233 protein-coding genes, 1 tRNA gene, 3 pseudogenes and 8 riboswitches (1 of these 245 cut by a window edge) are annotated in these 230686 nt (G+C 36.9%); of the genes and pseudogenes, 43 read left to right on the forward strand and 194 right to left on the reverse strand.

The window, feature by feature from the left end; translation table 11 throughout:
• Window positions 1-170: 170 nt before the first annotated feature.
• From hepT to AC2VNP_RS03275, 16 genes are all read right to left on the reverse strand, one after another.
• Window positions 171-1142 (reverse strand): heptaprenyl diphosphate synthase component II, encoded by a 972-nt coding sequence (hepT, locus tag AC2VNP_RS03200; RefSeq protein ID WP_486915970.1) that lies wholly within the window; start codon window positions 1140-1142, stop codon window positions 171-173.
• Between the two features lie 15 nt (window positions 1143-1157).
• Window positions 1158-2015: a menaquinone biosynthesis protein gene (locus AC2VNP_RS03205; RefSeq protein ID WP_486915971.1), complete on the reverse strand. Its 858-nt coding sequence runs from the start codon at window positions 2013-2015 to the stop codon at window positions 1158-1160.
• Window positions 2012-2617: a UbiX family flavin prenyltransferase gene (locus AC2VNP_RS03210; protein ID WP_486915972.1), complete on the reverse strand. Its 606-nt coding sequence runs from the start codon at window positions 2615-2617 to the stop codon at window positions 2012-2014. Before AC2VNP_RS03210 ends, AC2VNP_RS03205 begins: the two co-directional genes overlap by 4 nt.
• Window positions 2614-3477 (reverse strand): UbiA-like polyprenyltransferase, encoded by an 864-nt coding sequence (locus AC2VNP_RS03215; protein ID WP_486915973.1) that lies wholly within the window; start codon window positions 3475-3477, stop codon window positions 2614-2616. Before AC2VNP_RS03215 ends, AC2VNP_RS03210 begins: the two co-directional genes overlap by 4 nt.
• A 38-nt stretch (window positions 3478-3515) precedes the next feature.
• Window positions 3516-4217, reverse strand: a complete 702-nt coding sequence (locus tag AC2VNP_RS03220; protein ID WP_486915974.1) for a demethylmenaquinone methyltransferase — start codon at window positions 4215-4217, stop codon at window positions 3516-3518.
• Window positions 4218-4220: 3 nt separating this feature from the next.
• The gene (locus AC2VNP_RS03225) at window positions 4221-5027 is read right to left on the reverse strand and encodes a heptaprenyl diphosphate synthase component 1 (protein ID WP_486915975.1); all 807 of its coding nucleotides are present in this window, start codon (window positions 5025-5027) and stop codon (window positions 4221-4223) included.
• 186 nt (window positions 5028-5213) lie between these two features.
• On the reverse strand, window positions 5214-5432 hold the full coding sequence (gene mtrB / locus AC2VNP_RS03230; protein ID WP_486915976.1) for a trp RNA-binding attenuation protein MtrB: 219 nt from the start codon (window positions 5430-5432) through the stop codon (window positions 5214-5216).
• Between the two features lie 98 nt (window positions 5433-5530).
• Entirely contained in the window at window positions 5531-6100 is a 570-nt protein-coding gene (folE, locus tag AC2VNP_RS03235) for a GTP cyclohydrolase I FolE (protein WP_486915977.1), read from the reverse strand.
• 194 nt (window positions 6101-6294) lie between these two features.
• On the reverse strand, window positions 6295-7773 hold the full coding sequence (gene spoIVA, locus AC2VNP_RS03240) for a stage IV sporulation protein A (RefSeq protein WP_486915978.1): 1479 nt from the start codon (window positions 7771-7773) through the stop codon (window positions 6295-6297).
• A 333-nt stretch (window positions 7774-8106) separates the two neighbouring features.
• A complete protein-coding gene (locus AC2VNP_RS03245; protein WP_486915979.1) occupies window positions 8107-8847 on the reverse strand; it encodes a hypothetical protein in 741 nt (246 codons plus the stop codon).
• A 21-nt stretch (window positions 8848-8868) separates the two neighbouring features.
• The gene (locus AC2VNP_RS03250) at window positions 8869-9072 is read right to left on the reverse strand and encodes a DUF2768 domain-containing protein (protein ID WP_486915980.1); all 204 of its coding nucleotides are present in this window, start codon (window positions 9070-9072) and stop codon (window positions 8869-8871) included.
• A 218-nt stretch (window positions 9073-9290) separates the two neighbouring features.
• On the reverse strand, window positions 9291-9545 hold the full coding sequence (locus tag AC2VNP_RS03255; protein ID WP_486915981.1) for a stage VI sporulation protein F: 255 nt from the start codon (window positions 9543-9545) through the stop codon (window positions 9291-9293).
• Window positions 9546-9691: 146 nt separating this feature from the next.
• Entirely contained in the window at window positions 9692-10735 is a 1044-nt protein-coding gene (locus tag AC2VNP_RS03260; RefSeq protein ID WP_486915982.1) for an NAD(P)H-dependent glycerol-3-phosphate dehydrogenase, read from the reverse strand.
• A 215-nt stretch (window positions 10736-10950) separates the two neighbouring features.
• The gene (plsY, locus tag AC2VNP_RS03265; RefSeq protein WP_486915983.1) at window positions 10951-11559 is read right to left on the reverse strand and encodes a glycerol-3-phosphate 1-O-acyltransferase PlsY; all 609 of its coding nucleotides are present in this window, start codon (window positions 11557-11559) and stop codon (window positions 10951-10953) included.
• 159 nt (window positions 11560-11718) lie between these two features.
• Window positions 11719-13032, reverse strand: coding sequence for a ribosome biogenesis GTPase Der (der, locus tag AC2VNP_RS03270; RefSeq protein ID WP_486915984.1), 1314 nt, complete (start codon window positions 13030-13032; stop codon window positions 11719-11721).
• A 160-nt stretch (window positions 13033-13192) separates the two neighbouring features.
• A complete protein-coding gene (locus AC2VNP_RS03275; protein ID WP_486915985.1) occupies window positions 13193-13840 on the reverse strand; it encodes a YphA family membrane protein in 648 nt (215 codons plus the stop codon).
• Between the two features lie 98 nt (window positions 13841-13938).
• On the opposite strand from AC2VNP_RS03275, the gene AC2VNP_RS03280 reads away from it, so the two are divergent.
• A complete protein-coding gene (locus AC2VNP_RS03280) occupies window positions 13939-14070 on the forward strand; it encodes a YpzI family protein (protein ID WP_275116908.1) in 132 nt (43 codons plus the stop codon).
• A 65-nt stretch (window positions 14071-14135) separates the two neighbouring features.
• On the opposite strand, the gene fni is transcribed toward AC2VNP_RS03280, so the two are convergent.
• The 16 genes from fni to AC2VNP_RS03360 form a co-directional block, all read right to left on the reverse strand.
• Window positions 14136-15188 (reverse strand): type 2 isopentenyl-diphosphate Delta-isomerase, encoded by a 1053-nt coding sequence (gene fni / locus AC2VNP_RS03285; protein WP_486915986.1) that lies wholly within the window; start codon window positions 15186-15188, stop codon window positions 14136-14138.
• A 9-nt stretch (window positions 15189-15197) separates the two neighbouring features.
• Window positions 15198-16346: a 30S ribosomal protein S1 gene (rpsA, locus tag AC2VNP_RS03290; RefSeq protein ID WP_486915987.1), complete on the reverse strand. Its 1149-nt coding sequence runs from the start codon at window positions 16344-16346 to the stop codon at window positions 15198-15200.
• A 102-nt stretch (window positions 16347-16448) separates the two neighbouring features.
• A complete protein-coding gene (locus AC2VNP_RS03295; RefSeq protein WP_486915988.1) occupies window positions 16449-17030 on the reverse strand; it encodes a lysophospholipid acyltransferase family protein in 582 nt (193 codons plus the stop codon).
• Window positions 17031-17035: 5 nt separating this feature from the next.
• Window positions 17036-17707, reverse strand: a complete 672-nt coding sequence (cmk, locus tag AC2VNP_RS03300; RefSeq protein ID WP_486915989.1) for a (d)CMP kinase — start codon at window positions 17705-17707, stop codon at window positions 17036-17038.
• 154 nt (window positions 17708-17861) lie between these two features.
• Window positions 17862-18530: a flagellar brake protein gene (locus AC2VNP_RS03305; RefSeq protein ID WP_486915990.1), complete on the reverse strand. Its 669-nt coding sequence runs from the start codon at window positions 18528-18530 to the stop codon at window positions 17862-17864.
• Window positions 18531-18622: 92 nt separating this feature from the next.
• Window positions 18623-19978 carry a germination protein YpeB gene (ypeB, locus tag AC2VNP_RS03310; RefSeq protein ID WP_486915991.1) on the reverse strand — a complete coding sequence of 452 codons (1356 nt, stop codon included), beginning with the start codon at window positions 19976-19978 and terminating at the stop codon, window positions 18623-18625.
• Between the two features lie 16 nt (window positions 19979-19994).
• Window positions 19995-21125, reverse strand: a complete 1131-nt coding sequence (locus AC2VNP_RS03315) for a cell wall hydrolase (protein ID WP_486915992.1) — start codon at window positions 21123-21125, stop codon at window positions 19995-19997.
• A 173-nt stretch (window positions 21126-21298) separates the two neighbouring features.
• Window positions 21299-24745: a methionine synthase gene (metH, locus tag AC2VNP_RS03320; RefSeq protein WP_486915993.1), complete on the reverse strand. Its 3447-nt coding sequence runs from the start codon at window positions 24743-24745 to the stop codon at window positions 21299-21301.
• 48 nt (window positions 24746-24793) lie between these two features.
• A complete protein-coding gene (locus tag AC2VNP_RS03325) occupies window positions 24794-26650 on the reverse strand; it encodes a bifunctional homocysteine S-methyltransferase/methylenetetrahydrofolate reductase (protein ID WP_486915994.1) in 1857 nt (618 codons plus the stop codon).
• A gap of 25 nt (window positions 26651-26675) precedes the next feature.
• Window positions 26676-27839, reverse strand: coding sequence for a cystathionine beta-lyase (gene metC, locus AC2VNP_RS03330; RefSeq protein ID WP_486915995.1), 1164 nt, complete (start codon window positions 27837-27839; stop codon window positions 26676-26678).
• Between the two features lie 14 nt (window positions 27840-27853).
• Window positions 27854-28960, reverse strand: a complete 1107-nt coding sequence (locus AC2VNP_RS03335) for a methionine biosynthesis PLP-dependent protein (protein WP_486916303.1) — start codon at window positions 28958-28960, stop codon at window positions 27854-27856.
• A 91-nt stretch (window positions 28961-29051) separates the two neighbouring features.
• A riboswitch (SAM riboswitch) is annotated at window positions 29052-29163 on the reverse strand.
• Between the two features lie 113 nt (window positions 29164-29276).
• Window positions 29277-29441 (reverse strand): hypothetical protein, encoded by a 165-nt coding sequence (locus AC2VNP_RS03340; protein ID WP_275116583.1) that lies wholly within the window; start codon window positions 29439-29441, stop codon window positions 29277-29279.
• Between the two features lie 22 nt (window positions 29442-29463).
• Entirely contained in the window at window positions 29464-30099 is a 636-nt protein-coding gene (gene prsW, locus AC2VNP_RS03345; protein ID WP_486915996.1) for a glutamic-type intramembrane protease PrsW, read from the reverse strand.
• 36 nt (window positions 30100-30135) lie between these two features.
• Entirely contained in the window at window positions 30136-31098 is a 963-nt protein-coding gene (locus AC2VNP_RS03350; RefSeq protein WP_486915997.1) for an asparaginase, read from the reverse strand.
• A 41-nt stretch (window positions 31099-31139) separates the two neighbouring features.
• The gene (locus tag AC2VNP_RS03355; RefSeq protein WP_486915998.1) at window positions 31140-32132 is read right to left on the reverse strand and encodes a YpdA family putative bacillithiol disulfide reductase; all 993 of its coding nucleotides are present in this window, start codon (window positions 32130-32132) and stop codon (window positions 31140-31142) included.
• 109 nt (window positions 32133-32241) lie between these two features.
• Entirely contained in the window at window positions 32242-33525 is a 1284-nt protein-coding gene (locus tag AC2VNP_RS03360; RefSeq protein ID WP_486915999.1) for a Glu/Leu/Phe/Val family dehydrogenase, read from the reverse strand.
• Window positions 33526-33869: 344 nt separating this feature from the next.
• Here AC2VNP_RS03360 and AC2VNP_RS03365 point away from each other — a divergent pair, with 344 nt between their 5' ends.
• Window positions 33870-34691 carry an alpha/beta fold hydrolase gene (locus AC2VNP_RS03365; protein ID WP_486916000.1) on the forward strand — a complete coding sequence of 274 codons (822 nt, stop codon included), beginning with the start codon at window positions 33870-33872 and terminating at the stop codon, window positions 34689-34691.
• 123 nt (window positions 34692-34814) lie between these two features.
• Here AC2VNP_RS03365 and AC2VNP_RS03370 read toward each other — a convergent pair whose 3' ends face one another.
• The 9 genes from AC2VNP_RS03370 to yhfH all read right to left on the reverse strand — a co-directional run bounded on the left by AC2VNP_RS03370 (window position 34815) and on the right by yhfH (window position 43008).
• Entirely contained in the window at window positions 34815-35732 is a 918-nt protein-coding gene (locus AC2VNP_RS03370; protein ID WP_486916001.1) for a D-alanine--D-alanine ligase family protein, read from the reverse strand.
• 325 nt (window positions 35733-36057) lie between these two features.
• Window positions 36058-36666 (reverse strand): genetic competence negative regulator, encoded by a 609-nt coding sequence (locus AC2VNP_RS03375; RefSeq protein ID WP_486916002.1) that lies wholly within the window; start codon window positions 36664-36666, stop codon window positions 36058-36060.
• A gap of 151 nt (window positions 36667-36817) precedes the next feature.
• The gene (locus AC2VNP_RS03380) at window positions 36818-37726 is read right to left on the reverse strand and encodes a MerR family transcriptional regulator (protein WP_486916003.1); all 909 of its coding nucleotides are present in this window, start codon (window positions 37724-37726) and stop codon (window positions 36818-36820) included.
• 96 nt (window positions 37727-37822) lie between these two features.
• Entirely contained in the window at window positions 37823-38590 is a 768-nt protein-coding gene (locus AC2VNP_RS03385) for a metallophosphoesterase (protein ID WP_486916004.1), read from the reverse strand.
• A 17-nt stretch (window positions 38591-38607) separates the two neighbouring features.
• On the reverse strand, window positions 38608-39012 hold the full coding sequence (locus AC2VNP_RS03390; protein WP_486916005.1) for a hypothetical protein: 405 nt from the start codon (window positions 39010-39012) through the stop codon (window positions 38608-38610).
• A 232-nt stretch (window positions 39013-39244) separates the two neighbouring features.
• Window positions 39245-40507, reverse strand: coding sequence for an NADP-dependent malic enzyme (ystJ, locus tag AC2VNP_RS03395; protein WP_486916006.1), 1263 nt, complete (start codon window positions 40505-40507; stop codon window positions 39245-39247).
• A 232-nt stretch (window positions 40508-40739) separates the two neighbouring features.
• Window positions 40740-41606, reverse strand: a complete 867-nt coding sequence (locus AC2VNP_RS03400) for a 50S ribosomal protein L11 methyltransferase (protein ID WP_486916007.1) — start codon at window positions 41604-41606, stop codon at window positions 40740-40742.
• Between the two features lie 191 nt (window positions 41607-41797).
• Complete coding sequence (locus AC2VNP_RS03405) at window positions 41798-42643, reverse strand: hypothetical protein (protein ID WP_486916008.1); 846 nt, start codon at window positions 42641-42643, stop codon at window positions 41798-41800.
• A 233-nt stretch (window positions 42644-42876) separates the two neighbouring features.
• Complete coding sequence (gene yhfH, locus AC2VNP_RS03410; RefSeq protein WP_275116600.1) at window positions 42877-43008, reverse strand: protein YhfH; 132 nt, start codon at window positions 43006-43008, stop codon at window positions 42877-42879.
• Between the two features lie 891 nt (window positions 43009-43899).
• On the opposite strand from yhfH, the gene AC2VNP_RS03415 reads away from it, so the two are divergent.
• Entirely contained in the window at window positions 43900-44130 is a 231-nt protein-coding gene (locus tag AC2VNP_RS03415) for a hypothetical protein (RefSeq protein WP_486916009.1), read from the forward strand.
• 54 nt (window positions 44131-44184) lie between these two features.
• Here AC2VNP_RS03415 and AC2VNP_RS03420 read toward each other — a convergent pair whose 3' ends face one another.
• From AC2VNP_RS03420 to AC2VNP_RS03440, 5 genes are all read right to left on the reverse strand, one after another.
• Window positions 44185-44616, reverse strand: a complete 432-nt coding sequence (locus AC2VNP_RS03420; RefSeq protein WP_486916010.1) for a DUF2663 family protein — start codon at window positions 44614-44616, stop codon at window positions 44185-44187.
• Between the two features lie 79 nt (window positions 44617-44695).
• Complete coding sequence (locus tag AC2VNP_RS03425) at window positions 44696-44935, reverse strand: hypothetical protein (RefSeq protein ID WP_486916011.1); 240 nt, start codon at window positions 44933-44935, stop codon at window positions 44696-44698.
• Between the two features lie 28 nt (window positions 44936-44963).
• The gene (locus AC2VNP_RS03430; RefSeq protein WP_486916012.1) at window positions 44964-45548 is read right to left on the reverse strand and encodes a CPBP family intramembrane glutamic endopeptidase; all 585 of its coding nucleotides are present in this window, start codon (window positions 45546-45548) and stop codon (window positions 44964-44966) included.
• 15 nt (window positions 45549-45563) lie between these two features.
• Window positions 45564-47084 (reverse strand): RecQ family ATP-dependent DNA helicase, encoded by a 1521-nt coding sequence (locus AC2VNP_RS03435; RefSeq protein ID WP_486916013.1) that lies wholly within the window; start codon window positions 47082-47084, stop codon window positions 45564-45566.
• A complete protein-coding gene (locus AC2VNP_RS03440) occupies window positions 47084-48133 on the reverse strand; it encodes a YpbB family protein (RefSeq protein WP_486916014.1) in 1050 nt (349 codons plus the stop codon). The genes AC2VNP_RS03435 and AC2VNP_RS03440 overlap by 1 nt, the downstream gene beginning before the upstream one ends.
• A gap of 301 nt (window positions 48134-48434) precedes the next feature.
• On the opposite strand from AC2VNP_RS03440, the gene AC2VNP_RS03445 reads away from it, so the two are divergent.
• A complete protein-coding gene (locus AC2VNP_RS03445) occupies window positions 48435-48683 on the forward strand; it encodes a 4Fe-4S domain-containing protein (RefSeq protein ID WP_216831662.1) in 249 nt (82 codons plus the stop codon).
• A gap of 261 nt (window positions 48684-48944) precedes the next feature.
• Here the strand turns inward: AC2VNP_RS03445 and AC2VNP_RS03450 are convergent, their stop codons facing one another.
• The 29 genes and pseudogenes from AC2VNP_RS03450 to AC2VNP_RS03590 all read right to left on the reverse strand — a co-directional run bounded on the left by AC2VNP_RS03450 (window position 48945) and on the right by AC2VNP_RS03590 (window position 78946).
• On the reverse strand, window positions 48945-49661 hold the full coding sequence (locus tag AC2VNP_RS03450; RefSeq protein ID WP_486916015.1) for a FadR/GntR family transcriptional regulator: 717 nt from the start codon (window positions 49659-49661) through the stop codon (window positions 48945-48947).
• Between the two features lie 173 nt (window positions 49662-49834).
• The gene (locus AC2VNP_RS03455; protein WP_486916016.1) at window positions 49835-50917 is read right to left on the reverse strand and encodes a M14 family metallopeptidase; all 1083 of its coding nucleotides are present in this window, start codon (window positions 50915-50917) and stop codon (window positions 49835-49837) included.
• A gap of 360 nt (window positions 50918-51277) precedes the next feature.
• Window positions 51278-52249 (reverse strand): peptidoglycan DD-metalloendopeptidase family protein, encoded by a 972-nt coding sequence (locus AC2VNP_RS03460; RefSeq protein ID WP_486916017.1) that lies wholly within the window; start codon window positions 52247-52249, stop codon window positions 51278-51280.
• Window positions 52250-52335: 86 nt separating this feature from the next.
• Complete coding sequence (locus AC2VNP_RS03465) at window positions 52336-53430, reverse strand: Ger(x)C family spore germination protein (protein WP_486916018.1); 1095 nt, start codon at window positions 53428-53430, stop codon at window positions 52336-52338.
• A complete protein-coding gene (locus AC2VNP_RS03470) occupies window positions 53417-54523 on the reverse strand; it encodes a GerAB/ArcD/ProY family transporter (protein ID WP_486916019.1) in 1107 nt (368 codons plus the stop codon). The genes AC2VNP_RS03465 and AC2VNP_RS03470 overlap by 14 nt, the downstream gene beginning before the upstream one ends.
• A 30-nt stretch (window positions 54524-54553) precedes the next feature.
• Window positions 54554-56053: a spore germination protein gene (locus tag AC2VNP_RS03475; protein ID WP_486916020.1), complete on the reverse strand. Its 1500-nt coding sequence runs from the start codon at window positions 56051-56053 to the stop codon at window positions 54554-54556.
• Window positions 56054-56297: 244 nt separating this feature from the next.
• Complete coding sequence (locus AC2VNP_RS03480) at window positions 56298-57251, reverse strand: VanW family protein (protein ID WP_486916021.1); 954 nt, start codon at window positions 57249-57251, stop codon at window positions 56298-56300.
• Between the two features lie 181 nt (window positions 57252-57432).
• On the reverse strand, window positions 57433-58014 hold the full coding sequence (locus tag AC2VNP_RS03485) for a cob(I)yrinic acid a,c-diamide adenosyltransferase (RefSeq protein WP_486916022.1): 582 nt from the start codon (window positions 58012-58014) through the stop codon (window positions 57433-57435).
• 14 nt (window positions 58015-58028) lie between these two features.
• Window positions 58029-58463 carry a bifunctional adenosylcobinamide kinase/adenosylcobinamide-phosphate guanylyltransferase gene (locus AC2VNP_RS03490; protein ID WP_486916023.1) on the reverse strand — a complete coding sequence of 145 codons (435 nt, stop codon included), beginning with the start codon at window positions 58461-58463 and terminating at the stop codon, window positions 58029-58031.
• Window positions 58397-59047, reverse strand: coding sequence for a histidine phosphatase family protein (locus tag AC2VNP_RS03495; RefSeq protein ID WP_486916024.1), 651 nt, complete (start codon window positions 59045-59047; stop codon window positions 58397-58399). The genes AC2VNP_RS03490 and AC2VNP_RS03495 overlap by 67 nt, the downstream gene beginning before the upstream one ends.
• On the reverse strand, window positions 59005-59811 hold the full coding sequence (gene cobS / locus AC2VNP_RS03500; protein ID WP_486916025.1) for an adenosylcobinamide-GDP ribazoletransferase: 807 nt from the start codon (window positions 59809-59811) through the stop codon (window positions 59005-59007). The genes AC2VNP_RS03495 and cobS overlap by 43 nt, the downstream gene beginning before the upstream one ends.
• Window positions 59804-61318 carry a cobyric acid synthase gene (locus AC2VNP_RS03505; protein ID WP_486916026.1) on the reverse strand — a complete coding sequence of 505 codons (1515 nt, stop codon included), beginning with the start codon at window positions 61316-61318 and terminating at the stop codon, window positions 59804-59806. The genes cobS and AC2VNP_RS03505 overlap by 8 nt, the downstream gene beginning before the upstream one ends.
• Window positions 61315-61890: a bifunctional adenosylcobinamide kinase/adenosylcobinamide-phosphate guanylyltransferase gene (locus AC2VNP_RS03510; protein ID WP_486916027.1), complete on the reverse strand. Its 576-nt coding sequence runs from the start codon at window positions 61888-61890 to the stop codon at window positions 61315-61317. The genes AC2VNP_RS03505 and AC2VNP_RS03510 overlap by 4 nt, the downstream gene beginning before the upstream one ends.
• Window positions 61887-62966: a threonine-phosphate decarboxylase CobD gene (gene cobD, locus AC2VNP_RS03515; protein WP_486916028.1), complete on the reverse strand. Its 1080-nt coding sequence runs from the start codon at window positions 62964-62966 to the stop codon at window positions 61887-61889. The genes AC2VNP_RS03510 and cobD overlap by 4 nt, the downstream gene beginning before the upstream one ends.
• Window positions 62953-63918 (reverse strand): adenosylcobinamide-phosphate synthase CbiB, encoded by a 966-nt coding sequence (cbiB, locus tag AC2VNP_RS03520; RefSeq protein WP_486916029.1) that lies wholly within the window; start codon window positions 63916-63918, stop codon window positions 62953-62955. Before cbiB ends, cobD begins: the two co-directional genes overlap by 14 nt.
• A complete protein-coding gene (locus AC2VNP_RS03525) occupies window positions 63915-65387 on the reverse strand; it encodes a heme ABC transporter ATP-binding protein (protein WP_486916030.1) in 1473 nt (490 codons plus the stop codon). The genes cbiB and AC2VNP_RS03525 overlap by 4 nt, the downstream gene beginning before the upstream one ends.
• A gap of 24 nt (window positions 65388-65411) precedes the next feature.
• On the reverse strand, window positions 65412-66446 hold the full coding sequence (locus tag AC2VNP_RS03530) for a FecCD family ABC transporter permease (protein ID WP_486916031.1): 1035 nt from the start codon (window positions 66444-66446) through the stop codon (window positions 65412-65414).
• Complete coding sequence (locus tag AC2VNP_RS03535) at window positions 66430-67419, reverse strand: ABC transporter substrate-binding protein (protein ID WP_486916032.1); 990 nt, start codon at window positions 67417-67419, stop codon at window positions 66430-66432. The genes AC2VNP_RS03530 and AC2VNP_RS03535 overlap by 17 nt, the downstream gene beginning before the upstream one ends.
• A 237-nt stretch (window positions 67420-67656) precedes the next feature.
• Window positions 67657-67834: riboswitch (cobalamin riboswitch) on the reverse strand.
• Window positions 67835-67893: 59 nt separating this feature from the next.
• Window positions 67894-68350, reverse strand: a pseudogene (locus AC2VNP_RS03540) (flavodoxin).
• A 23-nt stretch (window positions 68351-68373) separates the two neighbouring features.
• Window positions 68374-69354, reverse strand: coding sequence for a hypothetical protein (locus tag AC2VNP_RS03545; RefSeq protein ID WP_486916033.1), 981 nt, complete (start codon window positions 69352-69354; stop codon window positions 68374-68376).
• A gap of 124 nt (window positions 69355-69478) precedes the next feature.
• Window positions 69479-71257, reverse strand: a complete 1779-nt coding sequence (locus AC2VNP_RS03550) for an ATP-binding protein (protein ID WP_486916034.1) — start codon at window positions 71255-71257, stop codon at window positions 69479-69481.
• Entirely contained in the window at window positions 71257-71973 is a 717-nt protein-coding gene (locus AC2VNP_RS03555; RefSeq protein WP_486916035.1) for a response regulator transcription factor, read from the reverse strand. Before AC2VNP_RS03555 ends, AC2VNP_RS03550 begins: the two co-directional genes overlap by 1 nt.
• Window positions 71974-72113: 140 nt before the next feature.
• Window positions 72114-73301, reverse strand: a complete 1188-nt coding sequence (ccsB, locus tag AC2VNP_RS03560) for a c-type cytochrome biogenesis protein CcsB (RefSeq protein WP_486916036.1) — start codon at window positions 73299-73301, stop codon at window positions 72114-72116.
• Window positions 73285-74943 (reverse strand): cytochrome c biogenesis protein ResB, encoded by a 1659-nt coding sequence (gene resB / locus AC2VNP_RS03565; protein WP_486916037.1) that lies wholly within the window; start codon window positions 74941-74943, stop codon window positions 73285-73287. The genes ccsB and resB overlap by 17 nt, the downstream gene beginning before the upstream one ends.
• A 12-nt stretch (window positions 74944-74955) precedes the next feature.
• Window positions 74956-75483, reverse strand: a complete 528-nt coding sequence (resA, locus tag AC2VNP_RS03570; RefSeq protein ID WP_486916038.1) for a thiol-disulfide oxidoreductase ResA — start codon at window positions 75481-75483, stop codon at window positions 74956-74958.
• Between the two features lie 294 nt (window positions 75484-75777).
• Window positions 75778-76506: a pseudouridine synthase gene (locus tag AC2VNP_RS03575; protein ID WP_486916039.1), complete on the reverse strand. Its 729-nt coding sequence runs from the start codon at window positions 76504-76506 to the stop codon at window positions 75778-75780.
• Between the two features lie 175 nt (window positions 76507-76681).
• Entirely contained in the window at window positions 76682-77215 is a 534-nt protein-coding gene (locus AC2VNP_RS03580) for a spore maturation protein (RefSeq protein ID WP_486916040.1), read from the reverse strand.
• A 2-nt stretch (window positions 77216-77217) separates the two neighbouring features.
• Window positions 77218-77805, reverse strand: a complete 588-nt coding sequence (locus AC2VNP_RS03585; protein WP_418200890.1) for a nucleoside recognition domain-containing protein — start codon at window positions 77803-77805, stop codon at window positions 77218-77220.
• Window positions 77798-78946, reverse strand: a complete 1149-nt coding sequence (locus tag AC2VNP_RS03590; protein WP_486916304.1) for a D-alanyl-D-alanine carboxypeptidase family protein — start codon at window positions 78944-78946, stop codon at window positions 77798-77800. Before AC2VNP_RS03590 ends, AC2VNP_RS03585 begins: the two co-directional genes overlap by 8 nt.
• 166 nt (window positions 78947-79112) lie before the next feature.
• On the opposite strand from AC2VNP_RS03590, the gene AC2VNP_RS03595 reads away from it, so the two are divergent.
• Window positions 79113-79835 (forward strand): DUF421 domain-containing protein, encoded by a 723-nt coding sequence (locus AC2VNP_RS03595; RefSeq protein ID WP_486916041.1) that lies wholly within the window; start codon window positions 79113-79115, stop codon window positions 79833-79835.
• Between the two features lie 296 nt (window positions 79836-80131).
• On the opposite strand, the gene AC2VNP_RS03600 is transcribed toward AC2VNP_RS03595, so the two are convergent.
• From AC2VNP_RS03600 to AC2VNP_RS03630, 7 genes are all read right to left on the reverse strand, one after another.
• Window positions 80132-80989: a YetF domain-containing protein gene (locus tag AC2VNP_RS03600; protein WP_486916042.1), complete on the reverse strand. Its 858-nt coding sequence runs from the start codon at window positions 80987-80989 to the stop codon at window positions 80132-80134.
• Window positions 80990-81021: 32 nt separating this feature from the next.
• Window positions 81022-81228: a DUF1657 domain-containing protein gene (locus AC2VNP_RS03605; protein WP_275116637.1), complete on the reverse strand. Its 207-nt coding sequence runs from the start codon at window positions 81226-81228 to the stop codon at window positions 81022-81024.
• 12 nt (window positions 81229-81240) lie between these two features.
• Window positions 81241-81591, reverse strand: coding sequence for a stage V sporulation protein AE (gene spoVAE, locus AC2VNP_RS03610; protein ID WP_486916043.1), 351 nt, complete (start codon window positions 81589-81591; stop codon window positions 81241-81243).
• 6 nt (window positions 81592-81597) lie between these two features.
• Window positions 81598-82608, reverse strand: a complete 1011-nt coding sequence (gene spoVAD / locus AC2VNP_RS03615) for a stage V sporulation protein AD (protein WP_486916044.1) — start codon at window positions 82606-82608, stop codon at window positions 81598-81600.
• On the reverse strand, window positions 82608-83087 hold the full coding sequence (gene spoVAC, locus AC2VNP_RS03620) for a stage V sporulation protein AC (protein ID WP_486916045.1): 480 nt from the start codon (window positions 83085-83087) through the stop codon (window positions 82608-82610). The genes spoVAD (AC2VNP_RS03615) and spoVAC (AC2VNP_RS03620) overlap by 1 nt, the downstream gene beginning before the upstream one ends.
• A gap of 15 nt (window positions 83088-83102) precedes the next feature.
• Window positions 83103-83480 (reverse strand): hypothetical protein, encoded by a 378-nt coding sequence (locus AC2VNP_RS03625; RefSeq protein WP_486916046.1) that lies wholly within the window; start codon window positions 83478-83480, stop codon window positions 83103-83105.
• Between the two features lie 207 nt (window positions 83481-83687).
• Window positions 83688-83891, reverse strand: coding sequence for a DUF1657 domain-containing protein (locus AC2VNP_RS03630; protein ID WP_216830426.1), 204 nt, complete (start codon window positions 83889-83891; stop codon window positions 83688-83690).
• A gap of 169 nt (window positions 83892-84060) precedes the next feature.
• On the opposite strand from AC2VNP_RS03630, the gene AC2VNP_RS03635 reads away from it, so the two are divergent.
• From AC2VNP_RS03635 to AC2VNP_RS03645, 3 genes are all read left to right on the forward strand, one after another.
• Window positions 84061-84522, forward strand: a complete 462-nt coding sequence (locus tag AC2VNP_RS03635) for a hypothetical protein (protein WP_486916047.1) — start codon at window positions 84061-84063, stop codon at window positions 84520-84522.
• A gap of 87 nt (window positions 84523-84609) precedes the next feature.
• Window positions 84610-85296 (forward strand): DUF421 domain-containing protein, encoded by a 687-nt coding sequence (locus tag AC2VNP_RS03640; protein ID WP_486916048.1) that lies wholly within the window; start codon window positions 84610-84612, stop codon window positions 85294-85296.
• Between the two features lie 11 nt (window positions 85297-85307).
• Complete coding sequence (locus AC2VNP_RS03645) at window positions 85308-86882, forward strand: alkaline phosphatase family protein (RefSeq protein WP_486916049.1); 1575 nt, start codon at window positions 85308-85310, stop codon at window positions 86880-86882.
• Window positions 86883-86924: 42 nt separating this feature from the next.
• On the opposite strand, the gene AC2VNP_RS03650 is transcribed toward AC2VNP_RS03645, so the two are convergent.
• Entirely contained in the window at window positions 86925-87824 is a 900-nt protein-coding gene (locus AC2VNP_RS03650) for a superoxide dismutase (protein ID WP_486916050.1), read from the reverse strand.
• 129 nt (window positions 87825-87953) lie between these two features.
• Here AC2VNP_RS03650 and AC2VNP_RS03655 point away from each other — a divergent pair, with 129 nt between their 5' ends.
• The gene (locus AC2VNP_RS03655; RefSeq protein WP_486916051.1) at window positions 87954-88757 is read left to right on the forward strand and encodes a DUF2935 domain-containing protein; all 804 of its coding nucleotides are present in this window, start codon (window positions 87954-87956) and stop codon (window positions 88755-88757) included.
• A 33-nt stretch (window positions 88758-88790) separates the two neighbouring features.
• Here AC2VNP_RS03655 and AC2VNP_RS03660 read toward each other — a convergent pair whose 3' ends face one another.
• The 4 genes from AC2VNP_RS03660 to AC2VNP_RS03675 form a co-directional block, all read right to left on the reverse strand.
• Window positions 88791-89282 (reverse strand): DUF3907 family protein, encoded by a 492-nt coding sequence (locus tag AC2VNP_RS03660; RefSeq protein ID WP_486916052.1) that lies wholly within the window; start codon window positions 89280-89282, stop codon window positions 88791-88793.
• A 95-nt stretch (window positions 89283-89377) separates the two neighbouring features.
• On the reverse strand, window positions 89378-89764 hold the full coding sequence (locus AC2VNP_RS03665) for a hypothetical protein (RefSeq protein ID WP_486916053.1): 387 nt from the start codon (window positions 89762-89764) through the stop codon (window positions 89378-89380).
• 45 nt (window positions 89765-89809) lie between these two features.
• Window positions 89810-90418 carry an SMC-Scp complex subunit ScpB gene (gene scpB / locus AC2VNP_RS03670; protein WP_486916305.1) on the reverse strand — a complete coding sequence of 203 codons (609 nt, stop codon included), beginning with the start codon at window positions 90416-90418 and terminating at the stop codon, window positions 89810-89812.
• Between the two features lie 14 nt (window positions 90419-90432).
• A complete protein-coding gene (locus AC2VNP_RS03675; protein WP_486916054.1) occupies window positions 90433-91200 on the reverse strand; it encodes a segregation/condensation protein A in 768 nt (255 codons plus the stop codon).
• 174 nt (window positions 91201-91374) lie between these two features.
• On the opposite strand from AC2VNP_RS03675, the gene AC2VNP_RS03680 reads away from it, so the two are divergent.
• On the forward strand, window positions 91375-91899 hold the full coding sequence (locus tag AC2VNP_RS03680) for a DUF309 domain-containing protein (RefSeq protein WP_486916055.1): 525 nt from the start codon (window positions 91375-91377) through the stop codon (window positions 91897-91899).
• A 111-nt stretch (window positions 91900-92010) separates the two neighbouring features.
• On the opposite strand, the gene AC2VNP_RS03685 is transcribed toward AC2VNP_RS03680, so the two are convergent.
• The 7 genes from AC2VNP_RS03685 to AC2VNP_RS03715 all read right to left on the reverse strand — a co-directional run bounded on the left by AC2VNP_RS03685 (window position 92011) and on the right by AC2VNP_RS03715 (window position 98054).
• A complete protein-coding gene (locus AC2VNP_RS03685; RefSeq protein ID WP_486916056.1) occupies window positions 92011-92358 on the reverse strand; it encodes a GNAT family N-acetyltransferase in 348 nt (115 codons plus the stop codon).
• Window positions 92359-92729: 371 nt separating this feature from the next.
• Window positions 92730-93200 carry a 6,7-dimethyl-8-ribityllumazine synthase gene (ribH, locus tag AC2VNP_RS03690; RefSeq protein ID WP_486916057.1) on the reverse strand — a complete coding sequence of 157 codons (471 nt, stop codon included), beginning with the start codon at window positions 93198-93200 and terminating at the stop codon, window positions 92730-92732.
• A 113-nt stretch (window positions 93201-93313) separates the two neighbouring features.
• Window positions 93314-94507, reverse strand: coding sequence for a bifunctional 3,4-dihydroxy-2-butanone-4-phosphate synthase/GTP cyclohydrolase II (locus AC2VNP_RS03695; RefSeq protein WP_486916058.1), 1194 nt, complete (start codon window positions 94505-94507; stop codon window positions 93314-93316).
• 14 nt (window positions 94508-94521) lie between these two features.
• Entirely contained in the window at window positions 94522-95175 is a 654-nt protein-coding gene (gene ribE, locus AC2VNP_RS03700; RefSeq protein WP_486916059.1) for a riboflavin synthase, read from the reverse strand.
• Between the two features lies 1 nt (window position 95176).
• A complete protein-coding gene (ribD, locus tag AC2VNP_RS03705; RefSeq protein WP_486916306.1) occupies window positions 95177-96265 on the reverse strand; it encodes a bifunctional diaminohydroxyphosphoribosylaminopyrimidine deaminase/5-amino-6-(5-phosphoribosylamino)uracil reductase RibD in 1089 nt (362 codons plus the stop codon).
• Between the two features lie 413 nt (window positions 96266-96678).
• A riboswitch (FMN riboswitch) is annotated at window positions 96679-96828 on the reverse strand.
• Window positions 96829-96939: 111 nt separating this feature from the next.
• The gene (locus AC2VNP_RS03710) at window positions 96940-97374 is read right to left on the reverse strand and encodes a peptidylprolyl isomerase (RefSeq protein WP_486916060.1); all 435 of its coding nucleotides are present in this window, start codon (window positions 97372-97374) and stop codon (window positions 96940-96942) included.
• 95 nt (window positions 97375-97469) lie between these two features.
• Complete coding sequence (locus tag AC2VNP_RS03715) at window positions 97470-98054, reverse strand: biotin transporter BioY (protein ID WP_486916061.1); 585 nt, start codon at window positions 98052-98054, stop codon at window positions 97470-97472.
• A gap of 206 nt (window positions 98055-98260) precedes the next feature.
• On the opposite strand from AC2VNP_RS03715, the gene bioD reads away from it, so the two are divergent.
• Window positions 98261-99004, forward strand: coding sequence for a dethiobiotin synthase (gene bioD / locus AC2VNP_RS03720; RefSeq protein ID WP_486916062.1), 744 nt, complete (start codon window positions 98261-98263; stop codon window positions 99002-99004).
• Window positions 98979-100337 carry an adenosylmethionine--8-amino-7-oxononanoate transaminase gene (gene bioA, locus AC2VNP_RS03725; RefSeq protein ID WP_486916063.1) on the forward strand — a complete coding sequence of 453 codons (1359 nt, stop codon included), beginning with the start codon at window positions 98979-98981 and terminating at the stop codon, window positions 100335-100337. Before bioD ends, bioA begins: the two co-directional genes overlap by 26 nt.
• A 119-nt stretch (window positions 100338-100456) precedes the next feature.
• On the opposite strand, the gene AC2VNP_RS03730 is transcribed toward bioA, so the two are convergent.
• From AC2VNP_RS03730 to AC2VNP_RS03840, 23 genes are all read right to left on the reverse strand, one after another.
• Complete coding sequence (locus AC2VNP_RS03730; protein WP_486916064.1) at window positions 100457-101422, reverse strand: C40 family peptidase; 966 nt, start codon at window positions 101420-101422, stop codon at window positions 100457-100459.
• A 332-nt stretch (window positions 101423-101754) separates the two neighbouring features.
• Window positions 101755-103074 carry a diaminopimelate decarboxylase gene (gene lysA / locus AC2VNP_RS03735; RefSeq protein WP_486916065.1) on the reverse strand — a complete coding sequence of 440 codons (1320 nt, stop codon included), beginning with the start codon at window positions 103072-103074 and terminating at the stop codon, window positions 101755-101757.
• Between the two features lie 200 nt (window positions 103075-103274).
• Window positions 103275-103454: riboswitch (Lysine riboswitch) on the reverse strand.
• Between the two features lie 99 nt (window positions 103455-103553).
• Window positions 103554-105032, reverse strand: a complete 1479-nt coding sequence (locus tag AC2VNP_RS03740) for a spore germination protein (RefSeq protein ID WP_486916066.1) — start codon at window positions 105030-105032, stop codon at window positions 103554-103556.
• Window positions 105033-105035: 3 nt separating this feature from the next.
• Window positions 105036-105596, reverse strand: a complete 561-nt coding sequence (spoVAEA, locus tag AC2VNP_RS03745; RefSeq protein ID WP_486916067.1) for a stage V sporulation protein SpoVABEA — start codon at window positions 105594-105596, stop codon at window positions 105036-105038.
• Window positions 105597-105600: 4 nt separating this feature from the next.
• Window positions 105601-105951, reverse strand: coding sequence for a stage V sporulation protein AE (gene spoVAE / locus AC2VNP_RS03750; protein WP_275116916.1), 351 nt, complete (start codon window positions 105949-105951; stop codon window positions 105601-105603).
• Window positions 105951-106967 (reverse strand): stage V sporulation protein AD, encoded by a 1017-nt coding sequence (spoVAD, locus tag AC2VNP_RS03755; RefSeq protein ID WP_486916068.1) that lies wholly within the window; start codon window positions 106965-106967, stop codon window positions 105951-105953. Before spoVAD (AC2VNP_RS03755) ends, spoVAE (AC2VNP_RS03750) begins: the two co-directional genes overlap by 1 nt.
• Window positions 106968-107018: 51 nt before the next feature.
• Complete coding sequence (gene spoVAC / locus AC2VNP_RS03760) at window positions 107019-107480, reverse strand: stage V sporulation protein AC (protein ID WP_486916069.1); 462 nt, start codon at window positions 107478-107480, stop codon at window positions 107019-107021.
• A gap of 17 nt (window positions 107481-107497) precedes the next feature.
• Window positions 107498-107920, reverse strand: coding sequence for a stage V sporulation protein AB (locus AC2VNP_RS03765; protein ID WP_486916070.1), 423 nt, complete (start codon window positions 107918-107920; stop codon window positions 107498-107500).
• On the reverse strand, window positions 107910-108533 hold the full coding sequence (locus AC2VNP_RS03770; protein ID WP_486916071.1) for a stage V sporulation protein AA: 624 nt from the start codon (window positions 108531-108533) through the stop codon (window positions 107910-107912). The genes AC2VNP_RS03765 and AC2VNP_RS03770 overlap by 11 nt, the downstream gene beginning before the upstream one ends.
• A 112-nt stretch (window positions 108534-108645) precedes the next feature.
• Window positions 108646-109404, reverse strand: a complete 759-nt coding sequence (sigF, locus tag AC2VNP_RS03775) for an RNA polymerase sporulation sigma factor SigF (RefSeq protein ID WP_486916072.1) — start codon at window positions 109402-109404, stop codon at window positions 108646-108648.
• A gap of 12 nt (window positions 109405-109416) precedes the next feature.
• Window positions 109417-109857, reverse strand: coding sequence for an anti-sigma F factor (gene spoIIAB / locus AC2VNP_RS03780; protein WP_275116672.1), 441 nt, complete (start codon window positions 109855-109857; stop codon window positions 109417-109419).
• A gap of 2 nt (window positions 109858-109859) precedes the next feature.
• Entirely contained in the window at window positions 109860-110210 is a 351-nt protein-coding gene (gene spoIIAA / locus AC2VNP_RS03785) for an anti-sigma F factor antagonist (RefSeq protein WP_275116673.1), read from the reverse strand.
• Window positions 110211-110422: 212 nt separating this feature from the next.
• Complete coding sequence (locus AC2VNP_RS03790; RefSeq protein WP_486916073.1) at window positions 110423-111586, reverse strand: D-alanyl-D-alanine carboxypeptidase family protein; 1164 nt, start codon at window positions 111584-111586, stop codon at window positions 110423-110425.
• A 232-nt stretch (window positions 111587-111818) separates the two neighbouring features.
• Window positions 111819-113120, reverse strand: a complete 1302-nt coding sequence (locus tag AC2VNP_RS03795; RefSeq protein ID WP_486916074.1) for a pyrimidine-nucleoside phosphorylase — start codon at window positions 113118-113120, stop codon at window positions 111819-111821.
• A gap of 13 nt (window positions 113121-113133) precedes the next feature.
• Entirely contained in the window at window positions 113134-113961 is an 828-nt protein-coding gene (locus AC2VNP_RS03800) for a purine-nucleoside phosphorylase (RefSeq protein WP_486916075.1), read from the reverse strand.
• A gap of 15 nt (window positions 113962-113976) precedes the next feature.
• Window positions 113977-114777, reverse strand: coding sequence for a purine-nucleoside phosphorylase (locus AC2VNP_RS03805; RefSeq protein ID WP_486916307.1), 801 nt, complete (start codon window positions 114775-114777; stop codon window positions 113977-113979).
• 29 nt (window positions 114778-114806) lie between these two features.
• A complete protein-coding gene (gene deoB / locus AC2VNP_RS03810) occupies window positions 114807-115988 on the reverse strand; it encodes a phosphopentomutase (protein ID WP_486916076.1) in 1182 nt (393 codons plus the stop codon).
• 171 nt (window positions 115989-116159) lie between these two features.
• A complete protein-coding gene (gene xerD / locus AC2VNP_RS03815; protein WP_486916077.1) occupies window positions 116160-117050 on the reverse strand; it encodes a site-specific tyrosine recombinase XerD in 891 nt (296 codons plus the stop codon).
• A gap of 29 nt (window positions 117051-117079) precedes the next feature.
• Window positions 117080-117310, reverse strand: a complete 231-nt coding sequence (locus AC2VNP_RS03820; RefSeq protein WP_486916078.1) for a YqzK family protein — start codon at window positions 117308-117310, stop codon at window positions 117080-117082.
• Window positions 117311-117528: 218 nt separating this feature from the next.
• Window positions 117529-117990, reverse strand: a complete 462-nt coding sequence (gene fur, locus AC2VNP_RS03825) for a ferric iron uptake transcriptional regulator (RefSeq protein WP_275116680.1) — start codon at window positions 117988-117990, stop codon at window positions 117529-117531.
• A gap of 123 nt (window positions 117991-118113) precedes the next feature.
• Window positions 118114-118761 carry a stage II sporulation protein M gene (gene spoIIM, locus AC2VNP_RS03830; RefSeq protein WP_486916079.1) on the reverse strand — a complete coding sequence of 216 codons (648 nt, stop codon included), beginning with the start codon at window positions 118759-118761 and terminating at the stop codon, window positions 118114-118116.
• A gap of 77 nt (window positions 118762-118838) precedes the next feature.
• Window positions 118839-120008: an endonuclease Q family protein gene (locus AC2VNP_RS03835; protein WP_486916080.1), complete on the reverse strand. Its 1170-nt coding sequence runs from the start codon at window positions 120006-120008 to the stop codon at window positions 118839-118841.
• A 1-nt stretch (window position 120009) separates the two neighbouring features.
• Complete coding sequence (locus AC2VNP_RS03840) at window positions 120010-120552, reverse strand: NUDIX domain-containing protein (protein ID WP_486916081.1); 543 nt, start codon at window positions 120550-120552, stop codon at window positions 120010-120012.
• Between the two features lie 94 nt (window positions 120553-120646).
• On the opposite strand from AC2VNP_RS03840, the gene mciZ reads away from it, so the two are divergent.
• Window positions 120647-120778, forward strand: a complete 132-nt coding sequence (gene mciZ, locus AC2VNP_RS03845; RefSeq protein WP_486916082.1) for a Z-ring formation inhibitor MciZ — start codon at window positions 120647-120649, stop codon at window positions 120776-120778.
• Here the strand turns inward: mciZ and AC2VNP_RS03850 are convergent.
• Both AC2VNP_RS03850 and AC2VNP_RS03855 read right to left on the reverse strand, forming a co-directional pair.
• Window positions 120775-121857, reverse strand: a complete 1083-nt coding sequence (locus AC2VNP_RS03850) for a DUF3866 family protein (protein ID WP_486916083.1) — start codon at window positions 121855-121857, stop codon at window positions 120775-120777. The genes mciZ and AC2VNP_RS03850 overlap by 4 nt on opposite strands.
• A 147-nt stretch (window positions 121858-122004) precedes the next feature.
• The gene (locus AC2VNP_RS03855; protein WP_486916084.1) at window positions 122005-122550 is read right to left on the reverse strand and encodes a TlpA disulfide reductase family protein; all 546 of its coding nucleotides are present in this window, start codon (window positions 122548-122550) and stop codon (window positions 122005-122007) included.
• A gap of 205 nt (window positions 122551-122755) precedes the next feature.
• On the opposite strand from AC2VNP_RS03855, the gene uppP reads away from it, so the two are divergent.
• On the forward strand, window positions 122756-123586 hold the full coding sequence (uppP, locus tag AC2VNP_RS03860; RefSeq protein WP_486916085.1) for an undecaprenyl-diphosphatase UppP: 831 nt from the start codon (window positions 122756-122758) through the stop codon (window positions 123584-123586).
• Between the two features lie 41 nt (window positions 123587-123627).
• On the opposite strand, the gene AC2VNP_RS03865 is transcribed toward uppP, so the two are convergent.
• Complete coding sequence (locus AC2VNP_RS03865; protein WP_486916086.1) at window positions 123628-124611, reverse strand: CobW family GTP-binding protein; 984 nt, start codon at window positions 124609-124611, stop codon at window positions 123628-123630.
• Between the two features lie 196 nt (window positions 124612-124807).
• On the opposite strand from AC2VNP_RS03865, the gene AC2VNP_RS03870 reads away from it, so the two are divergent.
• Both AC2VNP_RS03870 and AC2VNP_RS03875 read left to right on the forward strand, forming a co-directional pair.
• The gene (locus AC2VNP_RS03870) at window positions 124808-125827 is read left to right on the forward strand and encodes a permease (protein ID WP_486916087.1); all 1020 of its coding nucleotides are present in this window, start codon (window positions 124808-124810) and stop codon (window positions 125825-125827) included.
• A 21-nt stretch (window positions 125828-125848) separates the two neighbouring features.
• On the forward strand, window positions 125849-126787 hold the full coding sequence (locus AC2VNP_RS03875; RefSeq protein ID WP_486916088.1) for a TIGR03943 family putative permease subunit: 939 nt from the start codon (window positions 125849-125851) through the stop codon (window positions 126785-126787).
• A 176-nt stretch (window positions 126788-126963) separates the two neighbouring features.
• Here the strand turns inward: AC2VNP_RS03875 and trpB are convergent, their stop codons facing one another.
• From trpB to AC2VNP_RS03910, 7 genes are all read right to left on the reverse strand, one after another.
• Window positions 126964-128139 carry a tryptophan synthase subunit beta gene (trpB, locus tag AC2VNP_RS03880; RefSeq protein ID WP_486916308.1) on the reverse strand — a complete coding sequence of 392 codons (1176 nt, stop codon included), beginning with the start codon at window positions 128137-128139 and terminating at the stop codon, window positions 126964-126966.
• Window positions 128140-128244: 105 nt separating this feature from the next.
• On the reverse strand, window positions 128245-129873 hold the full coding sequence (gene cimA / locus AC2VNP_RS03885) for a citramalate synthase (RefSeq protein ID WP_486916089.1): 1629 nt from the start codon (window positions 129871-129873) through the stop codon (window positions 128245-128247).
• 339 nt (window positions 129874-130212) lie between these two features.
• Window positions 130213-131400: an acetyl-CoA C-acetyltransferase gene (locus tag AC2VNP_RS03890; protein WP_486916090.1), complete on the reverse strand. Its 1188-nt coding sequence runs from the start codon at window positions 131398-131400 to the stop codon at window positions 130213-130215.
• 191 nt (window positions 131401-131591) lie between these two features.
• The gene (locus AC2VNP_RS03895) at window positions 131592-133193 is read right to left on the reverse strand and encodes a carbon starvation CstA family protein (RefSeq protein WP_486916091.1); all 1602 of its coding nucleotides are present in this window, start codon (window positions 133191-133193) and stop codon (window positions 131592-131594) included.
• Window positions 133194-133209: 16 nt separating this feature from the next.
• On the reverse strand, window positions 133210-133719 hold the full coding sequence (locus AC2VNP_RS03900) for a DUF8052 family protein (RefSeq protein WP_486916092.1): 510 nt from the start codon (window positions 133717-133719) through the stop codon (window positions 133210-133212).
• A gap of 11 nt (window positions 133720-133730) precedes the next feature.
• Window positions 133731-134042, reverse strand: coding sequence for a CC/Se motif family (seleno)protein (locus AC2VNP_RS03905; RefSeq protein ID WP_486916093.1), 312 nt, complete (start codon window positions 134040-134042; stop codon window positions 133731-133733).
• A gap of 156 nt (window positions 134043-134198) precedes the next feature.
• Window positions 134199-134711, reverse strand: coding sequence for a PTS sugar transporter subunit IIA (locus AC2VNP_RS03910; RefSeq protein ID WP_486916094.1), 513 nt, complete (start codon window positions 134709-134711; stop codon window positions 134199-134201).
• A 281-nt stretch (window positions 134712-134992) separates the two neighbouring features.
• Window positions 134993-135095, forward strand: a riboswitch (purine riboswitch).
• A 159-nt stretch (window positions 135096-135254) separates the two neighbouring features.
• Between AC2VNP_RS03910 and AC2VNP_RS03915 the strand changes: the two genes are divergently transcribed.
• The 6 genes from AC2VNP_RS03915 to AC2VNP_RS03940 all read left to right on the forward strand — a co-directional run bounded on the left by AC2VNP_RS03915 (window position 135255) and on the right by AC2VNP_RS03940 (window position 141637).
• Window positions 135255-135845, forward strand: a complete 591-nt coding sequence (locus AC2VNP_RS03915; RefSeq protein WP_486916095.1) for a xanthine phosphoribosyltransferase — start codon at window positions 135255-135257, stop codon at window positions 135843-135845.
• Between the two features lie 16 nt (window positions 135846-135861).
• Window positions 135862-137379 (forward strand): NCS2 family permease, encoded by a 1518-nt coding sequence (locus tag AC2VNP_RS03920; protein WP_486916096.1) that lies wholly within the window; start codon window positions 135862-135864, stop codon window positions 137377-137379.
• Between the two features lie 175 nt (window positions 137380-137554).
• Window positions 137555-138343 (forward strand): carotenoid biosynthesis protein, encoded by a 789-nt coding sequence (locus AC2VNP_RS03925; protein ID WP_486916097.1) that lies wholly within the window; start codon window positions 137555-137557, stop codon window positions 138341-138343.
• Window positions 138336-139052 (forward strand): lysophospholipid acyltransferase family protein, encoded by a 717-nt coding sequence (locus tag AC2VNP_RS03930; protein WP_486916098.1) that lies wholly within the window; start codon window positions 138336-138338, stop codon window positions 139050-139052. Before AC2VNP_RS03925 ends, AC2VNP_RS03930 begins: the two co-directional genes overlap by 8 nt.
• Window positions 139053-139121: 69 nt before the next feature.
• The gene (locus AC2VNP_RS03935; protein ID WP_486916099.1) at window positions 139122-140165 is read left to right on the forward strand and encodes a glycosyltransferase family 2 protein; all 1044 of its coding nucleotides are present in this window, start codon (window positions 139122-139124) and stop codon (window positions 140163-140165) included.
• The gene (locus AC2VNP_RS03940) at window positions 140162-141637 is read left to right on the forward strand and encodes a phytoene desaturase family protein (protein ID WP_486916100.1); all 1476 of its coding nucleotides are present in this window, start codon (window positions 140162-140164) and stop codon (window positions 141635-141637) included. Before AC2VNP_RS03935 ends, AC2VNP_RS03940 begins: the two co-directional genes overlap by 4 nt.
• A gap of 40 nt (window positions 141638-141677) precedes the next feature.
• Here the strand turns inward: AC2VNP_RS03940 and AC2VNP_RS03945 are convergent, their stop codons facing one another.
• The 6 genes from AC2VNP_RS03945 to AC2VNP_RS03970 form a co-directional block, all read right to left on the reverse strand.
• Window positions 141678-142532 carry a phytoene/squalene synthase family protein gene (locus AC2VNP_RS03945; RefSeq protein ID WP_486916101.1) on the reverse strand — a complete coding sequence of 285 codons (855 nt, stop codon included), beginning with the start codon at window positions 142530-142532 and terminating at the stop codon, window positions 141678-141680.
• Window positions 142533-142550: 18 nt separating this feature from the next.
• Window positions 142551-144002, reverse strand: coding sequence for a phytoene desaturase family protein (locus tag AC2VNP_RS03950; protein WP_486916102.1), 1452 nt, complete (start codon window positions 144000-144002; stop codon window positions 142551-142553).
• The gene (locus AC2VNP_RS03955; RefSeq protein WP_486916103.1) at window positions 143999-145534 is read right to left on the reverse strand and encodes a phytoene desaturase family protein; all 1536 of its coding nucleotides are present in this window, start codon (window positions 145532-145534) and stop codon (window positions 143999-144001) included. The genes AC2VNP_RS03950 and AC2VNP_RS03955 overlap by 4 nt, the downstream gene beginning before the upstream one ends.
• 202 nt (window positions 145535-145736) lie before the next feature.
• Window positions 145737-147026, reverse strand: coding sequence for an NCS2 family permease (locus tag AC2VNP_RS03960; RefSeq protein ID WP_486916104.1), 1290 nt, complete (start codon window positions 147024-147026; stop codon window positions 145737-145739).
• Window positions 147027-147088: 62 nt separating this feature from the next.
• Window positions 147089-147188, reverse strand: a riboswitch (purine riboswitch).
• Window positions 147189-147233: 45 nt separating this feature from the next.
• Entirely contained in the window at window positions 147234-148616 is a 1383-nt protein-coding gene (locus tag AC2VNP_RS03965; RefSeq protein WP_486916105.1) for an MFS transporter, read from the reverse strand.
• A 135-nt stretch (window positions 148617-148751) separates the two neighbouring features.
• A complete protein-coding gene (locus AC2VNP_RS03970) occupies window positions 148752-148973 on the reverse strand; it encodes a YdbC family protein (protein WP_486916106.1) in 222 nt (73 codons plus the stop codon).
• A gap of 451 nt (window positions 148974-149424) precedes the next feature.
• On the opposite strand from AC2VNP_RS03970, the pseudogene AC2VNP_RS03975 reads away from it, so the two are divergent.
• The 3 genes and pseudogenes from AC2VNP_RS03975 to AC2VNP_RS03985 form a co-directional block, all read left to right on the forward strand.
• Window positions 149425-149487, forward strand: a pseudogene (locus tag AC2VNP_RS03975) (zinc-ribbon domain-containing protein); the annotation flags it as partial.
• Between the two features lie 9 nt (window positions 149488-149496).
• Window positions 149497-150624: an FxLYD domain-containing protein gene (locus tag AC2VNP_RS03980; RefSeq protein WP_486916309.1), complete on the forward strand. Its 1128-nt coding sequence runs from the start codon at window positions 149497-149499 to the stop codon at window positions 150622-150624.
• A 14-nt stretch (window positions 150625-150638) separates the two neighbouring features.
• Window positions 150639-151766, forward strand: a complete 1128-nt coding sequence (locus AC2VNP_RS03985) for a S1C family serine protease (protein ID WP_486916107.1) — start codon at window positions 150639-150641, stop codon at window positions 151764-151766.
• 466 nt (window positions 151767-152232) lie between these two features.
• Here the strand turns inward: AC2VNP_RS03985 and AC2VNP_RS03990 are convergent, their stop codons facing one another.
• From AC2VNP_RS03990 to AC2VNP_RS04060, 15 genes and pseudogenes are all read right to left on the reverse strand, one after another.
• Window positions 152233-153108, reverse strand: a complete 876-nt coding sequence (locus AC2VNP_RS03990) for a TIGR03943 family putative permease subunit (RefSeq protein WP_486916108.1) — start codon at window positions 153106-153108, stop codon at window positions 152233-152235.
• A 15-nt stretch (window positions 153109-153123) separates the two neighbouring features.
• The gene (locus tag AC2VNP_RS03995) at window positions 153124-154122 is read right to left on the reverse strand and encodes a permease (protein WP_486916109.1); all 999 of its coding nucleotides are present in this window, start codon (window positions 154120-154122) and stop codon (window positions 153124-153126) included.
• Window positions 154123-154530: 408 nt separating this feature from the next.
• Window positions 154531-154779, reverse strand: a complete 249-nt coding sequence (locus tag AC2VNP_RS04000; RefSeq protein ID WP_486916110.1) for a spore coat protein — start codon at window positions 154777-154779, stop codon at window positions 154531-154533.
• Window positions 154780-154792: 13 nt separating this feature from the next.
• Complete coding sequence (locus AC2VNP_RS04005; RefSeq protein WP_275116714.1) at window positions 154793-154981, reverse strand: hypothetical protein; 189 nt, start codon at window positions 154979-154981, stop codon at window positions 154793-154795.
• A 126-nt stretch (window positions 154982-155107) separates the two neighbouring features.
• The gene (locus tag AC2VNP_RS04010; RefSeq protein ID WP_486916111.1) at window positions 155108-156100 is read right to left on the reverse strand and encodes a CobW family GTP-binding protein; all 993 of its coding nucleotides are present in this window, start codon (window positions 156098-156100) and stop codon (window positions 155108-155110) included.
• Window positions 156101-156223: 123 nt separating this feature from the next.
• The gene (locus AC2VNP_RS04015; protein WP_486916112.1) at window positions 156224-157072 is read right to left on the reverse strand and encodes a class I SAM-dependent methyltransferase; all 849 of its coding nucleotides are present in this window, start codon (window positions 157070-157072) and stop codon (window positions 156224-156226) included.
• A gap of 31 nt (window positions 157073-157103) precedes the next feature.
• Window positions 157104-157871 carry an ABC transporter ATP-binding protein gene (locus AC2VNP_RS04020; RefSeq protein ID WP_486916113.1) on the reverse strand — a complete coding sequence of 256 codons (768 nt, stop codon included), beginning with the start codon at window positions 157869-157871 and terminating at the stop codon, window positions 157104-157106.
• Between the two features lie 10 nt (window positions 157872-157881).
• Entirely contained in the window at window positions 157882-158961 is a 1080-nt protein-coding gene (locus AC2VNP_RS04025) for a FecCD family ABC transporter permease (protein WP_486916114.1), read from the reverse strand.
• A gap of 16 nt (window positions 158962-158977) precedes the next feature.
• Entirely contained in the window at window positions 158978-160123 is a 1146-nt protein-coding gene (locus tag AC2VNP_RS04030; RefSeq protein ID WP_486916115.1) for an ABC transporter substrate-binding protein, read from the reverse strand.
• Between the two features lie 230 nt (window positions 160124-160353).
• Window positions 160354-160546, reverse strand: a riboswitch (cobalamin riboswitch).
• 55 nt (window positions 160547-160601) lie between these two features.
• Window positions 160602-161801 (reverse strand): GTP-binding protein, encoded by a 1200-nt coding sequence (locus AC2VNP_RS04035; protein ID WP_486916116.1) that lies wholly within the window; start codon window positions 161799-161801, stop codon window positions 160602-160604.
• Between the two features lie 39 nt (window positions 161802-161840).
• Window positions 161841-162232 (reverse strand): annotated as a pseudogene (locus AC2VNP_RS04040) ((2Fe-2S) ferredoxin domain-containing protein).
• 116 nt (window positions 162233-162348) lie between these two features.
• Window positions 162349-163326 carry a CobW family GTP-binding protein gene (locus AC2VNP_RS04045; protein WP_486916117.1) on the reverse strand — a complete coding sequence of 326 codons (978 nt, stop codon included), beginning with the start codon at window positions 163324-163326 and terminating at the stop codon, window positions 162349-162351.
• Between the two features lie 113 nt (window positions 163327-163439).
• A complete protein-coding gene (locus tag AC2VNP_RS04050; protein WP_486916118.1) occupies window positions 163440-164432 on the reverse strand; it encodes a CobW family GTP-binding protein in 993 nt (330 codons plus the stop codon).
• 72 nt (window positions 164433-164504) lie between these two features.
• Window positions 164505-165668, reverse strand: coding sequence for a nucleoside recognition domain-containing protein (locus AC2VNP_RS04055; protein WP_486916119.1), 1164 nt, complete (start codon window positions 165666-165668; stop codon window positions 164505-164507).
• Between the two features lie 72 nt (window positions 165669-165740).
• Window positions 165741-166865, reverse strand: coding sequence for an NAD(P)/FAD-dependent oxidoreductase (locus AC2VNP_RS04060; RefSeq protein ID WP_486916120.1), 1125 nt, complete (start codon window positions 166863-166865; stop codon window positions 165741-165743).
• A gap of 170 nt (window positions 166866-167035) precedes the next feature.
• On the opposite strand from AC2VNP_RS04060, the gene folE2 reads away from it, so the two are divergent.
• Window positions 167036-167935, forward strand: coding sequence for a GTP cyclohydrolase FolE2 (gene folE2 / locus AC2VNP_RS04065; RefSeq protein WP_486916121.1), 900 nt, complete (start codon window positions 167036-167038; stop codon window positions 167933-167935).
• A gap of 64 nt (window positions 167936-167999) precedes the next feature.
• On the opposite strand, the gene sufU is transcribed toward folE2, so the two are convergent.
• Window positions 168000-168446, reverse strand: a complete 447-nt coding sequence (gene sufU / locus AC2VNP_RS04070) for a Fe-S cluster assembly sulfur transfer protein SufU (protein ID WP_486916122.1) — start codon at window positions 168444-168446, stop codon at window positions 168000-168002.
• Between the two features lie 515 nt (window positions 168447-168961).
• Window positions 168962-169117 carry a DUF1540 domain-containing protein gene (locus tag AC2VNP_RS04075; protein WP_216831613.1) on the reverse strand — a complete coding sequence of 52 codons (156 nt, stop codon included), beginning with the start codon at window positions 169115-169117 and terminating at the stop codon, window positions 168962-168964.
• Window positions 169118-169274: 157 nt separating this feature from the next.
• On the opposite strand from AC2VNP_RS04075, the gene rpsN reads away from it, so the two are divergent.
• Complete coding sequence (gene rpsN, locus AC2VNP_RS04080; RefSeq protein WP_486916123.1) at window positions 169275-169544, forward strand: 30S ribosomal protein S14; 270 nt, start codon at window positions 169275-169277, stop codon at window positions 169542-169544.
• A 35-nt stretch (window positions 169545-169579) separates the two neighbouring features.
• Complete coding sequence (locus AC2VNP_RS04085) at window positions 169580-170650, forward strand: GTP-binding protein (protein ID WP_486916124.1); 1071 nt, start codon at window positions 169580-169582, stop codon at window positions 170648-170650.
• Between the two features lie 388 nt (window positions 170651-171038).
• Here the strand turns inward: AC2VNP_RS04085 and AC2VNP_RS04090 are convergent, their stop codons facing one another.
• The 7 genes from AC2VNP_RS04090 to AC2VNP_RS04120 form a co-directional block, all read right to left on the reverse strand.
• Window positions 171039-172454, reverse strand: a complete 1416-nt coding sequence (locus AC2VNP_RS04090) for a phospholipase D family protein (protein ID WP_486916125.1) — start codon at window positions 172452-172454, stop codon at window positions 171039-171041.
• Between the two features lie 159 nt (window positions 172455-172613).
• Window positions 172614-173534 carry a nickel transporter permease gene (gene nikC / locus AC2VNP_RS04095; protein ID WP_486916126.1) on the reverse strand — a complete coding sequence of 307 codons (921 nt, stop codon included), beginning with the start codon at window positions 173532-173534 and terminating at the stop codon, window positions 172614-172616.
• A gap of 17 nt (window positions 173535-173551) precedes the next feature.
• Window positions 173552-174553, reverse strand: coding sequence for an ABC transporter permease (locus tag AC2VNP_RS04100; protein ID WP_486916127.1), 1002 nt, complete (start codon window positions 174551-174553; stop codon window positions 173552-173554).
• Between the two features lie 194 nt (window positions 174554-174747).
• On the reverse strand, window positions 174748-176406 hold the full coding sequence (locus tag AC2VNP_RS04105) for an ABC transporter substrate-binding protein (protein ID WP_486916128.1): 1659 nt from the start codon (window positions 176404-176406) through the stop codon (window positions 174748-174750).
• 30 nt (window positions 176407-176436) lie between these two features.
• A complete protein-coding gene (locus tag AC2VNP_RS04110; RefSeq protein WP_486916129.1) occupies window positions 176437-177441 on the reverse strand; it encodes an ABC transporter ATP-binding protein in 1005 nt (334 codons plus the stop codon).
• Window positions 177434-178429, reverse strand: a complete 996-nt coding sequence (locus AC2VNP_RS04115; protein ID WP_486916130.1) for an ABC transporter ATP-binding protein — start codon at window positions 178427-178429, stop codon at window positions 177434-177436. Before AC2VNP_RS04115 ends, AC2VNP_RS04110 begins: the two co-directional genes overlap by 8 nt.
• 609 nt (window positions 178430-179038) lie before the next feature.
• Window positions 179039-179236, reverse strand: a complete 198-nt coding sequence (locus AC2VNP_RS04120; protein ID WP_075384919.1) for a cold-shock protein — start codon at window positions 179234-179236, stop codon at window positions 179039-179041.
• Between the two features lie 467 nt (window positions 179237-179703).
• Between AC2VNP_RS04120 and AC2VNP_RS04125 the strand changes: the two genes are divergently transcribed.
• Complete coding sequence (locus tag AC2VNP_RS04125; RefSeq protein ID WP_486916131.1) at window positions 179704-179877, forward strand: hypothetical protein; 174 nt, start codon at window positions 179704-179706, stop codon at window positions 179875-179877.
• A gap of 188 nt (window positions 179878-180065) precedes the next feature.
• Here the strand turns inward: AC2VNP_RS04125 and AC2VNP_RS04130 are convergent, their stop codons facing one another.
• From AC2VNP_RS04130 to AC2VNP_RS04145, 4 genes are all read right to left on the reverse strand, one after another.
• Window positions 180066-181163, reverse strand: coding sequence for a M24 family metallopeptidase (locus AC2VNP_RS04130; protein ID WP_486916132.1), 1098 nt, complete (start codon window positions 181161-181163; stop codon window positions 180066-180068).
• A gap of 496 nt (window positions 181164-181659) precedes the next feature.
• Window positions 181660-182922 carry a diguanylate cyclase domain-containing protein gene (locus AC2VNP_RS04135; protein ID WP_486916133.1) on the reverse strand — a complete coding sequence of 421 codons (1263 nt, stop codon included), beginning with the start codon at window positions 182920-182922 and terminating at the stop codon, window positions 181660-181662.
• Between the two features lie 64 nt (window positions 182923-182986).
• Window positions 182987-183910 (reverse strand): 2-dehydropantoate 2-reductase, encoded by a 924-nt coding sequence (panE, locus tag AC2VNP_RS04140; protein WP_486916134.1) that lies wholly within the window; start codon window positions 183908-183910, stop codon window positions 182987-182989.
• A gap of 406 nt (window positions 183911-184316) precedes the next feature.
• On the reverse strand, window positions 184317-184655 hold the full coding sequence (locus tag AC2VNP_RS04145) for a hypothetical protein (protein ID WP_486916135.1): 339 nt from the start codon (window positions 184653-184655) through the stop codon (window positions 184317-184319).
• A 127-nt stretch (window positions 184656-184782) separates the two neighbouring features.
• Between AC2VNP_RS04145 and AC2VNP_RS04150 the strand changes: the two genes are divergently transcribed.
• A tRNA-OTHER gene (locus AC2VNP_RS04150) sits at window positions 184783-184866 on the forward strand.
• Between the two features lie 19 nt (window positions 184867-184885).
• Here AC2VNP_RS04150 and AC2VNP_RS04155 read toward each other — a convergent pair.
• The 9 genes from AC2VNP_RS04155 to AC2VNP_RS04195 form a co-directional block, all read right to left on the reverse strand.
• Window positions 184886-185041 carry a hypothetical protein gene (locus AC2VNP_RS04155; RefSeq protein WP_486916136.1) on the reverse strand — a complete coding sequence of 52 codons (156 nt, stop codon included), beginning with the start codon at window positions 185039-185041 and terminating at the stop codon, window positions 184886-184888.
• 48 nt (window positions 185042-185089) lie between these two features.
• On the reverse strand, window positions 185090-185341 hold the full coding sequence (locus AC2VNP_RS04160) for a sigma-G-dependent sporulation-specific acid-soluble spore protein CsgA (protein ID WP_486916137.1): 252 nt from the start codon (window positions 185339-185341) through the stop codon (window positions 185090-185092).
• Between the two features lie 107 nt (window positions 185342-185448).
• A complete protein-coding gene (locus tag AC2VNP_RS04165; RefSeq protein ID WP_486916138.1) occupies window positions 185449-186636 on the reverse strand; it encodes a thiolase family protein in 1188 nt (395 codons plus the stop codon).
• 100 nt (window positions 186637-186736) lie between these two features.
• Window positions 186737-187249, reverse strand: coding sequence for a TRAP transporter small permease (locus AC2VNP_RS04170; RefSeq protein WP_486916139.1), 513 nt, complete (start codon window positions 187247-187249; stop codon window positions 186737-186739).
• Between the two features lie 30 nt (window positions 187250-187279).
• Window positions 187280-188590, reverse strand: a complete 1311-nt coding sequence (locus tag AC2VNP_RS04175) for a TRAP transporter large permease (protein ID WP_486916140.1) — start codon at window positions 188588-188590, stop codon at window positions 187280-187282.
• Window positions 188591-188670: 80 nt separating this feature from the next.
• On the reverse strand, window positions 188671-189843 hold the full coding sequence (dctP, locus tag AC2VNP_RS04180; RefSeq protein WP_486916141.1) for a TRAP transporter substrate-binding protein DctP: 1173 nt from the start codon (window positions 189841-189843) through the stop codon (window positions 188671-188673).
• A 66-nt stretch (window positions 189844-189909) separates the two neighbouring features.
• The gene (locus tag AC2VNP_RS04185) at window positions 189910-191427 is read right to left on the reverse strand and encodes a class I adenylate-forming enzyme family protein (protein ID WP_486916142.1); all 1518 of its coding nucleotides are present in this window, start codon (window positions 191425-191427) and stop codon (window positions 189910-189912) included.
• A gap of 203 nt (window positions 191428-191630) precedes the next feature.
• On the reverse strand, window positions 191631-192215 hold the full coding sequence (locus AC2VNP_RS04190; protein WP_486916143.1) for a TetR/AcrR family transcriptional regulator: 585 nt from the start codon (window positions 192213-192215) through the stop codon (window positions 191631-191633).
• 33 nt (window positions 192216-192248) lie between these two features.
• Window positions 192249-193397 (reverse strand): acyl-CoA dehydrogenase family protein, encoded by a 1149-nt coding sequence (locus tag AC2VNP_RS04195; RefSeq protein WP_486916144.1) that lies wholly within the window; start codon window positions 193395-193397, stop codon window positions 192249-192251.
• Window positions 193398-193665: 268 nt separating this feature from the next.
• Here AC2VNP_RS04195 and AC2VNP_RS04200 point away from each other — a divergent pair, with 268 nt between their 5' ends.
• On the forward strand, window positions 193666-194700 hold the full coding sequence (locus tag AC2VNP_RS04200; protein ID WP_486916145.1) for a LuxR C-terminal-related transcriptional regulator: 1035 nt from the start codon (window positions 193666-193668) through the stop codon (window positions 194698-194700).
• Between the two features lie 124 nt (window positions 194701-194824).
• On the opposite strand, the gene AC2VNP_RS04205 is transcribed toward AC2VNP_RS04200, so the two are convergent.
• The 11 genes from AC2VNP_RS04205 to AC2VNP_RS04255 form a co-directional block, all read right to left on the reverse strand.
• Window positions 194825-195496 (reverse strand): GNAT family N-acetyltransferase, encoded by a 672-nt coding sequence (locus AC2VNP_RS04205; RefSeq protein ID WP_486916146.1) that lies wholly within the window; start codon window positions 195494-195496, stop codon window positions 194825-194827.
• An 84-nt stretch (window positions 195497-195580) separates the two neighbouring features.
• The gene (locus tag AC2VNP_RS04210) at window positions 195581-196246 is read right to left on the reverse strand and encodes a GNAT family N-acetyltransferase (protein WP_486916147.1); all 666 of its coding nucleotides are present in this window, start codon (window positions 196244-196246) and stop codon (window positions 195581-195583) included.
• Between the two features lie 4 nt (window positions 196247-196250).
• Entirely contained in the window at window positions 196251-197129 is an 879-nt protein-coding gene (locus tag AC2VNP_RS04215) for a carbon-nitrogen hydrolase family protein (protein WP_486916148.1), read from the reverse strand.
• 121 nt (window positions 197130-197250) lie between these two features.
• Window positions 197251-197619, reverse strand: coding sequence for a winged helix-turn-helix transcriptional regulator (locus AC2VNP_RS04220; protein ID WP_486916149.1), 369 nt, complete (start codon window positions 197617-197619; stop codon window positions 197251-197253).
• A gap of 71 nt (window positions 197620-197690) precedes the next feature.
• The gene (locus AC2VNP_RS04225) at window positions 197691-198509 is read right to left on the reverse strand and encodes a metallophosphoesterase (RefSeq protein ID WP_486916150.1); all 819 of its coding nucleotides are present in this window, start codon (window positions 198507-198509) and stop codon (window positions 197691-197693) included.
• A 184-nt stretch (window positions 198510-198693) separates the two neighbouring features.
• Complete coding sequence (locus AC2VNP_RS04230) at window positions 198694-200232, reverse strand: class I adenylate-forming enzyme family protein (protein ID WP_486916151.1); 1539 nt, start codon at window positions 200230-200232, stop codon at window positions 198694-198696.
• Between the two features lie 372 nt (window positions 200233-200604).
• Window positions 200605-200901: a Dabb family protein gene (locus AC2VNP_RS04235; RefSeq protein WP_486916152.1), complete on the reverse strand. Its 297-nt coding sequence runs from the start codon at window positions 200899-200901 to the stop codon at window positions 200605-200607.
• A gap of 92 nt (window positions 200902-200993) precedes the next feature.
• Window positions 200994-202376 carry a short-chain fatty acid transporter gene (locus tag AC2VNP_RS04240; protein WP_486916153.1) on the reverse strand — a complete coding sequence of 461 codons (1383 nt, stop codon included), beginning with the start codon at window positions 202374-202376 and terminating at the stop codon, window positions 200994-200996.
• Window positions 202377-202429: 53 nt separating this feature from the next.
• On the reverse strand, window positions 202430-203197 hold the full coding sequence (locus AC2VNP_RS04245) for an SDR family NAD(P)-dependent oxidoreductase (RefSeq protein ID WP_486916154.1): 768 nt from the start codon (window positions 203195-203197) through the stop codon (window positions 202430-202432).
• A gap of 194 nt (window positions 203198-203391) precedes the next feature.
• On the reverse strand, window positions 203392-205011 hold the full coding sequence (locus tag AC2VNP_RS04250) for a class I adenylate-forming enzyme family protein (RefSeq protein ID WP_486916155.1): 1620 nt from the start codon (window positions 205009-205011) through the stop codon (window positions 203392-203394).
• Window positions 205012-205352: 341 nt separating this feature from the next.
• Window positions 205353-206756 (reverse strand): sigma-54 interaction domain-containing protein, encoded by a 1404-nt coding sequence (locus AC2VNP_RS04255; protein WP_486916156.1) that lies wholly within the window; start codon window positions 206754-206756, stop codon window positions 205353-205355.
• 188 nt (window positions 206757-206944) lie between these two features.
• On the opposite strand from AC2VNP_RS04255, the gene AC2VNP_RS04260 reads away from it, so the two are divergent.
• From AC2VNP_RS04260 to AC2VNP_RS04270, 3 genes are all read left to right on the forward strand, one after another.
• The gene (locus tag AC2VNP_RS04260; protein WP_486916157.1) at window positions 206945-208138 is read left to right on the forward strand and encodes an acyl-CoA dehydrogenase family protein; all 1194 of its coding nucleotides are present in this window, start codon (window positions 206945-206947) and stop codon (window positions 208136-208138) included.
• Window positions 208135-209193, forward strand: a complete 1059-nt coding sequence (locus tag AC2VNP_RS04265; RefSeq protein ID WP_486916158.1) for a phosphotransferase family protein — start codon at window positions 208135-208137, stop codon at window positions 209191-209193. The genes AC2VNP_RS04260 and AC2VNP_RS04265 overlap by 4 nt, the downstream gene beginning before the upstream one ends.
• A gap of 74 nt (window positions 209194-209267) precedes the next feature.
• A complete protein-coding gene (locus tag AC2VNP_RS04270; protein ID WP_486916159.1) occupies window positions 209268-210008 on the forward strand; it encodes a 2-phosphosulfolactate phosphatase in 741 nt (246 codons plus the stop codon).
• A gap of 175 nt (window positions 210009-210183) precedes the next feature.
• Here AC2VNP_RS04270 and asnB read toward each other — a convergent pair whose 3' ends face one another.
• The gene (gene asnB, locus AC2VNP_RS04275) at window positions 210184-212031 is read right to left on the reverse strand and encodes an asparagine synthase (glutamine-hydrolyzing) (RefSeq protein ID WP_486916160.1); all 1848 of its coding nucleotides are present in this window, start codon (window positions 212029-212031) and stop codon (window positions 210184-210186) included.
• 335 nt (window positions 212032-212366) lie between these two features.
• On the opposite strand from asnB, the gene AC2VNP_RS04280 reads away from it, so the two are divergent.
• Window positions 212367-212546, forward strand: a complete 180-nt coding sequence (locus AC2VNP_RS04280) for an H-type small acid-soluble spore protein (RefSeq protein WP_486916161.1) — start codon at window positions 212367-212369, stop codon at window positions 212544-212546.
• A 67-nt stretch (window positions 212547-212613) separates the two neighbouring features.
• Here the strand turns inward: AC2VNP_RS04280 and AC2VNP_RS04285 are convergent, their stop codons facing one another.
• The 4 genes from AC2VNP_RS04285 to AC2VNP_RS04300 form a co-directional block, all read right to left on the reverse strand.
• A complete protein-coding gene (locus AC2VNP_RS04285; protein ID WP_486916162.1) occupies window positions 212614-213093 on the reverse strand; it encodes a low molecular weight protein-tyrosine-phosphatase in 480 nt (159 codons plus the stop codon).
• 168 nt (window positions 213094-213261) lie between these two features.
• Window positions 213262-213540 carry a hypothetical protein gene (locus AC2VNP_RS04290; RefSeq protein ID WP_486916163.1) on the reverse strand — a complete coding sequence of 93 codons (279 nt, stop codon included), beginning with the start codon at window positions 213538-213540 and terminating at the stop codon, window positions 213262-213264.
• A 181-nt stretch (window positions 213541-213721) separates the two neighbouring features.
• Entirely contained in the window at window positions 213722-214054 is a 333-nt protein-coding gene (locus AC2VNP_RS04295; protein ID WP_486916164.1) for a YolD-like family protein, read from the reverse strand.
• A 14-nt stretch (window positions 214055-214068) separates the two neighbouring features.
• Window positions 214069-215277: a Y-family DNA polymerase gene (locus tag AC2VNP_RS04300; RefSeq protein WP_486916310.1), complete on the reverse strand. Its 1209-nt coding sequence runs from the start codon at window positions 215275-215277 to the stop codon at window positions 214069-214071.
• Between the two features lie 238 nt (window positions 215278-215515).
• Between AC2VNP_RS04300 and AC2VNP_RS04305 the strand changes: the two genes are divergently transcribed.
• The 3 genes from AC2VNP_RS04305 to AC2VNP_RS04315 all read left to right on the forward strand — a co-directional run bounded on the left by AC2VNP_RS04305 (window position 215516) and on the right by AC2VNP_RS04315 (window position 216587).
• Window positions 215516-215662, forward strand: a complete 147-nt coding sequence (locus tag AC2VNP_RS04305; RefSeq protein WP_486916165.1) for a hypothetical protein — start codon at window positions 215516-215518, stop codon at window positions 215660-215662.
• Between the two features lie 152 nt (window positions 215663-215814).
• Window positions 215815-216297, forward strand: coding sequence for a YqeG family HAD IIIA-type phosphatase (locus AC2VNP_RS04310; RefSeq protein WP_486916166.1), 483 nt, complete (start codon window positions 215815-215817; stop codon window positions 216295-216297).
• Entirely contained in the window at window positions 216291-216587 is a 297-nt protein-coding gene (locus AC2VNP_RS04315; protein ID WP_486916167.1) for a YqzH family protein, read from the forward strand. Before AC2VNP_RS04310 ends, AC2VNP_RS04315 begins: the two co-directional genes overlap by 7 nt.
• Here AC2VNP_RS04315 and AC2VNP_RS04320 read toward each other — a convergent pair.
• The gene (locus tag AC2VNP_RS04320) at window positions 216578-217375 is read right to left on the reverse strand and encodes an SDR family NAD(P)-dependent oxidoreductase (RefSeq protein WP_486916168.1); all 798 of its coding nucleotides are present in this window, start codon (window positions 217373-217375) and stop codon (window positions 216578-216580) included. The two genes, AC2VNP_RS04315 and AC2VNP_RS04320, sit on opposite strands and share 10 nt — an antisense overlap.
• A 601-nt stretch (window positions 217376-217976) precedes the next feature.
• Here AC2VNP_RS04320 and proB point away from each other — a divergent pair.
• Genes proB through proC form a run of 3 tightly spaced genes read left to right on the forward strand, consistent with a single transcriptional unit; the run spans window position 217977 to window position 221190 of the window.
• Window positions 217977-219098, forward strand: a complete 1122-nt coding sequence (proB, locus tag AC2VNP_RS04325) for a glutamate 5-kinase (protein WP_486916169.1) — start codon at window positions 217977-217979, stop codon at window positions 219096-219098.
• Window positions 219095-220339, forward strand: a complete 1245-nt coding sequence (locus tag AC2VNP_RS04330) for a glutamate-5-semialdehyde dehydrogenase (protein WP_486916170.1) — start codon at window positions 219095-219097, stop codon at window positions 220337-220339. The genes proB and AC2VNP_RS04330 overlap by 4 nt, the downstream gene beginning before the upstream one ends.
• 17 nt (window positions 220340-220356) lie before the next feature.
• Window positions 220357-221190 carry a pyrroline-5-carboxylate reductase gene (gene proC / locus AC2VNP_RS04335; RefSeq protein WP_486916171.1) on the forward strand — a complete coding sequence of 278 codons (834 nt, stop codon included), beginning with the start codon at window positions 220357-220359 and terminating at the stop codon, window positions 221188-221190.
• Between the two features lie 118 nt (window positions 221191-221308).
• On the opposite strand, the gene AC2VNP_RS04340 is transcribed toward proC, so the two are convergent.
• From AC2VNP_RS04340 to AC2VNP_RS04360, 5 genes are all read right to left on the reverse strand, one after another.
• On the reverse strand, window positions 221309-222067 hold the full coding sequence (locus AC2VNP_RS04340) for a class I SAM-dependent methyltransferase (protein WP_486916172.1): 759 nt from the start codon (window positions 222065-222067) through the stop codon (window positions 221309-221311).
• Window positions 222068-222338: 271 nt separating this feature from the next.
• Window positions 222339-223955: a carbon starvation CstA family protein gene (locus tag AC2VNP_RS04345; protein WP_486916173.1), complete on the reverse strand. Its 1617-nt coding sequence runs from the start codon at window positions 223953-223955 to the stop codon at window positions 222339-222341.
• Window positions 223952-224470 (reverse strand): DUF8052 family protein, encoded by a 519-nt coding sequence (locus AC2VNP_RS04350; RefSeq protein WP_486916174.1) that lies wholly within the window; start codon window positions 224468-224470, stop codon window positions 223952-223954. The genes AC2VNP_RS04345 and AC2VNP_RS04350 overlap by 4 nt, the downstream gene beginning before the upstream one ends.
• 208 nt (window positions 224471-224678) lie before the next feature.
• Window positions 224679-225206: a DUF8052 family protein gene (locus tag AC2VNP_RS04355; protein WP_486916175.1), complete on the reverse strand. Its 528-nt coding sequence runs from the start codon at window positions 225204-225206 to the stop codon at window positions 224679-224681.
• 34 nt (window positions 225207-225240) lie between these two features.
• Complete coding sequence (locus AC2VNP_RS04360) at window positions 225241-226254, reverse strand: NAD(P)/FAD-dependent oxidoreductase (protein ID WP_486916176.1); 1014 nt, start codon at window positions 226252-226254, stop codon at window positions 225241-225243.
• Between the two features lie 200 nt (window positions 226255-226454).
• On the opposite strand from AC2VNP_RS04360, the gene AC2VNP_RS04365 reads away from it, so the two are divergent.
• Window positions 226455-227288: an ion transporter gene (locus AC2VNP_RS04365; protein ID WP_486916177.1), complete on the forward strand. Its 834-nt coding sequence runs from the start codon at window positions 226455-226457 to the stop codon at window positions 227286-227288.
• 22 nt (window positions 227289-227310) lie between these two features.
• Here the strand turns inward: AC2VNP_RS04365 and AC2VNP_RS04370 are convergent, their stop codons facing one another.
• Both AC2VNP_RS04370 and AC2VNP_RS04375 read right to left on the reverse strand, forming a co-directional pair.
• A complete protein-coding gene (locus AC2VNP_RS04370; RefSeq protein WP_486916178.1) occupies window positions 227311-227589 on the reverse strand; it encodes an amphi-Trp domain-containing protein in 279 nt (92 codons plus the stop codon).
• Window positions 227590-227746: 157 nt separating this feature from the next.
• Complete coding sequence (locus AC2VNP_RS04375) at window positions 227747-229117, reverse strand: aspartate kinase (protein ID WP_486916179.1); 1371 nt, start codon at window positions 229115-229117, stop codon at window positions 227747-227749.
• Window positions 229118-229629: 512 nt separating this feature from the next.
• A riboswitch (TPP riboswitch) is annotated at window positions 229630-229741 on the forward strand.
• 193 nt (window positions 229742-229934) lie between these two features.
• Between AC2VNP_RS04375 and thiC the strand changes: the two genes are divergently transcribed.
• On the forward strand, window positions 229935-230686 hold the start of the coding sequence (thiC, locus tag AC2VNP_RS04380) for a phosphomethylpyrimidine synthase ThiC (protein WP_486916180.1). Its footprint extends 1003 nt past the window's final position; the window shows 752 of its 1755 coding nt (coding positions 1-752); its start codon is at window positions 229935-229937; its stop codon lies beyond the right edge, outside the window.

Raw genomic sequence — 230686 nt, forward strand, 5'->3', positions numbered from 1 at the left:
AATATAATATTTCCCTAGTTCCTCTTTTTCTTCTTTTCTTTGTTGTGCTGTCTACCCACAACCCCACCCCCCCCCCCCACCACTCTCTCAAACCACTACAACAAAAAACGCATGTGGCTGCTAAGGCGAACATGCGTAAGTCATTTATATATGAAACATAGGTCGGTTCATTAAAACTTTCGTTTCCCTATGTAACTTGCAATTTCATGTAAATACTTCTTGGCATCAATGTCCGGTAATTCTTCTAAGCATCTAAATGCCTTGTTTAAGTACATATCACTGATTTGTAGAGAATATGCAATTCCACCTGAATTTTTGATCTCATCCAAAACATTTCTGATGTCTAATTTATCAACATACGGATCATCGAGAGTTTCCATGATGAGGCGCTTAATTTCTGGATCTTTGTCCATTGCATATAAGGCAGGTAATGTGACATTCCCTTGTAAAAGATCACTGCCAGCCGGTTTTCCTAGTTGTTTCTGTGTACCGATGAAATCTAGAACATCATCTGTAATTTGAAAGCTCATACCGACAAAATAGCCAAAATAATATAGGCGCTTTTGGATATGTAATGGAGCATTAGCTGCAATTGCTCCTAATTCGCAGCTCACTGCAATTAATAGAGCCGTTTTTCTCTTAATGCGTCGTAAATAGTTTTTAAAGTTTTGATTCCAATTATATTGATCACGTATTTGTTCCACTTCCCCAATACACATCTCCATCATCGCGTAAGAGAGTATTTGATGAATCCTTGGGTTTTCAAAATACATTGATATTTCAAGTGCCCGCGCGAAAATATAATCTCCAGTATACATAGCGACACGGTTATCCCACTGTGCTTTAACGGTTCGCTTACCTCTCCGAGTTTCGGCGTCATCAATGACATCGTCATGAACTAATGACGCCATATGAATGAGTTCGAGTGGAACCGCAATATTCTTTAATGAATGAATATCATAATCACCAAATTTTCCTGCTAACAAAACAAAGACAGGACGTATTCTTTTTCCACCTGCTTTGAGTAGTTGAGTGGAAGCTTCACTTAGAGTGACATGATCTGCTTGGACTGTCACCTCTAAGTCTTTCTCGATGATGTTAATATCCTTCTGTAATTTATAATATACGTCTGCTAATTTCATTTCTTCCACCCTAAACTACATGGAATGACAATGGTCAAAAGCACTCCATAATGAAATAGTTTGTACCTTTTTCTTTAAATAGCCTAAATCATATGCTAATTGATAATAATAATTTAGACCTTTTAACATCTGATCATTAAGATCATACGATAAACCTTTGAAATATTGTTCCCAGAACTGTTGACTACCACCAAAGTTATTTCTAATACTATCGATCATCGGTAGATAGTTGATATCAATACTTTTTCTTTTGCTACTAATAAATTGTTCATATAATACACTCAATTTTTCAGTTTCTGCCTGAAGCACTTCATTTCTCACAGCAAAGACCGCATAAGTCATTGGTAATCCCGTATGTTCATACCATAGTTGCCCTATATCATACATATAATATCGATCTGATTTATTCCAAACCGTTTTAATTGCATCATCGCCTATTAAGAGGCACGCATCATGTGTTTCAAGCATGGATTCAAAATTTGGCTTCATAACATCATATTCTACTGAAAACTCATAGAACCGTTCTAATATAATTTTAAGTAAGTGAATGGTCGTCGCTGAGCTAGATGTTAAGGCAACGGACTTTTCGTTTAGCTCTTCAATCGGTACCTTTGAAAATAAAAAAAGTGACCCGACTCTGGAATACGCAGAAACAGATAAGTTCGGTAAAAGTGTGTAACGGTCAAAATTTTCTCCATAAGCAAATGATGAAATCCCACCAACATCTACTGCTCCGTTTGCCATACCACGATTTAATTCGGCTGGAATTTGCGGAACAAAACGACAATCTAGATCGCTTAATTTTTGGCGATCTAGATAATAAAAAATAGGTAGAATGTTGGTATAGGAAATTTCCCCGACGATTAATGTCACTTTTGATCCCCCCAACGGGTAAAGAGTTCGTGCCCTACACCTAAACTGTCTAACGCCTTTCCAACAACAAAGTTTATTAGGTCGTCCATCGACTTTGGCATTTGATAAAAGGCTGGCATTGCTGGTAGGATTTTTCCACCAACTTTTGATATTTTTAACATATTTTCTAAGTGAATCTGGTTTAACGGTGTTTCCCTCGGCACAATGATTAATGGACGACCTTCTTTCAGCATGACATCCGCTGTACGTTCTAATAAATTCTTAGAAGATCCATGAGCAATCCCTGACATGGTCCCCATTGAACACGGAATAACTATCATGCCATCATTTTGATAGGAACCACTAGCAATGGGTGCTGTGAAATCTTGAAGAGTGTGATAGGAGAACTGTTCATCGTTCTCTTTAAATAATTGCTTGATTACTTCGTTCCGCTTAGATGTATCTAATTCTAGTTCTTCACGAAACACTTGCCATCCTGCTTCAGTTACGATTAAGTGCACTTTGTAATCTTGTCTTAGCAATTCTTGAACAAGTCTAACACCATAAATAGCGCCACTTGCTCCAGTTATACCAACCGTATAAATTCCATCGAATTTTTTCATAATAGTAAGTCTCCTATAGTAAATACTAACATGACAATACTAATTATTCCATTCATTGGAAAAAACGCTACACCTACTTTGGATAAATCGTCCTCTGATATAATCATATGCTCGTACACCATAATTCCACCAGCAATAAGGACGCCTATCAGATAAATCCAACTTAATGGACTAACAAAGAACATAGCTAACATTGCAATAAAACTTAATACATGAAGACCTCTAGCAATTTGTAATGCTTTTTTTATACCGAAGTAACTTGGGATCGAATATAGGCCTGCTCTTTTGTCATAATCTGCATCTTGTGTTGCATAAATTACATCAAAACCTGCAATCCAGAATACTACTGCTAAAAATAAAAATGCTGCTACCCAAGGTAGTGTACCCGTCGTACCGACCCAGCCACCTAATGGCGCAATTCCAATTGTAATTCCTAATACAATGTGACAAGCCCATGTAAACCGCTTTGTATACGAATAGATAAAAAGAAAGAATACGGCTATAGGTAATAAATAAACAGCAAGTAAATTTAATTGGAAAGAGGAATAAATTAAGAGTGCAAAAGATAAAATAGTAAACCCAATAACCTCTAGTTTTGAAATAAGATTGGCAGGGATTGCACGGTCAGCCGTTCTAGGATTGTGCTTATCAATTTTCTCATCAATTAGACGATTTAAGGCCATAGCTGCACTTCTTGCTCCAACCATTGCTAATGTGATCCATATCCAATGATGAAGTGTCGGCCAAGAACCGTTCACCATTATACTGCCTACAACTGCACCTAAAAATGCAAATGGTAAGGCAAATACTGTATGCTCAAATTTGATCATTTCCAAGATGATTTTTATTTTTCTAATCACTTTATTTTCCCCGATTCTACTTCTCTCTTTGAAGATTACTATTTTATTCCTAAATGCATAGCACATACTCCGCCTGAATACGATTTAACTTGTACATCTTTAAAACCAGCCTCACGGAACATGTTAGCCAGTTCTTCTTTACCAGGGAAGTTCAATGTCGATTCTTGCAGCCATGAGTACTCATCATAGCTTTTTGCAAAAAGTTTTCCAAAGATCGGCATGATATATTTAAAATAAAAAAGATATAATTGCTTAAACCCGAAAAGTGTTGGTTGAGACGTTTCTAGACATACGACTTTTCCACCTGGTTTTAGAACACGATGCATCTCTTTCATAACTGTCATATAGTCAGGTACATTTCTCAAACCAAAACCTATTGTTACATAATCAAATTGATTGTCTTCAAATGGAAGTTCCATTGCATTTCCGTGAAGAAGTTCCACTTGTGAAAGTTTAGCATCTTTAACTTTCTTTTCACCAATCGTAAGCATATTTTTGCTAAAATCTAAACCATAGACTTTCCCTTTCGGTCCGACAGCTTCAGCCATTGACATTGTCCAATCTGCTGTACCACAGCAAACGTCTAATGCCTGACTGCCTTCTTTTACTTGCATTATTTTCATCGTGTCTTTACGCCAAGCTTTATGGCGTTGAAAGCTAATAACCGAATTCATCATATCGTACTTTTTGTAAATCGACTCAAAAACTTGGTGTACGCGTTGTTCTTTTGTTTGTGTCATTATTTACCCTTCTTCCGCAACTTTTTCACTGTAGTTTAATGGCGAGAAAAGTCGTTCCATTTGTTTCATTATAACATCATGTTGAAATAATGGGTCTTCTAAAAGCTCCTCGACCTTTTCTTTTCTTTCACTAATTTTTTCGTTAATGAGTTGCAAAACTTCATCATGTGTTGGGTTATATTGTTCAGGTTTCGATTGCTTGTGGTCATTTATAAGAGCTCGTACAATCGGCAATTTTCTACCTTCTAACCATTGACTTCGTTCGGAAATCAGTCTTTTTAAGAAGAAGAATTCAGAAATTGCTAGTTTCCATTTTGGCAACTGAAAGTGTTCTGCTATATTTTGTAAAATGGCAGATTCAATGGAACATATATCCCGATGAGTTGCTTCAAATGTCAAGTTTTCATTCTGATAGATGTTCATTTTGTGCTCGTTAATTTCTTGAATGGATATACTAAATAAGCGGATCATTGACATTTGACCGGAATGTGCCAGCAGATAGTAATACAAGCTGCTAAAATAATCACCAGCGAGAACAGTCAATTGACGATTTTTCTTCACATAGTCTGAATTAATTTTATTGAGGGAGACTTTTTCGTGTGTGTTAAGAGCTGCATCAACCAATGTGGAAGCCAACGCAATATTGTTAATGTCAATTTCGGGTACTTGCTCAGATAACATTGCATATATAAATCGAACCTTGTCTTCATCGATATCTGGTTTTTGTATATATTTTTGTAAAAATGTGTGTTCAGTGAGCGAAAAAAATTTCTCTTTACATTCGTTCACCAGTTCATTAAAATCATTCATTTATATAGTCCCCCGTTAATCTTTTGTTGCTCATGTTATTTTTCTGTATTCATTAACGTCGAACTATATTATAGCATAATTGTAAAACGTCAATAAACACGTTTACAAAAAGTCACTATGAATTTCATTATGGAAGCCTTACCTTTTTATAGAAACACTAAAAGAAAGCAGGGGAAACCTGCTTTTCTATACTTCAGTATCCATCTCACCATGACTTGTTTGAATTACTGCCTTACCACGAACTTTTATCGCAGATGTGTGCTCTGTAAATTGAGCAATCATAATCTCACCTTTATCTAATTTCTCTAGATGATGAAACCTCGTATCGGATCCCCGCGTTAAACCGATTACATTTACCCCGTCTTCTTTTGCTTTAATCAAGATAAAATCTTGTTTCGAACTCATTCAAAAGCCCCCTTCTTAAAATTCTTTATCATTAAGAGCTTTAATATAAACTTACTATCCCTTATTCCCTACTATTTGTCAATGACATAAAGTACTTCTTATTCTTTAATAAAAGATAACACTTCAGCACGTGCTGATGCATCCTCAGCAAACGTTCCTCTAACAGCCGAAGTAATCGTTTTTGAACCTGGCTTTCTCACACCACGCATTGTCATACACATATGCTCAGCTTCAACAACAACAATTACTCCATGAGGGTCTAATTCTGTAACTAATGCATCCGCAATCGTAGAAGTAATTCGTTCTTGGAGTTGAGGTCTTTTCGCAACTGCATCAACTGCACGGGCAAGTTTACTTAAACCTGTAACTTTTCCACCTCTAGGAATATACCCAACGTGAGCTTTTCCATAAAAAGGTACTAAGTGATGCTCACACATTGAAAAGAAAGGAATATCTTTTACGAGCACGATTTCTTCATGATCTTCTCCAAATACCGTTTGAAAATGTTCTGCAGGATCTTCGTTCAAACCACTAAAAACTTCCGCATACATTTTTGCTACACGTTTAGGTGTATCTTGTAAGCCTTCACGACTCGGATCTTCACCGATGGCTTCTAATATCATCGTAACAGCTTGTTGAATTTTTTCTAAGTCAAATTTATTATCCAAAATAAATGCCTCCATTCAAACACTTAAGTCAATCATAATATGTAAGCTTAGAAAATTTTAGCACAAGCATCACATGAAAAGCAAAAAAAATGATTTGAACTTATCCACAATAACACAACAAAATAGAATAAAACGGTGCCAGGCACCTTTAGCGGACTAAAGGTGCCTGGCACCGTTGTTTTTTATTGTTTTTGTTATAGGATAATGGCGATTAATCCGCCTGATCCTTCGTTTATAATTCTTTCTAATGTTTCTTTCAACTTGTATCGTGCATTTTCAGGCATAAGTGACAATTTCGCTTGAATACCTTCTCGAACGATCGAATTTAGTGACCTTCCGAAAATGTCAGACTCCCAAATCGATAATGGGTTATCCTCAAAGTCTTGCATCAGGTAACGTACCAGCTCTTCACTTTGTTTTTCTGTACCAATAATTGGCGCAAATTCTGATTCAACATCTACTTTAATCATATGAATGGACGGCGCAACTGCTTTTAATCGAACGCCAAATCGAGACCCTTGACGAATGATTTCAGGCTCATCTAAGCTCATATCGGTAATTGCCGGTGCAGCAATTCCGTAACCTGTTTGTTTTACCATACGAAGTGCTTCGGATACTTGATCATACTCTGCTTTCGCGTGAGCAAAGTCTTGCATCAACTGAAGCAAATGATCTTTACCTCGAATTTCAACCCCGACCACTTCTTTTAAGATTTGATCATATAAATCGTCTGGAGCGTAAAGATCAATTTCAGCTACACCTTGCCCCATTTCGATTCCGGCCAGACCCGCTTGGTCAATAAAATCATATTCTCCAAATTGTCCAACAACACGGTCAACATCACGAAGACGTTTAATGTCTTTTACTGTACTTCTTACAGCTTCTTCATAGCTTTGGCGTAACCAATGCTCTTCTTTTAATACCATTACCCAGCTTGGAAGGTTTACATTGACTTCATGCACTGGAAATTCAAAGAGTACTTCTCTTAAAACGTTGTTAATATCACTTTCTGTCATGCTTTCAATACTCATGGCAAGTACCGGTACATCATGGCGTTCAGAAATTTCCTGACGAAGTAGATCTGTATCAGGGTGATGCGGTCTAACACTGTTTATAACTACGATAAACGGTTTCCCGACTTCTTTTAACTCCTCAATTACTCGCTCTTCCGCTTCAAGATAATCATAACGCGGAATATCTCCAATTGATCCGTCCGTTGTAACAACAACACCTAAAGTAGAATGTTCTTGAATGACTTTTCTCGTTCCAATTTCTGCTGCTTCTTGGAACGGGATTGGTTCTTCATACCAAGGCGTGTTAATCATACGAGGACCGTTTTCATCCTCATAACCTTTAGCTCCCGGAACAGCATAACCTACACAATCTACTAACCGAACATTTACATCTAATCCTTCATCAACATGAATGGAAACTGCAGTATTCGGAACAAATTTCGGCTCAGTTGTCATAATCGTTTTACCAGCAGCACTTTGTGGTAATTCATCTTGAGCTCTAGCTTTGTCACCTTCATTTTCAATGTTGGGGATTACAACAAGTTCCATAAACTTTTTTATAAAGGTAGATTTACCTGTTCGAACTGCCCCTACCACTCCTAGGTATATATCGCCACCTGTACGTTCAGCGATATCTTTGAAAATATCAATCTTTTCCACGTGATCCCCTCCCGATCATGTATAAATTTAGAAGTTTAAAATCTAGCACCGTAATTGTTGGACATTACATACTTATGTTGTTGTCCAAAAAATATGACAACCCTTAAAAAAAGAATGAAATATTATAAAAAAGATATGTGTTGCACGGTGCAGACAAACTTCAGTATTTATCATCGTTATGAAGAACGCATTTAATCGTAAACTACAAAAAAATGCTCCTTCCTCTTGTATGTATATGACCATCTAACAACTTTATAACCCTTTAACTTATAAAAATATAAAAAAGTGCCAGGTATCTCTATGATTAAGAGAACCTAGCACTGTTAATATTTTTTAGTTTGAAACCCTTCCATATACTAAATCCATAAAATAAACAGGGTCACCTTGTTCATCAATCGTATATGGAATGGAAAACGCCGGTACAAATGGAGAATTTTCAACGAGTATTTCTCTGACGTCATCGCCATAAGTATAGGAATGTTCAAACTCTTGTAAGGCCATATTAATATCCATACGGTAGTCAATTAATATTTGACCACTATTATCTATAAGTAACGGTAAGTAATTTCCAAAGTAAGGAGTTCTTACAGTTGGTGGTTCTTTGTAATTCAATTTTTCAAACTGTAGAGAAAACAACCCTGTATCTAGCATTTCATCAATTGGGGCCAAATCATTTTTACGCATATATTGATTCAACTGACCTTGCAGCCTTTGTATCTCACGCATTACAGAAAGATCTAGAAGTTTTACCTCAACCTCATCTTCTACATTAACTAAAACGTACTGATAAAGCCCGCCGCTTTCAAATGAATTCCCCGGTGGATTTTGCAAATAGCGGGGGACTAATTGTCTAAAATCTACAGGATACTTCTGGTAGATTGGTGTATCAATATCTCTGTTCTTTATTGGTAGAACCCCTGTATCTTCTTTAAATTGGGTAACAGCCTGTTGAACAGACAGCAATTGGTCAGGATAAGGGACTTGGTTTTCTACACGCTGTTCACTTGGATAAAGGCATCCAGTTAATAACAGTACTCCTATCGTCATAAATATGATTCCAACAAAATTCTTCATGCATATCAATCCTATTTCTTGTTATAGTGTAGCAGTTGGTCCCCCAATTACAATTAAAAATACGATAAGTCCAGAAACCACGAGACAAATAAAAGAAAATGTAAGAACGATTCCTCTAAAAACACCTCTAAGTTTTAATTTACTAAATACTGCTGTAGCAACAGAAATAAACATTAAGATCATTGCAAAAAATGAAATATACATATTTATCATAGCTTGTGACATATCATCAACCTCCTTAATAACAAAATCTATTATATCATATCAAAACTTTTCAATGAATTGAATACTTGTCCAAAAAGAAAAAAGTTGGAGAATAGGGGCACCTATTATCTCCAACCTGACTAAATCCTTCACCCTCAGTGACAGCCTTGATGATAGCCGTTCGATACATTATATGCTATAGGTGCTTTCTTGTCTTATACAGGAGCCTATTCCTCCACCTATTTCTTACCAAACATTTTCGATAAAGACCCAAAATCCATTGGCATGTTATTGTTAATAATCGCTTTCACAATTTGATCTTCTTTTTCTTTTGAAACCGGTTTGTTTGCCAATTTAGCAACTTGCGCTATTAATTGACGAACTGTTTGCTCATCTTTTAAGTTCGCATTACTAACCGATTGCGCCAGCTTAAAAATATCTTCTTGCTTAACATTTGTTTTCTTTTCAATGTTATCAAAAAAGTTATTAGACAATGTATAGTCCTCCCTCATGAGTATTGTCATCATATCGTATGCGACATCAATTTCGCATGTGCATGAATACTCATAAATAACAGAAGAACAAACTGGTGGCTGGATTTAGCTCGCACTGGTTGACAGCATCTAACTGTTTTTATAACTTACTGCTCTCTATTTTGATTTGGAAGTAAACCGGAAAAGTCTTCCCCTTCATGTTTTTTAACTCGACCCATTAATTCTTCGACAGCGTCATCTGGTTTCTTGTTATTAAATAGAACTTCGTATAAAGCACTTGTAATAGGCATATCAACATCCACTTTTTGGGCAAGTAAAAAAGCAGCTTCTGTTGTACGAATTCCTTCAACTACCATCCCCATTTGATCAAGTACATCATCAATTGACTTTCCTTTACCTAACATATTCCCAGCTCGCCAATTTCGACTATGTACGCTTGTACAAGTCACTATGAGATCCCCTAAACCTGATAATCCAGAAAATGTTAACGGGTTTGCACCAAGCTTAATACCTAACCTTGTTATTTCGGCTAAACCTCGCGTCATCAGAGCGGCTTTAGCATTATCACCAAATCCTAATCCATCCGTTAACCCTGCACATAAGGCGATTATATTTTTAAGCGCCCCACCAAGTTCCACACCGATTAGATCTACATTCGTATATACGCGGAAACTTTGGTTCATAAATAGGTCCTGAGCTTGCTCGGCTGCATTCATATCCAACGACGAAACGGTTACAGTTGTAGGCTGACGTTTACTTACCTCTTCGGCATGACTTGGTCCTGATAAGACTACAATTGAATTAGAAAAGCCAGCTGGAAGCTCTTCTGCAATCATTTCTGAAACTCGTTTTGATGAAGAAGGTTCAATGCCTTTACTTGCATGGATAATCGGCACACCATCTTTAAGGTAAGGTTTGACCGCTTGCATAACTGTTCGCATAGACTTCGTCGGAACAACGAGTAATATAGCTTCGCTTCCCGTTAAAGTCGCTTTAATATTTGTATATGCAGTAATATTGTGAGGTAAATCTACGTCAGGTAAATACTTCACATTTGTATGTTTTTCATTTATTTCCGTTACTTGATCTTCTCTTCTTGCCCACATTCTTACATCATGATGATTATCTGCTAACACCATGGCTAAAGCGGTTCCCCAACTCCCCGCACCTAAGACAGCTATTTTTGACATATGAAAATTCCGGTAACTAACAAAGAGCAGCAAAAACTTATGTTAAAGCTGCAAAATTCATTACCAGAATTACACCTCCTTAATTAACTTCTCGGTTTATTTAACTCTCTATGTTTTCTTTACTAATTAAACTTACAGCCACTTAGTTTAAGTAAAATGAATGAAAGGGAGAAAAGATTTTCTCCCCTAAAAAACTTGAATGGTTACATCTTTCGTTAAGTTGTCGCTTTTTTACCCAGTTTACTTTCTGTTCCTTGTATAAGGCGGACGACATTTTGACGGTGTCTCCAAAAGGATAGAATGGTGACGATCAAACTTAAGTAAAAGTAAGCCATTGGATATTGATAAACATTAGCAAGCAGAATCGTAGCAATCGTAGTCGCGACCATAAAAAGCAAAGACCCTAATGAAACAAAACGGGTTAAAGCAATGGTAATTATTGCAACTGCTCCAGCTATTAAAGCAGGAATGAATACAATTGAAGCCATTACACCAATCGTTGTAGCCACACCTTTTCCACCCCGAAACCCGTAATAAACGGGCCAGTTATGTCCAAGAATAGCAGCTAAACCCGCTAGAGCAGGTGCCCATCCTGGACCAAGTATCCACAATGTGACCAATACGGCAAGGATTCCCTTTGCCGCATCTAATAACAAGACAGTAACTGCTGGTCCGACCCCAAGTACTCGCAGTGTATTTGTTGCTCCTGCATTCCCACTCCCATGTTGTCTAATATCAACCTTTTTGATTTTTTTCGTTATGATATAACTGAAACTAATTGAACCAATTAAGTAAGAAATAACAAATGCAATTATAATTTCCATTTAACTCTCCCCTACTGATTATAAAGTGAGTGCCCAGTTTTCACTCGTTCACATTACACTGGGCGCCATTTCGTCTATTTTTAACCGAACGGCTTCAGCAACCCATTCCCCTAAAGTTGCCTACGTTGTTTTAATCAATAGTCTTCAGTTTAACCTAACTTAGTCACTTTTTTTACGAGCAAAGATTTTAATTGGCGTTCCTTCGAATTCAAACGTCTGCCTCAAACGATTTTCAAGAAAGCGCTGATATGAAAAGTGCATAAGTTCAGGTTCGTTTACAAAGAAAACAAAGGTCGGCGGTCCAACAGCGACCTGTGTAGCATAATTAATTTTTAGACGCTTGCCTTTGTCTGTAGGTGTTGGATTCATGGCAACAGCATCCATTACCATATCATTTAAGACACTAGTAGACACACGTAGATTATGGTTTTCAGAAACTTTTTGAACCATTGGTAAAATATGTTGTAATCTTTGCTTTAATTTTGCTGAAGTAAACAAGATAGGTGCATAACTTAAAAATAAGAAATGATCGCGGATTTTTTGCTCAAAGTTCTGCATCGTCTTATCGTCTTTGGCAATGGCATCCCACTTGTTGACAACAATAATTACAGCTCGTCCTGCTTCATGAGCGTATCCTGCAATCTTCTTATCTTGCTCGATAATACCTTCTTCTGCATTTAAGACAACTAAAACAACATCTGAACGTTCAATAGCTTTTAAAGATCTAAGGACACTATACTTTTCAGTTGTTTCATACACTTTTCCACGTTTTCGCATACCAGCTGTATCTATTAGTACATACTCTTGGTCATCACGTTGGAAAGGTGTATCAATCGCGTCTCTTGTCGTTCCCGGAATATTACTAACTATAACTCGTTCCTCACCGAGTAGGGCATTAACTAAAGAAGATTTCCCTACATTTGGACGACCAATTAATGATATTCGGATGGTATCCTCATCATACGGATCTTCTTCTTCGTCAGGGAAGTGCTTGATAACTTCATCCAATAGGTCACCTAAACCGAGTCCATGAGAACCCGAGATTGGAATAGGTTCTCCAAGCCCTAAAGAATAAAACTCATAAATTTTTTCTCTTTGTTCAGGATTATCTATTTTATTAACTCCAAGAACTACAGGCTTTTTCGACTTAAATAACATTTTCACTACTTCTTCATCAGCCCCTGTAATTCCTTCTCTCCCATTAACAATAAAGATAATTACATCAGCTTCTTTAATTGCAAGCTCAGCTTGCTCACGCATTTGCACCAATAATGGTTCATCACTAAGTTCTATACCGCCTGTATCAATTAAATTAAAATCCCGATGCAGCCATTCTCCAGAACTATAAATACGATCACGAGTTACACCTGGCATATCTTCAACAATTGCAACTCTTTCCCCAACAATTCGATTAAAAATCGTTGACTTCCCTACATTTGGACGACCAACGATTGCAACTACTGGTTTGGGCATACTTTCACTACCTTTCTTTCTATAGTTAAACATTACAAATAATGTATTTGTCGTGCGGATGATTTTGGCAACACAACTAATCTATTCTAACAAATATAGTTGCTATTCGACAATTAGATTATTTTAAACAGCCTAAATATCATACATCGCTGTAATAGTATTAACGAAAAACACGGATATCTTTCTCTCTTGATGCAGGTAGTTTTCTTACATATTGACCCATATACTCACAGAATTGCTCAAAAGCATGCCAGCTGATAATAAAAAACGAAGCGATGGCGATCAGATCAAAAAAAGTTGCCGTTCCAAGTAATTGCACCCCATATATACTTGAAAGAAAATTTTTAAACAATAACTCTCCTTGAATTAGGCCTGAGACTGAAATGACCAGCCTCCCACGTAAATCCTTTACTAACACAACTGTAATAATTGCCACAAGAGCGGAAATCACCCACATTTTATCAACAAGTAAAAACATCACAGGATCATAAAGTTCAACGAGATGAAGCCCTGCAAACAAAAATGTTAATATCATTGATATAAATAACATGTATAACATCATAATCGAGTTATATTTTGAAATAAACCAATAACAAATGAACGAAACGAGTAAATAAGCATAAGAAATTTCGTACATACCTATTGTGAAAAACTTATTAAATAAAAAAATGATTACAAGTAACCAGAAAGATATCCACGTTCGTTTTTTGGACTTCCTTAAATAAAAGGTACAAATAATCCAGCTTATCCACATAAACCAAATAAACCAAATGCCCTCCATGCGCTCATCACCACCTAACCTTAACATTATGTACAATTCTAAAAATACTAATCATTTATGCATAAAACTTACAAGGGTGTGAGACACTACTCAGGATTCTTAGAGATAAGTAAGGAGGGAATAGTATGGGAAAAGATCGCCAAGAGCGGAAATTAAGAAAGTCAGATAAAGTGGAACTAGACAGAGACCAGGATTTAAAATATGGTGGTGCAACAAAACTCGAAGGACCAGAAGAAGCACGTAAACGCCAGCGATAATTAAAACTAAAAAGACTTAAAGCATAATTAAGAAAAGAGGCTCTACAGCCTCTTTTCTCTGTTTCCTACCTCCGACTAAACTCATCAGTAGAGAAACCTCTTTGTTGAAGCCAATGATAGGTTTGCCCACTTATGACAAGTGGGACCTTTTTTAATTCATTAACATTTTCCGCACCTAAAGCCGTCATAAGCATTTTAATCTCAGAATGCATACTTTCAATTTCCTTAACTAGTGTCTCTTCACCATCATCTAATAATATTTTAAGAAAATAGCCTGCTAATCCAGTGGCCGTTGCACCTAGAGAGAGTGACTTAACAATATCGAGAGCATTCTGAATTCCACCTGAGGCTATTACGTTCATAAAAGGTTGACTCTTTACAACTTCAACGATGGAGGCGGTGGTTTGTATCCCCCAGTCATTAAAAAATTGCAGTACCTTTTCTCGCCTCATGTTTTCAATTTTAGAAAAGTTAGTTCCGCCAAATCCGCCAACATCAACAATAGATACACCGGCATCAGCTAATTTTTTCGCTGCTTCTTTACTCATCCCATATCCTACTTCTTTAACAATGACAGGAACAGGTAATGCGCACACTATCTTTTCTATCCGGTCAATAGCACCTGAAAAGTCTCGATCTCCTTCAGGCATAACGAGTTCTTGAACAACGTTGAGGTGGATTTGTAAAGCATTCGCCTCAAGCATATCAACAGCTATTTTCGCTTGTTCAACAGTTGCTTCGCTCCCTAGGTTCCCGATGATGACACCTTTTGGATTTACTTTTCTTACAATACTATATGATTCACGTTCTTCTACGTTTTTAATCGCAGCCATCTGCGAACCAACCGCCATACCAATGTTTGCACGTTTAGCTACTTCGGCTAAACGTTGATTTACATCTTTCGTACGCTCGCCGCCGCCACCTGTCATTGCATTGATAAAAATCGGCGAACTCATAACAAGTTCGCCGATAGTCGTAGATATATCAACACGTTCACTATTCATATTAGGCAAGCTTTGGTGAACAAACTGCACATCATCAAATCCATGCTTTTTTTCTTGCCCCGTTTCGATCGCATGAGCAATATGTTCATTTTTTCTTACAGAACGAAGTGTCAATGTAATCACCTACGATTTATACTTTTTTAATTGATCTCCAATCATATCTCCTAAAGAAAAACCTGAATGTTCTTCTTCATTTTTGGTATATTGTTCTGGAACTTCTTCCACTGTATCTTCTTCTTGTAATGCACGAATACTTAAAGAGATACGTTTTTCACCAAGGTTAATATCAAGTACTTTTGCTTCAACCTTATCACCTTCTGTAAGAACTTCTTGAGGTGTACCGATATGACGATTAGCAATTTGTGAAATATGAACAAGTCCTTCTACTCCTGGAGCTACTTCAACGAATGCACCAAACGAAACTAGACGCTTTACAGTTCCTTCTACAACATCACCAGCTTTAATTTCACCTGCAACTGTTTCCCAAGGGCCAGGCAACGTATCTTTTAGCGAAAGAGAAACTCTCTCTTTTTGAGCATCTACCGATAACACTTTAACTTTTACTCGGTCCCCTTCTTTGACAACATCTGAAGGTTTTTCAACACGATGGTGTGCCAGTTGTGAGATATGTACCAGCCCATCCACACCACCTAGATCAACGAATGCACCAAAGTCTGTCAAACGTTGAACAGTTCCTTCTACAACATCGCCTTCATTTATAGAGCTTAGGACAGATAATTTTTTATTTGTAACTTCTTCATCGAGTACAGCACGTTGAGATAGGATCAACTTATTGTTTTCTGGCTCCATTTCCACAACTTTAAGACGAAGTGTACGTCCTTTATAATCTGAGAAATCCTCTACAAAATGTCTTTCAACAAGTGACGCAGGAATAAATCCTCTCACTCCTAAGTCAACAACCAGCCCACCTTTAACAACATCAGCTACTTGAGCTTCAATCGTTTCTTGATTTGCAAACTTTTCCTGTAACTCAGTCCATGCTTTTTCTGCTTGTACTGCACGTTTTGAAAGTACAAGTTCATCATCCTGCACTTTACTTACCTTTAACTCTACTTCATCTCCAACATTTAATACGTCACTTACTTTTTCGACGTGAAGACTTGACAATTCACTAATTGGAATAATGCCATCAACTTTGAAACCAACATCAACAAAAGCTTGTTTATCCTCTACTTTTGTAACTTTACCAGTTACAGTATCACCTACGTTAAAAGCTTTAATTGTCATTTCACTGTTCATTTCTTCCACCATGACGATTGCCTCCTTCAATGTCCAGCATCGGGACGAATATTACAATTTTTTATTACACCTTTCACGATGTGAAAGAGCTGTATCATTTCAATAATTATATAGTTACTTGTGCTTATGTAATAACTCCGCAATTGCTTTCATAATATAGTCAGTCACTTCACCTGACGAAGCTTTAGCAGCACGTAAGCTCTCCATTTCCAATGGTTCACCGTATATAACCCTCAACTTACTAAAAGGTTTATAGCTTCCAATAATCGCACAAGGAATGACCACTGCATCGGTACGCAATGCAAAAAAACCAGCACCCGCCAACCCTTTTCCTAACTTACCATCTTTGCTCCTTGTACCTTCCGGAAAAAGACCAAGTGCTTCTCCTTCTTTAAGGATTCTCAACCCTAGTTTTAATGCTTGCTTATCACCGGCCCCCCTTTTTACAGGAAAGGCACCAACAGCTGTAATTAAACGGCCTAATAAGGGAACCTTAAATAGTTCTGCTTTGGCCATATAGTGAACTTTTCTCGGTACATATGAACCTAAAAAGGGCGGGTCAAAATTATGAATGTGATTACTACAAAGTAAAACAGGTCCTTCTTTAGGTATATTGTCTAATCCTATTGTTTCGACACGATAAGTTGTAGAGAAAAATGACCTGCACAACCCTCGTCCAAATACATATAAATTCATGAAATTTAGAACCTCTCCTCAACTAAATGTAATATATTTTCAACCACTTCAGGTATTGACATATGTGTTGAGTCAATTACAACCGCATCAGATGCTTGTTGCAATGGGGCAAACTCACGATTTGAGTCTAATTCATCACGCCTAGCAATCTCCTCTTTTAACTGTTCGAGGTCTGAAGAAAAACCTTTTTGAACATTTTCTTCATGTCTTCTCTTCGCTCGTTCTTCTACTGAAGCAGTTAAAAAGACTTTCACTTCAGCTTGAGGTAAAACATGAGTACCGATGTCTCTTCCATCCATAACGGTGCCGCCACTTTCAGCCATCTTTTGCTGTTGCTTGACCATTTCAAGGCGAACTCCTTCATGGCTGGCTACAATTGACACAGTATTTGTAACTTCACTTGATCGGATTTCTTCGGTAACTTCTTTCTCATTCACGTAAACTAAAGTACCTGATAAAGTAGGTTTAAGTATAATTGAAATCTTATCAAGTAATTCCCTTAGCTGTCCGCCGTCCTTAGGGTCAATTGAGCGTTTTAAGGCACAATAGGTTAACGCACGGTACATTGCCCCAGTATCGATATATAAATAGGATAACTCTTCAGCTACCATCTTTGCCACTGTGCTCTTTCCAGCCCCTGCTGGTCCATCTATTGCTATATTTGATTTTCGTTTCATAATCCACCTCTACTACGATCCATCTTAGTTGTGAAATTTTTTATTCCAATAAAGGTAAAATAATCTAATAACACTATCATATCATACCACATTGAGCTAACAAAGGTCTAACGATTGTAACTAATAAACAAATCTTCTTAACATTCTAATAAATTTATTGCGCCCGTTTCATCGCTAATTGTTTCTCAAAGCAAAAGCGAATAACCTTTTGGCGATCTTGATCTTTAATATCAACAAATTGTAAAGATACACGGTCATTTGAATCTGGTGTTGTTTTAAAGATTCTAACGATTTTACTAACAACAGGCACATAATTAATTTCTCCTGATTGCATATGAAGAACAAACCAGCAATGAACTAAACCACTAGGTGGCAGTATCTTTCCGGGTGGAAGTGTTAGCGCTGCTCCTCCACCACTAATATCCATTGTTACCGCAGTGAACGGATCAAAAGGAACTTCCTTTGGATGAACTGCAACATCTACAGAAGTGTTAATTCGAACGTAGTTTCTTCTTTGTGTTCGAATGTATGAGGCAATACCAGGGTCTAAGAGGATGAACATTGGGATGTTTGCTCTCCTCCGTCCCTGTAACGCAGTCTCAAAACTATATATCGCCTGATCTTTACCGACATACCAGGCATTAAATTGAAAGCCTTCATAGAAAAAGCCTAATTTTCCAGTTAACTCATTCATCGGATGGTCAACAATAAGCGTATTTTCCCCTTTATCTACTAAGCGACATTTAAATAAAACTTCTTGATCTTCTAATCCTTCTAGGTCATTTTTTGGCTCAAGATGGATCGTAGTTCCTATTTCTATCATAGGAAAAATCCTCCTCAATATGTACATTTCTTCCCTTATTATCGCATGAATTTAGAAAAAGAAGAAGCAATTATTGCTTCTTCTTGTAAAAATTATGAAAGATTATAAACTGGTTCTGCATTATCTAATTTTTCTACTAACTCTTCTTGACCATCTTCAACATTAATGAATATACGGTACGTATCATTATCGATTACACCATAAAATTCATAACAAAGTACCTCTTCACCTAGGTCATTTACAATTATAGCAAGGTTATCTTCCATCACTTCAAGTTTTCCATTTAAATGATCTCGTGCTTCCTCTATTGTTATGTTAGGCTCATCGAGATCACGATCATCCCTGTGGTTTAATAAATAGTCCTCTGCTTCATAAGCAATAACATCTCCATCATCTAATGCGACTTCGATGACGATATGGTCAGCATATACACGTACATTATCTTGTACATAAGCAAATTCAAAAGCACCAATCGAGTCGTATTGTTTACTATCTACAAGCTGCATTCCTTCAATGCCATTTCTCTCTAAAAATTCTTTAGCATTTTCAGCCGCTTCATTCAAACTAATATTACGTTCAGCAATTTCACGATATTGAAGGAACCAGAGAACGTGTCCTCCACTTTCGGTAATATCCATAAAGTAGTTAGTTTCATGATTTGGATCGTCGATTGTCAGGCTATATGCCTTATATGCTAAACCCTCACCTGTTTCAGCCACATGCACCTCAACAGTTTCGTCAATCCCAATAAATTCTAACGCTTTTTGTCTTGCCTCTTCTTCATTGATTTTCTCACCATTCAATCTCTCAGCTAAATCTTCATCATTAAATGCATCCATTTGGGAAAATCCTGCGCCCCATTCAGTCTCACTATAACCTGTAACCTTTTCATTCACAGTTTCAAATCCGTTGATAACTGTATTATCTATTGGTTCATCTAAAGCTTGAAACTCTTGCTCAATATCCATCCATAGCATATTATTTCTTAACAATGATGCCTGAGCTTTTCGCAATTCATTTCTAACATCTGTCGACATATGATACAGGTGCTCAAGTGTATCGTATTCCTCGTCTGATAATGGATCCGTTTCTAAATCACGAACAGACGTTTTATAACTAAAATCTCCTAAATCGTGAAGAAATTTTTCCGCTTCATGAATTTCCATCATTCCAAGCGGAAGCTGTCCAATTTCACTTTGCGCATGTGAAGTAACTCTCCAAATATCCGCTAGCTTAGGTGAAATGTGGCGCTTCGTATTCATTGCCAAGACAGCTCCTAAATCATCTTCGATCTGATCCACATGATAAACGAGAGTATGGAAAGCTCTTTGATAACCAGCTTCTACATTGTTTGCCAGCAGTGCATTTTGTTCATGTTCAGTATATCCCCAATACGAAGTTGCAATTAAACCTAGTGCTAATACTCCAATTATTATCGAACGAATCATTTACATCACCTCCAACCTATTTAGCAAATACATGTTTCCCAATTGTTTTAATTTGCGGTCTTGACCAAACCCAAGGAGATCTCGCTGTAGCTGGGTTAAAAAAGTACAATGCATGACCTGTTGGGTCTTGGCCATTAATTGCATCCATTACTGCTCTTCTTGCTTCTTCACTCGGGTTATTATAAATTTCACCGTTTGCAACTGGTTCGAACGCACGCGGCTCATAAATAACTTCAGAAATAGTATTAGGGAAATCCTCACTATTTACACGATTGAGAATAACCGCCGCTACCGCTACCATTCCTACATAAGGCTCACCACGCGCTTCCGCATAAACACATTGAGCCATAAGTTGAATGTCATTATCACTAAAGCCTGCCGGGACATTCATCGCTTGCTCAATATTAGGTTCGTCTCCTGCCGGTGCATCTGGTGTTTCTTCAGCAGGTACTGGTTCTTCTGGTGCTGGTGCTTCCACTTCTGGCTCTGCAGGCGCTTCTGGTGCTGGTGTTGGCTCTGCAGGCGCTTCTGGTGCTGGTGTTGGCTCTTCTGCAGGTGCCTCTTGTTCTGCTGGTTGTTCTGCTGGTTGTTCTGGCTGTTGCTGTGGTGCCTCTTGAGCACGTGCATCTGGCGCTGGAGCTGGATCAGCTGGTCGCTCTTCTCTCGGTGCTGGTTGAGCTTGCTGGCGCGCCTGCGGCTCTTCCTTAGGTGCTCCTTTTTGAGCTTTTTGCCCTCGACTACCTTTAGGTCCTTTTTGAATTTCTAGAGGAGTTGTACCATAATGAGTAAAAGAACGCCCTTCATTTAACGCTTTATGAACAAATTCCTTATTGAAGTTCGTCGTCCGTTCTAACCTCTCTTTCATTTGTGGGCCTACGAGACCATCTACATCGAGACCAAATTCATTTTGATAATTACGTACAGCCCAATACGTACTCCATCCATATACTCCATCGATCTTCTGATTATAAAAACCAATGTATTGAAGTCTTGCTTGCAGCTCAACAACATCGTCGCCAGTTGCTCCACGCTGGATCACTTGGTCTGTAAACGCTTGAGCTGTCGGCTGTAAAACACCCCCGAAAATGATAGTAAAGCAAATTATTGAAACAAGGGGGTATTTTAACTTGTTCGCCATTGTCTTCATGATGTTCTTACCTCCTTAATTATGTTGCTTTTTCTTAATCATGGATATTTAACCATTTCGTATGGTTATTGTTTGTACTTGACCACTTTTTATACAAATTCACGTAATATTTGACAACATGATCTTTTTTTCACAAAAAAAGAATGCCGAAAACCGACATTCCTTTCTGGCTTTTATATTGAAGAAAGTACATTGAAATAGCGACCTTCAGGATGAGAAAATACCATTGCAGTAACCGACGCTTCCGGTTCCATCATAAATTCTTCAGTCAGCTTAATTCCAATCTTTTCAGGTTGTAGAAGCTTAAATAATTTTGCTTGATCTTCTAAGTTAGGACAAGCCGGATAACCAAACGATACTCGAACTCCTTGATATCTAGCAGAGAAGCGATCCTCCATCGTCATTTCAACTGGATCTGGAAACCCCCATTGATCTCTCATCAGTTGGTGCGTTCTTTCCGCAAACCCTTCAGCTAGCTCAAGGGCAGCCGCTTGAATCAAGTGACTAAACAAATAATCTCCCTCATCTTTGGCCTTCATCGCTTTTTCACGAACACCAATACCTGCTGTTACAGCTAAAAATCCAACATAATCCATTTCCCCACTGTCTACAGAACGAATATAGTCCGCTAAACATAAATAAGGTTCATGGTTTTGACGCGGAAATGAGAACCTTTCAATTTCCGTCTTTTTATCTTCCGGATCATAAATAATTACATCATTGCCATCACTTTGTGCTGGGAAAAATTGATACATTCCACGTGCTTGTAATAATCCATTTGTTTTAGCTTCATAAAATAAACTGTCTACTTTATCTTTTAATGAATGTGCTTTTTCATCCCCTTCAGAAAGTAAGCGACTTACTTTTCCTTGCAAACCTAAATGTTTTCCGAGCAGCATTTGTAAATTTACATAAGGTTCTAGGTGTGAGATTTTATAATCTCTCAGTATATGTGGTTGCAAATCATTCGGCTCTTTTATCGGAACTTCTTTAGACACTTTTGAACGAGGAATGATCGTCTTTATTTCTTTGATTACCTTGGTTTCCTCATTATCTTTTTGTAACAATTTCGCGCGCTTTTCTTCTTCTAACTTGGTTCGTTCTTCTTCTTTTACAAGTTTGTTCGCCAGGTCAAGACCGTTCATTGCATCTTTGGCATATAACACAACACCGTCATACTCTGGTGAAATCCGATTATCAGTAAACTTTCTCGTTAATGCTGCTCCCCCAACAAGAATAGGAATAGAAATATTTTGTTCTTTTAAGTCTTGAGCAGTCAAAACCATTTGTTGAGCTGACTTCACTAGTAATCCCGATAAACCAACTGCATGCGGTTTTTCTTTCTTAATCGCCTCTATTAACTCATTGGATGTTACTTTAATTCCGAGGTTCACAATTTTAAAACCATTATTACCTAGAATGATCTCGACTAAGTTTTTACCGATATCATGAACGTCTCCTTTGACGGTAGCGAGTAGTATCTTTCCTTTCCCATGATCATCAGACTTCTTCTCCATATATTGCTCAAGGAAAGCCACTGAAGCCTTCATCACTTCAGCACTTTGCAGCACCTCAGCGACGATTAACTCGTTGTTATTAAATAGACGACCTACCTCATCCATCCCGTTCATTAACGGACCATTTATTATGTCTAACGGGTCAGAATATTTTTCTAAAGCTTTTGATAAATCTTCAAGCAGCCCTTCCTTCGTCCCCTCCACAATGTAACTTGCTAAACGCTCTTCAAGTGGTAAGTTTGAAGTTTGGACTTTCTTTTCAACTTTTTTCCCGCGATAAAAAGCAGTAAATTCTGCTAGGGTTTCATCATTCGTATCAAATAATAGCTTGTCAGAAAGTTGCTTTTCTTCTTCTGGTATCGAAGCGTAACGCTCAAGTTTTTCTGTATTAACAATCGCATAATCCAGTCCCGCTTGGGTACAGTGATATAAATACACCGCATTTAAAACTTCTCTCCCGACAGGAGGTAATCCAAAAGATACATTACTAACCCCTAGTATCGTTAAACAGTCAGGGTACGCTTCTTTAATGAGTCTAATACCTTCTACTGTTTCTTTTGCCGAACCAAGATATTGTTCATCTCCTGTTCCAACCGGAAAGACGAGTGGATCAAATATTATATCATTTGGCTTTAAACCGTATTTATTTACTAATAATTCATACGATCTCCTTGCTACTTCAAGTTTCCGTTTAGCCGTTACAGCCATACCCTCTTCATCAATTGTTCCAACAACTACTGCTGCACCGTATCGATGAATAAGCGGCAACACTTTTTCAAACCGCTCTTCACCGTCCTCTAAATTTATAGAGTTAATAATGGCTTTCCCTTGTGAATAAGTGAGTGCGAGTTCAATCACTTCTTCGTCTGTCGAATCGATCATCAAAGGAACTTTTACTTTATTAACTACATATTTTAAAAACTGCTCCATATCATCTTTCTCTTCTCGGTCTGGGTCAGCCAAACAAATATCAATTATATGAGCACCCTTTTTCACTTGAGCCCTAGCAATTTCAGAAGCTTCTTCATATAGACCGTCAGCAATTAATGTTTTAAATTTACGTGAACCAATAACATTGGTTCTTTCACCGACAAATAACGGTCTCATGCTATCGTCATAAACGAGCGGTTCGATTCCTGCAACAGCATGAGGGTGACCCAAGTTCACTTGTCTTGGCTTATAAGCTGTCATTGCTTCAGCCATTGCTTTAATATGAGCAGGTGTCGTACCACAGCACCCGCCAACTAAGTTCAGCCAACCTTTTTCAGCAAATGCTGTCAACTTTTTCGTAAGAGACTCAGGTGTTTCATGGTATTTACCATCTTCATCAGGTAATCCAGCATTCGGATAACAACTTACATATGATGTAGCTAAATCAGATAATGAACGAATGTGATCTTGCATAAACTCCGGCCCTGTTGCACAGTTCAGACCAACCACTGTTGGCGTCATATGCTCAATTGATAAATAGAATGCCTCAATGTTTTGTCCAGCTAAGGTCGTTCCCATTGGCTCAATTGTTCCCGATATTAAGATAGGTAACTTAACATTTAATTCATTAAAGGCGCGCTCCATCCCTAGATACGCAGCTTTTACATTTCTAGTATCTTGACTTGTTTCAAGTAATAGAACATCCACTCCGCCTTTGATAAGACCAATTACTTGCTGTTCATATGCTTCAATGAGTTGATCAAAAGTCACGCCGCCAGTAACTGAGAGCGATTTTGTTGTCGGTCCCATCGCTCCTGCCACAAAGCGGGGGTGTTCTGGAGTTGAGAACTCATCAGCTACTTTCTTTGCAATTTGAGCTGCCTTAATATTTAACTCTTCAGCTAAATGTTGTAAATCATAATCTTCTAATACAATATTTGTTGCACCAAATGTGTTTGTTTCAACGAGATCGGCACCAGCCTCAAAATAAGCACGATGAATATGTTCTATTACATGAGGAGCTGTTATATTTAAATACTCATTACACCCCTCATACTCCTCTCCACCAAAGTCCTCAGCTGTTAAATTCGCATCTTGAAGCATTGTACCCATTGCACCATCAAGTACAAGGATTTTTCTCTCTAATTGCTGTTCAAACTGGCTCTTCCCCATAATATCGTTCCTTTCTAGCGTCTCGGTTTCTCTATGAATAGAAATTCATTAAACTTGATTCTGCAGTGTTGACGGGTTGTAGCCTACTTGCTCATAGATATATTGAGTCAAGACTACTGTCATTTCATAACGAAGGAAAGGAGTTATCAAATAAATACCGTTAAAATATTGAACTGCTGTGTCGATCAATGATTTGGCAATATTGATACCTTCTAATTCAGCTTTTTCTTTATCGTCACCACAAGCTGCCATTTTCCTGCGAATTTCATCTGTGAGCTTAATTCCAGGGACTTCATTGTGAAGAAACTCTGCGTTCCTCGAACTTGTCAGTGGCATGATTCCAAGGTAAATCGGCTTATTGATATGCTTTGTTGCTTCATATACATCAATAATTTGCTGCTCACAATAGACGGGTTGAGTCATGAAATAGTCAGCACCGGCCGCAATCTTTTTCTCCATACGAACCACTGCTTTTTCCAAGGAGCGTACATTCGGATTAAAGGCCGCTCCAACTGTAAAATCTGCCTGTTGTCCCAAGGATTTTCCAGAAAACGAAATTCCTTCATTTAACTGTTTAATTAAAGAAATTAAATCAAACGACGTCAAATCATAGACGGAGGACGCCCCCGGAAAATCTCCAACTTTTGTCGGATCACCTGTCACTGCTAATACTTGGTTCATCCCTAACGTATGAAGTCCCATCAGATGAGACTGCAGCCCTATTAAGTTGCGGTCTCGACAAGTTAAATGAACTAACGGTCTTGCTCCTACTTGTGACTGCATCATCGCACCTAATGCCATATTATCGACTCGAGGTGAAGCTAATGAGTTATCAGCTAATGTAACAGCATCTACCCCTGCTTCATGAAGAGCTTTAGCACCATCGAGAAACTTATTCACATGTAGTTGCTTCGGTGGATCGAGCTCCACGATGACCGCTGTTCGTTCTTTGGCGATTTCATCAATAGGTTTATCTGTGTCTTTAGGATTTTTTCTTACTTGAATGACGAGTTGCTTTTTCTTAATGTCTTTTTCTGTTATCGGTTCGTATCCTTTTAATGCACTTGCCATTGCTCGTATATGTTCCGGCGTCGTCCCGCAACACCCTCCAAGTAGCCGAACCCCTTGCTCGCGAAATCGTAGTGCATTTTCCCCAAAGTAATTCGGATTTGATTGATAGTAGAACCTTCCATCTTCATAATCTGGCAAGCTTGCATTTGGATAACAAGATAAGAAGGCGTTCTGATATAGCGGTACATCTTCTAATGATCGAATCATATGATAAGGACCCATGCGACAATTTAGTCCTACGACATCGGCTCCCGTTTCAATGAGCGCATTAAAGGCTTCATTAACAGGCGTACCCCCGTATAAAACACCAATATCACCGAGTGCCACTTGTGCAACGATTGGTTTATCTGTCATTTTTCTAGCTAATGTAATGACAGTTTTCAATTCTTCTAAGCTATAAAAGGTCTCAAATAGCAATCCATCAGGACCTGCTTGCAATAGGATATCCAATTGTTCTTCAAAACTTCGCTGTATTTCTTCATCGGTTACATTTTTAGTTTGCAGTCCAGTAATGCCACCGACTGTTCCAAGTACATATGCCCCATGGTTATGAACCGCTTTTTGTGCAATTTCAACACCTTTACGGTTGAGTTCTGTGACTTTATGTTCAAGTCCATAGTTAGCTAGTTTAATGGAATTAGCAGCATACGTATTCGTTTGAATAACATTTGCTCCTGCTTGAAGATACTCTTGATGAACAGCGTATACTTTTTCTTCAGCCGTTCTATTTAAGTTCTCGAAGCAGCTTTCTGTAACCCCCTTAGAATAGAGTAAAGTACCTATTGCCCCGTCTCCAATTAATATTTGCTCTTTAAGCGCATCAAGAAAAGCCATACTATCGCCGTCCTCTTCTTTTTAGTTATTTCGTGACCGCCAAGCTTTCAAAAGCATTGCTGAAATCTTTCTTAATGTCCTCAACACTTTCTAAACCTACCGATAACCTTAACAAACCATCCGTAATCCCTCTTTGTTGTCGTTCTTCACTAGGCATTGCCGCATGTGACATCGTTGCAGGATAAGATAAAATCGATTCAACAGCACCTAGACTAACCGCGAACACAGGTACTTTTACGTTATTTACAAACTTCCGAACCGCATCTTTATCTTTTAATTCAAAAGAGAGAACCGCTCCAAATCCATCGGCCTGTTCTTTTTGTATGTCGTACCCTGAATGACCTTCTAACCCTGGATAATAAACGTGTTCAACAGCTGAATGTTCTCTCAGCCATAACGCTAATTCATGAGCCGCTTTCGATGAGTGCTCCATACGAACATGTAACGTTTTTAGACCTCGCAATACGAGCCAACAATCTTGAACACCTAAAACCGAACCAAATGAATTTTGCAAAAATGCTAATTGTTTGGCTAATTCTTCATCTTTTACGACAGCTAACCCCGCAATAACATCACTATGACCACCAATAAATTTCGTAGCACTATGTAATACAACATCTATCCCAAGTTCAATTGGACGTTGTAGTGCAGGTGTCATAAATGTATTATCGACAAACGTTAAACACTCGTATTTTTTCGCCAACGCTACAACTTCTTTTAAGTTAGTAATCTTCATGGTTGGGTTAGATGGGGTCTCAACATAAATCACTTTCGTATTTTCTTGAATACCAGCTTCAATCTCATCAAGATTTGTCATATCGACAAACGTATATTCAATCCCTAACCGGCTTAAAACTTGGGTTACAAATCGAAATGTTCCGCCGTATACATCTGTTGTAACCACAACATGATCTCCTTTTGATAACAACATAAATGCTGTTGAAATAGCTGCCATTCCCGATGCGAAAGCAAAACCTCGAACTCCACCCTCTAATTCAGCAATCGTTTCTTCTAACGCCGCACGAGTTGGGTTTCCTGAACGACCATAGTCAAACGTTCCAAATTGATCAAAATCAAATTGATGAAAAGTGGAAGCGTGTTGAATTGGCACACTTACAGCACCTGTCTCCTTATCGACTTTCTGATCATTATGCAGCAAGCGTGTTTGAAAAGAAAATTGTTCACTCATTTTATACATCCCCTCTATGAATTCACATGATTAAAGGCCTGATCTAAGTCGTCGATAAGATCTCGGCAATTTTCAATTCCTACTGAAAAACGTAACAAACGGTCGCACACCCCGTTTGCAATCCGTACCTCTATCGGCATATCCGCGTGGGTTTGTGTCGTCGGATACGTCATTAAGCTTTCCACTCCTCCAAGACTCTCTGCAAAAGAAATTAACTTTAATTGTTGTAAAAAAGGATTAACCCACTTAGCATCTTTAATACGGAAAGAAAGCATTCCACCGCGACCAGGATACAGGACTTCAGTTACTGCAGGATGTTTTTCTAAATACGCGGCAATTTCACGTGCATTTTTTTGATGTTGCTCCATCCGAAGAGTTAAGGTCTTCATTCCTCGTATTAGCAGCCACGAATCAAATGGACTTAATATGGCCCCCATTCCATTGTGGTAATAGGCTATTCGTTCACAAAGCTGTTCACCTTTACCTACAATTAACCCTGCAATTACATCATTATGTCCACCTAAATATTTAGAGGCACTATGAATAACGATATCAGCACCTTCATTTATTGGTTGCTGTAAAAGAGGTGTATAAAATGTGTTATCTACAATTAATAGGAGATTATGCTTTTTAGCTAATTGGCCTAGCACTGATAAATCCGCTTCTTGCATTAACGGGTTAGTTGGACTTTCGATAAATAATGCTTTTGTCTTTTTGGTGATTAATTTTTCAAATTCTACTAGGTTTCTAGGGTCACCATAAGCAAATGACAAGCCCCAATTTTTCCAACCATTTTCAAACAAACGATACGTCCCACCATATAAATCGCTTGAGGCTAATATTTCATCTCCTTGCTCAAATAGAGAAAACACAGTTTGAATTGCCGCCATACCTGAACTACAGGCAAATCCTTGATCACCCGACTCTAGTTGAGCGATAGCTTTTTCTAGTACTAACCTTGTTGGGTTTCCTGTTCTTGAATAATCAAAACCAGTTGACTCCCCGATTCCTGTATGACGGTACGCTGTTGAAAAATAAACAGGAGTGTTAATTGTTCCTGTATGTTCATCTAATCGGTTCCCAATTTGTACTAATTTTGTTTCTAGCTGATCTTTGTTCATCATAACTCTCCTCTACTCGTATCAATACAAAAAGCCTTCCTCTTATTAATAAGAAGAAGGCTAAGAAAACGATTTCTATTGGCTATACTTCTTCTTATCTATCAAGCTATACTGACGCTTGCTGGAATTAGCACCTGACTGTATAGATACAGCTGGTTGCTGAGACTTCAACGGGCCATTCCCTCCGTCTCTCTTGATAAGAAAATTAATTTTCAATTTTCACTTGTTACTAAATTACATGAATTATGCAAAAAAAGCAATAGGTTTTGTATGAATAACTTTTTTATTTTAAGCAGACCCCTTCCGCTTTTCTATTTTATTCAGGGGTTGCATCTATTTGTAAGTCATCTTCATTCCCACATACACAACGAATAAATCCTGTTTCATAGTTACCGTCTTTTCCTCGGCTTCCGCGAAGGATAAATTTTTCACCACATTTTTGACAACGAATTACAACACGATATCTTGTGTTTTCAGTCATATTTACACCCCTAACACTCGATCTAGTTTGCCATTTTCACTTTGTGTATACTAAACGTCCACAAGCCAATCATAAATAAAAGCATCGTAATGTGAATATATCTGTCCATTGTTAATAATATTAAATCATAGCTTCCGTGAAGTAAAATGGGAAGCAATAATGAAAATAGCACATAGCGATTACGACGCTTTCTTGAAAACTTCGCTTTCCCCAGATAATACCCCATGATTACTCCAAACAACGCATGACTACTTACGGGAAATAAAGCTCTAAGCCAAGCTGTTTCTAGACCATTTGCTATTATATAAAAAAAGTTTTCTACAGAGGCAAACCCTAATGAAATAGAGACCCCGTAAATAATACCATCATATGTTTTATTAAAAGTTGCATGCTTATACGCAAAGAAAAAAAGGAGAAACCATTTAAAGAACTCTTCAGTAAACGCATACCCGAGAAAAGCAATCGTAAACTCCGAGGTAAATACGCCTTCCACTTCAAATGCATATTGAATGACCATGACTGGAAACACCAAGAGAGCTCCTATAATAAATGTTTTTATGATCATTAGCAATGCTTGGTGACTGACATCATTTTTTAGATAAAAATAACAAAATAAAGCCATGGCTGGACCAGTGGTTGCCGTTATGAGCGAAAACAACGTTCTTCCAATCCTCTCTGAACATCAATCAATTCTTTATATTTTAAACCCTTTTTCTATGTCTTCCCCAGATGAAATTAATACAGCAAGCTTTATTCTTGCTTTTTTTGAATCGTAGTCCTTTCCTAAGAAAACACCTCTTAATTTCAAGTCATGGGCACTACCACGATAGTCATAGGAAGTATGTACTTGTCCTTCTTCAGCACTAGTAGTAACAACTACTTGAACTCCTGCTTTTATAGCTTCCGAAAGATCATCTACCATGTGCGGAGATACTTGCCCTCTTCCTACCCCTTCAAGGACGATTCCTTTTGCTCCCTCGCTCACGGCACATCTTATAAATTTACCATCTGCACCTGCATAGCATTTAATAATTTCCACGTGAGGGAGGTGGTCATTAATTACATAGCAGTCTCTTTCTAGTGGTTTTTGATAAACACTTACAACGTCATTATCGATAATTCCTAAATAACCATAACCAAATGATTCAAATCCTTGCATATTTGATGCATGCACCTTCTTTACATATTTAGCTGACCAGATACGCTCATTAAATACAATCACTGTCCCAATATTATCTAGGCTTTTATCGACTGCAACATATATTGAATTTCTAAGATTTGAATAAACGTCCGTTCCGAGATCATCAGGTGAGCGTTGCGAACCTGTCACAACGATCTTTCTTTGGTCGGTAACAGCTAAATCTAAAAAGTAAGCTGTTTCCTCCAACGAATCTGTGCCATGGGTAACGACAATCCCGCTTACTGATTGATCTTCAAACACTTCATCGATTTTCCTTTTTAATTCGAGCATCCGATCAAAATCGATATGCATGCTTGGAAGCTGAAATAAACTATGGACTTCTACTTGAATATCAGACGGCAATCGGCAAAGTGAAGCTAGTTCTTCACCAGTTAACTCGCCTGATGACAGCAAGCCACTAGCTATTTTCTTGGATGCGATTGTTCCACCAGTTGTAATTAAAGCGACCTTTCTCATATGTCTAATCTCCCTGTCTATTAAATTTTACTTTCCTTTGATCAATTTCGACTACGATCTCTCTTAACGATTTCAGCTGCAATTAAACCACCATGAAAGCGCCCGTTTTCAATAAAGATTTCATTTGCATTATTTCCTGCTGCAATAACACCAGCTATAAAAATACCTTCCACATTCGTTTCCATTGTAACCTCATTAAAAATTGGTCTCCCAGTTTCTTTTTCTGTACCTACACCCATTTTATGCAAAAATGAATGATCTGGATGGTAACCGGTCATCGCAAAAATAAAATCTGATTTCTCTTCTCTTTTTACTCCATTTACTTCATATACTACAGATTCTTTTTTTATTTCAATCACTTCGGCGTTAAAAACCATTTGAATTAGATCGTTATTAATTAATGCTGCAAACTCCGGTAGGATCCAAGGCTTTACACTTTTTGAAAATTCATGACCACGGTAAAGAACGGTTACTCTAGCTCCAACGCGCTCAAGTTCAAGTGCAGCATCAACAGCTGAATTTTTGCCCCCAATCACAACGACGTCTTTGTCAAAGTATGGGTGAGCCTCTTTAAAGTAATGGAAAACATGATTTTGATCCTCGCCTTTTACCCCCATCATGTTGGGATGATCATAATAACCAGTGGCCACAATGACATGCTTACAATGATATTCAACCGGTAATTCTTTATTTTTAAATGTACTTACAGTAAAGGTACTATCATTTCTCTTATTTACTTCTATTACTTGTTCATAAGCATTTATACGAATTCCCTTACGCTTAACCACTTCTCGATAGTAAGAGAGAGCTTGATTTCTCTTAGGTTTCCTTTCAACCGTTACAAAAGGAACCCCGCCAATTTCAAGTTTCTCACTGGTACTAAAAAAGGTCTGGTGTGTTGGGTAACGGTAGATTGAGCTAACAATGTTATCTTTTTCAATCACTAATGGGTTATACCCTTGATCCATCAACGCAAGAGCTGCTGCTAACCCACATGGACCTCCGCCAACGATAATAACTTCTTCTTGAATCATAACATTTCCACCTCTTGTTTTATCTCTAACAACTATAAACCCTTGCATCAATTCGATGCAAGGGTTGTAGTTTATTATCTAACATTTCTTTAATGCAACTTTAAAATAATTATACCCAACCTCTAAATCTAGAAGCTTCAGCCATTTTACGAACACCAACCATATATGCAGCTAAGCGCATGTTTACCTTTCTACCACGAGAAAGGTTATAAATGTTATTAAACGCTTGGACCATTACTTTTTCTAATTTGGCTTCAACTTCTTCTTCTGTCCAATAATAGCCTTGGTTGTTTTGAACCCACTCAAAGTAAGAAACTGTCACACCACCCGCACTTGCTAATACATCAGGAACGATTAATACATCATTTTCGGTTAAAATGCGTGTTCCTTCTAACGTCGTTGGTCCATTGGCTGCTTCAACGACAATTTTAGCTTTAATGTTTGCCGCATTTTCTTCTGTAATTTGATTTTCAATAGCAGCTGGTACAAGGATATCACAATCAAGTTCTAGCAATTCTTTATTTGAAATCGTTTCTTTGAAAAGATTTGTGACCGTACCGAAACTGTCACGACGATCGAGTAAATATTCAATGTCTAGGCCATCAGGATCATGCAGAGCACCATAAGCATCTGAAATACCAATTACTTTCGCTCCTTGGTCATGCATGAATTTCGCAAGAAAACTTCCTGCATTTCCAAAACCTTGGATGACGACACGCGCTCCCTCAATATCAATACCTTTTTTCTTGGCTGCTTCTCGAATACAAATCGTTACACCTTTAGCTGTAGCCGATTCGCGCCCGTGTGAACCACCTAGTACAATTGGCTTTCCTGTAATAAACCCCGGAGAATCAAATTCACGAATTCTACTATATTCATCAAGCATCCAAGCCATAATTTGAGAGTTTGTAAATACATCTGGTGCTGGAATATCTTTCGTTGGACCTACTACCTGGCTAATTGCACGAACATATCCCCGACTTAATCGTTCTAATTCTCGGAATGACATATCACGAGGATCACAAACAATACCGCCTTTCCCTCCACCGTATGGTAAATCAACGATACCCGCTTTAAGACTCATCCAAATTGACAGCGCTTTCACTTCTGTTTCTGTAACACTCGGATGGAACCTTACTCCACCTTTTGTTGGTCCTACAGCATCATTATGTTGAGCACGGTACCCTGTAAAAATCTTAGTTGAACCATCATCCATTCGAACTGGAATACGAACAGTCAACATTCGAACTGGCTCTTTCATTAACTCATACATTTCATCGGCATAACCAAGTTTATCTAATGCCTCTTTTATTACTTTTTGCGTGGAAAACAAAACATTCATATTTTCCTTTTCTTTAGACTCAGTAGCTTCCTGCCTGTCCTTCTCTACCATGAAATTCACCTCGAAGATATGATCAAACAAAAGTGTAATTATATTAAAAAACTTACCATCTATAACTATAAAGAAAAAGACATATTTTTTCCACCCATTGTTATAAAAAGTTTTTGTAAACTTTGTTGCTATTGAACCGATGAATAAAACTCCTTGGATGAAGTTTTACTTTATTAATTAAAAAAAATAAAACATGAGCTGTTTCAGGCCTTAAATTTATCAACTTAAGGAAGTTACAACTACATAAAAAATAAATTTACTAAGCTATCACAATTTTCCTTAGATAAATTAGGTTATTATAGCCTGTATATATGGTATTATATTCAAGAATGGAGGGATTTTGAGTGTATAACGTTGTCGTTAATGATATTACTCTTTATTATGACCGACTTGGAACTGGAGAACCACTTGTCCTCATCCACGGTTTAGGCGAAAGAAAAGAAGGATGGAAATATCAACATGAACTGGCCGATCATTATGATTTAATTATTCCTGACTTAAGAGGATTTGGAAAATCAACACTTCCTGACAACAAAGAAATATCTATTACTAGTTTTGCTAAAGATGTTCTATCCCTTCTAGATAAGCTCAATATAAAGAAAGCTCATATTTGCGGATTATCAATGGGTGGAATTATCGCACAAGAAATTTATAAATTAAATTCCTCAAAAGTTCAATCGCTCATTCTTGCTAATTCAATCTTTTATGTACCAAAGTGGCTCGGAAACTTTATTTATAAGAGTAAGAAAAAAAAGATCGAACAGCTTACTCCTGAAGAACATAAAATGATTTCAACTGAAAGGTGTCTTTACTCGAAAGATAAAGAGATAATCGAAAAAGTATTACCTGCTTGGTCCGACGAACGCAGCAGCTTTATTCCAGCGTGGAAAGCGTGCTTAGAAATCGATTATCGAACGCTCTTACCAACAATCGATGTCCCGACATTAATCATTTTATGTAAGAGTGACAAAATATGTCGACCTATTAATCAAAAAAAGATGCACAAACTTATTCCAAATTCACAATTAGTAACTATTAAAAAAGCAGGTCATGTTGGTAAGATAGAAAAACCAGATGAGTTTAATCATGCGATTTTGCACTTTTTAAAAAGTACATATTATCAAGATCAACCAACATCCGCTCAATTTTTCATGGAAGTAAAGTAGAATTATCAATAAATGTTAATAGGAGGAGCTATATTGATAAAGTTAACCTCTGTTTTGATAAGAGAAAAGGCTAACTCAATCAGCCGCTAAATGCGACCTTTTAAGTCAGCCTTTTTTTCTTACTTACTTTTTGATGGAAAGCTCTACTAAACGTTCAATCATATCCTCATACGATAAGCCAATTTCTCTCGCTGCATCTGGATAGAGACTCGTTGGCGTCATTCCTGGGAGTGTATTTACTTCTAGTATAACAGGTTCACTGCCGTCTCTTGGTACGATAAAATCTACACGTGAGTAAATATCACAACCTAATGATTGATGGGCTAAGACTGCATTTTTTTGCAGCAAAGTTGTCACTTCATGCTCAACACGAGCAGGAACAATATGCTCACTCATACCAGGAGCATATTTCGCTTCATAATCATAATATTTATTTTTCGGTACAATCTCGACAACTGGTAATGCTTTTTCCTCGCCTTTATTCCCCATTACTGCAACCGTTACTTCGACACCATCAATAAATTCTTCCACTAATACAGTATCATCAAACTTAAACGCTTCTTCGATACCATTTAATAATTCTTGTTCATTTTGAGCAATCGTTAATCCTATTGTGGAACCTTCCTGATTAGGTTTAACTACTGCTGGGAAATTTGTATCCCATTTAAATTGCCCTTTATTATAGTTATGCTTATATACAACCATTTCTTTCGCTACACGAATTCCATATTTATGAAAGAACGTTTTTGCTTTTGCTTTATCCATCGCTAAAGCAGATCCTAGAACTCCCGACCCTACATATGGGATGTTCAGCATCTCAAGTAATGCTTGAATTCTACCATCTTCACCGTAACGTCCGTGCAAACCTATATATACGATATCAACATTTAAGTTGATGATGTCATTAATTCGTTGTGGATGGAAATCAATACCGATAACTTCATGTCCTTTTTTTGAGAGGGCATCGATAATTCCTTTACCCGAAGACAAAGAAACCTCTCGCTCAGCTGATGTTCCGCCGTACAATACACCAATTTTCATATTGAGTATCACTCCTAAAATAATATGTATCCTCATTATATTCGCCTATGTAACTCTTGCTACAACACAACAAAAATTACCACAATCCCTACTATCATAACATGAAGTATAAAAAAGCGTAAGGACCCGTTTAGAGGCGCATGGACTGGAAGCCGCCGTATGAGATAAAGAAAACAGGTAGAGCGAATGCGATACGATGTTGCCTTATCGTAAGGAGGCGAGTGAAGTCCACTAGACGCCGGGAAACTGGAGCTAGACAAATAGAAAAGCGTAAAGGGGCCTGTTTACTGTAAGAAAATAAAGAAACGCCCCTTTTTGAGAGGCGTTAACATTTAGGCCTATTGACAAACGTGTGGTACGTTCGATAAATCGCTTCTACTTGCATTAATTCTTTACCATATTCTGCAATCCGATAAGTGGTTATTGTTGAAGGGTTCCCAAATTCAGATAATAATGCGATAAACGAATCGTCATCTACTCCAATAAGATCGTATTCTTCGAATTTTAAATAAAATTTATTGTCATATGAGTATAACGTACCGCCAACCACTCCAAAAGGATAGAGTCTTGAGGATAAAGCAATTACATCTTCGAAGGTGTCAAATTCATAGAACACTTCATCACTTTCATCAAGTGTAACCTTCATTTCAATGTAACCATCATCATAATCATCTTCAAACTCTTCATCGTCTCTAGAGCCTTTTGTAACGATGATGACCATACCTTGTGCTGGCATAACAAATACTTCGACAGCTACTGGCCCATCCGCTTTAAAACCCAATTCATCATCTGCTTCGGACATCATTTCACGAAACAGATCATGTACTTTCGGACCGTCCATCCACAAGTCTTCTTTCGTCATTCCTCTTTCTTTTAGGTCATCAAAGGTTAAAAAAATTTTTATTTTATCCATGGTTAAACGCTCTAAACGCATCTATGACCCTCCCTGTGCCAGGCATCTCGCCCCAGACCGTTCATTGAACGGTTAATGCGTATATTGTACCGTTTGTTGTCATGATTGTTACTATAAGATATGTCAGAGGAACGTCGATGGTTCTTGCTTTATAACCATTTCCTATAATAGATTATCGTTTTAGGTGAGCAGATAACCAACTTTCCCAATCTTGTTTTGTTATACCAACTACATATTTACCATACTTCTGTTCATCTTTTTCAGACATGTAGCTTAAAGCTGTACCACCTACACCAATTATAAGGTCCTCAAATGTCTCTTCTAGATGATCAATGAGTGCAAATGTACTCGGTAGATTTACTGACAACGTACACGATGTAAAGAAAAACTTAGCATTCACTTCTTTAATCACCAATTCAACATCACGCTCAGGTATACCACCGCCTAAATAAACGACTTCAAACCCTTTTCTTCTTAAGAATAACGTGAAGATCAGTAAGCCAAGTTCATGCTTTTCCTGAGGGCCGCAAACAGCAACTACCTTTGGTAAATAACCGTCAACAGGGAAACTTTGGAAAATGTTTCCGATTTTCGTTCGCAAGAAACTAGATATAAAGTGTTCATGAGCTACTGTTATGTCACCCTTTTCCCACATGTCACCTACTCTTACTAACAATGGACCTAGTATCTCGATCGTTACTTTTTCTACATTAAATAAACTAAAGGCTTGATTCATAAGTTCATGGGCTTTATTTTCTCTGAATTGCAGTAATGCTTCTAAGATTTCATCAGCTAACTGTTCTGAGTAATCGTCCTTTTTCTTTTCAGCTGTTACATCAAAAACAATATTTCCTTTTTCCATAAGCCCCACCGCTTGACCGATTGTGAAACCATTATTTACTTTCTCAATAAGCCAGCGTAATATAGCAACATGTTCTTCCGTATATAACCTATGCCCTGCCTGATTCCTTACAGGCTCAATCATTTTATATCTTCTTTCCCAAGCTCTAAGAGTTCCAGGTTGAATTCCGAGCATCTGGCAAATTGCTTTAATATTATACTTTCCTTCTTTTGAAGACATTGAACTTCCTCCAAACCACCAACAGTAATACCCTTAGTATAATAGAGGAAAACGTTTGTGTAAACTTTGTATAATAAACGCTCAATAATTAATATTTTATCGGGACCTTAATGTGATCATATGTGCTTCTGCCCTTGCCCCTAATCGAAGAGGTACTCCTGTAGTACCATAACCATTACTAATAAATAAGGTTGTGTTATTCCGCATCTTCAGCCCACCGATTTCGGCTACCCCAAAACCAAAGAACCGAATTTGCCCTCCATGCGTATGTCCAGATAAAACTAAGCTTATTTGGTGTTCATCTTTTAGTTGTTCAATGATACTAGGATTATGACTAATTAAAATTCTAAATCCTTCATCACTATCTTGAAGGGCCAACTCTAAACGATCCCTTTCACAACCAACATCATCGACACCTAGAAGGATAATTTTTTCTCCTTCATTTTCGTATGTAATTGCTGTATTATCTAATATTTGGACACCTTTTTCAAGTAATGTCGCATCTAATCTTCGAAAGTCACCTTCATAATCATTGTTCCCCCAAACAAAATGGATAGGACCTATTGATTGAAGTAATGTAATGTTTTTTTCAACATTTGAAAATGGAACTTTCTTTTCTAATAGATCTCCACCTATAATGACTAAATCAACTTTCCCTTTCATTTGACGGACGAGTTCTTCATCAATTAAACGAAAATGAATATCAGAAATAAAAAAAATCCTCATTCCATCAAATGATTGAGGAAAATTAGGAAATTCTAGCTCAATTTCACTAACATGATTTCGAAAAGCTTCTCTATACATAAAAAGCAGCAAAATGGTGCCGAGTGCTAATGCGATACTAACAATAAAAATAAAAATCACAGTATCCGAAAACTCCTTTACGAATTTCTATCATAAACTTTTCCTTCATTTGCCTCCATTATACCATATGCAGCAGCTAAAATTCCGGATAGAACGCCTGCAATCGGATGAAGTATGAATTGTATGATAAAAGAAATAAAAAGAATAATAGCTATTACACACTCATTGCGATCTACCAACCTATTATCTAAGAAGGGGTACACAACACCAAGTATAATTTCTTTAATTACAAAGGCTAATGCCATAAAGCCGATGATAAATAATAAGGTAGCACCTAATAAAGAAAAAGGAGCAAAAACTAACTCTCCCAACCACTCTGAGAACGTTAAAGCAAATGGCGATGGGAAAATCCCTGAAGAAATACTAATACAAACATGCCCAACAATTAATAACAAAATTTTTTTAACTAACCATTTATTCAAACTCCTTCCCCCTCTCTAGATAATTATTCTTTTAACCTCTTAACTATATGCATACAGATGGTAATGGTGATCTCATCCCTACTGAACTTATGTACTTTAGTAAGTCTATATGAAAATAAAAAAGAGGAGGACTATTCAGTTCTCCTCTCATTACCAAAATATATCGTAACTTTTTAACTTTAGTACTCAATCTTAAGCCATGTATTCTTTATTATAGACGGCCAGATTTTTATTAAGTTCCAAGATGACAACTTAAATACACATTATCACGGATAGCGGACATTTCCCTTGTTCTAGAAGCTACTTCTTCTGGATTTACCATCTTTCTGGCAACACCGGTTTCCAAGGCAGCCTTTGCCACATTTTTCGCAACTTCAGGAGCTACTCTTGGATCAAACGGATTTGGAATGATATAGTCTGGCTTTAGTTCACTATCCGATACTAAGCGCGCAATAGCGTAAACAGCTGCAATTTTCATACTTTCGTTAATATCGGTTGCAAACACGTCTAAGGCGCCTCGGAAAATACCCGGAAAAGCTAACACATTATTCACTTGATTTGGAAAATCAGATCTTCCAGTTCCGATTATTTTTGCACCAGCTTCAATCGCATCTTTCGGTAAGATTTCCGGATTCGGATTAGCCATGGCAAAAATGATTGGATCATTATTCATTGAGCGAACCATTGCTTTTGTTAAAGCGCCTTCCACAGACACACCAATAAATACATCAGTACCTGCAATAATATCCGCTAAAGTCCCTTCTAATCTCTCCGTGTTTGTAAATTCTGAAACTTCTTCTTTTACTGGATTCATTCCATAAGAACGCCCTTTAAAAATGGCCCCTTTCGAATCACACAAAATTATATGTTGCACACCCATCGAATGCAACAATTTAACGATAGCGATTCCTGCTGAACCAGCGCCATTAACTACCACCTTTATATCGGTAAGTTCTTTTTTTGTTATTTTTAGGGAATTCAACAGCCCAGCTGCAGTAACAATAGCTGTTCCATGCTGATCATCGTGAAAAACAGGAATATTCATTTCCTTTTTTAATCGTTCTTCAATTATAAAGCAACTAGGTGCAGCAATGTCTTCTAAATTTATACCGCCAAACGTAGGTTGAAGAAGCTTTACAGTGCGAATAATCTCTTCTACATCGTTTGTGTCTAGACAAATTGGAAAAGCATCTACTCCAGCAAATGATTTAAATAAAAGAGCTTTCCCTTCCATAACAGGCATAGCTGCTTCAGGACCAATGTTTCCTAAGCCTAATACCGCTGTACCATCTGATACAACAGCAACTGTATTTCCTTTCATTGTGTAGTCAAACACTCGCTCTCGGTCATTAGCAATTTCCTTACATGGTTCAGCTACCCCTGGTGAATACGCTAAACTTAAGTCCCTCGTATTCTGCACTGATACTTTTGAGATTACTTCTAGTTTCCCTTGATGCTGTTTATGCATCCGCAAAGCTTCTTCCTTTAAAGTCATTTTGTTCTCTCACTCCTGTTTTTTATTTTCTGATTTTTTAAAATATTTATGTCATTTTAATACATCACACTGTTAAAATCAACCAACATTTTAAAAAATATTGTGTAATTTTTAAGAACTTTTTGTTTTTCAAAGTAAAAACCCGATTTACATAGTAAGTCGGGTCGAAAAACAAGGTCGAATAACCCCGCTTTAATCTTAAGCTAGCAATCTAACTGCTTTAACTAAATACTTATTTACTATATAAAGCAGTTACCCATTCATTTGATTGGATTCGTTCTGAAGCTCTGAAGCCAACATTACATAAATAGGTACGGACCTTTTCTTCATTCCATTCAACCATGCCTGAAATCAATAATTTGCTAGTTTTCTCATACAAGCGGTGTTGATCAATAACTTTTACAGTTTCATCTGCTCCAATATTTATAATCGTCCAATCAATGTTATTTGGAAAGTCAAAATTCTCTTCTAAAATATCTACTTGATGAACCGTTATATTTGAAACTTCATTTAAGCTTGCCTGATGTGCAACTTCTCTCTCAACTGGTTCAATATCAATAGCTGTAACGTTAACAGCGCCTTTGATAGCTGCAGCAATAGCAAGTACTCCAGAACCAGTCCCAATATCAAGGACATTCATGTCATCTAACCGATCATTCAGGATGATTTGTAAGCAATCTTGTGTCGTTTCATGAACACCAGTTCCAAAAGCAGCCTGAGGGTCTAAATATATTGTTTTTTCTCGCTTACTACCAACACATTCACCATAACAGATCATCCAACCATTGGATAAGTTAATGTCATCAAATTGAATAGGGTCAATTTGAAGAGAAATATCTGCCTGTGTAATTTCCTGTACAGAGACTTGTAACGTCTCACTAACTAACTGAAGAATTGTATTTACTTCAATATCGTCTTCCACAACGATATGTAATATAATATCTTGATTTTCCTGAATTTCGATCCCATATCCATTTTCATCCACCGTTGTTTCAAACGGCTGGTCGTAGTATAAATTGAACACCCCTACAATATTTAGCTGTTCAATTGCTTCATCAACAGCTGTACTTGGGATGTTAACGGTAAGCTCCTTCGCCATTATTCTACCTTCCTTCAACAAAGTATCTTTTTTATTCATTTTACCACAACGAAAACCCTGAAGTAATTACTGCAAAAAGTCGCTTAGAAGACAAATCACATCTTTTCCCGTCAACCTAATAACAATTATTATCTACATTAGCTGGAACAAAAAAAAGAACCGACTTCAACAAGTCAGTTCAAATCATTGTTTTAATAATCGAAATTCGTCCTTTTGTATTCAATTCCCATACCATCTGTTATGACCAATTCCACTCGCACTTGACCTAGCTCATATAATGCTTCATCAAATTGTATTCTTTCATTGTACTCATACATTAGGTCGTACGGCGTATATGTTTCTTGATTAGAGTTCGCTAATACATCAACCGTTTTTAACAATTTATCATTAACATAGACATGCGCTTTTGCACTCCTAATTTTGAGTAGTTCTTTATCTTCTAGAAACATATTGCCTCCACCATACTGTTGCATCATAATATGCAGGTCCATATATTCGCGACTATAAGAATAGACATATACATCAGCGTGAATACGATCTTGTACTTGGTCAAAAATTGAAAGATATTGTAAGTCTTCACTTCTTTTTCGTTCTTCTGATACCGCTAAAATTTGCGTTTCATAATTCCCTTTTAAAGATAATATCAGCTCGATTTCGTAACTTAAACTATCAACTTCTTCTACTTCTATTTGTTTCCACTCACTCGCCCCCTGTTCACGATATAGGAAGAAGAGTTGTTCCTCATAATCTAACTCCCGTAAAGCCCAAGAAACCAGTACCTTCACTTGCTCATTTTCACTTTGAACATCTTTAACTTCAAAGAAACTGTTCCTCACCCAGCGTTGCTCTTCATTAAATTCATTTAAAGTATTTGATACTCTATATTCAATATCATTCAACGAGCTAGACACTCCCTCAATACTGTGCCGCAAAATACTCATTTCATCAGAGATCTTGGTTAATCGAACATAATTTATTAATGAAAAAATAACAAGAAAACCTATACTCACTGCCAACACTAACTGTTTTTTATTCACAAAGGCCCCTCCATCCCAGGACTAATAACTTTACTCACAGTAAATGTTTCCCCATAATACTCTCCCTTCATCACCAAACTTTCCTTAAGATTACTATACGATTTAATTAGAGAGCAAGTGGGCAAATACAAGACAACTAGATACCAAAAGGACAGATCAAACCAAAAATAAAAAGCCTTCATTTCAATTCCCCGGTGAAATGAAGACTTTCTATTAAGCTAGTGTAACAGCTATTATTCTACTTCGTGACGTAAACACTTCTCACACTGATGAAGATAAGACTCATGTTGTTCATCAATAACGTCACCACAGTCTGTGCATTGTTTCGGTGGTAAGTTTCTAAAGAATTCTGTACTTGGTGTCATTTTTTATTCCCCCTGTATCCTTTGTTAATGTCATTGTATTATAACACATTAATTTTTGCAACCCTGTAATAAAACAATTTTCAATAAAAAGCCACCCATTTTTATCAAAAAAGCACTTTCTGTTATATAAAAGAAGAGGTTTACCTATTTAGGCGCCATTCAACTCCACGAGTTCATAACGCTTAAGGTAAACCTCTTCGAATTTTTGAGTGACATGATTTTTATTGTGTCTCTTCTGCTACTTTGAAAAAGGCGATCGCCATACCAATAGATACAACCATGATTAAACCAGTAAATCCTAATACTGCAATTAAAGCAGTTCCACTCATACCCCTCACCTCTCAATAGTTTTTTACTCCCGCATTCATATTAGCATATTTTACCCTTGTTTTTTTATTGTAAATGTGACAAAATTAAGGGTTTGAATTTATTATTATTTACACTGTAATAACGTGGTTAATAGAATAAATAACTGTATCACTTATTTATTTTTGAAAATTCACAATTGCATATTTACTTTAGTGCACATACGTGTTAAAGTAATAAATGTAAATGACCTCTTATTTTTCTCTCTTTGAAGAAGGCCAACTAATCGGCTTTCTTTTTTTTTAGCTCTGATCCTCCTAGGAAAGGACTTTAACTCTTTTTCTAGAGTACTTGGATCTTCTTTATTAAATTTGAAAAGACGTGTTCATTTTTTTCAAATAAAAACATTAAAACAAATAACAATAGAGCCACTACGCTCCTATTATGGACAGGCGAACAGAAAAAAACGGGTCTATGGTCTTAATTTTCTTCTTATTATTGAAAATTCTGTCTTTTATGTTATACTTTAGTTACTAAAGTAAGCGCTTACAAAAATGTTCATTTTATTCTTGCTGAAAGGAGCTGATGAACAGAATGTTACTTCATAAACTTAAAAACAAGTCTCTCATTACAAATGCGGATATTGAATTTAATATAAAATACGGATTACCTGTTGAAGTCTTTTGTCCGGCAAAAAAGCAAACGCTTGCTTTTGGCCGTATCGAAGATTACAATCACTATTTAATTCAAATTAACGGTGTTGAATATTGCCGTAATCAAAATGCCCTTTTTGGTCACCCTTCTTTGTCTGCGTAAGAAAAAGAGAACACCCTATAAATAAGCACGAGGCTGAACAAGTCAGCCTCGTGCTTATTTATGGAATAAATTTACTTTGTATTCTTCATTTAAAAATTTAAATAACTCATGACGTTTTCTCCATAATTCAGCTGTATCCCATAGTTGCTCTTGACGATCAATAACTTCAGAGCGTAACTCTTCATATTCTTTCTCTGCTTTATCAAGCTTCTTTTTTGCATTTTTCATAAAAAGTAAACATATAAGAAACAATCCAATATACAAATAAAGAAAACCACTTGTTATTAAAGTTAAAAAATTAAGTGCTGCACCTTGTAAGAGCATAAAGATCACACCTAATCCTAAACACATTAAAGTAGATAGGGTTGCTCTTCGTAAAAGCTTTTCTGCATATTGTTCAGTAACTTTGCGCTCTATTAGCGTTTCAACTAAAACTAAACCTGTATCCGAAACATAATCTTGTTTTATAATTTGCCTTGTTTCCATAATTTTCCTCCCCCATACAACTTGTACTTAACCTATGTTTATGAAGGAGTTTTTGCTTTTAATACTGCGAGCTTATTGCTTACAAATTTTCTAACCAAATAGGTGAGGATAACGCTGCTATGACAAGAATAATAAATAGTAGTAATAAAACTCGAATTAATGGAAAACGCACTCGAAACTTACGGCTTTTATTCTTTTTATGTTTATGATATTCACTCCGCGGTGGTAAGGAGGTCATATCATCTTTTTGTCTGTCCGCTCTTCGCTTTACTTGTTGCCTCAACTTTTCCGCTTGATCATTCGACGTCTTTTCAACCATAAGAACCCCCCAATGCCATAATAAACGTTCACGTTTGGTTTTTTCTAGCCTTTATCATAATATAAAGGCCTAATACAAAGTCAATAAGAAAATGTGTAAATATAGGGACTAATAAATTATTTGTCAGCTCAAACAATAACCCTAAAATAAAACTCAGTACAACGGCTATAGAAAATAGTAAAGGCTTTGAAAGATAACGAAAATGAATAAGTGCAAATAAAAGACTAGCTGGTATCAGTCCAATTTGTGTTTGTAAGATACCTCGAAATAATATTTCTTCACTTATAGAAACGATTAATGCTATAAAAAAGATATGAAAGACATTTCGTTTGGCAAACACTCTTTCATTAATCCCGCCATCATCCATCCACTCTTTTGGTAAGAAACGATCGAGTAAAAGATCAATGATAATTACAACGATTGCAATACCACCGCCAATGAGAAAGATTTGTCCGGGGTTCCATTTAAACATTTCCCAAAATGCTGACATGTCATCGATCCAAAAAAGGCCCAGAACGATAGCTATTAGTAACATAATGGCCTGCGTGATATAAAGGTTTAAAAGTATTTCTCGGTCTGACATTTCTTGAATGATCTTTGCTTGCCTCTTCATGTTCAACATCCTAATTTAAAATTGATGAAAAATTCGTTTTAACTCATCTTCCCATGTTAACAAGTCATTCAACTTCTTTATCTGTGTGCTGTTATTTTTCATATAGTCTTCTAGTGATAACCCACAATAATTACAACAATTTATCGGCTTTTGATCTAGCTTTTCTTCAAAATAAGATAAATAGTAGGCACGCTTACATGAATTACATTCAATAAAGTTTATCATTTCTTGCACTTTTTGGACCTTTTCTTCGAGCCTGCTTTCTACTTTTCGTTCAATAAATTTCATCGCATACGGTAATGCCTGTCTATTCACATTCCCTAAATGAATTACATTTTGTAATTGTAAGTGATAATATAAAAATCTCCAAGCGCCTTCTGTTAGACCTATTTGAGCTTGTATTTGTACCTCATCGTCACTCGTGAGCGAAAGTCCGCTTGAGGCTAACATTTCTAAATAGCGGTTAACCGCTTGAAGTTGTTTTTTATTAGGCAGTTCATGTTCAATTAACGAAATTGGTAAGTAACGGTCATCTTCACTATACAATAAAAGCGCAAAACTGATTTGACCATCTCTACCGGCACGACCAATTTCTTGTAAGTAAGCTTCCATATGCTGTGGAAAATGATAATGAATAACGTATCTAACATTATTTTTGTTTATCCCCATCCCAAACGCATTCGTACAACATATAATATCTAACTGACCGTTAATAAATTGCTGTTGAATTAACAGCCGGTCATCATTTTCTAAACCACCATGATAATATGCAACATTTTGTGTTCCTTCACTTTGTATTCGAGTAGCAAGATTCTCTGCCCATACTCTTGAGGATACATAAATTAATCCTGGGCCGTTTAATTTATTTACCCAATTTAGTAACGCAGTAAGCTTCTCATCTACATCTTCGTATTTTTCAACTTGGATAGCTATATTTGGTCGATGAACGCTATATATATGTGATGTGACATCCGGTAAACGTAACTGGGCAACTATATCCCTTTGAACTTCCTTGGTGGCTGTTGCAGTAATTGCTAAGCACGGCGGGCAACTTAATCGTTCCCAAACTTCACCTAACTTTAAGTAGTCTGTTCGAAAGTCGTGTCCCCATTGAGAAATACAGTGAGCCTCATCAATAACAAATAATGAAATCGTAATGGAGGATAGTGCGTCCATTATCGTTTGAGACATCAGACTTTCGGGAGAAATATAGACGATATCGTAACTACCGATAGTGTCGATTACTTTTTTTCTTTCATGAAAAGAAAGAAAACTATTAATTGCAGCAACTTTTTTAATACCCTGACTTTTAAGTTGTTGTACTTGATCTTCCATTAAAGAAAGTAAAGGAGAAACAACTACGGCTGTCCCCGGCAAAAGCAGTGCGGGTAATTGAAAACAGATCGATTTGCCTGTTCCGGTTGGAAGCATCGCCAGCACATTTTCTTTATACATTAGTGATTGAATTACTTCTCTTTGTCCGGGTCTAAAAGTACTATAACCAAAATGATTACATAATTCTTTTTCTAAATCCACTACTGTTCACCTAACCTAGCTAATACGAGCCTAATTTTGAAAAAGCTAATATCTGAGGGAAGCTGCATTTTTAAATGACTAAGTTTTTTATTAGAACTATTCGTGATCACCTTTGATATGAGTTCCACCTCTTCTGCTTCAATAAAAGCAGTTAATTCCAATGACTTATCCACTAACATAATTTCAACAATATGGTCTTCAATCGTATTCAATTTTAAATTACGCTGAATTGCGATCTCCTCAAGTGACAGACCGTGTTTCATTAAGAAGTACGTTTGTCTTGTTGAATTTGTCATTTGAAAGGAGCGATTCCTTTCTGAAATAAAAGTATTCAAGAGTGGAAATTGATCACCATTTAATTCTATCTCGTCCAAAATTCTGTGCACAATCGACAAATGGGTCAGGAAAATGGCTTCCTTATCTTTTTCGTACATCAAAGCTAATTGTTCATTTGTAAGACCAATACGATGTGACCCTGATAACTTATATGTAAAAATCTCAGCTTCCTCTTTTGAAAGGTTACATACTAATAGCATCAATTCTTCGTATAAACTGTCACTAAATCGCTTACGATTTTTTAATTTTGGGAAGTGTGTTTTGACCCAAGCTTTCACTTGTTCATCTTTGATAATAGGGAAGAAATTCAGAGTCTTTGCCTCTAAACATGATAATGATTGGATGGTTAATACAAGTCTCGACCAAAACAGTGTAGACACACCTTTATGCTTCCATCCATTTAAGTGAAATATATAACTATTCTCCTTCAGTTCTCTAACTAAAATTTCTTCACCTTTTTTCGTAATTTTATAGGTCAATTCACTTTCTTGTTTAATATAATGATTATTAAGTAATTCTCCTAATTTTTGATCTAGATCACCTCGAGTTAGACGAGGTAATATTCCAAATAAAAATAAACTTTGATACAAATGCCCATCTTGAATAGTTTGAGATGAACGTTTTCCTTTGAGTAAATGATATATTCCTGATACTGTACGTTCCCCGTTAAAAAGAGAAAGGAGATACAGCAAAATTAATGTAATTGTAGACACAATCTTCCCCACTTTTATCATTTGTTTATATTTATTGGGTACAACTATATAATATCAGAGTGCGAATAACAACATGTAGTTTATTTTTAACGAAATTCGGTAATAAATAAACTGCGAGACCCCTTATATGATAAGTATTCTCAATAGATTTAATTGTTGAAATGTTGGTCAAACATCTATACAATATATATTAGAAATTGTATTCCTTACAACCGTCACAAAATTGACTAAGATACATCTTATCATACATAGGGGATTATTAAGGAATGCTTATTTTACAACCTACATGGAGGGATTTATTATGGCAAAATACACAATTGTTGACAAAGATACTTGTATCGCATGTGGTGCCTGTGGAGCAGCTGCCCCAGACATTTACGATTACGATGATGATGGAATTGCATTCGTAACTCTTGATGACAATCAAGGGATTGTAGAAATTCCAGATGTATTATTAGATGACATGAATGATGCATTTGAAGGTTGCCCTACTGATTCAATTAAAATTGCTGACGAGCCATTTGATGGTGACGCTTTAAAATTTGAATAGTATTAGAAAAGAGGCAACACATTAGTGTTAGCCTCTTTTTATGTAATTTTTTCTTAAAAACTATGAGTTTCTCTTTTCGACGATTGTCCTTTCCAATGGCTAGCTAAGTTGTCACAAGCAAATTTTTCTCCTTTGTCTGACCAAACTTATTTTCACTTAATTATACCGATACTTTATTAACGGAATGTTAAGTTTTTTTAAAAATTATAACCAATAAATAAAGAAGTACTAACATTTATTGTCAGTACTTCTTCACATTAACTACTCTTTAGTTATATTTGAAAATAATCCTTTTTCAACACCAACAATATGCTCCATCATTGCCTCATAAGCACGTTGTTGATTTTTTTCTTTTATCGCATCATATATCCGCAAATGCTCCTCATATAATTGGTCCATTTTACGTGGTTCTGAATATAAAAGCAGTTTTCTTGCCTCTCTCATGGATTGGTGCATCACATCTGAAACATTACCAACGAGTTTAGATAACATTTCGTTTTTCGTTGCACTTACAATCGATTTATGAAAATCGACATCTGCTTTCTCACCAATTGTACCGTCTCCTCCAGCCTGTTGCATTTCGTTAAGGGCCAGTTCCATTTGTTTTAAATCCTCTTCCGTTCGATTGAGAGCTGCGAGAGAAGCTGCACCAGTTTCAATTACTTTTCTAATTTCAAAAAGCTCTCGCATATCTTCTTGTTGCATTAATTGAACGCCCGGAATAATACTGCCGATTAAATCAAGATCAACTTTTTTTACGAATGTTCCTTCTCCTTGACGCATTTCTATATATCCCATTGCTTTTAATGCACTTAAGGCTTCTCTGATTGCCGAACGTCCAACATTAAACTCCTCGGCTAATTGTTGAACAGAAGCTAACCTCTCACCAGGCTTTACTTCACCTTTTTTGATCATATCCATTAATTGTTCAGCGACAATTTCATAAATCTTTTTTGGCTTCACCTTACGTATTGCCACGACTCCACCTTCTTTACTGTCATATCTCCTGATCTAATGCTCTTCACTTTTTATTATAATAGAGTTAAGGAAACGCTTTCGTAGTGAATATGAATAAATTGTACCGATAATATAAAGAATTAGCAACAATTATTAACATTTCTTGGTTCTGCTTAAGGTGTAGCCAATGAGTTTTATAAGATGAGTCCCTCTAAAGCTAACAACACATTATTGGACCATATCTCAGAAAAAGATGAAAGCGGAAGTGGATTCGTGCCTACTCCAACCTCAATCGTGAAACCCGGCCGCCCTGTTTCTTGAATAAACCAGTCCTTATATCCCCCGTCACTCTCAGCAGTGTGAACAGGAACGTATGAACTCACTAGTGAGAGTCGTTCGACCATTTCTTTACTTTCTTCGGGTTCATATCCTCGGTAACCCCAGTAAATAACTTGACCTTGGGAATGGAAAGCTAACACGTGGGAGAAGTTATGAGAACGTGTAAAGTCATAAACTGCTCTAGCTTCAGGTTCTGTTAATGGTGCAGTCCCGCTATAATGCCGAGGCCAAGGTTGTTGAGGACTCTCATCTGCTTCTATCTCCCAACCAGCTGGCCATTGATGATTTAAGTCTACTCCCCTAATATTACTTGACCAATGATCAAATTCTATAGAACCTTTATTAATTGTCAGTACGTCTTTATACATTGGATGGTTAGGATAAATACCTTGCTGAACTAATTCAACACCATCTGGATTCACAAGTGGAACTATATATAAGGTAACTTCGTGAAAGAGCTTTTCGAGCTCATACCCATGCCACCTTTTCTTATTCTTATAGTGATGAAGCAGTTCTTCAATGAACGTCATTAAGAATTTACTCGTTAACCATTCATTCGCATGCCATCCGCCAGAATAAAAGATTTCCTTTTTTCCGTTCCCAATTTTAAAACTATACAAAGGATGCGACAAAACCGATTGACCTATTGTATTTATTGAAAGAAAATGAGTAGAAATATAATCGTGGTAATTTTCTTGTAATGACTTAACGTCCCGATCTAAATCGGTAGGGCCGTATTCACATAAACACTGAAAAGGTGAGTTTCGTAATTTTAACTCTTTAGTGATTTCCGGTATGTCTAACACTTCTCCAGGAAAGATATAGGAATTTTCATTAAGAATTTGTCGGTTAAACAAAATCAAATCAAAAGGTCTAATACCATACTTAACAGCTACTTTTCTAATCGTATCCCCTTTTTGAACAGTGTACGCTCTCATAATCTCCCTCCTCACTTTACTTTATGAACTTATTCTTAAAATAAGAAGTTTCAGATGCTATGAGTAAAGAGGGCCTGCTTTCTCTACTTACAATTGATCAAGTAATTTGTGTTCAAAAGGGGATAGATGTGTGGAAAGCGCTACAGATGATAATACCTATCGTAACCGCCGAGTTTGAAAAGCTAGATGATGTGTTCCTTCTGCAATTGAAGAAGTTAAAAATAATTTTTTTTCGTGTAAATTAAATGAGAGAAGGCAAGCTTAGTCTGTAATCCTTATCAATTCGTTTCTTTTACAAAACTAATTGTCACTCCTATATGATAAGGAATATTTACAACTAAAGCTGCCTTCTCTTTAACTTTATTCTGTCACTTGTAGAACATCACCTGGAAAGATGAGATCCCCTTTCAACTCATTCTGTTCTCTTATCGTTGCAATAGAAACGTTATATTCGTTTGCTATTCTATGAAGCGTTTCACCAGCCTTAACGACATGAACTAATTCATTTTCTTGTGTGTAAACAATTAAAGTTTGTTCGACATCAATGAACTCATTTTCAAGTTCGTTCCATTTCTTTAGTTGATCCACTGAAACTTGGTGTTGTTGCGCTAAACTCCATAGTGTGTCTCCTTGCTCAACGGTAAGAGTTACTCTCTCTTTTGCTGAGTCATCCTTGTTGATCGGAAACTTTGTTGTCTTATTCGAATATGTAAAATGCTCATTCACTACTACTTCTTCATTCTCATCTTCAATTAGTTGATATCTGGCCGATAACACCTCTTGGAATTCATCATCTCCACTTTTTTCGTCTATACCAGCAACTAATGAATTCGGTTCATTCTTCAATACGAGTAATGGGTCGATCGAATTCGTTTTTCTAATATTCCATTCCCCGACATGCACTTCAAAATGCAGGTGGTTCCCTGATGAACGTCCTGTATTTCCGACTGTACCAATATGTTGTCCTTGTTCTACAAAGTCTCCTTCACTGACATACCGCTCATGCATATGGGCATAGATCGTCTCTAGCTCCGAATCATGCTTAACAAAAATAACATTACCATATGTATCGGAGTAGTATGACCTCGAGACAGTTCCTTCTTGTATCGATACAATTGGAGTTCCTTCAGGGGCAGCAATATCGATGCCAAAATGACGTCCGCCCCTTGTTCCATAATGATCGGAAATCTCACCTTCAGTTGGCCAAATTAAAGAATTGATTAACTCTTCTTCTATTGTTTTTGCATAATTAGGAGCAGGTCCTATTAATAGGATACCGACCCAACTGATAACTGCTCCTGCAATCCATATTCGTCTAAAATAGTCTACCATGCTTGCCTCCTTAATTTTCCTTAAAGGTTCACAGACAATCTTTATAGTATGGAGGCTTGTCCATTTTTATTACAACTTTTTTTAGATTATTCAATTGCCCCTGAGTGAACGATTTTGACATTAAAGTTAAATTCTACATTGATATCTTGATACATTTCTTCCCACTTATCTGGCTGCCAATTCCGCGTTCGACTTCGATATTGCTCACCAAGCCCAAGTGGGTCAATTTTTAATTCCTTAAATTTTGTAATTAATGTTTCAGCCTTCTTAACCTTTTCTTCTTCCATCTCTTTTTCCAATTCCTCTATGAAACCAGGATCATCGATATTAATACGTTCAGAAGAGTCAGTAATTTCCCCTTTTACGTGAACATGATAGATAAATGTTGGAACTCCATCTCTATTTTCCATTTTCACTCTATATGTCGATGTAATATTTTCAACAGAGACTACTAAATCTTCTCCTTCATGAGTAACTAAATGCTGCTGGATACCATGTCTGCCTTGCACAGTTAAATACCTTAACATATAAGACTCTTGCAAATTAATACTAGTCACATATTTATCATGATCAAACAGCGCCGTACCAATTACATTTAATTCATCCTCACCCTTAATCAGCGGCAAGTAGGCATCTCTGCCATCATTGTACATACTATAAAGAAACTGATGTAAATTAGATGGTGGAATTGCCCTTTGTTGAACGTGCTCAATTAAATCAGGGATGTATACTCCAACGCGATCTTCATTTTCATCGATTGTAGCGAAAATATCTTTGGCCTTTCCAACAGAAATAGCCAATTGTACACGATTCGGAACATCAGGATTTCGGTACAAAGCATCTGCTAGATGTTCGATACCATTTTCGGCAATCGTATTACTAAATATATATACTCGAGACTGACCTAATTTAATCGGGCGTTGACTTTTCATATTTATTTGTTCTATAGCCCCATTCGTAGTTCGACCGATACCTGTTAACATCTGGGAAAACAAGGCACTTTCTTCTCCTTGTTCAACAAAGTTTGGAAAAGCTGCAGTTAATTCTACTTGATCTTCTTCTGCTTGATCGTAGGCCATTCCATGAACCAATGACAACTCTTCGATAATATTCGTTTCTACACAACCCGTTAGAACGAATAGAATTACGTAAGTTAGGATGAGCCATTTACATTGATTCATTTTGATCTTTCCTCACTTTCATAACAAGTTGCTGGATTATGAATAAAACGGGGATATAGAAAGCAACAACCCCGAATCCAATATAAGAAAAGTATTCATTTAACATATTTACACTTTCTCGCCCTTCTACCATCGCTGTCATTGTTCCAAATAATAGTAGAACGGGTAGTAATATTTTCTTTTGCTGAACATTGAAAATTCGTTTACATCCTCTTGTTACAGCCCATATGGCTAATGCAATATTAGGTGCGACAATAATCATCCATAACGATATACTAATGTATTCAAATCGTTCAATAAATGGGAGCTCAACAATTTTATATAAAGTTAATGTGGCCCAGATCGTTCGGTTTAATTGTTCCTCACTATAAAAGACTAAGCTAATAACCATTAAGATCGAATAAATAAATGTCGTATAAAGTGCTCCGAGTTGAGCCCATCTTTGTGAGTCTTTACTATTCTTCAAAAATGGGTAAAACAGTAATAACAATTCAAATCCTAAGAAGGATAAGGTTGTATCTTTTGCACCAATTAACATCTCTCCAACAGAATGTCTCCAAATTGGTAATAAATTAATGATATTGGCAAACTCAAGGGGTAAGATTAACAAAAGAAATAACGGTATTGGAATAAAAACACTGATAACAGCCATCCCTACGACAGCGCGAAATCCACCACTTATTAAATACCAAAGTAACAATACTGCAATTGTAGTAAAAAACCATGTTGGAACTTCAGCGAACATCCATACTTGGATGACTTCAATATACGTACGCAGTACAACTATAGCTAGACCTAAAAAGTAAATAATTAAGAGAACACTTAAAAAGCCTCCAATCCACTTACCAAATAACTGTTGGTGAACGTAGACAACATCACCGCCACTATTATTTAATATTTTATAGAGCATCCAAATTAGTAGATGGACAACAATTCCTGCTATGATTACTGCAATCCACCCGTCAAATCCAGCCGTTTTAACAACGATCCGTTGATAACCTAAAATCCCAACACCAACTTGCATCGCATGGATCATAAAAAATACTAAATAAGAAGAAACTTGAACATTTTCTTTTACTTTTGGGGGATTCATCTACTTCACCTCCTTTTTCTGAATACAATGTTATTCGTCTATATCTTTTGTTTCCTTTACTCTAGAAGCATTAAATCGTTTCGTGTCTTTTGGCCTCATCATAACTGGACGTGAAGAAAAGAAAGTAAACGGTAATCTGAAAAACGCGTCTTTCCAATCTCTAAATCGAACTGGGTATATAGGTTCTAAATATGGCCTGCCCAAAGAAGTCAAGCGAATTAAATGTGCTGCCGTAAAAAGTATACAAATCACTATGCCCACCCCGCCCAAAAATGCAGCAAAGATCATTATGGGAAAGCGTATAATTCTTATCGTGTTACCCATTTGATATACGGGGGTTGTAAAAGATGCTAGTGCAGATAAGGCGACAATGATTAGTAAAATGTTACTCGTCAACCCTGCTTCTACTGATGCTTGTCCAATTACAATTCCACCAACAATACCTATCGTTTGACCTACTTTTGTCGGTAGTCTGGCCCCTGCTTCGCGTAAAAGTTCAATCGTAAACTCTAAAAATAATGCTTCAACGATCGGTGGGAACGGTATATTACTGCGAGACGAAATAATTGTTGCCAGCAAATCTTTCGGGATCAGTTCATAATGAAAAGTTATGACTGCAATATACACAGGAGCAGCAAGTATAGAGAATGTTACTGCAAAAAAGCGAAGAATTCTCACAAATGAAGCAATATGCCAAGGTAAGTAATAATCTTCAAGCGAAGAGAAAAATTCTACGAGTGTCGTTGGACCGAAAAAAGCTTCAGGAGAATTATCACTCATCACAACTACTTTTCCTTCGGTTAGTGCACCAGAAACCCGATCTGGTCTTTCTGTATTAACATACTGCGGAAAAATAGATAGTGTACTATCTGATACCATTTGATTTAGCATCGAACTATCAAGGATTTGATCAAATTCAATATCTTCTAGCCGTTGCATCATTGTTTTTACATTTTCTTGATCTGCAATTCCTTCTATGAAAAGAACAGCTACTTTCGTTTTTGTTATTTTTCCTACTTCAAGCTCTTTTATTTGAAGATTTGGCAAAGGTAACCGTTTACGAATTAAATTAATATTTGTATCTAAAGACTCGATAAATGATTCTTGTGGACCGGTAACCGTAAATTCAACTTCTGGCATGCCTACATCTCGTTCAAAGTTAACACTCGCTTCAATAAGCATACATTTATTCTTATCTGCCAAAAGTTGAACGAGGATATATCCTTGTAAGACTTTATTTTTTATTTCTCTTACGTCATTTGTAATTGTTACCTCTTCAATAGGTAATTTATCTTTAAGTACTTCTAACCCATCAGTAATGTACTTATTAATATAAGGAAGCACATCCTTGTGCAGGCGGTCTGGATCGACTAGCGTGGAAAAAAACATGACCTTATATGGAACTTCGCTAGTTTGGTGTTCATACATACTAAAATCCGTAGACTTTTGGAATGTATTTAATACAGACGTAATGGTTTCCTGCTGCTTTTGACTACTATGCATTTGTCTTGTTAACCATTTTAAAAACATAGCCACTTCTCCTAGCTTTACTAACTATAGATTTGTCTTTAGTATTAGAAAGTAGTGGAAATGTTATTCGGTTTGGAAAAGTTCAGCTTGCTAATTAAGTATGAGAAATTAAGTTTAACGTTACCAACTCCAACTAAATCTTACAGCACACAAAAAGAAGCTAACCAACACCTTAGTACTCTCACCTTATCGAGAGTCTAATTGCTTAGATAGCTTCTTTTCTATTTCCTTTTTAGTCACTTCTTTATTGTATCGAAGCAATTAACTGTTCTTTATTTTGCGAGGAGAAAACTTCAACTGTTATTTTGCCAGAACTTAAAGAGACATTCGTTTTTAATAGGACTGGAAAATTGTAAGGATTACTAAAAACAAAATCAGGTCCACCCCATGAAACAGTTGCATCTCTATTTGCGGGAACATAACCGATTTCTCTAGAATGAGTATACCTCTCGATGACTTCTAATCCAGCAGCATCAATGGCATTAAATAACGTTGAGGAAGTTTGACAGATTCCTCCACCGATCCCCATAACAAATTCCTCATTAACTATTTCTTTTGCTTCTCGATAACCTCTTTCAACCGTTCGTTGACCTACAACATTATTAAATGAAAACTGATCACCTGGACCTAATACATGATGCTGGATGGCTTCGGCTGATAATTTTATATTTATGGAACGACCTTCCACACTTGGATTAAAGTGAGTAGAAAAAGATCCGATGGAAACATCTAATATATTAGCTAACTGCTCTTCAGAAACGTTGGGTTCCTTTTCATAGATCGGAAGAATAACTTCTCGATCCCTGTAGTCTAACTGTTGAATTTTTGTGACTAGTTCTTTTTCTGATAAGATGACTTGGTTTTGTCCTGATATAATATTACCATTCAGATCAATTGTTGGGTTGCGCATCGGCTGGTCGATTGTTCGAGCTAATTTGGCAGCAAATTGCGCCAAAGCAATCTCATCTAATTCATCCAAATCAGGAATATAACCAAAGTCATTTAACACAACCGTTTCGTGTTCATTGGTTCGCTCGTCAATTAATGCAACTTCCCATTTTATTGGCTTTTTATAATACTTTACTTCACTTTCAACTAGTCCATGGTTCCTCGAACTTTTTTCTTCTGCAAATGCAAATGAAGTAAAAAAGAAACAAAAACTAAATAAAACAACAAAATAGACCCAGTATCTTTTCAACCTTACTCCCCCTTTTGTAACATTCCCAACGTTAATGTATGTAGGATAATTATGGAAATGAACAAAAAAATAAAATAAATTTTCTTCTATCTATAAGACGTATTTTACCACTAAAATGTTTCGTTTTTTTCAAAATTTTCTAAGAAAAAAACACGTCAATTTTCGACGTGTTTCGCACACTTTATTTTGTTCGCTTTCCTTCACGGAAGACGATTGCACTTCGTTCATACTCTACATCTTTTACACCTAATCGGTGATTAACCACTCGAGCAATCGCGAAGAAATAATCCGATAGACGATTTAAATATTTTAAAACAATTGGATTTGTTTCAGATTCGCGTTGCAGGCGAGAAACATAACGCTCTGCACGTCTAGTAACTGTTCGGCAAACATGAATAGTTGCTGCCGCAGGAGAACCACCCGGTAGAATAAACCGCTCTAGTTCTGGAGCTTCCTTAATATATTCATCGATACGTTGTTCTAGAAACAGAACCATATCTTCCTTCGCTTTAAATGGTCGTGCCTCAGTAGCTTTAAGCATTGCTAAATCTCCACCACAATCAAATAATTCATGTTGAATTTTTACAAGCTCATTAATGATATCTTCAAAAACTTCTGGGTCTAGTTGAGTGATCGCCTGACCAACAAAACAATTTACTTCGTCAGTAGTCCCATAAGCAATGACTCTCGTATCATCTTTTGTTAACCTGCCACCTACAACACTCGTCTTTCCTTCATCTCCCGTACGTGTATACAAACGCATCAAACATTCCCCCATTATTTTAATTGTTCTGAAATTCCATACCAAATGCGATAGACTTTATTGGACTGTTTTACGATGTCTTGATAAGACCAACCCACTAAATCACGCCACTGTCGATCTTCCCTTGCAATAGGTACTATCCCTTTCCCAATATCACATCCGACTAGTACTAACTTTCGATCTGTTCGTAACTGTTCCCATTCTATCCATCGACTTAATAGTTGGTTAAAATCATTTCTGCCTTTCCCTTCTTGTAGTAAGCGTTTTAGGATCATCTCCATTCCAGTAATGACACATAATTGTCGATTGGGAAGATCATAAAGTTCTTGAATGGTAACATTTTTTTCATACCCATTATAACAAACAAACTCATCCACATGGTCTATTTTGTAATTTGAATACACCCAGTTTCTTTTGCCATGAAAGGCGCCACCTGTAATAAATTCCACTGTTCTCCTCTCCTCAACCGCTCGATTTCTGTAGTCAGTGTATACCCTTGACCATATTCTATATTCCATTCCCAAAAGCTCTTATTTTCAGATGTCATTTGTGAAAGAATGAAGCGAATTGGCCCACCATGACTGACGACAATTATATGCTCCCTTTTTTGTTCTATTGCATCGTTTATTATTTTGTTCCAGCTGTTGATTACTCTACTTTGAAAGCTTAAAAAAGCTTCTCCATTCGGCGGTATAGTGTTATTTAGATCATCAAGCCACCTTCTATACAAAGGTTCGTCTTTAATTTCCTCGTAGGTTTTCCCTTCCCAATCTCCAAAGTTTATTTCTCTTAAATTTTTATCTTTGATGATAGGAACGTTAGGGTAAAGGATTTCAGCAGTAGTTAGACACCTTGTTAAGTCACTTGAGTAAATAACATCACCGGGGATATATAGGCACTTGTCCTTAAGTCCTGAGAGTAATTGCTGACCTCTAGTATTAATAGGAAGATCTGTCCAACCTAAATATCGTTTCTGTTCGTTATAGTCTGTTATGCTATGCCGTAAAAGAGTAACAGCCAAGCGGAAAGCCATAGGATCCACTCCCCTCCTTCAACTAATGTTCCTAGTGTATCTCCTGTTATTCCTCCGAACTGTTTATTAAAAAACGAAAAACTAACTACTAAAATGATAATCGCTACACCTTTCAGTAAAAGAGCAGCTACAAAAAAGTTCGGGAAGAAAAGGTAGATATTGATTAAGAGTAACGGCGCCCATATGAGCAAACTTAACTTAGTCTGTGAGTGTACACTTTGTTGAACTGAGTAAGCCATCCCATCTTTTCGAGCGGGTCTTCCTACTAACAAAGAACTTGTCATCATCCATCGAGAAAGAAATGGGATGAATAAAAAGTAAAGCCAATAGGATTCAGTACTTTCTATTACTTGATAAATAAAAATGTACTTACCTGCTAGTAAAAAGAATAAAGAAATGACAGCAAAAGCTCCAACTCTTGAATCTTTCATAATCTCTAGTTTCCGTTCTTGATCCTGTCGTGAAAAAAATCCATCACTCACATCCATCCAACCATCAAGATGAAGTCCTCCCGTTAAGGAAACTATGAGCAATAAAAGAAGAAAGCTGCTAACGGTTGCGGGAAGAACAAGTACATCAATAAATAAAACCGAGATAAACATCACAATACTACCTAAAATTAAGCCGATAAAAGGATACAGTACAACAGACAGTGAAGCGGTTTGGGGTGTCCAAGCGACTTGCTTTCTTATGGGGATAGTGGTCAATAGTTGTAAGGCTAAGATAAGACCGTCAAGCAGGAAAAATTTCCGCTCCTTATCCATTCTCCTTCCATCCTTCTATCGTATTAATGATGTATTCCACATCAAGATAATTTTCTACATGATCAGCTAGATTTTCATAACCTTTGTCTCTCAATTCTAGCAAATCGACCACTTCACGTTGTGGTATTCCCCGATTAACACGCAACTTATTAAGCCACGCAGCACGCCATTCATCATTATGGAATAAATGATGAAAATACGTACCAATCACTTTTCCACCATTCATACAAATTCCTTCTGGTCGATCGCCTACCATGAGAAATGGATCAGGATTATCTGCTGTCGCCATTGTTCTTCCTAAGTGGATTTCGTAGCCTGAAATTTCTTTTTTACAGTTCCAATGATCAGCTGCTAGTTTTCCTATCGACCGTATCGTAATTTTTTTCTCATTAAAAAACGTTACTAAAGGGGCAATCTCTAGACCATGCATTTCATTACCTACTTGATTTGTATCCGTGCCCGCTTCATCAATTAACCGTTCACCAAGCATTTGGTAACCCCCGCACAACCCAACGACTGTTCCACCACTTTCAGTATAGTTAACTAATACATGATCAAGGCCATTCTCTTTTAGATACTTTAAGTCATGAAAGGTGCTTTTTGTCCCTGGTATAATAACGGCATCAGGTTGGCCAAACTCACTTTTATCTTTTACGAAACGTAAATACACGTCACTTTCAGCTGCCAGTGGTTCAAGGTCCGTATAGTTTGAAACATAAGGCAAAGCCAATACAACAATATCTAAACCATGGTCATTCCGCTTCCTCTCTTTAATGAGACTATTATAGATCGAAAGGGAGTCCTCTCCTTCAATTGAAATATGATCATAATAAGGAATGACCCCTACAACTTTAACTCCTGTATATTCTTCAAGCCACGAAACACCGTCGGTAAATAAACTAATATCACCACGGAACTTATTAATAATAATTCCTTGAACGCGCTTTCTATCTTCTTCAGATAAAAGCTGAAGCGTGCCAACAACACTAGCAAAAACACCGCCTCTTTCAATATCAGCAATTAAAATGACGGGTACATCTGCTAACTGGGCCACCTTCATATTGACAAGCTCACGATCATTGAGGTTAACTTCAACAGGGCTGCCCGCTCCTTCAATGACTACATATTTATAATCTGCAGCAAGCTCTGTCAATGCTTGTTGGATCGCTTGAATTCCATTTTGATAAAAGTGTTCACGATAGCTTCGTCCGGAATAAGTAGTATACACCTCACCAAACAAAACGACTTCAGAATCCATCGTGCTGCGCGGTTTTAATAATATAGGGTTCATATAAACACTAGCTTCCGTTTTGGCAGCTTCTGCTTGAACTCCTTGAGCTCTTCCAATTTCTTTACCGTCAATCGTTACATAAGAATTATTAGACATATTTTGTGACTTAAAAGGAGTTACTTTTCTATTCTTACGAGCCAGTATTCGACAAATGGCCGTAACTAGAACACTTTTGCCAACATCTGACCCTGTTCCTTGGAGCATAACACCTTTCATCTGACTCCCACATCCTTTTTTACTATCGGAATCCCAGCTTCAACTAAATATGCTTGAGTACATAGGGTTACAAGTTTTTGATGGACGCTTCCCATTACCTTCATATAAGCAATTGTACTTTCATCGTTCGGGATCATATCTTCAAATAATTCATTCGTTACAACTATAAACGGTATTCCACTTTGTTTAATTTCTACAAAAGTATTTGAAAGACGCTCAAGTAATTGTTGTTGAAAGAAAGGTTCTTTCCACAGCTCTAGTCCTTGTTCAATACTACTAAAAAACTCTGCTGTAACCAGCCCTGTCAAACAATCTAAAATGACAGCATCACCCTTTTTAAAATGAACCATCAACTCATCAATATGAGTGCTTCTTTCATGAGTAACGTAGTTTTTATTTCGGAGTTGACGTTCTTCAATATGCCTGTCAACACGTTCATCCATTTCACTATCACTTCGTGTACTCGTTGCAATATAATGAATAACACCGCTCTTACCTACATTACTTTCTGCCACTTGCAGGGCAAATGTGCTCTTACCGCTTCGTACGCCTCCAGTAATAAAAATGATCATTGCTGAGCCCACCTTTCTAACACATTTACCAGCATGTCATTTTCAGCCCGTGTTTTAATCGCTAAACGAATATACTTTCCTTCAAGCCCTAAGAAATTATAGGTGTGACGAGGGATGATTCCATTTTCAATCAAAAAAGTAATGAGCGGCTTTAAATCGTCATTTGATCCTTTAGGTTTTAGTAGATAAAAGTTGACCACAGATGGCGACACTTCATAGCCTAGTTGTGATAAAACATGGAACAGCCATTTTCTCTCTGACCTAATAAATGATCTTGTTCGAATGGTGTGCTGTTCATCACCTATACATTCAAGCCCAACTTGTTGTGCAATACCATTAACACTCCAAGGTTGCTGAAATTTTTTAAGTTTATTCACTATTTCACTATCCGAAATCAAATAACCTAATCTAAGCGAAGGGATCGCATACATTTTCGTTAATGACCTTAATAAAATTACGTTTTGAAAATCATTTATGTAAGGCAGAATACTTATTTTCTCATCATTAAAATCATAAAATGCTTCATCAATAATGACAGTTACATCATTTTCATTGGCCCTTTGGATTAAACTTAGTAAAATACTCTGATCTAACAGAGTTCCCGTAGGATTATTCGGCTGGCATAAAAACATCGCATCAATTTCTGTCATTGCTTCAAACAGACCTTCAACATTGGGATTCCAGTTCTCATCTTGAAAGAGTTGAAACCTTATAACTTCACATTCGTAGGCAAGACAGGCATCTCGATATTCTGAAAACGTCGGCTCTACGACAAGTATTTTCTTTTTTCGGAAATAGTTTGCAATTAATAAAATAAGTTCCGCTGCACCATTACCAATTAATAAATGGTCAATAGATAAGTTATTTTGCAAAGCTAATTTTTCTCGTAATTTAGAGGCATATGGGTCAGGATACGTATGGATGGTTTGTCCATACTTCACCCATTGTTGCAGCACAGCTTTAGGCACACCTAATGGATTTACATTTTCACTAAAGTCAATCGAATTTTCTTTCAATTGTAAACCTAGCGCATTTACAAAGTATTGTGGGTTTGCCCCATGATTAGGTAACACCATAAAAAACACCTCCAATCAACCAAAGTGTAAACACAAAAGAAACAACTGTGTTATGCATGATTTGAATCGCTTGCTTTATATGTAAAGAAGAAATGGGCATCGTTGAAATACCCATTTTTGCACGGTTTGAGATCATACCTTTATATTGATTTTGTCCACCTAGTTGTATCCCTAGCAAACTAGCAACAGCGGCTTCACCCCACCCGCTGTTTGGACTTGGATGTTTTTTCGCATCTTTACATAGAATTCGAAAGCATTGCCATTTTCTCTGATTGGCGAAGCTGCGGCTACACAAAATCATAAGTATTCCTGTTAACCTACTCGGAATATAGTTTAATACATCATCGAACTTGGCTGAAGCCCATCCAAAATCAATATACTTTTCATTTTTATAACCAACCATAGAATCGCACGTATTGACAGCTCTATAGAGCATCGCAAGTGGTGCTCCACCGATTAAGGCGAAGAAAAGGGGCGCAGTTACTCCATCACTTGTATTTTCAGCTACGGTTTCAACAGTTCCACGAATGATCTCAGACTCGGGGAGGTTTTCAGTATCTCTTCCAACAATATAAGATAACTTTAATCGCGCTTGTTGAATATTACCTTCTTCTAGCGGAGTTAACACTTCCACTGCAGCTTCTTTTAAGCTGCGCTGGGCAATCGCAAATGAAATAATAATCGCTTCTATGACTACACCAATCCAAGGGTGGATGAAGTACGCTAAGATAACTGGAACAACTGTAGTAATGAATACGATTGATATAATGATAAGTAAGAAGAACAAACCCTTTACTCTTTTCTTCCCTCCACCGTTTAGCTTACGTTCAAAAAAAGAGATCATCTTCCCTATCCCGACAACTGGGTGTGGAATATTTCGAGGATCTCCTATTATTCGATCAATCAATACAGCTAAGGAAAGTGCAATTAAATGGTACATGACAAAGCTCATTGAACTCTCCTTCTTTCTTTGTTCCTATGAACGGCCTCATAGGTTGCTTCATAAACAGCTCTTGCAATCGTCTTTCCTAATGGTGTAATGGTTCCTGCATAAGGCTGTTCGTTCCCTGTTTGTGAAGCAGCAACCATAATACTGTCAGTAGACGTTCCTGTCGCAAGTGTTTTTGTATGGGGATCTTTAATATTCTGATCAAACAGTGCTTTTGCTTTAGCTTCTGTTGATGTCATCACCGCCTGAACGAAAGCTGCATCAGATAAGTGACCTTCTATGAATATCCACGTATTAATCGTCCCAACTGTTTGCAAAGCATTCTCTTGCAAATACGCCATTGAGGCATCAACTGCATTAGAAACACCAGCAGTTACAACAACGAAAACAGTGAATTCATCTGTCGAATACGTCTTATAAGACCCATCTTCCAATATAGCTGCGGTCATCATTCCGACAGCGCCTTCATAATCAATTCCTAAATTACTTAAGTATTGTTTGTACTCACTTTCGGCACAATCACAGTTATAATCTTTATGAACATGACGGTTAATAAATGTTGAGTTCCATCCAAACCCTGAACCAATGACAGCAGAAGAATAGGTTTTGAGTGGAGTAGGACTCGATATATATATATATTCATGTTTTCTTTCAACTTTCAATCGATCGATGAGCGAACGCTCGGTTGATAACCATTGCTTTGGCTGAAGTGTAATAAGTGGACTTGGAACAGATGGGTGTTCTTTTCTACCCACTTTGGCTTTATACACTTCTTGCAACCTTTTTTCATTCATTACATGTGCTGGACGGTCTAGTGCACTAACTGTCCCTTCATCAAGAAGTAATAGTCGATCACAATATAGACTTGCCATATTTAAGTCATGTAAAATCGCAATAACGGTTAAACCTTTTTCTCTAGACCACTGTTTCAATGAGTCCAGCAGACTCATTTGGTATGAGATGTCGAGATGATTAGTAGGTTCATCAAGAAGCAGTATTTTCGGTTCTTGTGCTAAAGCACGAGCCAGCATAACACGCTGTCTCTCACCTCCACTTAATGAATGAAGAGGTTTGTCTTTAAATTGATATACTCCTGTTAATTTCATCGCCTCTTTGACAATTTGCTTGTCTTTTTTATTTTCAACTTGAAACCAGCTTTTTTGATGCGGGTAACGCCCTAACTGAACAACCTCTTCAACTGTGTAAGAAAAAGATGTATCTGATTGTTGAGGTAACACAGCCATCTGTCTCGCTAATTCCTTTGAGCCATAGGCTAATATATTTTTATCTTCAAGAATGATTTCACCTGATTGTAAAGGTATCAATCCACTAACCATCTTTAATAACGTCGTTTTCCCACTACCGTTTGGACCAAGGATTCCAAAGATTTCTCCTTTAGAAACAGAGAATGAAACGTTCTTAATTATATTGACATTACCATATCCACCGCAAATGTCATTCACTTGTAACATCGTGTTCACTCCCATCCATACAGATTATAATCTATGACGTTGTCGAATTAAGATGATTGCAAATACTGGGCCGCCAACGAGAGCCGTTATGACTCCAATAGGCAATTCGGTTGGCGCAATTAATGTACGAGCAACTAAATCTGTAAGCACAAGAAAACCTCCACCGATTAAAACAGACAGCGGTAAGAGATGACGATGATCCGGCCCCCAAATTAACCTTGTTAAGTGAGGAATGACTAAACCGACAAAACCAATTGCCCCAGATACTGCTACAGCTGATCCAGTTAACAAAGCCGCTCCAAATAAAATCATTATTTTACGAGCTTGAATATTTACACCGAGATGCTTAGCTGTTTCTTCTCCAAAAGCTAATGCATTTAATTCTTTAGCATTAAAAAGTAAAATTAAAAATCCTGCGAAGAAAAACGGAGCAATTAAATAAACATAGCTCCAACCTCTCATCGAGACACTTCCCATTAACCAACCAATGATTTGTCTTAATTCTTCACCTGTTAAAGCAATCATTAGAGAAATAAATGATCCTAAAAAGGAACTAAGGATAATACCTACTAATATAACGGTGTGTGCAGCCATCGAACGATTAAGAGCCCGTGCAAAAAATATCACTAGAAATAATGTAAAAAATCCCGCACCGATACTTATTACGGGTAATGTATAGGGCCCTAGAAAAGGGATAGCAATACCAAAAAACATAACTGCCACGGCACCGACTGCCGAACCTGAGGATACTCCGAGTGTATAAGGATCAGCTAATGGATTTTTTAAAAAACCTTGGAAAGCAGCCCCTGCTAATGCAAGGGCACCTCCAACAAACATGGCTAATAAAACGCGTGGAAAGCGGATTTCCATCACAATGTTTACATACATCACATCAATTTCTCTAGCTAAAGGTAGACCCACCCACTCTTTTCCTATAATTGTAATCACTTCAAGAAAAGGGATCTGAACACTACCTACCGCTATCCCTACTACTACAGAAATAAATAAAAATGCTAGGCATACAATGTAGCCTAATAGTATATTAGTCTTCAAAGACATCTGGGTAAATAAATTTTGCAAGTTGTTCCATTCCTTCCGCAAGGCGAGGACCCGAACGTGTTACCGTATCATTTTCTACATCATAAATTCGATCATTAACCACTGCATTTACATCTTTCCAAGCTGATCTACTTTTTACTTCTTCACTTGGATTTTCAATATAATAGCCATATGTTGTAATTATTACATCCGGGTTTTGACTTACTACATCCTCTTCTGTAAATTGAGGCCATCCTTCTTGATCGCCTGCAACATTTGTTGCATTTAATAATTGGAGTAGCTCATTTAAGAATGTATCTTTACCAGGTGTATATAAATCAGGTGAAACCTCAACCCATACATTTTTACGATCTTCTTCTGAAATTTCTTCTGCTTTTGTTGTTAATTCAGTTATTTTATTTTGCATATCTTCAATAACAGTAGTTGCTTCTTCAGATTGACCTGTTACTTCACCAATCATGCTAATACTTTTATACACATCTTCAAGTTGCTTCGCGTCATTTATAATAACAACCTTTATCTCAGAGTTTCTTAACTGATCTAAGCCATCTGCTGAACTATGTGCTCCTGAAGCATGAGCTAGAACCACATCTGGTTGAAGGGAAATAACTTTTTCCACATCGAAATCCATTCCACCTACTGTTTCGATTTCTGTTACCTCTTCAGGAAAATTACACCAATCCGTTCTCCCGACTAATTTGTCTCCTGCACCAACTGAAAAGACAGTTTCTGTAATACTAGGTATTAAAGAAACAATTCGTTCAGGCTCTTCCTCTATAGTTACCTCGTTTTCAAATGCATCAGTAATTGTTATCGGAAAAGCCCCTGCTTCTCCACTACCAGTCGTTTGCTCTTCTGTATCTTCCGTCGGTGCTTGTTCTGTTTGCGGCTCTTCTTGGTTATCTGTGCCACATCCTGTTAATAACCCAACAGTCAGTAATGCAGCAACCAACCACATATACCATTTTTTCATTTTCTCCAACCCCTTTTAAGTTTGTATGTCTTTGTGTATTCAATGAAAGAAATTGCAGATAGGATATTATGTAAAAAAAATAAGCTCTCCTTCAAAGGAGAGCTTCGGTTTCAGTTTAATAGATCACCTAGTAACACTTGGATGCTAAAAACATTCCATTATGTGTCATTCTCATTAGAAAAGGATACTCTTTTCCAAATGTCAGATCATATCACACTGCTTACCTTTTCCGCGAAGGTTACACAATACTCTAAGGCAGGTCTCCTGACTTGTACAATGATGCCCCTTTACCTTCCCATCATAAAGACAGTGGTTTATTAAAGAGTATTCGTACTTACAGTGGCGCGACCGTGTTGGAATTTCACCAACTTCCCTATTCACACTCATATGAGTGACCTTAAAGTTAAACACTTATTCAATTCATTGAGATACGACTTAATTATACAAAATATTCGATAATTCGTCTATATAAACTTAAACATTTGTTTTTAACTTAACTTTTTTTGCAAACTCTCTACCAAAATCTTTGCACGTTTCTTCTTCACCATCAGGGCCTAATTCTATTTTAAGTCCCGCCTGTACAATTTGACCTTTTCTTTCCTCAATGATCGCTTCTAGTAAGTCAACAGCACCACAAAATATTTCATATGCTGTATCCCCAGAACCAAAGACAGCAAATTGTTTATCTGTAAAATCCAGCCCAGCCATTTCATCATACAAGTCTAAAAATTCATCTGGAAGTTCGCCGTCTCCCCATGTATAAGCACCTAAAATTACTGCATCAAATGCATTTAATTGGTCAGGGTCACAAATCAACAACATCTAATTTCGTTACGTTCATATTTTCCTTTTGCAATCCTTCTTCAATTAAATCGACAATCGCTTCTGTATTTCCTGACATACTAGCATAAACAAGTAAAACCTCACTCATTTTAACATTCCCCTTTCAAACTATTAATGTAAGACTAATTCACTGTTACTGTTTTTCGTTTCAGTTAACTCATAAGTTTGCATTGAATGCTTCAACTCATAATGACCTGCTATAACATACTCTTGTTTATTATTTGCAATTCGCCATCCATGACCTTTGACGGTATTACACGGAACAATAATATTATGTTCTAAGTGGATTTGGGAAATGGTCGCAATACCCTCTTTGTCTTGGGAAGATGTTACAAATATAAATCCAGCGTCTTCTGTAACATCTAAAAAGCTCGTTTGGCTTTCAATTTGATTTAAAGCATTCCAAAAGTATTCATTATGGCGATTTGAAAGATAACAAGTTTCAATTCTACCTTTAGACCCACTACACGACCCTCCAGCAGCAATGAGCTGACTTTCATAAACCATTAAACTAGAAAACATGAAATCATTTTCCTTCTTAATCCAATACAGCCTTAAACTATTTAGATCTAATCTCCAAATCCCTCCATATTTTCGATGAATTTTCGTACCGATGAATAAGGAATGTCCTGATAAACATAATGAACGAATAGCTGGTGAATTTTCTCTTAATTTCTCAAAGGGAGAAATAGAGCTCCATGTCGCTCCGTAGTCATTAGAAAAATATATGGAATTGTTTCCATGAGTAATGACAAGGCCTTTAGAGCTTGCAACTACGCTCCAAATAGTTGCCGAAGTCGGTAAAAACTTATGACTCCATGTTAACCCACCATCACTGCTCCTAATAAAAACTCCTCTTTCACCAACTCCATATAGAAGTGAACCACCATTAATGAGCTTTACTATTCGAAAAGGAAATGAAAATTGACTTGTTAACTGATGTCCTTTCATACGAAAGATGCCTTTTCTTCCGACTGCAACTATGTATTCTCCATTTTCAACTTTACAAACAGCAGTAGCTCCACGGACTGTAGTTTTCATCATGTTCACTAGTAATTCCCCAACGGTATTAATAATGAAAATCATTTTCATTATTATAATAATTGAAAATGATTTTCATTGTCAATAGTGATATGTAAAAAAAGAGAAGTCATTTTGACTTCTCTTTTGCTGAATTTTGTTTCTTATGAAACAAGATTATTCGTTGCTATTCCATTTAATCTTCTATTTTTCGAGGAATTTGAAATGTAAATGTTGTACCTTCATTAATTTTACTATGAACCGAGATTTCACCGCCATGTGCTTCAACAATATTTCTAGCGATGGCGAGACCAAGTCCAGTACCTGAGCGGCCACGAGTTCTTGCTTTATCAGCTTTGTAAAACCTTTCAAAAACGAAAGGTAAATCTTCTTCAGGTATTCCTGAACCACTATCTTCAATATCGTACCGTAAGTAATTTTCAAGTTGTTGAACTTTTAATTGAACAGTGCCACCTTTATCTGTATGGCGGATTGCATTATGGATCAAGTTAGTTAACACTTGTTCTATACGGTCAGGATCAAGATGCGCAGGTGTGAGGTTCTCGTCGATATGAGCCGTTAAAGTAATACCTTGTTCTTTCGCTAACCCTTGAAACTTGCGATTAATCTTTTCGGATAGCTCTATTACATTGACAACTTGAAGCTGTAACTCAATATGGCCTGCTTCCATCCGAGCTAAGTCTAGTAGTTCATTGACGAGTCGGCCCATCCTGAGCGATTCATCATAAATAATTTGAGCAATTTCCTTTTTCTCTTCATCGGTCTGAGCAATGTCATCAATAATTGCTTCACTATATCCTTGTAACATAGAAATAGGAGTTCTAAGCTCATGAGATACATTGGCAATAAAGTCCTTGCGAAGCTTATCTAATCTTCTTTCTTCAGTGATATCACGAATTACTGCGACTGCACCGCGCACGAACGTTTTATCGTAGAGTGGGGAAAGGATAATGGCCCAACTCCTGCCTTGTATATCCATTTCCATTGCTTGTTCTTTTTCAATTGCTACAACTTGCTGGAATAACTTTTTAATCGCTTTTGGTAAATCATCGGCTTTACCGTCTAAACCTTGATCGTAATACCAAGCTTGCAAGAAACGTTCAGCTGGCGGATTCGTAACAACAATCTTCCCTTTACGGTCAATTGTAATAACGCCATCGGCCATACTGCTTAAAATTCTAGATAATTGTTCTTTTTCTTGACTTAAAGCCATTAAATTGCGATTTAACTCGCGCCCCATTCGATTAAAGGCTATTGCTAGTTGGCCAATTTCGTCATTTGTTAAAATCGGTACTTTTGTATCAAATTTACCCTCAGCAACTTCCATCGATGCTTGTCTCATTTTACGAAGAGGTGCTGTTATTCTTGACGATAAGAAAAACGCAAAAATCGTCGTTAATACTATGGCAATACCTGCAGAAAAGTAAATGATTCTTTTCGTTTCACCGGTTGTTTCTTCTAAAGCAGATAGAGATTGATACAAGAATACAGCACCTGGCATGTCTAACATTTGAATAGGACGCCCGACGATCATGACTTCTGTATGAACTTCTACACCATTTTCATAAAAAGGGAAGTCACCTTGACTAACAACTTGTTCACCCTGTTCAAAAACTTGTGAAAGAATAGGATCTTCAAAAAAAGTCACAATAGGTAAATCAACATTGACTGTATCATTAGAAGAATACCAGTAATCATCACCTTGAATAATGACTACTTTTGTCTCATATGACTCTGCGATTTTTGATATTGTTGATAGTGCGGTTTCTTCATTTTCATATTCTTCAATAATCGTTGCTACCATCTTTGCATGATTCATAAGCTGAGATTCAGCTTCAATAACATGAAATTTCTCGAAGTATTGAAGAAGCATGACCATTAATATAGACAATAAAACAGATACTAATAGCAGGATCGTAAACCAAAGCTTACCTACAACACTCCGCCAAAGCATTACCCTTTCACTGCCTCGAATTTATAACCAACGCCCCAGACCGTTGAGATCATACTCGCAGCATCTGGAGACACTCGATTTAACTTTTCACGTAATCGTTTCACATGAGTATCTACTGTTCTTAGATCACCGAAGAAGTCGTAATTCCACACATCTTTTAATAATTGTTCCCGAGAGAATACTTTATCAGGGGATAATGCTAAATAATGAAGTAATTCATACTCTTTAGGCGTTAAGTTAATTTCTGTACCTTCTACTGTTACACGGTGTGCATCATTATCAATCGTTAAATGCGGGAAAACAAGAATATCTTTTGACCCTGTATTTGTTTGCAAGAATTTAGTTGAAGAAGATCGACGTAACAGAGCTTTCACTCGTAAAACAACTTCACGCGGACTGAAAGGTTTAACAATATAGTCATCAGTTCCCACTTCAAAGCCTTGTACACGGTTTGCCTCTTCACCTTTTGCTGTAAGCATAATAATTGGTGTTGCTTTCGTTTTACGTAACTCCTCACAAACTTCAATTCCATCTATACCAGGCATCATAATATCAAGCAAAATTAAATCGTAATCTTCTTTTAATGCCATTTCTAATGCTTGTTCCCCATTTTCAGCATCTTCTACTTCATAGTTTTCTCTCTCTAAGTACATCTTTAGTAATCGACGAATACGCTCCTCATCATCTACTACTAAAATCTTAGCCTCTTGTTCCATTAACTTTACCTCCCAAATATAAACAAATAGTACATAAAATGTGTATTACGACATAATACTCTTTATTTTACCACGTTTCAACAATAATCAAAACGATACAATGATGAGGCTGACTCAAAAAATTGAGTCAGCCTCATTCCTTACGCATAAGAGTGTAAACCAGCTATTACTAAGTTAACAAATACAAGATTAAACATGATAATTGCAAAGCCTATTACACATAACCATGCTGAACGTTCACCGTGCCAACCTTTAGAAAGTCGAAGATGTAAATACGCAGCATAAAATAAGAATGTAATAAGAGCCCAAACTTCTTTAGGGTCCCAACCCCAGAAGCGTGTCCAAGCAATTTGTGCCCAAATCATTGCAAATATTAACCCACCGAGTGTGAATATTGGGAACCCTATCGCAATTGCACGATAGCTTAATTCATCTACACGATCTGCATTTACTCCTTTTAAGATAGGCTGAATTTGCGCACCAATTGGTTTTCTAAAGATTAATCGTAATAACCAATACAACACAAGTCCAGCTAACAAGGCCCAAACTACCGTATTCGCATCATTACTACGTAACCAGGCAGGCATTTCAAGCCACGGACTCATACGATCTTCTGTTAACAATTGACCTTCGTTTGGTCCTAGTAGTGGTGGTAAATTATAGACCATTTCCGCTGGCTGATCTTTTTCATTAACATATGAGAAAGATGCCTCATAGTTTAATGCATTAAAAAGATACCCTACTAGTATAAATCCAACTGTTGCAATAATACTGTATAAAATAAACTCTAAAGATCTCGTCTTTTTATCCTTTTTAGAATAATCGATAGTACGAAGTAAATAAATCAAACCTGCAGCAAAACCAATCGCAAGTATCCCTTGTCCTAATGCAGTCGTAATAACATGTATTTTCAACCAGATACTTTGTAAAGCAGGAATTAAAGGTGCTACTTCGCTTGGGAAAATCGATGCATAAGCTATGATCAACATGACGGTTGGCATCGAAAATAAGCCAAGAATGTTGGAGCGATAAATAGCGTAAATGATAATAAAAGCAAGTCCTACCATAATTCCTAAAAAGGTCGTATATTCAAACATATTACTTACAGGTGCATGCCCCGCTACGATCCAACGCGTAATAAAATAACCCATTGCAAATAAAAAACCAACGATCGCAGAAATAAATCCGAATGTCCCCCAACGGTTACCATTCATTTCTCCTTGCTTGTCACGCCACTTCTTCCCTGTAATCGATACAGCAAAGAAAATGGTCGACGCTAAATACAAGAAGAAAGCAACCATTAATAAATTACTACTTAAAGCTGCCATCTTGCACTTCCTCCTTAGGTTGTTTCTCATCTTCCTTTAAAGCCACTTGGTCTACTGGAGAAGAAAGTTCTGTTCCTTCAATCATTCGATCGACTTCATCTTTCAAAGAGTTCCAGTTTTTATTCGTATGACCAGCGATCCAAATTTCTCCATCTATACGTTGGACCCAAATTCTTCGATGTACCCAATATGATCCTTGAATGAGTCCAATCATGAAGATCAATCCGCCGACAATTAAGATACCTAGTGTATAGTCTTTTCGTACCGTTAGAGCTGTAACATTTTTAGTTTCCACACCATCAAATCGTAATTGGTAATCATTCTCCCCGAAAGGTTCTAAGTTTTGTCCAATGGCTAAGAAACTCACTTCTCCATCAGGATGTTCAGGAGATACCATTTCAAAGATGAATGCAGGATTATTAGGAATTCTTGACTGGCTCGCTGGTTGTCCTTGATTATTTAAGAAATAATCAGGGAAGTAATGGCGAACTTTTACCTTATAGCCATCTCCTAAGTCATATTCTGCTTGTGGATCAAATAGATTGACAGAAAAGCCTCCAATCGGTTCTTCTGCCCCTTTACGGAGCATATTAAAGCTCATTACATTTAACTCATGTAATTTGTAATCGACTTGATATAATGCATAACCATCAAATTTAAATGGCTGATTTACTAGAATTTCATGGCGATCCACTTCTACCAATTCTGCATCTGCACCAATTGTGTCGGTTTCTTCTCTTTTGAACAGAACGGCATTGGTTTGATACGTTTTAACGACTGTAGCTCCAGAATTTCTAATGGCTTCTCCAAACACCTCATCGTCTTCATCATATAACTCAACAATGAACTTTTCATTTTTTAAGTAATACTCCTGATTGGTACCTGGGATAACCTCAATTTCCCCTTCACGGATCCAAACAAAGTCGTCGACATACATGCCTGGGAAGTAACGTAACATACAGCCAATTAAAAAGATAATAATTCCTATATGGTTAACGTATGGACCCCAACGTGAAAAGCGACCTTTCTCACCTACAAGGTTCCCATTTTCTTCAGTTACGTTATACTTACGCTTTTCTAAATTCTCTTTAACTTTTGCAATGGTCGCATCATCATTACTTACTTTTGAAGTTCCAAAAATTCGTTGACGCTTCATAAAGTTTTCATGTCTCGTTACTCGTTGTGTTTTTAGAGCACGATATAATGGAACTACACGATCCAAGCTTGCTATCGTTAAAGAAACTCCTAGGGCTGCTATTAATAACATGTACCACCATGAACCATAAAGATCATGAAAACCAAGCTGGTAATAGAGTTGACCTAAAACCCCGTATTCTTCCGCGTAAAATCGCGCTGGATTAACTCTAGGTGGTATATACATTTCTTGTGGAAATATCGTTCCTATCGATGACGCAACGAGAGTAACCACGATAATCCATATTCCTACTTTTACGGAAGAAAAGAAGTTCCATATTTTATCGATAATCGTCCGATTGTAGGTTTGCGATCGGCGTGCTACACCTTCATACCTCATGTTAAGAAGTTCGCTTTTTTCTGCTTCTAAAGGTTTTCCGCACGATTCACAGATTTCAGTTCCAAATGGATTAACATGACCACATTCGCATTTAATTTCTTTACTCATGTGAACACCTCATTAGGATTGCGGTTTTATCTCTTCTAAAAATTTTCTTACGATGGGCTCGTCCATAAACCCACTATGCACTCGAACGACTTCTCCATGTTCATCAATTAAAATCGTAGTTGGAAGTGGCCGAATTCCATAAGCTTCTGTAATTTTCCGACCTTTGTCGATAGCGACTGGGAACGACAACTTATACCGGTCTACAAAATTTTGAACGACCAAGTCGGACTCGTCTACATTTAGTGCGACGATCTCAATACCTTGATCTTTATACTCATGATACAGTTCTTCCATGATTGGCATCTCTTTTTCACACGGTGGACAAAATGTTCCCCAGAAGTTTAAGAAAACACCTTTCCCTTCTAATTCTCTTAATTCAATCGTTTCGCCGGCTAAATCAGCAACAACAAAATTCTTTGCTTTATCTCCTGCGCGAACAACTGATTGATCTGAAAAGAAGTTAATATAAAACGTATAACCGATAGCGATCGAGATAATTGCTAAAATGGAACTACGAATAATAAGCCTTCTTTGTTTCATTATGCTCTCCCCTCTCATAAAGAAAAACGCGTGGGGCGTTTATTCCAAAAGTAAGAAGTGTTGTGAGATTGGTAGAAATCGACTATGATACGTGCCTACTTCTCTTCCCAACTACCTATTACTCACAGATGAATTTGACTATGTGATTGTTTCAAAGAAGTATGAAAAAAGTTTGAAGAAAATTTTAAAAAGAGGTTAGAAAGAATGGCTTTATCCTTTCTAACTTTTAAAATGCGACATTTTTCTACCTTTAGTCTTATTATAACGATGGAAATGTTGCTTATTTAGTTGAGATTATGACTTTTGTGTGACAGCTATTTCTCGGAAGTGTTTAACCTCAATTGGCTTCAAAGGCCTGAATTCGCCGGGGGTTAACCCTGTAAGGTCCAAGAAACCATATCTTTCTCTTTTAAGTTTCATGACTTGATAGCCAAGCGCTTCAAACATTCTGCGTACTTGACGATTTCTTCCTTCATGTATTGTTAATTGAACAATCGATGTTTGATTTTTTTTATTCACTGAGAGTACCTTGACTTTTGCGGGTGCCGTCTTACCATCTTCTAAGCGTATCCCGTCTTTTAACTGCTTTAACTGTTCTCTTGTAGGGATACCTTTAATTTTTGCAACATACACTTTATCAATTGTATGTCTTGGATGCATCAAAAGATTCGCAAACTCCCCGTCATTCGTTAACAGAATAAGTCCAGAAGTATCATAGTCGAGTCTACCTACTGGAAAAATTCTTTCCTCCGCTTCAATAAAATCGGTTACAACTTTTCGACCCTTGTCATCTGAAACACTGGAGATGACGCCAGCTGGCTTATATAGCAAAAAATAAACCGGTTGTTCCCGGTCAATTGGCACTCCATTTACTTCTATGTCATCTTTATTGGCGTTTACTTTAACTCCTAATTCACGAACTATTTGACCGTTGACACTTACCCTTCCTTCAACTATTAACTGTTCTGCTTTTCTTCTTGATGTTACACCCGCTTGGGCAATAACTTTTTGTAATCGTTCCATATTTTCACCTCATTGAACATCTTAAAGCTTCTGATGTAAATTCTCAAGTTTTCATTATTATAGGTTAATTATTGTCACTTTTTACATATTAGATAAGCTAGACTTAATAATCAATACTTTTTATTTTTATCTACAATAAAAAAACACTAACCAGAGTTAGTGTTTTTTTTATAGTTTACGGTCCAAACACTAATGTAACGATAACAATAGAAGCAATAATACCAACTATATCTGCTAGCAGCCCTACTTTTAAGGCATCACCCATTTTCTTAATCCCGACTGCTCCAAAATAAACGGTTAACACATACAATGTCGTGTCTGTACTTCCTTGCATCGTGGAGGCTAGTCTACCTATGAAAGAGTCTGGACCATATGTAGCAATTAAATCTGTCGTCATGCCTAAAGCTCCTGTTCCAGAAATAGGCCGGATCATTGCTAGAGGAACAATTTCACTAGGAACACCAATTGCGTGCAATATCGGCCTTAATGAATCGATTATAAAGTCCATTGCTCCTGATGCACGAAAAACCGATATAGCTACAAGCATTCCAACTAAATAAGGAATGATTGAAATGGCCATTGAAAAGCCTTCTTTTGCTCCCTCAACAAACGTTTCATACGTAGGAACTTTTTTGTATGTTCCATATAACAAAATAAAAGCGATAAGCATTGGAATTATCCATATTGATATTACTGTTATCCATCCCATGCTTACCTCCTCCTCATTCGACGATAATAAAAATAACGATCAATTAGAATGGCGCCTACCGTTGAACAAAATGTAGCAAGTATCGTTGTTCCGACAATTTCTGTAGGTGATACTGAATCATAGGTCATACGAATTGAAATAACAGTCGTTGGTATTAAAGTTATACTAGCGGTATTGATCGCTAATAAGGTAATCATTGATCGACTAGCTTCGTCTCGGTCACCATTTAACCTGCGTAACTCTTGCATTGCTTTAATCCCCATAGGTGTAGCCGCATTTCCTAAACCAAACATATTTGCTGTCATGTTGGAAAGAATGTAACCCATTGCTGGATGATTACTAGGTACTTCCGGAAATAATCTAGTAGCAATTGGCCTCAATAGTTTTGCTAATCCGTCTAACAGACCGGCACTCTGTGCAATTTTCATCATCCCAAGCCAAAAAACAAGAATACTTATTAGCCCGAAGCAAATAGTGACTGCATCTTTAGCACCTGCAAATATAGCTTCATTTACCTCAGGCATTTTCCCATTTATTCCTGCAAAAATTAGTCCAATCACGAGCATGGTCACCCAAATGATATTAATCAATGATTTTCACTCCCAAAGTGAGAAAGAAAATTTCCTTTATTTGAGACCAAAATCCTTTTTTCTCCTCTTCTATTGGTGTTAAGAAGTAAAGAGGGATACTATTTAATGTTTTACCATTCATTGATATAGTTAACTTCCCAACCGGTTGTGGCATATAAATCTTGTTGGCCTCTTCACCTTTTGGGGGACGATATAGGGTAATATCCTTTTTTACTCCTTCTCTTTCTTTTACAGTAAGCGGGTACTTAAATGTATACGGTATATAAACTCTATCTTTGTAGAATTCGTCTTGAATTCCTTTGATCGTTCCTTCCTCTGCGAGAGTCTCGACTTTATAGCGGTCAAATGCAGAATTAAAAAGATTCATATGGTCGTTCCAGTCACTTGGTGCATTTAAAGTAACACAAATTAAATCTAGATCTTCTTTTGTCGCTGTTGACACAAGCGTTCTTTTAGCTCTTTTTGTGAAACCTGTCTTACCGCCTGTAGAGTATTTGTATAATTGAGTGAGAAGTCTATTTTTATTTTGCCAGTAACTATATACGTCACCTTCTCTTTGTGCTTTATAATTTTTAGTAGACGAAATTTCTCGATATTGCTCGCTCTCCATTGCATACTGCGTAAGCTTCGCCATGTCATAAGCGGTTGAATAATGTTCTTCATGATCATCGAGTCCGTGTGGGTTTGAGAAGACGGTTCGATTCATACCGATTTCTTGAGCTTTTTGATTCATTAAATAAACGAACCCTTCAAGACTTCCCCCAACATGTTCGGCTATCGCGACAGCTGCATCATTTCCAGACCGAAGCATAAGACCATACACTAAATCCTCAAGCTTAATTTTTTCTCCAGCTTTTAAATAAAGGGATGATCCTTCTGTTCCTTCCGCTCGTGTTGAAACTTTTACATACTCTTCCATCTTTCCTGATTCAACTGCTAGAATCGCTGTCATAATCTTGGTAATACTAGCAATCCTCATTTGTTGATGTTCATTTTTCCCATATAATACTCGACCAGAAGATTGTTCAATTAAAATTGCCCCTTGAGCAGAGACTGAGAAAGCCTCACTTTTACTCGTAAATGAAAATGTAGAAAGTAATAAACTAATAGATAAACATATGATTAGTACTTTTTTTCTCATGTACATATAAATCCCCGCCTGAATAGTAGTTTGTACAAGTGTATGCACAAGAAAATGAAGTATGAACAAATTTGTCCAACTCCTAATAAAATGGAATACTTCTCCATCTATTTGAGAAAACTATCCTGAATTAATTACTATTATAGTCAAGTGATTTGGTGATGATATGGACGATATTCTTAGAGAATCTGCCATTATACTGGCTCGCATTTTAACGATCTTTCCGTTGTTTTTAATGGTTACGATTTATATGGGTAAACGTTCGCTTGGCGAAATGCCTATATTTGACTTTCTCATCATTATTACATTATCTAATGTTATTGGTGCCGATATTGCCGACCCAACAGTTGATCATATTTATACCTATTTAGCTGTTATCGTCATTCCATTACTTCAAAAGTCGGTTGCTCGCTTATTAATCTCCAATCGTAAATTAGGTAAGAAACTTACTTTTGAACCGACTTTAGTGATTCAAGATGGAAAAGTACTAGTTGAAAACTTAAGGAGAATACAATATACCATCGATAATGTATTGCAAATGTTAAGGCAGAAAGATATCTTTGATATTAGCGAGGTTAAAGTCGCTATCATTGAAGGAAATGGACAAATGAGTGTAATGAAGCAAGAAAATAAGATGGAAGTTACCATTGAAGATATGAATTTAGAGAAAAAGAATGTCAGTTTAGCTCTGCCTTTAATCGTAGAAGGTGAGGTTTACGAAGACATCTTAACTTATTTAGGCTTAGATCGTCCGTGGCTCATTCAAGAGTTACAAAGGAGAAGTATACCAAACGTGAATCGAATTTTTTTTGCTTCTATTAATCAAAATCAAGAACTTCATATATCATTGAAAAAAGAAGAGCAACATATGCCTCCTTTTTATCATTAACGTGAATTGAGATAAGAAAAGCGCAAGGCCCGTTCAGCGACGTACGGACTGCAGCACACCGCATGAGATATAGGAACACATGATTTTTGTAGGTTTTTGTCGAGAAATCGGTAAAGTGAAAAAGTTGAATGTAAAACCGGCAAAGTTAAAAATAAACTGAACTAAGTTAAAAATAAATTGACCAAAGTTGATAATAAATACATAAAGTTGTTAAAAATTAAGCCAGTCTGAAGCTAGACTTGAATTTTATACTTTCTCTCACTCAAAAACAAGAGGCAGCATCACAGATCCGCCTCTTATCTCAATATTGGTTTTAACTTTTTCATGACATCGTCCATATCTTTGGCACAACGTTGATACATTTTTTTAGCCTGCTCGGACTCAGTTTGCATTGAAAATACTTCTAGATCAGCTTGGCACTTTTTTATCGCAGCAAATAGCAATGGTTTTTCAACAGGTTCTGGAATTTCTATTTGATCATCAAATACATCGACAGTTAACTCACCATAGGAGTCTATTTGGCCTATATAAACATTTTCAATAGCAACCCCTATTTTATCTAGTTCATGTTCCAGCCATCTTCGGTTAAATCCAATCGTAGCAAGTGGTTCATCTAGAATTTTTCCGTCCATGATCACTGTTTCTGGCTGTTTAATTGGAGCGACCTGGATTTGCATATCCTTTGAGGTTAAAGGTTGATATTCTTTTTTTAATAGAACGTTGACTGCTCCATTTGGCTCTAGAACAGCAAACTCTACATCTGCAACACGAAAAACATCTTTTGTTCTTAGTTTACTTAACAATTCGTCTGTCGTATATCGACCTTTTCTAATATTATCTTCAAGAACTTTACCGTCTTTAATGATCGGTATGCCTTTACCCCCGATCACATTACGAAATGTCTTACTTTTTACCGCTAGTGAACCGATTATATAGGGAATAAAAATCCACATAAATAAAGCAATGGCTGCATGGCCAGGGGGGATGCTTAATGCTACTGAACCAATCCCGACAATAATAGCCACAGCGGCCGCTACGATAAATTCGAAGTACGAAAGCTCTCCTATAGCTTTTCGGACAAACAGTTTCGCACCAAACAAAACAACAATAATACCAACTGATGAACGTAAAACGATTTCTAACCAGCCCGGCAAATGAAACCCTCCTTTCTTAAATCTTTCATGAACTAAAATCCATTATATTGAGGCTCTTCTCGTTCAAGTTCGCCAATTCTCTTTTCTATGTCGCCAATTACTTTTCTAGTGGTTAAGCATGTTTCATGAAATACTTGTCGCACTTCTTCATCTTCTGTTTCAATTGAAAATGTATTTAATGATGCCTCAATTCCCTTGAGTGAAGAAAGGCACTGTTTTACTTGTGAAGCTACTGTCATAATAATCCCTCCCTATCCCTTAGGTTTAAAAATCAATGCTGCAAAAAAACCAAATATTATAGCTGCTGAAATACCTGCACTAGTTACCTCAAAAATCCCTGTAATAACACCGACTAACCCATGCTTTTCTGCTTCTGCCATCGCCCCATGAACTAGCGCATTACCAAAACTTGTAATGGGAACGGTTGCACCAGCCCCCGCAAAGTCGATGAGCGGCTCATACAACCCAAACCCATCCAGTATCGCTCCTGTTACAACTAACGTGCTCATTGTATGTGCAGGGGTAAGTTTAAGAACATCCATTAAAATTTGTCCAATAACACAAATAATACCTCCAACTACGAATGCCCAAAAAAAGATCATTGTTTATTAGTCACCTCCTGCTTCAATTGCAACTGCGTGGGCGATACACGGAATTGTTTCTTTCTGTTGAAATGATAAGGGTGATAATAGAGCACCTGTCGCTACAATTAACATCCGGTTAATTTCTCCACGTTTCATTCGATTAAGCAAATGCCCGTATGTAACTGCTGCAGAACAACCTGATCCACTTGCACCAGCCAGTACGGGTTGTCCCTCTCTGTAAATCATTAAACCGCAATCTTGAAACTTCTCCTCTGTCAGCTCTAAACCATGCTTTGCTAACAAATCAATTGCAATAGAGTGACCGATCTTGCCTAAATCGCCTGTTGCAATGAGGTCATAATGGTCAGGACCAACTTGCATATCTCTTAAATGTGCTTCAATTGTATCAACAGCTGCTGGCGCCATTGCTCCACCCATATTAAACGGATCACTTAAACCCATATCAACGACTCTTCCTATCGTCGCAGAAGTTACTCTCGGTCCGTTACCTGTTTTGCCTAATAAACCAACGCCTGAGGCAGTTACCGTCCATTGAGCAGTCGGTGGTTTTTGAGCCCCGTATTCAGTTGGGTACCTAAATTGCTTTTCTACCGCTGCGTTATGACTTGATGATCCAGTCAAAATATAGTTAGCTCCGCCACCATTTAAGATAAACGCTGATAATGCCAACCCTTCCATTGAAGTTGAGCATGCCCCAAATAGCCCAATATATGGAATACTTAACGTTCGACAAGCAAAACTCGTTGGCGTAATTTGATTGACTAAGTCACCCGCAATAATAAACTCAACAGCTTCTTTTTCTATTCCGCCTTTTTCAATCGCTTTATTACATGCCTCTTCAAATAAAATGCGATGTGCTTTTTCATAAGAGTCTTGTCCCATCCACATATCTTCGTGAAGCGTATCAAAATCGTCTGGAATATTTCCGTTTGCTTCAAAAGGACCACCGACAGTACCAGTAGATAGGATGACAGGCTTCGATTCAAACGTCCAAGTTCGATGGCCGGTCAGCATTATAATCCCCCCCATTGAATAGCAATTGTTTTAATAATGGCAATTACAAACGCGGCTACGGTTCCAAAAACGATAACCGAACCAGCTAATTTAAACATGTTCCCACCAACACCAAGCACATACCCTTCCGTACGATGTTCGATGGCAGCACTAGCTACAGAATTAGCAAATCCAGTAACGGGTACAGCTGTTCCAGCACCTGCAAATTGTGCTATTCGGTCATATACTCCAAATCCTGTTAGTAAAACTGACAGAAAAATCATAAATGCCACGGTTGGATTACCGGCAGTTCGTTCTGTAAAATCAAAAAATGTATAAAAGAAAGTTTGTACAAACTGCCCGAATAAACAAATAAGACCGCCAATAAAAAACGCTCGAATACAATTTTTAAGCCATGGTCGTTTAATTTCATGTTCACTAGCAAATTTTTGGTATTCTTGTTGCACTGGGGTTAAGTTTTTCTTTTTTTGATCCGACATAGTTCGCTCCTCACTTTACCCTTTCATATCTTCTTCAAGTTTTTTTAACCTTTTGTCCAAGTCTTCTTGTGAAATCCTTTCCTGTTTTAGCTGTTTTTCTAATTTTTCAAGCTCCATAAATATTTTTTTATCTGTTGATAGAAAAATTGTTGAGTTAGGATAGCGTTTTTTTACTCGCTCAAAGCCATCTTTTCTAATTCCTTCTAAATGGAGTCTATCAAAATGTTTAACAGCTGGTGCGATGTAGATGTTGTCCTGATTGGCAACCCCTCTTACCTCAATAACCTCATCCATTGATAGGACAATCTTTTTAGCATTGTCAGCTTGCGTTTGATCAACAATAGCTTCTTGACCAACAAACAGTGGAGTTTGTTCTTGTTGTTGTAAGTTCATTTGACCACACCCAATCAGCATGCAAGCTAACGTAAAAAAGGTTAAAATAAATAAGGAAAACTTTTTCATTGAAACCACCCTATTCTCAGCTTCGTATTGATTATAGTTTGACAAATGTCCGATATTATATGTAACCGATTTTGCATTGTATTAACTGTAAGAAGAAGGTTGACGTTTATCACATCAACCTTTAAACCAATAAATATGTTAGTTCTTATATTGTGGTTCTTCTTGTTCAATTTCTTGTACACGTGGTGATAATGTATCAACAATTCCTTGAGTTTGTTGCGCTAAGTTTTGGAACATTTGCTTCGCTTGTTGGTTTTCTGTTTGCAGTGCAAACGTTTCAAAACTTGCTTGTGCACTTTTTAAACCTGCTAATGTTTGTTTAACTTGACTTGCTACTGTCATGGTGGTTCCTCCTTGAAAAAATTAATAATGGTACGATACTAATATTTGATTGTTAAAACTAAATAATAATAGCAAAATATTGGGATTTAATAAGGAGTGTAGAATGTTATCATCCTTTTTGATATTAATACTCATCATAAATTTGTGCACAGCCATTTTTCTGTTTTATATGTTTCGCACGTTCAGGTCACAAGGAAAAAAGCTTCAAAGACAAATGGAAGAACTAATAAAGCATCCAAACAACAAAAAAATTGAGACTGAGCGTCTAACAGATGAGTGGAGATCCTATGTTTTTATACAAGCGTTACAAGTAAGAGAAGCGGTTTCAAAGCAAGTAAATAACTTACATCCTAAATGGATTGAAGAAGCACCCACTTCACACGGTCTTACTCATAAGGAATTAGCCGAAGCCTTTTCCCCTAAACAAATTGAGGCGATCACTCATTTTTGGAAATTATTTCATCAATACACAGATAATTATTGGAAAACGGAAGAAGGAAAAATTAAAACTGTCTTTAAAGGTTCGATCGACTTAAAAGGAAGTGAAGTTCATACGATACAAACCGTATCTAACCAACTACTGCCCAAACTTGATCAATTACTAATAAAAATTAAAGGAGTTGAGCACTAATATGCTTACTCCTTTTTGTTTTGAGTAATTATTCCAATGTTGGGACATTCTAAGGTAAACATTCACTTATTAACTGAGGGTAAACCATTGAATACGAACTTCTTTTATTTAACAACTGAATTAATTACTGGTTTTTTTGCTTTATTAGTTATCACTAAAGTCTTAGGAAAGACGCAAATTACTCAACTCACCCCTTTTGATTTCATATCAGCACTAGTTCTCGGTGAACTCGTCGGGAATGCTATTTACGATAAAGATATTGGCCTAAATTATGTGATTTATGCTGTAATTGTATGGGGTACTCTAATTTATTCTGTTGAGTGGTTGACACAAAAGTACAAGGGTACAAGAAACTTTTTACAAGGAAAGCCATCCATTGTCATTCGTGAGGGTAAAATTGATTATCAACAACTAAAAAAAGACCACATGGACATTAATCAGCTGCAACAATTATTACGTCAAAAAGATGTTTTTTCAATTCGTGAAGTCCAATATGGGATTTTGGAATCAAATGGGTCCCTTAGTATTTTAAAAAAAGACAATTACGAACAACCGAATAAAAAAGACCTAAATATGCACTCTCAACATGTCTTTCTTCCGATTACCCTTATTCTTGATGGTGAAATTTTAGTTGATAATTTGAGAGAAAGCGGGTACAACCTAGCGTGGTTAAAACAGCAGCTGTTTACTTATGGTATTACTGATGAAAAAGAAGTTTTTTATGCAGAATGGCTCGAAGGGGATTCTCTTTATATTAATACATACAGTTCATAAGGAGTGGGAACATGTTTTTTCGAATGGTTATCGTTATTCTTATCATTTTCTTATCTGCCTGCCAGGGAGCAAACGATCAAGGCGGAGCTACTATTCAACAACTTGAAAAAGATAATATTAAGCCCGATAAGAAAGTTATTCTCGTCATGATTGACTCGATGATGGGATCCCTCATAGATAATAGTAAAGAAAAAGGGAAAATACCAGCACTTGAATATTTAATAGAAAATGGTCAATACCACAAAGATTTAGTCGCCCCTTTTCCATCTATGTCTGTTGTCATTGAAAGTACATTAATGACTGGTGAAATGCCAGATACTCATAAAGTACCAGGTCTCGTTTGGTATAATCCTGATGAAAATCGAATTGTTGATTACGGCTCAACTATGGAAAAAATGATCAAGCTGGGAATGAAACAGAGTTTAATTGATTCACTATATCATTTAAACAATTCTCACTTAAGTCCACAAGCGACAACGATACATGAAGTCTTACAACAAAAAAGTTATTCCACAGGGTCTGTCAATTTTTTAATTTATCGCGGTCAAAAGACTCATGATATGACACTCCCTGTCTTACTCGATCAATGGTTGAACTTAAACGATTCTCTTCAAACAAAAGGACCTGACCTCTTAGCATTTGGGAGTGCTGTTAAACCTAAAGTAATGGAAGGAAAGGATGTTCCTGATACGTTCTTATCTAACTTTGGTCTAAACGATGAATATTCGGTTACAGTCGTTAGTGAAATGATCAAACAAGGGGAACAACCTGATTTTTTAGCCGTTTTTTTACCAAGCTTTGATAAAGAGGCTCATAATCATAGTCCACATTACCGTGTTGGTTTTGAAAGAGCGGAAGCTTTCTTCCAAGAAATATTAAATAGCTATGACAGCTGGGACCAAGCTTTAGAGGAAAATATCTTTATCGTATTTGGTGATCATGGTCAAGATAAATTGTTAGATGATGAATTAGCCATGTCCATACCGCTTCACGATATTTTTCAAGAATATTCAGTCGCTCCATTAACTGATCATGCGACACAAGGTGATATAGTAATTGCTAATAATCATAGGATGTCTTATATCTACCCATTACAAGATACTGGATTGTTACCAGATCTAGCGGAAGTTGCGATGGTTGATAAGCGCATTGAATTCGCTTCCTGGATTGATGAAGATTGGGTATATGTCATTTCACCCGATTATAACGATGCCTTTCGCTTCAAGTCTGGGGGACAATGGGTGGATCGATATAATCAAACGTGGGAATGGGAAGGTAATGAAAAGATTGTAGGACTAAAAATTGATGAAAACCGTTCACGATTAAGCTATACCGATTTTCCAGACGTTTTAAACCACCTGATGACTTCATTAAACAGTAACACTTACCCAGCGGTTGTCCTAGCAGCTAAACCAGGTCATACGTTCCAATCTGAAGGTGCACCTCTTCACGTAGATGGAGGCGAACATGGCGGTTTGCACAAAAATGATACATTAGGTGCAATCGTTATTGCAGGTACGGATCAACCATTTGAAAATCCACGGATGGTCGACTTAAAAGAATACATTCTCCAGTTTTTTAAATAAGGGTAAGAGGCTGAACTTTAACAAAAGTCAGCCTCTTTTCTCTTAAAACGGCTCCCACCGTAATTCACGAGCTTTCATATATCGTTCACTAACATGTGGCCAGTTTACAACATTCCACCAGTTATTAATGTATGGTTCCCGTTCATTTTTATATTGGAGGTAGTAGGCGTGTTCCCAAACATCTAGCGGTAATAATGGAACAACATCCCACTGGCTTAAATTTTGGTGCTTTTCTGCCTGGAGAATTTCTAAACGATGTGCTCTTGGTGCCCACACTAGTATCGTCCAACCGACAGCCTCTACTTTCTTAGCTGCTTCTGAGAAATGTTTTTTAAATTGTTGAAAACTACCGAAATCTTTTCTTATTTGATTAGCTAACTCACCAGTTGGTTCACCGCCGCCTTTTGGGCTCATAGCATTCCAAAAGATCGTGTGTAAGTAATGCCCAGCCCCATTAAAAGCTGCCTCTCTTTCCCAATGCTTGATTAAGTCGAAGTTACCAGTTTTTCTTGCTTGTTCCATCTTCTTTTCCGCTTTATTTAATCCATCCACATAACTTTGATGATGCTCTTGATGGTGTAATCGCATAATCTCAGCTGCGATATAAGGTTCAAGCGCTTCGTAACTGTAGGGTAGCGGCGGAAGTCGATGTTCTCCAATAGGCACAGGCTGAAGAGGAACATTTCCAGTAGCGCCCGCTGATTCAGCTCGTTTCATATTGTGTATAAGCAGTTCCCAACTTTCATATAGTCCTTCCGTTTCGGCTTGTAATTTATCGATCGGTGTTCGCTGTTCAAATAAACTTTTTACTTGTTGTAACTTTTCCTCAAAGCTATAGATTTCGCTTTGGTTTAACCTCTGTTTTACATTTACATCTAAGTTAGACCATGCTCCTTCTAATTTCCCAATCCAATCTTGTAATTGCTTTTGATAAGCTTCCATTAAAACGTCTCCCCCTAAACCACGCAGTTATCGTTCTACTATATGCCTATACAACCCCTATTGGTGATAATCACATTCTAGGCGTTTATATCATATGTTAGGATGATGAACAATTAGGAGGGGTCATTTTTGAACACTTTTCAAGAAGTTGCATTATTTGAACACCGTTTTTGGCTACAAGTATTAGGTGATCATGCTCGATTTATTCGTGATGCCTTATCTCCAGTTGAAGAAGAATATGTAGAGATTGCCAAACAATATATTGATACCTTTGACCAACTTTTAGAAATGGCACGCCAAGATATTAGCGGCACCCCATTACAACAACTTACTGAACTATCTCTAGAGCAAGCCAAAGGAATTCGTGAATTTAAACTTCACTTAATTCGTGAGCATTTAGTAGGTGATATTCAGATTGGTTTACCTCCTACATTTTTAAATCATATGGTCAATGAAGTCGATGAATATTTGCGTATTCTTCCTTATTTAGTGGAAGGAACCATTCCTCCTATCACTCATCCTCTACATCATCACCTCGTTTGGCTTCTCGATGCAGCTGGGCATGCAGATGCAATCACAGGAGAACTAGATATGGTGGAGAAGAAATTAAGTAAAAAAAGTGAAGAGTTTACAGAGGCATTTGAAGATTTTTATATTAAAGCTGTAGAATTAGCTGGGTACTTACGAGCAAATGTCGATAAATTCCCAGCACTTCATCGTTTTAATGATCAAGTTGAATTAGAAATTGAGCTCTTCAAAGTATTTCTAAGAGAACTTGAGGAACTTGAAATGACAAATAAGTTGCTAGGGACGTTTTCCGAATTAATGGCTGATCATATGGCAAGAGAAGAGTGTTATTACTTAATGAAATTGGCAGAATCAAGTGAAACTACTATGCCCAATTGTGATCCGACCACACCAAGAAATGAATAAAAAAAGTGCAGCGTAATGGCTGCACTTTTTTTATTACTTGGAATGAAGCATCTTGGTTTGAAAATCTGTTTCGTAATATTCTAGTTCTTCACGAATTGATTGAAATGGACCTTCAATCGATTTCATTAGTTCTTTTAAAGATTCAGGAACGGGTTTTGAAAATTTAATGGCATTTTTCCCTGTATACGCTGAACGACTGTCTTCAAACCAGTTATCAATACGAGGGTTAAAAAACTCTTCAATGCAATTATGATAAACCCAATATAATGTTTTCTCAGCAGCTGCTTTACGGAACGTCTTTCCATTTAGAATGACTTCACTTGCATCTTTACCTTCTTCACAAAAGACAAGGACACGACGTAGTGAAGAAAGCACCGCTTTGTAATAATCTTCATCTTTTTGGTTATCTTCACTTAACATTTCTGTTAATTTTGTTTCATTCAGGTAAACAGTTATTTTATCACAAATACCTTCTAGAGTATCATGTGCTAAGGTTAATTGGCTTTCAACCAATGTATTCCCCATGGTGGTGACACCTCCACTTTTAATAGTAACTATATTATACGACACTTCGGACAAGAACACCTTACTATTTTTTGAAAAAGGTTCCTATGTATATCTTACAATTGGCTTTTTCCTTGTGTGACGAGGTTAGTCATAATTCCTTTGATTTGCTCAGCATCAATGTCCCTGAATAAAGCTTCCATTTCTTTAAGTTCGTTAACGTAAATACGCTTTTTTTCTTTATTACCCGGATTTTGCAATAAGCAAACTAAAGCCACTATATCTTTAAATGTTACTTCTCTCTCACTCGTCGCTAATATTGGATTTTCTTTAAAAGGAGAAATGTCTGCTGATTTTTCATCAAAGAAACGTACATATAAGACATTTAGCTCCTTTTCTTGTCCATTATCAGTGTATGTTACAGTAGAACGATTGAAGAAATCTTCAGATGTGTTGGGCTTTTCCTTTTCTAGTTCAATTCCTTCAGCCTTTAATATAATCACAACAACCTCTCCTAACTGTAATGTAATAATTCTAATTATATCATATTAACTTTCACTGTTGTTCTCACTTAAGAGCGTCTCCATTCCTTCAAACTTCTTAAAAAACAGATCTGGATCTTCTTCTAAAAATCCTTCATCCACTTCATCTGGCAATGGCGGTAATTCCTCTAGAGATTTTAAGCCAAAGTAATCCAAAAACTCCTTTGTAGTACCATATAATATCGCACGACCACTACCATCTGCTCTTCCTACATCTTTTATCAGCAGTTTTGCAGTTAACGTTTGAATCGCTTTCTCCGTCTTAACTCCGCGAATTTCTTCAATTTCAACCCTAGTAATGGGCTGTTTATATGCTACGATCGCTAAAGTTTCAAGTGCAGCTTGAGACAAGCCAGTATGTCCCGGCGCTTCCACTAATTTCTGGAAGTAAAGGGCATGTTCTGGTTTGGTTGTTAATTGATAAGCACCGGCCATCTCAATTAATTGCATGCCACGCTTCATTTCTTTTAAATCAACTTCTAAATCATGTAACGCATCTTTCACCGTTTCTCGTTCCACTTTTAAAATGTTTGCTAACTGTTCTTCTGAAATTCCGTCTTCACCGGCTACGAATAATAATCCTTCAATAATACCTTTTAATTCGTCTAAACTAATTGGATTAAACAGCGTCAATGAATAGACCCCTCCTCCCTGATGTAGATCATGATGTCAGAAAAATTATTTTCCTGTTCACAAATGATGGCATTTTTCTTCATTAATTCTAAGACAGCTAAAAACGAGATAACTATATGTGATCGCTCTCCAACAGCAAATAACGAGTAAAAGCTTCTTTTGCCACCCGTACGAGATAAATCTTCCATAATCTCACCCATTCTCGTTTCGATCGAATACTCTTGACCTTTTACAGTTTTTGCTACAGGTGCTCGCATCTTTTTACGCTTGAGCATAGATTGATAAGCATCTAGCATATCAAATAGTGTAATCCCTTTTAACGTTACTTCTTTTCTTTCTTCTTTTGGAAAAAACCTTTCCAGATTGACTGGAGGTTTCGTATGAATTAATGAACGCTCCACTTGACGATCTTGAAGCTCCATTGCCGCTTCTTTAAATTTTCTATATTCAATCAAACGCATCATAAGCTCTTCACGTGGATCATCTTCATCAACTTCAAAGCTTTCATCATTATCCCATTCTTCTTGTTGCTTTGGGAGTAACATCTTACTTTTAATCGCTAGTAATGTTGCTGCCATCACTAAATATTCACTTGCTATGTCTAATTGTAACTCCTGCATCGTTCGAATATATTGCATATACTGATCAGTTATTTTAGCGACTGGAATATCATATATATCTACTTCTGCCTGATTTATTAAATGTAACAGTAAATCTAAAGGACCTTCAAAAGCGTCCAATTTTACACTGTACTGACTGTTCATCTCATCACCAATTTCTATTTAAAACCGTTGCTAGACAGGATTATATCATACTTTTCATCACGCGATATTGATTATTTTTATTTAGGATAGTCTTTTATCAAAGGGGTTGTCATTTTCCTAACGAAATTACATGTGATACACTTTTAATAACTTACTCTTTGGGGGAGTCATTTCATGAATTATCCACAAGCTTTTAAAGACTATTTAATTTACTTTCATAGTCAACGTGATTTTTTTGAGTGTCATGAAGTTTTAGAGGAGCACTGGAAATCTGAAGAAGGTGGTAAAGAAAAGGTTTGGGTAGGATTTATTCAAGTTGCAGTCGGCCTTTATCATTACCGTCGACAAAACTTTGAGGGTGCCAAGCGAATGATCACAAGTGCACTACGTATATTGGAGCAAGAGAAAACTAAGGTTTCCGATTTAGGGGTGAATAGTAAACAACTATTATTGGACTTGTTTACTATTAAAAAGAATATTGAGAACAAACTGCCTTATCAAGATTATAATATCCCAATTGAAGATGACAGTCTCCTTCAAGCTTGTATAAATCAATGTAATAAAGAAAACCTTCAATGGTGTATTCCCACCAACTTTAACGACCATTATCTCATAAATAAACACTCACTTCGCAACCGCGAAGACGTTATTAATGAGAGAGCTCGACAAAAAGAATTGAAAAACAGAAAAAATTCGTAACAAAGAAAAAAGTAAGGTTGACCACAAAGTGTTTTGGCCCTCGTTTTATATAACTACATAAGTCAAGATAGCTATAACTTCGAGGTGCCTAACACTATATCCAGTCAACCTCTATACGTCTAGCAAACACGCAGAGTAAAATTCTTTTGTATCCTTATTTGGTTTTAGAGTGCCCGTGATTTTTTCTTGAACTGCCTGGAGCATTTGTTTACCAATTCCCTCGTCACGAAAAGATGGGTTGACACAAACGTGGCATAATTCAAAATCTCCATCACCGTCTTCATATATACCAATTACACCTACAATATCCTCTTCTTTCCATAGAAATAATTGCCATCGGTCATCATGTTCATATTTCTCTATTGTTTCTTGTAACGTTTTAATTTGTTTTTGCTTCGGCATATACGATAATAGCCCCATCGCAATCTTTTTGTAAGTAGATTTATATTTTATTAGCATATCAATCCCTCTTTAATCATTCTAGATCTGTGATGCGTAAGCTATCAAACTAAATTTTATCACATTCTCATAAGATATTGTGTGTTGTTTATGAAAATTTAGATAAACGTTACTTATAAAATATGTCAATTTGATAAAAATGTTAATAGGTTAAAGGTAGTTTTTTGTCTAAATTCCGTCTAAATTATAAAATTTAGTAACCCTCTTTTTAGATCTGACTTAAAAAGTAAAACGAAAAGAGAGCATAGCAGTTGCACCGCTACACTCTCCACTCATCACCTCGTATAGTAAGGCCGTATACCGATTATTAAAGTTCAGCCTGGCCTTAAGGTAAAACGCTTCTTACACAATTAACAATGTGATGATGAACCTTATTGATTAAACGCGCGATTTAAATTTGCCATTTCAATTGCAGCCGCTGCAGCTTCCCAACCTTTATTACCTGCTTTAGTCCCTGCTCTTTCGATTGCTTGTTCAATCGTATCCGTTGTTAATACTCCAAAAATAACAGGGATCCCTGTTTGAAGAGACAAACTTGATACCCCTTTTGCAGCTTCATTACAAACGAAGTCAAAGTGAGGTGTTGCACCTCGAATAACCGTTCCAAGTGTAATAACAGCATCATAATTATTTGTTTCGGCCATTTTTTTAGCTGCTAATGGAATTTCAAAAGCTCCAGGTACCCAAGCAATATCTACGTCTTCCTCAGAAACACCGTGACGTTTAAGTGCATCTTCAGCACCGCCTAATAACTTGCTAGTAATAAATTCATTAAAGCGCCCAACAACGATTCCTACTTTAAGACCTGAACCAACTAAATTTCCTTCAAATACTTTACCCATTTTCATTTCCTCCTTATGTATGAGAAGGGGAAGAATTCCCCTTCATTCCGCTTTTAAATTTTAGTAAAAATTACCCATGTTGCTCTAAAATATCTTTGCGCTAAATCTAAATTCTAAAAATGAAGCATATGTCCTAATTTTTCATGCTTTGTTTTCAAATACCCTTCATTGTTAGCATTGTGCGGCAACTGAAGCGGAACTCTGTCCACAACCTCAAGACCATAACCCGCTAACCCTTTTATTTTCCTTGGGTTATTCGTCAATAACTTCATTTTTGTAATACCCAATTCACGCAAGATTTGTGCGCCAATACCGTATTCACGAAGATCAGGGGCAAAGCCTAATTTCAAATTGGCTTCTACTGTGTCATAACCTTCTTCTTGCAACTTATATGCTTTTAGTTTATTAATAAGTCCAATTCCACGTCCTTCTTGACGCATGTAGAGAAGGACTCCTCTACCTTCTTGCTCAATTTGTGCTAATGCAGCATGAAGCTGAGGACCACAATCACAACGATGAGAACCAAAGACATCCCCCGTTAAACACTCAGAATGAACTCGAACTAACGTAGGGACATCCGGAATAATTTCACCTTTGACTAGTGCAATATTTTCTTTTCCATCTAACACGTTTGTATATCCAATGGCTTTAAACTCACCGAATTCTGTAGGTAAATTGATTTCAACTTCTCTTTCAACTAACTTATCTTTACGATGACGATATTGAATTAAATCTTTAATTGTAATCATTTTCAGTTCATGTTCATCTGCGATCTTTCGTAAATCAGGTACACGAGCCATCGTTCCATCATCATTTATAATCTCACAAATAACGCCTGCTGGCTTCGCACCTGAAAGTCGAGCTAAGTCAACAGCAGCTTCAGTATGCCCAGCACGTCTTAGAACTCCCCCATCTTTAGCAACGAGTGGGAAGATGTGACCTGGTCGTTTAAAATGATGCTTCTTTGTTTCATCGTCAATTAAAGCTTGAACCGTTACTGATCTCTCATGTGCACTAATACCTGTCGTCGTTGTATGGTGATCAATACTAACTGTAAAAGCAGTCCCATGCGGGTCTGTATTATGATCGACCATCGGGAAAAGATCTAACTGTTTTGCTCGTTCTTCTGTAATAGGGGCACAAACTAAGCCTCTTCCGTACTTAATCATAAAATTTATGACTTCTGGAGTCGTTTTCTCTGCCAGTGATACAAAATCACCTTCATTTTCACGGTCCTCGTCGTCACACACGATAACAACTCGACCTTGCATTAATTCATAAATGGCTTCTTCAATTGGATCAAACATGACTTTTCCCCCTTTTATTTAAAACCATGCTCTTCTAAAAAGCTTTCTGTAAGAGAATTTTTCGTTCCCTGTTGTGGTACCCTTGCAGTAATAAACTGTTCAATATATTTTCCGACGATATCACATTCGATATTTACAATATCCCCTGGATGCTTTGCACCTATAACGGTTTCACTTAAAGTGTGTGGAATAATTGAAACCGTAAAAGAAGTTTCATCGACTCCAAACACCGTTAAACTCGTACCGTCAACTGCAATTGAACCTTTGTATAGTACATATCTCCTTAGTTCAGGCGAAATTTCGACTTGAAAATATACGGCATTGTCAACCGCTTCACGTTTTTTAATTTTTCCGACTCCATCCACATGACCTGATACAAAATGACCGCCGAACCGACCGTTTGCAGCCATGGCACGTTCTAAGTTCACCTTTGAACCTCGTTGCAAAGTCTTTAAACTCGTACTTCTAACCGTCTCTGGCATGAGATCAACCGTAAATCGATGATTATCGAATGATGTAACTGTTAAGCACACACCATTTACAGCAATACTATCACCTAAATGTACATCCTTTAAAATTTCATTGGCTTGAATTGTCATAACGACAGCTTCATTATTTTGACGTATATTTTCAATTGTACCTAACTCTTCAATGATTCCAGTAAACATATTATCTTGCCCCCTTTGGTATAGAAGTAATTTTTATGTCAGGGCCTATTTGCTCAACTTTTAAGAAATCAAGTTCTAATACTTCAGACATCGCCGTGAAGCCTTCACCACCAAACGAACTCGGTGCCGACATTCCTCCAATTAGTTTAGGAGCGATATAAGTTATAACTTGATTGACTGCTCGCTCTTTTAAGAAACTAGAATTTACAGTCGCTCCACCCTCGACAAACAAAGACGTAATTCCCTTATCTCCTAATGTATCTAAAAGTTTGTCAATTTTAATGCTGTCCCCTAATGACAGCACCGTAACACCTAATTGTTCTAATTGTTCTTTTTTTATATTGTCCGCACAATCTGTCGTGAAAATCCATGTTTTTGAGCTAGTATCCGTCACAACGGTGGAATGAGTTGGAGTACGCAACTTAGAGTCTAAAATAACTCGAATTGGGTTTTTACCTCCATTTGGGATCCTAGTCGTTAAACTTGGATTGTCCGCTATTACTGTCCCAACACCAACTAAGATGGCATCATGCGTGTGTCTAAGGTAATGAACGTCCTCTCTAGCCTTGCTACTTGTAATCCACTTACTATCCCCAGTAACTGTTGCAATCTTTCCATCAAGACTTACTGCAGATTTTAACGTTACAAAAGGTTTATTAGTCTTAATAAAGTGGTAAAAGACTTCGTTTAATTCATCGGCCTCTTTTTTCATTAAACCAACTTCTACATCTATTCCTGCATTCTTTAACTTCTCTATCCCTCTTCCACTAACCTTTGGATTGGGATCAGTTGTAGCAATAACCACTCGCTTTATGTGTGATTTAATAATTAAATCCGCACAAGGTGGGGTTCTCCCATGATGGCTACAAGGCTCAAGAGTTACATAAATCGTTGCCCCTACTGCTTTCGTTCCCGCCATCCGAATGGCATGAACCTCAGCGTGAGCATCTCCTGCTTTCAAGTGTGCTCCCATTCCAATAACTTGTCCATCTTTTACTACAACAGCTCCGACTAGTGGATTTGGGGTCGTTTGCCCTTGTGCCGAACGAGCGATTTGTATAGCGAGTTCCATATACTGTCGATCATTCATCATTCAAGCCTCTTTCTATCATGTAATAACAAAAAAGTACAATCGCCCGTTTAGCGACGTCTCGCTGGGCGCTGGAGCTAGACGCGAAAAGCGCAAGGTGCCTGCTTATCGGCGACATTTAGACACATTTGATGGACCGAAGCGACCTCGAGCCGATGGCACCTGGAGCTACACATCTCCGAGTTTTATCATTCTTAATCGTTTAGCAAAAAAAGAGGCGCCCCTAATCCATATGATCATACCCTTACTTAAAAGTTTGTACGATTTGGACTTGGGACAGCCTCTTTATATAAGAATTCGAAAGAAAAGACATCACTAAATAAACGTTCGTATAAGTGTACAAAAAACATAAAGATGTTTTGGCGGATTTACTTAAAATAGCAGATTCCACCCCTGTACATATACGCGCTCTTCTCTTCCTTCTCCCATCCAGACTATCACTGTCGGCCCTGGAGTTTCACCAGATCCACCGTTATGAGTATTCTTCATAACGGGTCACGGACTAAGAAACTAATCGTTTCATCACCGCCGGTAGGGAATTTCACCCTGCCCCGAAGGAATAAATTGAAAACCTATTCATTTTCTAAATTGTATCCTTAAATAATAAGTTTCGTCAACTAAAAGATATTCATAACGAAGAAGAGGCTGACTCTAATGAGTCAGCCTCCTTTTTATTACTCTTCCCAAACTTTTACTTCAGACATTACATCTCCTTGATGAATACGTAATACAGTATCCATTCCTTCTACTACTTGACCGAATACAGTATGTACACCATCTAAATGAGGTTGTGGTTCATGTACGATGAAGAACTGACTGCTTCCAGTGTCTTTCCCAGCATGCGCCATTGATAAAGATCCAGCGACATGCTTGTGTGGGTTACCTTCTGTTTCACATTTAATCGTTTTACCACTTCCACCAGTACCATTACCAGTTGGGCAGCCACCTTGTGCTACGAAACCTGGAATTACACGGTGAAACGTTAATCCATTATAGAACCCTTTGTTTGCTAACTCTTCAAAATTCGCTACAGTGTTTGGTGCTTCCTCTGAGAATAATTCAAAAATGATTTGTTCCCCATTTTCAAATTTGATGCTTCCTTTTTTCATTATGTATGTCCTCCTAAATGTTTAATTTCACATTCGCTTCATTTTACTACAAAACGAACCTAATGTGAAATTTTCCACCGTAGACTATTGTTCACTTAAGCCGCACGCTGTTCTTGAATAAACCTTGTGCGTTTAATCGCTTTATACATGCGAGGCGAAATCACAGCTGCGACGACCGCTACAGCGATATCCAACGGTAGATAGAGCAGCATCCAGGACCAAGCAACAAGATAACTAAAGCCTTCAGGCGTCTCCAACCAGAAAAGGAGTGCCGCGTACATCCAATGCGTCCCTATAACATAATTCAAAATTACACCTATAAATGAAGCCATAAAAAACGTTGGTAAATTAGGGTTCCCTTTTGCTTCAACCAGCTTTCCAGCTGCATATGCTACGAAAATAAACGAGACAACAAATCCAAATGTCGGACCTAGTAGTGTGGCAAACCCACCCTTAAATTGAGCAAACACAGGTACACCAATCAGGCCTACTACCATATAAGCAGTCATTGATATTGCTCCAAGTCTACTTCCCAATAGCACCCCTGCAAAGATCGCAAATAAAAGTTGTAAAGTAATTGGCACTCCACCAATCGTTAAGAAAGGTGCAACATTTGCACCGATTGCCATTAAAGCCACAAATAAACCAGCTATTGAGATATCAATTGTTCTTAGCTTCATTTCATCATCTCCTTCCATTTTATAGTAATAATAATCTAGTATTTTTTATTATGTCAACTATTTTTTAGTTTAAGTTTACAATAGGGAGATTTCGAATTACCCTGTAGTAAATTTAGTATATTTTATGTTTTTTGTTGAATTTTAACAAATTAAATGTTAACCTTACTACTAAATTCAGTTTACTATTATGGTGGGAGGGTGAATATATGGCAGGTTTTTTTATAACAGGAACTGATACTGATGTAGGAAAGACAATCATAACTGGCTTAATTTCGGCTGCTTTAAACAAAAGAGGGACAAATACAATTCCTTATAAACCGGTTCAAAGCGGATCGTTTTATCGGGAGAAAAAACTTTATGCTCCAGATGTTGATACATACGAAAAAATGAATAATAAGACCTTTCCTCAAAGTTCTACATACTTACTTGAAGCACCTGTTTCTCCTCATTTAGCAGCACAGTGGGATAACGTTACGATCAAACAAGACAAAATCTACACGGATTATTTCCATCTATCCAATGAATGCGAGTGCATTCTTGTAGAAGGTGCTGGTGGTGTAGCTGTGCCTGTTATCGATGAAAATTATTGTGTGTCAGATTTAATGAAGGATCTTAAACTACCAGTGATTATTGTCGCAAGAGCAGGCTTAGGGACCATTAATCATACAACTTTAACCACTCAATACATACGACAACTTGGACTTCCCATAACAGGAATTATAATGAATGGGTTTGAAGATAGTGAAAAACAAGCACAACAAGAAAATGTAAAAATGATTGAAAAAATGACGAAAGTACCGGTTATAGGCCAAATTCCGTTCGTTCAAAACATAGAACAATTACTTGATAACGAAGAACTTATACTTAGTTTAATTGGACAAATAAACATTGAATTTATTATTAAAATGTGGAGGGAACAAACATATGAACGAAGCAAACAATTGGATTGAAAAAAGTAAAAAACATTTATGGTTACCATTTACTCAAATGAAAGATTACGAAGAAAATCCTTTAATTATTGCTGAAGGAGAAGGAGTCTATCTAACGGACGTCCATGGAAAGATATATTTAGATGGCTATTCCTCTCTATGGCTTAATGTACATGGTCACCGCAAACGAGAAATTGACGAAGCAATTATTGAACAACTACAGAAAATCTCTCATTCTACTTTATTAGGAGCTACAAATATACCAGCCACAGAACTAGCTGAAAAATTAGTAGGAATTACACCAGAAAAATTAACTCGTGTTTTTTACTCAGATAGTGGTGCAGAGGCCGTTGAAATCGCACTAAAGTTAGCATTTCAATACTGGCGAAATCTAGGTCATTCAAATAAACAAAAGTTTGTAACAACAAAGAATGGCTACCACGGAGACACTGTCGGGGCTATTAGTGTTGGTGCAGTCGATATTTTTCACACAGTCTATCATCCCCTGATGTTTGACAGTTATAAAGTGTCCTTTCCAAATACATATCGAAATGAACATTCTGACCTCGAGGACATCAAAAATGAGTGTTTGCTTGAAACTGAACAGCTTTTCGCGGAAAAACATGAGGAAATCGCTGCCTTTATTATTGAAGGTATGATTCAAGGAGCTGGCGGCATGAACGTTATGCCTGACGGTTACTTAAAAGGGATCGAGCAGTTATGTAAAAAATACAACATCCTGCTCATTGTAGATGAAGTTGCAACTGGTTTTGGAAGGACCGGTAAAATGTTTTCTGTAGAACACGAAAACGTCCAACCTGATTTAATGACAATTGCAAAAGGAATTACTGGCGGCTACCTTCCTATAGCCGCAACGATGACGAGTGAAAAAGTGTATGAAGCGTTTTATGGAGATTACACGGAATTAAAAACGTTCTTCCACGGGCACTCTTACACAGGAAACCAATTAGGCTGTGCTGCCGCCCTAGCTAATCTGGAACTATATAAAAAAGAAGATATTATCAATACGGTACAAAACAAAGCTAGCTTTATTACTGAGAAATTACAGTCATTACAAGAGCTTGCGCACGTAGGAGACATCCGCCAGTTAGGACTGATGGTTGGTGTTGAACTTGTTAAAGATAAAGAAACAAAAGAGCCATTTCCATGGGGCGACCGAGTCGGTTATTATGCAACATTGAAAATGAGAGAACACGGCATGTTATCTCGCCCATTAGGTGATGTAATTGTTTTTATGCCACCTCTAGCTACCACTTACGAGGAGCTCGAACAAATGATAACCATTATGAAACAGGCGATAAAAGAAACAACAGAAGGACTGGCCACATCATAGAACAACAAACTTTTCACTTCTCTTGTAAACCCAGATGAAAATCTCTCTACAAAAGAAAAAGGCTAAAGGATCCTAACAAAACCTTCAGCCTTTTTTAAAGATTTTTATTCTTGCCCTTTTTATGGCAATCTCAGTGTCTGTCCGACATGAATAACCGTTGACTGTAATTGGTTTAAATCCGTTATTACTTGGACAGTTGTACCATTTTGTGTGGCGATTCTCCAAAGACTATCACCTGACTGTACCGTATATGTTTTAGTTTGAGCAGCCAAACTAACTTGTAACGATTGCCCTACATGAATAGTCGATGAATTAAGGTTATTCCATTCCATCAGTTGATTAACTGTTACATTGTATGTTCTACTAATGGCCCATAAGCTATCTCCTGTCCTAACAACATGTTTCGTCCCAGATCCAGTTGGTGCTGAAACATTCGTTATTGGTGGAGCTTGGGTAGGTGCCTGTACTTGTAATGTTTGACCGACAAAGATAATATCAGAAGTCAACCTGTTCCAATCTCTTAATTGCTGAACAGTAACACCGTGATCTCTTGCAATATGTGATAAAGTATCACCTGACTTGACCACATATGTTGAGCTTGTTCTTGTAGTTTGAGTTGAAGTAGCAGGTGGCTCTGCCGAAATGACTCGACGTGCTGTTACAAATCGTTCGTTCCAATAGTTTGAAAAAGGATTTGTAATATGAACACCACGGCTGCTTGACGCATGGATCATCTCATTATTATTTATGTACACTGTAAGATGATTAATTTGCCCATCAAAGTTTGTATCATAAAATAACAAGTCGCCCTTTTGTAATTGTTGAAGGGATACTTGAACGCCAACCCTCGCTTGATCCCGACTGACACGAGGAAGGGTTATTCCGTGTTCACCAAAGATAGTCGCAGAAAAAGATGAACAATCAAAACTAGAAGTGTTTCCTAACGGCGCCCCAAATTGATAAGGAGTACCAATATACCTCTTACCACTTTCAATGATACGATCAGCTAGAGTGTGAGAGTGCGCAAAAGCTTGTTGCGGTAGTAAAAAAATTAAAGCTACTAATGCAAGTATGATTTTTTTCATAATTCGCCTCCTGCCGTCTATCATAAAACGAATTACACTGCAAAACATTAGTAGGTTACTAGGTTAACTCCCAAGTTCTACTAGATGTTTACCAATCATTGCAACTAGAGGTGACGACTCAAAATACAAAGAGAGAGGAGGTGTTCACATTTACGCAAATAAAACGTTAAAATCGGATTATATATCGAAAAATTAGACAATAAAAGTGAAAAATACGACAATAAATACCGCAAATCTAAACCATCGTACATCACTTTACTAATAAGATTATGACTTCCAAGAAGGAAAAAATCCACTCTCTTACAAACTCAGAGAGTGGACTTTATTACTTTTTATACTTTTTCTTTTGTATTTAGCGGCAAGTCAAAACGAACTAAATCTTCATAGGTTTCTCTTTCTACCACTAATTGCACATCTCCATCTTCTACAAATACAACTGCCGGACGAGGAATACGGTTATAATTATTAGCCATAGAGTACCCGTATGCACCTGTACAAAAAACAGCTAATAGATCTTTATGATTCGCTTTTGGTAGCGGCAAATCCCAAATAAGCATATCGCCACTTTCACAGCATTTACCTGCAATTGAATACTTCGTTTCCACTTGATCATTAGCACGATTAGCTAGGATTCCTTCGTACTGCGCTTGATATAAAGCTGGGCGAAGGTTATCTGTCATTCCACCATCAACTGATAGGTAATGACGAACATTAGGAATATCCTTTTGTGAGCCTAATGTATATAGAGTTGTTCCTGCGTCACCAACGAGTGAGCGACCAGGCTCAATCCAAATTTCAGGCATTGATAAATTAAATTTATTCACATGATGTTGAACAGCTTCAATCGTAGCCTTTACATAGTCTCCAACTGGTAATGGTTCATCACCTTCAATATAACGAATACCAAAACCTCCACCTAAATTTAATACTTTTAAGTCGAAATTTAATGACTTAGACCAACTTTCAATATAGGTGTACAGCTTTTCAACAGCCATGACAAAGCCGGTCGTTTCAAAGATTTGTGAACCTATATGGCAATGAATCCCTAGTAATTCAAGTTGCTCACAATCCAAAGACCACTCAATTGCTCGATTGACTTGCCCGCTTAACAAATCAAATCCAAATTTAGAGTCTTCCTGACCCGTAGTAATATAGTCATGTGTATGTGCTTCTACACCTGGAGTTGTTCTCAGTAAGATAGATACTTTCCGTTGATGTTTAATTGCCGCTTGCTTTAATAATTCTAATTCATAAAAATTATCTACTACAAAACAACCGATGTTAGCACGAACAGCCATATCTATTTCTTCTGGACTTTTATTATTCCCATGAAAGTGAACACGCTCCATAGGAAAGCCAGCAATCATTGCCGTATAGAGTTCCCCGCCTGAAACAACATCGAGGCTCAAATCTAACTCATTCGCTAGTTGAACCATTGCAACACAGCTAAAAGCTTTACTAGCATAAGCAACTTGACTTTTTACACCTAACTCACTAAATGCCGTTTTAAATGCATTCGCCTTCTCTCTAATGAGTGAAACATCATAAACAAACAGAGGAGTTCCATATTGCTTTGCAAGTTCAACTGTATCCATACCACCGATTTCGAGGTGGCCAATGTCATTAATTCTACTTGTACCATGTAAGTGCATCGTTTCCCTCTCCTATCTTCGCATCAACTAACAATCTACAACATATCAAAAAATTTTTTCTATATATGAGAGATTGAAGATCGGTTTTATTTTCTAATTGTATAATGAAAGGTGAGATACCTACCTATTTGGTTAATAAAAAAACAGCTAATGTAGTTACACTAGCTGTTATGACCGAGCCATAGCAAGAGTAACCTCATTTGTAGAATAGTACTCCACTGTATTTAACAGTGACAGTGTGTCACTTATTTAATGACACCCCAGTAAAAGAATAGGATGGTACTACTCTTTCACTTCGGCAAATCGACCTTTCTGTCTGATTCATTGCTTCCATCTCGCTCTTCAGACATACTCATTCTCACTGCACCTCTACCCCGTGTTTCATAAAGAAATGAGGGACTTATACAATTAATAGGTACACTTTATCATAATCCTTGCTAAGTGGCAACATTGTTTACGAATGCTTATGCATATTATTTTTATGATTGTTTGATCGGATCTTTTGGACTGACTATGCTAGGACGCCGTTTAACGGACGGCACAGAAACTCGAACGAGAATTTGCCAAAAGGCAGATGGATTAAATGGCAATAATGGCCATAAATATGGTTTATTTAAAGATTTTATCATCGTGAGTAGTAAAATAAATACCGTTGAAGCAATAACAAACCCTGGTAATTTGAAGATAGCTACAACTAACAAAAATGCTAGCCTTGCTACTTTCATCGCGATTCCTAATTCATAACTCGGTGTAGCAAATGTTCCAATTGCTCCTAAAGCGACGTATAAAATTACTTCTGGCACAAATAATCCTACATTAATTGCAATTTCACCTATTAACAATGCTGCAACTAACCCTAATGCGGTTGCCAAAGGAGACGGAGTATGAATGGCGGCCATCCTAAGTAATTCTATTCCAATTTCAGCAAGTACAATTTGGGCAAAAACTGGGACATTTGTTGTTTCATTTGGACCAATAAACTCTAACATCTCTGGTAATAAATTAGGTTGCATAACAAACAACAACCAAAGTGGAAGAATGAACAAAGCTAGGAGCATTCCTGAAAAACGAACCCATCTTAAAAAGGTTCCGATAGCAGGAGCTTGACGGTATTCTTCAGCATGTTGAACATGATGGAATAACGTAGTCGGTGTAATAATTACACTCGGCGATGTATCAACAGTTATAATAACGTGACCCTCAAATAAATGGGTAGCTGCAACATCTGGTCTTTCCGTATACCGTACAAGCGGGAATGGATTAAAGCCTTGTTTAACAATATATTCTTCAACAACTTTATCTGCCATAGTTAGTCCGTCTATTTCTATGGACTCTAACTCTTTTTTAATGATTTTTACCAGGTCAGGATCGGCTACATCCTCAATATATGAAATACATACATCCGTTTTGGAACGGACACCAACTTGCATAATTTCATTCCGTAATCGCTCATCTCTTATCCTTCTTCGTGTTAGCGCTGTGTTCTGAATGATATTTTCTGTATATCCATCACGAGATCCTCTGACCACACGTTCCGTATCTGGTTCATCGGGGCCTCTACCAGGATAACTTCTTACATCAACAACAAATGCTTCATCTTCACCTTCTAATAGAATGAAAATTAACCCAGATAACATTTGTGTAATCGCATCATCAATTGTTTTAACCGTTTCGACTTGCTGATGAACTAAATGATTTTCTATTGCATGTTTGGCATTCGTAACTTTTTCATTTCGGCCATCAAGCCTGCTTAATTCTTTAAACAATTCAATGATAAATTGTGTATCACATAAACCATTAACAAAATAAACTTGAATTTGCTTTCCTAAAATATTAAATTTACGAATTCCAACATCGAAGCTTGTACCGATACCAATACGATTTTTTATAGCTGTTTCATTATCAAATATATTATTAGTAATCGGTTGCTTTTCAGGGTTAATTAAATTTTTACTCATTCTTCATCCCCTCCGTTCTAAAATAAGTTCAACTGCCTTTCTTGTAATTGGTGCACCTTTTTCAACCGTATCAAAGCCTCCCATTTTTCCAATATCACCAACACCGACAACGATAGGAATTTCCAGTTCATCTAAAATATAGACAGTATCGCCATCTATTCTTCCTAATTCAATATCTTGTATTCCATTTTTATCAACACCAAATTCTGTTAAATTCCCAAACCGATCAATTGAAACATCAACCCTTGTCCATTCTGCAAAATGAGTATGTGATGCAACAGCTATAGCACCGATTACCTCAACCGAGGGGTCTTCTACTACATATCGCAATGCTTGTTCTCCTGGTCCTTCCATCTTATAACCACAATCATCAAACATAACAAGGATTGGATCATAGGGAGTTTTATGAATTAATTGTATTAATTCTGGTCCACTCAACACTGAAGGGTTTCCAGCTGAACTAGAAATACACCTTCCGCCAATTTCTTTGGCAACATGTTGAACCGCTTTTTTAGCTGATTCGTCTCCATCGGTAATTAAAATCACTTTTTTTCGTGGCTTCATCCTATTACCCCTTAGGTTTAAAAATAACGGCTACCAAAAATCCAAATAAAATTGCCGTGGAAATACCGACAGAAGTGACTTCAAAAATCCCCATACCTACTCCTAAAAATCCATAACGTTCAGCTTCTGTCATTGCACCGTGGACTAAAGAGTGTCCAAAACTGGTAATTGGTACTGTTGCTCCAGCTCCCGCAAAATCGATGAGTCTGTCATATAAATGAAATCCATCTAGGAGGGCTCCAGCGACGACTAACGTACTCATCATATGTGAAGGTGTCATCTTAAAAACATCAAGAAGTAATTGCCCAATAAAACAAATGAACCCACCTACTGCAAATGCAATGATATATTCCATCATTGCTCAATCACCTCTGACTCAAAGACAACACCATGTGCAATACAAGGTATTGACTCTTTTTGCTGCATCATTGTTGGACTCATTAGTGCTCCCGTTGCTACGACAAGTATTCGTTTCATTTTCCCTAGTTGCATTTGTTTTAATAAGTGTCCATATGTAACGACAGCTGGGCAAGCACATCCGCTCCCTCCTGCAAACACGGGTTGATCTCTACTAAAAATCATCACACCGCAATCTTGATGTTTATTTTTTAGTTTTATCCCCTGTTCACGCAGAAGCTCTTTAAGCACCTTACTTCCAATTGTTGATAGGTCGCCTGTGACAATTAAGTCGTAGTCTTCTTCAGACCTACCTGTTTCCTTAAAGTGGGTTAAAATCGTATCCACAGCTGCAGGTACCATCGCTGTTCCCATATTAAAGGGATTTTTTATACCCATATCAACAACCCTTCCTATTGTTGCGTGAGTAACTTTAATAGTTGAAGGTTTCTTACTGAGAAGTACCGCACCTGCACCAGTAACCGTAAAAGTAGACGTATCCGGCTTTTGTCCACCGAATTCAGTCGGATATCGAAATTGCCTTTCTGCTGTAGCATTATGACTGCTTGTAGCAGCAATTACTCGGTTGCCAAATCCGCCACTAATTAAAGACGCACCTATTGCAACTGTCTCCATTGCAGTTGCACAGGCTGAGAACGTTCCTAAATATGGAATGTTCATTTGTCTAGCTACATAGTTTGAGGTTACATTCTGATTAAGCAAATCGCCTGCTAGCAATAGATTAATTTCACTTTCTTTTTTGTTAGCTCTTTCTAAGCAAATTGATATCGCATCTGTCATTAATCGTCGTTCAGCTAATTCCCAATTATCTTCACCACAATATAACTTGTCATAACACTTATCGAAACTTTCACTCAACGGGCCATTACTTTCATAAGGTCCAACCGCTGTACCCATTGCTTCTACAAAAATATCTTCTTTAAAGTGCCATGTTTGTTGTTGATTCATGTTCATTTGATTTCTCCAATTCTTTTGGGTTTGGAAAAAAGGCTTCTATAACCCCTCTTAGGTAATTAACGTTTGAACTAATAACCTTGTTAATCCTACTAAGTAAGCAGAAACAACCCCAAACGCAATAACAGCACCAGCAATACGAAACATGTTAGCTCCAATTCCAAGTACGAGTCCTTCACTACGATGTTCTAAAGCCGCACTTGCTATTGCATTTGCAAAACCTGTAACGGGGACAAGTGCACCTGCACCTGCAAATTGGCCGAGTCGATCAAAAAAACCTAACCCTGTCATTAGTGCTGCAATTAAAATTAAAGTAGCAATCATCGGACTTACAGCAGTAGCTTCAGTTAAATCAAAGACTCTTAAATAATAATTTGAAATACCTTGTCCAATTGCGCAAATAGCTCCACCTATTACATAAGCTTTAAACCCATTTATTAAATAAGGGACTTTAGGCTGGAAAGGTTTAATCTTTTTCTGAAAATCTTTTTGTAGCTTCTTATTATCCTCCATCTTCCTTGACCTTCCTTCTACTGATCTACAAAGTAAATCCAATGATAAAGTGATCCAAACACCTTCCCTAAAACGATCGCCATTAACAATATAATTATCCTTTCAGCAATACCTAAGCGCTTTGCTAATATAGGTAGCACATTAAGAACCTCCGTCAGTGCAGCCGCCAATAAACCAATAAAAATTCCTTCTGCTAATCCAATAGGAATTAATAAATAAGCACTTAAATTTAGAACCACATTATTCAAACTAAATACTGAACCTGTTAAAGCTCCTAATACAACTGCCCATTCATATATATGAATATACTTTCCGGTTTTCGATAATTGAGTAAGTCTAGGGACGACTCCAAGCACCGTTAAGAAAGCAACAAATCCACTTCCTACCGCAAGACCTCCAGCTAGACCAATTAGTATCGTTAACACAGCTTCAATGGTCATTCAACTTCGTTTCACTTTCACTGTTTTCATGATACGTAATGTATTGATCAAGGTCTTGCTGATACTTAAACATTTCAACTTCAAGAGGACTAGGTTCTTCATTTAATCGTTTTCGGAAAACATGATTAAAGAATATAATCATCCCTAACCCTAACCCAATCGAATAGGGGACTTGTAATAACAGCGGTTTTGCAATTTCGTTACCAGTAACTGTTGTAAATATTCGTTGATGAACTTCCCTCATGCTAACATCTTCATGAAAGTTCATAATCGCCATGCCAGCCCCGATAAATAGAAGCAACCAAATGAATACAAAATAAACAGGTTCAATCCGTTTTGATTTCATTTTCACTTCAAGAATTGTATGTGCAGCTCCAATCGATTGAACATCACTGCCAGGTACAGCTTCACTTATCGACATAATAACTTTCATTACATCAACTAATACGAAGTTTTTATCACTCGGCTTCACTTTGTGGATTGGAAGGTGAATGATCCTTTCTTGTATTAAAGGTTCAGCAATTACTTGTGCTAAATCGCCAACTGTTACATGCTGATTAGCTTTAACCTCTACCTTATGCCTCATTCGGATATAGACTAAAAGCTCACTCATACCTCTCCCTCCAAAGCAGGAAATTACTATCTAAATTGTCCTAGTATGGTTATGTTTTGCATTAGGTACTAAATTATGTATTTTAGTTAAGAAAAGAAAAAAGACCAAAGGACTAATAGTCCATTTGGTCTCTAATCTGATCAAGTATTTTCTTCTCTAGTCTTGAAACTTGTACTTGGGATATACCAAGCCGTTCAGCTACCTCAGATTGGGTCTGATCTTTGTAGTATCTTAAATAAACGATAAGTCGTTCTCGTTCATCTAAATGGCGGATCGCTTCAGTTAGAGCAATCTTATCAAACCACTTATTACCCGTTTGATCAGCGATTTGATCTAAAAGTGTAATAGGATCTCCATCATTTTCATAGACTGTCTCATGAATGGACGTTAAAGAACGACTTGCTTCCCCTGCGAATACTACTTCCTCAGGTGTGATTTCTAGTTTTTCAGCAATCTCATTTACCGTTGGAACTCTTCCTAACGTTTTTGAGAGTTCATCTTTAACCTTACGAATTTTATTACCTAATTCTTTTATCGATCGACTCACTTTAACCGTTCCGTCATCTCTCAGGAACCGTTGAATTTCACCAATAATCATAGGAACGGCATACGTTGAAAACTTCACATCATACGACAAGTCAAATTTATCTACCGACTTAATTAGACCGATACAACCAATTTGGAACAAATCGTCTGCCTCATATCCCCGGTTTAAAAAACGTTGGACAACAGACCAAACAAGGCGAGTGTTTCGGTTGACGATTAAATCCCTTGCTTCTACATCACCTGCTTGACTTCGTTCAATAAGCTTTTTAATTTCATCATCTTTTAAGTAGGCATCGTTATTTCCATGCTTAACCTCCACATCCATAGGCAGGACTCCTTAATTGCACATGGCTTTGCTTTTTGATAAATATTTTTTTAAATATACGGTTGTACCCATCATCGGCTCAGAGATGACTTGAAGTTCATCCATGAAGTTTTCCATAATCGTAAAGCCCATACCAGACCGTTCCAACTCTGGCTTCGTTGTATATAACGGCTGTTTCGCTTCGTCGATATTATCGATGCCTACACCTTCATCGCGAATAATGAGTTCAATCGAATCTTGTTCTAGTGTTACTGAAATGAAAACAGTTCCTTCTGGCTGATTATGATAGCCATGAATAATCGCATTCGTAACTGCTTCAGAAACGACTGTTTTGATCTCTGTGATTTCTTCCATCGTCGGATCAAGTTGTGCAACAAAGGCACCAACAGTTACCCGAGCAAATGCCTCATTTTGACTTAAAGCTGAGAACTTTATCTCCATAGAATTCTTCATGATTAAGCCACCCCCAGTGTCTGCAAGGCAAATTGTTCACTTTCCTCAAGCCTTACAATTTTAAATAGGCCAGACATCTCGAAAAGTCGTTTAACTGCTGGTGAAATTGCACAGACGACCATTTCTCCACCGTTATTTTTCACTTGTTTATAGCGACCGAGTATTACTCCTAGACCAGAACTATCCATAAATGAAAGTTGCTCAAGGTTTAAAACGATGTGCTTTAAATCTTGATCCTCCAACTGCCTTTCAACTTGTGTTCTTAATTGCTCTGCTGTGTGATGGTCCAGCTCACCTTCTAGGCGAACTAACAAAACACTGCCTCTTTGCTCTAAATCAATGATTAAACTCACAGGTCTCACTCCCTCAATGGTAGTCGGAACACACTTAATTAATCATGTCCCATAATGTTCTGCTAGAGAGAGTTTCTATATTTCACCTGCTTACTCCTTCTCAGTGACAAAACTAGTGAAATTTAGTGGTAAAAAGTAATAATTTTATATCCCATTCGTCAAAAGATAACAAAGTTTCGCAAAGCATTTTGCAAATTCGTTGCTATTATTTATTAATGGACTTGACCAAATTTACCTAATGTACGCTTAAATAATTGCCACCAGGAAGCAGACGGTACATCTTCGACTGCAACAAGATCTGTTTCAGAAACGACCTGCCCTTGATTTTCTATAATTAACGTACCTAATTTATCACCCTTTTTAATAGGTGCTTTTAGATCCTCTACAATTGTTACTTTTTCTGTCATATCTTCAACTGTTTCACCTTTTTTCGTTAACAATGAAACAGGCTCTGCTGTTACAGCTCCCACTTTATTAATTGCACCTTTACTCACTTTTACTTGTGCTAGTTCATGATCACGATCATACAACTTATGAGTCATATATTGACTAAAGGCATAGTCTAGCATTTCCGTAACTTGACGGTTTCGCTCTTTAGGAGATGGGGCTCCCATTATTACAGAGATGACACGCATCCCATTCTTCTCTGCTGTCGCTGTCAAACAATACTTCGCCTCACTCGTATAACCTGTTTTTAAACCATCCACACCTGGATAAAACTTAACTAACTTATTTGTATTGACCAGCCAAAATTGTTTGTCCGTGTTTTGACGTAAGTAATCTTCATAAATCCCTGTGAAGTTTGTAATATCCTCATATTTCAATAATTCTTTAGACATCATCGCTAAATCTTTTGCCGTCGTATAGTGGTCAGGTGAAGGCAATCCATTCGAGTTATTGAAGTTTGTATTTTGAAGTCCAAGCTCTTTTGCTTTTTCATTCATCATACGAACAAACTCTTCCTCAGACCCTGCAATATGTTCTGCCATAGCTACTGAAGCATCATTTCCTGAAGCTACCGCAATCGCTTTTAGCATATCAGTAACTGTCATTTCCTCTCCAGGTTCTAAGAAGATTTGTGAACCACCCATGGATGCTGCTCGTTCACTAGTACGGACTTTATCATCATAATTAATTTTACCTTTATCGATTGCCTCCATAATTAAAAGCATCGTCATGATTTTCGTCATGCTTGCGGGTGGTAATTCTTTGTCACTGTTCTTTTCAAATAAGATCTCTCCAGTATCTCGTTCAATTAAGATTGCTGAAGAAGCATCTGGCGCTAACTGTACCCCTTTTTCTGCAGCTAAGCTGCTTGTAGCAAACATACTCATGATGAGTACGAACGATAACATTGATGAAATGATAGCCCTCATGTTCCAATGACCTCCAATATTATTAGTGATTTTTACAGATTAAGACTAATACTTTTCTAATAATTTTTTCCAATTTACCAAGGTTTATACACATAAAGTAAATTTCGTTATCTAACGATGTATGCTAGATTAGATAAAAAGCGAAAGCAATTGCCTGTCAGTCATGAACATATACTTATAAGAAACTAACTCCATAGAAAAAGAGACTAACGTTGCGTTAGCCTCTAAGTATTTATGAAATTCTATTGTAGATGAGAGTCGGGGAATTAATAGGTTCTTGCACTATTGTAAATGACCCTTGGACCAATTCAATAACGGTATCAACATTTTCACTATTACTATGAAGAGTCGCTATTGCCTCTCCCTCTTTAACTTGATCACCAATCTTTTTATGAAGGATGATTCCAACCGCTAAATCAATTATAGATTCTTTAGTTGCTCTTCCTGCTCCTAACATCATCGCTGCTAAGCCAATTTTATCAGCAACAATTTTTGAAATATACCCACTTTCAGTTGCCTTGATTGGAATTTCATATGACGCACTCGGTAATTTATTAGTATCATCGACAACAGTTGGATCGCCGCCTTGAGCGGCAATAAATGTTTTTAACTTTTCAATTGCAGCCCCATTAGCAATAACTTCTAGGAGCTTAGTCCTTGCTTCCTCGATTGAAGTTGCTTGTTTGGCTAGGAAAACCATATAACTGCCCAGTGTCAAACAAAGCTCAAGTAAATCATCCGGTCCGTTTCCTTTTAGCATTTCAATTGCTTCTTTTACCTCTAAAGCGTTACCAACTGAAAACCCTAATGGTTGATTCATATCCGATATAATGGCCATCGTTTGTCTGCCAAGGTTATTTCCTATCTCAACCATCGCTTCGGCTAACTCTTTGGACTTTTCAAGTTCTTTCATAAAGGCCCCAGATCCAGTCTTCACATCTAAAACGATCGCATCTGCTCCGGATGCAATTTTTTTACTCATGATGGAACTTGCAATTAACGGGATGGAATTAACCGTGGCCGTTACATCACGTAGTCCGTAAAGCTTTTTATCAGCAGGTGTTAAGTTTGCAGTTTGTCCGATCACTGCTAATTTATTTTTATTAACGAGATAACTAAATTCACTCGTATCAATTTCAACATGAAAGCCAGGGATCGCTTCAAGTTTGTCAATCGTTCCACCTGTATGCCCTAACCCGCGACCAGACATTTTTGCAACAGGAACACCAGCTGCTGCTACTAAAGGTGCTAAAGCAATCGTTGTCTTATCACCTACCCCGCCGGTAGAATGCTTATCAACTTTTATGCCTTCGATTTTAGATAAATCGATTTGGTCACCAGATTCCACCATTGCCATCGTTAAGGAAGCCCGTTCTTGCGGTGTCATATCTTGAAAAAAGACAGCCATCGCAAAAGCAGATATTTGATAGTCTGGAATTTCATCATCGGTGTAGCCTTGGATAATAAATTCTATTTCTTCTTTAGTTAATTCGGCGCCATCTCGTTTTTTTTCGATTAAATCAACCATTCTCATCGAATGCTACACCTCACAGCTCAACATCTGCTACAATCTTCTTAACAAGCTTAATGAATTTTGGTTTTGTGCGGTTTGCGACCTCCACTACCTGCTCATGAGTAATTCCTTCTAACTCTTCACCAATTGCCATATCAGTAATACAAGAAATACCAATCACTTTCATTTGCGCATGGCTTGCTACAATTACTTCTGGCACAGTCGACATTCCAATGACGTCGCCACCTAGATTTCGTAACATAATAAGTTCTGCTCCAGACATATATGTTGGACCAGTCACACCTGCATAAACCCCTTTTTGAAGTTTAATATCTAGTTCGCTTCCTATCTCTGCTACAAAGTCAACCAGCTTTGGTGTATAAGCACTACTCATATCAGGAAAACGCGGCCCTAGTTCATTGTAATTTGGTCCAATAAGCGGATTATCTCCTGTCATATTTAAATGGTCTGTAATAATCATTAAGTCCCCAGGAGCAAATTCTTTGTTCATTCCTCCACATGCATTGGTTACAACAATCAGCTCAACTCCTAATTGTTTCATTACACGTACAGGAAACGTTACTTCTTGCATGGAGTATCCTTCGTAATAATGAAAACGCCCTTGCATCGCGATCACTTGTTTCCCTTCAAGTTGACCTATGACCAGTTGCCCTGCATGTCCTTCTACTGTTGAAACTGGGAAGTTAGGAATTTCTCCGTAAGGAATTTGGACCGGATTTTGAATTTCATCTGCTAATTCACCTAATCCTGAACCAAGTATTAAGCCGATTTTAGGCTTACCTGAAATTTTCTCTTCTATAAATGCAGCTGATTCGTTAATTTTTACTAACATGTTTTCCATATGTATTACCCCTTCCTATATATCCTTCACAATGTTTTTTACTAGAGATAGAAAGCGCTCTTTAACTTGCTCTGTTGTTTCGATTACTTCATCATGTGTCAATGGTTGGTCTAAAATTCCTGCTGCCATATTGGAGATACAAGAGATACCAAGGACTTCCATACCCGAATGCCGGGCAACAATCACTTCAGGAACAGTAGACATCCCAACCGCATCTCCGCCACACTTACGAATCATGCGAACTTCTGCTGGAGTTTCATAGCAAGGGCCCGTATTACCCACATAAACTCCTTCCTGCACTGGAATATTTAAATTCTCAGCCACTCTTTTTGCTAAACTACGCAAACTAGGAGAGTAAGCATTGGACATATCAGGGAAACGAACACCAAACTCTGGATCATTACGACCGATGAGCGGATTTTGATTCATATTATTAATTTGATCGCTAATGATCATTAGATCACCAGCTTGGAAGCTTTCATTTACACCACCAGCTGCGTTCGTTACGATCACAGTCTTGACTCCTAATTCTTTCATTACCCGAACAGGAAACGTTACTTTTTCTAATGAATAGCCTTCGTAAAAGTGGAATCTACCTTGCATCGCTACTACATCTTTTTCTTGTAATGTCCCTAATACGAGTTGACCGGCATGACCTTCAACAGTTGATACTGGAAAATTCGGTATTTGATCGTATGGGATTTTCACCGGATTTTCAATTTCTTCTGCCAGCACTCCTAGTCCTGAGCCTAATATAAGACCTATTTGAGGTTTCTTATTAAATTTACCACGAATATATTCCGCAGCTTCTGTCATCAATTGCTTGTTTATCATATTATCTCCTCCTAAATTTCATTTAAGAAGCTAGTACCGTATGCAGGCATTTTCACAGAAAAATTTTCAGCAACAGTTGCTCCTACATCAGCGAAAGTTTGCCTAATCGATAAATCTTTACCGACTTCTATGCCTTTGTAGTAAACAAGAAGAGGCACAAATTCCCGGGTATGATCTGTACCATGGTGGGTAGGGTCATTACCATGATCTGCTGTAATAATGAGCAAATCGTCATCTGCTAATTGCTCGAGAACATCAGCTAATTGTTGATCGAAGGCTTCTAGCGCTTTGCCGTATCCTTCTGGGTCTCTTCTATGACCAAAGTTTGCATCAAAATCAACTAGATTTAAGAAGCTAATTCCGGTAAAGTCCATATTGATACTTTCTAACAATTTGTCCATCCCATCATCATTTGACGTTGTTCGCATAGACTGAGTAATTCCTTCACCATCATAGATGTCACTGATTTTTCCAATAGCGATGGAGTCAAGTTGTGCATCTGCTAATTCATTCATTACCGTACGACCAAATGGCTTTATCGCATAATCATGGCGATTGGCCGTTCGTTGCCAGTTTCCTTTTTCTCCAATAAAAGGTCTTGCTATTATTCTGCCGACCATATATTTTGGATCCATTGTAAGTTCACGTACTTTTTTACAAATATCATATAACTCATCAATCGGTACAATATTTTCATGGGCGGCAATTTGAAGTACAGAATCGGCTGAAGTATAGACGATGATCGCGCCTGACTCAACATGCTCTTGACCTAACTCTTTTAAAATTTCTGTACCGCTTGCTACTTTGTTCCCAATGACTTTTCGACCTGTAATCTCTTCAATCTTTTCGATTAATTCCATTGGAAATCCTTCTGGAAATGTAAGAAATGGCTCCTGTATGTTAAGGCCCATTATTTCCCAATGACCAGTCATTGTATCTTTACCATTAGATGCTTCCTGCATTTTCCCAAAATGTGCAAGGGGTTGAGTGGCTTTGGCTATACCTTTAATCTCTCTTATATTACTTAAACCTAACTTTGCCAAATTCGGCATATGTAATCCATTCATATGTTCTGCTATATGACCCAATGTATCTGCACCTTCATCATTAAACTTGGCTGCATCAGGCGCTTCTCCAATACCAACTGAGTCCATCACAACTATAAATATTCTTTTAAAACGATAAGTTGACATATAATGACCTCCAATCCTTCGTACCTTTTTTTACTATACCCTAACACTATAGGAAATAATATGCACTACGTCATGTTATTATAAAAGTGAAACCCTATTTGTTAGTTCGTTGTTTTTCAATTTTTGAAAAACGACTCGTCTGATGTCAGACAACTAAACAAAAAAAAGAAATTACGCCCTTGGATGATACTGGGCGTAAACATCTTTTAATCTTGCTTTTGTTACATGTGTATAAATTTGTGTTGTTGAAATGTCAGCATGTCCTAACATCTCTTGGACTGCTCGCAAGTCTGCTCCGTTTTCCAGTAAGTGGGTTGCAAAAGAATGTCTTAACGTATGAGGTGTTAACTCTTTATTAATATTTGCTTTTTGAGCCAACCCTTTTAATACTTTCCAAAACCCTTGCCTTGTTAATGGCTTACCATGATGATTAACAAACACAATCTGATGCTGGTTTTTCTTCAACAGTTTCGGTCTAGAGTTGGTTAAATACTTTTCAAAGGCTTCACTAGCCTTTGAACCGAGTGGAATAATTCGTTCTTTATTTCCTTTTCCAATACAACGAACAAACCCCATCGTGATATGGACATCTTGCAATTCGAGCTGGCATAGCTCAGAAACACGGATCCCTGTAGCATAGAGCACTTCTAGCATGGCTTGATTTCGAAGATCTAATTCTGTATTCCCGCTAGGCGCTTCGAGTAAAGCCTCAACTTCTTTGGTAGACAGTACTTTTGGTAAGCGCTTAGCAGCCTTTGGCGTTTCGATATGTACAGATGGATCTCCTTCAGCAATTTTCTCACGCAAACAAAATTGATGAAAAGACCTTATAGATGCAATTGTCCTAGCAATCGTCGTATCAGCTCTACCTTTATCTTTTAAATGATATAAATAGTTTAATATTCCGTTTCGATCAAATGCATTGATAGAACTTATTTGTTCTACTTCTTTCATGAACTTCATATATTGACGCAAATCTCTACGATAGGATTCAATCGTATTACTCGAAAGCCCTCGTTCTACCATACTATAATGGATAAAATCTTCAATATGTTCTAGCATGGCCATTTCCCCTAACCATTTATTGTATGCTACTCTCCAAAATGATAGAAAAACAATAACCTATCAAACCACGTGTGCTGTTCACTCACTTGTTCCATTTGTATGACCCTAACAGCTCTTCCTTTCGGCTCATCGTATCGATGATAACTTTCATACTCTTCACTTACCCATAGAATACCATAATAAAACAAAAGTGTGCATCCCATAAATAGTACAAAAACTTTTAGTGTATTCCAAATGGCCTCTAACCAAGATTTCATTTCACTCCGACCTCCTAGCAACCTTTCTAAAAAAATAAGATCAATTGAGAAAGGTAACTCTCTTAATACAAGATATGCCAAGATAAATCGTGTTTATACCTCATTAGTACAAGTTTCTATAAAAAGTATGATCTTACTATTATCTATAATCCGTGAAGTGATATCGGCAGAGTACATAAAGATAATATAAAAAAACCCTTTTCTGATTAGCAAAAGGGTTAGTCACTTTCTTCTGTTGTTTTATTATCATGACATCTGTGACAGATCCCATGGAACGTTAAACGATGGTCTTTTATTTGAAAGTTGAAGTCACGTTCTACAATTTTTTCAACATCACCAAGAAGATCTTCTTGAATTTCATCCACTGAACCACATTCAATACAAACTAAATGATGATGAAAATGGTCGGCTCCTTCTTTCCGTAAATCGTAACGTGAAACACCGTCTCCAAAGTTAATTTTGTCCACTACTTTTAGTTCAGTCAATAGCTCTAGTGTTCTATAAACTGTTGCTAAGCCGATTTCAGGCGACTTCTCTTTTACTAGAAGGTAAACATCTTCCGCACTCAGGTGATCTTCTTCATGTTCAAGTAGAACTCTTACTGTTGCTTCCCGCTGTGGCGTAAGCTTATAACTTTGTGAATGAAGTTGCTTCTTTATCCGTTCAACTCGTTTCTCCATTCGGTTTACCCCCCTCCATTGAAAACAAACGATAATCTTTATATATTATAATGTTTCCAGTAGAAGGTGTCAAAGGATAATCATTATCATTAACTAATTATAATTAATATTAAATAATAATTATTACATAAAATTACTAACAACAATTTTCATTAAATATGGAGAAATATAAGCTTCAAATGCGGAAGCTACTGCTAAGACTGCTCCAACACAAAGAATTAACATCGAATACCTAATAAATAGAGGAAAAATGGGTTGATTACTTCTTTTTATAAATTGGTTACGTATCATGATGAGTGAAAAAGAAATCGCTCCTGTAGCTACAATGATAAAGGCTGGTACGAGCACAAAATTTTGCGGCATCACTGAGACGAAGGAAAGGAGGAATCCGGACATACCCATTTGATTAACTAAAAACCCTACGGTAAATCCTACGACAACTCCCTTTAAAAACAATAATATGAGTATGACTGGAAGCCCTATAATCGATAAACCTAAAATCCACATTAAACCTACATATTTGGCATAGTGTGCAAAGCTCTGTGTGAACATAGCAGATGACTGAGCGATTTGTCCGTCTGATACTTGGCCAAAAAATTGTGTTAAATACATATATAAATCGTGTTTCTGTGTCAGACTTAAACTGTTAACGATAATTGCACCAAAAATAATTCCCATTAAAAATAAAATGGTTGTAAAAATATAAATAGAACGATTTTCATCTATATGACTGGCTACTACTTGTCCAAATCGATTACGCTTCCCTCTCATAATGGCCCCTCCTAAACATCCTGTTAGTTAAATCTATGATATTTAGTAGAGGTCTATGACTGGAAATCTATTAATTTTTAATCGACCTTTCCATACTTCCCAGCACCACCAGCACTAATCGATAGTCCCCCCTTTCGACTCAATACAATAGCCTTTGCGATGGGCTCACTCACTACTTCTTTTAACTGTGACAAGCTTGTGTGATGAATTATGTTCATTTCATTTCCAAAGTGATCTCTTAATTTCGTTAAAGTTTTTGGACCCAACTTAGGTATGAATTCTAATGGAACTTGATGAATATAAGGCGGCCGATTTACTTTTTTAGGGTTTAAGTCGATTAATTCCTGAAGTCTTTCAAATACACCTTTTGTAATTTTGCTGCTTGAACAATTTGGACAAATCGTTTGTTCACCAACATGAGTGAAACATTGTTCACAAGACGTATGAAAATACTTACCGAGTCTTGGATGAAGACCAAAGTTCTTAACAATCATTCTCCCTTTTTTTTGATGAAGGGCCAAAACTAATTCATTGAAGTTTGGCTCTTCCATTTGGATCAGTTGATATTCTCTTCCTATTTTCTCTAAAGAATGAGCGTCAGAATTAGAAACGAACGATATGTTTGATAATTCCGCAATTCCATTTACTAGATTTGTATCTGAACTTAACCCTAACTCAATTGCATCTATTTCAGAAAGTTGGAATACCTCAGTTAAACTCTGTTGAACGCCTTTCCCATATATCCCTTTATGGGGTGTAAATGCATGGGCTGGTATGAAAATTCCTTTTAGGTCTTTCACCTTCTGTTGAATGATATTACTTTTTTCATACACTCTTTGTGTGCTTAGTGTTATATTAGTTACCCGCTTAGATAGCCAGTCACTAAAGGCAACCATTGCTTCAATCGTTGGAAAATACGTTAATACATGAAATGGTCCATTGCAGCTGTCGTGATAAATTTCTAACTCAGAACCTAAAATAAGCACCATTCCATTAGAAAATTGAATTCCACCACCAGTAAGCTCATTAGCGTCTCCCTTAAGAATAAAACCTCTTAACTCCTCTATAACTTCTGGTGAGTGAGAGTCAATAATCCCAATCATATTTAACCCTTTTATCCGGTCACTAAAATCTACAATGTTTGTTAGTGTTAACGATTTAGATGCGGTAATTTTTACAGGCTTCCCCGATTTTGTTCTTCCAATATGAATGTGCAAATCAACAAAGTATTCCGGCAATCGTATCACCTTATTTTTGTTTTTTTAGTTTCAACCATTGAACAGCAAAGGCTGTTTTTGCATCAAAAATTTCGTTTGTTTCAATCATCTTTTCAGCTTCTTCTAATGTTACTTCTATTTTCTCTACAAATTCGTCTTCATCTGTATTTTCTACTCCTTCCTCTAATTGTTCTGTATAAAAAATATGAACTAATTCATCTGCAAACCCAGGAGAAGTATAGAATGAAATGACTTTTTCCAATTTGTTAGTCTTATACCCAGTTTCTTCTTCTAATTCTCTTGCTGCACACACTTCAGGCTTTTCTCCTTTTTCAAGTTTTCCTGCTGGTATTTCCACGATCGCTCGTTCAAGTGGTTTTCTAAACTGCCGTATAAGTACTATTTTTCCTTGTTTCGTGACTGGAATGACAGCAACTGCTCCTGGGTGTTTCACGAGCTCACGTTTACTCGTTTTCCCATCTGGTAACTCAACATCCTCAAGCACGACATCAATAATACGCCCTTCATATATTGTTTCTGATTTAAGTGTTTTTTCATAGAATTGCTTTGTCATATAAATCAAATCCCCCAGTTCTAAATCATATTAATTTTACATACAGTCTATCATAGTTGTTTAGAAAATCTTACCTATTACGAGAGGTGAATTTATGAAAGTTTATGTAAACAATAAAGGGGTCACTTTAGTTGGTAAGGCATGGCAAGTTAAAGCGATTCTAAAACAATATATGAAAAGATACGAAACCGTTGAGCAATGGCGAAATAGTGCAACCAAACGTTAATCTTCCCTCTTTTGATAAATCGTAGTAAACACAGCCGCTGCAACGGTATAAAAAAACGTTGGGTCATCCTCAAACGTTCTTCCCATCGTTTTTATTTGTTTCGGATACCACTTTAACGCTCCTGCCAGTTCTTCTTGGAATGATTTTAATTCCACCCATTTAATGTAATGCTGCTGTTGTAAAGACTCCACTTGTTCCCTTAAAGTTTTCGCTTGATGCGAAGTCGGTAGAAGCGGTAACGGAACAACACTTTTACTCGATGTAAACTTCTGTAATGGTGTCAGTGTATGATGGCTTATCCCATAATGTCTTTCTCTCTCGTCAGCAAAAGAAACCCTTGGTACCCATACAGGCTGCCCCTCTAAACTGCCAACAATATTTGCCCAATTGGCTAATTCCATTCCACTAAAACCATAGACGGTACCTGTTCCAACGACACCAGGCCCTAAGGTTATAAGAATAATATCACTCTTTAACTTTTGATCGGCATATTGAAGCGCTGTTATTAGATTAACAGCCTCAAATTCCCCTCCAAATGCTTGACCTACGGTAATCGAATGAAACTGTTCTTCTCTGCTTAGAATCCTCATATGTTCACTTAACTTTAAAGGCAATGCTGCTTCATCACTAATAATAACCGTTAATTTCATATCTGCAGAAAAGCTTCTTATTAAGCTGTAAACAAGTGGCAGCATACTGTGTAATTCTGCTAGTAATACCGGTTTACCGTCTAAACTAAAAGCTGTATGGAACAACGAGTGGTCTTCGCTTTCTTGTGCTTCCACAGCTAGAACACTATGTTGATTAGGCATATATCTGGCTTTCATAATATGACCATTAGAAGTCAATTCTTTATGCGAATGCGCTTGAGGAATTGCTTTCACAATATCCCAACCACCTGTACCTAGTTTCAGTTCCGTTGCCGTTACATTGACTACAATTTCTTCTTGCTCCTGTACTTTCGGAAAGAACGTACGATACAAGATCGCACGCCCCGCCCCACCAGACGTTTCTAATAGCTGTATATCGTCGTCTTCAAATACAATCTTCTTTACGATGACTACCTCATCCCTATACATAACAACACTCACTCCTACTCCGTAAACACACCTCTACTATCATAACCAATATTTAACAAACTATGTATAGTACTGGCACCATTAGCTCTTTTAGTGTGCTAATGGTGCCCCGTACCTTTGTCCTGTAAAACAGGAAAGGAGACTGATTTAATCAGTCTCCTTCGCTATTGGCAGGGCGAGATGTTCAAGCATTTCATAGTTTACTTCACCGCGGACAACTTGTTGGATCACCCGGTCTCGGTCAATAATATATGTCATTGGGAATCCCGGTGGTTGGTACGTGTTGTTAACCTCTCCTTCGATATCAAGGAGTGTTGGCAGAGTTACATTTACCTCTTCCATGAAATTCTGTATGTCTTCCTCTACGGTTGCTCTTCTTTCGTAGTAGTACATATTTACAGTTACGACTTGGAGGCCCAGATCTCCATAGTCTTCCTGGAATTGCATAAAGTCAGGCATCTCATCCTTACAAGGAGGACACCACGTCGCCCAGAAATTTAGGATAATTACATCTCCTTCATAGTCAGAAAGAGAAGCTTCAACACCTTCTTCGCCCCAAACAGGTAAAGTGAAATCAATCGCTTTCAATCCTTTTTCAACACCTAGCGGCTTTTCCCGATCTGTAGCAATTACAAAAATAATTAGGCCCACAGCAATTACTAAAGTTAAAATACTAATTATGCGTCTATTCATTCTAGTTCCCTCATTCCGTTATTACCGTACTTTACATTATATTAACTATAATAACATGGCTATAAGATGAATACTAAAAAAGAGATTGACAATCTTATTACACTGTTCGGCTAAAATTGTTTCTTTATTATTCTCTCAATTTTTGCTAGAATTAACACGGCTTAGTCAATTTTATATCGTGCTTATTTAAAGAAAGGGGCTTTTTATGTCTATCATCGAAGCTTTTATTTTCGGTCTCGTCCAGGGGATCACTGAATTTCTACCGGTTTCAAGTACGGCTCATATCGTTATTACACAAATGATATTCGGATATACTTTCCCAGGCCTGGCCTTTGAAATTTACTTACATTTAGCTTCTATTTTAGCAGTGATGATTTATTTTAGAAGAGATATCGTCGATGTTGTTACCGGTTTTTTCAAATTTTTTGTTGACCGTTCTAAAGAAAACAAAGTACATTTCTATTTTGGAATTTATATCATCGTTGCAACAGGAATAACAGGCGGGCTAGGAATCGTATTAAAAGACGTAGTCGGCGACACGATGAAAACACCATACTTTATCGCAGCGGCTCTAACTGTGACAGGGATCGCACTAATTTTTATTGAAAGGTTTCATAAATATGGTTCACGTACAGAAAAAGAAATGACTTTTAAAGATTCGATCATCGTTGGTTTAGGGCAGACACTCGCTGTTTTTCCAGGTATCTCTCGGTCAGGTGCTACGTTGATTGCTGCTCTATTAGTAGGGTTAAGTCGAGACACTGCAGTACGATACTCGTTCTTACTAGTAATCCCAGTTATTCTTGGTTCTTCTGTTTTAGCTATAGACGAACTCGGTTCAGGCATGTTTAGTTCAATCGGTGCACCGGCACTAATCGTTTCATTCATTTCAACGTTTATATTTTCTTGGCTAGGGATTGTTTGGCTCATTGAGTTCCTAAAGAAAAGTAAGCTGTTCTATTTTGCAATTTACTGCTTTGTTGTCGCAATTCTAGTGGCATTATTTATTAATCCAGATACAATTATGGATATTTAAAATACTAAAAAGACTGACACCGCTGTGTCAGTCTTTTTGCTCTATATTTGAACTAATTGCTGAAAACTATTCCTGATCTCTTCACCATTCAATTCGCTACCAATAAGAATGATACAAGGTTTCACTGCTAATTGATCATTACTGCGATTTAACATAAGCTGACCTGAGGCATATTGGTACTGAAACATTTGTGGTGTTTCTGTTAATTGGATAATCCCTTTACTTCTTACAACTTTCGGCATACTCTGAAGCCATCTCTCAAAACTAATGCGGTCAACAGCTAGTATGTCCCGAAGTGTAATTGCTTCGAACATATGATGGTGATGGGTGTGATCATGGTGGTGATGATCCTGTTTCTCACAACCGCAACTATCATCACAAGATGCAATGGAATACGCCCTATTTAAAACTCTTTCCTTTAATAAAACATCCGTACTAAGCTCACCATGTGTTGTTTCAATAAATTCAGCTCGCTTATCTACTAAATCGCCAATTTTCTTTCTTACCTTTGTTAATTCTTTATCTTTAATTAAATCAATTTTATTTAAAACGACTAACGAAGTAGAATTAATTTGCTTTTTTAAAATTTCTCTAATCTCTTTTGAACTTGAGAAAATACTTTGATATTCAAGAAACTTACTTCCATCCACCATTCCAATGGTAGAAACTAATTGAACTTTATCGATTAGTGAAGGATGTGTGAGTGCTTCAATAATTTCTGATGGATCCGCCACTCCAGTTCCTTCAATAAAAAGAATATCAATATCTTCATTCACTTCTAAAAACAATGCAAGCTCTCTCGTCATATCTGCTGAAATCGTACAACAAATACACCCATTAAGCATCTCGACCATTCGCTCCTTGTCGAATAAACCTTCTTCGACATTCACTTCTCCTAATTCATTTAAAATAAGGGCGGGATTAAGTCCTTTATTTTTTGCTGCCTGAACCGCTTTTTGAAGAACTGTTGTCTTTCCACTTCCTAAGAAACCAGTGATTAAGTATACTGGAATGGATTTAGCCATTGTTATTTGAACCACCTTTGCGAACATAATCTATCAAAATAAGCATACAATAAATAGAGCACTTTTACAAATAAGAATCATTACGATTTGTGTACCACATTTCATTTTCTTGACAAATTATTCTGCTACTACGAAACCTAAATCATCTATGTTAAAATACTATTTAGCTAGAAATCTACCTATTTAGGAGAGAACTATGAATTTAAAAACCTCAATTTCATCCTTGATGAAAGATTTATTCGGAGTTATATTACTTGTTTTCTTCCTTTTTCTGTTCTTTAACATTGAACGTTTTAAAGAAGGAACATTTCCTGTATCTGATGTCATGCTTAATGTAAATACAATTTTCCTTGGAATTGTCATTGAGGCTGTTCCTTTTATTTTGCTTGGGGTGTTTGTTTCCGCGCTCATTCAAATATATGTTTCAGAAGATGCTCTGCAAAGATACTTACCAAAAAACGCTTATATGGCGTTACTACCAGCTGCTGTATTAGGAGCGATATTTCCGATTTGCGAATGCGCGATTATACCAGTTGTTCGTCGTCTGATTAAAAAAGGCATGCCGCTTCATGTCGGTGTTGTGTTTTTAGTTGCAGCACCAATTCTTAATCCAGTTGTTGCTGCATCCACTTTCTACGCTTTCCGTACCGATCTAACTGTTCTATATGCTAGAATGGGACTAGCCTTTGTGCTAGCGATTATTATCGGTGCCATTATGTACGTAATCTTTAAAAACAAAGATCAATTAAAGTGGACAAAAGAAGAGTTAACGGGACGAGTCGTGCTTCCAGTTGAAACAGCTAAAAAGCCTAATCGAATCAAACAAACCTTTTACCACGCTGCCGATGAATTTTTCTTAATGGGTAAATATTTAATCGCAGGTGCTTTTATCGCCGCTTTATTCCAAACATTGTTAGATCGCAATATATTACTAGCAATCGGTAGTAACGAGTGGTCATCAACAGGTGTTATGATGGCTTTTGCGTTCATTCTTTCTCTATGTTCAGAAGCAGATGCCTTTGTTGCTGCGTCTTTCGGCAATACATTCACAACCGGATCAATTATTGCCTTTCTTGTTTATGGACCGATGTTAGATTTGAAAAACACAATTATGCTGTTTGCCTTCTTCCGAGTGAAATTTGTCATTAGTTTTATGGTCGTTGTTACAGCTGTTGTATTTATTTCAGTTCTATCACTTCAACTATTTGTATTATAATAGATTAATAGGAGGGATAAGATGAATAGAGAAAATACTGACCTTAGTTTTCATAGCTATATACGAGGGATTATCCTTCTAGGTTTTTCGCTACTCATGCTTGCTTTTATTTTATCAGGAAACATTCGCTACTATATCGCCCCTAAAATGATGCCCTTTATGTATTTTGCATTAGTTGTTTTTATCATTTTAGGTGTAGTACAAATCATAAGAAGTACGAGGAAGAATGATCAAGAGATTGATTGTGATTGCGGCGAAGATCATTCGATGACAGGCTCGCCGCTATTGAAAATTGGAATTTACTCAATCTTCGTTGCCCCTATTGTGATGGGATTTGTTCTACCGGATAAAGTTCTAGATAGTTCAGTTGCTGCCAACCGCGGTATTCAATATGGAAGCGGGATATTAACAAAACCAACCGACCCAAATGAAGTAACGGGCAGTACTTCGAGAGCTGAAGCATTTCTGGAAAATCCTGATGGTTATTTTGATAGTTTGGGTGAAACGGAAGAGCATTATTCAGTTGAAGACTTTTATACTGAAGAAGGTTTTAACCAATATTATCAAGAACTAGCTGAAGAAATGAAAGATCAACAACGAATTATTGTAACTGATGATAATTATTTAGATATTATGACGGTCTTAGATTTACACATGGATCAATTCATCGGTAGAGAACTGGTCATTACTGGCTTTGTTTACCGTGAACCCGAATTTGAAGATAACCAACTGGTCGTGGCTCGTTTTGCCATGACATGTTGTGTTGCGGATGCAGCAGTATACGGCACGTTGGTAGAGTCAGACTTAGCAACAGAATATGAAAACGATACGTGGGTTCATGTTGCAGGTATTCTTGATAAAACAGACTACAACGGCTATCAAATTCCACTGATTCACTTAAGAGAGATTACAGTTATTGATGAACCGGAACAACCTTATGTGTTCCCAAGTTTTAGATAACTAAGGAAAGCGCAAGGTGCCTGCTTATCGGCGAGAAGCGCTGGAGGGCCAGCAATAAGTGGCTTGCCCTTTAGACACGCTTGATGGACCGAAGCGACCTCGAGCCGATGGCACCTGGAGCTAGACATGTTCGAAAAAAATAAGAGGCTGACAAATCTGTCAGCCTCTTATTTTTCCTATTCATTTCCTTCTTGCAACAAGCGCCTTACTTCATTAACATCTTTGTCACCACGACCTGAAATGTTAACGATAATGATATCCTCTTTACTTAAATTTCGTGCTTCTTTTATTGCATAAGCAACAGCGTGTGCACTCTCTAAAGCTGGGATAATACCCTCTGTTCGAGCTAATGCTTGAAAGGCATCTAATACTTCTGTTTTAGAAACAGAATAATACTCGGCGCGCTCAGTTACCTTTAGATAACTATGCTCTGGTCCAATTCCAGGATAGTCTAATCCAGCAGAAATCGAATGAGTAGGTAACGGGTTTCCTTCTTCATCCTGTAAACAAAGGCATTTGAAACCGTGGATAACACCAGGAGTACCCTTTGTTAAAGATGCTGCTTCTTCAGGCTCAACCCCAACAAGCCTTACGTTTTCTTCTGGCAAGTATTCGGAAAAGGCACCAATGGCATTACTTCCTCCACCAACACAAGCGACGACGACGTTTGGCAATTTCCCTTCCTTTTCAAGAATCTGGCGTTTTGATTCTTTACTAATGATCGATTGAAAATGATGAACCATTGTCGGGAATGGATGTGGACCAACTGCAGATCCTAGAAGATAAAACGTATTCTCATAGTTTTCAACAAGGTCATTTAATGCTTCATCAACAGCATCTTTCAATCGTCCTTGACCTTTATGAACAGGAACAACCGTTGCTCCCAACAGTTCCATACGAAACACATTTAACTCCTGGCGGCGAGTGTCTTCAGCCCCCATGTAAATGATACATTCCATGCCGAGCATTGCGCATGCTGTAGCAGTAGCTACGCCATGCTGTCCAGCCCCAGTTTCAGCGATAATTCTGTGAGCGCCCATTTTTTTGGCTAATAAAATTTGCCCGATTACATTGTTAATTTTATGAGCACCTGTATGGTTTAAATCTTCTCGTTTTAAATAAATTTTTGCACCGCCACATTTTTCAGTTAACCTTTCAGCTAGAGTTAATGGATTTTCTCTACCGACATATTCTTTTAAATAGTACAAGTATTCCTCTACAAATTCAGGATCTTCTTTGTACTTATTAAAATTTTCATCTAAACGCTCTAACACTGCGTTTAATTGTGGTGGTACGAAACTTCCGCCAAACTCTCCAAAATACCCTTTTTCATTCTTCTCTACTGTACTCATCTCTGCTTTACTCATTCTAAACTCTCCTTTAATTCTTAAGTGATCACAATAACATAATATTATGATAATTTATATTTTATCAGTTTTATATATTAGTAGCAATGATTAATGGTTACTCACACCAATTGTAGATTCTGTTTTAGGCTGATTCACTACTTCTAACCGGTCCTCTTGTTTTAACAAAAAATAATTAACGCTATCGACTAAGGCATACCAACTCGCTTTAATGATATTACCGGAGACACCAATTGTGCTCCACTTCTCAGAACCGTCGGAAGACTCAATAAGAACTCGTACCCGAGATGCTGTAGCATCTGTTTCATCTAAAACACGAACTTTATAGTCTGATAAGTACATCTTATTAATACATGGATAAAATTGTTCAAGTGCTTTTCTTAAAGCATGGTCGAGCGCGTTTACAGGACCGTTTCCTTCTGCAGCAGTTAGCACTTCTTGGTTGTTAACAACTAACTTAACGACTGCTTCCGTTGTAAATGACTGATCTGCATTGTTTTCAATAAAAATTTTAAAATGATCGAGTTTAAAAAACTCTAGATGTTCACCAAGTCCTTTTTTAACAACTAACTCAAAAGAAGCTTCAGCTGCTTCATACTGATACCCATTAAGCTCTAACTCTTTGATTTGTTCTATAATTTGCTTAGTTGCTGGATTATTCTTATTTAAATCTAAATTCCACTCTTTCGCTTTAAAAAGTACATTACTTTGTCCTGATAATTCAGAAACTAGTACTCTTCTTTTATTTCCAATAGCTTCGGGCTCAATATGTTCATACGTTTCAGGATGCTTTAATACAGCACTAACATGCATGCCACCTTTATGCGCAAATGCACTTTTTCCGACAAAAGGCTGGTTACTCGGCGGAATCTGGTTTGCAATTTCATGGACATACTTCGAGACCGAAGTGAGGTTCACCAACTGATGCGGTTCAATACAGGAATAACCCATTTTTAGCTGTAAATTAGGAATAACCGAAATAAGATTTACATTTCCACACCGTTCCCCGTAGCCATTAATTGTACCTTGTACGTGATTCGCCCCCGCTTGAACTGCAGCGATCGTGTTTGCAACGGCTACTTCTCCATCATTATGACAATGGATACCGACTTGGATCGAGAGCTCCTGTACAACATGTTTGACAATTTCGAGCACTTCATGAGGAAGAGAGCCTCCATTCGTATCACAAAGTGCTACACAATCAGCACCGGCGGCTTCTGCCTTCTTTATCGCTTGAATAGCGTAGTCAGCATTCCTCTTATACCCATCAAAAAAATGCTCTGCATCAAAAATCACTTCTAACCCATTCTCTTTTAAAAACTTTACTGAATCGTAAATCATATCTAAATTCTCTTCTAGTGTCGTTTGCAACGCATGAGTCACTTGAAAATCCCATGTCTTTCCAAAGATTGCGACAGAACGTACACCACTTTCTAAGATGCGTTGCAGGTTTTGATCTTGACCGGCCGTAACCCCCATACGACGAGTGCTTCCAAACGCCGTAACCTTAGCATTCTTTAGCTCAAGATCCTTTACTTTTTTAAAGAAATTCATGTCCTTCGGATTACTACCAGGCCAACCACCTTCGATGTAGTGTATCCCCAATTCATCTAGCTTCTTAGCAATCTTCAATTTGTCATCGACAGAAAGACTTACTCCCTCACCTTGTGTGCCATCTCTAAGTGTCGTGTCATATAGGAACACATTTTGGCTGCTCATTTTAAACTCCCCACTCTCCTAGCATTACTCTCTACTAAAATACTCAAATCAAAATTTAAATTATCAGATTATTGCATTAAAGTATAACACATCAACGCACAAAAGACTATGTAACGTTCGAAATTTTCAGTTAGTTTTTATTATTCCTTCACTTTCATGAATATGCAGCATTATCGCTTAAAAATTTTTGATGAATTCAGGGAGGGAATTACCTATATTGGTGGTGTTAAAGCCACTTCTCATCATACTTATTTTTAAAATGAAGACGAACAAATAAATTAAAAGCGTAATAGAACAAAAATCTATTACGCTTTTAACCTATTTTATTTAAGTAAATTATTATGCTTTTTCAACGACCGTTGCTACACCTTGACCGCCGCCGATACATAATGTAGCAAGTCCGTATTTTCCGTCGCGACGATCTAATTCATGAAGCAGGGATACTAGAATACGAGCTCCACTTGCCCCAATCGGATGCCCTAATGCAATTGCACCACCATTTACGTTTAGAATATCTTTAGAGAATTCTAAATCACGACCTACAGCTAATGCTTGCGCCGCAAAAGCTTCATTTGCTTCGATTAAATTTAAATCTGATAAGCTCAGCCCTGCTTTATCTAATGCTTTTTTCGTTGCAGGCACTGGACCGATTCCCATTATAGCAGGATCGACTGCTGCACTTGCGTTTCCACGAATAACCGCTAGTGGAGTTACACCCAGTTCTTCAGCTTTTTTACGGCTCATTACTACTACAGCTGCAGCTCCATCATTTAATCCAGATGCATTACCAGCTGTAACACTGCCATCCTTTTTAAAAGCAGGGCGGAGTGTTCCAAGCTTTTCAGCCGTTGTACCAGCTTTTACATACTCATCTGTATCAAATACAATTGGATCGCCTTTACGTTGTGGAATTTCTACAGAAACGATTTCATCCTTGAATTTACCTTCTGCAATAGCTTTTGCAGCTTTTTCTTGACTCCAAGCTGCAAACTCATCTTGCTCTTCACGAGTCAATTCATATTTATCACATAAATTTTCTGCTGTAATCCCCATATGATAATCATTGAATGCACACGTTAGACCATCGTGTACCATGCTATCAATTAGCTTTTGGTCACCCATTCTAAAACCGTCTCTTGCTCCCATTGATAAGTAAGGAGCCTGGCTCATATTTTCCATACCGCCGGCAACAACTACATCTGCATCCCCAGATAAAATCGCTTGTGTTGCTAAATGAACAGCTTTTAGTCCTGATCCACACACTTTGTTAATCGTCATTGAAGGAGTGTGTTGCGGTAAGCCAGCTTCAATTGCTGCTTGTCTTGCTGGATTTTGTCCTAAACCGGCTTGAAGGACATTCCCCATAATAACCTCGTCTACTTGGTCTGTAGCAACTCCCGCTCTTTCTAAAGCAGCCTTAATGACAGTAGCCCCTAGTTTTGTTGCCTTAACACTTTTTAAACTACCGCCAAAGTTTCCAATCGGCGTTCTGACAGCGCTTACAATCACGACTTCTTGATTATTCATTGTGATCGCTCTCCCTTCCATTCTTTACATTTTTTTTAATTTAAAAGTATCCTTAAGTATTTAATCACTTGTTTCTAATTGAGCGTACGCTCAGTAGGTTCCTCTTTAAGTATACACAATTGTGGAAACATATGTATAGTGTTATCTCAATATTCAGGCTCGTTTTTTAAAAAAGGAGCCTGAAACACTACCTAAGATGTTTTCGTTCTCTTAGCGATTGATCGCCAGCCTTCTATTCCTAGGAAGATACATAATATAAATAAGACTAAACCTGAACCAAACAGGAGCCAGTTCTGAGATACAAAGTTATTGTACATAAGTACACCTAGCGCTGACACAGTTACGACAAACATAAAGAACATCGGGATGACAACGTAGTAGGCTTTTGCACCAATTTTTATTAACCATACGGATACAGCCAACAACGCTAATGCACCGAGCATTTGGTTTGCTGAACCGAATAACGGCCAAACTCTTTCCCATGTACCAGACAACGCTAAAGCACCTGCACCGATTAACCCTGCAATGGTAGCGACATGGTTATTTTTCACAGCTGGAATATGTTCTTCACCTAATTCTTGAATAGCATATCGCATTAGACGTGTTGCAGAGTCTAATGTCGTTAATAAAAATGCGGAAGCGGTTAGCGCTGTAAATGTCGTAGCTACTGTTATGTCGATACCCCAATGTGACATAAAGTAACCAATACCAGCTGCAAATGTACCGATTGGCCCTCCTAGCTCCGTCATTCTAGCAGCAAAATCCGCTTGTGTTAAATAAGCAACAGCACCGATTGCGATAATTGCTAAAAAGGCTTCTAATAACATTGATCCATAAGCGATAAACTTACCGTTCTTCTCATTATCTAACTGTTTTGCTGTCGTTCCTGAGGAGACAAGCGAGTGAAACCCTGAGATGGCTCCACAAGCGATGGTAATAAATAGAATTGGGAATAAGAAACCTAACGTTTCATGGTTAAAACCAGTATAAGCTGGAAGTTGTATCGTAGGTGCTGCAAGAATAATCCCAAGTGTTGCGCCTGCAATCATCCCATATAATAAGAAAGCGTTTAGATAGTCACGAGGTTGCAGCAATACCCATACAGGGAGAATAGATGCGATATAAGCATAGATTAATAGAATAAACGACCAAGTTACCGCACTTAATTCGAGCGGAAAGGAAATACCTACCCACACGCTAAATAACATAGCAACGACACCTAAAATACTTGCAATAGGTAAACTTAAACGAATTTGATTAATAATAAAACCAAATACAAGTGCCACACCGACAAATAAAACAGAGGCAGTGGCAGCTTCTGGAACGGCTACAAACGTATTAGCAACAAGTATAATAAACACACCAACAATTAATATTAATGTGGCTATCGAAAAGATCAGAAATAAGACTTGGCCTCGTTTTCCAATATATTCACGTATAATTTCCCCGATCGATTTAGCCTTGTGACGAACGGAAGCTTGTAACGATGTATAGTCATGAACACCACCAATAAAAATACTTCCTATAAGGATCCAAAGTACAGCAGGTAACCAACCAAAGAAGGCAGCAGTAATGGGTCCCACTATCGGTCCACCACCCGCTATCGTAGCAAAATGATGTCCAAGTAAAACCGGTTTTTTCGCTGGAACATAATCCACACCGTCATATAATTCATTCGCTGGTGTTTTTCTATTTGGGTCTACTTTCATTTGTCTCTCAAGAAATCTACCATACGTAAAATAAGCGATAAGCAGAATAAGACCAGATATTAATAACAGTGTAAGTAAATTCATGTCTTATTTTCCCCCTTTAGTGGACTATAAAGTGCTGCATGTACTCTCTCCCTTTCCTATTGACATACACTTCTCTCTGTTCTACCTGCACAAGACCTACATAACATTCGATCCATCCATTCATACCAAGTTTAAGAAACTTAAGTTTCCGTTGTTTTTTCACCTCCTTAATAACCTCTTTTTCTAAAGGCTGGTTCGTTAAAATAACACCAACAAGAATAGAAGACATATGTTCACTATGAAAGGGAACATATGATTTGCTGTTCGTTATTAACTCTGTTGCAAACGTTTGAACATCTTCCTTCGTCACTTTTGTTTCTTTCTCCCAAACAAATACATATTGCTGATTATCTACCCCCCAAATTGGAATCGACTTGGACATGAAATACTTTTCATCGCGCCTCTTGTACTCCGCATAAAACGAAAGTGGAATGCAACCGAGTTTTTTATTTCGATAAACATTAAAATGACGACTATATTTCTCTATTAACTGCTCAAGATAACTTTTGCAAATCGTTACACTCAAAGACTCTCCTCCTAAAACCGTTTTAACCCTGAGACGGTAATCCCCTTAAAGAACGAAATTTTAGATAGTTGAAAATCGAGTTGATTATTTTTAAAAACTAAACTTTTTTCAACAAATATATGAATTCCATCGTGTTGGTAAAAAGAATACCGAGCAGAATTTGATGGCTCTTTCAAACGGACTTGTAGCTCTTGAATACTTCCTACACAACATTTGGTGGCGCTTTCAAATAGGTCAACAGTCAAAACGTTACCTTCTTTTTTCACCCAATTGAGCGCTTTTTCACTAAAGTTAAATATTAAATTTGTATTTCCAATCATCATCCCTCCCTTTTTATTCCTATACTATTATGACCAAGTCACAATTATTAAAGTTTTCTAAAAATAGCACGTAAATAAAAAGACTAACTCAAATATGATTTTGGTGCTTGTCGTTACAGCACCTCACATTAATTGAGTTAGTCTTTTATCAAATGGGGTTTATTCTGCTTTCATTGAGAAGGTGGCAATTGGAGTCTTTCCTGCAACCACTTCGCTCACTGGCTCTAGCTTCATGGATTGTACTTGATCCGCATTCGTTATAACAATTGGAGTAATGGTACTAGCTGCTTTTTCTTTTATTAAATCGAGAGAAAACTCAACTAATTTTGTACCAACTTGTACTTTATCTCCTTCTTTTACGAAGACTTCAAATCCTTCACCTTTCATATTAACTGTTTCTATCCCGATATGAATAAGTACCTCTGCACCGCTTAGTGAACGGATACCAATTGCATGTTTTGTAGGAAAAACTTGGATGATCTCTCCTTCGACAGGTGATACAACTTCCCCATTACTAGGTTCAACTGCAAAACCGTCACCAATCATCTTTTGGGCAAATGTCGGATCTGGTACATCTTCAACTTTTACATATGTACCATTCATAGGAGAATGTAACACTTCTTCAGTTGGTATTTCTTTTTTCTTGTCTAATCCAAATAGTTTTTTTAACATATTTAATCACCTCAACTTGTATATACAACTAAAGAGTAATCGTAAATATGATTTTTGTCAAAGCATTACTACTCTAGTTCTAACATTTGTAATGTTCCCTAATTTATAGAAATAAAACAGCGAAATACTCATTGAATTTTCTTAATTACCAAACAATTTAAATGGGTATTTTACAGAAAATAACTAAAACACGAATGAAAATGAAAAAACAGTAAAAAAAGTTCGTAAAATTAACAAAATGATCTTACATAAGAAAAATGATTGTGCTATAATCACTTCATCAACAGATCAAAAAAATAACTCGTATAATTATTGGGAATATGGCCCAAAAGTTTCTACCGAATTGCCGTAAACGATTCGACTACGAGTGAACATATGACATCAAAGCGTAACCTGCTATCTAATTATTTTTTTCATAAACTGGTTTGCTTTGTTACGGAAATTAAAATCCGAATGTCAGTATTCACTCGAAGCATAGTGGACTGATGTTCGGGTTTTTTTATTTATTTACAATTGCAGCTAAGTATTGAGGAGGATCATCAAATGAAATTGCTTAAAGAAGAGATTCTGAGTAAAGGAATCGTATTATCAGATGGGGTCTTAAAAGTAGACTCTTTTCTAAACCATCAGATTAACCCTGTTTTATCTTTAGAAATGGGTAAAGAATTTGTTAAGAGGTTTCATAGTGAAGATCCTATCACAAAAGTTCTAACGATTGAATCTTCAGGTATTGCTCCAGCATTCACAACCGCACTTGAGCTTGGAGTTGAGCTCGTATTTGCAAGGAAGAAGAAATCACTCACGATGAATGACAATGTTTACACTGCTGATGTTTACTCGTTCACGAAGCAAGAAACGAATACGATTACCGTGTCAAAAGACTTTTTAAAAGAAAGCGATCGTGTACTAATCATTGATGATTTTCTTGCCAACGGCCAAGCAGCGCTTGGGCTTGCTCAAATCGTAGAACAAGCAGGAGCAACGATTTCAGGAATTGGAATAGTAATTGAAAAATCTTTCCAACCTGGGCGCCAAGTTCTATTAGACGCAGGATACAAAGTAGAGTCCTTAGCTAGAATTGAGTCATTAAAAAACAATGAAGTTCGTTTCGTTGAAGAAACGGTGCTCATATAAAAAGGGAGAACAAACAATGTCTACAAAATCAGTCAACTATCCTTGGTATAAAAAAGAAGATACAGATGCATTCTTTTCACTGTTTCAAAACAACTTAGCAAACTTTGTTCTGATTACAATTACATTGCTTGCAGCAGGGTTCCCAGCGAGTATCGTGTTTGGAAAAGTCATTCCGGGTGCTGCTGTTGCAGTTGTATTTGGTAACTTATATTATGCATTTTTAGCAAATCGCCTAGCGCAAAAAGAAGGAAGAACAGATGTAACTGCTTTATCGTATGGAATTAGTACACCGGTGATGGCCGTATTCCTTTTCGGTATCTTACTGCCGACTAATGCGATTACCGGTGACCCTGAACTTGCTTGGAAAATTGCTTTAGCTGCTGCATTTCTTAGTGGCTTACTTGAAGTCATGATTAGTTTTTCTGGAAACTGGATCCGCAATAACATTCCTCGTCCAGCAATGCTCGGAGCACTTGCTGGGGTAGCATTAACATTTATCGCTGGTGAGATGTTATTTAGAACGTTCCAAATGCCAGTTGTCGGACTTGTTGTTTTAGCTATTATTCTTGTAGGTATTATCGGTAAGCTTGCCATGCCGTTTAATATTCCTTCATCTTTATTTGCAATTATTATTGGTACAGTTCTAGCCTTTACACTTGGATATTCAGACACAAGTAAAATTAGTGAAGGTCTGGCTAATATCGGATTTTATCCAATTTTGCCAACATTAGCACCATTTGAAGGAATTGGATTATTATTTACAACATTTATTGGGCTTCTAGCAGTTATTTTACCAATTACGATTTATAATGCGATTGAAACAATGAATAATGTTGATGCGATGAGTGCTGCCGGTGACAGTTATGATGTGCGCGAATGTCAAGCTGTCGATGGAGCTGGAACGATGCTTGGGGCTATCTTTGGAGGACCTTTTCCAACAACCGTTTATATCGCCACAGTAGGATCAAAGTGGATGGGCGCTGGCCGCGGCTATAGTATCTTGAATGCAGTTGTGTTTTTCTTTGCTGCGATGTTCGGATTAATTGCAGCCATTTCGTCTATAATTCCGGTTTCAGCGATTGCTCCTATTCTTGTATTTGTCGGTGTATCAATGATAGCAACAGCTTATCAGTCCAATGCTTCAAAATACTACCCAGCAGTTGCTGTTGCTATGCTACCGTACCTTGCCAACTACGTTATGACACGTTTTAACAATGCAGCTGGTGAGGTTGTCGCTAATCTTTCGCAAGGAATTGTACCACTCGGACAAGGTGCAATGTTCACTGGAATTATCTTAGGTGCTATCACTGTATTTATTATTGACCGCCATTATATTAAAGCAACGATCTTTGCTTTCGTTGCAGCATTATTCTCGTTTGTTGGATTAATGCATGCTCCTTCTATAACCATTAATGCGGCTCAAGATTTTACGATTGGTTATATCGCAATTGCTTTGTTCTTTATTTATTGCCATTTCAAAGTTTCAAAGTCAACTATTCAACGTCAACCTGAAAATGAAAAACAAGCCGCATAATATGTTAATGAGATAGGTTAAAAAACCTATCTCTTTTTTTACCCTTTATAATGTACAAAAGTTATACAAAAGTTATATAATAAACTATACACGAATTTTTAGGCTAACGTACTGATCTGATTTGTGTTTCAGTTTTAGGTACTATAGCCAATCTTTAAGATTATAGGTGGTTAATATGAAGTCACATGAATTTACTTACAGGTTATTTATTTTTTGGTACGTGATCGGAATAATTTTATTATCACTTGACGTACTTCCGCCATGGCTTGAGTGGGCCAACGCAGTATTTCTAATTCTTGCAGGCATACTTGGAGGCATATATTTCATCGTTCAATATGGTTCTCCATTAGGTTGGTCGGCAATTGTCGTTATCTTTGTATTTACAATTGGCGCTGAAAGTCTTGGTGTAGAATATGGACTATTTTTCGGAGATTACTATTACGAGCCTGATTTTGGTGTTCATCTCTTGAATGTTCCAATCACCATTGGTTTTGCCTGGCTCATGGTCATGGCGACAACCCATGTTATCGCAAAAGGAATCGCTCAATCTCTTCCATACAAATGGCTCGTTCTGCTTGTCTACCCGTTGCTTGGAGCCATAGCAGCTGTCATTATGGATTTAGCAATAGATCCCGTTGCTTATCAAGTCAAGCAGTACTGGGTCTGGATGGGTGATGGGGGCTATTATGGGGTACCTTTTTCCAATTTTGTAGGTTGGTTTATTATTTCTTTTATTCTTCATGTGTTTTTGTACCTTTTGTTTCATTTAAAACATGTATGGAATAAGAAGTCGAATAAACCGTGGGAATTTCGGATGGTTTTACTCTATGCACAAATAATCATCATGTTTGTTGTCATAGCTTTAACTGCAAATCTTTGGATGGCTGCATTATTACCGATTATTTTGATGGCTAAATTACTCGTAATCTATTTTCTGACGAGAGGAGCACGGAAGAATGATTGAAGCCAAAAAGAGCCCGTTATTTGAAGCACTATTCTATCAATACAATAAAAAACTACTAAAGAAATCATTTTCACAAATTATGTTACGTAATGACTCAGATATTAACCCGGCAAAACCAACCCTTTTTCTGTTAAACCATAGTTCATGGTGGGACGGATTGATTTCTTTTCACTTGGCACATACCCTTTTTTCGATAGACAGCTATGCGATGATGGAAGAAAAAGGCTTAGTCGCCTATCCTTTTTTTAAAAGACTCGGTGCTTTTTCTATTCACCTCCAAAGTGTAAAAGAAATCGTTTCCACCTTACGTTATGCTGAACAACTATTATTACAAAATAAAGGCATTTGGATGTTTCCTCAAGGAAAGGAAGAACATTTGGAAAAGAGACCTCTTTCATTTAAAAATGGTGCTGCTTATCTTATTGAAAAAGTTCCTACCGTTCAAGTCGTGCCAATTACTTATTATTATACATTTAGCGGTCAGCAATTGCCTTACTTATATATCCATGTCGGGAGCGACCTCGTTTTCTCGGGTAAAATGAATTCAAGAAAGCAATTAACACCATTGTTAGAAGCGATTGTCACAAAACAACTTGATCAACAACGACATGACGTTATTCACCATCTAACACACCAGTATAATGTCTTGTTATCAGGGAAACGAACGGTTAGTGAACTTATTAAAGCCCTAAAAAACGGAAAGCGGTGAACACATATGTTTTATTATGCGATTACCCATCTCATCTTTTTAATATGGACGATAATTAACTCGATGTTTATGCCCAAACTAAAACAGAATGTACATTTATCTTACTCCTCTCCTCCTCTTGTTTCGATCTTAATTCCGTTACGAAATGAAGAGCGAAATATTAAGAGATTAGTAGAAAGTTTAACATCGCTTACTTATCAAAAAATAGAAGTGATCTTTCTCGATGATCAGTCTACTGACAACACGTATAAAATGCTCATGGAGCTTACAGAAAAACATAAAAACTTCAAAGTAATTAAAGGTGCTCCACTACTGAAAGGTTGGGCAGGTAAAGTACACGCTTGTAAACAACTTGGAGAACTTGCTAAAGGACAATACTTGCTATTTCTTGATGCTGATGTAGAAGTGTGTCCAACTATTATAGAGAAAACCATTTCAACTATGAAAGTGTATGATGCAGGCTTATTAACGGGATTTCCTAAGTTTCCAAATTCAACACTATTAAGTAAAATATTAGTTTCTATGCAACACTTTATCGTGTTCTTTCACCTCCCAATATTTATCGCCAATCGAAAAAAATTATCTTCTTTTACAGCTGCACATGGGGCCTTTATGTGTTTTCCTAAAGAGGTCTATCATAAGATCGGTGGACATAGTTCTGTAGCATCTTCCATTGTCGAAGATGTTCATTTAGCGCGTAATGTAAAACAAAAAGGCTATCGTGTATTACTCGCTAACCTAACCGAAGACGTGTCTTGTCATATGTACGAAACGAACAAAGAAGTTTGGAATGGCTTTGCTAAAAATATCTTCGTTGGGTTAGGTCGTTCTATTCCACTCGCTTCCTTGATCATCATCTTCTATAGTGTATTTTTTGTCATGCCTTTGATTTTCGCAATTGCTGGCATTATAACAAACGAATTATTTTATTTGATACCTTACATGATCATGCTTATTCACAGGGGATTTGTGGATTGGAAAACTCAACAACGAAACTTGCAGTTTTTGTGGATGCCCTTCTCGGCTCTGACGATTATCATTTTATTAATCTACTCCGCTTTTCTAAGTGTTCAAAAAAAGGGCTATCGCTGGAAAGGACGTAGCTATACATGAAGAAAGTTGTCATTATAGGTGGTGGATTGGGCGGGCTAGCTGCAGCCAACCTTCTAGCTTTCAATGGATATGAAGTCAAACTCTTTGAAAAGAATACACATGTTGGAGGGAAACTAAAACGAATTCAGTCTGATGGATACACATTTGATTTTGGTCCAAATACGATTACTATGCCTTCCGTATTTAAAAGCATCATCGAACAAACAGATAAGAAGTCGGAAGACTATTTTCACTTTCAAAAGCTTGATATACACACGAACAACCATTTTTCTGATGGGACAACGTTCTCTTTCTCAGCAGATGTAGATTACATGATTTCACAACTTAACCAAATGGATGTGTTTGGAGCAAAGCATTATAAAAAGTATCTAAAAGAAGTAACTCGTTTATACGAACTCTCACAATCTCATTTTTTGCCTAGATCCTTTTCTTCTTTAACTGAATATTTATCGCCAAGTTTAGGAAGAGCGTTCCTTAGTGTACGACCTTTTGAAAGTTTAGATCACTTTCACCGACGATATTTTACGGACCCCAGAGTTCTTCAATCTTTTAATCGTTACGCAACTTACATTGGTTCGTCACCCTACTTAACCCCTGCTACTTTTTCAATGATTGCTCATCTAGAGCTAATAGATGGTGTGTACTATACATCTGGCGGAAATGCTACCATTGCGGAAGGACTCGCTAAACGTGCAAAAGAATTAGGGGTTCATATTCATCTTAATCAAGAAGTTACTAAAATTAACATAGATAATCAAGTTGCTACATCTGTTAAATTAGCAAACGGGGAGACGATAGAAGCAGATGAGGTCATATTAAATGGAGATTTATTAGCTTCGCTTCCTCAGCTTATTGATGAAAATGACCGTCCACACTTTTCAAATGTTACGATACAAAAAACGGAACCATCCATTTCTGCGTATGTTCTTCTGATCGGACTGAACACTCGTTTGAAAGACCTGATCCATCATCAAGTGTATTTTAGTAAAAATTATCAAGAAGAATTTAATGAGCTGTTAGTTAAGAAGCAATTACCAAAAGATCCTTCTATTTATATATGTAACTCTTCTTATACTGATTTTTCAATGTCACCGAAGGGCGATAATTTATTCGTTCTTGTCAATGCACCTTCTTTATCAAGAGATGGTACAACAAATGAAGATTACGAATACTACAAGGAAGTAATTTATACAAAGTTATCTCGAACTGGATTGAATATTCGCCCTCACATTGAATATGAACAGCTGATTACTCCACAATCGATTAAACAAGAATACAATGCGTTCCGCGGGGCGTTATACGGGAGAGCTTCCAATCGAAAAATCGATGCTTTTTTCAGAACACCCAATCGATCCAAAGATATTGCTAATCTCTATTTTGTTGGGGGCTCCACTCATCCTGGTGGAGGTTCACCTATGGTCGTTATAAGTGGTCAAAACGTAGCGAACTTGATCATTAATCACGATAAATAAAGCAACACCCCGTCAATCATTTCTTTTGACGGGGTGTTAGTTATGCTAATGCTTCTTGTGTCGTCATGATTTGCTTTAGTAGTTGCCTTTTCTCTACATCTGAAACATAAGCTCTCGTTGTAAAGCAATTATACTTATTTTTTCTAACCGAATGTAGGATGTGACGATAAAAGTGTAACGCAGCTTTTACTGGAAACCGTGCATTCATAGGATAGTCTTCTATTGTTGGCAATGCGATATCATACAATTGTTCTGCCCTCGTTGCAATATCTTCCCATAAACCAATAAAATTATCGTTGATTTCACCTTTGATTAGTTCTTCTTTTGTGTAGTTATGTTTTTCCATTAAATCAGCTGGTATATAAACTCTACTACGTTCTAGATCTTCACCAACATCTCTTAAGATGTTCGTTAACTGCATCGCAAGCCCTAACGATATTGCACCACTTTTTAAATGTAGATTATTACTAGGGGCTAAGATGGGTAATAACATTAATCCTACTGAACTAGCTACATAATACGAATACTGCTCTAATTGCTCAAGTGATTGATAGTCATGAACTTCAAAATCCATTTCTTGTCCACGGATCATATCAAAAAAAGGTTCAACTTCCATCGAGTAGCGTTCAAATACATCATTTAGAGCCATCCACATATCATCATTCACTGAAAAGCTCCCTTTTAAAAATAACTCAAACTCCGTCTTAAAAGTATGAAGCTCCTCTAACGTGCCCCCGTTGTCTACGATATCATCGACACGACGACAAAATGCATAGACTGCCCAAACTGCCTTTCGTTTTTCACTCGGAAGTACATTAAAAGCTTTGGCAAACGATTTGGAATGACTCTCTATGACGACTCTACAAGATTCATAAGCTTTTTCTATTTGCTTCATTATAGTTCCTCCTCTCATTCATGAAGAACGAACAAGTTCTTCGTGCAGTAAATGCTCAGCAAGTAATTTTGCACCTTGCATTACGATGGGGATCCCTCCACCAGGATGAACACTTGCACCAACTGCAAACACATTCTCATATGGGGCAATTTTAACTTGTGGGCGGAATACTCCAGATTGTTTAAGAGTTGGCGCAATTCCAAAACTTCCACCTTGATATAATCCATCTATAAGTGCATCTTTTGGTGTACGTACTTTTTTCCAAACAATCGCATCTCCTAGTCCTTTAAACCCTCTATCTTCAACTTCGGTAATTACCTTCTCTACATAATCGTCGATGTTACTCCAATCGATGTCTTTATTTGCTGGAACAGGAACAAGAATATATAGAACTCCTTTTCCTTCTGGTGCCAACGTTGAGTCAACGACTGAAGGGTGAAACGTATATATAGAAGGTTTTTCTGGTAAACGTTTATGATTAAACACATCATTCATGTGGTCTTCAAAGTTATCTGTCATAAAATATTGATGAACCGTATTATTTTCATAAACCCGGTCTAGTCCTAAATAGATTAATAGACACGATGAAGAAGAGGTATAAGACTGTTTTTTCTTACGTGATGGAAGAAGCTGTTCCATCATCGGATAATCACCATTCATGACAATCCAGTCAAACGGGAGGTGTTCTCCATTAACACAAACACTTCGACAATTCCCATTATCCATATTTAAAGATTGAACATGATGATCGGTGAAAATTTGAACACCATTTTCCTTCAACTTCTTTTCAAACAAGGAAACAATGCTAGCATAACCACCCTTGACATACCATACTCCATGGAAGTGTTCACTAAACGGAATGAGTGAATAAAGAGCTGGTGATTGAAACGGTGCTCCGCCGACATAAAGAGTTTGGAACGAGAATGCATCCTGAAGGCTTGGATGATTAAAGTAACTTTTGGCCTGCTTTCGAACAGATTGATAGGCTTTTAACTTCCACAGTATAGACATGTTATTAAATGTCCAAAAATCTCGTTTATTGATAAAAGGTCTATCTAAAAATGCTTGTTTTCCTTGGTGGAACCTTTCTTCCATATCTGCGAGATATTTTTGAAAGTTTTCTTCTTCACCAGGAAAATGCTCACTAATCTCAGTAAGTTGTTTTTCTACGTCACTCCATTTATAAAATTCAAACCCATTTGGATATGCAATTTTATATAAAGGATCACATCGTACCATCTCTAATTTATCTCTGGGAATACCAACTTCATCTAAAATTTGAAAAATCATTTCTGGTAACAGAACGATCGTTGGTCCCTCATCTATTTTATAGCCTTCATGTTCAACAAAAGCCAACCGGCCGCCAAGCTTTTTTTTCTTCTCAAAAATGGTAACGTCATGACCTTCCTGACTTAAATAAAGAGCAGTAATCATGCCGCCAACGCCACCCCCAATTATTGCTGTTTTCATTGGGCACCCCTCATTCCTGTTCGTTCTTCAAAGGTTGGATGAACAGTCATCGTTTTATTTTCTTGTAAAATACTATTTGCAGTTATACGGGCTGATTCAAAAATCGTCGGCAAGCCACTTCCAGGATGAGTTCCTCCACCTACTAACCAGCAATTCTTTAACTCTTGGAATTTATTATGTGGTCGGAAATACATCATTTGTTTTAAGCGATGTGATAAGTTAAACGTTGCACCTTCATAGACGAATAGATCTTTCTCCCATTGAAGAGGCGTAATCATTTTCTCTACTTCGATGTTCTCTTGCAGACCTTTAAATTCAGTACGACTTTCAATTTGCTCCAGTACGAGTTGGCGAAACTCGCTTTGATGTTTCTCCCATTCAATTAAACTCGTATTATTTGGAACTGGTGCTAATATATAAAGTGCCGATTTTCCTTCTGGCGCAAGCGTCGGATCTGTTGCACATGCATTTTGAATATAAATAGACGGATTACCGGAAAGCACTTTGGTCTTTGTAATTTCTTCAACATTCTTTTTGTAATCATCTGCAAAAACAATGGTATGGTGTGGTAATTTGAACTCTTTATTTACTCCCAAATACAGCATAAACGTAGAACACGAATAATCTTTTTTCTTTAACTGTTGTTTGGAGTAGGATTTTAATAATCCATCATCCAATAAATGGGTCATTGCATGGGCAAAGTCGGCATTGACAATAACATCATCACAATGTACCTTTTCCCCATCCTCTAACAAAACACCGGTAATTTCTCTATCTTTCGTTAATAGTTTTTTTACTCCAACACCAGTTACTACTTCTCCTCCATATTCTTTAATCACTTTAGCTATTGCCTTAGGGATTTGATTAAGGCCGCCTAGCGGGTGGAACACACCATATTTATGTTCCATATAAGATAAAATACTAAACGCCCCTGGACATTCCCATGGTGACATCCCTAAATATTTTGATTGAAAAGTAAACGCTAGTTTAAGTTTTTCATCTGTAAAAAAGTCTCCAAGTACGTCGTATAAAGACCTTCCCAATGAAAGTTGCGGCAACGCTCTTAAAGTTCTTAAGCGAAAATAATCCAATAAAGAACTATGACGATTTTGAAGAAGTGGCATAAGTGCGTCTAGTTTCTTATCCGAATGCTTCATAAAGCGTTCATACCCCTCTCCATTGCCTGGGAACAGTTCTTCGATTTTCTTTCTCGTTTCAGGAACGTTTCTAGAAGGTGAGAAAATGACGTCAGAAAATCTAAGCTCATACATTGGATCCAGTTCCACTAGAGATAGGTAATCCTCAAGCTTTTTTCCTGCCGCTTCAAACAACTCCTCTAATATGTGCGGCATACTTAAGAAGGTTGGACCTAAATCAAATGTATAATCATCTAACTGAAATGAAGAAGTTCTTCCTCCTACATAAGGCTGTTTCTCAAACACCGTTACTTTATATCCTTGACTAACGAGCAGCATTGCAGCAGCCAATCCTCCTGGCCCTGCTCCAACAACAACAATATGCTTTCGAGCCATTTTACACCCCTCCACTACTAATCACACAAAAGTTATACAATAGTTATACAAACAGTATATTCGATAAGCGAAAATTGTTCAATTATAAAGCAAAAAAAAATAAAACTTACAATAAGTTTTATTTTTTAGCGGATTCTCTATTTAACTATTTTTATTTTTATAAAAAAGAGACGCCTTATACTAAGCGCCTCTGCGAACGATATTAATGTGCTGGGAAGAAAATCATTTGAATGATGAAGATGACACCAAACACATATAAAATAGGATGTACTTCTTTTCCTTTTCCACTTACTAATTTCATTAATGGATAGGTAATGAAGCCAATCGCAATTCCAGTTGCAATACTCGATGTGAGCGGCATTGTTAAAATAATCGCGAACGCCGGAAAGGCTTCGTCAAATGTTTTCCAATCAATCCGAGCTAAGCCCTCCATCATGAAGCAACCTACAATAATGAGTACAGGAGCGGTTATTGCTGGTAAAGACGAGATTGCTGCAATAGCTGGAGAGAAAAACATAGCCAGTATAAATAAAACCGCTACAACCACTGATGTTAAACCTGTTCTTCCACCTGCTGCTACACCTGATGACGATTCAATATAGGCACTTGATGGGCTCGTACCAAACGTCGAACCTACTGTCGTTGATAACGCATCTGCCATTAAAGCAGATTTCGCTCTAGGGAATTTTCCATCCTTCATTAATCCTGCTTGATCAGCTACTCCAATCATCGTCCCTGTCGTATCAAAAATCGTAACTAACAAAAAGGCAAATACAACGGTGTACAATCCGTGGGTAAACACTCCAGCAATATCTAAATCAAAGAATACAGGAGCAGGGGGTACAGATACGACACCTTCAAATTGAAGCATTCCAGTAAATAGTCCAACAACAGCTGTAATCACCATTCCAATAAAAAGGGCACCATTTATCTTTTTTGCCATCAATATTAATGTTAAAAACAAGCCAAGTATAGATAGTAGTGTGATAGGCTGATGTAAATCACCGAATGTGACCATTGTGTCTGGACTTGGTACGACAATACCCGCCATTTTCAAACCAATAAAGGCAATAAATAACCCGATACCTGAAGTAATTCCATATTTAAGCGAATTCGGAATCGCACGAATTAGCACTTCTCTTAATGAAGAGAATGTTAGTATAACAAATAAAATCCCTGCTAGAAAAACGGTTCCAAATACAACTTGGTAAGAAACACCATGTGTGGCAACGACACTAGCAAAATACGCATTCATCCCCATTCCTGGCGCAATTGCTATTGGATATTTTGCAAAAAGCCCCATATAAAGTGTCCCAACAACAGCTGCAATAATCGTTGCCATAAACACTTGATCAAACGGCACTCCAGCAGCTGATAAAATCGCTGGATTTACAACAATGATATAAACCATCGTCAAAAAGGTTGTAATCCCAGCAACGAACTCCGTTTTAACCGTTGTCCCACGTTCTTTCAAATTAAAAAACTTCTCCATAACCTAGACCTCCAATATTCGAAACGATTAGACGAAAAAAAAGCCCTAACTGTAAACGGGTAGTATCATGCACTCCCGTTCGTAGTTAGGACTTTACGGTTCCATCTAGAGACCCTCAAACCATATCATTGAGGATATACGAACAATATAATAATAGTTTCTATTTTTCATCACCTAGAGAATAATAATACAAACGATATCTTTGTGTCAACTATTAATTGTTCGTGTTTTTGTTGTGATTTTTAGAAAGTAAAAAATACTTAATGCCACAATGGATAGCACAACTAAAAACAAATAGCTCATGCCAAAAGCTTGGTTACCACCACTCCAAAATGGTAGTGCAATCGTCTGAAAAACCTGAAATTCTAATAGTTTTCCTGAAACAGAAACGCCAAAAGCTCCACCGATAAATTGACAAAGTTGGAGAACACCTATACTCGAAGCAAACTTTTCACTACTTAGATAATTAGAAAGGTAATTAGGTAAACCCATCGTAATGGATGAAAAACCTATACTGGAAATAAGATAAAAAAAGATAACAGTTATAGAAGTTAAATGACTCAATAAGGCAAATAAACTTGTTGAAACAAGTAATAGACTAATCCCAAACCCAATGATTGATGTAGAACCGATTCGCTCCATCATTCTGCCAATATAGATTGCAAGAATAGCAGATAACATGGCACCTGGGAATATAATCATTCCAATCATCGCACTAGAGGTATTGAATACTTTTGCTAAAAGTAATGGACTTAAAAATAAGAGAGAAAAGTTAATAAAGAAAATTAAGAAACCAATCAATACAATTGAGATAAATACTTTATTTGCTAAAAGGTCGGGTGGTATCATTGGATTTTTCACCTTTTTTATATGCAGCCAGAAGATAACAAAGAATAAGCTGCCAAGTAAAAAAATAAACTGACTAGTCGTTATAAAAATAAGGAGGGAAATGACTCCTATTAGTAAATAGATAAGTCCTAAAAAATCAATGGACTGAGCCGTTGATCGCTCTTTAGGTAAATTGTATAAATAAATCGGTAAAGTCAACACACCAACTAAACTAATGACAAATAAAAAAGACCAACCTAAATATTGAGTAATAATGCCGCCTATAAGTGGACCTAAACCAAACCCTAGTGTAGAAGCTGCAGATACAACGCCCATTCCCCGCCCCCGCCGTTCAATAGCGATATATCTCGATATAATGACGATACCTAGAGCAGCAACACAACAAGCACCTGACGCTTGAATTACTCTTGATAACAATAAAACTGTATAGTCTACAGCTAGAACGCCGGCAATCGAGCCAATTCCGAACAAGGAAAGTCCAACCGTGAATAGTGTAGATATCGACTTTTGTTGAGAAAGCTTACTATACAACACGGTTCCCACTGCAAATACAACCGAATAACTTGTTACGATCCACGATGCTGATGACGGGGTGAGTGAAAAATGAATGATAATCTCAGGTATCGCTACATTAAACATCGTTGTGTTCATAACGATAATGAGTACATTAATGAATAATCCGACATAAAGTAACCTCTCATTTTTCACCGTTATATGTTCTTTCTGTTCAGCAAGTTCCATTTCCCACCTCTTTTAACCCGATTTTTAGTTTTCCTAATATATATTATTATCAGAAAAGTACCTAAATCTCAATAAAATAGCAAAAAACAGGTGCTTATGACGTAAACACCTGTTTAGCTAAATTTATGTTGGATTTTAAACGTCCAGCTTATTGAGTAACGTTTTTAATTCAATAACCTCTTCCCTTGATAAAGTGAGTCCTTTACCCATTTTTTCATGATTTGGATCCCAATCACGCAGGTCAAACTTTGCTTCTCTTCCATTCCAACTAATTAAATTTAGTTCTTTTTTCCATCCTTTTGCATTTTCAGATAATACTCCGATATTTTTTTCAATTTCAAATTTAATTTCCGCCATTCAAATGCCTCCATAATGATCATTTTCATTTTCCTAGTATACCAGACCTTTTCTTGCATCATTCAATTCTTTAGTCAAAATTGCGTGACAGCTAGAGATAGCTCATCATTTTTATTTTGTAGAGGTGATCTTTAATAAGACTTTTAGCAATCGACAGGGTAATAATAAAGGTGCTACAGCCTAAAGCTTGGAGAAAATTATTGTTGGGGACATGCTTCGTTAAGAGGAGTTAAAAAGGTTTTCACTTGTGTAGACGTTTCTTTATTTTCTTATTTATTGGATATAATTTAGGTTTGTCACCTCCCAATTAATAATATATACTAAATAACTTGTTAATAGTTTTAAAGCTTTATTAAGTTTTTGTTGATACTATTGGTCTATTAGAATCGCTCATAATTTGTACTATAATGTCACTATGTGTATTTTTATTAAGGAAGGCTGGTAACAAAACATGTTTTGTCACTCGTGTGGGAATAAACGTTTAGAAACCGAAAGATATTGTCCAAAGTGTGGGACAGCATTTATGGAAAACCTAGACGAAGTTAGTGCAACTACTGAAGAAGACTCTTACTCTACTACTCTCCCACCTAAAAAACAACATAGCAAAGTAAAGACACTAACTTTATGGCTACTTCCTGTAGTAAGTATTCTTTTCGTTACGATTGGACTGATTTCATATTACTACTATGAAGCCTCAATTAATACTCAGATCGCATCATTAAATCGACAAATTGAATCTAACTTTACTGCAGGTGAATATGAAAAAGCGGAAAAGAAAATAGCAGAAGCACTTGAATTAAGAGAAATCACGATGTTTCAACAGTATCGAGATTTGGTTAAGTTAGCACTCCAATATGAACAGAAGTTACATGAGATTGATGACTTAATTCAATTAAATCAAGTCATTCAGGCGTCTTATCACATAAAGAATTTAAAAGAACATATGCATGAAACTAATTATCTTCCTTTGCTTCAACCGATCCAATTACGTTTCGAGAATACCGAGATTAACTTAACGGTAGCAGAAGCCAAAATGGAATTAAATGAGCTTGAAACCGTTGCAGAATTAGGACAGAAACTATCTAGCCTTTCTTCTTTTAATGGTGAAGAAGCGGAAAAAATAAAACAACAAATTTTAAATAAAATTGTTCAGCTTTCATATGAGAAAGCAGAAATTCATTTGCAAAAGCATGAATTTTCAAAAGCACTCTATGCGTTAGAAGCAGGACTCCAATATGCAATTAACGATGAAAAGCTCTTATCTTTTATTGATAGAGTAAACGATGAAAAACTAGCTTTTGAAAAAGCCGAACAAAACCGTCTTGAAGCAGCGATGGTTGCAGCAGCAAAAGAAGATTTAAAAAACCGAACCGAAGCTGTAGATATCACTTCGATTGATATTGAACTAGATGAGTTTGGAGACGTTTATCTCTCTGGTGATGTTATAAATAATGGAACAACAACCATTTATTCGATCGACATCCATTACTCTATCTTTAATGAAGACGAAGAACTAGTATCGGAATCGGTAACTTCTGTTTATCCATTTGAACTGGCACCTAGAGAAACAGGACGTTTTAGTCACTCTTACTATGGCGTATTTGAAGAATTAAGTGTTTCTGTTGAAAGTATAACTTGGCAGATTGACTAAAGGATGGTTTACAAATGAAAAATAAATGGATAGCTAGTATCATATCAACGACTCTCATTTGGGTACTTGGTATTTTAGCATATTTCTTTATCGCCGACTGGGTTCCAGCTCAACTTCAGGTCGAATCTATAATACTAAGTGAGTTAGAGGCATCTAGAGAAGACACAGAAGAGAAAAGTGTAAAAGAAATTATTCATCAAACGCAAAAATCAGTCGTTATGATTGAAGTTGAAAGGACTGGCTCAGTCGGTTCAGGTTTCATTTATAACAACATGGGCGATATTATCACTAACGCCCATGTTGTAGCAGGAACAGACGAGGTAAAAGTTAAGTTGGCCGACACAAGGGAGTACGATGGAACTGTTATCGGAATAAGTACAGACACCGACATCGCCCTCATTCGTGTGCCGGACATAAAAGACATTGAGCCTCTACCACTTGCAAAAGATTATCCCCCTGAGTTAGGTGATGAAGTACTTGCATTAGGCAGCCCGCTTGGTTATCAAAATACAGTCACAACTGGAATTATTAGTGGCGTTGAACGCAGCTTTGAAATTGATCACTATCATTACGAAAATGCCTATCAATTTTCTGCGCCGATTGCACCTGGCAATAGTGGTGGACCACTTATTTTGATTAAAAGTGGAGAAGTCATTGGGATCAACTCTGCGGCAACCGAGGTTGGTACGATTGGGTTTAGTATTCCCATTATCGATATCCTCCCTCTTGTTACGAGTTGGTCGGAAACACCAATGACATCTTTACCTTCAATGGAGTATTCGGTCAATGAAGATCATATTGCTTCATCTACAGAAAGCATAGCAACGTATCTAGTACAATATTTCTATGAAAGCATAGATCAACAAGATTTTGTAAATGCTTATTCATTGTTAGGAAATTCATGGCAATTGAATACGAGTTATGAACAATTTAGAGAAGGCTACTTAAATACACGTTCCGTCATTATTGATGACATTTATACTCGGACTGAAGGAGAAACAGTAACTGTCTTTGCGATTATACATGCGGAAGAACGTAAAGATGAAGAAGTAATAACTGAAAAATACAAAGTAGAATATCATGTTGGGTATGAGAATGATCAATTAAAGCTGATCAGCGGTACAGGGGAAATCATCGAGTAGCTGTTATGAAAAAAATTGATTAGTAGTTTCATTGACGAGCTCAGTATTATTATCGAAGAGTATATTATGTAGCAAAATAAAAACAGTGGTGTAAATCAAATGATGATTTTCACCACTGTTTTATTGAGGCCGTTTATATCCAGTTCTAGTCTAGGGATTAACTTAAACTCAGGTCAGAATCCAGCCTCTTGAACAAAGTGTAAGCGGACTCCCGAGCCCCTAATTGTGAAAAAAACAGAAGTCTCGAAGATTTAACGGACTCAGAAGCTCTTATTGACTAAAAAAATCAGTCTTTTACATGAAAAATGCTCAAATAAGGTCCTCTCAGTCCGCAAACAGCTGTAAAATGATAGATCTTATGAAAATAAGGTCCAGTGTGTCCGCCAAAAAAAGATTTTTTCTATTTCATTAGTAAACTCCTTGTCATAAACCGGTACTGATGAACAGGATGAACATTTATGTTTTTTTACGGATAAATATAAGGTTCCTTTGGTTTTTCTATAACATCTAACTGCTTGACTCGTATGATTGGAACTTCTTCATGACCATGTCTGCTCACGTTAATTATCCCTTTTACTCTTACCCAACTTCCCTCTGGAATTGCGACTTCTTTTTCAGTTTCAACTAAAAATCCAATTACGCTCGCATCCGCAACACAGTGTGTAATTAAAAATCGCCCAACGAACAGTTGATTATGGGATAAATTCTCCTCTTTCAAGACAAACCCATCAATGACTATTTCTCTACCCCGTACCTTTTCTGCATTTTCTGTGATCGCATAAAACTGCTGAGCAAAACTCGTTTTTTCCATGACAATCACATGCTCCTCATTCCCGCTCTCCAACAACTCAACTTCTGCCTTTTCAATAGGTAAACATATTTCTTCATCGACATGGTCCGAATGCAGATGAAAGTGACCCTCATGATCACCATGATGAATGTCTTGATTCAGCGACTGCTGTTGCATGAGTGCACCGCGATTGATAGCAATCGAAGCATCTAATGCATTTGCAGGCAGTAATAGGCCTGTTACAACAGGAAGACAAATAATCATATAAATAATTCCGTTACGAACCGTTACTCGGTTTGTAAAGGCATCGTCGTGATTGCATCCCCATGGGCCACAGTTTTCATGGAGGTCTTCTTCCTTTTTAGTGCTCCAAATTCGCGGAACTTGAATAAAGAAAAGGAACAAAAATAAAATAGATGCCACTTGGCTAAACCCAATATATTTAGGATTAATATAATGGGCAATCTCATCAAAGTAGTGTAATTTGAAAAGAAAACCTGCAAAGCTTAATAAAATTATTGCTCTAATTGCTTGATGAATATAAAAATACATAATCTCTACCACCCTTTATAAAAATGGATGAGCAATCATTAATACGCCTAACACTGTCACAGTAATGAGTAACATTAATACGATCACAAAGCGAAAACGAAATACTGCCAGCAACATCAATGAGTTTTTCAAGTCAAGCATCGGCCCATAAATCAGGAATCCTAGTAAAGAAGTTTGCGGAAATAGATGGCGAAATGAGGCAGCAATAAAAGCATCAGCTTCTGAACATAAGGATAGTAAAAAGGCAAGTCCCATCATGACGACCGTAGACATAAGAATACCTTCCCCTAGACCTAGTAATGATGCCGAAGAAACATAAGTTTGAATAAAAGCTGCTAAAAGTGCACCAATCATTAAATATTTTCCCATCTCAAAAAACTCATCGACTGAATGGTGACACATCGACTTTAACCGTTCAAATAAAGGAAGCTTTTGACTACTTTCAATTGGCATAGTAGCGTGAGACCATCTAAACTGACTGCCTTTGTACAGCATACTAATTAAAGCACAAATGATAAGCGCAATCACTAGACCCAAACCCATTCGTAATAAAGCCATTCGCAAATCATTCCCAAAGGCCATATACGTTGAACCTACAACGATCGGGTTAATGAGTGGTCCAGTTAAAAGAAAACCAACTCCTGCAAATATGGGAACACCTTTTGCAACTAAACGACGTACGATTGGAACAATTCCACATTCACACGCAGGAAAAAGAGCCCCAATAAAACAACTGGCTACGACAGCGAGCACTCGATTTTTAGGTATCCATCGACGTATATGTTCCTCAGTTATAAAGACTTGGATCAGCCCGGCAATGAATACACCAATTAAAACGAAAGGAATTGCTTCTATTAATATACTTAAAAAAATGGTGTTAAAAATTAGTAATGAAGCGGGCAAACCTTGTCCTTGTTCAGCCAAAACAGGGCTATAAAAAATTAAAAAAGATACAAGGCCAAGCAAAATAAATCCCGTAATCTCAACTAAATAGGGGTTCGTACCTCTTTGCATAAAGTATCCTCCAAATTAATTCATTATTAGAGGTTGTTCAAAAAGTCCGGGAAAAATCTCTCTCGAATTTCTTTGTCAGCTTGCTCTTCCGCGCTTCACGTATTAATACCATACGCTCAAGTGCTCGGAGACTACGCTTTCACGAACTTCTCGGATCTTTTTGTCCTCCTTTTTGAACACACATTATTAGAGGTATATGCGGACAAGACTAAAACATTCCTGTAAAAAAGAATAGTTCTGATTTAGAGTTTTTACTTTTGTAATTTTTTATTAGATAACTACTAACGGTTGATTGGTGTGTTTCAAAGAGGTGTTGCTACATGTGAGAAGTTGTTGTATACGGGGTGAACTATCTAGCAGATGGCAAAAAAAGCGGGACTAACAGTATAGTTAGTCGCCGCTTGAATACTATTGACCGCTTAACTCGGATCGAACCTGTTGAATTTCTTGCGGTTGTGCAGGAGCTGCAGGCTTATAATATCCTCTTTGTTTTGCTGCATTGTATACTGTATACTGACGCGCTTCGTCTTGGTTTCTCATTTGTTGAATAGTTTGACGAAGTTGCGGGTTGTCCGTTTGCGAAATAACGTTAGCATACGTTGTTAAACTAGCGTTAATCATTGATAAATAATCATTCATCATATCTTTTTCATTCATCGTATTACCCTCCTTATTGCTGATTTAAAAATGACATCAGTTGTTGTTTCGAGTTTCTAGCCGCTTGTGCATCATTTTGTAACATTTGTACGATTTGCGGATCGTTACAATTTGCAGCATACGCATCAAGCTTTTTAGCAACCGTTTCATGTCCCCCAATTAAGTGGCGAAGGTTTTGTAACTCTAACTCATTAAGTTGCATGGTAAGTCTCCTTTCTCTATGTAATCCTTACACCATTAGTATTTAAAGAAAAAGGAAAATTATGTACTTGTAATCAACCAAAATAAATATAAAAAACGGCACCATAAAAAATGGTGCCAGGCACCTTTAGTTCACTAAAGGTGCCTGGCACTGGATTTGCCATTGGGTCGTTAGTTCATCTTTGTTTAGATCGATCCCGATTACTACTAAATAATGTTCACCTGTATAGGTGGTAGGTTCCCAGGAGGTTCTTTTAACAACATGTTGCATTAAGAAGGTTTGGTTTTTACCTGCTAATGGAATGTACCCTTTTGCCCTTAAAATGGATGATTTATATCTTTTTAGAAATTTCTCAATCTCTTTTTCTCGGATTGGCTGTGGAATAGGTAGTGATATGGTTTGAATACGAGAATAGGACTTCTTATGTTCATGTTTTTCCTGTTTACCTTCTTGACTTTTCTTATTAAATGTAACTCTTATTTCCTGTCTAGGTCTTTTCTGCTGAATGGGGTTTAAGACTGAGTCAAGGTCAATTTCACTGTAGTTTGTAAAACAAATCTCTGCTTTGTTATTTTGTTTCCTAAGTATCTTGTTAATCTTTGTTTTTCTTGCCGAGTCCACTAAATCAATCTTATTTATAATTAATAAGTCGGCTACTTCCGTTTGTCTTTTCACTGTTTCAACAAGATTTCGATCAGCTTCAAAGATGCTGTTATAATCTAATACATTTTCTGCATCTAATAAAGTGATGACTTGTTGAAGACTCAACCGGTCTATAAATTGAGGCTCAGTCAAAGAATCCGCTATCTCTTCAGGATTTGCTACACCCGTTAATTCGATGAAGATCACATCTGGCTTTTGTAATAATAATTTTTCAATGCTTGCAACAACCTCACCTTTTTTATTACAACAGATACAACCGTCTAGTAACTTTTCGACCACTTGTTCTTTTCGATCATTTGAAATAATAGCACCATCTGTATCTGTACTTCCTAGCTCATTCATCAATACTGCTGGTTTTAACTGACGCCGTGAACATTCTTCTAATAGCCGAAGTAATAACGTCGTTTTTCCACTTCCTAAGAAACCACTTAACACAAAGACAGGAATTTTAGCCACCGGAATTCATCCTCTCTAAATTCGTTCGCTCTAATTCCTAACTATATTCAATTTAAATAAGAATTATTCCGATTAAATACAAGCTCATAACCTTCGTTAATGCCCAAGAGAAGCAATTCAATTCTAATGTTTGGGGCACCACGAAATGATGGCTACATGAAAATGGTGATCATAGATGTACTTTCCGTCTTTAAATTGAACAAACTTACTTAAAGACTTTTCAACATCCTCCAGTTTATAGTCAACGGTAAGGATTTTACTTGTATTTTCTTTAAGTAATTGTTCATAGTTAGAAAATTCGTAAGTTCTTGTTAAAGGTAACATCTTACAATTGGCGTATATACCTAAGCTATAAAGTAACTGAAGTAAATCAATATAATCTCTACGGGGATGCTTTACCTTATAACCATACTTTTCATGCAGTACTTCGTAATGAGGTTGAATAGGTCCTGTTGTCATACCAATAACAGCCAACCGTTTTGCCTGTTGATTAATTAAAGATAGAGCTTTGGTAATTTTGTTCATCCGATAAAAGCAGTTAATTCCAAAGACTACATCGTAGTGCTGTTGATGCTCGAACTTCATTTCTTCCCATTTATGGTGGAGGAATTCTACATTTGTCCTTTTGCGCTTTCGACAAGCTTCCTTTAAATAATCTAGAATAGCTTTGGAACTATCAACCACAGTTAACCTTTGTACCTGTTCTGCTAAAGAAAATGTATAATTTCCCCATCCTGGTCCAATTTCTAGAATATGTTCTTCAGCACCGAACATCGAAGATAAGGCACCAAATATTTCTTTTACATACCGGTCAGGCACTTCCTGATTTTCTCTTTCCTTTAATATCTTCTTCCAGAAAGCTTCTTCCGTAAGATCATCCACCATTCTTTCTGGAAGTTTTCCTTCCCAGTCTTTCATTCCATCTTGCCACTGTGCTTCATAATTCTTTAACCTATGATCTCGTATGTTCATTAAAGTTAACCTCTTTCTTACTTATAGACCTTCAATCTTTGGGCCCTTCAACAGTGATTTTCATACCAAGATGAGTCTGCTCTATAAACGCTTCTACACCATAAACCTCACGTAAACTTTTCTTTGTTAAAACTTCGGTTGGAGATCCTTCACTCCACACTTTTCCTTCTTTAAGCAGATAAATCTTATCCGAAAACCTTGTAGCCAGCTCCAAGTCATGTAACACCAGAATAACTAATTGTCCTTTTTCATCTGCTAGCTTTCTCGTTAACTGTAACACTTCAAATTGATACCTAATATCTAAGGCTGAAGTTGGTTCATCTAGCATTAAAATTTCTGCTTCTTGAGCCAAAGCTCTAGCTATTTCAGCTTTTTGTCGCTGCCCACCGCTTATTTCATCTAAATAGCAATGAGCAATGTCTTCTATTTCAAGTTCTACCAAGATATCATTTACAATTTGTAAATCTCGACGTTGAACTCCCCATTTTATATAGGGTTTTCTGCCTAATAAAACCTTTTCCATTACCGTCAGGGGAAAGGTTTGTCCGCTTGATTGTGGGACATAACCAATTAGTCTCGCACGCTCTTTTAGGGAATAATCATTTAACTCTTTATTTTTTATTGAAACGGCTCCTTTGTAACGATAAACTCCTGCTAAACACTTTAATAGAGTTGACTTCCCAGCCCCATTAGGTCCAATAATAGTCGTAACCTTACCTTGTTCAAATGTTGCGAATATAGACTGTAGAACGTTTTTATTTCCTAACTTCATTGATAAACCTTTAACTGAAATATTCAAATGACCACCTTCACGACCAATAATCTTTCTTTTTACGTAACAATAAATAAATGAAAAACGGAGCACCAATCACGGATGTAACGATGCCAACTGGTATTTCAATGGGAGAAAGAACGGTTCTAGCAAATGTATCCGATAATAAAAGTAAAATAGCACCAACTAAACATGAACAAGGAAGTAGAAACCGAATATCGACACCAATTAAAATTCTACTTATATGAGGTGACACTAATCCAATAAATCCAATAATTCCCGTGAAAGCAATGGTTGCTGAGGCAATAAATGTTGAGATTAGTAATGCAGATAACCTTAATCGTTTCACATTTACTCCTAAAGATTTAGCTACTTCTTCACCTGAACTTAAAGCATTTAAATCCCATGATATTTTTAATAACAATAAAAAACCTATGAGAATAAGAGGGAATAGAAACTGAATTACAGACCAGCTAGCACCCCAAAACCCTCCCATGAGCCAAACAACTAGATCTTTTAAGGCTTCATTATTTGAAAAATACTTCAGTGTTGATACGGCAGCAGAAAACAGTTGACCAATAGCGACACCAGCTAAAATTAATACCGTTGTGGATCCATTTTTAACTTTTGCAATACCATATACAGCAAATACAGCAATACAACCGAAGATAAACGCATTTACCGCAATTAACCATTGTCCACTTGCAACTACATTTAAGCCAAACACGCTGGTCCCTAATACAATAGCCAAAGCTGCTCCGAAAGCGGCTCCACTAGAAACACCTAACGTGAATGGACTTGCTAATGGATTACGTAAAATGGCTTGCATAATTACCCCAGCACTGGCTAACGCCATACCGGTTAGAACCGCCATTACAATTCTGGGCAAACGAATTTCAAACAATATATATCCATTTATGCTTAGTTCCCCATTAGAGATGAAATCTAGAATAAGTGAAAATAATTCACTATAAGTTAAACTTACTGTCCCTACGCGAACAGAATATAAAATTGACAATAAAAATATAAGAAGTAAGCAAACAAGTAAAACAACTTTCTTCTTGGTAGAGGCGTGATAATACGCCTCTATACTTTTTTCACTCTTTACAAATTCCATCTACAATAACCTTTCTCTATTGTTTTGGTGAATAAAACCAAACCCCTTTATACTCAACACCTAACCATCTTTCGAAATATTCTTGTGCGTACTGTTCTGGCTCAATATCCTTAAAACGATCCGGATATAAGTCTTTAGCTAATTGAAGCACACCTATATATCGCTTGTCTGACCCAATAAAATTCGTATGATAAATGAAAATATCTTCGTTTTGATAGGCTTTTAATTGTGGAACAGAGGTAGTATTAATAATATTTTCATACACCTCTTTATGTTCAGTAGTGTCGATTGTTTCATAACCTCCTAGCCACGTTCCATGTAAAGTTAGTACTTCTGGATTGATTTCTACTACATATTCTTCATCTACTAATATCGTCGTAGACTCTTCACTGGCATCCCATTTCACATCAGCAGCATCCAACCCGCCTGCTAATATCGTTGCATACCCTTCACCAACTCCAGGGGTGCCCTCAATCGTTTCACTTGGGAAAATCCGATAACCTCCTTGGGAATTAAGAAAACCAACAGATAAAGCCATAACACTTTTTCTTTCGTCTTCTGGAATTTCTTTTACACGATCTTCTAATTTCTTTTCTAATCCTGTTTTCCATTCTAAAAATTCATTAGCTGTTTCTTCTTTTTCAAACAACATACCTAGAATAGCGAGTTCTCGATCCATTTGTACAGGCAAGTAATTATTTAATCGGACAACTTTTATCCCAGCTGGCTCTAACTTCTCTTCTAACATTGAATCCGGACGATTTGTATATGTAAAAACGACTTCTGGTTCTAAACTTAGAATCTGCTCTAAGTTCACTTCGCTAGTTTTACCTACGTCTGGTCTATCACCAAAACCTAAGTAAGGATTATTCTCAACAGTAGTGTCACCTGTCGCGATAATTTGTTCATTTACACCTAATACTTTTAAAGCTTCTGCTGTGTTTCTATTTAAAACAACCACACGCTCTAAAGGTAGTTCTAACGTTATTTCGCTTCCTGCACTATCTTCAAATGTCACAGTTTGTCCGCTTTCTACGTGATCTACACTCAGGTCTACCTTGTTTTCATCATGGTTTATGACTTCTTCGCTGTCTGCTGAACATCCTAATAAACTAAAAATCATAGATAAACCAAGTAATAATACAATAAACTTTATTTTCATTACTATTCCTCCTCCTAGTATTTAATAAGTTATAGCAATTTCGTTTTACGTCATCACTTTCTGTAGTTGCTTTTTCAATGGTTTTATAAAAGGTAATGTGTAAAACTAAAAAAACTCTTTCGGATTCGAAAGAGTTTATCAAATAAACGGCATAAAAAATAATATAGCAACTTCACAAACTTTACCTATCAAGCCATATATGCCGTTTCAACATCTCACCCCCCGAAGATTCGAAACTAGAATGATAGGCAGGTCTCCTGACTTGTGCTTCACCTTACTTTGAGCCTTCCCATATATGGACCGATAAAGCGACATATACAGTGGTACCCTCATTTCATCTGCACTTACAGTTGCGGGGACAGTCTTGGATTTACACCAAATTCCCTATTAAGTCTATTAGACACCTATTTTTCTAATTATTGTATAAAGTTAATTGAACAAGTCTATAATAGTACAATTTTTAAAAACTATCAATCTTTTATGTCGATTGTAAATTCCAATGAAACGGATCTTCTAATGCCTGCCAATCACTCGCCATTTCAGAATCTGTCAATAAGCACCCGTCTAAGTCTTTTATTATCTCCTCTACATCAAGGTCAGTACCTATAAAAACAAGCTTCGTGTGGCGATCACCGTATTCAACATCCCAATCTTGTAATAAATGCGGGTTTTCATTTAATATTTGCTTCTGTTCTTCAGCGGAAAGACTCGCTACCCAATAAGTAATCGGTTCAATCGACACCGACGGACCTGCCTGGGACATGAGGAGCGCTAGATTATTTCGAGTTGCACACCATGCAATTCCTTTTGCTCTTACAATGTTTTTAGGCATAGATTGACACCAATTTTGAAAACGAACGGAATGAAACGGTTCTCTTCTAAAATATACAAAAGAGGATATCCCATATTCTTCTGTTTCCGGTGTATGTTGCTCATGTCCAGCGGTCAATTCACGAATCCATCCTGCTGAATTGCTTGCTTCTTCAAAATTAAATAATCTTGTATTTAATATTTCACTAGGGTCTATTTCAGCTCTTACACTTCGTATGATCTTTGCTTTCGGTTGCAGGGTAGTAAGTACTTGTTCTAATTTTTCTAATTCTTCTTCTGTTACTAGATCACATTTATTTACTATTAGTACATCACAAAACTCAATTTGATCAATCAGTAAATCTGCAATCTCTCTCGTGTCATCCTCTCCTAAAGCTTCCTTACGATCTAGTAAACTATCTCCTGAACGATAATCTTGCCAAAAACGATTGGCGTCTACGACTGTTACCATCGTATCGAGACGACAATATTGTGTTAAATCAATATTGAGTTCTTCATCAATATATGAAAATGTCTGTGCAACAGGTGTCGGTTCACTGATTCCAGTCGACTCAATTACGATATAATCAATATTCCCGGCTTTCGCTAATTTCTCTACTTCGATTAACAGGTCTTCTCTTAATGTACAACAAATACAGCCATTGGACATTTCAACTAACTTTTCTTCCGTTCGTGATAACTCCCCGCCTTGCTTAATGAGTTCAGCATCAATATTAATTTCACTCATGTCATTTACAATGACAGCTATTTTTAAACCATCACGATTTTTGAGAAGATGGTTTAGCAGTGTTGTTTTTCCTGACCCTAAATAACCACTTAAAACCGTTACTGGAATGGGATTTTTCATCTATTGCTCCTCCTAATTATATGTAGCGTTTAGTAGTCGTTACAGTTTTTTAGAAACTTTCATAACTAACTGTTCGTCTTTTACTGTACCAATTACAGTTCCTTCTGTTCTTTCAAATCCTGTGCCATTATGGTAATGGCTTATTTTATCTTTCAATGTCGTACCTGCTAACAGTGAGTCAATGAATGAGGAGCATCTTCACTAGTCATCTCCTTATACCAATAGCTTTCTGGATATTGGATGACAACACATTTATCATGACAACGACCATTACAAAGAGTTCTCGTTGTATGAATGACATTATCTAGATCCCTTGCAGTTATTTCATGTCTAACCGATTGAGTTAGTGCTTCTGCTCCTGCTTTATTGCAACTACTTCCATTCCATATCAGCAAATGATGTTGTGTGTTTGACAAGTTCCATGTTGCCATCCTTTCACCCCTATTACTTATTTAAGAATTCTTCTACTCCTATGGATGTACTAAAATGTTATGAAAAACAAATCGATTATAACACACAAATCGTAACGATTACTATTTATATATTATTATTTCTTATTCCTACCTGAAGAACACGTTTTTGAACTAAGTGAGTCTCCTCTCTGCAACTTCTCTAATTCTTCCTCAATCTCATCTCTATTTAGATCTTCTCCAATAAACACGAGCATGGGTTCATACTTTTTTTCAGAGGCGTACCTTTCAAAGATCGGCATTCTATATGCGTAGTTAAATAAATAGAGTCCAGGAGTTTCTGTTAAATAAATAAACCCTTTCACTCGATGTATCTGCCCTTCAATCTTCTCTAACCATTGCAAAAAAGAAACTCGATCAATCGGTTGGTTTACTGAAAATGAAATCGTCCTTAAGTGTAAATGGTGATGGACATGTGCTTTTTCAATCTCGTAAGATCTTTCACTACTTTCTACTACACGATCATACAAAATTGAGAGATTCATTTTTGCATATGTAACAATTGAAATCGTTGCTTGCGTATTGATGTTTTTAACACTTTCTAGCACTGCTGCTATTTCATTTTCATCTACTTGATCCACTTTATTAACAAGTACAACATCTGCATGTTTCACTTGTTCAATTAAAAGCTTTCTAAGTTTAATACTCAATCTATTTTCCACCCACTGTTTAGCGTTAATAACGGTTACAATACATCGTATTTCAACTTTACTAACTAAGGTTGGATGTGTGCATGCTTCAAGTATTTCTAATGGATGTGCAGCTCCAGTAGCTTCTATTAGAATAAGGTCTAATTCATATTCTTCAAGCATTTGGCTCAAATGCAAGCTTAATTCACCTTGAAGTGTACAACAAATACAACCATTCAACATCTCTTTTAAAGGCGTATCTATCGGTACCGCTGCGGAGTCTATACTTACGTCCCCCAATTCATTCATTAATACGCCTAGCCTTCTGCCATTCTTTTGCTCAAGCTCAATTACTTCTTTCAATAGCGTACTTTTTCCACTTCCTAAAAACCCACTTAATATAATTATTTCTACTTTTTTACTCAATTTCTCTAGGCCTCCTTTCCTTTTCATCTAACCCCTTATACGAACATGTAGATATAATAGACTAAATGAATAACCGTTTCACAAGTAGTGACCTACTCATGAAACGATATTGGTTATGCTGAAACACAATTATTAAATTGTTCTTGAAACCATTGTTCATCTAGATTGGTTCCAATGACAACCATTTCACTTACTCTTTTCTCGTCTTTTTTCCACTCTCGGTCAGCTGTGCCTGCAAAAAGCATGTGAACACCTTGAAAGATTACACGCTTGTCTAAATTTTCAATATTAAAAATCCCTTTATATCGATACATTTGTGGTCCAAGCTCAGCCAACAAACTGTTCATCCACGCTTCTACTTTTGGTAAACTCAATGGCTTTTCGGACCGTAAAACAAATGCCTTTACATCGTCACCATGATGATGGTGATGGTGGTCATTTAATAAATCAGGAGTAATTTCTAGTTTTTTATCAAGATCAAATGAATATAGATTTAATATTTTATTTAAATCTACATTACTTTGCATTGCACGTTCTATTCGAGCTGTAGAGTTCATTTTTTTTAATCTTTGAATTACCGATTGGATATGTTTTTCATCGACTAAGTCGACTTTATTTAAGATTAATACATCTGCAAATGCTACTTGTTTTTGTGCTTCATGTGATTTGTTTAACTGTTCATGAACATGATACGTATCGACAAGAGTAACGATCGAGTCTAAATGATAATATTCTGACAGCTCTGGATCTACAAAAAAGGTTTGGGCCACTGGTCCAGGATCAGCAAGACCTGTCGTTTCAATAACTACTCGATCAAAATTAAGGTCCATTCCGTCCCTATCATTTCTTCTCTCTTTTAGATCATGTAAGATGCGAATTAAGTCGCCCCGAACCGTACAACAAATACAACCATTGTTCATTTCAAAGATTTCTTCGTCTGCACCAACAACAAGTTGATTATCAATACCTACTTCGCCAAATTCGTTTACAATCACAGCGATCTTCTGTCCATGGTTTTCCGTTAAGATGTAGTTCAACAAAGTCGTCTTTCCAGCCCCTAGAAAACCTGTTAGTACAGTGACAGGTACTTTCCCGTTATTCTTCATATCAATCACTCCTTTTAATTATATCTCGTATTTCACCACCTATTTTAATCGTAACCATTACGATTAAAACTTCTAAAAAAAGAAAATAATTGCTTTATATATAATTAATAAACTAAATGCAGAAATGATCGATGTTAAAGCTTGTTTCGAAGAATGCTTTAGTGCATATAGAAAGCCCATTTCTTTTCCAATCGCCCACATAGTTACTAAGCATGCAGACAATGTAGATGCTAAATAAACTAGCAAAAACAATTCAACTGTCGTGATTGAAGCTAATAATTCACCGCCACCTTGGTTAAATAAAAGCATGCCATCTTTTCGAATGACTGAAAAGAGTAATCCCACACTTGCAGCAGCAGGAATGGATAATAGTGATAAGACCGGTTCTACCATTTGGGATAATTTAGCGATTAACCCTAAACCATCAAGCAGTGCAGCAATGATGCAAATTACTAAAAATATCGGCATCGCTTGAAGAAAGAATTGAGAAACCGTACCTTTTATTTTTCCAAAGAATTGTTTAAGACTACCTGTGCTGATTGGTGTTGCAGGATAAAAGTAATCAGCTGCTTTATTGGCAGATGGATAACAAAGTTTAGTGTGCAATGCACCGACAATGATTAAAACAAACAAGTATGGGATAAAAAGCCACGGCTTCCCACCGACACTAAAAATAGAAAGGGTAGCACCAATTTGATAACTGCATGCAGAACCAAAAGATATCATGGATATACACTGTTTCCTCGTACAAGCGCTGCATGATTTTGTTTGAAGAACCGCGACAACGTTACATCCGTACCCCGTTAGTACAGGAATAAAATCTCTTCCACTTAAACCAATTCTTCTTAAACTGGGTGTAATTTCACTTGTAATTTTATCCTTAAGGCCTACTTCCTCGGTAAAAGCAATACTCATCCCAACAAATAAAACGACTGGAAAGGCCCATAAAAACGAATACATTCCCAGTGTAAATAAACCAAAATCTCCAACTAAAACTTGTTCAATTAGATACGGAGTATGCGAGAATACCTGTTCTAATGGTTCTATAATTGCTCCTTCAAACACTGGCTCTATAGCGCTTGCGAGCATATAAGCAGCATATACAGGAAGTCCGTAAACACTAATCACTAATAATAAATAAAACAACACTTTCCCGTTCGTAAACGGAAATTTGGGGAATTTATATGTTTTTTTATTAAAAGAGTAGGAAGCCGTTTCTTTCCTTAATTCACTCATTACGTTGAAGCCTCCTTTAATGAATACAGTAAATAAAATACCCCCTCATAATAATAGAGGGGAAAAACTCTTCTAGCATTGACACGAATTGTCACAACAAGAAAGATCATCAAGCAACATATTCGATTTACGATAATGCTCAAATAACTCTTCATTTAATTCCATGCCTAATTTCTCACCTATTTCTTTAGCTACAACTGCAAAGCGTTGGCGGAATTTATAAATGAAACAAAAAATTACATCTTGATGCCGAACTTGTGGTCCAACTAAAAACAAACCTTCAGAAACCGTTGATTCATCCTTATCACTTAACTCGATAATGTTATTTTCATCATAATAAAAGTGCTCGATAATTAAGGATAAACTACTTTTAAAACCTGTTCCTAAAATAGGACGTGCAGAACTGAAAATCTCTTCTCCATTTTCCAAGAAAACGGTATAGCCTTCATCTGCTTGTTCGACTTTTACAACTTTACTTTTTCCTCTTAAGATCAGGTCTTCACAATCCATCACTTCTTCAAGACGGTCAAAAGTAAACGGCGACAATGATATACTTGGGTCTGGATGATCATCTGACCAGACTTCTTCTTTAGCTAAGACCGTTACTTGTTTTCCATAATGCATTAGATTGATTGCAGCATCGATTGCACTTTCATAACCGCCTATAACGATTAGATCATCTTCTTCGATCTCCTCCCAAGAAGCAACCTCACTGTTATGTAAACATAGCTCCGCACCTGGAAATACATTTTTATTTGGATACTGAAACTCTCCCCCAGCCCAAACTACAAATTGAGCATTATACGTGCCGTCATTGGTTTGAAGAACGAACCCTTCCTCAACTTTATCTAACTCAGTGACATTAACACCGAATTTAATAGGAAGCTTAAAGTGGTGTGCGACAGCCTCTAAATACTCTGCATATTCCTCTCCACTTAAATGTTCAGTTTGAAACGTATAACCTGGAGAGGTTGAAGGTACGACAGCATTTAAGTCTAGTAAGCCAAACCCATGCCCTGGGAATGATGGCGTTAATAAGCGCATTTCTTCTGGCCACTTTTTAAATGAGCTTCCGATATAGTCACGATCTAAAATTACAAAGTTTTTCAATCCCATTTGCATGAAAATTGAACCTATCCCGACACCTGCAGGACCTGCCCCAACAATAATAACGTCATAATGACTTGTATTTTCCAAAATCCATCACCTCTCGAAATAAACCGTAACTATTACGATTTTACGATTAATATTATCTTTTCTTCCTTCTCTTTGTCAATTTAAGCATTTTATTTTCACTATTACGCTAATGATATTATAATATATAAATCAGAATAATTCCTATTCATTTATTCATAAAGGAGACAACAATGGAAACAAACATTTTCCCTAATAAACAAGAACGTCACAAACGATTTGGATCAGTACCTCCTGTAAAAGGAGACAAGCCTCTAAACAAAGAGGATATGACTGATCTTCAAAACACACCGAATGACTTTTTATTCGCTATTGAATCAGTGGGGATTAGTAATGTAAAACATCCCCTTATTATTGAATCGGATTACAAACCGAGCCAGCAAACAACCGTTGGAACATTTTCACTAACAACGGGTCTTCATCAGATGAGCAAAGGTATTAATATGAGCCGATTAACAGAGCTCTTACAGGAATACTACTTAGAAGGTTTTAATGGAACGTTTGACCGCCTGTACTCATTTACGAGAGAGTTAGTTGAGCGCATGGAACAATCTAGCGCCCAGATAGCCGTACAATTTCCTTGGTTCTTTGAACGAACAAGTCCTTCCCTTCAGAAATCTGGATTGGCGCATGCTGAAGCTTTTATGAACGTTGATTATGATCATGATAACGGGTTTAGCCATGAAGTGGGCATTACAGTAGCTGTAACAACACTTTGTCCTTGTTCCAAAGAAATTAGTGAATATAGTGCACACAATCAACGTGGATATGTGACGATTAAAGCCAAATTTTATAACCCGATTGAATTAAAACCAGATTGGAAAGTGACCCTGCTTGAAGCTGCCGAAACAAATGCTAGTTCTATGCTGTACCCAGTCTTAAAAAGACCCGATGAAAAAGCAGTAACTGAAAGAGCTTATGAAAATCCGCGATTTGTGGAAGATATGGTTCGCTTAGTTGCCGCTGACTTATATGAAAATGAGGATATCAAGTCCTTTACGGTTGAATGCCGAAATGAGGAATCGATTCACATGCATGATGCGATTGCACGGTTAACTTATACAAAAGAATAAATAAAAAGGTGACGCACTGCCTTATAAAGATAATTATTTATAGGATCAGTAAGTCACCTTCTTTTTAATTATTACTTTCGTATTCGGGTTCATCACCAACAGCCCGATCTAAAGCCTGCCAAGCCATCAGTGCACAATTATGACGAGCTCTTAACTTATGTACACCTTCTAACGAGTAAGCATCCCCAAGATCTACTTCTTCTGAAATCTCTCCGTTCCGAATCAGCGCTTCCATTGCTTGGCGTAAGTTTGCTGCTTCTCTTAAAGACACTCCTTTTAGCAGTTCTGTCATCATCGAAGCAGAAGCCATACTTATACTACACCCTTCTCCAATAAAAGAAATATCTTCTATCTCTTTTGCCTCCGAAAGTTTTAAGAACAGTGTCATTACATCGCCACATGTCGGATTTTTATAATGTAGCTGTTTAATCTGTTCACCTTCTAACTTCCTATGATTGCGACGATTTTTCGAATGGTCCACAACTAATTGTCGGTACAGTTGATCTAACATTTGCAATTCCCCCCTACAGCTTCTAAATGTATATTACGTACAAAAATAGTAATAATTACGATTTGTTGTTTATATTATACTCATGCATTTCAAATTCGTCTAATCAACTGCATGATAACCCCATAAAAAACACCCCTAACAAATGGAGGTAACTTTAGTAGGATTATTTTGTAAGGATTTTATTTTTTTATGAGCTAAAAATACAGATTATTATTTTTTCCTTGAGAGCACAATCAATTTGATAGGATAGAATGAACTTCTCTAATTGAATATCAAACTTTACTATCATTTTTTGTTCGTCTGTTACTCTTTTATGCTTATTGTTGAATAAAAATGATAATTATTATCAATAATAAGTATGCAGAGGATCAAAAACAAATGTCTGTCTTATATGAAATAACAATGCACCTTCTGTATGAATAAAAATTTATATTATTATACTGTTTTCTTTGTATCAATTTTCTAAAATGAAAAAAGGACAACCGTTAAGCTGCCCTTCAACTTGGAACCATAAATTAGATACCTGGGTCAAACGTTTTACAGTCTGTTTCTTCTTGTTTCTCAGCTCTTTTACCTGTGTGACTAACTACGTAAATTCGGTCAGCCGCACATTTGTTACCTTCTTCATTATACTTACAGTTTTTCACTTCACATAATACATCTACTGCCATCGTCTACACCCCCCTCCATCTTTATCATGATCTTTTCTTTGCTTTTTCATACTTTTTTTAGTACGACTTTACTTTACATGTTAGATACTGTAAAATTATTTCCAAGCCTTAAATAGTAATGATTTCGATTATCATAGTAAAGAAGGAGAGAATAAACATGGCAAAAAAATCGAATGTTGTAAAAGAAATTAAGCGACAAGAAATGGTCGCAAAATACGCGGAATTAAGAAGAGAATTGAAAGAAAAAGGTGATTATGAAGCTTTAAGAAAACTGCCACGTGACTCATCACCCATTCGCTTAACTCGTCGTTGCGAAATGACTGGCAGACCTCGTGGTGTATTAAGAAAATTCAAATTGTCTCGTATTGCGTTTAGGGAACTTGCTCATAAAGGTCAAGTGCCTGGTGTAAAAAAATCAAGCTGGTAATCTCAATTCGAATAATAATTAGGTGGTGACTATACGTGAATAAAGTCCCCATAACTGTAATTACTGGTATGATAGGCGCAGGAAAAACGAAAATCAGTAATCGTTTGATACGCGATAAAAAAAGCAGTAATTGTAAAGTACAAGTACTCGTGTACTACCCAGATACAATAACAGTAGTTGAAGATATATCGACAAAACGCCAGTACAGGAAGTTACCACATCAAGAACAGCCTGCAACATTAATAACTACTCAAGACCAGTTAATTAGCGAAATGATTTCTTACTCTAAAGCCAATCAGAGCATAGACGAACTTATTATTGAATTGGCTGCAGGAATTCCGCCTCAATTATTTGCAGAGGAACTTTATCAATTACTCGAAAAGTTTAAGATGGATAAAACATTTTATATTCAATCGATCGTTTCTGTCATTGATGCTCAACACTTTTGGTTTGATTATACTTCAAATCATTACATTCTTTACACTAGTGACAATAACAGGATGGAACAAACTTTTGCTGAGGCACTGATTTCTCAAATTGAATTTTGCAGTCATATTGTAATCAACAAATGTAATTTTATAAGCAAAGAAAGTTTAGATGAGACTGTCTCGTTTATAAAGAAACTCCAGCCAAAGGCACAAATTATTTTTTCAGCAGATGGTCAAGTAGCCAGCCAAACTTTTCATTCAGTAAACGATGTCGACCTTCATCAAATTAAGTCAAATATCGGTTGGAAACTTGAATTAAAAAACAATTCTTCTACTCTAAATTTAGTCGTGAAATATGGTATAAATTCTTTTATATACGAAAGCCATTCCCCTATTCAATTAGAGAAGTTAGAAGAGTGGTTTCGAACGTTTCCTTCAGAAATATTGCGTTCAGCTGGTTACCTACGGACATATTCAGAAGCGCATGGTTTAGAACTCCTATATTTCTCACAAGTGGGAGCATCAGTTATCATTGAAACAGTAGACGAACATTGTACTGATACTACTGCTAGATCGAAGGTTGTGTTTTTTGGTTTTGACTTAGAAGATGTCGAAGTCACCCAACAACTAAATCAATGCTTAATGGAGAACAATAATATAAATCAAACAGTCGTCTGAGCCTATTTGCCCCTATAAGGGAGTTAGTAACCGGTAGCAGTAAAAAGTCTATAGATTCTAAAATCAAAGTTAAAATAGCAGATGAAATAGCCAATAAATAATAATTTTATTAGCACATAAGAAATGGTTGGGGTTCATATTTATACCCCAACCTTTTGATTTAAATGTGTATTATTGTGCTTATAAACTAAAACAGCCTTCCGTTGCCATCCATCTGAAGACCTTTCCCTTGCAGTTCTACCTTGTTTGTCCCTCATCAGCTTTATGAAGGACACTTCCCTTGCAATTCTACCTTGTAATGTCAATATCATTCCTATACTAAAAGCATTGGTGCAGTTTTATTCTTATTTTTCTATGAAAAAATTGCATTGCTAAATTCCCCTGTTTACTAAAATGTTGTGAGTCCTGTTTTCTTCTGGATCCTGAATAATAATCGCTTATAATATGGAAAATCCTCTAGATATTCATTTGAACGAACTGTAAATGTCCCATTCTCGTTATTCCATAATGTCGTAAAGTAATTAGAAACTACAGTCATTATCTCACTATCTTTCGGGGCTACAATTCTTAAGCTCGTGTCTAGATTAAAATCATCCAAGTTTCTTCGAGTAAAGTTTGCAGAACCGCCGATTATCGTACTACTCTCTTTTCGCTCGATTAATATTAATTTAGAATGGTATTGCTCATCGTGTGTGTTATACCATCTTATTTGAATGTTCTCATTTCCATACTCTTCAATATCAGCAGCTACTGGACGGTTTGGGATGCCGATGTTTTCATTTCCGAAAATTTCCTCATTCGGGTCAAGAATTAAGTTTACTTTGACGCCTCTATTTGCTGCAGAAATCAAGCTGGAAACAACCTTACTTTCGGAAAGGTTAAACATTCCAACATGAATTACATCCCCGTGGTCCGTTCGGTTAATTTCTTCAAGTAAATGTTCTCTGGTTTGCCCCTCTGTTAAAAGCTGAACCCCTATATCCCCTGTCTCTACTTGGAAATCATCATAAGATGGGAGCTGTTTACTACTTGAAAAATTTGCAACAGCTTGCTCCGAAGCTAGAAAGTCATTAATAATATTCCCACTGACAACAAAAGCAATATTCGAATGGAAGCCGCTTGCATCATGAAGGTTAGCAGATGTCACCATTACTTCTTTGTCCGTGCCAATCACTTTACGATGGTTGCCTTTTAAATTTAACATCTTTAAATAGGAGCCAAGTGTCACTTTTGGTGCATCTTCACTAAACGGATTTGTAATCCAACCTTCACCTTCTCTTTCAAACGTTTTTAAAAAGGCTCGCCAAAAACCTGAGTAGATGGGATTCGAGTCTCGCAATGGTGTTAAGTTGGTAATAATAACATCGACTCCGTTTTCTTGCAGCGTCTTTAAATGTTTGGATGGATGGGATCGATAAGTTGTGTTAATTTCATCTGTAATAAATGTTATCTCAATATTCGGGGACTGTTCCTTCTTCTCTAACAAAGCTTTTGTGATTTCATCTGTAATCTCAGGATAATCTTTATCTTCATCATATTTATCATTGAATAGGAACATATCAAACACAATAAACTCTTCAGCTTCCTTTATCATGTTCTTCACTCGTTCAACTATTTGTCTTTCTTGTACAATCTCATTATCTTGTTCAAATGTTAAGTCATATAAAAACTCTACATCCGCTACTCGATGCATATCCCCTTCATAAGATAGTCCCATCGGTATCGGTTTAAAAAGACCATAAAGAGTATAACCTGCAATAAAAACAACGAATACTAACAAAGCACTTAATATGATTTTCTTCATATCTCCCTCCTGCTTCATTTCTTTTATTACTTTTACGTTGGTTTAAACTACTAGAAAATATGTACATTGAGAAATTTATGGACTAGTCAGAGTTTTTTAGCGCTTCTTTATCTATCTGGAGCACAAAAAAGGATGACCCAGAGAGTCACCCTTTTCTTGTTAGTTTTTCATTTTTGGATCTAACGCATCCCGAAGGCCGTCACCAATCATATTAAACCCTAATACAACTAACATGATCGAAAATCCTGGGAAAAGGACCGTCCACGGTGCAGTTTGGATAAACTGCCGTGAATCAGATAACATTTTCCCCCATTCTGGTGTCGGTGCTTGTGCCCCTAACCCTAAGAAGCCAAGAGCTGCCGCTTCTAAAATAGCTGTACCAAATCCTAATGTCGCTTGAACGATAATTGGTGCTAAACTATTCGGTAAGATATGATGAATTAAGATCCTGCCATTTTTCATTCCTTGTGCTTTAGCAGCCATTATATATTCTTCTTCACGTAAACTAATAACTTTTGACCGAACAAGCCGCCCAAATATCGGAACATTAATTATGGCAATGGCGATGAGTGCATTCTGCAAAGAAGGACCTAAAATTGCAACGATCGCGATCGCTAAAAGGATACTTGGAAATGCAAGCATTATATCGAAAATACGCGAGATCAGCATATCAATCCAACGACCATAATATCCTGCAATAATCCCTAAGGTTGTTCCTACTACTAGTGCACCCGATACGGCAAAGAAACCAACCCATAAGGAAATCTTAGCCCCGTGAGCAATTCGACTAAAAATGTCTCTACCTAGATCATCTGTTCCAAACCAATGCTCTGCAGAAGGGGATTGAAGTCGGTTTTGTGGGTTCGTTTCATCAAATGCATATCCAGAAATGAGAGGTGCAATCAGAGCAATGATAATAAAAAATAGAATGATAATCATACCGATAACAGCTGATTTATTCTTAAATAATTGCCTCATCGCATCGCGCCAAGGTGATATAGCCTTTACGCTCTCCTCTTGATTTGGATTAGGATTTGAATTCGGTGGTATGTTTACTTGTTCTGTACGAATCTGTTCCATTTCAGTCTCCCCTCCTATCAATATTTAATTCTTGGATCAATGTAAGAATAAAGCAAATCGACTATTAGATTAATCATGACAAACATCGTTGCTACGACTAGAATTCCAGATTGAATGACTGGGTAATCACGATTTCCAATCGCCTCATAGATGTAGCGTCCAACTCCTGGCCATCCAAAGATTGTCTCTGTTAATATCGCTCCACCTAAAAGCGTTCCTGTTTGAAGCCCGACAACAGTTAATACAGGGATCATCGCATTTTTAAGAGCATGCTTATATATAACAAAAAATGTATTTGATCCCTTGGCGTTTACCGTTCGAATATAGTCTGAACGTAAAACTTCTAGCATACTTGAACGCGTCATTCGAGCAATGATCGCCATCGGAATCGTTCCAAGTGCAATTCCAGGTAATATTAAATGTTTAATTGCCGTCCACGTTTTATCCCATTGTCCGCCGATTATTGTATCAAGGACATATAAATGTGTTATAGCCTGTATTGGATCTCTTGCATTATCTCGCCCTGTGGCTGGCAACCATCTAAGTTCTTGTGCAAATATCCATTGTTCCATCAATGCTAGCCAGAAAATAGGCATCGATACCCCAATAAGAGCGATTAACATAGCTAAATAATCAAACCATGAGTTTTGCTTCCACGCACTAATAATCCCTGCATTTACACCAATAATAATTGCAAAAATCATCGCAAAAATTGTTAGTTCAATCGTGGCAGCTAAATACGGCCAAATTTCTTCAGCTATGGGTTTTTTCGTTCGTAACGAGGTTCCTAAATCCCCTTGCACTAGGTCCTTCATATAATAACCGTACTGAATCATGTATGGTTCATTTAATCCAAGACGTTCTTCAAGATCTGCAATCGCTTGAGGTGTAGCTTGCTCACCTAATATGACTTGAGCTGGGTTACCTGGAATTAGATGAATAATTGAAAATGTAACAATTGACATTCCTAGAAGGACTGGAATTAACATGAATAATCTTCTTGTCGTATAAGCTAGCATGAATTTCACCTCTATTCTTTCATTACTCTTCTCTCTATGTATTCATATATTGAACTTAAATTCTTTAAAGGTAAAAGTAGGGCTGACTCAAATGCAAGCGTTAGACACCTCACTCTAGAATAGAGTTGCCGTCTTTCCAACAACTATCTAGAGTTAAAACGAGGAGCCAACACTTATGAGTCAGCCTCTTCTCATTAGTTAGATAACTCTACTGATGTGAGCGCTTCACTTGTAGATGGATGTGGCACATAATTTTTAACGTTTGCTCCACCTGCTAATGTTGGAACTGAATGAACTAAAGGTACCATTGGTGCGTCTTCATGAATAAGAGCTTGTGCTTTCATGTAAAGGTCAGCACGAACATCTTCATCATATGTTGTTTTTGCTTGGTCTAATAAACTAGTTACTTCTTCATTTGCATAGAATGTTCGGTTACCACCTGGAATAGCGTGGCTGCTTAACAAGTTAGACAAGAAGTAATCTGGGTCACCGTTAACTCCTGACCAACCTAACATAAACATATCTTGCTCTCCAGCTTCTGTTTTCTCTAGGTACGTTGCCCACTCATGAGTAACGATGTTTGCTTTTACGTTGATCTTTGCTAGTTCAGCTTGAATTGCTTCAGCTGCACGCTGCGGATCTGGCATATACGGTCTTGCTACTGGCATCGTCCATAAATCAAATTCAAACCCATCTGGGTAACCAGCTTCTGCAAGAAGTTCTTTCGCACGGTCAAGATTAAACTCGTACGCTTGGATTTCGTCATTATAACCTAAGTATCCAGGAGGTACTGCGTTTTTAGCTGGTTGAGCCATACCGCCATATAAAGCAAAAATTAAATCTTCTTTATTAATGGCATGGTTAATCGCTTGACGTACTAACTTATTGTTAAATGGCTCTTTCTCCACATGGAAACCTAAGTAACCAATGTTATTTGTTGCACGTTCAAATACTTGGAGTTCAGCGTCACCTTCAATCGTTACTACATCATCAGGGTTTAACCCATCCATAATATCGACTTCACCTGCGCGAAGTGCTGTTAAACGTGCTGAGTTGTCAGGAATAACTCTAAAAATAACACGATCTAACTTTGGATAACCTTCCATCCAATAATCTTCATTCTTCTCTAGAACAATACTATCGTCACGAGTCCAACTTACAAACTTAAATGGACCAGTTCCTACAGGATTTTCGTTAATTGTACTGCCATGCTCTTCAAATGCTGCTGGAGATGTGATCGCAAAGTAGCTCATCCCCATATTTTGAATAAACGAACCTAATGGTTTGTTTAAAACAAACTCAATCTCGTGATCGCCTAGTACATTAATCTCCTCAATTACGTGACCTTCATCACCTTTAAATCCACCAAATTGAGTACCGTAAACGCTGTACGTGTAACCCTCATCAGCAAAGTTATACTCATGAGATTTATCAGCCCAACGCTCGAAGTTTAATTTTACTGCTTCGGCATTAAAGTCTGTACCGTCATGGAATTTAACTCCTTCACGTAGTTTAAATGTGTAAAGTAACCCATCATTTTCAACGCTCCATTCCGTTGCTAAACCAGGCCCTACTTCAAAAGAGTCAGCGTCAAACTCTAGTAAAGTTTCATAGATTTGCTTTGTTACACGAGAAGACTCTCCGTCAGTTACACTAGCATAGTCTAAACTTACAGAGTCGCCACCACGTGCAAAGATTAAAACTTGATCACCAGCTGGTGCTTCTTCAGTAGCTTCTTGATCATCGCCTTCAGACTCATTAGGAGCTTGAGTCTCATTGCTCGAACAGGCAGCTAAGAATGTGGCTAAACTCAACATGAGAATTAGCATAAATAGCATGCTTTTCTTTTTCATTTTGTTTCCCCCTTTTTTAATTGGTTCTTATTATTTTTCTGTGGTAATTGCCACTTCAGACAAGCTTTCGTCATAAAGATGGCAAGCCACAAAGTGATTATCAGCAACAGCTCTAAATGATGGTCGTTGCGTTTTGCAAACATCCATACATTCAGGACAACGTGTGTGAAAAGCACACCCTGATGGTGGATTAGAAGGGCTTGGAACATCACCTTCTAAGATTACTCGTGCACTTTTCTCATCTGGATCAGGGACCGGCACAGCTGAAAGCAAAGCTTTGGTGTATGGATGTTTTGGACTATCATATAATTCATCTTTTCCAGTAAGCTCAACCATTCTTCCTAAATACATCACACCTACCCGGTCACTTATATGCTTAACAACACTTAGATCGTGTGCAATAAATATGTAAGTTAATTGAAATTCCTTCTTCAAATCTTCCATTAGATTGAGTATTTGTGACTGAACAGACACATCTAGGGCAGAAACTGGCTCATCACAAATGATTAAGCGAGGATTAACAGCTAAAGCTCTCGCAATCCCAATTCTTTGCCTTTGTCCTCCACTAAATTGATGGGGATAACGAGCCGCATGAAAGGCATTTAACCCAACAACTTCTAGTAGCTCTTTCACTTTTTGCTTTCTCGATTTTTCATCCCCAATTCCATGTATAAGCAGGGGCTCACTAATGATTTTTTCAATCGTATGTCTTGGGTTTAAGGATGCATAAGGATCTTGGAATATAATTTGCAAATCTCTGCGCAACTTCCGCATCTCTTCGTCACCAAGTTTAGTGATATCTTGACCATCGAAAAACACTTCACCTTCCGTCGGTTCAATCAAACGAAGAATCGCTTTCCCAGTCGTTGATTTCCCACAACCACTTTCGCCGACAATTCCTAAGATTTCCCCTTCATGTACGGTAAATGAGACATCATCAACAGCTTTCACCTCACCTACTTTTCTACCAAAAACGCCGCCTTTTATATCAAAGTACTTCTTTAAACCTTTTACTTCTAATAAGGGTTTAGCCAACGTTCTCTCCCCCTTCTTCTTCATAAAGGAAACAACGACATTGGTGTCCCTCTCGAAGTGATAGTAGTTCCGGATCTTCTTCGTAACATCGGCTAAACGAACTCTCGCATCTTGGCGCAAAGCGGCAGCCCAGTTTAACAGAACCCGGCTTTGGTACAGTACCAGGGATTGAATACAAGCGTTCTTCTTTCTGATGTATCTTTGGAAGTGAACGTATCAGCCCTTTCGTATATGGATGTTGAGGTTGTTTTAAAATAGTCCTCACATCCCCTTCTTCAACGACCTTTCCCGAATACATCACAACTACTCGGTCACAAATCTCTGCAACTACACCTAGATCATGAGTGATCATCATAATTGCAGTACCATGCTCTTTGTTCAACTTCCGCATTAAATCTAATATTTGGGCTTGAATCGTTACATCTAGAGCAGTAGTCGGTTCATCCGCTATTAATACCTCAGGATCACAGGACATAGCCATTGCAATCATGACCCGCTGTCTCATTCCTCCTGACAGTTGATGGGGGTATTCATCAACAATTTCATCTGCCCTTGGAATCCCAACAACCTTTAGCATATCTATCGCTTTCTCTCTAGCCTTTTTTTTGTTGAGTTTATTATGATTACGAATAGCTTCCATTAATTGATCACCAATCGAAAATAGAGGATTTAGAGAAGTCATAGGTTCCTGAAAGATCATCGCAATTTCGTTTCCACGGATCTTTCGCATTCTTCTATGAGTTGCCTGTACTAGGTCCTCATCTTTAAATAAAATTCTTCCTCCAACAATTTTTCCTGGTGGGTTCGGAACTAGTTTCATAACAGAAAGAGAAGTCACGCTCTTCCCGCAACCTGATTCACCTACAATCCCTACTACTTCACCTTTATGTATTTTTATACTCACTTCATCCACTGCGGGAATTTCACCCGCATCTGTAAAAAAGTGCGTTCGTAACCGATCTAGCTCTAAAACTACTTCTGAAGACATTTTCATGCACCTCTTTTCTAACTATTTCTCTCAAATGAAGAACATTTCTTTTTGTGAACCTTCCAAAACTCTACTTTTTAGTATTCTTTCAACATACTAAAATAGTTTTTTGTTTTTTCTGTATGTACATATTATTTATAATATGATGAAATTTCAGAAAATATATACAATAAATTTACTATAACTCTATTTAATTAATCAAGGCATTTTTAAAAATTATTACCAAAATATTTATTTTAAGTTAAATTTTCCTTCTACCTTTTGTCTCCCTCAAATAGACAAATGTATTTTAAGTTTATGTTAGTATAACAGTTTAAAGTGCTAAAGGTTTCAAACTCATAAGTATATTATTTGTTTGCTTTTATTCTGATTATTGTTAAAGATGATCAAATACGCTTGTTATATTTTCATCATTTTTTTTGTTAGTACTTATTACTCTACTGATAGTCTATTATCCTCTTTATATTTTAAGAATATTCGGTTTATTATCTCTAAAAGAATACACTTTAAACCTTTTTGATAACATTTTAACAGCGACCAACTCTTCGTTTACTTTCAACAAAAATAAAAAAAAGACCCTGGTAACCAGAGTCTCCTTTGTTAAACATATTACTTTTGAACGTTAGCAGCTTGAGGTCCACGTTGACCTTGCTCGATTTCAAAAGAAACAGTTTGACCTTCTTCTAAAGTTTTGAACCCATCGCCTTGAATAGCAGAGAAGTGTACGAATACATCGTCTTGTCCTTCTACTTCAATGAAACCGAAACCTTTTTCTGCGTTGAACCATTTAACTGTACCTTGTACCATAATCTTGTTCCTCCTATATGGCGTATGCCACATTGTATTACTATTTTTGCTCTTCAAATTCATTCAAGGCGAAAATACTTATTTAAGACTTTTCTTCCTTCAATCTTATCCGAACAACAATAAGTAAGTTTATTATAACAGGAATAGCAACAAAAGGAAACTAAAAAATAGTGTAATCGGAAAATTAAAGGATTTTTATGAAGTGATTGTCAATCCTTTATCTATAAGCGTCCGTCCCCCTATAAAACATGATTATAATAATGAATTGTATCAGAGTAATTTCGCAAAAAAGAAATCTCTCTTCTGTTCTTTTTTACCTTTTCTCTCATTCCATACTTTTTTAATTAGGAAAGAGACTTTTTTCAAAAAAGACGGGAAATTAACATAAGAGCAAAAGTTATGAAAATTATGTTTACGTTTCTTGATTTAGGAAAAGCTAATATTATTCTTAAGTAGGAGGTTAGTTCATGGAAGTAAACATGAGTCCAGAAGAAGTCTTACTTGAAATCAAACAACTCAATGCCCACGGAGAAAATTTAAACAAGAAATCGATTAAGAAGTCACATCCACAATTAATGAGATCCGCACTGCACTATTACCCCGATTGGGATAGTGCCATCGAGAAAAGTATTACCGGGTAATTCTCCTCGGAACATCTAGCTGCCATAATTTAAGTAGCTAGATGTTCTTTCTTACCTACAATTTATTGATGCGTACAAAAAAAGTTAGGTGCTCATATAAAAACACCTAACTAATTAAATATGTACTTTATAGAATGCAATGGTTGAGCTATCCATCATTTAATATTCCCTAAGATTTTCTTGCAAACTTATTTTATTATTTGCAAGTTCTTCGGAAAAGTTGTTAAACATTCTGATCCCACTTCAGTAATCAATACATCATCTTCAATACGAACCCCTCCTATATGAGGAACATAAATACCTGGTTCTATCGTATAGACCATTCCAGAATACAAATAATCATCGTTATTTTCACTCATTGAAGGAAATTCGTGAACTTCAATCCCTAACCCATGACCAATTCTATGAGTAAAATAATCACCATACCCAGCATCATTTATAAAATCGCGAGCTATTTTATCGATATCGCCGATCCTTGTTCCTGGCTTACTAATGGATAGAGATAAGTTTTGGGCTTGTAACACAGTATCATAAATAAATTTTTGTTGATCAGTAACCGTTTGATAAGCAACCGTACGTGTAATATCGGAACAGTACCCCTCGTAAACCACACCTAAATCAAATAAGACAAAGTCACCTGGAGAAATTTCCTTTAAACCTGGATGTCCATGTGGCTCTGCTGATTTCGCACCTGATAATACCATCGTCGAAAAGGACATTTCACGTACCCCTTTTTTCTTTAACTCATATTCAATACTTGCAATAATGTCCATTTCATTTTTTCCTTTACCAATCTCATGAACACCGACTTCTACTCCGAAATCAGCTAGTCTTGCAGCTTCACGCAAAATCGAGATTTCCATCTCATCTTTTATCATACGAAGTGTTCGTAACTTGTGATCTGCTGAAACAAACTTGGCATTAGGAAATAACGATAGTAACTGTTCACCGCGGCTATAAGATAAAACCTCTTTTTCAATGGCAATCGTTTCTACTTCTGAAACTCTTTGTTTAACTGCGTTTTGAAATAGCTCCCATACATTATCAGAGTCGTTATATCCGACTATTTCTCCCTTCCAACCTGAGGCTTTGGCTGAAACTTTCTCCATATTTGGACAAATGAGAAAGGGCTCCTTTTCAGGAAAGATTACTAGACCTAATAGCCTTTCATGTGGTTCACTTTTAAAATTAGACAAGTAAAAAACATTATACTTAGATTGTATAAAAGCATACGTATAATTGTTTTCCTTGACCCACTTTGTAAGATCTGCTAACCGCTTGTTCACTATTATCACAGCCTTCTTTAAATTAATTTGCTCTTTTAAAGTTGATATGAAAATGATCTATATGAATTACATTATACTGGTGTTTTTGCAAGATTTGAACGAAATAGTATAGTCTTTCTAAAGAGTATTTGCTTTTATTTTCTATTCATAGTATAATGATTTAATTACTTATAAAACACTTAAAGTTTTGATTTATTCTTCAACCATAACATTTAAAAACATTAATATAAAGAAAAAATCATCTTGGCGTCTTTAGGAAACTTCGTTAGCCTTATTTAAATGGCACGGCCTAGGAGCCGTAATGATGAAAGAGAGGTAGGGCTTTCATTATTTAGGGGTATCAAAGACAACACAGAGATATAATCGCGGCGAATTTTAAGTAACGATAAGAATATATGAAGAAGGCGAGCTAAAAAGAGAGCTCGCCTTCTTTTTTATATTGAGCATGATTTAAGTATGTCGTTAATTCTCATCCAACATTAACAAAACTCATTACTTAATAAAACTCATATCGATTTCGTCCGTGATTTTTTGCACTATATAAGGCATTATCTGCTTTTTTTCCAAGCACACGGAGCGTGTTACCATTCGTTGGATAGATTGCAACTCCAACACTTATACTCATCGTTATCACTTGATCTTCATACTTCCAAGGACTGCTAAGGTTATTAAATATACGCTCAATAATTTTCTCTACTTCATTTCTCTCACTTAGTTCCGTTAATAATATATTAAATTCGTCTCCGCCTATTCGAGCGACTATGTCAATATTCCTAACACTATTTTTTAAACGACTTGAGATTTCTTTTAAAAATTCATCTCCAACTTCATGACCATACGTGTCATTAATTAATTTAAAATGGTCTACATCGATAAACAATAGTGCTACCATATGATCATTTCTTTTCGCAGTCTCGATAGCAAGTTGAAATCTGTTTTTAAACAAGTCCCTATTTGGAAGTTTTGTTAGGGAGTCATAATATGCCATTTTTTTAATTTTTTCTTCAAAGTGTTTTCTTTCTGTAATATTTTCTCCAACAATTAATATTTTTTGAATTTTACCTTTTTCAAAAATTGGAATAATGTCTAAAGCAAGCGCCAAATTTCTTTCAAACTTAGATTCCACAGACACTTCAATACTTTCATGCTCATTGTTAGCTATTACTTTTGACATTGCTTGCTGTACCTTACTAACCTCATCATCATCTGCAATAAATGTATCTAACGATTGTTGTAATAGTTCTTCGGGAGTAATTCCAAGTACTTTTTTATGGGAAGGAGATGCATAGGTAATCTTTCCATTCAATTCAACTAATTGAATTAAATCTGTTGAATTTTCAGCAATTAAGCGATATTTTTCTTCACTTTCCCTAAGCCTACTTTCGGCCAATTTTCGTTGAGTGATATCTCGGGTAATAGAAATAATATGCGAGACTTCATTATTATCATTAATGATCGGGCTTAGAATGGACTCTCCAAAATGATCGTGATCATCACTAAATTCAAAGGTAACTTGTTTCCTTCTCGTCAGTGCCTCTTGATATTTTTCAATTAAATGCTGTGCCTTGTCTTGCATAACATCCTCTACTGTTTTACCTATAATCTCATCAGTAAATTTTAATTCCTCTTCAGCAGCTTCATTTAAAATCAAATAACGAAATTCTGACGGGCCGTGTACTTCCATTACAAATATCAAATCTTTTATGTAGTTAATAAATCGTATAAATTCACGACGGTTCTTAATAAATAAGCTGTCCATTCTGCTACTCCTCTTTAACTACAGCAAAACTGTTATATTCATACTACTTTTTCTACATACATAGCTAATCGTTATTTACATTAATTTCATATACTTTTAGATGATGATAAATGATGCGAAGTAACGGTACATCTATATGAAATTGTTCAGCCAATGTGAGAAGATACCCTTGAAGGTGATCTGCCTCTATTGTTATTCCCTTTTCAATATCTCTCAACATAGATGCCTTCATCGTGTAATGCTGTTTTCTCATCATAGTCATTTGTTTATCAACAATATCGTCTGCTATAGGAGCATTAGTTGCTCTCATGATTGAAGCTGTTTCATTAAATAATTGGAGAGTCAGCTTTTCCCCGTCTTGCACCTCAAGAATAGGGCCAATTGACGAACGCATTAGTGTTGTAATTCCCGATAAAGTAGTTATAAATAAATATTTATGCCACATATCCTGTAGGATGTTTTCGCTTACTTTAAATGATGCTATTGTTTCCCTAAAAAGCTGTTGTAAACTTTCGATACGGGAACTTCTTCGTCCATCAAGTTCTCCAAATGTTAGTTGATGACTGTTACTCGTTTGTATGACATGACCCAAATCGCTTAAAGTCGTTTCAATAAAGCAAAACCCACCTACAACCTTTTCATTTCCAAACGCTTCCTGCAAGCGATAAATGTGACTAATCCCGTTTAACAGCGGAATTATTGTTGTACTTGGTCCAACATAAGGTTCTAGAGAGTTGATCGCTTCTTCTAAATGTTGGGCTTTCGTAGCAATAATAATAACATCAAACGGTTTAACTTCTTGACCAGACACTAAAGTTTTGGGTTCAAGCTGAAAATCTCCATGAATACTTTTAATAACAAGTCCATGTTGTTTTAATTGTTCTTGTCGTTTTTCTCTAACTAAAAAAGTAACATCGACGCCGCTTTCTACTAGCCGGCCACCAAAATAACCACCTACAGCTCCAGCACCTAATATAAGAACATTCATTTTAATTCCTCCAGTATTCAACGTAAACATGGTTTAAAAATCTACCTTGCATTACGATCCTCGGTATTCCTTTGCATAAAAACATTCCTATAGATTATAATACCTCATCTAAGAGATGATGAACGATTAAAATGCAAAATCATTGTATTTTTTCTATATCCATCCAATTTGTAAATTTGGTTCAGCGACGTAGGTACTGACTAAGCCTTAGGAGATAAAGGAAGCACGATGAACGTTAGTGAGTCAATATTTATTCTCGTACGAAGGCGAGGGAAGTTTAGCTGGGCGCTGAGCTAGACTTCCTAAGAATATTAAACTTTTTTATCTACATAGCATAAAAAAGAGACGAGTCAAATATCGTCTCCTTTCTTACCCCTATCTAGACTTTTTTACACGATTAAAACCATTATTGTACATGTACAAGTTCAACTGGTCCGTGATCATCGCAATGATCACCATGAACATGATGGAGACGACCATTAACTAAATAATCATAATGATCACCATGTGGAACAAGCTCATGCCCACAATCTTCTTCATGATTACAACCACATGAAATCGGTTTACATTCTTGTGGATTTTCTTCACTCACTGGAATTGCACATTCAACCCAGTTTCCTTCTTCTTCATGATGTAAATGTCCATTATGAACATAATCAATATGATCATCATGTCTAATTTTCGTATGCCCACATGCAATACTATGCTGATGACTATGGTCTTCATGGTTATGATGCTTACTCAAAAGAAATCACTCCTTTTTAAACTTAGTTTTATTTTCTATTATCAAATCCACATCTATACTTCGTCTTTATTATTTTTTTTGTATATAAATGAAAACAAAGCACAAAATATAGTTGAGGGTCAAAAATGGATTTGTAGCTCAATGGTAGAGCGGCCAGTCATTCCAAACGGAATAACTGAGCATTTAGTGGGTTCGATTCCCACCAAATCCGCCTTTTTTAGAATTGAACCTCAATCTTCCCCACCATTTAACCTTTTTTCACTTTCTCTTTTATCACTACCAGCCTCTGGTACAAAACCAAACCCTGTTGAACTTAATTCCATTTTTTCATTATTTTTTTTCTTGCTATTCATTTGATTTTTGGGCGATGTATTATTATTTTCCATACTTTTCTCCATTCTATAATTTTGAGAGTAATCTCATTATTGTCTTTATTAAAATAGTTGTTCAAATACTTCATTCAGCTGTTTAGTGCGTTCCTCATCTTGTTCCTCTTTAGCATGTTTAATCTCTTGCTTCAGAATAATATCAAGTACTTTCATCTCTTCTTCAGCTAACCCACCAACGAACTCTTCTTCAGTTGAATAATTATTTTTCTCTAATCTGTCGTAAACGCCTTGGCAAATTGGATGATCCTCTATGTAATTAGATAGTGCCTCTCTTAAATATGCAAGTGACTGATCCAATTAAAACACCCCTTCTCTTATAGTTATACTTACTAAATTAGATTGTGTTATAGGGTAAAATTTATACATAAAAAAAGACGCCTATTTAATAGACGTCTTTGTTGTACTTACACATTTTCATTTTCAATAACAACGGCAATACCTTGGCCACCGCCAATACAAAGGCTAGCTACCCCATATCTAAGGCCATTCCTTCTTAATTCATTAGCAAGTGACAATACGACACGTGATCCACTTGCACCGACTGGATGCCCCAGTGCTATTGCTCCACCGTGTACATTTGTTTTATTACGATCAAGTCCTAATTCTTTTTCAACAGCTAAGTATTGAGCTGCGAAGGCTTCATTTATTTCAATACGATCCATTTGGTCAAGAGTTAAATTAGCACGTTGAAGTGCTTGTTGTATGGCTGGTACTGGGCCAATTCCCATAATACTTGGATCGACGCCAGCTATTCCCCAGGAAACTATTTTAGCTAACGGTTTTTGATTACGTTTTTTCACTTCCGTCTCACTGGATAAAATTAAAGAAGCTGCACCGTCATTGATTCCGCTCGCATTACCAGCAGTCACTGTACCATCCTTTTTAAAAGAAGGTCTTAACGCTGATAGCTTTTCAAATGTCATATCTTTTTTTACATGTTCATCTTCAATAATTTGTTTACTTCCACCTCTTGCAGAAACCTCTACAGCTGTAATTTCCTCAGCAAAGATACCCGATTGTATCGCTTCTGTTGCTCTCTGTTGGCTGAGTAGAGCAAATTCATCTTGTTCTTTCCTAGAAATCTCGTATTTTTCTGCTAGATTTTCAGCTGTTATTCCCATACCAATACCAGTATACTGATCTGTAAGTGTATTTAATAACATATCTTCAAACTGGAAACTTCCGTACTTAACACCTGAAAAACGACTTGTAAAATTAGAGTGAGGCGACATTGTCATATTTTCAGATCCACCAACTAACGCTAAGTTGGACTCACCTAAACGGATGCTTTGGGCAGCAGAAATGATCGATTGCATACCAGACCCACAAAGACGATTTACGGTTAATGCAGGTGTTTCGATTGGAACATCTGCCTTTAAAGCAATATGACGGGCTAAATAGGCCGCATTCGTCGAACTGTGAATGACATTTCCATAAACAACCTGATCAATATCTTTACCTTCGACTTCTGCACGTTTCAAGGCCTCTACCGCAGTTACTGTTCCTAATTCAGTAGCGTTTACAGATTGAAAAGAACCCCCAAAAGCTGTAAATGCTGTTCGTGCTCCACCTAAAATGTAAATATTGTTCATTGCATTTCCTCCAAACAATTTAGAAAATTTAGTTATAAATTCTATTTTAACATTATTATCATTACTTCTACAGCTATCAAACAAGAATCTACTAATTTTTTTATACTCTAGTCTTATTTTTTATTAGAGGTTTAACAGCTGATAAAATAACCTCTATAACAATGAGCCCAAAGCCAATAGGAATTAAAAAATAGACTGGATAAACAGGTGTTAATTTTCCCCCTACAGCAATAGCCATTTGATCTCCGACACCAGCCATCGCAAATTTCCATCCGTATATCGTCAATAAAGTAAAAATAGTTATTTCAACAATGATAAGGATCCATGCTGATACAGCTTGAAAATTTTTAGGAGTTTTTTCGATCAACTCGCCTAATTTAGGTAATACACCTGAACTATACGTATAAGCAAGGGCTGGGAAAATCGCAAGTGGCATTAAAAAGAACTGAACTATCTCATACGTACCTGATATAGGGGAGGTAAATACATTTCTCATAAATACATCTGCAACAATAATTAGCATCATAAATAATGTTGCCATTCCACCTACGAGAACACCCATTAATTTTATTTTCTCATTAATATTTTCAATTTTTTCAAAAACTCCGTTCAATTCTATCACCTGCTTTCTTAATAGCTTAGGTTATCTCATGGTTTGTGGCAACCATGTCGCTAACTGTGGGAAGGCAATTAATAACCCGCCAACAACAACTGCAGCAACGACGGCAAACACTAACGATGTTCGGAAAAGTTTCTCAATTGGAATTTTAGTGACTCCTCCTACCGCATAAACACTGATTCCGACAGGCGGAGTAATGAGTCCTAACGTACAAATAACTGATACTAAAATACCAAACCAAATAAGATCTATATTCGCTGCTGTTAATATAGGTAACAACACAGGTACAGTCATTAAGATTACGGCAACTCCTTCAATAAACATAAATAAGAAGAAGTAAATTAACATTATTATTATTAATAATATCACCGGGTAATCCATTAAGGGTCCAAGCATATCTATGATTTTCCTAGGAAGAAGTGACAATGAAATAAATCGACCAAATAGAGAAGCCCCTATAACTATTAACATTGCCATAACCGTAACTTTTGTAGTTTCAATAAGAGAACTTGTAATAAAGCTTTTGTTTACTTTTCCTAATATAACCGCCACGATTAAGCTTATAAACGCACCTACAGCACCGGCTTCTGTCGGTGTAAACTTTCCTGTATAAATTCCACCGAAAATTGATACTATAATTAAGGCCCCTGCTATAAGGATGATTATATAGCGACTTATTGGTGTTTCATGATCTTCAACCTCAGGTGAAGGCATCACCATTTTCCCTTGATATACCTTTAAATAAACTATCGTAACAAGGGAAAAAACCACCATCATCAGAACCCCTGGAATAAAGGCTGCAACAAACAACTGACCAATTGAAATTTGTACTGTTACTCCGTAAATAATTAATATTACACTTGGAGGTATAATTGCTGAAAGTGATCCAGCAGAAGCTGCTAAAGCACCTGCAAGTCCATCAGGGTACCCTCTCCTCCGTAACTCTGGAACTGCAACCTGACCTAGTGAAGCTGCTGTCGCAGTACCTGAACCAGAAACAGCACCGAGAATTCCTCCTAAAAAAACCGTTAAAATACCTAATAAACTAGTTTTTCCTTTTGAAAGCTTAAATACAAGATTGTAAAAATCTTTGACAATTCCTGCTTGCATAATGAACTGTGCCATTAAAATATAAAGAGGAATAGTCGTCAAAGCATAGCTTGCCGCACGATTGTACGGTTCGCTTTGTAAAAATCCATTAAGCAGGGGCATACCTCCCAAAATGAAAATACCTAACATACCGGATGTTAAAAGTAGAGAACTAATATACTGCCCTGTTAGTAACAAATATAAAAACGCAATTACAACAACTATAATTGCAATATTTTCGACCATTCCTTCACCTCACCATCGTTTAAGTCTAAAAATTTTAATGATAGGGAGCTGTATAGACAGCTCCCTATCACTTGAGTTAGTTATTCCATTTCCATGATTTCTTGAGGTAAGACTCCACCCGCTTCAACGATCATATCTCTCCATAGAAGAGCCATTTCTTTACCTGCATGTCCTTGTCCTTCTAAATTTTCAATCCATTCAACCCAAGTGTCCACGATAGCTTGACTAATAAACTCTCTTAATTCCGCATCGAGATCGTTTAGGTGTGTAAACTCTCCACCTTTTTCCATTGTAGATTCCCTATTTTCTTCTGTCTCACCCTTCGTTAAATTTGCACCATCAAAGATAATTTCATCAGCTGCTGTTGCAAACTTTTCTTGAACGCCATCAGGTAATTTATCCCAAGTCTCTTGTGTCATTGCAGTATGACCAACGAAGTGACCAAAGTTTGCTCCCTCTATGGCATGTTTAATTAACTCATCAAACCCAAAAGCTTTCCAGTCTGGTATATTGTAGAAGAAGCCATCTAATGCGTTACGACTTAGCGCATCATAGGCGTCAGTAATCGGCATTGAAATTGCTGTAATTCCTAAGTTATCAGCTAGAATCTCATGTACTCTTGAAGCTGTTCTAAGTCTAATTGCTTCGGAAAAATCAGACACAGTTTCAATCTTTTGTCTTGTCGTACCTAAAACATACGGCTCTGTTAATGGGTTAGCAAAAGCAACTAATCCTTTATCAGCAAACTCTAACTGATAGTAAGTCTTACCATCTTTTATTTCACGGTCACTTTTCATCATATTTTGCATTGCTGTTGACGCAATAACTGCATCTGACTCTAATAAAGGAAGCATTGTGACCTCTGAATAAGGGAAACGTTGCGGATCGTAAGGTGCCATGAATGTTAACGCAATATCAATTGTTCCTTGACGAAGAGCATCAAATTCAGTTCCTAAAGGTACAAGCTCTCCAGACGTAAATGCTTCAAAGCTAATAGCACCACTCGTTTCGCTATCAATACGTTCCATTAATGGAGTGAAAAAACCTCGATCCCAAAAATGCTTAGATGTAACTCCTGAAGAAGCTCTTAAACGCATCTCTTCTACAGCTTCAGTTTTTTCGCCACCTTCGCTGCCTTCAGAAGGAGCTGATGCACCTTCATTATTTCCTCCACACGCTACAAGACCTAAAGCCATAGTCGCAGCGATAGCAGCGCCAACGACTGGTTTCACTAATTTTTTCATTCTTTTCATCTTTAAACCCCCCGTATAATTTTTAATACAACTACACCATTTAATTTAATAATCTAATAGTCGAATTCAAGTTGCTTTAGTAGAGCTTCTTAATTGAGTTTTTAATACTTTTCCACTAGCATTTCTAGGCAGTGCTTCAACAAACTCAACCTCTTCAGGGACTTTATATTTAGCTAATCGACTTTGACAATATTGTAAAATAGTATCTTTATCAATTTGTATACCTTGTTTCACTGTTACATAGGCTTTCGGAACTTCACCTAGTACTTCATGTGGTACACCGATAATAGCGGCTTCTAAAATTTCAGGAATTTCATATAAAACTTCCTCAATTTCAACTGGATAAATATTCTCACCACCACGAATAATCATATCTTTCTTTCGGTCTACAATATAAAGTAGTCCATCTTCATCGAAACGGCCTAAGTCACCGCTATATAGCCATCCATCCTTAATAGTATCTCTTGTCGCTTCCTCATTTCTTAAATAGCCCTTCATTACTTGAGGACCTTTTACTACAATTTCTCCAACTTTACCTGTAGGTAAATCATTTCCATTTTCATCAACAATACGGACTTCGGTTTGTGGTAGTGGCTCACCGACTGAACCAACTTTAGTAAGCGCATGATGATCTTTTAATGTTGTTGCGGCAGGAGAGTTTTCGGTTTGCCCATAGAGATTTTGTACTTTTACGTTTGGAAAAAACTCCTTGACACGCTTTACTAATTCAAAAGGCATAGGTGCAGCCCCGTACGTCAATAAACGTAAGTTTGGAACAGCAGCTTCGTTTAAACTAGGAGTATTGAGCAATATATTGTACATCGCAGGTACCCCAAAGAAAATAGTGACCTTTTCTTTTTCCATCGTTTGGATGGCCTGTTCTGGCGAAAAGCCTTCTTCGATTACAAGTGCCCCTCCCGAATAGACTGTAGGTAACATAAACACATGGCTTGCGGCACAATGGAACATTGGAGCAACAATATGCATACGGTCTTTCTTATTGATTTCCATTGATTCGCTCCATATCTTAGCTGTTGCAATTAAGTTTTTATTCGTCAACATAACACCTTTTGGTCTACCTGTTGTCCCAGATGTGTAAAAAACAACAGCTGTATCCTCAGCGTTTGCTGTTACTTCTTTCACATGTAATTTGGGCCCATTCATTATATCTTCTAAACGATTTAAGCCCTTGTCGTAACCAATAGTCACTTTATCCTTAAGTGCTGGTAATTTAGGAATGATTGCATGGATAGTTTTTTCAAAACGGTGGTCATAAACTAACGCTTTCGCTTCTGAATGAGTTAAAATATACTCAATCTCTCTGCTGGCAAGTTTTGTATTTATTGGTAATACCGAAAAGCCTCCTATTTGGCATGCATAATAACAAACCATAAAGTAATCAGAGTTTGGTACAAATAACGCTACAATATCGTCCTTACCATATCCTAATTCCTGAAAAAAACCTGCTAATCTTTCAGCTTGTTCATAAAGTTGCTGGTAAGTAGTTTCTCTCCCTAAATAAGATGAAATGATTGCATTCGGTTGGCTGTCTACCGTCTTTTTTAAATGGTCTGCAATAAACATCAATAAATTCCCCTTTCATATCTTTTTTGTAAGCGCTTAACTTTTATGACAGCGAAGCTCTATATTTTAATAATTCTGAATATTAACTAGAGATATGTCCCTTCTAAATCCTAAACCTAATTTTAGCCCAACAAAAATATAGTTAACATCACCTAAAAGTGTGAAAAGCAAGCTCTATTATCTCGCTCCTTGAATTTTATCGGTTAGTTAAGCAACTTTAATAAATAGTCTGTATATATTTCTACGATTTCCTTTTTACTTTTCTTACCTTCTGGTAAATACCACTGTTGGATCCAATTCAAGGCCCCTAGTATCATCATTCTCGCCATCTTTATTTCCGTAATCTTAAATTCACCATTATCTATTCCTTCTCTAATAATTTCGTCAAAAATATTAGCATACTGTTGTCGCTTCTCGAGTATAGGGGTGAGACGTTTTTCAGTAAATGTATGTTGTGGCTTAATAATCATATTAAATGTTTCTTTTTCAGATATGGCAAACTCAACATGGACTTCAACAGCTTTTTTAAACTTTTCTGTAGATGAGATATTATTCTGTAAGTAATCCTCTAATGTTTTTATAGCTGAAGATAATATTAAGTCATGACAATGATAGACTAGGTCGTCTTTGTTATCAAAATAGTAGTATAATGCTCCCTTGGTCATTAGTAACTCTGCAGCAATGTCTTCCATTGTTGCTCCGTGATATCCTTTACTTGAGACTATTTTTGCTGCAGAGCGTATGATATCTTCTTTTTTCTTGGCTGTTTTTATTTCTTTGAACCCCATTTCGTCGCTCCTTTCTATTTATAGTTTCAGTCCTTATAATTCTAATTGTTTTGCGATAATAGTCTTCATAATTTCTGTTGAGCCTGCATAAATAGAAGCAACTGGTATATCGCGATATCTGCGTGCAATCTCATACTCCTCCATATATCCATATCCTCCATGTAATTGTAAGCATTCTGCAGCTACTCGTTTTGCCATCTCACTTATCCACCATTTGGCCATAGAGACTTTTTTCGTAATGTCTTCTCCATCCATATGTCGAACAATTAAGTCCTCTAGGAATGCCCTTCCAATTTCAATTTCTGTTGCCATTTCAGCAATCTTAAATTGTGTATTCTGGAATTTGCTAATTGACTTCCCAAAAGCTTTTCTGTTTTTGACATAATCAATAGTGAGTTTTAACATTTCTTCTGCTTCAGTTTGACATTGGATTGTAACAACAAGCCTTTCCTGTTGTAATTTTGTCATCAAATAGGAGAAGCCTTTTCCTTCTTCACCTAATAAGTTCTTTGTAGGAACCTTCGCATCCTCAAATATTAGTTCCGCTGTATCACCACTATGCATACCGATTTTCTCTAGTTTTTTCCCCCGTGAAAATCCAGGAGTATCACGCTCAACTACTAATAAACTTATTCCTTTATACGCTGGATTAGCTTTTGGATCCGTTTTACAAACAACGATAATTAAATCTGCAATATTACCATTTGTTATAAATGTTTTTTGACCGTTTAAAATATAGTGATCCCCATCGCGTACAGCTGTTGTACGAATTCCGGCAAGGTCAGAACCTGCACCTGGCTCTGTCATGGCTACCGCTGATATAAGGTCTCCAGTGATACAACCTGGTAGCCAACGTTGCTTCTGCTCTTCACTTCCATAAGTTGAAAAATAAGGGGTTACAATATCATTGTGTAAACAAATCCCACTAGAAACTCCTTGACCTACTTTCTCTAACTCCTCATTCAATATGACAGAATAAAGAAAATCTGCATTAAAGCCTCCGTAACTATCATCGACCCAAGGACAAAGAAAACCGCTTTCACCCATCTTCCTCCAAAATTGACGTGGGATTTCTCTATCCTTCTCCCACTGATCAAAATAAGGGTAAGCTTCTTTTTCTAAAAATCTTCTTAACGTAGTTCGAAATATACTATGTTCTTCTTGAATATACTTTTTTGCCAATTTGCAGCCCACCTTTTTCAAATATTTTCAAATATTTTTATAAAAGAATACTAACATTTATTAAGTTCTAAAATATCACCCATAAGGATGAATTTAGATTCAGTATTTAAAATTTAAACAATATTCAAAAAAGTCTGGACATTTTTAGTTTCTTTACTATAATAAGGTTTAATAGTCCCTTTCTCAGACTAAATTTTTATTTTACATAACAAAAAGAAACCTTGTTTTCAATTTTTAAAGAGTGTTTAAATCTATAGGGGGGAGCCTTTTGCTAACAACAGAAGATTACAAAAAAATTTTAAAGTTTGTTTCTTTGATCCAAGAAAGTCATGATGAATATTACGAGGCCATTTTAGAGGCTATAAAAAACGTACTAGGATATAAAAACTTATCATTGTTTATTAATGATAGCTCACTTCAAAGAACAACCACACTATACATGAATAGCAATGCAATAGAGGCAAACAATGGGCATTATTATCGAATGGACCTTTTAAACAAAAAGAGGTTTCAAAATAAAAATTTACTTTCAATTGAAGACATACTATCCTACACAACTATTCAAAACAGTGAATATAACCTCAAATTTATAAAAGAAAACAAAAGATACCACACTGTTTTTATACCTTTAAAATGGGGAACTAGAGTGATAGGCCTTATTGGGATTCATAAGCCGCTATGCTCTGGGGACTACTCTTCAAATGAAATGCACATTCTTGAAAGCGCATCCAAATTTATTTCCACTTCCTTAAAACAACATCTGAAATTTAAACAGTTACATTATACAAAATCAATTATAGTTCAATCAATGAGTAAACTTCCTATCGGGGTTTTAGTAGTAGATAAAAACTTCTCCATAATTTATAGTAATGACCTTGCCTTAAAGTATTGTTCTAATTTAAACCACACTGACAAAAACAACCCACTCTCTAAAGTAAAAGACGCTGTATTAGCAAGACTAAACACCCAATCCAGTGATGAACTCAACTTAACTATCGAGGATCTTTCATTTAAGATAAATTCTCAAGTAACGTTGGATATTAAGGAGCAATTCTTTACTATCTATATCCATTCAGAAACTAAACAAAATGAAGACACTATTAAAAAGGCAATGATAGAGTTTGGACTTTCTAAAAGAGAAACTGAAATTATTGATCTTATTTCAAAAGGATACAGTAACAACGATATCGCCCAAAACCTCTTCTTAAGTATTAATACCGTAAAAACTCACCTAAATAATATCTTTAATAAGTTAGGTGTAAATAACAGAACCTCAGTTATTCACAAGATTTCTGCAAGCTGATTCGTATTTAAAACCACTATCCCGGTTAGTTACTTTTCTTCTAACTCTTATATAGACACCCTAGTCCCAACAAAAAAAGTCAGGTTGACTTAGTGTCAGCCCTGACTTTTTAAAGTGCTATTATTTATAATGGTAAAAGCTGAATTGTATCTTGGCCTTTTAACGTCTCAATCATAGTTAACCATTCTTGAGGTTTGTTAGAGAGAACTGCATAGTAAGTTGTTAAGAAATTGACTATTAAATCCGCTTCTACTTTAGTCGAGTCCTCATTAAAAGGCATGAAACCTAAGTCTAGTCCACTGACTGCTTCGCCGTCGTTTTTCCAAGAAGGATGTACATAGTTAAAATCAAGTCGATGATACCCTAAATGCGAAAGAACTTCTCTTCGAACAAGTGGGTCCATTGACTTCACTTTTAGAGTGTTGGAATGATCGACAACGTTCGGGTTATAAATTTCTGCAAACATACCGTATAACTCTTTGCCGTTCTCATTGGCTAGTTGCTTCAAGTCTTTTAAACGGTGGTTAGCAAGGAATGGTCCAATTCCACGGCCATCTTGACCGATAATTGTAAAGTCGGTCATTGCAATATTCCATTCGACATAGTAACGGTATTCAGTTGCACCGACTACTTGTTCTCCGTCAACTGCTACAAATACTCGAATGTCTGGATCTTTTAAAGGTTCTTCCCAAAGTTCAAATTCAAGTACTTCTTCTGGTGGAAATACTTCTTGCATTAAATCATGCATTTTTTTAAACAAAGGATCTTCAATACTAGTTATTCTAATGTAATCCAACTATATCACTTCTTTCATTGTAGTCCTATACAACTTATCATGTTGTATTGCAATCGACACTATCTTTAACATTTCTTAGAAGATTTATTTAAAAGGGTTTTTCCATTCCATTAAAACTCCGTAATTGCACGACTCTTCATCATCCAAGTAGTTTTCTACAATATGAATCGGCTTCCGACCGCATCGTAAGAGAAAGGAAATCACAGGATCTTTCATGCTTCCCTTTATTATCGCACTCACATATTGATCAGGAGTCATTTCTTCTGCAACTTTATGATAACCAGGCATTCGTCCCCCGCCTAATAAACGATCTAAACCATGTTGAATGACAACGTGATACATCGATTGCATCATCACTTTACCAAGGCCTAGTTTGCGGTATTTCGGACGGACACTGATATCGACAATATAAAGCGTATTTCCTTTTGGATTATGATTACGGATGTACCCATTATCCGTAATTTCTTCCCATGTATGATCAGCATCAGTTGGATCAAAGTCGACGCATAACCCTGTTAATGAACCTGCTAGCTCACCGTCAACTTCAACACATAGGGCACCTGCTTGAAACAAATCTACATGATTCGTAAGTTGTTCCTTATCCCACCATAACTCAGATGGAAAAGGTGGAGGAAAACATTCTTTTTGGATTTGAATAAGATCATCAAAGTCGTTCTTTGTGTAGTTCCGAATGACAGTAGGAACTGTCTGATCTTGATTATACGCATAGAATTCACTTCGATATAACATGTTATTAAAATCCTTTCATGTTCATTTTTTCCCAGTCTGGATATAAATCTGAACGGCGGTCTCGCCATGTCGTAACAGAACCTCTTTCACGAACTTCGTATAATAACGACAGATCTAAATCCGCTGTTACGATCATGTCATTATTTAATTCCCCTTCGACCATAATTCCTCGTGGTGGGAACGGGACATCATTCGGAGTAATAACAGCCGCTTGCCCAAAGTTCGCTCGCATAAAGTCAACAGTCGGAAGCGAACCAACCGTACCTGTCACTACTACATACACCTGATTTTCAATTGCACGTGCATGACTCGTGTAACGAACGCGATGGAAGCCATGACGATCATCTGTACATGATGGACAAAAGATGACATCTGCCCCTTTCGCTTTCACCATTCGTACAACTTCAGGAAACTCGATATCATAACAAGTTAGGATTGCTATTCTCCCTTTATCCGTATCAAAAACTTTCACTTCATCTCCAGCAGACATATTCCATTCATTCACTTCTGTTGGTGTAATATGAAGTTTTGCCTGTTGTTCAATTCTTCCATCTGGATAAAAAAGATGTGCCACATTGTATAAACGATCGTCTATACGAATAACATGTGTTCCACCAATAATATGAACGTTCATTTTTTGTGCAAATGACGAAAAAAGAGTTTGGTATTGCTCTGTAAATCCTGGTAACTCATTTATAGTTAACGAAGTTCCTTGCTCACTTCCGATAGATAATAGCTGTGTCGTAAAAAATTCTGGAAACAGTACAAACTCCGATCCAAATTCCGCTGCTGTTTTTAAGTAGTGCTCACTTTGTTTTGCAAACTCCTCAAAAGACTTAATCGTTTGCAACTGATACTGTACCGCTGAAACACGTAATTTCATAAACACATCCTCCTTCTCAACTACTTTTCCTTAGTTGATTATCTTTCAGAAAATCAACTTTAACAAGTAGTGACTTTTTAGTAAGGAGGTTACTTTTGGGGTACCTATTGATATATATAGGTTAGTTCTCCTTTTTTAGGTCCTCTATTCGTTTTTTTCCCCATTCATACATTAAGTCAATAATGGGCAATAACGATTTTCCAAGTGGTGTTAACGAATATTCTACCCTTAGAGGCACTTCAGGAAACACTTCCCTATGTATAATTCCATCTTCATGTAATTCTTTTAGTTGACTCGATAACATTTTATGAGAAATTTTAGGAAGTAATTTTTGAAGTTCACTAAAACGGTACGAGCTTTCCTGCGCTAAATACCATATAATTACGATTTTCCACTTTCCACTTATAACCGACAGAGTTAATTCCTTTTCACAATTAAACTCTCCTTTTTCAATCTTTTCTTTAATTTCTTTCCTTAAAGTATCTGCCATTGAACTACCTCATATTTCTATAAATTGTTTCTTCCCCAATTGCTTTGTATAGTTATTATCTTGTGATTGACTCAATCTAGATGTAGAACTGTCAATGCATGTTGAACCTCATCTTTTGTGTTAGGAGTCCTCCATTGGTTTGCATATCCTAAACTACTGCAAATGAATTCCGTTCCACCACTATGTACTGTTTTACGAAAATGAACATGACCACATAACGCATATTGTACATTTTCACTCTTAATTAGTTGTTCATAATCTTTACTACCGAGGTACGCGTTAAAATAATCCCAAATGCGGTGCGGGGTTGGAACAGTGAACTTTTCGTGAGATATAACATGGGTACAAAAAATAATTTTTTTATGTCGTTGTTTCCTTAGTTGTTCTTTAAATCTATTCATAAAGAGTTCATGTACTTCTAATGAGTTGACAGCCCAATCTGTATATTCTTTGTCTTGCCACGTACTTCCTTTCATTTTCATCTGATTAAATTGTGTAAGGGTATATTTGCTTTTACTTCCAAAACTGAAATCATACCATCCTATATCACCTAGTAATGTCCAATTATTCCCTAAATCTTGAGGTCCATTAGCTAAATTTCTTGGGTGCCTTTTTAATTCATTATAAATCTCCCATGTGTTCTTGTTAGGATGATGAATATTCCAAAGGTCATGGTTTCCTGCTACAAAGTAACACGGGGTGTTTAGGTCGTGTTCGATTTGATCAACTGCAGCTAGCGTCCTCCTGTAGTCATTTGAAACATCCCCGCCTATACAGAGTGCGTCAAGCTTATGTTCTTTCGTTTGTTCTAATAAAACATCTAGTATGTCCGCTCTTTGCCTTTTTTCATTAATGTCTAGGTGCAAGTCAGCAATAAAACCTAATTTCACACCATCACCTTCTCTTTTGTAAATGAAAATTAGTATCTTAAAGTATAGCAAATTTATAAACAATGGACATCATATTACCTTTAACTTAACTACTAACGTCCTTATGAACACAGAAAAAAGAGAAGAGTGTTCCTCTTCCCTTTCAGTTGCGATACCTAATTAAGTTTTTCATCTTTACTACTTATTAATTTACAAGGTCACCTGTGTACTGCTCTCGTAATTTAAACTTTTGAATTTTCCCTGATGCATTTCGCGGTAATTGATCGATAAATAAAAACCTCTTCGGCACCTTGTAACCTGCTAACCTCTCTCGACAGAACGCTTTCATCTCTTCTTCTTCTAATTGCTCTCCCTCTTTAACAACTATAACAGCCGTTACAAGTTCACCCCATTTCGGATCAGGTGTACCAATGACAGCGCTTTCAATAATGAGTGGATGTTCATCTAGAGCATACTCAACTTCTACAGAGTACACATTTTCACCACCGGAAATAACCATATCCTTTTTGCGATCCACTAGTGAAATGTACCCATCCTCATCAACCGAAGCTAGATCACCTGTATAAAGCCAGTCTTCACGTAACGTCTTTGCGGTTTCTTCCGGTTTCTTGTAATACTCTTTCATGATTGCTTCTCCACGTAAAATCAATTCTCCTACTTCGCCTACTGCTACTTGTTCACCACTATCATTGACTACTTTTACTTCTGTAAATAGAGATGGCCATTTTCCGGACTTACCGAGCTTTGTTTTGTGGTCTTCAGGCGATAAGTAAATACCAGTTGGTCCTCCCTCTGTTAATCCACAAAGATTATAGAACTGGTCAGTTTTAAATAGATCTATACTTTTCTTGACTAACTCTGGTGACATTGGAGCCGCTCCATATCCACAACGGGTGATTGACGAAAGGTCAAGCTGGTCCGCATTTGGAACTTGAGTGAAGAAGTTATACATTGTTGGAACTCCAAAGAATAAGGTAATACCATGCTTTTCAATTGTTTTTAGTGTTTCTACCGGGTGAAAATCTTGTTCAATCACATTCGTTGCACCTAGGAACAAACCAGGTATGAGAAATAAGCAAAGCTGTGCACAATGAAATAACGGGGCTACATGTAATAATTTGTCATCACTCTGTAGTCCTAATAAACCCGTCGTTCCAAATGCAACTTTGAATACTCGCTGATGATCAAATAATGCGCCTTTCGGTTGACCTGTTGTACCTGATGTGTACAGGATGTGAAGATCATCCGTTCCTATTACTTCTACATCCGGCTCCGCCGTATTTTCAGACAACACGTTTTCATAGCTTCTATTTTCAGGTGAAGCTGCTCTTGGTGTAACAATCACATCCCGAATAGCAACAATATCTTCACGAGCTTCATTGATTAGTCCTTCTAACTCTTGTTCACAAATAACAATTACACTATCTGATTGCTTCAATATATAATTTACTTCTCTTGCAACAAGTCTAAAATTAATAGGGACAATAACCGCTCCAAGTTTAGCAGCAGCAAAATAACTGATTGCAAAATAATCCGAGTTCTTCATCATGAGAGCGATCTTTTCTCCCTTTTTCAACCCAATACTCGCTAAGCCATTAGCAAAACGATTTACAGTTTCATTAAACTGCTTATACGTAAGCTCCCTTCCCTTAAACGTAATAGCTAACTTATCAGGATGACGACGAGCATTTAAAGCTAAATTACTTATAATATTCAATTTCATAGCCCCTTTCAAAAATAATAGAATATACTTTCCTCGTAGAAGTAATTGGTAGATTACCAATTAAACTATACTCAACCTTTTGCAAGTTCTATTCCAATAAAAAAATTACTTTAACCCTTACAATTCTAAGGCTATTAATATTAAATTTTTTATATACGTAGGGAATTCGTACACTCTTGATTTTTCTCACTGTTTGATTTTAATACAAAATAGTTATGCGATTAAGACAGGATCGTAACCCTACTTTTACCTCTTTAGTTTTTACTATTATAGAAGCGCTACTAATTTTCGCTCCATGTAATAAACAAAAAATTTTGCGAATAACACAAATGAAGACGCCTTTCTAAGACGTCTTCATTTGCTATTTAATAACTATTCAATCTCATAATCTAGGACAAGAATATCCTTTACTCCTACTTCTTTTAGATAAGAAACTAGTTCTAGATGTTTAGGATGAGGGCCATATACGTCTAGAGCTTCTCTATTTTCAAAACGAACCGTTAGCCCTATCTCAAATCCATGATTTCGTTCAGAAAAATTGGTTCCTACGGCTAAGCTAACAATTCCAGGTATTTCATCTTTAAGTGTTTTTGCCATTTTCTTTACTTTAGCTTTTTGTTCACTCGTAGTTTCCTCACTAAATTTCAATCCAACAATATGTTCTATCATATTTAATCCTCCAATATTCGTTTTTAATGATGAACTCACTAACTTTTATATTCTCCTCTAGAAATGCAAAATCCTTCTGAAATCGCTTTCAATTAGCTGAATATTAGGAAAACAGTAGAGATGATAATCCCTGTATATATTAAAGTAATCACTGTAAACCCCATAATATCCCGAATTTTTAAACCTGCTATTGCTAATAACGGGATAGCCCAAAACGGTTGAATCATATTGGTCCAAGCGTCTCCCCATGCAACTGCCATTACTATTTTCGCTGGATCGACTCCCATATCAATTGCAGTTGGTAGGAAAATTGGAGCTTGGATTGCCCATTGACCACCACCAGATGGTACAAACATATTTAATATTCCTGCTGCGAAAAATGTAAATAACGGCAATGTTTTTTCTGTTGCTATACTAGCAAAGAAATTAGATAACCATATAGCCAATCCAGAAGCACTCATCATGCCCATAATTCCTGCATAAAAGGGGTATTGAAGTGCAAATTGTCCAACGCTACCTGAAGCTTTGATTAATCCACTTCCGAGCTCTCTTACATTTCCATAAAGCAGTAAACATGCTGTTAAGAATATTAAGTTTACTGTATTTAAGTCAAGACTAAAACCATTCGTATAAAAGTGGTTGGTTAAATATGCTAAACCAAAAAGACCTCCAATTGTTACTATAAGTCGACTTCTATCTAACTTGTCATTAATAAAATTCGTTTGTTTTGTTTTTAGTTCTTCCTTTACTTCAACATCTTTTAATAACTCTGGGTCAACTAATACACGATCCTTCATTTTTTTAGGATGGATGAGCTTCATAATAAATGGTAAAGTTACAAAGATAATCACTACTAGAATAACATTTAATAACGAAGTCAAAGTTTCAGTCGTGGGGATTAAACCTACCGTCTCTTCGAAATTGTGTCCTGGAGTAGCCACAAATAATGCTGGAGATGACGATAATCCACCCTCCCAAATGACGAAGCCTGAATATCCTGCAGCTACCAGTACACGATAGTCAACATCTCGGACTTGTCTTCCAACAAGTTTAGCCATGATACCTGCAACTACTAATCCAAATGCCCAGCTTATTAATGATGCAGCTAAAGCAGTAAATGTAACTACAATTATTGCAACATTAGGTGTCTTACATTTACTAGCAATCTTCTCTAATCCACGAGCAACAGGAGGAGTTAACGCTAAAGCATAACTCATAATAAATGTAGTTATAATTTGCGCTGTAAAAGCAAGTAAAGACCAGAAACCATCTCCCCAATGAATCATCATTTCATATGGGGTATTATTGGTTATAAAAATTCCTCCTAAAAATGTAATTACTGTTAATATGATAGCAAATACAAAAGCATCTGGTAACCATCTTTCAGCAATTCTAGCAAACACTAATGCTAGTTTTGCAACGGGGTTATTCGAAGCTGGTTGTTGACCTGCATGTGGTTGTTTTATCGGCTCCATAATTTTCCTCCTTTTTCTTAAAAATTCTTACGTTATAACAATTCTTTAATTTTTTATTTAGCGGTCCAACCACCATCAACATATAAAACCTGACCAGTAATATACGAAGACGCTTTGGATGAGAGGAAAACAACTGGTCCCTCTAAATCTTCTAATGTTCCTACACGGCCTACCATTGTTTTATCGACAATAGTTTTAAGTCGCTCTTCGTCCGCCAGCCACTCCTCAGTCATCGGCGTTCTAATATAACCTGGTCCAATAGCATTGACTTGAACATCATATGTAGCTAATTCATCTGCCCAAACTTTTGTAATCTGGTTGATCCCTCCTTTGCTCGCAGAGTAACTCGTTTGATTAGACATACCTGTCGTCCCTAAGATAGAAGAAATATTTATGATTTTCCCACCTTCTCCTTGTTTAATTAATTGTTTTGCAACGGCTTGACCCGTGAGGAAAATACCTTTTAAATTAGTTCCAATTACAAAATCCCAGTCTTCTTCTTCTACCTCGACCAGAGGTTTTCTAATATTTGTTCCAGCGTTATTTATTAGTACATCAATACGTCCAAATTCACCAACAACATCCTCTACTAACTTTTCTACTGTTGGTTTATTCGTTACATCTACTTGAAAGCCCTTAGTTTTTATACCTTTTCCTCTTAATTCATTTTCAGCTTTTAGCAAATCTTCTTTTCCTCTACTTGCAATTGCAACTGATGCACCACTTTTCCCCAGAGCTTCCGCCATTCCTAAACCAATTCCTTTACTACCACCAGTAACTAATGCAACCTTTCCAAATAAATCAAATAGATTTGGATTCAATGAAAACACCACCTTAAATAAATTAGTTTGTCGAAACTAAAAACCTTGACCGCCGCCAATATATAAATCTGCAATAAATTTTCCTACATACTAATATGAACATGAGGGAGGTAAGTTTGTCCGAAAATTCAGTCATTATAAACCACTTTCAAATCACCTTTTTTGTTTTTTTAACCTACTGTAAATACTTAGGCTTATTGGTTTTGATGACTCAGTATCGTTTTCAACACTTTTCCACCTGGGTTTCGTGGTAGTTTACTAATAAACTCTATTTCTTTAGGTATTTTATAATCTGCCAATTTATCTAATAAAAAAGCTTGAATATCTTCTGCTGAAATTGACTGTTCACCTTTTTTAACGATAAATGCTTTAACTTGCTCTCCAAACAATTTGTCGGGTATTCCCACAACAGCTGCCTCTAAAACTCCAGGGTGTCCATATAGTATATTTTCAACCTCAGCAGAATAGATTTTTTCACCACCACGGTTGATCATATCTTTTTTACGATCCATGATATATACATAGCCATCGTTATCAACCATTGCTAAATCCCCTGATTTCCAGAAACCGCTTTCAAAAGATTCTTTATTTGCTTTTGGATTATCCCAATAGCCTTCAATAACCATAGGGCCTTTAATCAGTAATTCACCTACTTTATTTCTTGGTAACTCCTCACCTTGCTCATTTATAACTTTTACTTCTGCAACAGGAACTGGTAATCCTACAGAATTCAACTTCGAATCAGGATAATCAATTGGCATAAGTGTTGTTGGTGATGAAGTCTCAGTAGCACCATATGCATTTTGCAACCTAGAGTTTGGAAACTCTTTTCGTAATTGCTGGATCGTTTCATAAGACATTGGTGCTCCACCATATGCAATAATGCTCACATCATTGTAAGCTAATTTCTTAAAATGTGGTGAAGACAATAGCATCACATATATAGTTGGTACATTAAAGAGAAAGTTAATTTTCTCTGTTTCCATTGTCTTTAAATAATCTTCAGTTCGATATCGTTTTAATATTACAGATGTACCCCCAACGAGTACCATATGCAAAAGTTGACCTATTAAACCAGTGACATGAAATAATGGTATAGCAATAAGTGTTTTCATTGTTTCATTTGTCTTCATAACGTATTTGTAATTAAGAGCACTATGGATAATACCAACATGACTGCCAATTGCACCTTTAGGAGTTCCTGTAGTTCCTGAAGTATACATAATAAATAGTGGATCTGTTTCTTCTATTGCTACTTTTGGCAAACTTTTATCTCCAACGTTAGTATTTAATACAGCGAAAGATTTTACTGTTAATTCAGTTTCATTTTCATATTCATCCGTCAGAAAAAATAATCTTGTTGTCTCTAGCCGATTATTTTTATGTGCTGGTTCTAACTTTTCATATAAGTCTTTTTCGGTGATAATGATTTTGGCTCCAGAATGATTTAGCATATAAGTAATTTCTTTTTCTGATAATCTCGAGTTGAGAGGAACAATAACTGCCCCTAGCTTTGTACAAGCGAGAACAACATGAACAAATTCAAGACAATTCTCAACTAATATAGCAACTCGATCACCTTTTTTGATTTCATACTTGTAAAAGAGATTTTTAGCTATTGTAATACTAATATCATTAACTTGCTTGTAGGTCTGTCGTACTTCCCCCATGACTAAAGCCTCTTTTTGAGGGTGCTCACTGACAGATGCTTCAAACATTTCTGCAACCGTTTTAGGTCGTTCACTATACACCTTTACCTCTCGGTTAAAGATTTGCGATCTTTCAATCACTACTACACCTACTTTCATATTCATTATAATAATTAATTTTACTAATCTTAAAAAATGGTTACTTCAAGCTCTAAACAACTGCAACCGATTTTTGAAATATTGAGTTTTACTTTTACTTTTACTTGTATTTTGATAATTGCAAAAATTATGCCAACTATTCCGATAAATACCTTTTACTTTAAATTCAGTTTAAGAATTCATCATGTAGATAGCAGTTTTCTAACTGCGGAACAAAAAAACAACCTATTATGTATATTTAAGGTTGTTATATTTTTTATTTGAAAAAGTTTTTAACTCTTGAGCTTTGTTTCGTAAAACCAAAAAACGATGAAAAAAGTAATCGTCGATTACTTTTTTCATCGAAGCTAGTTTAATCCCAGTCTCTTTATCTTTTTGACTAATGCTGATTGACTAATTCCCAACTCTTTTGCTGTTTTTCGAGTCGTTTTGTACTCACATAACTTTTCTACAATGACCTGTCTTTCAATTTCTTGGACGATTTCTTTTAAAGTTTGATTACTTCTTATTCCTTTATCTTTCTTTTTATTTATAATCGCTGGCGGTAAATCATCTACATCAATTTCATTTTTTTCTGTCGTAACAATTATTCTTTCAATGAGGTTCTCCATTTCACGAATGTTTCCTGGCCAGTGGTAATGCTCCAAATAATAGATAACTTCTGAATTCAATCTTTTGTTCAATTTATATTTATTATTTGTTTTTCTTAGAAAGTAATAAACAAGAGGAGCAATGTCCTCTACTCGTTCCCTCAATGGGGGAATTTGAATAGGAACGATATTGAGCCTATAAAACAAGTCTTTACGAAACTCCCCTCTTTCCACCAGCTCTTCAAGATTTTTATTCGTAGCACTTACTACACGGGTATTTATTTTTTTCGTCCTTTGTCCCCCTACTCTCGTGATCTCAAACTCTTGAAGAACACGAAGTAGCTTTACTTGTAACTCAATAGGCATTTCACCTATTTCATCTAGAAAGATTGTTCCACCATCTGCCTGTTCAAATAATCCTGGTTTTCCTCTACCATCAGCACCAGTAAATGCACCTTTTTCATATCCAAATAACTCAGATTCGAGTAAATGAGGGGGGATAGCACCACAATTCACTTTTACATATGGTTTTTTAGATCGTTTACTTCCTTGGTGAATAATATTTGCAAATACTTCTTTCCCTACTCCAGATTCTCCAAGCAAAATCACTGTAGAATCGACGCCTGCCACCTTTTTGGCTAAATTTAGTGCTTTAATCGTATTAGGGCTTTGAGCTATTACTTGGTCAAACAATTGTTTCAATTCTTCCTTCTTTTTAAAATCATCTATTTCTTTCAATATTTTCGCTGTATATGCTTTTGCTTCTTGTAATTCTACTTTTAATTTATTTAGCTCAGAGATATCCCTAACATTTGTTACAACATGTGTAATTTTCCCTTGTTCATTAAAAATTGGACTTCCTGTAACCAATACTTCTTTTCCCTTTACAATTTGTACAATCGTCGTTGGCTTCTTCTCTTTTAATACTTTTAAAGTAACGGACTCTGAAATAATACCTTTATTCACAACATCCTTAAGATTTCTGCCTAAAAGCTCTTCTTCGTGAACACCTGTTATTCGTCTATAAGCCTCATTTACTATTAATCCATCGCCGTTTGCATCTGCAACATATATACCGTCATAACTAGATTCAATAATTGAGTCTAATAATTTATTCATTTCAAGAGTATCCTCTACGTTTCTATCTAATTTAAAACTCATCTATTTCCTCCTTTTTAACATTCTATTTTCTGACTATTCAGCTTTATATGATGAATTATTTCATCATTTTTTAGAAACTGCAATGATATAGACACTATTTAATTGAATGTTTTTAATATTTATACTTTTGGCATATATTTTGCATATGTAATATTGAATACGATTATATTAAAGGAGTGAACAATTTTATGTATAATTTCAGTCCCACACCAGAACAACAGGAAATGATTGATAAAGCGAATGCGTTTATGAATGAATACGTATACCCTAATGAAAAACACATGGTCCCTCATCGAGGCTTACCAAATGATATTTTGAAACCGCTTCAACAAAAAGTGAAGGAGCTAGGTTTATGGGGAGCACACTTACCTAAAGAGGTAGGAGGAATGGGAACAGGATTTCTTTCTCTAGGTTTACTATCAGAAGTAATTGGAAAAAGTCCAATAGCTCCATATATTTTTGGTTCAATGGCCCCAGATGCTGGTAACGGCGAAATTCTCTGGCATGCTGCAACACCGGAACAAAAAGAAAAATACTTAGTTCCTTTAGCAAATGGCGATATCCGCTCTTGTTTTGCTATGACAGAACCAGATGTTTCCGGATCTGATCCTAGAATGCTACAAGCAACGGCTGAGTTAGACGGTGATGAGTGGGTAATTAATGGTCATAAGTGGTTTACAACAGGTGCAATTGGTTCTTCTTTTTCAATTGTTATGGCAGTTACAGACCCAGATGCTCCTACGTATAAAAAAACAAGTTTATTCATTGTAGAAAACGATAATCCTGGATTTGAAATCGTTCGTGAAGTACCTGTAATTGGAGATCATTTTGCTGGCGGACATTGTGAAGTGCGCTATACAAATTGTCGGATTCCAAAAAATGCAATTCTTGGTGAACGCGGGGAAGGATTTAAACTCGCTCAACTTAGACTTGGACCAGGAAGGATCACACATGCAATGCGTTGGTTAGGAGTATGCCGTCGAAGTCTCGAGCTTATGCTCGACTACTCAGCAAAACGTGAAACACGAGGGAAAAAGCTTTCAGAATTCCAAAGCATTCAAAACTTTATTGCTGACTCTGCTGCTGAAATTCAAGCTGCTCGTTTAATGACTCTTCATGCAGCTTGGCTGATGGATCAAGGTAGTGAAGCTCGAAAAGAAATCTCTTTGATTAAATTCTACGGCGCAAATGTACTTCACAATGTTATTGACCGAGCAATTCAGGTACATGGTGCACTTGGAGTAACTGGCGATACACCTCTTGAGGGCTTTTATCGTGAGGCGCGTACAGCAAGAATTTATGACGGTCCAGATGAAGTTCATCGCTATGTCGTAGCCAGAACACTATTAAAAGCTTTCCAAGAAGGAGAAGAACTCTATTGATTTCTAATATCAATGTAACAAGACAATCTCTAGAGGGAATTAATTGGGGAAAATTGGAAGACTTCTTAAAAAGGCAAATCCCAGAACTTGCCGATCATCAATTGACCGTGAAGCAATTTACAGCAGGATATTCCAACTTAACTTATTTACTCTCATTTGGAGATAACGAAATGGTATTAAGACGTCCACCGTTTGGTTATATTCCACCTAGAGCACACGATATGAAAAGAGAATTTAATATTTTAGCAAAAATTAATCCCATCTTTCCACTAGCACCTAAGCCAATGATTTACGAGTCCGACCCAAACATTATGGATAAACATTTTTATATTATGGAAAAAAAACAAGGCGTTGTGTTAGATGATTCTATTCCCGAATGTTATCATTCAAAGGATAACGTTGGCGAACAAGTTTCTACAACATTTATAAATACTTTAGTACAACTCCATAATATTGATTATATACAAGCTGGATTAGATAACTTAGGTAAACCTGAAGGATATTTAAAAAGACAGGTTGAAGGTTGGTCCAAAAGGTATGAGCAATCCAAAACAGATGAACTTCCAATCATCAATGATCTTGTTCCTTGGTTACTTTATAATGTTCCAAATTCACCTAAACCAACTATTGTTCATAACGACTTCAAATTAAATAATATGATGTTCTCAGCAAGTAACCCAAATAAAGTTGTAGGTATCTTTGATTGGGAAATGTGTACGATTGGCGATCCACTCGTTGATCTCGGCTTGGCCATCGCCTACTGGACTGAACCTGGAGACCCAGAAACTGGCCTTACTACCGTCACCAACCAACCTGGTTTTTTATCTAGGCTAGAACTACTCAATTTATATGCAAGACATAGTGGCCGAGATGTATCCAATATTAATTATTACGTTACTTTTGCTTTCTTTAAGACAGCTGTAGTATTACAACAACTCTACTACCGTTGGAAAATTGGTGAGTTAAAGGACAACCGTTTTGAACACCTTAATATTGGAATTTTTAATTTATTAAAGCAAGCACAACTCACAAAGGATAATAAACTATTACGGTAAAAGGTGGACCTACGATCGGTGGACATATATCACTAAGCATAGATTACTAAAACGATAAATAGGAAGGGTATTAAATGGGAAGAAGAATTACAGTACTCACGCGAAAAGAAGAAATTGCTGAAGAGAAGCTAAAAGACTGTATTGTAGTGGTTATTGATGTGTTACTTGCTACAACCACTATTTCGACTATATTAAACTATCGTCCTAACTCTGTCATTCCAGTTAAAGATCAAGCAGAAGCACACAGTATTGCTAACGGGTTAGAAGAAAATAGTTTTTTGTTAGTCGGTGAAAGTGCCGGATATGAAATTGAAGGCTTCCTTCTTCCAGATCCGTTGCAAATTATTAAACATTCATTATTAAACAAAGATATAATTCTTCTTACAACGAACGGAACGGTAGCGATCAGAAAATCTGCAAGTGCCAAACGGGTTTATGCTTGCGCCTTAATTAATACTTTAACTGTAGTAGATGAAATTCTAGCATATGATGATACTTCTTCAATTTTAATCGCTTGTGCTGGTAATGACAGTCGTTTCTCCCTTGAAGACTTTCTTTGTGCGGGTTATCTCATAGATGAACTTCTAAAGCACCAAACGAATTGCACTTTGTCTGATGCCGCTATCGTAGCTAAATCCTATTATGAAAGTAGTACCGATGAGACGATTGAGTATCAACTAGCAAATTCTGAAACAGGAAAATTACTAAAAGAGTTAGAATATCATGATGCGATTCAGTTTGCATCTAAAAGAAGTTGCATAAATATAGCCCCGTATCTTATAGATGGTAGATTTACTTACTCAGATCAAAAATAGAGACTAGAACTCTATACAACAACTTTGTATGTATAGTATTAATTAGTTATATAACAGGTAACTCAAAACCGAAGTAACAGGCACCTCAACAACAAAATATAGTTACTGTACTACCTAGTAGCAACTATATTTTGTATCCAGTTGAGGAGCCAAACATTTATGTTACCTCTTGTTTTTATGCCTTTATTTTTACATTATAATGCTTCAACCAGTGGTCCATTTGAATAAAATGAGCGATGAGCTGCGGGCCTGTCATCAGTTGCCCAAACCATGGCGTTTTAAATGAAGCTCCTCCACTTTCAGCAATTTCTCTCATTTTAGTACGATCAATTAAATCAAATAATGGAGAGTCGTTTTGCTTAAGAATGTCAAGCATTTCCGTTTTTACTGCATTCGTATAATGTGGATTATGCGTTTTTGGATATGGACTCTTTTTGCGATATAACACTTCATCCGGTAAAATTCCCTCGAGTGCCTTACGCAAAATCCCCTTTTCTAAACCATTCAATTGCTTCATTTCCCAAGGAATGTTCCATACGTATTCTATGAGACGATGGTCAGCAAACGGGACACGAACCTCTAGACTGGCTCCCATACTCATTCGATCTTTACGATCGAGGAGCGTTGTCATAAACCAAATGATATTTAAATACGAAATTTCTCTTCTACGCGCTTCCTCCTTCGTATCTTCTTCAAATCTAGGTGTTTCTGCGATCGTTTCTTTATATCTTTCGTGAACATAAGGTTGTAGTTTCAGTTTATTTTTCCACTTGTCTTGTAGAAGTGCTTCTCTTTCTTGTGTAGAACGCATCCACGGAAATCCATTCATATTCATCACTTCAGGCTTATGGAACCAAGGATATCCACCGAAGATTTCATCCGCGCATTCTCCAGATAAGCCGACCGTCACATCTTCTTTTATTTTTTCGCAAAACCATAATAAACTCGAGTCAATATCAGCCATACCAGGCAAATCACGTACTTCAACAGCTTTCTTTAAATAACCTGCGAGATTTTCCATCGAGATGACGTGATTCGTGTGTAATGTACGAAATTCATTAGACACTTTTTCAATCCATGGACCATCTGCATTCGGCTGAAAATCATTGGCTTTAAAATATTTATCATTGTCGGCATAATCGATCGAATACGTTCGTAAATCACCCTTGTTGTCGCGCTCAAACACATTAGCTGCTAATGCTGTTAAAGCACTGGAGTCAATACCTCCTGATAAGAACGTACACACTGGAACATCTGCTACTAATTGACGTTCGACAGTGTCTGTTAACAAATAACGAACTTTTTCTGCCGTCTCATCAACATTATCGACATGCTCCTTACTTTTCAACTTCCAGTAGCGAGTAATTTTAGCCCCGTTGCGGTCATACAGCATTGCATGTGCTGGTCGAAGTTCTTCTATATCTGTGAACACCCCATGTCCCGGTGTACGTGATGGTCCTAAACCTAACACTTCAGAAAGACCAGTTTCATCAACTGTTGGTGATATGTCCCGATGAGCGAGAAGTGCTTTAATCTCAGACCCAAATATCAATTTACCGTTTTGAACGGAATAAAATAATGGTTTGACACCGAGACGGTCACGGGCAAGAATTAAACTTTGATCGTGCTCACTCCAAATTGCAAACGCGAAAATACCATTTAACTTTTCTAAGCAATGAAAGCCCCACTCTATATAAGAAGTTAAGAGAACCTCTGTATCGGAATGTCCCTTAAACGTATGTCCTCGTTGAAGTAGCTCTTTACGTAGATCTTCAGTATTGTATAACTCGCCATTATACACAATCGTATATGAACGATTCCCTTTCGTTCTGGTCATTGGCTGAATCCCGCCTTCTGGATCGACAACAATAAGACGAGTATGTCCCAATGCTGCATGGTTAGAGCTCCAAATGTTAATATCATCAGGACCTCGACGTGATAACGTCTTCGCCATTTTTTCAACTTCAGCTTGCTCTTTTACCATGTTTCGCTTCCAATCAATCCAACCAGTAATACCACACATCTATATCAACCCTCTTTCGGGAGTAATTTATTTAAATGGGTCCAATGCCCATATCCCATCGTATTCATAGTTAACGTAGATTGTTACTCTCCTATCACCTTGTAACCCCTTACACACCAATATTTTTATCTATTATTTATATAGAAGAGCGTTCGTTCAGCAATTAAAAAATCAGACGAAATTCAATAAGTCCTTAATGACCATGATTGAAGATGTTTCACCTGATTTAACTCATAGCTATGCATAAAAAGATCAATATATCCTCATAATGAAAACATAATTGAAAAATAGGGCTTCTTACATAAGTAGAGAGCATATAAAGGAGTGAAGTAAAAGTGAATTCACAACGCGCTCAAGAAATCGTCGAGTCTATGAAGGATGTTCAAGTACTTTTTAATGGTACTCCGGTTATGATCCAACATGTCGATCATGATAAAGAAACTGCACGCGTTTATGAAAAAAGCCAGCCTGAAAACGAAATGACAGTTCCTGTCCAGCAACTAATGGAACAATAAAATTGTTACACTAAGTTTGATCTTACATTTCAAATTACGAATCTAAAGAAGAGCTGACCTCTGGCGGTCAGCTCTTCTTTAGGTTTTCTTGTTCACATATGTATGATAGTAATTTCTCACAACTCTTATTAACTAATTCATATACTTCTTCGAAATTGCCTGTATAGTACGGATCTGGAACATCAACAACATCACTTTCTGGAAGAAAGTCAAGAAGCCTTGCAATTTCTCCTGTTTGCTCATGCTTTGCCATTGCGTTTAAGTTCCCTACATTTTCAGCATCCATTGCAATGATATAATGATAGTTCTGTAAATCCGGCTTTGTTACCTTTCGTGCCTTCATTCCACTATAATCAATTTTGTATTGGTCTAAGATGTTTCTCGTTCCCTCGTGCGGCGGTTTGCCAATATGCCAGTCTCCCGTTCCTGCCGAATCAATCTCAAATTGATCACTTAAGTTTGCTTCTTCTACTTTTTTCCGAAACACAGCTTCTGCCATCGGCGATCGGCAAATATTACCTAGACAAACGAATAATACTCTTACCATAGTTTCTCTTCCTTTCTAGATCACGTCCATACCGTAAATGTTAGCGCAATTCATTAGGATAAGCAACGTCCTGTCAGCTTACAATTCCACTTTAAAATTCGTAATTTCTATAACTGCATTATAAAAAGACTGGCCCTTTTGAGTCAGTCTTCATTATATGAATAATTCTTAAATAAAAATTTCTTTATGACTTTCCTTTACTTTCGCCAAAACTGCTTCAATATTCGGATACTCTTTACCAATACAGTATCGTTCTACATTACATAAACTATCTTCCTCACCTCGAAAAATTTGGACGACCTCTTCGACTCCCATCTTTTTCGTTTGAACGACTCCATCTACATATACTGCATCATTATTTTCAAACTTTTCATAAATGACATGGAAATTTGGCTTTATCTCCCCAATAAAAAACTCTTTCGTTTCGACTAGATCATGAACGCGCACGTTCTCTTCACTTCCTATTCTAAAAATTTTAAAGCACCTACTAAACTATACACCCTCGTCATACAATTTTTGAAAAGCATTTGTGACTATTGCTTTACAACATCTTGAAGGTTTCGTTTCAATTTACGAGATAGAAACTATTGTAGGAAAACCAAACCAATTTTATACATAACATTGGCTTTTACTTGTAAGTTTTTACATCAATAATCTCATCCAGTTGTAAATAGTTTTTTTCACCAAATTGATCAATTAGGTGCAGTTTTCTTTCTTGCTCATTAAAATGATGAACCGTACCTACCATACAATGGTAGTCATAGTTTTCATAATAAGTAAAAATAAGTGATGCGTTATTTGCCATCCCTTCACAAATCTGTTCATTCATTTCTAACAGCTGTTGCTCATCGAGTTGAGGCTTTTTTTGATACGTCAGCTCCTTTTTTAACTCACGAAGTAAACCTACATGTTCTGGAAGCATCATCGCTGTCCACTTTATATTTCCACGATCTTTAATCATTTATTTCATCTCCTCTACGCTTTATGACCGCCAAGAAGCGTACAACGGTATTTAGCTGTACCCGCTTCCGTGTAAGAAACAGCTCGTAATAATGCACCTGATCCATATTTGTTTCGAATGGCATCCATCGCATAACCTAATTCCTTTTTCCGAGGTTTCTCTGGATCTAGCAAGCTGAGCTGAACATGGGCATCATCACAAACATTCGATAGCGCAATTGTAATTTGTCTTACCGTTTCTCCCCGATAATGCTTCTTCATTAAATGAAGACATGCTTCGTAAATATCCATGGTCAGGTTGGTTGGTTCATCAATACTGACTGAGCGGTAAAAGCCGCCGCCATACTCTTCTTTACTGTAGCCAAAACCTAAACTTACGGTGCGTCCTGCCTTACGAGCATTGCGAGCCCGTCTCGTTACTTCCTCACACATTTCTAAAATCACACATTTAATATCTTCTCTCTCTTTATAATCACGAAGTAAAATTTGTCCTTTGGCAAAGCTAATCTGCCCCTGCATAATCGGTGCACCGAGCTCAGACAAATCGATCCCCCATGCATGGTAATACATTTGATTTCCCATAACGCCAAACGCTTTCTCTAATCTTGTCACGTCATATTGAGCAAGCTGTCCAACCGTTCGAATCCCTAGACGATTTAAGCGTTTTTCTAACCGTGAACCAATTCCCCACATCTCGCGCAACGGTAAGGGCCATAACTCGTTTTGTAAATCCTCAAAATCCCACTGGGCCACCCCCGTCTTTTTTGCTTGAATATCTAGACAGAGTTTAGACATAAGCATATTCGGACCAATCCCGATTGCACATGTTAAGCCAAAGTCTCTTAACATGTCTTGACGAATACGCTGGGCTAATTGTGAAGGTGATCCCCAAAGACGTTCGGTACCATCTACTTGAAGGAAACTTTCATCCACACTATAAACGTGAATGGCTTCAAATGGGACATAGCGAGTAAAAAACTTTGTCAGTTCCACGGAAGTATCCAGATACATCGCCATTTGCGCATTAACGAGCTGGATACGGGGATCATCCGGAATTTCAAATAACCGACTTCCCGTTTTAATTCCAAAGTCTTTTTTTAATTTAGGTGTCGCCGCAAGCACAACACTTCCTGACCTTTCCGTATCAGCAACAACAGCTAAATAACACTCTAGTGGATCAAGCCCTAGCGCTAAGGCTGAACAACTGGCATAAAAACTTTTCATATCGACACAAAGAATGCTGCGTTTTTCAATCGTTTCATATAATGGTTGCGGAACCAAATGAACCCCCCCTAAAAGGAACCTGTGTTCGTATTTTATTCTTCATTATAAACGAATATACGTTCGTTTTTCAAATAGAAAATCTTTACAATCAATCACTTCTTATGAATATCGTCCTACCATCATTCGCAACTATAAATTAAAAGACGTTTGGAAATAATAAGGGTGAGGTGAATTAAACGTGGAACATTATCATGTAGCAAACTTAAACGACGAGCAGCTCCAAAGGTTGAAAAGTCTTGAAGAAGAATTAAATGTCGTATTAATTGCCTACGATGACGATGAAAAAGATAAACCAGGCGGTAAGCATACGATCATAACTGGGTAAAAAAAAGAAAGAAAAATGAGTACTGAATAGATTCAGTGCTCTATTTCCATTAGAATAATACTGAAATAACAAAATTACCCTTTAAAGTTGCATTTAACTAGAAAAAAAGGGAAAATTAATATAAAGACGAATGTATAGGAGATTTGTAGTCAATGAAATATTTCCAACCTGATTTTGAGTTAAAACATTTTACTGAAATTACAACAGAATGGCTAAAAACGAATAATATAAAAACGATTTTATCGGACTTAGATAGCACGCTTGCCATTCACCACCAACCCGGTGGAGAAGATGTAGAGGAATGGGTCACCATGTTAAAAGAAAACGGCGTCGAACTTGCAATCATATCAAATAATAGCCAAGGCCGTGTTGATCGATTTTCAGAGCCTTTAGGAATCCATGGCTTAGGTCGCAGCGGAAAACCTGCTATACGAAAAATTGAACGATACATGCAGAAAATGGGTGCAAAAAAAGAAACGAGTTTATTTCTTGGTGATCAGCTTTTTACAGATGTTTGGTGTGGAAAGCGACTAAATATGAAAACAGCTCTAGTTCAACCGGTTGGTGAAGAGCACGAGCCGTGGAACATTAGACTAAAGCGAGTATTTGAAAGACTAATTCGTAGAAGATGGTAAAAGCAAAGGTAGAAGCTGTAAAAGTTTCTACCTTTTTACGTGCCCGTATTGCTAAAATAAAGAAAGATTTAGATGAAGGAGCCTCATTTATGGATCGCCAGTTTTTAAAAAAGAAGATTGAAAAAATTACAGCCAGCTATGTACACGACCCCGATGTACGTTTAAGTGATGAACAAGTCAACACACTTATAGAAAAATTTAGTGAACAAAGGCTTGCCAACCCTAATGAAGATATACACTACATTCTTCATGATGTCATTTATGATTATTTAACGGTTAATTACTTTTGATAAAACTTTTTACCGCCGATCTTTTCAACTAGGCGTGGAAACAGCTGATACAACGTTGAACCTACATCCATCCACCAAGGTAAATTTAGCTCCCGCTTCGGCTTAATCATTAATTCCACAATACGTTTTGCTACAGCTTCTGGGGGTAACATCATCTTTTCCACATTCTTTTTATACGTACCGGTTTTGTCTGCTTGATCAAAAAAGGCTGTTCGAATCGGTCCCGGATTAACAAGGCTTACATGAATATTTGAGTCGTGCAATTCCATTCGCAGTGCATTTGTAAACCCTCTTACCGCATGCTTTGTTGCTGAATAAACACTCGATTTTGGTGTCGCAATCTTGCCTGCTTGTGAACCTATGTTAATGATGTGCCCTTCTTGGTTATCTAAGAAGTATGGAAGAACCGCTTTTGTACAAGCCATCAGCCCTAAAACATTCACATGAAACATCTCTTCAACTTGATGAAAATCAGCCTCGTAAAAAGCATCAAAATAGCCAATTCCGGCATTATTGATAAGAACATCTATCGTGTCATGGTTAGCAACCACTTTTTCAACCGTTTTTTGCACACTTTCGAATGAGGTAACATCTAATGGATAATAATACGCTTGAACAGTATATTTTTCCTTAATTTCCTGTGTGATCATTTCTAATTTATTAACAGATCTAGCAAGTAAAATTGGAATTCCTCCCATTTCAGCAACGAGAAAAGCGAGTTCTTTCCCAATCCCACTAGAAGCACCTGTTATTACAATTTTTTTTTGTAGAAGCCGTTTCGTTGTCATCTTTTCCTCCTAATCATATTACCTATATGTATAGTTATTCACAATTTTGAAAAAACAATCAGTCACATCTTGACGGAATCGCAAGTTCAACTTATAATAGTCTCCAAAGTATAATGAGCGTTGATAGGAATAGTAAACAGTGACATGTGCCCAGAGAGCAACACCCATCGGCTGAAAGGTGTGCCACCGCTGAAACTGTTGAACCTGCCCTTGAGCTGTCAGGCAAACCTGACCGTCGCCGGCGTTAACGGTTCCAAGAGGGCTTGCTTATATGCTTGCCAACAAAGGTGGTACCGCGGATCCAACTCTTCCGTCCTTTTATTTTTATTAGGACAGAAGAGTTTTTTAGTTTATTGGAATTTTTTACTTCTATTGCTACCCGAGCGCTTCCGCTTTTCTTTGTCTAGCTGCAGCGCTCAGCGACTCGTGAGACTTCGCTCTCCTCCTTGCGATAAGTCAACATCAGCTCCTTAACACTCGCTGTGTTTCCTTTATCTCTTTCGGAGAAGCTCCAGTCCATACGTCGCTACCCGAGCGCTTCCGCTTTTCTAGACTATTTTATCACTTTACACTGACTCTACAAATAAAAAGAGGGATGACGATGACGAAACAACGAATTGTCGTAAAAATCGGGAGTAGTTCGTTAACGAATAATAACGGCGGGCTATCCATTGATAAAATTTCTGAACATACTGCGGCTATAGCAAAGTTAAAACAACAAGGTCACGACATAATTCTCATCTCTTCCGGTGCCGTGGCTGCTGGATTTACACATCTTGGCTACCCAACTCGCCCCGTAACCATCGCTGGTAAGCAAGCGGCTGCTGCGGTTGGGCAAGGGCTGTTAATGCAAGCATATACCGAAGAATTCAGAAAACATGATATCGTAACAGCGCAATTGCTGCTCACTAGACATAACTTTTCAAATCAAGAACAATACAACAATGCTTATTCTACTCTATCCGAACTGATCAAACGTGACGTCATCCCCATCATTAATGAAAATGACTCCATTTCTCTTGAGGAGCTTACGTTTGGCGATAACGACATGCTGTCAGCGTTAGTTAGCGGACTTATTCATGCGAATACACTAATTATTCTTACTGATATTAATGGATTATACGATGACAACCCGAAGACCAATCCGAATGCAAAAAAGTTTTCATTCTTACCAGAAATTACTGAAGAGTTGCTCGAAGCTGCTGGAGGGGCTGGCTCAAGTGTTGGTACAGGAGGTATGCGTTCAAAAATCGAAGCAGCCAAAACGGCCCTTTCCGTTGGTGTTAAAGTATTTATAGGCTTAGGGACAGGATCAGATAAGCTTGTCGATATTATTTCTGGAAAAGGTGATGGCACTTATATTGGCTATACCGATCACCACATGATGAAAAGTAAAAAACAGTGGATCGGAATTCATTCTGAAATTGCAGGTAAAATTACGATTGATCCCGGCGCTGAAAATGCAGTCATTCATAAAGGAAAAAGTCTTCTCCCTGCTGGTATTACCGAAGTTGAAGGTAATTTCTCAACTGGCGATGTAATTGAAGTCTTTAATCAAAAAGGTGAATTAATTGGAAAAGGTCAAGTCAGTTATTCATCGAGTGAATTGGAATTAATTAAAGGATTATCGAGTGAGGAAGCAAAAAAACAGACAAATAAAGAACGATCAGAGGTCATTCACAGAAATTTATGGGTAACGATAAAGGAGAAGATGATAAAATGAGTGAACTCATTCAAAAAGCAAAAAAAGCAAAAGAAATTACAGCAGATCTAGCTGTCTTAACGACAGTACAAAAAAATGAAGCATTACTACTTATAGCAGATCAACTGATTGAAGAAACAGACTACATCCTTACAGAAAACGAAAAAGATATTATAGCAGGTCGAGAAAACGGTCTAACCGAATCACTGATTGACCGACTAAAGCTGACGAGTGAACGTATCAAAGATATGGCAGATGGTTTAAAACAAGTAGCAGACCTTGCTGATCCGATTGGAGAAGTCCTTGAAGAATGGGATCGTCCAAACGGATTACAAATTAAAAAAGTAAGGGTTCCACTGGGTGTAATTGGAATGATTTACGAAGCAAGACCAAACGTAACTGTTGATGCCTCTGGGTTATGTTTAAAAGCAGGAAATGCTGTTATTTTACGTGGAAGCTCAACAGCCATTTTTTCAAATAAAGCAATTGTTCAAGTCATTCATCGCGGACTAGAAAAAAGTCAATTACCCATTGAAACGGTTCAACTTCTTGAAGATACAAGTCGCCAAACAGCTTCAGAGATGTTTAAACTGAATGAATACTTAGACGTGCTTATTCCCCGCGGTGGTGCTAACCTTATACAATCCGTGGTTAAAAACGCTTCGGTTCCAGTACTAGAAACAGGTGTTGGAAACTGCCATGTTTATATTGACGAAACAGCAAATAAGGAAATGGCCATTTCAATTGCGATGAATGCGAAAACTCAACGCCCTTCTGTATGTAATGCGGCGGAAACGATCCTCGTTCATAAAGATTGGGCACAAAATCACTTACAAGATCTTTTAGCCCAACTAAAAGAAAAGCACGTTGAAATTCGCGCAAATGAAAAAGCGTGCCAGGTCGATACTAGCTTAATGGCTGCTACTGAAGAAGATTGGAGCACAGAATATCTTGATTTAACTGTAGCACTTCGAGTAGTTGATAGTGTAGAAGAAGCGATTGAACATATTCAAACATATGGAACAAAGCATTCTGAAGCCATTATTTCAGATGATGCTGAAAGTGTCAGCAAATTTTTAAATTACGTCGATGCAGCTGCTGTATACCATAATGCGTCCACTCGCTTCACTGACGGTTTTGAATTTGGCTTTGGTGCGGAAATAGGGATTAGCACACAAAAGCTTCATGCTCGTGGTCCAATGGGACTTCCTGCATTAACATCAACGAAATATGTCGTTCGCGGCACTGGACAAATTAAGTAAAGGGCAGGTGGTAAGTGATGTTAAAAGATAAAACTGTAACATTCGTAGGAGCCGGTTCAATGGCTGAGGCCATTTTTGCTGGACTGATTAATAAAGAATTATTAAAACCAGAACAAATTATTGCAACAAATCGAAAAGATGCAGCTCGCCTTGAAAGCTTAAAAAGTACGTATGGCATCCAAACAACTACTAATAAAGAGGAAGCCCTATCTCAAGCGGACATTGTTGTCTTGGCAATGAAACCATCAAATGTTATTGATGGAATTGAGCTGATTAAACCTTTCATACGAAAACAACAAATCTTCATTTCCGTATTAGCTGGAGTTACGACTCATTACCTTGAGGAGCTACTTGGGATCGAAGCACCTGTTATTCGATCCATGCCTAATACTTCAGCGAAAGTAGGAGAATCAGCTACAGCTCTATCTGCTGGAAAATTTGCATCAGAAGAAGATACAAATCTTTCCGCTCAATTATTTGAAGCAATCGGGACCGTTCACATTATTCCTGAAGATAAACAAGACGGCTTTACAGGAGTTGCCGGAAGTGGTCCAGCATACATCTACTATTTTGTTGAAGCGATGGAAAAAGCAGCAAAAGACCTCGGATTAGAAGAGGAAGAAGCAAAAGAAGCCATCATTCAAACATTAAGAGGCTCTTTAAAGCGGCTTGAGTCTACTTCAAAGACGTCTGAACAGCTTTATAAAGAAGTGATGAGTCCAAATGGAGCAACAGAAGCTGCATTAAATGTGCTTGCCTCTTACCAATTCCAAGATGCTGTCGTTGCTGGAATTAAACGATCTTCTGCAAGAGCAAAAGAAATGGGTCAAATTTTTACAGAGTCGAAATAAAAAGATGCCTTCAAAGTCATTTACCTTATGATTTTGAAGGCTATTTTTTAATTAAAGTCGTCGTCCTGCATCATTCAACAAAACTTCTATTGATAAATCAGAACCCCCAAAAATTACCTCAATCATCTTTTTCTTTTTTACAAATATAAATCATCGAATGACTTTGATTGGTTAACGGTGTTTTATCCCAATTTCCATACTGATGGAGAATTGTAAAGCCATGAGATGCTAACAGTCGCTCCATTTCTTTAGGGTAGACATAGCGAAGCTGAATATGGGTGACCTCTTCGTTCTCTTTACTTCGTCTAATCGTCATGTACGTTTGAATTTGAGCCAATTCATCATATTGACTGACTGTGTAAACATCGACCTTTTGACCTGCAGCGTCATGATACGATCGCCAGTACTCTTCTTCTTCAGATTGCATTAATTCTTCTTTTGAAGGAAATCTTGTTCCAAACAAAAATGTACCACCCTTTTTCAGGTGCCTATGTACTGAGGAAAGTAAATCATCTTGTTCTTGATTGGATAAAAAGTGCTGAAACGAGTTGCCTACCATAAATACAAATGAACTTTTCATATCAAGTTCTAGCTTTGTACAATCTTGCATTACTAAACGAATATATATCTCCTTTGCATTCGCCTTTTCTTTTGCTTTGCTTAGCATTTTTTCATGCAGGTCAACACCAACTGTCTCTATCCCCTGCTCTGCAAGACGAAGTGCAATTCTTCCCGTTCCGCAAGCTAACTCGATAACAGGTCCATTTACTTGCTTTGCAAACTCTTCGATCATTGAAAAATCTTCTAAAAATGCTTCATTTTCTAAATCGTATAAATCCGGGTCTTGATATTCTTCTAGATTGTTATTTAGACTCATACCGTTTTTTTCATTCTCCCTACCTAGTTATTTTCTCTATCGTACACCAATTTTTGCTATAGATTAATGTATTCTACTATAAAGAAAAGCGCAAGGTGCCTACTTATCGGCAACAAGCGCTGGAGGGCCAGCAATTAGTGTCTTGCCCTTTAGACACGTTTGGTGGACCGAAGCGACCTCGAGCCGATGGCACCTGAAGCTAGACATCTTCGAATTTTATACTTTCTTATCTCTTGAAAAGAGGCTGACAATAGTTGTCAGCCTCTTTTGATTAAAGTTTAATAGAAGCATCTTTTTCCCTTGCCTCAAAAATTGCTCGCCAGCCCTCAATCGCAAGGAAAATACAAAGAACAAATAATATAAACGCCATCGATGTTAACATATAATTTTGTGCAGCAAAGTTTTTATACATTAACACTCCTAATGCTGCGACCGTGACACAGAACATGAATAGCATTGGAATAATTACAAAATAAGCTTTTACTCCGCTCTTAATTAGCCAAGCGGCAACCGCTAATAAAGCAAGCGCACCTAACATTTGATTAGCGGCACCGAATAACGGCCAAACTGTCGACCATGTACCCGTTAATGCTAATGCTGCCGAACCAACTAATCCTGTTGAAGTGGCAACATGATTACTTTTAAATGCTTTCGTACGTCCCTCACCAAGCTCTTGGATCGCATATCTCATTAATCTTGTAGCCGAGTCTAACGTAGTTAATAGGAATGCAGAAGCTGTTAAAGCTGCAAATGTAACTGCGGTACTTTCAGGAATACCTAAATGGGACATGAAAAACCCTGCTCCTGCTGAAAAGGTTCCAATCGGTCCACCAAGTTCTGTCATTCGTGCCGCAAAGTCAGCTTGTGCTAGATAAGCTACAGTTCCAATAGCAACAACTGCAAAGAAAGCCTCTAAAAGCATTGAACCGTAGGCAATAAATTTCCCGTTCTTTTCATTGTCCAATTGTTTAGCTGTTGTTCCTGATGAAACGAGAGAGTGAAAGCCTGAGATTGCTCCACACGCAATTGTAATAAATAAAATTGGGAACAAGTATCCTAACGTTTCATTATAAAACCCTGTGAAAGCTGGTAGCTGAATCGTTGGTGAAACTATAAAAATACCAATTGCCGCACCTGCTATTAGTCCATATAACAAGAATGAGTTCAAGTAATCACGCGGTTGCAGCAGGACCCAAACCGGTAAGATTGAGGCAATATAGGCGTAACCAATTAAGATAAGTGACCACGCCGTTGCACTTAAAGAAATAGGATAAAGTACTCCTACCCAAATAGATAGTAACATAGCTATGACACCTAAAATACTTGCAACCACAAAGTTCATACGGAATTGATTCACTAGAAAACCAAACAGAATAGCAATACCAATAAATAAAACAGAAGCAGTTGCCGCTTGTGGAACAGCTACAAATGTATTAGCAACAAGAATAATAAATACTCCTACAATTAGAATCAATGTAGCAATCGAAAATGTTAAAAAGAGGACTTGTCCACGATTCCCTATGTACTCTTTAATTATAGTACCTATCGATTGTGCTTTATGACGGATTGAAGCTTGTAATGACGTGTAATCGTGAACACCACCGATAAAGATACTTCCAATAATAATCCACAAAACAGCAGGGAGCCATCCAAATAGCACTGCCGTAATCGGACCAACAATCGGTCCACCGCCCGCAATGGTTGCAAAATGGTGCCCAAGAAGGACGGGTTTCTTCGCAGGCACATAATCAATTCCGTCATTATATTCATTTGCTGGTGTTTTCTTACTTGGGTCTACTTTCATCGTTTTTTCTAAAAAACGTCCGTAAGTAAAATAAGCAATAAGTAGAATAATTCCTGTCAATAATAATAGTGTTAATAAATTCATTTCTTCACCTTCTCATCTTGAATAAAGTTCCTAAAAAATTCTTTGCCTTTTTTATTGGTATAAATGTGATTTGTAGAAAAATTGACAATGCCTAAATATTGCTCAGCCCAACCTTGCATCCCCCACTTAAAAAATAATAGTTTCCGATATTTTTCTACTACCTTTTGGACTTCTCTTGAAACCGGTTGGTCCGTCACTATCACCCCAAGAAAAATAGATGACATATGTTCTTCATCTCTTTGAACATTTTCTTTAATTCTGTTTTCGATTTCTTTTGCAAAATCATAGACATCATTTTTAGTGAGAGGCTTGTCCTTTTTCAAAACATAGACAAATTGTTGATTATTTGCTCCCCATACTTTTATTGATTTTGTAATAAAATACTTCTCATCCCGACGATGATAGTGTGCATAAAAAGCAAGTGGGTATGTTCCTAGCTTCTCATGTAAATAGACATCATAGTGCCTAGAAAATCTTTCTTTCATAGACATGATATAGTTATCTAATGTAGTCACCCCAAATCCTCCCCTTACAAGACTTTCAAACCAAAATTCCAACATAAATTTCTTGGCATCCCCTCACCTTTTAAACACACATTTTACCTTGTTTAACTACTCTAAAAATTCACTATAAAAAACTTTGTGTATAATCAAATTATACACAAAGTTTTCTGAAAAGAAAGAATATTTTTTTGAAATAAAATAGGAAAATATCATTTAAGTTTTATCCTTCCAAAAATACACGTTCAAATGGTTTTAGCAGCTCTTTTCCTTTTTTATGAATATAAGTCTTTTCCTCACTTATATTGACAACTCCAATATAAAACTCTGCCCATCCATGCCATCCAAACTTAATAAACTTTATCTTTCTAAATCGCTCTACTGCACTAACTACCTCTTCGCTAATTGGTTGATTCGTCACAATCGCCCCAAGAAAAATGGTCGACATATGATCCTGTTTGGAAGGCACAAACTGGTGAACATTTGCTAGCAGCGACTGTCCAAACTGTTGGATATCCCGTTTGTTTATCGGTTTTTCCTGCTCACTGATAAAAACATACTGTTGATTTTCAACACTCCAAACTTTAATCGTCTTCGTCATTAAATATTTCTCATCCCGTCGCAAGTATTCAGCATAAAAAGCTAGGGGAATTTCACCTAGCTTTTCATCTCGATAAACATTAAAGCTTCCAATGTATAAATTAGCAAGATCATTAATATATTGCTTTAAATCATGTGGTTTAATCTTCATCACCCCACCTTTGTTATTGGCACTTGCATGTTGCTCATTCTTTGTATAATAGCCAATCTGATGCTGCTAATCCCGAAAGTACAGCCCCTTCAACAGCTCCTCGTTTAAAGATATCTCCAGCAAAAGCGATAGGTCCCGGAATGGTTGTGGCAACAAATTCATCAGGGTGTAAAGCTTCTGGTTTTGAATAACGCCAACGCTTTAACTGTTTCTCTAGTATTTCACCTTCTCCTAAAAGAGGCTTTGCTGCTTGAATTAGCTTTTCTATTATGACCTCGTCCTCTTGATCATAATGTTCACGAGACCAATATTCGTTTCCGTGTATCGTCACTACAGTTGTATCCGATATGCCTTTTTGTTGATTATCACCTAGGAACGACACTACCCCTTCTTTTATTTGAATCCCACCTGGCTTTGGTATATTCGTAGGTGCATCTAGTGCAACAATTGTACATAAGCAGGGAAAATAGCTCGTTGCCTTAAGATCTTCTTTTATATTTTCCTCCACCTTTACTTCTTCAATTAACTCTAAAGATTGTGGTGTAGGTGAGGTTATTAATAATTGATCTGCCGTAAAAGATATAAACTCTGCTTGTTTTCCTTTACGTACAATTACAGACCATTTATCCTCTATCCACTCAATTCTTTCAACTTTATGGTCTACTTTAATGTTTACATCTTGTGCTAGTTCCTTCATTAAAATATTCATTCCACTCTTACCTGCATAACGAGGGTATCCATCATTGTGTAATGATAGACTTCTGATTTCGGTCACATTGTTCATTTGATGAAAACCATTTGTCCATGTATGTATAAAGCCAGCTTGCTCCCACTCTTTTACAAGAGCTTTCATTTGCTCACTACGAGCAGTAAAGAATTGAGCACCGTGGTCACTTCTGCCACCACTTACTCTTCTCGTAGCCATTCGTCCTCCGACACTTTTTCCTTTATCTAATACGAGGTAATTCACATTTTTCTGTGAAAACTTCTTTGCTGCCATAATTCCAGCTAACCCAGCACCGACAATAATGACCGAATAATGACCCATTATATCCATCTCCCTCTATACAACGTTTCCTTTATTGTAACAAAATCCATATTGTTCGTGGGTGGCAATGTGTTGAACGAAGTTACGATGTCTACTTTCCCTATACATCAAAATCTAGTAAAATAAGTAGGTATGCATTTAAAGGTTAAATCATTAAGTTGTAGAAAATAGATGATAAAGAGTAGTTTTGGAGGAGAGAGATGGCTTCACAACAAGCTAAAGAAAATAAACAACCGAATCGGATTTCGGAATACTGTGCAAAAATAGTTGAACATAAAGCATTTACTACTACGGTCATTACATTTATTATTATAAACGCCATTGTTGTAGGGATCGAAACATATCCTAATGTCTACCAAACGTATACAAGTTGGTTTTACTATGCTGACATTACCCTATTGTGGATTTTTACAATAGAGATTGCCCTAAGGATGATTGCTGCCCGTCCCACCTACACTTTCTTTAAAAGCAGCTGGAACTGGTTTGATTTTCTTATTGTTGCGGCAGGACATATTTTTGTAGGTGCACACTTTGTCACCGTTTTACGTATCCTGCGTGTTCTTCGGGTCCTGCGAGCTATTTCCGTTATTCCTTCTTTACGAAAATTAGTCGATGCGCTCTTATTAACGATTCCAGCACTAGGGAATATTATGATTTTAATGAGCATTATCTTTTATATATTTGCGGTTACGGGAACGATGTTGTTTGCTGAAGTGGCACCTGAGTATTTTGGAAATTTGCAATTATCCTTATTAACCTTATTCCAAGTAGTTACTCTAGAATCGTGGGCTAGCGGGGTTATGCGCCCCATCTTTGCAGAAGTAGCTTGGTCATGGATCTACTTTGTCCTCTTTATCCTTGTCGGTACCTTCATTGTATTTAACTTGTTTATCGGGGTTATCGTAAGTAATGTTGAAAAAACAAGTAAAGACGAAGACGACAATGATGAGGTCGAAATGAAAAATGAGGTACGAGAGCTTCGTAAAGAAATTGCTGAACTTAAAAATATAATGATTAAGATGAACAAAAGCTGAGGAAACCCCCTCAGCTTTTGACTTATTTTATCCCCATTTTATTTGGGCCTGTTTCGCCTTCCACCCAGTCAAACTCAATCTCAAACGAATGCTTGTCCCCTTTGGTCGAGTATTCATATTCTACTTTTAGACGTTGCGACGGTTTCACTTGCACTTCTTCATCACCTTGCATAAAAACGAACTGACCTTCTTCTCTTAGTTTTTTCGCAATCACTTCTAATACGTCGGCAAAATCACTTAGATTTTGTTGTTCTTTATGTTTTAAGATAATTTGAGTTGGTAATTTTCCTACTTCATTCATCCTTGTTTCCCCCTTTTATCCTCGTTATTCTTATTATAAGCTATTCCTTGCCTATCTTATGTGAACGATATTTGACTAAACGATTGTTAATTTATATGAAGATAAAGAAAGGTGCAAATCACTTTATGATTTGCACCTTTCTAACTTCCATTAAAGTTTATTCAATTGACTCGTCCGCTGAGCCAAAAAATTCATCATATAGGGCACGAACAGCTTTTTCCTCATCTTCATGGCGAATACCAAATACTAAGCTGACTTCTGAAGAGCCTTGATTAATCATTTCAATATTTACATTAGCATTGGCAAGTGCCGAAGTTGCACGTGCTGAAAGACCGATCGTATTGTGCATCCCTTCGCCAACCATCATAATCATGGAAAAATCACGCTCTACATACACATCATCTACATCTAACTCTTCTCGAATACGAGTAATGATGCGATCTTCTTTCTCCCCATCCAACTGACACTGTTTTAAAATAACAGACGTGTCATCAATTCCAGATGGGATATGTTCATAAGAAATGCCCTCTTCTTCAATAATTTGAAGTAACTTACGTCCAAAACCGATTTCGCGGTGCATTAAGTACTTCCGCACATATAGCGTGCAAAATTCCGAGTCACTTGCAATCCCGATCACTGGATTTAACACACAAGCACGTTCAGCCATAATCATCGTTCCACGAGCTTCTGGATTATTTGTATTTTTTATACAAACAGGAATGGACTGACGGAATGCAGGCATTAGTGCTTCATCATGAAATACTGAAAAACCAGCATATGATAATTCGCGCATTTCACGATACGTCATTTTCTTAATGTTCACAGGATTTTCAACGATCTTTGGATTGGCTGCAAATACCGAATCAACATCTGTGAAATTCTCATATAAGTCCGCCTTCACTCCTGCAGCTAAAATAGATCCTGTAATATCTGATCCACCTCGAGGGAAAGTAACTAGTGTTCCTTCTTTTGAGTATCCAAAAAATCCTGGAAAAACGATCACACCTGGACGTTCCCTTAATTGGAACAAATGTTCATAGCTTTCCGGAAGAACTTGAGCGTTCCCGGGTTCATCAGACACTAATAATCCGGCCTCATTTGGATTTACATATTGCGCTTCAATTCCGGTGCTTTGAAAGTAAGCCGCGATTAACTTTGCATTATTGTCTTCTCCACTGGCTTTCATTTGATCGATGAATTTTCCTTCATGGGAAGTGTCAAAAGCTACTCTTGCTTGTAAATCCTCTTTAATCGTTTCTATAATATCTGCTGACAAATTGAGATCTAATGCAATCTCTTCATAACGGCTTACAACAGCTAGTAGAGCATTTTCAACGTCACCTTTTTCTACCACGGCATCGGCTAACTGAATAAGTAAATCCGTAACCTTTGTATCGGTTGCTTCCCTCTTCCCTGGGGCTGAGACAACCACAAATTTTCTCTCTTCGTTCTCGGCAATGATTGAAGCCACTTTACGAATTTGCTCTGCGTTAGCCACTGATGTTCCACCGAATTTCGCTACTCTCATCTCGTTTCTCCAACTCCTATAAAGTTTTTTTCTGTTCCCTTAATATTTCAATAATTCATAATTTATCATAGCCCTTGCCTGTTTGCAAAGTTGAATAAATTGGATATTGTAGGCTGTGTAAGGATATATCACCAACTGGTTTATTCAACCTTCACATCCTCCCCTTTCACGCTAATCGATAGAAAACCCTCCCATATGGTTGGATTTTCATGTGACAGTAACACTTCACAGGAATAAAGAGCTAAAATTAACAAACAATATTCGATATTTCTCAGCAAAATCCCTTCTCGCCAGAACCTTATTCATAAATTATTCGTAATTACTTTTTTTAAGATGTAACCATCCAGCAAACTATTTTCATTCTTCACTTCCTTTAGTCAGTTTTTGAAACCAACATCACATATAGGAATTAAAAATTAGGACTCATCATGAATAAAGCTACAAGAAAAAAAGGAAAATAGATCCAATTAACTGTTTTCTTTTCCTAAATATTGTGTTAATTTAATAGTACAACTGAAGAAAACGGGAGCTCCAAAGCAAGGGGCTGAGAGGACAACTGATACTGTTGTCGACCGTGAACCTGATCTAGGTAATGCTAGCGGAGGGATTTTGTAGAATTCTTATGTCCATTCGACCGCTTTCTTGCGGTCTTTTTATTTTTATAGTGCACATTATGAAAAATAGACGACTGTATAACAGTCGGATAACACCATAATGATTGCAGCTATAAAAATGGATGACATTCTTATATTATCTTCCCCTCCTCCATGATCGGTTCTAACATCCAGAACTTAAATCAAACTTAGGAGGATCTTTTATGTCAATTCTTAACCCATTTCTAAACAGTAAGAAAGTGTATGAGAAAAGCAGTACAAACGATACGATTGCTGTTCCTTTTCGTGAAATTGAACTAAGCCCAACCTCATTTAATGGAAAAGAAATACCTAATGAACCGTTTAGAGTATACGATACGACCGGGCCTTACACTGACTCTACATATCATGCAGATGTCAGAAAAGGACTGCCAGAATTACGCAAACAATGGATTTTAGATCGTGGCGACGTTGAATATTATGAGGGTCGTAATATAAAACCTGAGGATAATGGTTTTATTGATATTGAAAAAACAAAAGCTGTGGAAGTATTTAATACAACAAGCAGAAAACCAGTACGAGCGAAACAAGGAAAAAATGTAACCCAACTTCACTATGCTAAAAAAGGAATCGTCACACCTGAAATGGAATTTATTTCAATTCGTGAAGGTTTAGACCCTGAATTTGTGCGTTCAGAAATAGCGAGTGGAAGAGCAATTATTCCATCCAATATTAATCACCCTGAAAGTGAACCAATGATTATCGGTCGTAATTTTCACGTGAAAATTAATGCGAATATTGGAAACTCAGCAGTCAGTTCATCTATAGAAGAAGAAGTCGAAAAAATGACTTGGGCTATTCGCTGGGGTGCCGATACAATTATGGACTTATCCACAGGAAAGCATATACATACAACAAGAGAATGGATTATTCGAAACAGTCCAGTCCCAGTAGGTACAGTGCCTATTTACCAGGC

The sequence above is a fragment of the Alkalihalobacterium sp. TH-98 genome, assembly GCF_057473385.1.

What these genes read in the sequence shown, in the direction of transcription:
- hepT (WP_486915970.1), bottom strand. Translation starts at nt 1,142, where the DNA reads ATGAAATTAGCAGACGTATATTATAAATTACAGAAGGATATTAACATC.
- AC2VNP_RS03210 (WP_486915972.1), bottom strand. Translation starts at nt 2,617, where the DNA reads ATGAAAAAATTCGATGGAATTTATACGGTTGGTATAACTGGAGCAAGT.
- AC2VNP_RS03220 (WP_486915974.1), bottom strand. Translation starts at nt 4,217, where the DNA reads ATGACACAAACAAAAGAACAACGCGTACACCAAGTTTTTGAGTCGATT.
- AC2VNP_RS03225 (WP_486915975.1), bottom strand. Translation starts at nt 5,027, where the DNA reads ATGAATGATTTTAATGAACTGGTGAACGAATGTAAAGAGAAATTTTTT.
- mtrB (WP_486915976.1), bottom strand. Translation starts at nt 5,432, where the DNA reads ATGAGTTCGAAACAAGATTTTATCTTGATTAAAGCAAAAGAAGACGGG.
- AC2VNP_RS03245 (WP_486915979.1), bottom strand. Translation starts at nt 8,847, where the DNA reads ATGAAGAATTTTGTTGGAATCATATTTATGACGATAGGAGTACTGTTA.
- AC2VNP_RS03250 (WP_486915980.1), bottom strand. Translation starts at nt 9,072, where the DNA reads ATGTCACAAGCTATGATAAATATGTATATTTCATTTTTTGCAATGATC.
- AC2VNP_RS03260 (WP_486915982.1), bottom strand. Translation starts at nt 10,735, where the DNA reads ATGTCAAAAATAGCTGTCTTAGGTGCGGGGAGTTGGGGAACCGCTTTA.
- plsY (WP_486915983.1), bottom strand. Translation starts at nt 11,559, where the DNA reads ATGGAAATTATAATTGCATTTGTTATTTCTTACTTAATTGGTTCAATT.
- der (WP_486915984.1), bottom strand. Translation starts at nt 13,032, where the DNA reads ATGCCCAAACCAGTAGTTGCAATCGTTGGTCGTCCAAATGTAGGGAAG.
- AC2VNP_RS03275 (WP_486915985.1), bottom strand. Translation starts at nt 13,840, where the DNA reads ATGTTAAGGTTAGGTGGTGATGAGCGCATGGAGGGCATTTGGTTTATT.
- AC2VNP_RS03280 (WP_275116908.1), top strand. Translation starts at nt 13,939, where the DNA reads ATGGGAAAAGATCGCCAAGAGCGGAAATTAAGAAAGTCAGATAAAGTG.
- rpsA (WP_486915987.1), bottom strand. Translation starts at nt 16,346, where the DNA reads ATGGTGGAAGAAATGAACAGTGAAATGACAATTAAAGCTTTTAACGTA.
- AC2VNP_RS03295 (WP_486915988.1), bottom strand. Translation starts at nt 17,030, where the DNA reads ATGAATTTATATGTATTTGGACGAGGGTTGTGCAGGTCATTTTTCTCT.
- cmk (WP_486915989.1), bottom strand. Translation starts at nt 17,707, where the DNA reads ATGAAACGAAAATCAAATATAGCAATAGATGGACCAGCAGGGGCTGGA.
- AC2VNP_RS03305 (WP_486915990.1), bottom strand. Translation starts at nt 18,530, where the DNA reads ATGATAGAAATAGGAACTACGATCCATCTTGAGCCAAAAAATGACCTA.
- ypeB (WP_486915991.1), bottom strand. Translation starts at nt 19,978, where the DNA reads ATGATTCGTTCGATAATAATTGGAGTATTAGCACTAGGTTTAATTGCA.
- AC2VNP_RS03315 (WP_486915992.1), bottom strand. Translation starts at nt 21,125, where the DNA reads ATGAAGACAATGGCGAACAAGTTAAAATACCCCCTTGTTTCAATAATT.
- metH (WP_486915993.1), bottom strand. Translation starts at nt 24,745, where the DNA reads ATGGGGAAGAGCCAGTTTGAACAGCAATTAGAGAGAAAAATCCTTGTA.
- AC2VNP_RS03325 (WP_486915994.1), bottom strand. Translation starts at nt 26,650, where the DNA reads ATGGCTTTTCTTGATGCGCTTAAAGAGCAAATATTAATTGGAGACGGG.
- metC (WP_486915995.1), bottom strand. Translation starts at nt 27,839, where the DNA reads ATGAGTGAACAATTTTCTTTTCAAACACGCTTGCTGCATAATGATCAG.
- AC2VNP_RS03335 (WP_486916303.1), bottom strand. Translation starts at nt 28,960, where the DNA reads ATGAACAAAGATCAGCTAGAAACAAAATTAGTACAAATTGGGAACCGA.
- AC2VNP_RS03340 (WP_275116583.1), bottom strand. Translation starts at nt 29,441, where the DNA reads ATGACTGAAAACACAAGATATCGTGTTGTAATTCGTTGTCAAAAATGT.
- AC2VNP_RS03350 (WP_486915997.1), bottom strand. Translation starts at nt 31,098, where the DNA reads ATGAGAAAGGTCGCTTTAATTACAACTGGTGGAACAATCGCATCCAAG.
- AC2VNP_RS03355 (WP_486915998.1), bottom strand. Translation starts at nt 32,132, where the DNA reads ATGATTCAAGAAGAAGTTATTATCGTTGGCGGAGGTCCATGTGGGTTA.
- AC2VNP_RS03360 (WP_486915999.1), bottom strand. Translation starts at nt 33,525, where the DNA reads ATGGTAGAGAAGGACAGGCAGGAAGCTACTGAGTCTAAAGAAAAGGAA.
- AC2VNP_RS03370 (WP_486916001.1), bottom strand. Translation starts at nt 35,732, where the DNA reads ATGAAAATTGGTGTATTGTACGGCGGAACATCAGCTGAGCGAGAGGTT.
- AC2VNP_RS03375 (WP_486916002.1), bottom strand. Translation starts at nt 36,666, where the DNA reads ATGCGTTTAGAGCGTTTAACCATGGATAAAATAAAAATTTTTTTAACC.
- AC2VNP_RS03380 (WP_486916003.1), bottom strand. Translation starts at nt 37,726, where the DNA reads ATGTCTTCAAAAGAAGGAAAGTATAATATTAAAGCAATTTGCCAGATG.
- ystJ (WP_486916006.1), bottom strand. Translation starts at nt 40,507, where the DNA reads ATGACTTTAAAGGAAGAAGCTTTGCGGATGCATAAACAGCATCAAGGG.
- AC2VNP_RS03400 (WP_486916007.1), bottom strand. Translation starts at nt 41,606, where the DNA reads ATGGCGAAGGAGCTTACCGTTAACATCCCAAGTACAGCTGTTGATGAA.
- yhfH (WP_275116600.1), bottom strand. Translation starts at nt 43,008, where the DNA reads ATGACACCAAGTACAGAATTCTTTAGAAACTTACCACCGAAACAATGC.
- AC2VNP_RS03415 (WP_486916009.1), top strand. Translation starts at nt 43,900, where the DNA reads ATGAACAGAATGTTACTTCATAAACTTAAAAACAAGTCTCTCATTACA.
- AC2VNP_RS03420 (WP_486916010.1), bottom strand. Translation starts at nt 44,616, where the DNA reads ATGGAAACAAGGCAAATTATAAAACAAGATTATGTTTCGGATACAGGT.
- AC2VNP_RS03425 (WP_486916011.1), bottom strand. Translation starts at nt 44,935, where the DNA reads ATGGTTGAAAAGACGTCGAATGATCAAGCGGAAAAGTTGAGGCAACAA.
- AC2VNP_RS03430 (WP_486916012.1), bottom strand. Translation starts at nt 45,548, where the DNA reads ATGAAGAGGCAAGCAAAGATCATTCAAGAAATGTCAGACCGAGAAATA.
- AC2VNP_RS03445 (WP_216831662.1), top strand. Translation starts at nt 48,435, where the DNA reads ATGGCAAAATACACAATTGTTGACAAAGATACTTGTATCGCATGTGGT.
- AC2VNP_RS03455 (WP_486916016.1), bottom strand. Translation starts at nt 50,917, where the DNA reads ATGAGAGCGTACACTGTTCAAAAAGGGGATACGATTAGAAAAGTAGCT.
- AC2VNP_RS03460 (WP_486916017.1), bottom strand. Translation starts at nt 52,249, where the DNA reads ATGGTAGACTATTTTAGACGAATATGGATTGCAGGAGCAGTTATCAGT.
- AC2VNP_RS03465 (WP_486916018.1), bottom strand. Translation starts at nt 53,430, where the DNA reads ATGAATCAATGTAAATGGCTCATCCTAACTTACGTAATTCTATTCGTT.
- AC2VNP_RS03470 (WP_486916019.1), bottom strand. Translation starts at nt 54,523, where the DNA reads ATGAATCCCCCAAAAGTAAAAGAAAATGTTCAAGTTTCTTCTTATTTA.
- AC2VNP_RS03475 (WP_486916020.1), bottom strand. Translation starts at nt 56,053, where the DNA reads ATGTTTTTAAAATGGTTAACAAGACAAATGCATAGTAGTCAAAAGCAG.
- AC2VNP_RS03485 (WP_486916022.1), bottom strand. Translation starts at nt 58,014, where the DNA reads ATGCGTTTGTATACACGTACGGGAGATGAAGGAAAGACGAGTGTTGTA.
- AC2VNP_RS03495 (WP_486916024.1), bottom strand. Translation starts at nt 59,047, where the DNA reads ATGGCTTTCCGCTTGGCTGTTACTCTTTTACGGCATAGCATAACAGAC.
- cobS (WP_486916025.1), bottom strand. Translation starts at nt 59,811, where the DNA reads ATGGATAAGGAGCGGAAATTTTTCCTGCTTGACGGTCTTATCTTAGCC.
- AC2VNP_RS03505 (WP_486916026.1), bottom strand. Translation starts at nt 61,318, where the DNA reads ATGAAAGGTGTTATGCTCCAAGGAACAGGGTCAGATGTTGGCAAAAGT.
- AC2VNP_RS03510 (WP_486916027.1), bottom strand. Translation starts at nt 61,890, where the DNA reads ATGATCATTTTTATTACTGGAGGCGTACGAAGCGGTAAGAGCACATTT.
- cobD (WP_486916028.1), bottom strand. Translation starts at nt 62,966, where the DNA reads ATGGTGTTACCTAATCATGGGGCAAACCCACAATACTTTGTAAATGCG.
- cbiB (WP_486916029.1), bottom strand. Translation starts at nt 63,918, where the DNA reads ATGAGCTTTGTCATGTACCATTTAATTGCACTTTCCTTAGCTGTATTG.
- AC2VNP_RS03525 (WP_486916030.1), bottom strand. Translation starts at nt 65,387, where the DNA reads ATGTTACAAGTGAATGACATTTGCGGTGGATATGGTAATGTCAATATA.
- AC2VNP_RS03530 (WP_486916031.1), bottom strand. Translation starts at nt 66,446, where the DNA reads ATGTCTTTGAAGACTAATATACTATTAGGCTACATTGTATGCCTAGCA.
- AC2VNP_RS03535 (WP_486916032.1), bottom strand. Translation starts at nt 67,419, where the DNA reads ATGAAAAAATGGTATATGTGGTTGGTTGCTGCATTACTGACTGTTGGG.
- AC2VNP_RS03545 (WP_486916033.1), bottom strand. Translation starts at nt 69,354, where the DNA reads ATGAAAATGATTTTCATTATTAATACCGTTGGGGAATTACTAGTGAAC.
- AC2VNP_RS03550 (WP_486916034.1), bottom strand. Translation starts at nt 71,257, where the DNA reads ATGCTTTGGCGGAGTGTTGTAGGTAAGCTTTGGTTTACGATCCTGCTA.
- AC2VNP_RS03555 (WP_486916035.1), bottom strand. Translation starts at nt 71,973, where the DNA reads ATGGAACAAGAGGCTAAGATTTTAGTAGTAGATGATGAGGAGCGTATT.
- ccsB (WP_486916036.1), bottom strand. Translation starts at nt 73,301, where the DNA reads ATGGCAGCTTTAAGTAGTAATTTATTAATGGTTGCTTTCTTCTTGTAT.
- resB (WP_486916037.1), bottom strand. Translation starts at nt 74,943, where the DNA reads ATGAGTAAAGAAATTAAATGCGAATGTGGTCATGTTAATCCATTTGGA.
- resA (WP_486916038.1), bottom strand. Translation starts at nt 75,483, where the DNA reads ATGAAACAAAGAAGGCTTATTATTCGTAGTTCCATTTTAGCAATTATC.
- AC2VNP_RS03575 (WP_486916039.1), bottom strand. Translation starts at nt 76,506, where the DNA reads ATGGAACGATTACAAAAAGTTATTGCCCAAGCGGGTGTAACATCAAGA.
- AC2VNP_RS03580 (WP_486916040.1), bottom strand. Translation starts at nt 77,215, where the DNA reads ATGGGATGGATAACAGTAATATCAATATGGATAATTCCAATGCTTATC.
- AC2VNP_RS03590 (WP_486916304.1), bottom strand. Translation starts at nt 78,946, where the DNA reads ATGAGAAAAAAAGTACTAATCATATGTTTATCTATTAGTTTATTACTT.
- AC2VNP_RS03595 (WP_486916041.1), top strand. Translation starts at nt 79,113, where the DNA reads ATGGACGATATTCTTAGAGAATCTGCCATTATACTGGCTCGCATTTTA.
- AC2VNP_RS03605 (WP_275116637.1), bottom strand. Translation starts at nt 81,228, where the DNA reads ATGACAGTAGCTTCACAAGTAAAACAGTGCCTTTCTTCACTCAAGGGA.
- spoVAE (WP_486916043.1), bottom strand. Translation starts at nt 81,591, where the DNA reads ATGATCTTTTTTTGGGCATTCGTAGTTGGAGGTATTATTTGTGTTATT.
- spoVAD (WP_486916044.1), bottom strand. Translation starts at nt 82,608, where the DNA reads ATGCTGACCGGCCATCGAACTTGGACGTTTGAATCGAAGCCTGTCATC.
- spoVAC (WP_486916045.1), bottom strand. Translation starts at nt 83,087, where the DNA reads ATGTCGGATCAAAAAAAGAAAAACTTAACCCCAGTGCAACAAGAATAC.
- AC2VNP_RS03625 (WP_486916046.1), bottom strand. Translation starts at nt 83,480, where the DNA reads ATGAACTTACAACAACAAGAACAAACTCCACTGTTTGTTGGTCAAGAA.
- AC2VNP_RS03630 (WP_216830426.1), bottom strand. Translation starts at nt 83,891, where the DNA reads ATGACAGTAGCAAGTCAAGTTAAACAAACATTAGCAGGTTTAAAAAGT.
- AC2VNP_RS03635 (WP_486916047.1), top strand. Translation starts at nt 84,061, where the DNA reads ATGTTTCGCACGTTCAGGTCACAAGGAAAAAAGCTTCAAAGACAAATG.
- AC2VNP_RS03645 (WP_486916049.1), top strand. Translation starts at nt 85,308, where the DNA reads ATGTTTTTTCGAATGGTTATCGTTATTCTTATCATTTTCTTATCTGCC.
- AC2VNP_RS03650 (WP_486916050.1), bottom strand. Translation starts at nt 87,824, where the DNA reads ATGGAAGCTTATCAAAAGCAATTACAAGATTGGATTGGGAAATTAGAA.
- AC2VNP_RS03660 (WP_486916052.1), bottom strand. Translation starts at nt 89,282, where the DNA reads ATGGGGAATACATTGGTTGAAAGCCAATTAACCTTAGCACATGATACT.
- AC2VNP_RS03675 (WP_486916054.1), bottom strand. Translation starts at nt 91,200, where the DNA reads ATGAACAGTCAGTACAGTGTAAAATTGGACGCTTTTGAAGGTCCTTTA.
- AC2VNP_RS03680 (WP_486916055.1), top strand. Translation starts at nt 91,375, where the DNA reads ATGAATTATCCACAAGCTTTTAAAGACTATTTAATTTACTTTCATAGT.
- AC2VNP_RS03685 (WP_486916056.1), bottom strand. Translation starts at nt 92,358, where the DNA reads ATGCTAATAAAATATAAATCTACTTACAAAAAGATTGCGATGGGGCTA.
- ribH (WP_486916057.1), bottom strand. Translation starts at nt 93,200, where the DNA reads ATGGGTAAAGTATTTGAAGGAAATTTAGTTGGTTCAGGTCTTAAAGTA.
- AC2VNP_RS03695 (WP_486916058.1), bottom strand. Translation starts at nt 94,507, where the DNA reads ATGTTTGATCCAATTGAAGAAGCCATTTATGAATTAATGCAAGGTCGA.
- ribE (WP_486916059.1), bottom strand. Translation starts at nt 95,175, where the DNA reads ATGTTTACTGGAATCATTGAAGAGTTAGGTACAATTGAAAATATACGT.
- ribD (WP_486916306.1), bottom strand. Translation starts at nt 96,265, where the DNA reads ATGAATGATCGACAGTATATGGAACTCGCTATACAAATCGCTCGTTCG.
- AC2VNP_RS03710 (WP_486916060.1), bottom strand. Translation starts at nt 97,374, where the DNA reads ATGAAAAAAGGAAGCATCAAATTTGAAAATGGGGAACAAATCATTTTT.
- AC2VNP_RS03715 (WP_486916061.1), bottom strand. Translation starts at nt 98,054, where the DNA reads ATGAAGCTAAGAACAATTGATATCTCAATAGCTGGTTTATTTGTGGCT.
- bioD (WP_486916062.1), top strand. Translation starts at nt 98,261, where the DNA reads ATGGCAGGTTTTTTTATAACAGGAACTGATACTGATGTAGGAAAGACA.
- bioA (WP_486916063.1), top strand. Translation starts at nt 98,979, where the DNA reads ATGAACGAAGCAAACAATTGGATTGAAAAAAGTAAAAAACATTTATGG.
- AC2VNP_RS03730 (WP_486916064.1), bottom strand. Translation starts at nt 101,422, where the DNA reads ATGAAAAAAATCATACTTGCATTAGTAGCTTTAATTTTTTTACTACCG.
- lysA (WP_486916065.1), bottom strand. Translation starts at nt 103,074, where the DNA reads ATGCACTTACATGGTACAAGTAGAATTAATGACATTGGCCACCTCGAA.
- AC2VNP_RS03740 (WP_486916066.1), bottom strand. Translation starts at nt 105,032, where the DNA reads ATGAGTAAAAATTTAATTAACCCTGAAAAGCAACCGATTACTAATAAT.
- spoVAEA (WP_486916067.1), bottom strand. Translation starts at nt 105,596, where the DNA reads ATGAAGCCACGAAAAAAAGTGATTTTAATTACCGATGGAGACGAATCA.
- spoVAE (WP_275116916.1), bottom strand. Translation starts at nt 105,951, where the DNA reads ATGGAATATATCATTGCATTTGCAGTAGGTGGGTTCATTTGTTTTATT.
- spoVAD (WP_486916068.1), bottom strand. Translation starts at nt 106,967, where the DNA reads ATGAACATGAATCAACAACAAACATGGCACTTTAAAGAAGATATTTTT.
- spoVAC (WP_486916069.1), bottom strand. Translation starts at nt 107,480, where the DNA reads ATGGAGGATAATAAGAAGCTACAAAAAGATTTTCAGAAAAAGATTAAA.
- AC2VNP_RS03765 (WP_486916070.1), bottom strand. Translation starts at nt 107,920, where the DNA reads ATGACCATTGAAGCTGTGTTAACGATACTAATTGGTCTAGCTGGAGGT.
- AC2VNP_RS03770 (WP_486916071.1), bottom strand. Translation starts at nt 108,533, where the DNA reads ATGAGTGAGCTTTTAGTCTATATCCGAATGAGGCATAAGGTAGAGGTT.
- sigF (WP_486916072.1), bottom strand. Translation starts at nt 109,404, where the DNA reads ATGGATGTGGAGGTTAAGCATGGAAATAACGATGCCTACTTAAAAGAT.
- spoIIAB (WP_275116672.1), bottom strand. Translation starts at nt 109,857, where the DNA reads ATGAAGAATTCTATGGAGATAAAGTTCTCAGCTTTAAGTCAAAATGAG.
- AC2VNP_RS03790 (WP_486916073.1), bottom strand. Translation starts at nt 111,586, where the DNA reads ATGAGGGCTATCATTTCATCAATGTTATCGTTCGTACTCATCATGAGT.
- AC2VNP_RS03795 (WP_486916074.1), bottom strand. Translation starts at nt 113,120, where the DNA reads ATGAGAATGGTTGATTTAATCGAAAAAAAACGAGATGGCGCCGAATTA.
- AC2VNP_RS03800 (WP_486916075.1), bottom strand. Translation starts at nt 113,961, where the DNA reads ATGGAAAACATGTTAGTAAAAATTAACGAATCAGCTGCATTTATAGAA.
- AC2VNP_RS03805 (WP_486916307.1), bottom strand. Translation starts at nt 114,777, where the DNA reads ATGACAGAAGCTGCGGAATATATTCGTGGTAAATTTAATAAGAAACCT.
- deoB (WP_486916076.1), bottom strand. Translation starts at nt 115,988, where the DNA reads ATGTCAACTTATCGTTTTAAAAGAATATTTATAGTTGTGATGGACTCA.
- xerD (WP_486916077.1), bottom strand. Translation starts at nt 117,050, where the DNA reads ATGCTAGAACATATTGAAGATTTTATCCATTATAGTATGGTAGAACGA.
- AC2VNP_RS03820 (WP_486916078.1), bottom strand. Translation starts at nt 117,310, where the DNA reads ATGAAATCTTGGTTAGAGGCCATTTGGAATACACTAAAAGTTTTTGTA.
- fur (WP_275116680.1), bottom strand. Translation starts at nt 117,990, where the DNA reads ATGGAGAAACGAGTTGAACGGATAAAGAAGCAACTTCATTCACAAAGT.
- spoIIM (WP_486916079.1), bottom strand. Translation starts at nt 118,761, where the DNA reads ATGAGAGGGAAGCGTAATCGATTTGGACAAGTAGTAGCCAGTCATATA.
- AC2VNP_RS03840 (WP_486916081.1), bottom strand. Translation starts at nt 120,552, where the DNA reads ATGACAAAGCAATTCTATGAAAAAACACTTAAATCAGAAACAATATAT.
- mciZ (WP_486916082.1), top strand. Translation starts at nt 120,647, where the DNA reads ATGAAAGTTTATGTAAACAATAAAGGGGTCACTTTAGTTGGTAAGGCA.
- AC2VNP_RS03850 (WP_486916083.1), bottom strand. Translation starts at nt 121,857, where the DNA reads ATGTATAGGGATGAGGTAGTCATCGTAAAGAAGATTGTATTTGAAGAC.
- AC2VNP_RS03855 (WP_486916084.1), bottom strand. Translation starts at nt 122,550, where the DNA reads ATGAATAGACGCATAATTAGTATTTTAACTTTAGTAATTGCTGTGGGC.
- uppP (WP_486916085.1), top strand. Translation starts at nt 122,756, where the DNA reads ATGTCTATCATCGAAGCTTTTATTTTCGGTCTCGTCCAGGGGATCACT.
- AC2VNP_RS03865 (WP_486916086.1), bottom strand. Translation starts at nt 124,611, where the DNA reads ATGGCTAAATCCATTCCAGTATACTTAATCACTGGTTTCTTAGGAAGT.
- AC2VNP_RS03870 (WP_486916087.1), top strand. Translation starts at nt 124,808, where the DNA reads ATGAATTTAAAAACCTCAATTTCATCCTTGATGAAAGATTTATTCGGA.
- AC2VNP_RS03875 (WP_486916088.1), top strand. Translation starts at nt 125,849, where the DNA reads ATGAATAGAGAAAATACTGACCTTAGTTTTCATAGCTATATACGAGGG.
- trpB (WP_486916308.1), bottom strand. Translation starts at nt 128,139, where the DNA reads ATGAGTACAGTAGAGAAGAATGAAAAAGGGTATTTTGGAGAGTTTGGC.
- cimA (WP_486916089.1), bottom strand. Translation starts at nt 129,873, where the DNA reads ATGAGCAGCCAAAATGTGTTCCTATATGACACGACACTTAGAGATGGC.
- AC2VNP_RS03890 (WP_486916090.1), bottom strand. Translation starts at nt 131,400, where the DNA reads ATGAATAATCAAGAAGTCGTGATTGTAAGCGCTGTCAGAACGCCGATT.
- AC2VNP_RS03895 (WP_486916091.1), bottom strand. Translation starts at nt 133,193, where the DNA reads ATGAATTTACTTACACTGTTATTAATATCTGGTCTTATTCTGCTTATC.
- AC2VNP_RS03905 (WP_486916093.1), bottom strand. Translation starts at nt 134,042, where the DNA reads ATGATGATTGGAAATACAAATTTAATATTTAACTTTAGTGAAAAAGCG.
- AC2VNP_RS03910 (WP_486916094.1), bottom strand. Translation starts at nt 134,711, where the DNA reads ATGTTAAAAAAACTATTTGGATTAGACAAGAAAAAAGAAATACCAACT.
- AC2VNP_RS03915 (WP_486916095.1), top strand. Translation starts at nt 135,255, where the DNA reads ATGAAATTGCTTAAAGAAGAGATTCTGAGTAAAGGAATCGTATTATCA.
- AC2VNP_RS03920 (WP_486916096.1), top strand. Translation starts at nt 135,862, where the DNA reads ATGTCTACAAAATCAGTCAACTATCCTTGGTATAAAAAAGAAGATACA.
- AC2VNP_RS03925 (WP_486916097.1), top strand. Translation starts at nt 137,555, where the DNA reads ATGAAGTCACATGAATTTACTTACAGGTTATTTATTTTTTGGTACGTG.
- AC2VNP_RS03930 (WP_486916098.1), top strand. Translation starts at nt 138,336, where the DNA reads ATGATTGAAGCCAAAAAGAGCCCGTTATTTGAAGCACTATTCTATCAA.
- AC2VNP_RS03935 (WP_486916099.1), top strand. Translation starts at nt 139,122, where the DNA reads ATGCCCAAACTAAAACAGAATGTACATTTATCTTACTCCTCTCCTCCT.
- AC2VNP_RS03940 (WP_486916100.1), top strand. Translation starts at nt 140,162, where the DNA reads ATGAAGAAAGTTGTCATTATAGGTGGTGGATTGGGCGGGCTAGCTGCA.
- AC2VNP_RS03945 (WP_486916101.1), bottom strand. Translation starts at nt 142,532, where the DNA reads ATGAAGCAAATAGAAAAAGCTTATGAATCTTGTAGAGTCGTCATAGAG.
- AC2VNP_RS03950 (WP_486916102.1), bottom strand. Translation starts at nt 144,002, where the DNA reads ATGAAAACAGCAATAATTGGGGGTGGCGTTGGCGGCATGATTACTGCT.
- AC2VNP_RS03955 (WP_486916103.1), bottom strand. Translation starts at nt 145,534, where the DNA reads ATGGCTCGAAAGCATATTGTTGTTGTTGGAGCAGGGCCAGGAGGATTG.
- AC2VNP_RS03960 (WP_486916104.1), bottom strand. Translation starts at nt 147,026, where the DNA reads ATGGAGAAGTTTTTTAATTTGAAAGAACGTGGGACAACGGTTAAAACG.
- AC2VNP_RS03965 (WP_486916105.1), bottom strand. Translation starts at nt 148,616, where the DNA reads ATGGAACTTGCTGAACAGAAAGAACATATAACGGTGAAAAATGAGAGG.
- AC2VNP_RS03970 (WP_486916106.1), bottom strand. Translation starts at nt 148,973, where the DNA reads ATGGCGGAAATTAAATTTGAAATTGAAAAAAATATCGGAGTATTATCT.
- AC2VNP_RS03980 (WP_486916309.1), top strand. Translation starts at nt 149,497, where the DNA reads ATGGAAAACCTAGACGAAGTTAGTGCAACTACTGAAGAAGACTCTTAC.
- AC2VNP_RS03985 (WP_486916107.1), top strand. Translation starts at nt 150,639, where the DNA reads ATGAAAAATAAATGGATAGCTAGTATCATATCAACGACTCTCATTTGG.
- AC2VNP_RS03990 (WP_486916108.1), bottom strand. Translation starts at nt 153,108, where the DNA reads ATGTATTTTTATATTCATCAAGCAATTAGAGCAATAATTTTATTAAGC.
- AC2VNP_RS03995 (WP_486916109.1), bottom strand. Translation starts at nt 154,122, where the DNA reads ATGCAAAGAGGTACGAACCCCTATTTAGTTGAGATTACGGGATTTATT.
- AC2VNP_RS04000 (WP_486916110.1), bottom strand. Translation starts at nt 154,779, where the DNA reads ATGAATGAAAAAGATATGATGAATGATTATTTATCAATGATTAACGCT.
- AC2VNP_RS04005 (WP_275116714.1), bottom strand. Translation starts at nt 154,981, where the DNA reads ATGCAACTTAATGAGTTAGAGTTACAAAACCTTCGCCACTTAATTGGG.
- AC2VNP_RS04015 (WP_486916112.1), bottom strand. Translation starts at nt 157,072, where the DNA reads ATGAACATACGAGATCATAGGTTAAAGAATTATGAAGCACAGTGGCAA.
- AC2VNP_RS04025 (WP_486916114.1), bottom strand. Translation starts at nt 158,961, where the DNA reads ATGGAATTTGTAAAGAGTGAAAAAAGTATAGAGGCGTATTATCACGCC.
- AC2VNP_RS04030 (WP_486916115.1), bottom strand. Translation starts at nt 160,123, where the DNA reads ATGAAAATAAAGTTTATTGTATTATTACTTGGTTTATCTATGATTTTT.
- AC2VNP_RS04035 (WP_486916116.1), bottom strand. Translation starts at nt 161,801, where the DNA reads ATGAAAAATCCCATTCCAGTAACGGTTTTAAGTGGTTATTTAGGGTCA.
- AC2VNP_RS04050 (WP_486916118.1), bottom strand. Translation starts at nt 164,432, where the DNA reads ATGAAGAATAACGGGAAAGTACCTGTCACTGTACTAACAGGTTTTCTA.
- AC2VNP_RS04055 (WP_486916119.1), bottom strand. Translation starts at nt 165,668, where the DNA reads ATGAGTGAATTAAGGAAAGAAACGGCTTCCTACTCTTTTAATAAAAAA.
- folE2 (WP_486916121.1), top strand. Translation starts at nt 167,036, where the DNA reads ATGGAAACAAACATTTTCCCTAATAAACAAGAACGTCACAAACGATTT.
- sufU (WP_486916122.1), bottom strand. Translation starts at nt 168,446, where the DNA reads ATGTTAGATCAACTGTACCGACAATTAGTTGTGGACCATTCGAAAAAT.
- AC2VNP_RS04075 (WP_216831613.1), bottom strand. Translation starts at nt 169,117, where the DNA reads ATGGCAGTAGATGTATTATGTGAAGTGAAAAACTGTAAGTATAATGAA.
- rpsN (WP_486916123.1), top strand. Translation starts at nt 169,275, where the DNA reads ATGGCAAAAAAATCGAATGTTGTAAAAGAAATTAAGCGACAAGAAATG.
- AC2VNP_RS04090 (WP_486916125.1), bottom strand. Translation starts at nt 172,454, where the DNA reads ATGAAGAAAATCATATTAAGTGCTTTGTTAGTATTCGTTGTTTTTATT.
- nikC (WP_486916126.1), bottom strand. Translation starts at nt 173,534, where the DNA reads ATGGAACAGATTCGTACAGAACAAGTAAACATACCACCGAATTCAAAT.
- AC2VNP_RS04100 (WP_486916127.1), bottom strand. Translation starts at nt 174,553, where the DNA reads ATGCTAGCTTATACGACAAGAAGATTATTCATGTTAATTCCAGTCCTT.
- AC2VNP_RS04105 (WP_486916128.1), bottom strand. Translation starts at nt 176,406, where the DNA reads ATGAAAAAGAAAAGCATGCTATTTATGCTAATTCTCATGTTGAGTTTA.
- AC2VNP_RS04115 (WP_486916130.1), bottom strand. Translation starts at nt 178,429, where the DNA reads ATGTCTTCAGAAGTAGTTTTAGAGCTAGATCGGTTACGAACGCACTTT.
- AC2VNP_RS04120 (WP_075384919.1), bottom strand. Translation starts at nt 179,236, where the DNA reads ATGGTACAAGGTACAGTTAAATGGTTCAACGCAGAAAAAGGTTTCGGT.
- AC2VNP_RS04125 (WP_486916131.1), top strand. Translation starts at nt 179,704, where the DNA reads ATGGAAGTAAACATGAGTCCAGAAGAAGTCTTACTTGAAATCAAACAA.
- AC2VNP_RS04135 (WP_486916133.1), bottom strand. Translation starts at nt 182,922, where the DNA reads ATGGACAGCTTATTTATTAAGAACCGTCGTGAATTTATACGATTTATT.
- panE (WP_486916134.1), bottom strand. Translation starts at nt 183,910, where the DNA reads ATGAATGTTCTTATATTAGGTGCTGGAGCTGTAGGTGGTTATTTTGGT.
- AC2VNP_RS04155 (WP_486916136.1), bottom strand. Translation starts at nt 185,041, where the DNA reads ATGGAAAATAATAATACATCGCCCAAAAATCAAATGAATAGCAAGAAA.
- AC2VNP_RS04165 (WP_486916138.1), bottom strand. Translation starts at nt 186,636, where the DNA reads ATGAACAATATTTACATTTTAGGTGGAGCACGAACAGCATTTACAGCT.
- AC2VNP_RS04175 (WP_486916140.1), bottom strand. Translation starts at nt 188,590, where the DNA reads ATGGTCGAAAATATTGCAATTATAGTTGTTGTAATTGCGTTTTTATAT.
- dctP (WP_486916141.1), bottom strand. Translation starts at nt 189,843, where the DNA reads ATGAAAAGAATGAAAAAATTAGTGAAACCAGTCGTTGGCGCTGCTATC.
- AC2VNP_RS04185 (WP_486916142.1), bottom strand. Translation starts at nt 191,427, where the DNA reads ATGTTTATTGCAGACCATTTAAAAAAGACGGTAGACAGCCAACCGAAT.
- AC2VNP_RS04190 (WP_486916143.1), bottom strand. Translation starts at nt 192,215, where the DNA reads ATGGGGTTCAAAGAAATAAAAACAGCCAAGAAAAAAGAAGATATCATA.
- AC2VNP_RS04210 (WP_486916147.1), bottom strand. Translation starts at nt 196,246, where the DNA reads ATGTTATATCGAAGTGAATTCTATGCGTATAATCAAGATCAGACAGTT.
- AC2VNP_RS04215 (WP_486916148.1), bottom strand. Translation starts at nt 197,129, where the DNA reads ATGAAATTACGTGTTTCAGCGGTACAGTATCAGTTGCAAACGATTAAG.
- AC2VNP_RS04220 (WP_486916149.1), bottom strand. Translation starts at nt 197,619, where the DNA reads ATGGCAGATACTTTAAGGAAAGAAATTAAAGAAAAGATTGAAAAAGGA.
- AC2VNP_RS04230 (WP_486916151.1), bottom strand. Translation starts at nt 200,232, where the DNA reads ATGAAATTGAATATTATAAGTAATTTAGCTTTAAATGCTCGTCGTCAT.
- AC2VNP_RS04235 (WP_486916152.1), bottom strand. Translation starts at nt 200,901, where the DNA reads ATGATAGAACATATTGTTGGATTGAAATTTAGTGAGGAAACTACGAGT.
- AC2VNP_RS04240 (WP_486916153.1), bottom strand. Translation starts at nt 202,376, where the DNA reads ATGGAGCCGATAAAACAACCACATGCAGGTCAACAACCAGCTTCGAAT.
- AC2VNP_RS04250 (WP_486916155.1), bottom strand. Translation starts at nt 205,011, where the DNA reads ATGAATATGAAAGTAGGTGTAGTAGTGATTGAAAGATCGCAAATCTTT.
- AC2VNP_RS04255 (WP_486916156.1), bottom strand. Translation starts at nt 206,756, where the DNA reads ATGAGTTTTAAATTAGATAGAAACGTAGAGGATACTCTTGAAATGAAT.
- AC2VNP_RS04260 (WP_486916157.1), top strand. Translation starts at nt 206,945, where the DNA reads ATGTATAATTTCAGTCCCACACCAGAACAACAGGAAATGATTGATAAA.
- AC2VNP_RS04270 (WP_486916159.1), top strand. Translation starts at nt 209,268, where the DNA reads ATGGGAAGAAGAATTACAGTACTCACGCGAAAAGAAGAAATTGCTGAA.
- asnB (WP_486916160.1), bottom strand. Translation starts at nt 212,031, where the DNA reads ATGTGTGGTATTACTGGTTGGATTGATTGGAAGCGAAACATGGTAAAA.
- AC2VNP_RS04285 (WP_486916162.1), bottom strand. Translation starts at nt 213,093, where the DNA reads ATGGTAAGAGTATTATTCGTTTGTCTAGGTAATATTTGCCGATCGCCG.
- AC2VNP_RS04295 (WP_486916164.1), bottom strand. Translation starts at nt 214,054, where the DNA reads ATGATTAAAGATCGTGGAAATATAAAGTGGACAGCGATGATGCTTCCA.
- AC2VNP_RS04300 (WP_486916310.1), bottom strand. Translation starts at nt 215,277, where the DNA reads ATGAAAAGTTTTTATGCCAGTTGTTCAGCCTTAGCGCTAGGGCTTGAT.
- AC2VNP_RS04310 (WP_486916166.1), top strand. Translation starts at nt 215,815, where the DNA reads ATGAAATATTTCCAACCTGATTTTGAGTTAAAACATTTTACTGAAATT.
- AC2VNP_RS04315 (WP_486916167.1), top strand. Translation starts at nt 216,291, where the DNA reads ATGGTAAAAGCAAAGGTAGAAGCTGTAAAAGTTTCTACCTTTTTACGT.
- AC2VNP_RS04320 (WP_486916168.1), bottom strand. Translation starts at nt 217,375, where the DNA reads ATGACAACGAAACGGCTTCTACAAAAAAAAATTGTAATAACAGGTGCT.
- proB (WP_486916169.1), top strand. Translation starts at nt 217,977, where the DNA reads ATGACGAAACAACGAATTGTCGTAAAAATCGGGAGTAGTTCGTTAACG.
- AC2VNP_RS04330 (WP_486916170.1), top strand. Translation starts at nt 219,095, where the DNA reads ATGAGTGAACTCATTCAAAAAGCAAAAAAAGCAAAAGAAATTACAGCA.
- proC (WP_486916171.1), top strand. Translation starts at nt 220,357, where the DNA reads ATGTTAAAAGATAAAACTGTAACATTCGTAGGAGCCGGTTCAATGGCT.
- AC2VNP_RS04340 (WP_486916172.1), bottom strand. Translation starts at nt 222,067, where the DNA reads ATGAGTCTAAATAACAATCTAGAAGAATATCAAGACCCGGATTTATAC.
- AC2VNP_RS04345 (WP_486916173.1), bottom strand. Translation starts at nt 223,955, where the DNA reads ATGAATTTATTAACACTATTATTATTGACAGGAATTATTCTACTTATT.
- AC2VNP_RS04355 (WP_486916175.1), bottom strand. Translation starts at nt 225,206, where the DNA reads ATGAAGATTAAACCACATGATTTAAAGCAATATATTAATGATCTTGCT.
- AC2VNP_RS04360 (WP_486916176.1), bottom strand. Translation starts at nt 226,254, where the DNA reads ATGGGTCATTATTCGGTCATTATTGTCGGTGCTGGGTTAGCTGGAATT.
- AC2VNP_RS04365 (WP_486916177.1), top strand. Translation starts at nt 226,455, where the DNA reads ATGGCTTCACAACAAGCTAAAGAAAATAAACAACCGAATCGGATTTCG.
- AC2VNP_RS04370 (WP_486916178.1), bottom strand. Translation starts at nt 227,589, where the DNA reads ATGAATGAAGTAGGAAAATTACCAACTCAAATTATCTTAAAACATAAA.
- AC2VNP_RS04375 (WP_486916179.1), bottom strand. Translation starts at nt 229,117, where the DNA reads ATGAGAGTAGCGAAATTCGGTGGAACATCAGTGGCTAACGCAGAGCAA.